231 protein-coding genes, 9 tRNA genes and 1 pseudogene (1 of these 241 cut by a window edge) are annotated in these 230,686 nt (G+C 52.7%); 89 read left to right on the top strand and 152 right to left on the bottom strand.

The window, feature by feature from the left end:
- The 3 genes from E0765_RS12350 to E0765_RS12340 all read left to right on the top strand — a co-directional run.
- Window positions 1-514 carry the final stretch of a hypothetical protein gene (locus E0765_RS12350; RefSeq protein WP_132813531.1) on the top strand. It extends 638 nt beyond the left edge of the window, so only the last 514 of its 1,152 coding nucleotides appear in the window; its start codon lies off the left edge, out of view; the stop codon is at window positions 512-514.
- 147 nt (window positions 515-661) lie between these two features.
- Window positions 662-2,635 carry an excinuclease ABC subunit UvrB gene (gene uvrB / locus E0765_RS12345; protein WP_132813530.1) on the top strand — a complete coding sequence of 658 codons (1,974 nt, stop codon included), beginning with the start codon at window positions 662-664 and terminating at the stop codon, window positions 2,633-2,635.
- A gap of 3 nt (window positions 2,636-2,638) precedes the next feature.
- On the top strand, window positions 2,639-3,199 hold the full coding sequence (locus tag E0765_RS12340) for a DedA family protein (RefSeq protein ID WP_132813529.1): 561 nt from the start codon (window positions 2,639-2,641) through the stop codon (window positions 3,197-3,199).
- A gap of 10 nt (window positions 3,200-3,209) precedes the next feature.
- Here E0765_RS12340 and E0765_RS12335 read toward each other — a convergent pair whose 3' ends face one another.
- The 8 genes from E0765_RS12335 to leuA all read right to left on the bottom strand — a co-directional run bounded on the left by E0765_RS12335 (window position 3,210) and on the right by leuA (window position 13,185).
- Window positions 3,210-5,219, bottom strand: a complete 2,010-nt coding sequence (locus tag E0765_RS12335) for a penicillin-binding protein 1A (RefSeq protein ID WP_255417916.1) — start codon at window positions 5,217-5,219, stop codon at window positions 3,210-3,212.
- Window positions 5,219-5,917 carry an ATP-binding cassette domain-containing protein gene (locus E0765_RS12330; protein ID WP_132813528.1) on the bottom strand — a complete coding sequence of 233 codons (699 nt, stop codon included), beginning with the start codon at window positions 5,915-5,917 and terminating at the stop codon, window positions 5,219-5,221. Before E0765_RS12330 ends, E0765_RS12335 begins: the two co-directional genes overlap by 1 nt.
- Window positions 5,914-7,029, bottom strand: coding sequence for an aminotransferase class I/II-fold pyridoxal phosphate-dependent enzyme (locus E0765_RS12325; protein WP_132813527.1), 1,116 nt, complete (start codon window positions 7,027-7,029; stop codon window positions 5,914-5,916). Before E0765_RS12325 ends, E0765_RS12330 begins: the two co-directional genes overlap by 4 nt.
- Complete coding sequence (locus E0765_RS12320; RefSeq protein WP_132813526.1) at window positions 7,026-7,778, bottom strand: M48 family metallopeptidase; 753 nt, start codon at window positions 7,776-7,778, stop codon at window positions 7,026-7,028. Before E0765_RS12320 ends, E0765_RS12325 begins: the two co-directional genes overlap by 4 nt.
- Before the next feature lies 1 nt (window position 7,779).
- A complete protein-coding gene (gene maf / locus E0765_RS12315; protein ID WP_132813525.1) occupies window positions 7,780-8,334 on the bottom strand; it encodes a septum formation inhibitor Maf in 555 nt (184 codons plus the stop codon).
- Window position 8,335: 1 nt separating this feature from the next.
- A complete protein-coding gene (locus E0765_RS12310; protein WP_132813524.1) occupies window positions 8,336-8,875 on the bottom strand; it encodes a hypothetical protein in 540 nt (179 codons plus the stop codon).
- Window positions 8,872-11,424: an alanine--tRNA ligase gene (alaS, locus tag E0765_RS12305; RefSeq protein WP_132813523.1), complete on the bottom strand. Its 2,553-nt coding sequence runs from the start codon at window positions 11,422-11,424 to the stop codon at window positions 8,872-8,874. The genes E0765_RS12310 and alaS overlap by 4 nt, the downstream gene beginning before the upstream one ends.
- Before the next feature lie 93 nt (window positions 11,425-11,517).
- On the bottom strand, window positions 11,518-13,185 hold the full coding sequence (gene leuA / locus E0765_RS12300; RefSeq protein ID WP_132813522.1) for a 2-isopropylmalate synthase: 1,668 nt from the start codon (window positions 13,183-13,185) through the stop codon (window positions 11,518-11,520).
- 183 nt (window positions 13,186-13,368) lie between these two features.
- On the opposite strand from leuA, the gene E0765_RS12820 reads away from it, so the two are divergent.
- From E0765_RS12820 to E0765_RS12230, 15 genes are read left to right on the top strand one after another with little or no spacing between them, the layout of a single operon-like run.
- Window positions 13,369-13,824, top strand: coding sequence for a type II secretion system protein (locus E0765_RS12820; RefSeq protein WP_132813521.1), 456 nt, complete (start codon window positions 13,369-13,371; stop codon window positions 13,822-13,824).
- Between the two features lie 10 nt (window positions 13,825-13,834).
- A complete protein-coding gene (locus E0765_RS12290) occupies window positions 13,835-14,308 on the top strand; it encodes a type II secretion system protein (RefSeq protein WP_132813520.1) in 474 nt (157 codons plus the stop codon).
- A 37-nt stretch (window positions 14,309-14,345) separates the two neighbouring features.
- Window positions 14,346-17,198, top strand: a complete 2,853-nt coding sequence (locus tag E0765_RS12285) for a DUF6701 domain-containing protein (protein WP_132813519.1) — start codon at window positions 14,346-14,348, stop codon at window positions 17,196-17,198.
- Window positions 17,195-17,842 carry a type II secretion system protein gene (locus E0765_RS12280; RefSeq protein ID WP_132813518.1) on the top strand — a complete coding sequence of 216 codons (648 nt, stop codon included), beginning with the start codon at window positions 17,195-17,197 and terminating at the stop codon, window positions 17,840-17,842. The genes E0765_RS12285 and E0765_RS12280 overlap by 4 nt, the downstream gene beginning before the upstream one ends.
- 2 nt (window positions 17,843-17,844) lie before the next feature.
- Window positions 17,845-18,681, top strand: a complete 837-nt coding sequence (locus E0765_RS12275) for a type II secretion system protein (RefSeq protein WP_165921760.1) — start codon at window positions 17,845-17,847, stop codon at window positions 18,679-18,681.
- The gene (locus E0765_RS12270; RefSeq protein WP_132813516.1) at window positions 18,681-19,115 is read left to right on the top strand and encodes a hypothetical protein; all 435 of its coding nucleotides are present in this window, start codon (window positions 18,681-18,683) and stop codon (window positions 19,113-19,115) included. Before E0765_RS12275 ends, E0765_RS12270 begins: the two co-directional genes overlap by 1 nt.
- A complete protein-coding gene (locus tag E0765_RS12265) occupies window positions 19,112-19,564 on the top strand; it encodes a type II secretion system protein (RefSeq protein WP_132813515.1) in 453 nt (150 codons plus the stop codon). The genes E0765_RS12270 and E0765_RS12265 overlap by 4 nt, the downstream gene beginning before the upstream one ends.
- Before the next feature lie 28 nt (window positions 19,565-19,592).
- Complete coding sequence (locus tag E0765_RS12260) at window positions 19,593-21,059, top strand: hypothetical protein (protein WP_132813514.1); 1,467 nt, start codon at window positions 19,593-19,595, stop codon at window positions 21,057-21,059.
- Window positions 21,056-21,685, top strand: a complete 630-nt coding sequence (locus E0765_RS12255; protein ID WP_132813513.1) for a hypothetical protein — start codon at window positions 21,056-21,058, stop codon at window positions 21,683-21,685. The genes E0765_RS12260 and E0765_RS12255 overlap by 4 nt, the downstream gene beginning before the upstream one ends.
- A gap of 5 nt (window positions 21,686-21,690) precedes the next feature.
- A complete protein-coding gene (locus tag E0765_RS12570; protein ID WP_165921759.1) occupies window positions 21,691-22,041 on the top strand; it encodes a hypothetical protein in 351 nt (116 codons plus the stop codon).
- Window positions 22,038-23,546, top strand: coding sequence for a type II secretion system protein GspD (locus E0765_RS12250; protein ID WP_165921758.1), 1,509 nt, complete (start codon window positions 22,038-22,040; stop codon window positions 23,544-23,546). Before E0765_RS12570 ends, E0765_RS12250 begins: the two co-directional genes overlap by 4 nt.
- Before the next feature lies 1 nt (window position 23,547).
- Window positions 23,548-24,339 carry an ATP-binding protein gene (locus E0765_RS12245; protein WP_165921757.1) on the top strand — a complete coding sequence of 264 codons (792 nt, stop codon included), beginning with the start codon at window positions 23,548-23,550 and terminating at the stop codon, window positions 24,337-24,339.
- Window positions 24,332-25,081: a hypothetical protein gene (locus E0765_RS12240; protein WP_132813510.1), complete on the top strand. Its 750-nt coding sequence runs from the start codon at window positions 24,332-24,334 to the stop codon at window positions 25,079-25,081. Before E0765_RS12245 ends, E0765_RS12240 begins: the two co-directional genes overlap by 8 nt.
- A gap of 1 nt (window position 25,082) precedes the next feature.
- The gene (locus tag E0765_RS12235; RefSeq protein ID WP_132813509.1) at window positions 25,083-26,759 is read left to right on the top strand and encodes a GspE/PulE family protein; all 1,677 of its coding nucleotides are present in this window, start codon (window positions 25,083-25,085) and stop codon (window positions 26,757-26,759) included.
- Window positions 26,760-27,998, top strand: a complete 1,239-nt coding sequence (locus E0765_RS12230; protein ID WP_132813508.1) for a type II secretion system F family protein — start codon at window positions 26,760-26,762, stop codon at window positions 27,996-27,998.
- Window positions 27,999-28,083: 85 nt separating this feature from the next.
- Here the strand turns inward: E0765_RS12230 and E0765_RS12225 are convergent, their stop codons facing one another.
- Genes E0765_RS12225 through E0765_RS12215 form a run of 3 tightly spaced genes read right to left on the bottom strand, consistent with a single transcriptional unit; the run spans window position 28,084 to window position 30,894 of the window.
- Window positions 28,084-28,704 carry a DedA family protein gene (locus tag E0765_RS12225; protein ID WP_132813507.1) on the bottom strand — a complete coding sequence of 207 codons (621 nt, stop codon included), beginning with the start codon at window positions 28,702-28,704 and terminating at the stop codon, window positions 28,084-28,086.
- Entirely contained in the window at window positions 28,694-29,719 is a 1,026-nt protein-coding gene (locus E0765_RS12220; protein ID WP_132813506.1) for a UDP-N-acetylglucosamine--N-acetylmuramyl-(pentapeptide) pyrophosphoryl-undecaprenol N-acetylglucosamine transferase, read from the bottom strand. The genes E0765_RS12225 and E0765_RS12220 overlap by 11 nt, the downstream gene beginning before the upstream one ends.
- Window positions 29,716-30,894, bottom strand: a complete 1,179-nt coding sequence (locus E0765_RS12215; protein WP_132813505.1) for an FtsW/RodA/SpoVE family cell cycle protein — start codon at window positions 30,892-30,894, stop codon at window positions 29,716-29,718. The genes E0765_RS12220 and E0765_RS12215 overlap by 4 nt, the downstream gene beginning before the upstream one ends.
- Window positions 30,895-31,016: 122 nt before the next feature.
- On the opposite strand from E0765_RS12215, the gene flgB reads away from it, so the two are divergent.
- From flgB to E0765_RS12195, 4 genes are read left to right on the top strand one after another with little or no spacing between them, the layout of a single operon-like run.
- A complete protein-coding gene (flgB, locus tag E0765_RS12210; RefSeq protein ID WP_132813504.1) occupies window positions 31,017-31,448 on the top strand; it encodes a flagellar basal body rod protein FlgB in 432 nt (143 codons plus the stop codon).
- A 10-nt stretch (window positions 31,449-31,458) separates the two neighbouring features.
- On the top strand, window positions 31,459-31,953 hold the full coding sequence (flgC, locus tag E0765_RS12205; RefSeq protein WP_132813503.1) for a flagellar basal body rod protein FlgC: 495 nt from the start codon (window positions 31,459-31,461) through the stop codon (window positions 31,951-31,953).
- Between the two features lie 23 nt (window positions 31,954-31,976).
- Window positions 31,977-32,279, top strand: coding sequence for a flagellar hook-basal body complex protein FliE (fliE, locus tag E0765_RS12200; protein WP_132813502.1), 303 nt, complete (start codon window positions 31,977-31,979; stop codon window positions 32,277-32,279).
- A gap of 13 nt (window positions 32,280-32,292) precedes the next feature.
- A complete protein-coding gene (locus tag E0765_RS12195) occupies window positions 32,293-34,122 on the top strand; it encodes a penicillin-binding protein 2 (protein ID WP_132813501.1) in 1,830 nt (609 codons plus the stop codon).
- On the opposite strand, the gene E0765_RS12190 is transcribed toward E0765_RS12195, so the two are convergent.
- Window positions 34,119-34,649 (bottom strand): hypothetical protein, encoded by a 531-nt coding sequence (locus tag E0765_RS12190; RefSeq protein WP_132813500.1) that lies wholly within the window; start codon window positions 34,647-34,649, stop codon window positions 34,119-34,121. The two genes, E0765_RS12195 and E0765_RS12190, sit on opposite strands and share 4 nt — an antisense overlap.
- 2 nt (window positions 34,650-34,651) lie before the next feature.
- A complete protein-coding gene (gene panC / locus E0765_RS12185) occupies window positions 34,652-35,473 on the bottom strand; it encodes a pantoate--beta-alanine ligase (protein WP_132813499.1) in 822 nt (273 codons plus the stop codon).
- Window positions 35,474-35,543: 70 nt separating this feature from the next.
- Here panC and prfB point away from each other — a divergent pair, with 70 nt between their 5' ends.
- Together prfB and E0765_RS12175 are read left to right on the top strand one after the other, a co-directional pair.
- Window positions 35,544-36,650: a peptide chain release factor 2 gene (gene prfB / locus E0765_RS12180; protein WP_132813498.1), complete on the top strand. Its 1,107-nt coding sequence runs from the start codon at window positions 35,544-35,546 to the stop codon at window positions 36,648-36,650.
- A 12-nt stretch (window positions 36,651-36,662) separates the two neighbouring features.
- Window positions 36,663-37,388 carry an arginyltransferase gene (locus E0765_RS12175; protein WP_132813497.1) on the top strand — a complete coding sequence of 242 codons (726 nt, stop codon included), beginning with the start codon at window positions 36,663-36,665 and terminating at the stop codon, window positions 37,386-37,388.
- Here the strand turns inward: E0765_RS12175 and E0765_RS12170 are convergent.
- Window positions 37,385-37,933, bottom strand: coding sequence for a cytochrome b/b6 domain-containing protein (locus tag E0765_RS12170; RefSeq protein ID WP_132813496.1), 549 nt, complete (start codon window positions 37,931-37,933; stop codon window positions 37,385-37,387). The two genes, E0765_RS12175 and E0765_RS12170, sit on opposite strands and share 4 nt — an antisense overlap.
- A gap of 68 nt (window positions 37,934-38,001) precedes the next feature.
- Here E0765_RS12170 and E0765_RS12165 point away from each other — a divergent pair, with 68 nt between their 5' ends.
- Complete coding sequence (locus E0765_RS12165) at window positions 38,002-38,610, top strand: fumarylacetoacetate hydrolase family protein (RefSeq protein WP_132813495.1); 609 nt, start codon at window positions 38,002-38,004, stop codon at window positions 38,608-38,610.
- A gap of 47 nt (window positions 38,611-38,657) precedes the next feature.
- On the opposite strand, the gene fusA is transcribed toward E0765_RS12165, so the two are convergent.
- The 22 genes from fusA to E0765_RS12055 form a co-directional block, all read right to left on the bottom strand.
- Complete coding sequence (gene fusA / locus E0765_RS12160; RefSeq protein ID WP_132813494.1) at window positions 38,658-40,742, bottom strand: elongation factor G; 2,085 nt, start codon at window positions 40,740-40,742, stop codon at window positions 38,658-38,660.
- A gap of 121 nt (window positions 40,743-40,863) precedes the next feature.
- The gene (gene rpsG, locus E0765_RS12155) at window positions 40,864-41,331 is read right to left on the bottom strand and encodes a 30S ribosomal protein S7 (RefSeq protein ID WP_132813493.1); all 468 of its coding nucleotides are present in this window, start codon (window positions 41,329-41,331) and stop codon (window positions 40,864-40,866) included.
- A 77-nt stretch (window positions 41,332-41,408) separates the two neighbouring features.
- The gene (gene rpsL / locus E0765_RS12150; protein ID WP_132813492.1) at window positions 41,409-41,786 is read right to left on the bottom strand and encodes a 30S ribosomal protein S12; all 378 of its coding nucleotides are present in this window, start codon (window positions 41,784-41,786) and stop codon (window positions 41,409-41,411) included.
- A gap of 163 nt (window positions 41,787-41,949) precedes the next feature.
- The gene (gene rpoC, locus E0765_RS12145; RefSeq protein ID WP_132813491.1) at window positions 41,950-46,458 is read right to left on the bottom strand and encodes a DNA-directed RNA polymerase subunit beta'; all 4,509 of its coding nucleotides are present in this window, start codon (window positions 46,456-46,458) and stop codon (window positions 41,950-41,952) included.
- Window positions 46,451-50,596 (bottom strand): DNA-directed RNA polymerase subunit beta, encoded by a 4,146-nt coding sequence (gene rpoB, locus E0765_RS12140; protein WP_132813490.1) that lies wholly within the window; start codon window positions 50,594-50,596, stop codon window positions 46,451-46,453. The genes rpoC and rpoB overlap by 8 nt, the downstream gene beginning before the upstream one ends.
- Before the next feature lie 167 nt (window positions 50,597-50,763).
- Window positions 50,764-51,135, bottom strand: a complete 372-nt coding sequence (gene rplL / locus E0765_RS12135; RefSeq protein ID WP_132813489.1) for a 50S ribosomal protein L7/L12 — start codon at window positions 51,133-51,135, stop codon at window positions 50,764-50,766.
- 75 nt (window positions 51,136-51,210) lie between these two features.
- Window positions 51,211-51,690, bottom strand: coding sequence for a 50S ribosomal protein L10 (rplJ, locus tag E0765_RS12130; RefSeq protein WP_132813488.1), 480 nt, complete (start codon window positions 51,688-51,690; stop codon window positions 51,211-51,213).
- A gap of 113 nt (window positions 51,691-51,803) precedes the next feature.
- Entirely contained in the window at window positions 51,804-52,499 is a 696-nt protein-coding gene (gene rplA / locus E0765_RS12125; protein ID WP_132813487.1) for a 50S ribosomal protein L1, read from the bottom strand.
- 65 nt (window positions 52,500-52,564) lie between these two features.
- Window positions 52,565-52,990: a 50S ribosomal protein L11 gene (gene rplK, locus E0765_RS12120; RefSeq protein WP_132813486.1), complete on the bottom strand. Its 426-nt coding sequence runs from the start codon at window positions 52,988-52,990 to the stop codon at window positions 52,565-52,567.
- 21 nt (window positions 52,991-53,011) lie between these two features.
- On the bottom strand, window positions 53,012-53,542 hold the full coding sequence (nusG, locus tag E0765_RS12115; RefSeq protein WP_132813485.1) for a transcription termination/antitermination protein NusG: 531 nt from the start codon (window positions 53,540-53,542) through the stop codon (window positions 53,012-53,014).
- Window positions 53,543-53,551: 9 nt separating this feature from the next.
- On the bottom strand, window positions 53,552-53,737 hold the full coding sequence (gene secE, locus E0765_RS12110; protein WP_132813484.1) for a preprotein translocase subunit SecE: 186 nt from the start codon (window positions 53,735-53,737) through the stop codon (window positions 53,552-53,554).
- 61 nt (window positions 53,738-53,798) lie between these two features.
- Window positions 53,799-53,874, bottom strand: a tRNA-Trp gene (locus tag E0765_RS12105).
- A gap of 27 nt (window positions 53,875-53,901) precedes the next feature.
- Window positions 53,902-54,054 carry a 50S ribosomal protein L33 gene (rpmG, locus tag E0765_RS12100; protein ID WP_132813483.1) on the bottom strand — a complete coding sequence of 51 codons (153 nt, stop codon included), beginning with the start codon at window positions 54,052-54,054 and terminating at the stop codon, window positions 53,902-53,904.
- Window positions 54,055-54,091: 37 nt separating this feature from the next.
- The gene (gene tuf, locus E0765_RS12095) at window positions 54,092-55,291 is read right to left on the bottom strand and encodes an elongation factor Tu (protein ID WP_132813482.1); all 1,200 of its coding nucleotides are present in this window, start codon (window positions 55,289-55,291) and stop codon (window positions 54,092-54,094) included.
- A gap of 94 nt (window positions 55,292-55,385) precedes the next feature.
- Window positions 55,386-55,460: transfer RNA gene (locus tag E0765_RS12090), tRNA-Thr, on the bottom strand.
- Between the two features lie 98 nt (window positions 55,461-55,558).
- Window positions 55,559-55,635, bottom strand: a tRNA-Gly gene (locus E0765_RS12085).
- Window positions 55,636-55,638: 3 nt separating this feature from the next.
- Window positions 55,639-55,724, bottom strand: a tRNA-Tyr gene (locus E0765_RS12080).
- A 53-nt stretch (window positions 55,725-55,777) separates the two neighbouring features.
- Window positions 55,778-55,853, bottom strand: a tRNA-Thr gene (locus E0765_RS12075).
- A gap of 68 nt (window positions 55,854-55,921) precedes the next feature.
- Window positions 55,922-56,659 (bottom strand): YaaA family protein, encoded by a 738-nt coding sequence (locus E0765_RS12070; RefSeq protein WP_132813481.1) that lies wholly within the window; start codon window positions 56,657-56,659, stop codon window positions 55,922-55,924.
- Window positions 56,659-57,807, bottom strand: coding sequence for a calcium:proton antiporter (locus E0765_RS12065; protein ID WP_132813480.1), 1,149 nt, complete (start codon window positions 57,805-57,807; stop codon window positions 56,659-56,661). The genes E0765_RS12070 and E0765_RS12065 overlap by 1 nt, the downstream gene beginning before the upstream one ends.
- Window positions 57,808-57,816: 9 nt before the next feature.
- Window positions 57,817-59,169, bottom strand: a complete 1,353-nt coding sequence (mgtE, locus tag E0765_RS12060; RefSeq protein ID WP_132813479.1) for a magnesium transporter — start codon at window positions 59,167-59,169, stop codon at window positions 57,817-57,819.
- Between the two features lie 2 nt (window positions 59,170-59,171).
- The gene (locus E0765_RS12055; RefSeq protein ID WP_132813478.1) at window positions 59,172-60,047 is read right to left on the bottom strand and encodes a radical SAM/SPASM domain-containing protein; all 876 of its coding nucleotides are present in this window, start codon (window positions 60,045-60,047) and stop codon (window positions 59,172-59,174) included.
- Window positions 60,048-60,059: 12 nt separating this feature from the next.
- On the opposite strand from E0765_RS12055, the gene E0765_RS12050 reads away from it, so the two are divergent.
- Window positions 60,060-60,383 carry a co-chaperone YbbN gene (locus tag E0765_RS12050; protein ID WP_132813477.1) on the top strand — a complete coding sequence of 108 codons (324 nt, stop codon included), beginning with the start codon at window positions 60,060-60,062 and terminating at the stop codon, window positions 60,381-60,383.
- Here E0765_RS12050 and E0765_RS12045 read toward each other — a convergent pair.
- The 24 genes from E0765_RS12045 to E0765_RS11930 form a co-directional block, all read right to left on the bottom strand.
- Window positions 60,367-61,119, bottom strand: coding sequence for an RNA methyltransferase (locus tag E0765_RS12045; RefSeq protein ID WP_132813476.1), 753 nt, complete (start codon window positions 61,117-61,119; stop codon window positions 60,367-60,369). The genes E0765_RS12050 and E0765_RS12045 overlap by 17 nt on opposite strands.
- Window positions 61,120-61,208: 89 nt before the next feature.
- Window positions 61,209-63,125, bottom strand: a complete 1,917-nt coding sequence (tkt, locus tag E0765_RS12040; protein WP_132813475.1) for a transketolase — start codon at window positions 63,123-63,125, stop codon at window positions 61,209-61,211.
- Window positions 63,122-63,976: a polyprenyl synthetase family protein gene (locus tag E0765_RS12035; RefSeq protein ID WP_132813474.1), complete on the bottom strand. Its 855-nt coding sequence runs from the start codon at window positions 63,974-63,976 to the stop codon at window positions 63,122-63,124. The genes tkt and E0765_RS12035 overlap by 4 nt, the downstream gene beginning before the upstream one ends.
- A gap of 59 nt (window positions 63,977-64,035) precedes the next feature.
- A complete protein-coding gene (locus tag E0765_RS12030) occupies window positions 64,036-64,341 on the bottom strand; it encodes a YbaB/EbfC family nucleoid-associated protein (protein ID WP_132813473.1) in 306 nt (101 codons plus the stop codon).
- A complete protein-coding gene (gene panD, locus E0765_RS12025) occupies window positions 64,341-64,706 on the bottom strand; it encodes an aspartate 1-decarboxylase (protein ID WP_132813472.1) in 366 nt (121 codons plus the stop codon). The genes E0765_RS12030 and panD overlap by 1 nt, the downstream gene beginning before the upstream one ends.
- 4 nt (window positions 64,707-64,710) lie before the next feature.
- Window positions 64,711-65,085: a ferredoxin gene (locus E0765_RS12020; RefSeq protein WP_132813471.1), complete on the bottom strand. Its 375-nt coding sequence runs from the start codon at window positions 65,083-65,085 to the stop codon at window positions 64,711-64,713.
- A gap of 129 nt (window positions 65,086-65,214) precedes the next feature.
- On the bottom strand, window positions 65,215-66,510 hold the full coding sequence (locus E0765_RS12015) for a UDP-N-acetylmuramoyl-L-alanyl-D-glutamate--2,6-diaminopimelate ligase (RefSeq protein WP_132813470.1): 1,296 nt from the start codon (window positions 66,508-66,510) through the stop codon (window positions 65,215-65,217).
- A complete protein-coding gene (locus E0765_RS12010) occupies window positions 66,500-67,093 on the bottom strand; it encodes a tetratricopeptide repeat protein (RefSeq protein ID WP_132813469.1) in 594 nt (197 codons plus the stop codon). Before E0765_RS12010 ends, E0765_RS12015 begins: the two co-directional genes overlap by 11 nt.
- A gap of 48 nt (window positions 67,094-67,141) precedes the next feature.
- Window positions 67,142-67,417: a NifU family protein gene (locus tag E0765_RS12005; protein ID WP_132813468.1), complete on the bottom strand. Its 276-nt coding sequence runs from the start codon at window positions 67,415-67,417 to the stop codon at window positions 67,142-67,144.
- 131 nt (window positions 67,418-67,548) lie between these two features.
- A complete protein-coding gene (gene rplQ / locus E0765_RS12000) occupies window positions 67,549-67,899 on the bottom strand; it encodes a 50S ribosomal protein L17 (protein ID WP_132813467.1) in 351 nt (116 codons plus the stop codon).
- 26 nt (window positions 67,900-67,925) lie between these two features.
- Window positions 67,926-68,918 carry a DNA-directed RNA polymerase subunit alpha gene (locus E0765_RS11995; RefSeq protein WP_132813466.1) on the bottom strand — a complete coding sequence of 331 codons (993 nt, stop codon included), beginning with the start codon at window positions 68,916-68,918 and terminating at the stop codon, window positions 67,926-67,928.
- Window positions 68,919-68,941: 23 nt separating this feature from the next.
- A complete protein-coding gene (gene rpsD, locus E0765_RS11990; protein ID WP_132813465.1) occupies window positions 68,942-69,568 on the bottom strand; it encodes a 30S ribosomal protein S4 in 627 nt (208 codons plus the stop codon).
- 11 nt (window positions 69,569-69,579) lie between these two features.
- The gene (gene rpsK / locus E0765_RS11985; RefSeq protein WP_037945820.1) at window positions 69,580-69,972 is read right to left on the bottom strand and encodes a 30S ribosomal protein S11; all 393 of its coding nucleotides are present in this window, start codon (window positions 69,970-69,972) and stop codon (window positions 69,580-69,582) included.
- Window positions 69,973-69,983: 11 nt separating this feature from the next.
- Window positions 69,984-70,355, bottom strand: a complete 372-nt coding sequence (rpsM, locus tag E0765_RS11980) for a 30S ribosomal protein S13 (protein ID WP_132813464.1) — start codon at window positions 70,353-70,355, stop codon at window positions 69,984-69,986.
- A 2-nt stretch (window positions 70,356-70,357) separates the two neighbouring features.
- A complete protein-coding gene (rpmJ, locus tag E0765_RS11975) occupies window positions 70,358-70,471 on the bottom strand; it encodes a 50S ribosomal protein L36 (RefSeq protein ID WP_015654591.1) in 114 nt (37 codons plus the stop codon).
- Between the two features lie 194 nt (window positions 70,472-70,665).
- On the bottom strand, window positions 70,666-71,925 hold the full coding sequence (locus E0765_RS11970; RefSeq protein WP_132813463.1) for a homoserine dehydrogenase: 1,260 nt from the start codon (window positions 71,923-71,925) through the stop codon (window positions 70,666-70,668).
- On the bottom strand, window positions 71,922-73,145 hold the full coding sequence (locus tag E0765_RS11965; protein WP_132813462.1) for an LL-diaminopimelate aminotransferase: 1,224 nt from the start codon (window positions 73,143-73,145) through the stop codon (window positions 71,922-71,924). Before E0765_RS11965 ends, E0765_RS11970 begins: the two co-directional genes overlap by 4 nt.
- A 70-nt stretch (window positions 73,146-73,215) precedes the next feature.
- On the bottom strand, window positions 73,216-73,854 hold the full coding sequence (locus E0765_RS11960; RefSeq protein ID WP_132813461.1) for a hypothetical protein: 639 nt from the start codon (window positions 73,852-73,854) through the stop codon (window positions 73,216-73,218).
- An 11-nt stretch (window positions 73,855-73,865) separates the two neighbouring features.
- Window positions 73,866-74,669 carry a hypothetical protein gene (locus E0765_RS11955; RefSeq protein ID WP_132813460.1) on the bottom strand — a complete coding sequence of 268 codons (804 nt, stop codon included), beginning with the start codon at window positions 74,667-74,669 and terminating at the stop codon, window positions 73,866-73,868.
- On the bottom strand, window positions 74,666-75,343 hold the full coding sequence (locus tag E0765_RS11950) for an RNA methyltransferase (RefSeq protein ID WP_132813459.1): 678 nt from the start codon (window positions 75,341-75,343) through the stop codon (window positions 74,666-74,668). The genes E0765_RS11955 and E0765_RS11950 overlap by 4 nt, the downstream gene beginning before the upstream one ends.
- A gap of 58 nt (window positions 75,344-75,401) precedes the next feature.
- Complete coding sequence (rsmI, locus tag E0765_RS11945) at window positions 75,402-76,214, bottom strand: 16S rRNA (cytidine(1402)-2'-O)-methyltransferase (protein WP_132813458.1); 813 nt, start codon at window positions 76,212-76,214, stop codon at window positions 75,402-75,404.
- Between the two features lie 85 nt (window positions 76,215-76,299).
- On the bottom strand, window positions 76,300-76,500 hold the full coding sequence (gene rpmE / locus E0765_RS11940; protein ID WP_132813457.1) for a 50S ribosomal protein L31: 201 nt from the start codon (window positions 76,498-76,500) through the stop codon (window positions 76,300-76,302).
- 107 nt (window positions 76,501-76,607) lie between these two features.
- Window positions 76,608-77,270: an RsmE family RNA methyltransferase gene (locus E0765_RS11935; protein WP_132813456.1), complete on the bottom strand. Its 663-nt coding sequence runs from the start codon at window positions 77,268-77,270 to the stop codon at window positions 76,608-76,610.
- Complete coding sequence (locus tag E0765_RS11930) at window positions 77,267-77,680, bottom strand: hypothetical protein (protein ID WP_132813455.1); 414 nt, start codon at window positions 77,678-77,680, stop codon at window positions 77,267-77,269. The genes E0765_RS11935 and E0765_RS11930 overlap by 4 nt, the downstream gene beginning before the upstream one ends.
- A gap of 90 nt (window positions 77,681-77,770) precedes the next feature.
- On the opposite strand from E0765_RS11930, the gene glp (E0765_RS11925) reads away from it, so the two are divergent.
- Window positions 77,771-78,988 (top strand): gephyrin-like molybdotransferase Glp, encoded by a 1,218-nt coding sequence (gene glp, locus E0765_RS11925; protein WP_132813454.1) that lies wholly within the window; start codon window positions 77,771-77,773, stop codon window positions 78,986-78,988.
- On the opposite strand, the gene E0765_RS11920 is transcribed toward glp (E0765_RS11925), so the two are convergent.
- The 13 genes from E0765_RS11920 to E0765_RS11860 all read right to left on the bottom strand — a co-directional run bounded on the left by E0765_RS11920 (window position 78,985) and on the right by E0765_RS11860 (window position 92,297).
- On the bottom strand, window positions 78,985-79,566 hold the full coding sequence (locus E0765_RS11920) for a 6-carboxytetrahydropterin synthase (protein WP_132813453.1): 582 nt from the start codon (window positions 79,564-79,566) through the stop codon (window positions 78,985-78,987). The genes glp (E0765_RS11925) and E0765_RS11920 overlap by 4 nt on opposite strands.
- Before the next feature lie 53 nt (window positions 79,567-79,619).
- Entirely contained in the window at window positions 79,620-80,378 is a 759-nt protein-coding gene (locus tag E0765_RS11915) for a 7-carboxy-7-deazaguanine synthase QueE (protein WP_132813452.1), read from the bottom strand.
- A gap of 1 nt (window position 80,379) precedes the next feature.
- Entirely contained in the window at window positions 80,380-81,345 is a 966-nt protein-coding gene (gene moaA, locus E0765_RS11910) for a GTP 3',8-cyclase MoaA (RefSeq protein WP_132813451.1), read from the bottom strand.
- 145 nt (window positions 81,346-81,490) lie between these two features.
- Window positions 81,491-81,886: a hypothetical protein gene (locus E0765_RS11905; protein ID WP_132813450.1), complete on the bottom strand. Its 396-nt coding sequence runs from the start codon at window positions 81,884-81,886 to the stop codon at window positions 81,491-81,493.
- Window positions 81,887-81,896: 10 nt separating this feature from the next.
- Window positions 81,897-82,775, bottom strand: coding sequence for a c-type cytochrome (locus E0765_RS11900; RefSeq protein ID WP_132813449.1), 879 nt, complete (start codon window positions 82,773-82,775; stop codon window positions 81,897-81,899).
- Complete coding sequence (locus E0765_RS11895) at window positions 82,775-84,025, bottom strand: cytochrome bc complex cytochrome b subunit (protein ID WP_132813448.1); 1,251 nt, start codon at window positions 84,023-84,025, stop codon at window positions 82,775-82,777. Before E0765_RS11895 ends, E0765_RS11900 begins: the two co-directional genes overlap by 1 nt.
- A 10-nt stretch (window positions 84,026-84,035) precedes the next feature.
- A complete protein-coding gene (locus E0765_RS11890) occupies window positions 84,036-84,536 on the bottom strand; it encodes a Rieske 2Fe-2S domain-containing protein (RefSeq protein ID WP_132813447.1) in 501 nt (166 codons plus the stop codon).
- A gap of 61 nt (window positions 84,537-84,597) precedes the next feature.
- Window positions 84,598-85,467: a hypothetical protein gene (locus E0765_RS11885; RefSeq protein ID WP_132813446.1), complete on the bottom strand. Its 870-nt coding sequence runs from the start codon at window positions 85,465-85,467 to the stop codon at window positions 84,598-84,600.
- 239 nt (window positions 85,468-85,706) lie between these two features.
- Complete coding sequence (locus tag E0765_RS11880; protein ID WP_132813445.1) at window positions 85,707-87,089, bottom strand: efflux transporter outer membrane subunit; 1,383 nt, start codon at window positions 87,087-87,089, stop codon at window positions 85,707-85,709.
- Window positions 87,079-90,207, bottom strand: coding sequence for an efflux RND transporter permease subunit (locus E0765_RS11875; protein ID WP_132813444.1), 3,129 nt, complete (start codon window positions 90,205-90,207; stop codon window positions 87,079-87,081). Before E0765_RS11875 ends, E0765_RS11880 begins: the two co-directional genes overlap by 11 nt.
- 17 nt (window positions 90,208-90,224) lie before the next feature.
- Window positions 90,225-91,331 (bottom strand): efflux RND transporter periplasmic adaptor subunit, encoded by a 1,107-nt coding sequence (locus E0765_RS11870; RefSeq protein ID WP_132813443.1) that lies wholly within the window; start codon window positions 91,329-91,331, stop codon window positions 90,225-90,227.
- Between the two features lie 46 nt (window positions 91,332-91,377).
- Entirely contained in the window at window positions 91,378-91,698 is a 321-nt protein-coding gene (locus E0765_RS11865; RefSeq protein ID WP_132813442.1) for a multidrug efflux SMR transporter, read from the bottom strand.
- Window positions 91,698-92,297, bottom strand: coding sequence for a TetR/AcrR family transcriptional regulator (locus E0765_RS11860; RefSeq protein ID WP_132813441.1), 600 nt, complete (start codon window positions 92,295-92,297; stop codon window positions 91,698-91,700). Before E0765_RS11860 ends, E0765_RS11865 begins: the two co-directional genes overlap by 1 nt.
- A 172-nt stretch (window positions 92,298-92,469) precedes the next feature.
- On the opposite strand from E0765_RS11860, the gene E0765_RS11855 reads away from it, so the two are divergent.
- From E0765_RS11855 to E0765_RS11820, 8 genes are all read left to right on the top strand, one after another.
- Window positions 92,470-93,138 (top strand): TnsA endonuclease N-terminal domain-containing protein, encoded by a 669-nt coding sequence (locus E0765_RS11855; protein ID WP_132813440.1) that lies wholly within the window; start codon window positions 92,470-92,472, stop codon window positions 93,136-93,138.
- Complete coding sequence (locus E0765_RS11850; protein ID WP_132813439.1) at window positions 93,122-95,014, top strand: Mu transposase C-terminal domain-containing protein; 1,893 nt, start codon at window positions 93,122-93,124, stop codon at window positions 95,012-95,014. The genes E0765_RS11855 and E0765_RS11850 overlap by 17 nt, the downstream gene beginning before the upstream one ends.
- Before the next feature lie 2 nt (window positions 95,015-95,016).
- Window positions 95,017-95,886: a TniB family NTP-binding protein gene (locus E0765_RS11845; RefSeq protein WP_132813438.1), complete on the top strand. Its 870-nt coding sequence runs from the start codon at window positions 95,017-95,019 to the stop codon at window positions 95,884-95,886.
- Window positions 95,883-97,067, top strand: coding sequence for a TniQ family protein (locus tag E0765_RS11840; protein WP_132813437.1), 1,185 nt, complete (start codon window positions 95,883-95,885; stop codon window positions 97,065-97,067). The genes E0765_RS11845 and E0765_RS11840 overlap by 4 nt, the downstream gene beginning before the upstream one ends.
- Before the next feature lie 107 nt (window positions 97,068-97,174).
- Window positions 97,175-98,644 carry an ATP-binding protein gene (locus tag E0765_RS11835; RefSeq protein WP_132813436.1) on the top strand — a complete coding sequence of 490 codons (1,470 nt, stop codon included), beginning with the start codon at window positions 97,175-97,177 and terminating at the stop codon, window positions 98,642-98,644.
- Window positions 98,631-101,303, top strand: coding sequence for a Z1 domain-containing protein (locus E0765_RS11830; protein WP_132813435.1), 2,673 nt, complete (start codon window positions 98,631-98,633; stop codon window positions 101,301-101,303). The genes E0765_RS11835 and E0765_RS11830 overlap by 14 nt, the downstream gene beginning before the upstream one ends.
- Entirely contained in the window at window positions 101,290-102,261 is a 972-nt protein-coding gene (locus E0765_RS11825) for a PD-(D/E)XK motif protein (RefSeq protein ID WP_165921756.1), read from the top strand. Before E0765_RS11830 ends, E0765_RS11825 begins: the two co-directional genes overlap by 14 nt.
- The gene (locus E0765_RS11820) at window positions 102,245-104,302 is read left to right on the top strand and encodes an AIPR family protein (protein ID WP_132813433.1); all 2,058 of its coding nucleotides are present in this window, start codon (window positions 102,245-102,247) and stop codon (window positions 104,300-104,302) included. The genes E0765_RS11825 and E0765_RS11820 overlap by 17 nt, the downstream gene beginning before the upstream one ends.
- Here the strand turns inward: E0765_RS11820 and E0765_RS11815 are convergent.
- Genes E0765_RS11815 through E0765_RS11795 form a run of 5 tightly spaced genes read right to left on the bottom strand, consistent with a single transcriptional unit; the run spans window position 104,294 to window position 109,523 of the window.
- The gene (locus E0765_RS11815; protein WP_132813432.1) at window positions 104,294-105,202 is read right to left on the bottom strand and encodes a hypothetical protein; all 909 of its coding nucleotides are present in this window, start codon (window positions 105,200-105,202) and stop codon (window positions 104,294-104,296) included. The two genes, E0765_RS11820 and E0765_RS11815, sit on opposite strands and share 9 nt — an antisense overlap.
- Window positions 105,199-106,911 carry a hypothetical protein gene (locus E0765_RS11810; RefSeq protein ID WP_132813431.1) on the bottom strand — a complete coding sequence of 571 codons (1,713 nt, stop codon included), beginning with the start codon at window positions 106,909-106,911 and terminating at the stop codon, window positions 105,199-105,201. The genes E0765_RS11815 and E0765_RS11810 overlap by 4 nt, the downstream gene beginning before the upstream one ends.
- The gene (locus tag E0765_RS11805) at window positions 106,904-107,902 is read right to left on the bottom strand and encodes a hypothetical protein (RefSeq protein WP_132813430.1); all 999 of its coding nucleotides are present in this window, start codon (window positions 107,900-107,902) and stop codon (window positions 106,904-106,906) included. Before E0765_RS11805 ends, E0765_RS11810 begins: the two co-directional genes overlap by 8 nt.
- Entirely contained in the window at window positions 107,881-109,032 is a 1,152-nt protein-coding gene (locus tag E0765_RS11800) for a DNA cytosine methyltransferase (protein ID WP_165921755.1), read from the bottom strand. The genes E0765_RS11805 and E0765_RS11800 overlap by 22 nt, the downstream gene beginning before the upstream one ends.
- 59 nt (window positions 109,033-109,091) lie before the next feature.
- Window positions 109,092-109,523: a very short patch repair endonuclease gene (locus E0765_RS11795; RefSeq protein ID WP_132813429.1), complete on the bottom strand. Its 432-nt coding sequence runs from the start codon at window positions 109,521-109,523 to the stop codon at window positions 109,092-109,094.
- A 286-nt stretch (window positions 109,524-109,809) separates the two neighbouring features.
- On the opposite strand from E0765_RS11795, the gene E0765_RS11790 reads away from it, so the two are divergent.
- On the top strand, window positions 109,810-110,307 hold the full coding sequence (locus E0765_RS11790) for a hypothetical protein (protein WP_132813428.1): 498 nt from the start codon (window positions 109,810-109,812) through the stop codon (window positions 110,305-110,307).
- Here the strand turns inward: E0765_RS11790 and E0765_RS11785 are convergent.
- From E0765_RS11785 to mnmG, 4 genes are all read right to left on the bottom strand, one after another.
- Window positions 110,304-110,927, bottom strand: a complete 624-nt coding sequence (locus E0765_RS11785; RefSeq protein ID WP_132813427.1) for a metallophosphoesterase — start codon at window positions 110,925-110,927, stop codon at window positions 110,304-110,306. The genes E0765_RS11790 and E0765_RS11785 overlap by 4 nt on opposite strands.
- Window positions 110,924-111,835 carry a metallophosphoesterase gene (locus E0765_RS11780; RefSeq protein WP_132813426.1) on the bottom strand — a complete coding sequence of 304 codons (912 nt, stop codon included), beginning with the start codon at window positions 111,833-111,835 and terminating at the stop codon, window positions 110,924-110,926. Before E0765_RS11780 ends, E0765_RS11785 begins: the two co-directional genes overlap by 4 nt.
- A gap of 197 nt (window positions 111,836-112,032) precedes the next feature.
- Entirely contained in the window at window positions 112,033-113,724 is a 1,692-nt protein-coding gene (locus tag E0765_RS11775) for a hypothetical protein (protein WP_132813425.1), read from the bottom strand.
- A gap of 38 nt (window positions 113,725-113,762) precedes the next feature.
- Window positions 113,763-115,664: a tRNA uridine-5-carboxymethylaminomethyl(34) synthesis enzyme MnmG gene (mnmG, locus tag E0765_RS11770; protein ID WP_132813424.1), complete on the bottom strand. Its 1,902-nt coding sequence runs from the start codon at window positions 115,662-115,664 to the stop codon at window positions 113,763-113,765.
- Between the two features lie 119 nt (window positions 115,665-115,783).
- Here mnmG and E0765_RS11765 point away from each other — a divergent pair, with 119 nt between their 5' ends.
- From E0765_RS11765 to E0765_RS11750, 4 genes are all read left to right on the top strand, one after another.
- Window positions 115,784-115,981, top strand: a complete 198-nt coding sequence (locus E0765_RS11765; RefSeq protein ID WP_132813423.1) for a hypothetical protein — start codon at window positions 115,784-115,786, stop codon at window positions 115,979-115,981.
- A 43-nt stretch (window positions 115,982-116,024) separates the two neighbouring features.
- The gene (locus E0765_RS11760; RefSeq protein WP_132813422.1) at window positions 116,025-116,708 is read left to right on the top strand and encodes a tetratricopeptide repeat protein; all 684 of its coding nucleotides are present in this window, start codon (window positions 116,025-116,027) and stop codon (window positions 116,706-116,708) included.
- A gap of 12 nt (window positions 116,709-116,720) precedes the next feature.
- On the top strand, window positions 116,721-117,335 hold the full coding sequence (locus E0765_RS11755; protein ID WP_132813421.1) for a riboflavin synthase: 615 nt from the start codon (window positions 116,721-116,723) through the stop codon (window positions 117,333-117,335).
- An 89-nt stretch (window positions 117,336-117,424) separates the two neighbouring features.
- Window positions 117,425-117,736, top strand: a complete 312-nt coding sequence (locus tag E0765_RS11750; protein ID WP_132813420.1) for a hypothetical protein — start codon at window positions 117,425-117,427, stop codon at window positions 117,734-117,736.
- Here E0765_RS11750 and E0765_RS11745 read toward each other — a convergent pair.
- From E0765_RS11745 to luxS, 4 genes are read right to left on the bottom strand one after another with little or no spacing between them, the layout of a single operon-like run.
- Window positions 117,711-118,457: a tRNA (5-methylaminomethyl-2-thiouridine)(34)-methyltransferase MnmD gene (locus E0765_RS11745; protein ID WP_132813419.1), complete on the bottom strand. Its 747-nt coding sequence runs from the start codon at window positions 118,455-118,457 to the stop codon at window positions 117,711-117,713. The genes E0765_RS11750 and E0765_RS11745 overlap by 26 nt on opposite strands.
- Window positions 118,454-118,933, bottom strand: a complete 480-nt coding sequence (locus tag E0765_RS11740) for a hypothetical protein (protein ID WP_132813418.1) — start codon at window positions 118,931-118,933, stop codon at window positions 118,454-118,456. Before E0765_RS11740 ends, E0765_RS11745 begins: the two co-directional genes overlap by 4 nt.
- A gap of 12 nt (window positions 118,934-118,945) precedes the next feature.
- Window positions 118,946-119,248 carry a hypothetical protein gene (locus E0765_RS11735; protein ID WP_132813417.1) on the bottom strand — a complete coding sequence of 101 codons (303 nt, stop codon included), beginning with the start codon at window positions 119,246-119,248 and terminating at the stop codon, window positions 118,946-118,948.
- Entirely contained in the window at window positions 119,248-119,754 is a 507-nt protein-coding gene (luxS, locus tag E0765_RS11730; RefSeq protein WP_132813416.1) for an S-ribosylhomocysteine lyase, read from the bottom strand. The genes E0765_RS11735 and luxS overlap by 1 nt, the downstream gene beginning before the upstream one ends.
- Before the next feature lie 95 nt (window positions 119,755-119,849).
- On the opposite strand from luxS, the gene E0765_RS11725 reads away from it, so the two are divergent.
- Together E0765_RS11725 and E0765_RS11720 are read left to right on the top strand one after the other, a co-directional pair.
- Window positions 119,850-121,028: a class II aldolase/adducin family protein gene (locus E0765_RS11725; protein ID WP_132813415.1), complete on the top strand. Its 1,179-nt coding sequence runs from the start codon at window positions 119,850-119,852 to the stop codon at window positions 121,026-121,028.
- 69 nt (window positions 121,029-121,097) lie between these two features.
- Entirely contained in the window at window positions 121,098-121,403 is a 306-nt protein-coding gene (locus tag E0765_RS11720; protein WP_132813414.1) for a putative quinol monooxygenase, read from the top strand.
- Between the two features lie 66 nt (window positions 121,404-121,469).
- Here the strand turns inward: E0765_RS11720 and lsrK are convergent, their stop codons facing one another.
- The 18 genes from lsrK to E0765_RS11630 all read right to left on the bottom strand — a co-directional run bounded on the left by lsrK (window position 121,470) and on the right by E0765_RS11630 (window position 139,729).
- Window positions 121,470-123,002, bottom strand: a complete 1,533-nt coding sequence (gene lsrK / locus E0765_RS11715; protein ID WP_132813413.1) for an autoinducer-2 kinase — start codon at window positions 123,000-123,002, stop codon at window positions 121,470-121,472.
- The gene (locus E0765_RS11710) at window positions 122,999-123,202 is read right to left on the bottom strand and encodes a hypothetical protein (RefSeq protein WP_132813412.1); all 204 of its coding nucleotides are present in this window, start codon (window positions 123,200-123,202) and stop codon (window positions 122,999-123,001) included. Before E0765_RS11710 ends, lsrK begins: the two co-directional genes overlap by 4 nt.
- A gap of 105 nt (window positions 123,203-123,307) precedes the next feature.
- Window positions 123,308-124,264, bottom strand: a complete 957-nt coding sequence (locus E0765_RS11705) for a thiamine pyrophosphate-dependent enzyme (protein WP_132813411.1) — start codon at window positions 124,262-124,264, stop codon at window positions 123,308-123,310.
- A gap of 10 nt (window positions 124,265-124,274) precedes the next feature.
- Window positions 124,275-125,495, bottom strand: coding sequence for a 2-oxoacid:ferredoxin oxidoreductase subunit alpha (locus E0765_RS11700; RefSeq protein WP_132813410.1), 1,221 nt, complete (start codon window positions 125,493-125,495; stop codon window positions 124,275-124,277).
- Complete coding sequence (locus E0765_RS11695; RefSeq protein WP_132813409.1) at window positions 125,495-125,911, bottom strand: 4Fe-4S dicluster-binding protein; 417 nt, start codon at window positions 125,909-125,911, stop codon at window positions 125,495-125,497. Before E0765_RS11695 ends, E0765_RS11700 begins: the two co-directional genes overlap by 1 nt.
- A 10-nt stretch (window positions 125,912-125,921) precedes the next feature.
- Window positions 125,922-126,479 carry a pyruvate flavodoxin oxidoreductase subunit gamma gene (locus E0765_RS11690; RefSeq protein WP_132813408.1) on the bottom strand — a complete coding sequence of 186 codons (558 nt, stop codon included), beginning with the start codon at window positions 126,477-126,479 and terminating at the stop codon, window positions 125,922-125,924.
- A gap of 124 nt (window positions 126,480-126,603) precedes the next feature.
- A complete protein-coding gene (locus E0765_RS11685; protein ID WP_132813407.1) occupies window positions 126,604-127,248 on the bottom strand; it encodes an HAD family hydrolase in 645 nt (214 codons plus the stop codon).
- Window positions 127,245-128,744 (bottom strand): peptide-binding protein, encoded by a 1,500-nt coding sequence (locus E0765_RS11680; RefSeq protein WP_132813406.1) that lies wholly within the window; start codon window positions 128,742-128,744, stop codon window positions 127,245-127,247. The genes E0765_RS11685 and E0765_RS11680 overlap by 4 nt, the downstream gene beginning before the upstream one ends.
- A gap of 36 nt (window positions 128,745-128,780) precedes the next feature.
- Window positions 128,781-129,506: a carbonic anhydrase gene (locus tag E0765_RS11675; RefSeq protein ID WP_132813405.1), complete on the bottom strand. Its 726-nt coding sequence runs from the start codon at window positions 129,504-129,506 to the stop codon at window positions 128,781-128,783.
- Window positions 129,507-129,595: 89 nt separating this feature from the next.
- The gene (locus tag E0765_RS11670) at window positions 129,596-130,291 is read right to left on the bottom strand and encodes a phosphatase PAP2 family protein (protein ID WP_132813404.1); all 696 of its coding nucleotides are present in this window, start codon (window positions 130,289-130,291) and stop codon (window positions 129,596-129,598) included.
- Window positions 130,278-131,837 (bottom strand): phosphoethanolamine transferase, encoded by a 1,560-nt coding sequence (locus tag E0765_RS11665; RefSeq protein WP_255417914.1) that lies wholly within the window; start codon window positions 131,835-131,837, stop codon window positions 130,278-130,280. Before E0765_RS11665 ends, E0765_RS11670 begins: the two co-directional genes overlap by 14 nt.
- 108 nt (window positions 131,838-131,945) lie before the next feature.
- The gene (locus E0765_RS11660; RefSeq protein ID WP_132813402.1) at window positions 131,946-133,151 is read right to left on the bottom strand and encodes a HAMP domain-containing histidine kinase; all 1,206 of its coding nucleotides are present in this window, start codon (window positions 133,149-133,151) and stop codon (window positions 131,946-131,948) included.
- Complete coding sequence (locus E0765_RS11655) at window positions 133,135-133,788, bottom strand: response regulator transcription factor (protein WP_132813401.1); 654 nt, start codon at window positions 133,786-133,788, stop codon at window positions 133,135-133,137. The genes E0765_RS11660 and E0765_RS11655 overlap by 17 nt, the downstream gene beginning before the upstream one ends.
- A gap of 2 nt (window positions 133,789-133,790) precedes the next feature.
- Window positions 133,791-134,078 carry a DUF3240 family protein gene (locus tag E0765_RS11650; RefSeq protein WP_132813400.1) on the bottom strand — a complete coding sequence of 96 codons (288 nt, stop codon included), beginning with the start codon at window positions 134,076-134,078 and terminating at the stop codon, window positions 133,791-133,793.
- Complete coding sequence (locus E0765_RS11645; RefSeq protein ID WP_132813399.1) at window positions 134,075-137,134, bottom strand: efflux RND transporter permease subunit; 3,060 nt, start codon at window positions 137,132-137,134, stop codon at window positions 134,075-134,077. Before E0765_RS11645 ends, E0765_RS11650 begins: the two co-directional genes overlap by 4 nt.
- Window positions 137,134-138,186: an efflux RND transporter periplasmic adaptor subunit gene (locus E0765_RS11640; protein ID WP_165921754.1), complete on the bottom strand. Its 1,053-nt coding sequence runs from the start codon at window positions 138,184-138,186 to the stop codon at window positions 137,134-137,136. The genes E0765_RS11645 and E0765_RS11640 overlap by 1 nt, the downstream gene beginning before the upstream one ends.
- On the bottom strand, window positions 138,183-139,376 hold the full coding sequence (locus E0765_RS11635; RefSeq protein WP_132813397.1) for a TolC family protein: 1,194 nt from the start codon (window positions 139,374-139,376) through the stop codon (window positions 138,183-138,185). The genes E0765_RS11640 and E0765_RS11635 overlap by 4 nt, the downstream gene beginning before the upstream one ends.
- A complete protein-coding gene (locus E0765_RS11630) occupies window positions 139,373-139,729 on the bottom strand; it encodes a PepSY domain-containing protein (protein WP_165921753.1) in 357 nt (118 codons plus the stop codon). Before E0765_RS11630 ends, E0765_RS11635 begins: the two co-directional genes overlap by 4 nt.
- Window positions 139,730-139,871: 142 nt before the next feature.
- Here E0765_RS11630 and E0765_RS11625 point away from each other — a divergent pair, with 142 nt between their 5' ends.
- Window positions 139,872-141,776: an LTA synthase family protein gene (locus E0765_RS11625; RefSeq protein WP_132813395.1), complete on the top strand. Its 1,905-nt coding sequence runs from the start codon at window positions 139,872-139,874 to the stop codon at window positions 141,774-141,776.
- Between the two features lie 159 nt (window positions 141,777-141,935).
- Here the strand turns inward: E0765_RS11625 and rpsI are convergent, their stop codons facing one another.
- The 18 genes from rpsI to E0765_RS11535 all read right to left on the bottom strand — a co-directional run bounded on the left by rpsI (window position 141,936) and on the right by E0765_RS11535 (window position 158,990).
- Window positions 141,936-142,325 (bottom strand): 30S ribosomal protein S9, encoded by a 390-nt coding sequence (rpsI, locus tag E0765_RS11620; RefSeq protein WP_132813394.1) that lies wholly within the window; start codon window positions 142,323-142,325, stop codon window positions 141,936-141,938.
- A gap of 9 nt (window positions 142,326-142,334) precedes the next feature.
- Window positions 142,335-142,757, bottom strand: coding sequence for a 50S ribosomal protein L13 (rplM, locus tag E0765_RS11615; protein WP_132813393.1), 423 nt, complete (start codon window positions 142,755-142,757; stop codon window positions 142,335-142,337).
- 81 nt (window positions 142,758-142,838) lie between these two features.
- On the bottom strand, window positions 142,839-145,541 hold the full coding sequence (locus tag E0765_RS11610; protein ID WP_165921752.1) for a RecB-like helicase: 2,703 nt from the start codon (window positions 145,539-145,541) through the stop codon (window positions 142,839-142,841).
- Entirely contained in the window at window positions 145,531-147,882 is a 2,352-nt protein-coding gene (locus E0765_RS11605; protein ID WP_132813391.1) for a PD-(D/E)XK nuclease family protein, read from the bottom strand. Before E0765_RS11605 ends, E0765_RS11610 begins: the two co-directional genes overlap by 11 nt.
- A gap of 2 nt (window positions 147,883-147,884) precedes the next feature.
- On the bottom strand, window positions 147,885-148,391 hold the full coding sequence (locus E0765_RS11600) for a FixH family protein (protein ID WP_132813390.1): 507 nt from the start codon (window positions 148,389-148,391) through the stop codon (window positions 147,885-147,887).
- Window positions 148,384-149,085, bottom strand: a complete 702-nt coding sequence (locus E0765_RS11595) for a 3-dehydroquinate dehydratase (RefSeq protein WP_132813389.1) — start codon at window positions 149,083-149,085, stop codon at window positions 148,384-148,386. Before E0765_RS11595 ends, E0765_RS11600 begins: the two co-directional genes overlap by 8 nt.
- Window positions 149,086-149,207: 122 nt before the next feature.
- On the bottom strand, window positions 149,208-149,414 hold the full coding sequence (locus tag E0765_RS11590; protein ID WP_132813388.1) for a DUF4006 family protein: 207 nt from the start codon (window positions 149,412-149,414) through the stop codon (window positions 149,208-149,210).
- Between the two features lie 10 nt (window positions 149,415-149,424).
- Window positions 149,425-150,354, bottom strand: coding sequence for a c-type cytochrome (locus E0765_RS11585; protein ID WP_132813387.1), 930 nt, complete (start codon window positions 150,352-150,354; stop codon window positions 149,425-149,427).
- Between the two features lie 9 nt (window positions 150,355-150,363).
- Window positions 150,364-150,567 carry a cytochrome c oxidase, cbb3-type, CcoQ subunit gene (locus tag E0765_RS11580; RefSeq protein ID WP_132813386.1) on the bottom strand — a complete coding sequence of 68 codons (204 nt, stop codon included), beginning with the start codon at window positions 150,565-150,567 and terminating at the stop codon, window positions 150,364-150,366.
- A 10-nt stretch (window positions 150,568-150,577) separates the two neighbouring features.
- Window positions 150,578-151,270: a cytochrome-c oxidase, cbb3-type subunit II gene (ccoO, locus tag E0765_RS11575; RefSeq protein ID WP_132813385.1), complete on the bottom strand. Its 693-nt coding sequence runs from the start codon at window positions 151,268-151,270 to the stop codon at window positions 150,578-150,580.
- Window positions 151,271-151,285: 15 nt separating this feature from the next.
- Window positions 151,286-152,764: a cytochrome-c oxidase, cbb3-type subunit I gene (ccoN, locus tag E0765_RS11570; RefSeq protein ID WP_132813384.1), complete on the bottom strand. Its 1,479-nt coding sequence runs from the start codon at window positions 152,762-152,764 to the stop codon at window positions 151,286-151,288.
- A gap of 292 nt (window positions 152,765-153,056) precedes the next feature.
- Window positions 153,057-154,184 carry a glutamine-hydrolyzing carbamoyl-phosphate synthase small subunit gene (carA, locus tag E0765_RS11565; protein ID WP_132813536.1) on the bottom strand — a complete coding sequence of 376 codons (1,128 nt, stop codon included), beginning with the start codon at window positions 154,182-154,184 and terminating at the stop codon, window positions 153,057-153,059.
- Complete coding sequence (locus E0765_RS11560; protein WP_132813383.1) at window positions 154,184-154,735, bottom strand: DUF507 family protein; 552 nt, start codon at window positions 154,733-154,735, stop codon at window positions 154,184-154,186. Before E0765_RS11560 ends, carA begins: the two co-directional genes overlap by 1 nt.
- A 71-nt stretch (window positions 154,736-154,806) precedes the next feature.
- Window positions 154,807-155,331, bottom strand: coding sequence for a MotE family protein (locus E0765_RS11555; RefSeq protein ID WP_132813382.1), 525 nt, complete (start codon window positions 155,329-155,331; stop codon window positions 154,807-154,809).
- Window positions 155,328-155,750, bottom strand: coding sequence for a flagellar FliJ family protein (locus E0765_RS11550; protein WP_132813381.1), 423 nt, complete (start codon window positions 155,748-155,750; stop codon window positions 155,328-155,330). The genes E0765_RS11555 and E0765_RS11550 overlap by 4 nt, the downstream gene beginning before the upstream one ends.
- A gap of 21 nt (window positions 155,751-155,771) precedes the next feature.
- Window positions 155,772-157,019: an adenylosuccinate synthase gene (locus E0765_RS11545; protein ID WP_132813380.1), complete on the bottom strand. Its 1,248-nt coding sequence runs from the start codon at window positions 157,017-157,019 to the stop codon at window positions 155,772-155,774.
- A gap of 13 nt (window positions 157,020-157,032) precedes the next feature.
- On the bottom strand, window positions 157,033-157,878 hold the full coding sequence (locus E0765_RS11540) for an ATP phosphoribosyltransferase regulatory subunit (RefSeq protein WP_132813379.1): 846 nt from the start codon (window positions 157,876-157,878) through the stop codon (window positions 157,033-157,035).
- A gap of 5 nt (window positions 157,879-157,883) precedes the next feature.
- Window positions 157,884-158,990 (bottom strand): alanine--glyoxylate aminotransferase family protein, encoded by a 1,107-nt coding sequence (locus E0765_RS11535; protein WP_132813378.1) that lies wholly within the window; start codon window positions 158,988-158,990, stop codon window positions 157,884-157,886.
- A 103-nt stretch (window positions 158,991-159,093) separates the two neighbouring features.
- Here E0765_RS11535 and E0765_RS11530 point away from each other — a divergent pair, with 103 nt between their 5' ends.
- Window positions 159,094-159,873, top strand: coding sequence for an undecaprenyl-diphosphate phosphatase (locus tag E0765_RS11530; protein WP_132813377.1), 780 nt, complete (start codon window positions 159,094-159,096; stop codon window positions 159,871-159,873).
- On the opposite strand, the gene rdgB is transcribed toward E0765_RS11530, so the two are convergent.
- Window positions 159,870-160,472: an RdgB/HAM1 family non-canonical purine NTP pyrophosphatase gene (gene rdgB / locus E0765_RS11525; RefSeq protein WP_132813376.1), complete on the bottom strand. Its 603-nt coding sequence runs from the start codon at window positions 160,470-160,472 to the stop codon at window positions 159,870-159,872. The two genes, E0765_RS11530 and rdgB, sit on opposite strands and share 4 nt — an antisense overlap.
- Before the next feature lie 101 nt (window positions 160,473-160,573).
- On the opposite strand from rdgB, the gene E0765_RS11520 reads away from it, so the two are divergent.
- Window positions 160,574-161,896 (top strand): MFS transporter, encoded by a 1,323-nt coding sequence (locus E0765_RS11520; RefSeq protein ID WP_132813375.1) that lies wholly within the window; start codon window positions 160,574-160,576, stop codon window positions 161,894-161,896.
- Window positions 161,897-161,957: 61 nt separating this feature from the next.
- On the opposite strand, the gene glp (E0765_RS11515) is transcribed toward E0765_RS11520, so the two are convergent.
- The 3 genes from glp (E0765_RS11515) to E0765_RS11505 are packed head-to-tail and all read right to left on the bottom strand — an operon-like array spanning window position 161,958 to window position 163,829.
- A complete protein-coding gene (glp, locus tag E0765_RS11515) occupies window positions 161,958-163,157 on the bottom strand; it encodes a gephyrin-like molybdotransferase Glp (RefSeq protein ID WP_188109944.1) in 1,200 nt (399 codons plus the stop codon).
- 2 nt (window positions 163,158-163,159) lie between these two features.
- On the bottom strand, window positions 163,160-163,606 hold the full coding sequence (locus tag E0765_RS11510) for a molybdenum cofactor biosynthesis protein MoaE (protein ID WP_132813373.1): 447 nt from the start codon (window positions 163,604-163,606) through the stop codon (window positions 163,160-163,162).
- Window position 163,607: 1 nt separating this feature from the next.
- Window positions 163,608-163,829 carry a MoaD/ThiS family protein gene (locus E0765_RS11505; RefSeq protein WP_132813372.1) on the bottom strand — a complete coding sequence of 74 codons (222 nt, stop codon included), beginning with the start codon at window positions 163,827-163,829 and terminating at the stop codon, window positions 163,608-163,610.
- A gap of 117 nt (window positions 163,830-163,946) precedes the next feature.
- Here E0765_RS11505 and E0765_RS11500 point away from each other — a divergent pair, with 117 nt between their 5' ends.
- Complete coding sequence (locus E0765_RS11500) at window positions 163,947-164,633, top strand: MqnA/MqnD/SBP family protein (protein WP_132813371.1); 687 nt, start codon at window positions 163,947-163,949, stop codon at window positions 164,631-164,633.
- On the opposite strand, the gene gltX is transcribed toward E0765_RS11500, so the two are convergent.
- A complete protein-coding gene (gltX, locus tag E0765_RS11495; RefSeq protein ID WP_132813370.1) occupies window positions 164,624-166,006 on the bottom strand; it encodes a glutamate--tRNA ligase in 1,383 nt (460 codons plus the stop codon). The genes E0765_RS11500 and gltX overlap by 10 nt on opposite strands.
- Before the next feature lie 89 nt (window positions 166,007-166,095).
- Here gltX and E0765_RS11490 point away from each other — a divergent pair, with 89 nt between their 5' ends.
- Window positions 166,096-166,932 (top strand): peptidylprolyl isomerase, encoded by an 837-nt coding sequence (locus E0765_RS11490; protein ID WP_132813369.1) that lies wholly within the window; start codon window positions 166,096-166,098, stop codon window positions 166,930-166,932.
- Window positions 166,933-166,944: 12 nt separating this feature from the next.
- Here E0765_RS11490 and E0765_RS12875 read toward each other — a convergent pair whose 3' ends face one another.
- The 5 genes and pseudogenes from E0765_RS12875 to accB form a co-directional block, all read right to left on the bottom strand.
- On the bottom strand, window positions 166,945-167,856 hold the full coding sequence (locus tag E0765_RS12875; protein WP_368666187.1) for a methyl-accepting chemotaxis protein: 912 nt from the start codon (window positions 167,854-167,856) through the stop codon (window positions 166,945-166,947).
- Between the two features lie 120 nt (window positions 167,857-167,976).
- A pseudogene (locus E0765_RS12870) lies at window positions 167,977-168,687 on the bottom strand (cache domain-containing protein); the annotation flags it as partial.
- 15 nt (window positions 168,688-168,702) lie between these two features.
- Entirely contained in the window at window positions 168,703-169,074 is a 372-nt protein-coding gene (locus E0765_RS12765) for a hypothetical protein (protein WP_255417913.1), read from the bottom strand.
- A gap of 107 nt (window positions 169,075-169,181) precedes the next feature.
- Window positions 169,182-170,522: an acetyl-CoA carboxylase biotin carboxylase subunit gene (locus E0765_RS11480; RefSeq protein WP_132813368.1), complete on the bottom strand. Its 1,341-nt coding sequence runs from the start codon at window positions 170,520-170,522 to the stop codon at window positions 169,182-169,184.
- Window positions 170,523-170,524: 2 nt separating this feature from the next.
- A complete protein-coding gene (accB, locus tag E0765_RS11475; RefSeq protein ID WP_132813367.1) occupies window positions 170,525-170,989 on the bottom strand; it encodes an acetyl-CoA carboxylase biotin carboxyl carrier protein in 465 nt (154 codons plus the stop codon).
- A gap of 72 nt (window positions 170,990-171,061) precedes the next feature.
- On the opposite strand from accB, the gene dcd reads away from it, so the two are divergent.
- The 4 genes from dcd to E0765_RS11455 all read left to right on the top strand — a co-directional run bounded on the left by dcd (window position 171,062) and on the right by E0765_RS11455 (window position 173,079).
- Complete coding sequence (dcd, locus tag E0765_RS11470) at window positions 171,062-171,622, top strand: dCTP deaminase (RefSeq protein ID WP_132813366.1); 561 nt, start codon at window positions 171,062-171,064, stop codon at window positions 171,620-171,622.
- Window positions 171,623-171,664: 42 nt separating this feature from the next.
- Window positions 171,665-171,901, top strand: coding sequence for a YdcH family protein (locus tag E0765_RS11465; protein WP_132813365.1), 237 nt, complete (start codon window positions 171,665-171,667; stop codon window positions 171,899-171,901).
- Between the two features lie 156 nt (window positions 171,902-172,057).
- Entirely contained in the window at window positions 172,058-172,579 is a 522-nt protein-coding gene (locus E0765_RS11460) for a GAF domain-containing protein (RefSeq protein ID WP_132813364.1), read from the top strand.
- Entirely contained in the window at window positions 172,576-173,079 is a 504-nt protein-coding gene (locus tag E0765_RS11455) for a GAF domain-containing protein (RefSeq protein ID WP_188109943.1), read from the top strand. Before E0765_RS11460 ends, E0765_RS11455 begins: the two co-directional genes overlap by 4 nt.
- On the opposite strand, the gene asnB (E0765_RS11450) is transcribed toward E0765_RS11455, so the two are convergent.
- Window positions 173,074-174,876: an asparagine synthase (glutamine-hydrolyzing) gene (gene asnB, locus E0765_RS11450; protein ID WP_132813363.1), complete on the bottom strand. Its 1,803-nt coding sequence runs from the start codon at window positions 174,874-174,876 to the stop codon at window positions 173,074-173,076. The genes E0765_RS11455 and asnB (E0765_RS11450) overlap by 6 nt on opposite strands.
- A 129-nt stretch (window positions 174,877-175,005) precedes the next feature.
- Here asnB (E0765_RS11450) and E0765_RS11445 point away from each other — a divergent pair, with 129 nt between their 5' ends.
- The 22 genes from E0765_RS11445 to E0765_RS11340 are packed head-to-tail and all read left to right on the top strand — an operon-like array spanning window position 175,006 to window position 199,359.
- Window positions 175,006-176,283 carry a nucleotide sugar dehydrogenase gene (locus E0765_RS11445; RefSeq protein WP_132813362.1) on the top strand — a complete coding sequence of 426 codons (1,278 nt, stop codon included), beginning with the start codon at window positions 175,006-175,008 and terminating at the stop codon, window positions 176,281-176,283.
- Between the two features lie 2 nt (window positions 176,284-176,285).
- Complete coding sequence (locus E0765_RS11440) at window positions 176,286-177,245, top strand: Gfo/Idh/MocA family protein (protein ID WP_132813361.1); 960 nt, start codon at window positions 176,286-176,288, stop codon at window positions 177,243-177,245.
- A complete protein-coding gene (locus tag E0765_RS11435; protein ID WP_132813360.1) occupies window positions 177,245-177,820 on the top strand; it encodes a DapH/DapD/GlmU-related protein in 576 nt (191 codons plus the stop codon). Before E0765_RS11440 ends, E0765_RS11435 begins: the two co-directional genes overlap by 1 nt.
- The gene (locus E0765_RS11430) at window positions 177,817-178,899 is read left to right on the top strand and encodes a DegT/DnrJ/EryC1/StrS aminotransferase family protein (RefSeq protein ID WP_132813359.1); all 1,083 of its coding nucleotides are present in this window, start codon (window positions 177,817-177,819) and stop codon (window positions 178,897-178,899) included. Before E0765_RS11435 ends, E0765_RS11430 begins: the two co-directional genes overlap by 4 nt.
- Complete coding sequence (locus E0765_RS11425; RefSeq protein WP_132813358.1) at window positions 178,896-180,083, top strand: UDP-N-acetylglucosamine 4,6-dehydratase; 1,188 nt, start codon at window positions 178,896-178,898, stop codon at window positions 180,081-180,083. Before E0765_RS11430 ends, E0765_RS11425 begins: the two co-directional genes overlap by 4 nt.
- Window positions 180,084-181,223: a LegC family aminotransferase gene (locus E0765_RS11420; RefSeq protein WP_132813357.1), complete on the top strand. Its 1,140-nt coding sequence runs from the start codon at window positions 180,084-180,086 to the stop codon at window positions 181,221-181,223.
- The gene (locus E0765_RS11415) at window positions 181,220-181,801 is read left to right on the top strand and encodes an acetyltransferase (protein WP_132813356.1); all 582 of its coding nucleotides are present in this window, start codon (window positions 181,220-181,222) and stop codon (window positions 181,799-181,801) included. Before E0765_RS11420 ends, E0765_RS11415 begins: the two co-directional genes overlap by 4 nt.
- Window positions 181,798-182,793, top strand: a complete 996-nt coding sequence (gene neuB, locus E0765_RS11410) for an N-acetylneuraminate synthase (RefSeq protein WP_132813355.1) — start codon at window positions 181,798-181,800, stop codon at window positions 182,791-182,793. Before E0765_RS11415 ends, neuB begins: the two co-directional genes overlap by 4 nt.
- The gene (neuC, locus tag E0765_RS11405; protein WP_132813354.1) at window positions 182,790-183,953 is read left to right on the top strand and encodes a UDP-N-acetylglucosamine 2-epimerase; all 1,164 of its coding nucleotides are present in this window, start codon (window positions 182,790-182,792) and stop codon (window positions 183,951-183,953) included. The genes neuB and neuC overlap by 4 nt, the downstream gene beginning before the upstream one ends.
- Window positions 183,950-184,996, top strand: a complete 1,047-nt coding sequence (locus E0765_RS11400; protein ID WP_132813353.1) for a nucleotidyltransferase family protein — start codon at window positions 183,950-183,952, stop codon at window positions 184,994-184,996. The genes neuC and E0765_RS11400 overlap by 4 nt, the downstream gene beginning before the upstream one ends.
- Entirely contained in the window at window positions 184,996-186,069 is a 1,074-nt protein-coding gene (locus tag E0765_RS11395) for an acyltransferase (protein WP_132813352.1), read from the top strand. Before E0765_RS11400 ends, E0765_RS11395 begins: the two co-directional genes overlap by 1 nt.
- Window positions 186,062-186,739: an NTP transferase domain-containing protein gene (locus E0765_RS11390; RefSeq protein ID WP_132813351.1), complete on the top strand. Its 678-nt coding sequence runs from the start codon at window positions 186,062-186,064 to the stop codon at window positions 186,737-186,739. The genes E0765_RS11395 and E0765_RS11390 overlap by 8 nt, the downstream gene beginning before the upstream one ends.
- Window positions 186,736-188,001 carry a lipopolysaccharide biosynthesis protein gene (locus E0765_RS11385; RefSeq protein WP_132813350.1) on the top strand — a complete coding sequence of 422 codons (1,266 nt, stop codon included), beginning with the start codon at window positions 186,736-186,738 and terminating at the stop codon, window positions 187,999-188,001. The genes E0765_RS11390 and E0765_RS11385 overlap by 4 nt, the downstream gene beginning before the upstream one ends.
- Complete coding sequence (locus tag E0765_RS11380; RefSeq protein ID WP_132813349.1) at window positions 187,985-189,346, top strand: hypothetical protein; 1,362 nt, start codon at window positions 187,985-187,987, stop codon at window positions 189,344-189,346. The genes E0765_RS11385 and E0765_RS11380 overlap by 17 nt, the downstream gene beginning before the upstream one ends.
- Window positions 189,347-189,348: 2 nt before the next feature.
- Window positions 189,349-191,157: an asparagine synthase (glutamine-hydrolyzing) gene (gene asnB, locus E0765_RS11375; protein WP_132813348.1), complete on the top strand. Its 1,809-nt coding sequence runs from the start codon at window positions 189,349-189,351 to the stop codon at window positions 191,155-191,157.
- On the top strand, window positions 191,138-192,274 hold the full coding sequence (locus tag E0765_RS11370) for a glycosyltransferase family 4 protein (protein WP_132813347.1): 1,137 nt from the start codon (window positions 191,138-191,140) through the stop codon (window positions 192,272-192,274). Before asnB (E0765_RS11375) ends, E0765_RS11370 begins: the two co-directional genes overlap by 20 nt.
- A complete protein-coding gene (locus tag E0765_RS11365; RefSeq protein WP_132813346.1) occupies window positions 192,274-192,774 on the top strand; it encodes a DapH/DapD/GlmU-related protein in 501 nt (166 codons plus the stop codon). The genes E0765_RS11370 and E0765_RS11365 overlap by 1 nt, the downstream gene beginning before the upstream one ends.
- Complete coding sequence (locus E0765_RS11360; protein ID WP_132813345.1) at window positions 192,771-193,775, top strand: glycosyltransferase family 2 protein; 1,005 nt, start codon at window positions 192,771-192,773, stop codon at window positions 193,773-193,775. Before E0765_RS11365 ends, E0765_RS11360 begins: the two co-directional genes overlap by 4 nt.
- On the top strand, window positions 193,772-195,868 hold the full coding sequence (locus tag E0765_RS11355; protein ID WP_132813344.1) for an STT3 domain-containing protein: 2,097 nt from the start codon (window positions 193,772-193,774) through the stop codon (window positions 195,866-195,868). The genes E0765_RS11360 and E0765_RS11355 overlap by 4 nt, the downstream gene beginning before the upstream one ends.
- A gap of 1 nt (window position 195,869) precedes the next feature.
- A complete protein-coding gene (locus E0765_RS11350) occupies window positions 195,870-196,466 on the top strand; it encodes a sugar transferase (protein ID WP_132813343.1) in 597 nt (198 codons plus the stop codon).
- Entirely contained in the window at window positions 196,463-197,569 is a 1,107-nt protein-coding gene (gene pglE / locus E0765_RS11345) for a UDP-N-acetylbacillosamine transaminase (RefSeq protein ID WP_132813342.1), read from the top strand. The genes E0765_RS11350 and pglE overlap by 4 nt, the downstream gene beginning before the upstream one ends.
- A gap of 14 nt (window positions 197,570-197,583) precedes the next feature.
- Complete coding sequence (locus tag E0765_RS11340; RefSeq protein ID WP_132813534.1) at window positions 197,584-199,359, top strand: UDP-N-acetylglucosamine 4,6-dehydratase family protein; 1,776 nt, start codon at window positions 197,584-197,586, stop codon at window positions 199,357-199,359.
- A gap of 50 nt (window positions 199,360-199,409) precedes the next feature.
- Here the strand turns inward: E0765_RS11340 and ilvD are convergent, their stop codons facing one another.
- Window positions 199,410-201,098 carry a dihydroxy-acid dehydratase gene (gene ilvD, locus E0765_RS11335; RefSeq protein WP_132813341.1) on the bottom strand — a complete coding sequence of 563 codons (1,689 nt, stop codon included), beginning with the start codon at window positions 201,096-201,098 and terminating at the stop codon, window positions 199,410-199,412.
- Between the two features lie 160 nt (window positions 201,099-201,258).
- Here ilvD and E0765_RS11330 point away from each other — a divergent pair.
- The 4 genes from E0765_RS11330 to E0765_RS11315 all read left to right on the top strand — a co-directional run bounded on the left by E0765_RS11330 (window position 201,259) and on the right by E0765_RS11315 (window position 201,671).
- Window positions 201,259-201,333, top strand: a tRNA-Gly gene (locus E0765_RS11330).
- A gap of 60 nt (window positions 201,334-201,393) precedes the next feature.
- Window positions 201,394-201,480 (top strand) — tRNA-Leu (locus tag E0765_RS11325).
- A 5-nt stretch (window positions 201,481-201,485) separates the two neighbouring features.
- Window positions 201,486-201,559 (top strand) — tRNA-Cys (locus tag E0765_RS11320).
- A gap of 24 nt (window positions 201,560-201,583) precedes the next feature.
- Window positions 201,584-201,671 (top strand) — tRNA-Ser (locus E0765_RS11315).
- A gap of 94 nt (window positions 201,672-201,765) precedes the next feature.
- On the opposite strand, the gene E0765_RS11310 is transcribed toward E0765_RS11315, so the two are convergent.
- The gene (locus tag E0765_RS11310) at window positions 201,766-202,170 is read right to left on the bottom strand and encodes a hypothetical protein (RefSeq protein WP_255417912.1); all 405 of its coding nucleotides are present in this window, start codon (window positions 202,168-202,170) and stop codon (window positions 201,766-201,768) included.
- A 310-nt stretch (window positions 202,171-202,480) separates the two neighbouring features.
- On the opposite strand from E0765_RS11310, the gene E0765_RS11305 reads away from it, so the two are divergent.
- Both E0765_RS11305 and E0765_RS11300 read left to right on the top strand, forming a co-directional pair.
- Window positions 202,481-202,711, top strand: coding sequence for a CDGSH iron-sulfur domain-containing protein (locus E0765_RS11305; RefSeq protein ID WP_132813339.1), 231 nt, complete (start codon window positions 202,481-202,483; stop codon window positions 202,709-202,711).
- 12 nt (window positions 202,712-202,723) lie between these two features.
- Window positions 202,724-203,299 (top strand): putative metalloprotease CJM1_0395 family protein, encoded by a 576-nt coding sequence (locus tag E0765_RS11300; RefSeq protein ID WP_132813338.1) that lies wholly within the window; start codon window positions 202,724-202,726, stop codon window positions 203,297-203,299.
- Here the strand turns inward: E0765_RS11300 and E0765_RS11295 are convergent.
- Complete coding sequence (locus E0765_RS11295; RefSeq protein WP_132813337.1) at window positions 203,256-204,143, bottom strand: AEC family transporter; 888 nt, start codon at window positions 204,141-204,143, stop codon at window positions 203,256-203,258. The two genes, E0765_RS11300 and E0765_RS11295, sit on opposite strands and share 44 nt — an antisense overlap.
- Before the next feature lie 77 nt (window positions 204,144-204,220).
- Between E0765_RS11295 and E0765_RS11290 the strand changes: the two genes are divergently transcribed.
- Window positions 204,221-205,132: an MBL fold metallo-hydrolase gene (locus tag E0765_RS11290; RefSeq protein WP_132813336.1), complete on the top strand. Its 912-nt coding sequence runs from the start codon at window positions 204,221-204,223 to the stop codon at window positions 205,130-205,132.
- Here E0765_RS11290 and E0765_RS11285 read toward each other — a convergent pair.
- From E0765_RS11285 to E0765_RS11245, 9 genes are all read right to left on the bottom strand, one after another.
- Window positions 205,093-205,620, bottom strand: coding sequence for a YceI family protein (locus tag E0765_RS11285; protein ID WP_132813335.1), 528 nt, complete (start codon window positions 205,618-205,620; stop codon window positions 205,093-205,095). The genes E0765_RS11290 and E0765_RS11285 overlap by 40 nt on opposite strands.
- Window positions 205,617-206,573: a hypothetical protein gene (locus tag E0765_RS11280; protein ID WP_132813334.1), complete on the bottom strand. Its 957-nt coding sequence runs from the start codon at window positions 206,571-206,573 to the stop codon at window positions 205,617-205,619. The genes E0765_RS11285 and E0765_RS11280 overlap by 4 nt, the downstream gene beginning before the upstream one ends.
- Window positions 206,570-208,114: a cbb3-type cytochrome c oxidase subunit I gene (locus E0765_RS11275; RefSeq protein WP_165921751.1), complete on the bottom strand. Its 1,545-nt coding sequence runs from the start codon at window positions 208,112-208,114 to the stop codon at window positions 206,570-206,572. Before E0765_RS11275 ends, E0765_RS11280 begins: the two co-directional genes overlap by 4 nt.
- Complete coding sequence (locus E0765_RS11270) at window positions 208,095-208,724, bottom strand: ABC transporter ATP-binding protein (RefSeq protein WP_132813332.1); 630 nt, start codon at window positions 208,722-208,724, stop codon at window positions 208,095-208,097. The genes E0765_RS11275 and E0765_RS11270 overlap by 20 nt, the downstream gene beginning before the upstream one ends.
- The gene (locus E0765_RS11265; RefSeq protein ID WP_132813331.1) at window positions 208,721-209,800 is read right to left on the bottom strand and encodes an FtsX-like permease family protein; all 1,080 of its coding nucleotides are present in this window, start codon (window positions 209,798-209,800) and stop codon (window positions 208,721-208,723) included. The genes E0765_RS11270 and E0765_RS11265 overlap by 4 nt, the downstream gene beginning before the upstream one ends.
- Window positions 209,797-210,255 carry a hypothetical protein gene (locus tag E0765_RS11260; RefSeq protein WP_132813330.1) on the bottom strand — a complete coding sequence of 153 codons (459 nt, stop codon included), beginning with the start codon at window positions 210,253-210,255 and terminating at the stop codon, window positions 209,797-209,799. The genes E0765_RS11265 and E0765_RS11260 overlap by 4 nt, the downstream gene beginning before the upstream one ends.
- A gap of 66 nt (window positions 210,256-210,321) precedes the next feature.
- Window positions 210,322-211,437, bottom strand: coding sequence for a hypothetical protein (locus tag E0765_RS11255; RefSeq protein ID WP_132813329.1), 1,116 nt, complete (start codon window positions 211,435-211,437; stop codon window positions 210,322-210,324).
- Window positions 211,438-211,508: 71 nt separating this feature from the next.
- A complete protein-coding gene (locus E0765_RS11250; RefSeq protein WP_165921750.1) occupies window positions 211,509-211,718 on the bottom strand; it encodes a chemotaxis protein CheB in 210 nt (69 codons plus the stop codon).
- On the bottom strand, window positions 211,676-212,386 hold the full coding sequence (locus tag E0765_RS11245) for a PAS domain-containing protein (RefSeq protein ID WP_132813327.1): 711 nt from the start codon (window positions 212,384-212,386) through the stop codon (window positions 211,676-211,678). Before E0765_RS11245 ends, E0765_RS11250 begins: the two co-directional genes overlap by 43 nt.
- A 220-nt stretch (window positions 212,387-212,606) precedes the next feature.
- Between E0765_RS11245 and E0765_RS11240 the strand changes: the two genes are divergently transcribed.
- A complete protein-coding gene (locus E0765_RS11240; RefSeq protein ID WP_132813326.1) occupies window positions 212,607-213,197 on the top strand; it encodes a hypothetical protein in 591 nt (196 codons plus the stop codon).
- Window positions 213,194-214,072: a hypothetical protein gene (locus tag E0765_RS12585; protein WP_188109942.1), complete on the top strand. Its 879-nt coding sequence runs from the start codon at window positions 213,194-213,196 to the stop codon at window positions 214,070-214,072. Before E0765_RS11240 ends, E0765_RS12585 begins: the two co-directional genes overlap by 4 nt.
- A 24-nt stretch (window positions 214,073-214,096) precedes the next feature.
- Here the strand turns inward: E0765_RS12585 and E0765_RS11230 are convergent, their stop codons facing one another.
- A complete protein-coding gene (locus E0765_RS11230) occupies window positions 214,097-215,317 on the bottom strand; it encodes an OmpA family protein (protein WP_132813325.1) in 1,221 nt (406 codons plus the stop codon).
- Between the two features lie 66 nt (window positions 215,318-215,383).
- On the opposite strand from E0765_RS11230, the gene E0765_RS11225 reads away from it, so the two are divergent.
- Both E0765_RS11225 and E0765_RS11220 read left to right on the top strand, forming a co-directional pair.
- Window positions 215,384-216,160, top strand: a complete 777-nt coding sequence (locus E0765_RS11225; RefSeq protein WP_132813324.1) for an RMD1 family protein — start codon at window positions 215,384-215,386, stop codon at window positions 216,158-216,160.
- A 33-nt stretch (window positions 216,161-216,193) separates the two neighbouring features.
- Window positions 216,194-216,481: a c-type cytochrome gene (locus E0765_RS11220; RefSeq protein ID WP_255417911.1), complete on the top strand. Its 288-nt coding sequence runs from the start codon at window positions 216,194-216,196 to the stop codon at window positions 216,479-216,481.
- On the opposite strand, the gene E0765_RS11215 is transcribed toward E0765_RS11220, so the two are convergent.
- The 3 genes from E0765_RS11215 to E0765_RS11205 are packed head-to-tail and all read right to left on the bottom strand — an operon-like array spanning window position 216,473 to window position 221,437.
- The gene (locus tag E0765_RS11215) at window positions 216,473-219,727 is read right to left on the bottom strand and encodes an EAL domain-containing protein (protein ID WP_132813323.1); all 3,255 of its coding nucleotides are present in this window, start codon (window positions 219,725-219,727) and stop codon (window positions 216,473-216,475) included. The two genes, E0765_RS11220 and E0765_RS11215, sit on opposite strands and share 9 nt — an antisense overlap.
- A gap of 3 nt (window positions 219,728-219,730) precedes the next feature.
- Window positions 219,731-221,062: a diguanylate cyclase gene (locus tag E0765_RS11210; protein WP_132813322.1), complete on the bottom strand. Its 1,332-nt coding sequence runs from the start codon at window positions 221,060-221,062 to the stop codon at window positions 219,731-219,733.
- Window positions 221,063-221,122: 60 nt separating this feature from the next.
- Complete coding sequence (locus E0765_RS11205) at window positions 221,123-221,437, bottom strand: hypothetical protein (protein ID WP_132813321.1); 315 nt, start codon at window positions 221,435-221,437, stop codon at window positions 221,123-221,125.
- 101 nt (window positions 221,438-221,538) lie between these two features.
- Between E0765_RS11205 and E0765_RS11200 the strand changes: the two genes are divergently transcribed.
- Genes E0765_RS11200 through E0765_RS11185 form a run of 4 tightly spaced genes read left to right on the top strand, consistent with a single transcriptional unit; the run spans window position 221,539 to window position 225,863 of the window.
- Window positions 221,539-222,903, top strand: coding sequence for a DUF389 domain-containing protein (locus E0765_RS11200; protein WP_132813320.1), 1,365 nt, complete (start codon window positions 221,539-221,541; stop codon window positions 222,901-222,903).
- 27 nt (window positions 222,904-222,930) lie between these two features.
- Entirely contained in the window at window positions 222,931-223,692 is a 762-nt protein-coding gene (locus E0765_RS11195; protein ID WP_132813319.1) for a M15 family metallopeptidase, read from the top strand.
- Window positions 223,693-223,701: 9 nt separating this feature from the next.
- A complete protein-coding gene (locus E0765_RS11190) occupies window positions 223,702-224,160 on the top strand; it encodes a nucleoside deaminase (protein WP_132813318.1) in 459 nt (152 codons plus the stop codon).
- Window positions 224,161-224,219: 59 nt separating this feature from the next.
- On the top strand, window positions 224,220-225,863 hold the full coding sequence (locus tag E0765_RS11185) for a methyl-accepting chemotaxis protein (RefSeq protein ID WP_132813317.1): 1,644 nt from the start codon (window positions 224,220-224,222) through the stop codon (window positions 225,861-225,863).
- On the opposite strand, the gene E0765_RS11180 is transcribed toward E0765_RS11185, so the two are convergent.
- From E0765_RS11180 to E0765_RS11170, 3 genes are all read right to left on the bottom strand, one after another.
- Window positions 225,860-226,006, bottom strand: a complete 147-nt coding sequence (locus E0765_RS11180) for an ArsC/Spx/MgsR family protein (protein WP_132813316.1) — start codon at window positions 226,004-226,006, stop codon at window positions 225,860-225,862. The two genes, E0765_RS11185 and E0765_RS11180, sit on opposite strands and share 4 nt — an antisense overlap.
- Window positions 226,007-226,186: 180 nt before the next feature.
- Window positions 226,187-229,912: a hypothetical protein gene (locus tag E0765_RS11175; RefSeq protein ID WP_132813315.1), complete on the bottom strand. Its 3,726-nt coding sequence runs from the start codon at window positions 229,910-229,912 to the stop codon at window positions 226,187-226,189.
- Window positions 229,913-229,948: 36 nt separating this feature from the next.
- Window positions 229,949-230,197, bottom strand: coding sequence for a helix-turn-helix domain-containing protein (locus E0765_RS11170; protein WP_132813314.1), 249 nt, complete (start codon window positions 230,195-230,197; stop codon window positions 229,949-229,951).
- A gap of 84 nt (window positions 230,198-230,281) precedes the next feature.
- Here E0765_RS11170 and E0765_RS11165 point away from each other — a divergent pair, with 84 nt between their 5' ends.
- On the top strand, window positions 230,282-230,557 hold the full coding sequence (locus tag E0765_RS11165) for a hypothetical protein (protein ID WP_132813313.1): 276 nt from the start codon (window positions 230,282-230,284) through the stop codon (window positions 230,555-230,557).
- The last annotated feature ends 129 nt before the right edge of the window (window positions 230,558-230,686 follow it).

Raw genomic sequence — 230,686 nt, 5'->3', positions numbered from 1 at the left:
ATACAAGAATAACATTCCCGAACATGAAGACAAAGATGACTATCCTAATGCCAATATGAAAAGTACTGATTCAAAAGTAGAGGAAGAATCATTCACCAATAAGCCAATAAGCACAATTGAACTACCCCCTTTAGCAAAAACAGCAAACGATGCTTTACGTACAGCAGCTAATGATCTTAGTTTGGCTTTTAAATCGGAAAATAACAAAATACTTTTTTTAGGTGATTTAGAAACAAATCAAATCAATAGAGTGTGCCAATCTTTATCTAACAAACAATTCGATGTTTTTATCACTCCTCATCATGGAACACATAAAGGAAGTAGCATGAATCTTCTTAAAATAAAAGTTGCTTTATCTTCTGTTGGTAGTTTATACAAAGGCTATTTTCGAAATCCTGATTTAAAACGCATTACCAATAAGTTAGATACATACAACGATGGTTGTATACATGCTTATATTCATCATTCTTCAATTGATATTGAAAAGTGTAAATATAGTTCCAAAACAATTTAATTTCCTCTAAAATTTCACCCCAATACCTCACTATCCTCAAAAGTAAATTAAAACATTCTCGGCAGCGTATAGGCAGTCATCTGCCATAAAGTCAAACAGAAAACCGCATTTCCGCTATAATTTCACATCTATTTGTGAGGGTCTCTTTTGCCGCTTTTTAAAGTCCACACCCCCTATCAACCCGCAGGCGATCAGCCCGTCGCCATCGAAGCACTGAGCGGAGGCATCAAACGAGGGGATCGCTACGTCGCCCTCGAGGGGGTGACAGGCTCGGGCAAAACCTACACGATGGCCAAGGTAATCGAGAGCGTCCAGCTCCCCACGATCATTATGACCCACAACAAAACCCTTGCCGCCCAGCTCTACAGCGAGTTCAAAAGCTTTTTTCCCGAAAACCACGTCGAGTATTTCATCAGCTATTACGACTATTACCAGCCCGAAGCCTACATTCCCCGCCAGGATCTTTTCATCGAAAAAGACAGCTCGATCAACGACGAGCTCGAGCGGCTGCGCCTCTCGGCCACCGCAAACCTGCTAAGCTACGACGACGTCATCGTCGTCGCCTCGGTATCGGCCAACTACGGTCTGGGGGACCCCGAAGAGTACGAAAAGATGGTGCAGGTGATCGCGCTGGGCGATGAGATGAACCAGAAAAAGCTGCTGCTGCGCCTCGTCGAAATGGGGTATGCCCGCAACGACAGCGTTTTCGACGGGGGGCATTTCCGCGTCAACGGCGAAGTGGTCGACATCTATCCCCCCTACTGGCAGGATCAGGCCCTGCGGATCGAGTTTTTCGGCGACGAGGTGGAGCGGCTCGCCCTCTTCGAACCGCTGAACAACAGCGTCATCCAGAACATCGAGACGATCACGATCTACGCCACCAGCCAGTTTGCCGTAGGGCAGGAGAAACTCTCCCGGGCGATCAAGGCGATCGAGGAGGAGCTGGGAGAACGGCTCAAAGAGCTGCGCGATCAGGGAAAAATCGTCGAGGCGCAGCGACTACAGCAGCGGTGCGAATTCGACCTCGAGATGCTTCAGGCGACCGGAATGTGCAAAGGGATCGAAAACTATTCGCGCCACCTGACGGGGAAAGCTCCCGGAGAAGCCCCATATACGCTGCTTGATTACTTCGCCCTCCACCACGACAAATACCTCATCATCGTCGACGAATCGCACGTTTCGCTGCCGCAGTTTCGGGGAATGTACGCCGGAGACCGCAGCCGAAAGGAGGTACTTGTTGACTACGGCTTCCGCCTCCCCAGCGCGCTGGACAACCGGCCGCTGATGATCGACGAGTTTATCGAGAAAGCGCCCCACTATATGTTCGTCTCCGCCACCCCCGCACAACAGGAACTGAACCTAAGCACGACGCTGGCGCACCAGATTATCCGCCCAACGGGGCTGCTCGATCCGCTGATTACGATCAAACCGATCGCAAACCAGGTCGAGGATCTGCACGATGAGATCAAAAAGACGGTCGCACTTGGGGATCGCGTCCTCGTGACCGTACTCACCAAAAAGATGGCCGAAGCGCTCACCAAGTACCTCGCCGACCTGGGGATCAAAGTACAGTACATGCATTCCGAAATCGACGCCATCGAGCGCAACCAGATCATCCGCGGCCTTCGGGTCGGGGATTTCGACGTGCTGGTGGGGATCAACCTCCTGCGTGAGGGACTCGATCTCCCCGAAGTGAGCCTGGTCGCGATCCTCGACGCCGACAAAGAAGGATTTTTGCGCTCGGAAACCTCGCTGATCCAGACGATCGGGCGGGCCGCACGCAACGAGCGGGGACGGGTCATCATGTACGCCGACAAAATCACCGGATCGATGGAGCGTGCGATAACGACGACCAACGAACGGCGCGCCAAACAAGAAGCGTTCAACACCGAACACGGCATCATCCCCCGCTCGACGTCTCGGAGTCTCGATGAGAACCTCAAGCTTGAAGACCCCGCCGAGCTCTACAACCGTTCCAAAAAAGCCAAAACGCTTCCGGCCGCCGAGCGTAAAAAGCTCGTCGACGAGCTGACCGCCAAAATGAAAGAGGCAGCGAAAAAACTCGAATTCGAAGAAGCCGCAAGGCTGCGCGACGAAATCGCCAAAATAAGGAAATTATGATTCATGGATGATATGCTCACCAACCTCTCGACCTACGGCTACGTGGTCGTATTCCTCTACTCACTGGGCGGCGGTTTCGTCGCTTTGCTTGGTGCGGGAGTCCTCAGCTACATGGGCAAAATGGACCTTGGCCTCTCGATGGCCGTCGCTTTTACGGCAAACTTCATCGGCGACGCGTTATTGTTTTACATGTCCCGCTACCACAAATCGGAGATGATGGAATATTTCAAAAAGCATCGCCGGAAACTGGCCTTTTCGCATCTGCTGATCAAAAGACACGGTGCATGGATCATCGTCATCAAGAAATTCATCTACGGCCTCAAAACGCTGGTTCCTCTGGCGGTAGGACTGACGAAATACGATTTTTGGAAATTCAGCGGCTACAATGCACTGGGGGCGTTGATCTGGACACTCGTCGTCGGTGGGGGAAGTTATCTCGGAGGGGCGGCGCTGATCGAAGGGTATGAGCTCGTCGCCGACAAACCCTACCTCGCGCCCATTATGCTTTTGGTTGTCGGGGGAAGCCTCTGGCTTTATTTTTCGGCCGCAACCAAAAAACGATAAGGCCGAAGCCTTAGAAAACGAGCTGTTCGTTCGTCGCCGGAGTCGCGCCCTCGGTGCCGTCAGGCGCTTTTGAGGTATCGGTGAACGCTTCGCTGGCGTTGCTCTCGGCATCGGTGGAGATATCGTACACTCCGGCCGGGCGGTCGAAATAGCGTTTCGTATTCGGATAGATGCGAAGCATGTCCTCATAAAAGTACCGGAACGCCTGTCCCGCGGCACGCCCTCCCGTTTCGCTGCGGCGCATCGGGGTATTGTTGTCGTGCCCGAACCATACGACCGTTTCGACGCTCGGAGAGTAGCCGGCAAACCAGGCGTCGACGTTTTTGTTCGTCGTCCCCGTCTTACCGGCGATTTCGATCCCCGGAACGCGTGCAAACGTCCCCGTGCCCCGGTTGACGACGTCTTTGAGGATCGAGGTCATCAGGTAAATCTGCTGCGGGGTGTTGACCTGACGGCGTTTGTTTTCGTAACGGACCCGCTCGCCCGATGGAGTAACGACTTCACGCACCAGTATCGGGTTCGTCAGACCGCCGCCGCTGGCGAACATCGTGTAATATTTGGCCAGATCGAGCGGAGAGACCATCATCGTCCCCAGCGCCAGCGAGAGATCGGGGGGAAGGTTTTCGGTGATGCCGTATCGGCGCAACCCTTCGACCACTTTGCCAAATCCCATGTCGCTCACCATGTTGATCGTCGCCAGGTTGCGCGAATGGGTGAGTGCGTCGCGGATCGTCACCATCCCCTTGTACTCGTTTTTGTAGTTTTTGGGCTGCCACGTCTTCTCTTCACCGTCGGCCCCCGCATAGGTGTAGGTGCGGGCGATGTCGGGAACGAGCGACGCGGGAGACATCCCGCTATCCAGCGCAACCTGGTAGATAAAAGGCTTGAACGCCGAACCGGGCTGGCGTTTGGCCTGGGTGACCCGGTTGAAGGGACTGAGCGAATAATCATACCCACCGACCATCGCCAATATCTCCCCCGTATAGGGATCGAGGCTGATAAGGGCGCCGTTGAGCTGCGTTTGCATGTTTTCATCCAAATCGCCCGCTTCCTGTGCCCGTTTAAGGATTTCGTCGCGCCCCGACTGGAGCGCTTTGTAGCCCGCTTCCTGAAGACGCATGTCGATCGTCGTATAGACCTTGTACCCGCCGCTTCGAATGTCGGGGAACGCGTCGCCCAGCTGGCGCATTACCTCGTCGATGATATAGGGTCCGGAGTTTTTGCTCAGGGTGTCGTTGTAGACTTTCGGTCTCTCCTGCGTCGCTTTTTCGTACGTCGCCTGATCGATCCACCCCAGTTCGAGCATCCGGGCGATGACGCGGTTGGCACGTCCCAGACACAGTTCGTAGTTGCGGGTCGGCGAATAGAAATTCGGTGCTTTGGGAAGCCCGACGAGCATGGCCGATTCTTTGAGGGTCAGCTCTTTGAGCGGTTTGCGGAAATAGCCGTCAGCCGCCGTTTTGATCCCGTAATAGCCGTGACCGAGATAGATTTCGTTGAAATAGCGTTCCAGAATCTGCTCTTTGGTCAGCTGCTGCTCGATCCGGATCGAATAAAGCACCTCTTTGAATTTACGGGAAAACTTTTTCTCCCGTGTCAAAAGGGTGTTTTTCACGAGCTGCTGGGTGATCGTACTCGCCCCTTCTTTGAGTTTACCGGCGGTGACGTCTTTGATGATCGCCCGCATGATCGCATCGGGGTTGACGCCGTAATGTTCGAAAAACATCGTATCCTCGATCGCCAGCAGCGCTTCGATAAGACGGGGGGGAATGTTCTCGTACGACACGTAATAACGGTGCTGGTCGCTGAACAGGTTGGCGATTTTGTTCCCGTGGCGGTCGTATACCTCGGTGGTAAGGCGCGGCTGGTAATTGATAAGGCGCTGCGTTTCGTATTCGAACGTATAGATCAGGTAGCCCAGAAAGCCGACGGGGACCAGGATCATAATCCCGGCCAAAACCAACAAATATTTCTTCATCCGGGCTTTGAGGGACAGCTGTTCGGGCTCGTATAGGTTCATCAAATTCTAAATCCTCTGTTTTTAAACTCGGCGTCGATTAACGCTTTGGTGTATTCTTCTTTGGGAGCGGCGATCACCTCTGCGGTGTTGCCCGTTTCCACGACCCGGCCGCCCCGGATCACGCATATCTCCTCGCACAGCGATGCGGCCACCCCCATGTCGTGGGTCACAAACAGGAGCGAAAACCCCATCACCCCTTGCAGACGCTTGAGCAGGGAGATCATCGTTTCCTTGGAAACGGGATCAAGTGCCGTCGTGGGTTCATCGAGCAGCAACACCCTGGGCATGCTCGAGAGGGCGATCGCGACGACGACGCGCTGGAGCTGCCCACCCGACAGTTCGGGAGGATAGCGTTCGAGCAACCCTTTCTCCAGCCCCAGAAGCCCGAAAAGTTCTTCGCTCCGCTCGCGCGGAACGAACATCTGATCTTTGATCCGTGTCAGCGGAGAGAGGGCCGTAAAAGGGTTCTGGGGGACAAGCGCAACGCTTTTTCCCCGCGCCCATTCAAACGCGCACCGCATTTGCAACTGCGCTTCCAGCCCGGGGTCCAGCAGGTCGAGCAGCGCTTTGAGAGTCAGCGACTTGCCGCTGCCGCTCTCTCCCACCAACGCCAGAGAATTCCCGATATTCAGCGAAATATCGACGAGTACGCTCTTGCCGTGGGTGATTTTCAGCCGATCGATCAAGACGGTATTCATCGCGATATTTTATCCAATATCGGGACAAATCGCTCACATACCCGCCGCAAAACGGCTTCGTCGATTTCAAGCCGCGCAATGAGCCTTATAATCGCTTTTTTAACCGTCGGCTGACGGATTGCGCCGACATGAACCCCCAGCTCGTTTTTGATCTCTTCTTGCAGCCGCATCACTTCGCGGTTATCCCCGATCGGAATCGGAACGATCAGCCCCGGGACGTCGATCCCAAGGATCTCCGCCACGATCTGGCGGCGTGATTCGATGTCGGCCCGCAATGAGGCGGCGTTGGCGCGGATATGATCCAGCGCATGATGGGCCAGCGCCGTATCGTAAAGCGAGGGGGCGGTCGCATAGATGACGTTTTTCGCCCGGTTGATCAGGTATTCGCACAGGTGTTCCGAGCACAGCGCGTATGCCCCGAAACTTCCGTACGCTTTTCCCAGCGTCCCCATTTTGACCATGAGCGGAGTCGGCGTGATGGCGTAATGATCGAGAATCCCCATGAGATTGGGCCCGATGACGCCGCTGCTGTGGGCTTCGTCGATCAGCAATACCGTTTCGTGGCGTATCGCAAGCTCAAGGACCTCGCGCGTGACGCAGTCTCCCCCCATCGAATAGATCCCCTCGACCGCAACGACGATCCGCCGCCCCGCAAACCGTTCCAGCGCTTGGGCAAGATACACCGCGTCATTATGGGGGAAAAAGAGCACCTCCCCTTCACACAACCGCGAGGCAAGGATCCCGCTCGCATGGTAATCCTCGTCGATAAGCAGCACGTCGCCCTTGCGTACCAGCGATTCGATGAGACCGATGTTCGCATTGAACCCGCTCCCCATCACGATCCCCGATTCAAAGCCGTTGGCTTCGCACAAGGCGCTCTCGAACGCGGCGTGGATAGGGTGGTAGCCTCCCACCAGCATCGAGGCTTTGGGCGCATGGTACGGGCTGCGCGAAAGGGTCTCGCAGGCGGCGCGATGAAGCTCCTCGCGGTGGGAGAGTCCCAGGTAATCGTTGGACGCGGCATCGAGAAGCGTCTCATCCGTAAGGCGTCGTTCCCGGTAGCGTCCGGAACGTTTGAGGGCTTTTAGCTCGCCGGCGTAGGGAAGATTCATTGGCGGATCGGCAGCTGCGCGATGTATTCGCGGATTTCGGCGATCCGCTCTACATCGGCGGGGTGGGTCGAAAGAAATGCCGGCGGTTTCTGCGCCGACCGGGAGAGGCGCGCCATGTTTTCCCAGAACCGCAGTGCCTGAACGGGATTGTAACCCGCTTTCCACATCAGGTAGATCCCGATCTGGTCGGCTTCGTGTTCGAATTTACGGCTGTAGGGGAGGATCAGCCCCACCTGCGAGGTGATCCCGTACGCCTGCGAGTAGAGGTTCTGATACTGTGCGGGGATGTTCAGAGCAGTCGCCAGTACCTGCGCGCCGATGTTGCTCGCCGTCTGCATCGAGAGGCGTTCGGCACCGTGCCGAGCGAGGGCATGGGCGATCTCGTGTCCCATCACCGTGGCGATCTGGTCGTCGTTTTCGGCAATTTTCAAAATGCCCGTATAGAAAAAAACTTTTCCGCCCGGAAGACAAAACGCATTGGGTGTAGCGTCCTCGATGACGTTAAACTCCCACGCGAAATCGCTGCGCCCGCTCACCGCGGCGATCCGTTCCCCGATCCGCTTTACCCTCGCCTGGAGCGCCTTGTCGGTACTGAGCTTGGAGGTTTTCAGCACTTTTTGCGCTTCGCTCGCCCCAAGGCTCATCTCCTGGTCGGTGGAGATCATCATGAACTGCGTCCGGTTCGTCACCGGGGTGGTCGCACACCCCCCCATCAGCACCGCCGCAAGGATCAACGCACGTAACGTCATATCACCCCTCCTCCATGAATCGTTTGAGGATTTCGACCGAAAGCCCCATCGCGGTGCTCTCGAATCCCCGTACTTCCCGGATATAGGGTTTGCAAAACCCTTCCACCATGCACGCCCCCGCTTTCCCGCGCCATTCACCGCTTCGGAGATAGCGTTCCACGTCCGCAGGATCGAACGGACCGAAAAAATAGCGGGTCACCGACATGTCGATCAGTTCAAGGCGGGGCGTTTTGTAGATCATACAGGTAATAATATCGGTTTCCGAACCGCTTTGGGCAGCGAGTATCTCCCGGGCGTCCGTTTCGTCTTTGGCCTTGCGGAGGATTTTTCCCTGTGCCGTTACGACGGTATCGGCCACCAGAAGCGGATAATCGGCGCAGCCGAAAGCTTCCAGATTGACGCGGTATTTACCAAGGGTCGCCTGATACACAAAGTTTTTAGGAGAGGTCGCGATTATCGAGTCTTCGTCAAAATCGACCGATTCTTGGAGGAAAGGGATACCCGCCGCACTCAAAAGCTCGGCACGGGTAATAGAAGAAGAGCCCAGCCGCAGCATGTCAGGCGTAGGCGCCCCGCAAAAAGACGCCGAGATAAATCGCCGCAAGGCCAAGCGCGATATTGACCGGAACCATATACTTGGCGATCAGAGCGAGCATAGCTTTGGCTTCTTCAATATTGCCCGCTTTCAACGCTTTCTCGGCTTTGGCGCGGCGGTGCATCATGGCACCCAGGTTAAGTGCCATCACCAGCCAGATCGCCTCTTTGATGTGGACGGTGTTGTAGAGGCTCATCGCATACTCGTCGATGACGTTGCCCGATCCATCCAGAGCGGCGGAGCGAAAGCCCAGACCGACCGCCATGAATATCGCGGTTACCAGCAAAATGACCACAAACGGCCACACGATGGAAAAAAGACGTTTCAGCGTATGGGCGGCACGTTCAAGACGAAGTTTCGGATCGGAAATCATTGCAAGCGACTGATGGGTCGCAAAGCGGATCGCGATCATTCCCCCGACCCAGACGACGGCGCTGAGAACGTGCAAAAAGACGATCAGCGTCCGGTGATGCGCAAACGTTTCGACGATAAATTCTTTCATGAAAGTTCCTTCGTCACGTAGGCCAGCGCGGCGTCTTTGGCCTCAAGGAGTTTGGAAGCGTCTTTTCCCCCAGCCTGGGCGAAATCGGGACGTCCGCCGCCGCCCCCGCCGAGGATCGGCGCGATTGCCTTGATCCAGTCACCCGCTTTGAGAGGGGTGTTTTTCGCCCCCGCCGCCAGCATCACCTTGTCGTCCTTGACCTGGAAGAGCATCACCGCAACCGAATCGTGGGCGTTTTTGAGCTCGTCGATCCGTTCCTTGATGTCCCCCGCACCCAGTTCGGCGACGACGACGGCGGTGTTGCCCATCATCGTCACGGCGAGTTCTTCTTTGGAAGCCGATGCCAGAGCACTCATCTCGGCTTTGAGGGTTTTCACCTGCTCTTTGAGACGCTCGATCCCCGCAATGACGTCGCGGTTTTTCACCGAAGCTTCAACCTCTTCGAGAAGATGGCGCTGCGTTTTGAAGAGGTTGTAGGCAGCGTTGCCGCACACCGCTTCGATACGGCGTACCCCGGCACTTACGCCGCTCTCTTTGACGATGACAAACGTCCCGATGGAGGCGGTGTTCTCAACGTGGGTCCCGCCGCAGAATTCGACCGATGCCGAGCCGAAATTGACGACGCGGACCGTATCGCCGTATTTTTCGCCGAACTGTGCTTTCGCACCGCTTTTTTTCGCCTCGTCGATGCTCATTTCGCGGGTAATCCCCTCCAGCGCATGGAAAATGTGCTGGTTCACCCGCTCTTCGACGAGGGAAATCTCTTCGGCGCTCATCGCTTTGGGGTGGGAAAAGTCGAAGCGCAGCCGGTTGTGCTCGACGAGTGAACCTGCCTGGCTGATGTGTTCGCCCAGGATTTCATACAGCGCCGCGTGCAGCAGGTGGGTTGCCGAGTGGTGCTTGGCGATCTCGTTGCGCTCAGGATCGACGGTCGCTTCCACCGTTTCACCGACGCTGAGGGTTGCTTTCGTCTCGATATGCGAGAGGTTCAGACCGTGGAATTTTTTGGTATCAAGAACGAGGGCTTTATCGCCTAGGGTTCCGCTGTCGCCGCACTGTCCGCCGCTTTCGGCGTAGAACGGGGTCTGTTCAAGCAGTACCCACCCTTTTTGGTGGGCGCTTAGCTGGTCGACGCGCTCGAAGTTTTCACCCAGCAGCGCCTGCACTTTGACCGGCGCTTTGGTGTAGCCATACCCGATAAAAGCGTTCACCCCGAAAGTCTCCAGAAGGGTTTTGAAATCCCCCTCGACGTGGGCATCTCCCGAGCCTTTCCAGGCTGCTTTGGCACGCTCGCGCTGCTCACTCATGAGCCGCTCGAACGTCTCGGTATCGAGGCTCATGTTTTTCTCGCGCAGCATGTCCTCGGTCAGATCAAGTGGGAAGCCGAACGTGTCGTAAAGCTTGAACGCCACTTCGCCGCTGAAGACCTCTTTCGTGTTTTTAAGCTCTTCGTTGAACAGTTCGATCCCCGAGGCGATCGTCTTGAAAAAACGCTCCTCTTCGAGCATGATCTGCTCTTTGACGATAGCGAGTTTCTCGACGATGTAGGGGTATTGTTTCCCCATCACTTCGGCCACCGTATCGGCGACTTCGAACATGAACGGTTTGGTAAACCCGAGCAGATAACCATGGCGCACCGCGCGGCGCAAAATCCGGCGCAGGACGTAACCGCGCCCCTCGTTGCTGAAATTCGTCCCCTGCGCCAGGAGGAACGTGACGGTACGGATATGGTCGGCGATGACGCGGTACGATGCGCCGGTCGCGTAGACGTAAGGCTTGCCGATGAGGGCTTCGACCTTCCGGATGATCGGCATGAAAAGGGAGCTGTCGTAGTTGCTGGTGACCCCTTCGAGTACCGCAGTCGCACGTTCCAGTCCCATCCCCGTATCGATGGAAGGTTTGGGAAGCGGCTTGAGCTCGCCCTTCGCGTTACGCTCGTACTGCATGAAAACGAGGTTCCAGATCTCCAAGAACCGGTCGCCGTCTCCCCCCATATAATCTTCAGGGCCGTTGAAGTGCTCGGCACCCTGGTCGATGAAGATCTCCGAACACGGACCGCAGGGGCCGGTATCACCCATCTGCCAGAAGTTGTCCTTGTCTCCCAGACGCATGATCCGATCGGCGGCAATGTGTTTTTTCCAGATCTCTTCGGCCTCGTCGTCGCTTTCGTGGACGGTGACCCAGAGTTTTTCCTTCGGCAGTTTCATCACTTCGGTAACGAATTCCCACGCGTAGGCGATCGCCTCTTCCTTAAAATAGTCGCCGAAACTGAAGTTTCCGAGCATCTCGAAGAAGGTATGGTGGCGCGCGGTATGACCGACGTTTTCGAGGTCGTTGTGCTTCCCGCCGGCGCGGACGCAGGTCTGGGCGCTCGTGGCACGCGGGTTGGCCGGGATGGGGATATCCCCGGTGAAGACCGATTTGAACGGAACCATCCCCGCGTTGGTAAAGAGCAGGGTCGCATCATCGGGGACCAGCGGCGAACTCGCGGTGCGCTCGTGTTGTTTGGATTCGAAAAAGGCCAAAAAGGCTTCGCGGACGTCTAACATTGGGTTACTCGCAATAGTAAAAATTGCGCGATTATAGCGAAGAAGTCGTAAAAGAAGAATTAGGAGAGGATTTCCCGCGCAAGCGGAAAATCCTTATGAAAACGCCCGGTTGAGAGCGCTGAACATCGCTTTAATGGAGGCAACGGTGATGTCGCTGTCGCGCCCCACGCCGAAGAAACTCTCGAGTTTCTCCGTCTGGATCTCGATGTAGGCGATCGCCTCGGCGCTGGAGAGTTCCCCGTGCGAATGCTCAGAGTAGGAGAGGATTTTGAACGGGTGGGAATATTCAACCATCAGCGCGTTTTTGCACGCATCGATCGGGCCGTTCCCCTGCCCTTCGCTCCGGATCGTTTTGCCGTTGTGGCTGTACTCGAGGACGCATTTAACCAGCTTGTCTTTCGCGCTCTCGCTGATAACCGAATAATCGAGGAATTCGATGTCGTGCGGTTCGCCGAAATAGGTTTTTTCGAAAATCCCGAAAATCTCCTCAGACGAAAGTTCCCGCCCCGCTTCATCGGTGACGTGCTGGACGATCCGGCCGATCTCGGGGTGCATCTTTTTGGGGAGCGAATAGCCGAACTTGTCCTCCAGGACATAGGCTACGCCCCCTTTACCCGACTGGGAATTGATCCGGATGATCCCCTCGTAGTTGCGCCCCACATCCTGGGGATCGATCGGAAGGTAGGGCACTTCCCAGAACGCGTCATGCTTGGTCCGCTGATACGCAAGACCCTTGTTGATCGCATCCTGGTGCGATCCCGAAAACGCCGTGTAGACGAGTTCCCCGACATAGGGGTGACGGACATGGGTTTCGATGTCGGTACACCGCTCGACGGTGCGGACGACGGTATCGAGATCGCTAAAATCAAGCTCCGGATCGATCCCCTGCGTGTACATGTTGAGCGCGAGGGTGATGATGTCGACGTTCCCCGTCCGCTCGCCGTTGGCCAGCAACGTCCCCTCGACCCGGTCGGCACCCGCGAGAAGTGCGAGCTCAGTGGCGGCGACCGAGGTCCCCCGGTCGTTGTGCGTGTGGGTCGAAATCAACACGTGCTCGCGGTGGATCAAATGGCGCCCCATCCACTCCACCTGGTCGGCATAGACGTTCGGCGTCGCCATCTCTACCGTCGCGGGGAGGTTGATAATCACCTTGCGGTTTTCGTTCACTCCCCACCGCTCGATCACGGCGTTGCAGATCCGCGCGGCGAATTCAAGCTCGGTCCCCGTAAAACTCTCGGGGGAGTATTCGAGCATGATCTCGCCGTCGTGTTTTTGCGCCCGTGCCTTGACCATGTCGACCCCCTCAAGGGCGAGTGCGATGATGTCGTCTTGCTCTTTGCCGAACACGATCTTGCGCTGTGCGACCGACGTCGAGTTGTAAAGGTGGACGATCGCTTTTTTGACCCCTGCGAGCGCCTCGAAGGTTTTATCGATCAGATGCTCGCGCGCCTGGACGAGGACCTGGATGGTGACGTCATCGGGAATCAGTTTCTGATCGACGAGGGTGCGCAAAAAGTCGAATTCGACCTTCGACGCGGAAGGAAATCCCACTTCGATGTTTTTAAATCCCAGTTTCAGCAATAGGGTGAAGAGTTCAAGTTTCTGATCCAAATTCATCGGCGTCACGAGCGCCTGGTTTCCGTCGCGAAGATCGACACTGCACCAGATGGGAGCGCGGGTGATGGTTTTGGTTGGCCAAACGCGGTTCGGCAAATCGACTTGGGGATAAGGGCGGTATTTGCCCGTCTGTATGTGTTTCATAACGAAACCTCTCTTTGTTATTGAACTCCTCATTCCCTTGCTGAGGGGGTAATGAGTAACGTGATTATAGCGAAAAGCCCTTTGAGGTCATTAAACATTAAGGAAGTTTGGACGATAATGTTTTTCTAAAGCATTTCTGAAAAACGGAATGTAATCATCAAATGGATCGGAGATTCTTCTAACATGAAACGCAGTGCATTCACCCTCATCGAACTGATCATGGTCATCGTCATTATCGGGGTTTTGGCGGCCGTCGCTATCCCGCAGTATCTGAACCTTCAGCAAAACGCGGAAGTCAAAGGGGTGATTAAAACGACTATCGATACGGCGACCAGCGCCATCAATGCCGCGGTTAACCGCGTAGGGCTTGAAAACGACAGCGAATTCACCCTCTCCGAACTGGTCAACGTATCGGGCAAAGGGTGGTCGTACGACGCCAACGACACGAACGGAACCTACAATTACATTACTACCGAGGGAACCGTCGCGACGATCCGTCTCAACCTCGCCGACCGCAGCGTCCAGTACCTGATCGACTGCGACAATTTCGTCGATTCGGTCAGTCAATCGAAATGTCTGAGCGACCTCAACGTCAGCTCCGTCACGGGTGCCGATCTGAACAAAACCGTCACTTACTAATAGCTTGCGCATGCGCCAGGGGGAAGGCTTTACCCTAATAGAGCTGATTCTCGTCATCGTCATCGTCGGGGTCCTCTCGACGCTGGTGATTCCCCGTTTCGGGGATCTGATCGACAACTCGAAAATCGCTTCGGAGCTTTCGACCGCCTCTTCGGTCCAAAGCGCCATCGATGCGACGCACGGGGAATGGATCACCAACGGATGTATGTTTACGTGGGGGAACGAGCAGAACTCTTCGCTCCTCAACAGCTACGGCTACCCCGAAGCCGAGGCGATGGGGGATGCCCTCAACCCGTTCAAAAATCTGCTGAAAAATGCCGAAAACGGCGAGTGGGTCCGGAACGACGCATTCTCCCCTCCCCGCTATTACGGTCCCGCGACCGGGAACAAGACCGAGCACACCGGTATTCCCAACAAACCCGACGGTGACGATTACTGGGAATACAATTCGACGACGGGCGTCTTTAAACTGATCGAACCCTGATCCCCGCTCCCGCCGGCGCTCATAAGGAAACGTGAACATGAAAAGAGCAGTGGGTGTCGTATTGTGGCTGTTGCTGGCTCTGCTTTCATACGCCGACGACGGCACCCCCTACACTCCGCCCGCGACCGTCATGAATCTCAACTGCGCCTCTCCCGCCGCGCAAATCCGCACCGTCACGGCCAACGAGCTCTACACCCAATCGGGCCTTTACCTGGAGATGGTCGAAATCTATTTCAACGAAACGACGACGATCAGCGGCTGGCGGCTTTACGTCAACGACCATAACACCCACAAATACATCGACATCGGGAGCGGGCTGGGAGACGTGCGCTATCCCGACGGTTCGACCGGTACCGACACCGCCGCCGCCTATCCCAAAGGGACGATCATCGTTTACCAGATCGACGGCCTCGACCCCTCTGATGGGGAGGTGTTCATCGCCAACACGACCGCCCCCCTGAGCGAGGGTGCCGCCGTGGTCGTCGATTATTTCAACTACTACAAAAAAAAGCAGTACAACTATTACGCGGTCGCATCGTCCGCATGCAGCATTATTATGAGCGGAGTCGACCCGAACCTCCAGGACCTTTCGCGGCTCACAGACGGAAGCGGCGACTTTTACCAGACCTATCCGGGAACCGACGAAGAGGTCACCCCCTCGCCCGGGGTCCCCAATACCGATCTGCTCCCCCCCGATTCCAGTTTGAGCGCCGCCGTCTCGATCGAAGCGCTCTTCGACCGCACCGAAGCCTACAGCGGCGATACGGTGACACTGACCCTTCGGATCGTCAATCCCTCGAGCGGATCGATCGGCGTGAGCGACGTCAACGTCTCCAATCTCATCCCATCGGGACTCTCCTACGTCTCGCACGACGGGGGGACGCTTCTTGATCCCCTGATGCCCTCGAGCCCCTACGGAACGGTCGTCTCCACCTCTCCCCAGTTTTTCTGGCGGCTCGTCAACGGGACCTTTCTCCTCGCCCTTCCGACGGGATCGAGTGCGGAAATCAACCTTCAGCTCCAAGTCACCGCCCCGGCGGGGACGACGATCACCGACACCGCGACCCTCTCGGTCAAACAAAACAACACCGGCACCGCGAGTGCCTCCGATACCCTCAACGTCATCGCGTACGTCCCTCCGTTCGGGGGGCGGTTCGACGCCTGGGATACGTTTCGGGGCATTGCCGACCGTAACATTTCGACGAAAATAGCGAGCAAAAGCTTCACCCTCACCGTCGCGTCACTCGACGCTACGCGCACCGTTGCGCAGGATTTCAACGGTACCGTGTGCGCCGCCATCGTCGACGGCACCGGGACGCCGATCACCGACTGGGCGCAGCTGCTGTTTGCCTCGACGCCGACCCAGAACGCCGTTTTTACCGTCGCGCGGGCGGTCGGCGGGAGCGATTACGCGGGGGTGAGGCTGCACTGGAAACGCGGCGTCTCCCTCCCCTGCCCCCTGAGCAGCGAAGACAACACGACGCTCGCAAGCGATTATTTTTCGGTCCGTCCCGCATCGTTTGCGCTGAGCGCACCCCAGGGGATCGCCGGAAGCGATTTCAACCTTACCTTTGCCGCCAACGACTTTGCGGCTGCCCCGGCCGCCGGATACAACGAGAGCGCCGGGGCCGGTTTCGGCGTCAGTTACGCCGAGCACAATCTTGCCTGCACCAGCGGGACGCTGAACCCTTCACCCGTTTCGGGATGGTCTTTTTCAGACGGGGTCCGGATGTTGACGACCCGCTACGCCGAAGCGGGGGTACTCGACGTCAACATCTCCGACCGCTCCTTCCCCTGTACCGCCCGCTTCACCCGGATCGACTGTGACGACGCCAACGTCAGCGACGGAAGCGCGTTTAGCGCCGATCTCCTCCCGATCGGAAGCGCGCATGCCCAAGTTACGTTCAAACCCCACCGCTTCGACATCAACGCGACGCTGGGGAATTTCAACGGAGGGGAATTCACCTATCTCTCGAACGATCTGAACATGTCCGCGCAGCTCGATGCCAACATCACCGCCAAAAACGCCGAGGGGAACGTCACCCGCAACTATAGGGCCGGATGCTACGCCAAAACCGCCGCGGGGCAGTTTTCCTATTCGACTCTGCCCTCGGCACTGGGCAGAGTGTTTTATTACGAACTCTACGGCGGGGAGGAGGGGAACGTCACCAAACCCTCTCCCGTCACGTTCGCACTCTCCCCCGAGCGGTTCGTACAAGGCTCTGCCGTGCTGAAACTGGGGATTAACTTCGACCGCAGCCGCTCGGTTGCCCTGAACCCTTTTGATTTCAACCTGAGCACGCTGGGCGTTGAGGATACCGACGGCGTCGAGGGGTCGACGCTCCCTTCGGGAACGGCAACATTCGTGTATGGCCGGGTACGGGGATACGACCTCTCGACCGACCAAACGGATGCACCCAACCCGATCGAGTTCGAGGTTTACAGCGCACTCCCCACGCCTTACGTCGCGGGAATGCCCCAGAACGTCCTGGGATGGTACCGTAACCTGAGACACACTTCCCTCTCGCAGGGAGCCGTTCTTGGCGGAAACGATTACCCTTCGACGACCAAAACGGGGGTTTCCTCCACCATTTCGATCGACGCTTCCCCCCTCCCCCTTGAGGGACAGCATCCGATCCGCATCGTCAATCCAGACGGCGTCGCGCACGCCCTGATCCATTTGGAAATTCCTTCGTGGCTGTGGTACTCTACGGCTAACGATTACAGTTTTGCCGACGGTACGACCTGCACCCGCCATCCGTGTTTCGATTACCGTTTTTTCGGAACGTCCCCTATCGGCGGCGTCACGAGCGGAAGCTTCACGGGATCGGATTTTCCCCTGACCCCGGCGAAAAAAATCATCCAAAAGGGGGAGAAGGTATTCCGATGAGACGCGCACTTACCCTGATCGAGCTGATCCTCGCCACCGTCATAATCGGGGTCGTTTTCACGGTGATCCCCCGCCTTATCAACGCCCTCAACCAAACCTCCCAGACCGCTGTCAAAGAAGAGGCGATGTACAACGCGATGACGCTCATGGGAGCCATTATCAACCTCCCCTGGGACGAAAACAATACCCTCCACGGCCAGATTCTCCAAGTCACCGACGGGAACCCCGCCTACGAATGCAATATCACCGGAGGGTACCGGATCGGGGGATTCATCGGCGGACGCAACTGCATCGAACCCTCAGGCAGCGATTACAACGCATCGCCCCTCGGGGCGGAGGGGAGCGACATGAACGACGTCGACGACTACGCCCTCCCCATCGACACCGACAGCAACTGCTCCCGCAGCGCCGGGACAAAACTCTATACCCTCACCCCCGCCGTGGCCTACGTCGCCGATCCTCCGCCGATGGGGGCCGCGCTCCTCTCGTCGGTTCCCCTCGCAGAGGGGACCAGCAACACCAAGTTCATTACCGTAAAAGTGGGCTACCACATCGATAACCGCCACAGCGGATGCATCGGCGTTCTGCACTACCACGCCTTCAACATCGGTACGGCGCAGATCAATTCGATCCCCTGGAACTGACGATGCGCCGTGCCTACACCCTGATCGAAATCATCCTCACCGTCGCCATCGCGGGGATCCTCTCGATGGGGATGTTCAAGGCGCTCGAAGCGATCGCCCTGCGTTCGGAAAAGGCCAAAGCGCTCAGCACCCTCTCGATCGATTCGCAAAGCGCCCTCGACCAGATCAGTTCGCTCCTCTACAACCGCATCCCCCTCTCCGCCGTCGGATTCGATTTTAACGACTCCCGCCCCTACCGTCCGCTGGATGAAGTGAACGACAAAACGATCCTCGAATGGTACGGCTCGGCGGACGAGAGTTACCTGTCGGGGGATTACAGCGGGTTCGTCGATCTCAACCGCTCCGATTTTTCGACCCGGACGCTCTACTCCCCCGACACGAACCTCTCGGCGCTCCTTGTAAGGGAAAAGATCAAATGGAACGATCCCTCCCTCGATTTCTCCGACCTCCTGCTTCTCTTTTCGCAGACGACGTTCAAAGGCTACGGCATCAGCGGCAGCCTGCCGAACACGATCACGCTCGGCGGCACCCCGCCCGAAACGATCTACGAGCAGTACCGCATCGCCGATTCGGCGTACGCCATCACCCGCAAAGAACACGCCGCCGCATGCTTTCCCAACCCCGCATTCGACGACGATACGCTGTTGCTGTTTTACGACTACCGTCCCTGGAAAGGGGAAAATTTCTGCGACGGGAAGGTCACCGTCCTCGCCACCGGGGTCAACGCTTTCAGGGCCCAGATGCTCAACGGCACGATCCGTCTCTCCATCGACATGAACCGTCCCGTCCGCGGCAGCCTGAGTCCCGTGAAACTCTCCAAACAAAAGGTGGTGTTCTGATGCGCCCCGCGTTCGGACTGCCCCAGGCGCTGACCATCCTCATCTTCGTCGGGGGGATCGTGACGGTAACGCTCAAATACGCTTCCATCAACGTCAACCACTATGTTGACAGCTACACCCGCGAACAGGCCGAACTCTTCATGCAAAGCGCCACCGAAGCCGCCCTGCTGCGGATCGGCACGTTCGACCGCAGCGGCGGCGGCTGCCTGAGGGAACTGAACGTCACGTCCCCAGATCAGCGCTTTAACGCGCTGGTGAGGGTGGAACGCTACTACCTCGCCGACGGCTCAGGCTGCACGAACGTCCCTTATACCCCGATCACTTATACCCCCTCGCACGGGATGCTCAGCATGAGGGTCGTCGTGACGACCGCCTCCGGCGCCAAAGTGCTCCATCCGATCCGGCTGGAACGAAGGAGTCTGCAACGCCCATGAAAAAAGCGTTTTCCCTGTTGGAATTTATTTTCGTCATCGTCCTCATCGGTATCGTCAGCGGCATCGGTTTTTACACCTACCGCTCCAACAACGCCTACGAAGACGCCCAGTACGCCCTCCTCAAACTCAAAGAGGCGCGCTACCGCGCGATCGGGTACGACGGGGTGCAGTCGCAAGGGTGCGTCACCCTCACCGAAGCGGGCCTCGAGGAGAACGCCACCTCCGCACACGATATCCGCTCGACGATCACCCACACGGGGCGCGGCGATACCGTCTGTTTCGACGCGCTTGGCCGCCCTCACGATATGGGGTATTCGATCGCTCTCGAGAGCCTGATCCACGCGCCGATCGACATCACGTTTCACAACACCGACGATGAGCAAGAGAGCGATGTCCTCATCCGTCTCTTTCCCCAAAGCGGATATGCTATAATCATGTACAATAATTGAGCACATTATCTACGAACAAAGCGGACCGATGCCCCTGAACACGATTCTCTACATTGATCATGACGCGACATCGACCTACACGGACGGAGTATTCGGCGAACCGGACGGCCGCGACATTCAAAAAATCCCCTCGGGGGCTATCGTCCCCCTCTCCCTGCTCAACATCCACACACTCAAACTCCCGAACCATCTCAGCGAGGAAGAACAGAAAATCCTCGTCGAAATCCGGATGTTCGAAGAGGGAAATCTCGAGAACAACGAAGAATATACGATCGCCTACGTCCGCCATGACCTTCCGAGCGAGAACAGCTACCTGTTCGAAGCGTTTGCCCTCTCACATGCCAAAGCAGCCGAGTATTTTTCCGCCGCCTTGGCGAAAACCCGATCGATCGACCTCATCGTACCCGCCATCATGGTGTACGGATCGTTTTACGACGGCACCACCCCGCCGGGGAAAAACGACCTTTTCCTCCATTTGGGCGACAACGAATCCTACGCCGCCATCTACCAAGAGGGGCATTACATCGCCCACCGGAGCCTGGAGAGCCTCGCCGCGCTCGCCGCGGAATGCGGCTGCGAGCGTGAAACGCTGTTCAGGGTTCTCTGCGAACGGGGCGTCGTCGAGGATAACTATCCCCCCGAAGAATCGGCCAAATGCCTGCTGATCCAGGATGCCCTCTCGCGCAACGTCGAACGTCTGGTCCATACGATCAACCACAAGCGCGGACTGTTCGGCCTCACCGAAATCGACCGGATCTATCTCGATTTCAAGGGGCATACGATACCGGGGCTGGAGAGCGTTTTCGAGGCCTACGGCATCACCCGCGCCCCCATCGCTCCGATCACCAAAGGACACCCCGCCGACGACGCTCTCCACAACCTGCTGTGCGCCGAACACCTCGCAGGGCAGATGGGAAACACCTCTTTCAACCTCTCCCCGTTCGAACGCCAGGCACCGTGGTACCGGCGCGAAAGCGGAAAGTTCTTAAGCGTCATCGCCGCGTCTGTACTCGTCGCCCTGGCAGTGCCGTTGGCGATATCGTGGCAGATTTCGGACGAAACCCGCCGCAACGCGGAACTGATCCAAACGCTCTCACGCATCGAAGGGCAGAGCAGTGAACTCTCATCGACGCTCGGCGACCGGATGCGGCAGCTCGAAAAGGCGCGTCACGACGCCGAAGCGCTGAACCGGGAAATCGATATGGTACGCGGCAGCCGCGAAACCGCCGAGCTGATCGGGCAAATGCATCTCAAACGCCAGCAAATGCTTCTCGACGTCACGTCCGAACTGGGGCGCTACCGTCTCGGAACGCTGAGCATGGAACAAAACGGTTCCAAAGGGATGGCGCTGCATGTCGTCGCCGACTACCGTAAACGCGACGACATCGCCAAACTGATGAGCGGTCTCTACGCCCTGGGATACCAAAACGTGCAAACCGACGAAATCACCCTGGACAACGACACCTATAACGCCGTCGTGAAGGTGACCCGATGAGTCGCATGGACTACCGTCTCGAGATCCTCGACGGCCAGCTCGAAGCCTACGAGCCGTTCAAACGGCGGCTCATTTACGCCATCATCAGCGCGGGGATCCTGATGATGAGCTGGATGTTTTTCATCTCCGACGCCCTGGACGAACTCTCCGCACTTAAAGACCGAACCGCAGAGCTCGAAACAACGGTCGAACGCAATTCTCCCGCGGCTTACCGGGAAAAAATCGCCCGCGTCAATCATGAACTGGCTCAGAAAAACGACGAACTCGAACGGCTTCGCCAAAACAAAATCGCCCTGCTCGAACAGATGTCCGATTCGCAGGGGCTATTGTTCGACAACCGCCGCTATGCTAAAATGCTGGATATTCTACTGGAACGTTCCCTGAAGCTCGGCCTCGAAATCGAGACGATGGAATCGGTCGATACCGACAAAGTGTTCTACGGAAAAGTCAAACAGCTCAAGCAGCTGACGGTTACCGGGAACGGAAGGTTCCCCGCCGTCGCGGAGTTTTTGTCGTTTGCCGAAGCGCAAAACACGCTGGTTCAGGTCAAAAGCGTCCACATACGCGCCGGCGAGAAGAACCCGCGTTTTACCGCCGTCATCCTCTACATGGGGATCGAAATATGAGGAGAATGACCGCATGGATAATTGCCTGCCTGATCGTTTCAACCGCACTGGACGCGCAGATGTATGACCCGTTCCGCAAAGCGGCCCGCCCTAAAAATGCGAATCCCTCATCCGCATTGCTCCCCCCTCCGCCGATGCTCGCCGCACCGCAGCCTGCGACGGTGACGCTGGTGAGCGCGGTAATGAACGACAAAGCGTTTATCAACGGGGCATGGTACCGCGTCGGCGACAAGGTGAACGACCGGGAAGTGGCCTACATCCAAAACCGTTTCGTCGGCCTCAGGGAAGGGAACCGCCTCGTCGTCTTCGGCGTCGGCGCTACCCGCCCGGTCCTTCGGGCCAAGGATCTTCCGTGAGAATATTTTTCCTGACGCTGATCTTTGTTTCGGCCCTGTTCGGGGCTCAGGAGTGCGACAACAAACGGTTCAGCCTCAACGCCTACCAAAACCGCGGAAGCGGGCTTACCCTGCTCGATCTCGTGCGCGACGTGGCGCAGACCTGCAACATCAGCGTCGTGTTCGAGGACAACCTCGCCCGCGAAAAGCTGATGCAGCCGCTGGACATGGTCAATATCCAAGACTACAGCGTCCCCGAACTCTTCGCCTTCATCTTCGACGAGCACAACCTGTTTCACACCTATGACGCCCAGCGCGGGGTCGTGAGGGTCGCCTACACCAAAACGGTCAATTTCAACGTCGATTACATCAACATGTCCGAGCTGATCACCGAATCGACCAAATCGATCACCGTGGGGCCGGGAACCAACGCCGGGAACTCCTCGGGGTACGGTACGACCGGAAACACTACGGGAACCGGGAACAACGGTTCGGGATCGGGGAATCTCAACAGCGGTTCAAATACCGACTACACGAAAGTCCGGGCGATTTCGACGTTTACCTTCTGGGATCAGCTCAAAGAGCACATCCAGCAGATTCTCCAGGTCGACGACGCCTACAACGAAGCCCTCCACAAAACGATGGTCAACCGCGACGCGGCCGTCGTCAGCGTCACCGCCACCAAACGGCAGCTTGCGGAAGTAAAACGCTACCTCGACAAACTCGAATCCCGGATGCATGCCCAGGTGATGCTCGAAGCGCACCTCATCGAGCTCACCTACAACGACTACAGCTCGGTGGGGGTCAACTGGAGCAACTTCAGCCTCGCCCTCAACGGCACCTATTCGAACAGCTTCAACAACACCGGGGTGGCCAACCCGGTCTACAAATTCGGCATCGATTTCAACCCCGCCGGGCTGATCGATTTTCTCAAGACCTACGGGGACGTCGAAGTCCTCTCTAACCCCAAAGTGCTTACCCTCAATAATCAGCCCGCCGTCATCAACGTCGGACAGCAGCTGAGCTACCTCTACCAAAACGGCAGCATCATCGGCACCACGTCCACCCCCACGACCACGACGAACACCCTGGGATCGGTCTTTGTGGGGCTGACGCTCAACATCATCCCCGAAGTGACCGAAGAGGGTTACATCATCATGCGGATCAACCCGATCACCAGCGAACTCATCGACGATTCGGAGCTCTCCGGAAGCGGGGGGTCTTCCTCTTCAACGACCCAGACCGAACGGGCGATGCCCCCCGATACCCGGGTCAAACAGATGACCTCCATCGTCAAGGTGAAAGACTCCCAAAAAGTCCTCATAGGCGGTCTGATCGAGAAAAAAATCGACAAAAGCGATACCAAAGTGCCCCTGGTCGGGGATATTCCCCTCTTCGGGCGGCTGTTTCACAACACGACCGACACGGTACGCAAAAGCGAACTCTTCATTCTGATTACCCCGACGCTGATCAAGGAAGACACCCTCCCCACGATCGACGATGCGGTGCTCAAACGGTTTGACTGAGATGACGACCTGGCTCAAAGCGGCGGAACGGTTCGAAGAGCGTCGAAACACACAGGACTATTTCGAAATGCAAAGCGCCCTCTCGGCGATCGATAAAATCGCCACCTGCCTCGACGAAAAATTCCCGCAGCCCATTTACCTCATCGGGGAACCCGGCAGCGGAAAAACATTCCTCCTGAACCTCCTCTACGACCGCTGGTACGAAGAGCGCCATGTCATCCTGATCGAGACCCCCTTCATCACCCCGTTGAGTTTTCTCTACCAGCTCATACGTCACAAGGGAGTCGTTGCGGAGGGGGAAGATATCGAGCGGCTGCGGGTTCAGGCGACCGAGCTCTATCGCGGTACCGACCACGTCGTCATGATCGACGAAGCACAGCTGCTCAGCGTCGAAATGCGCGAATTTGTCCGGATGCTCAGCGATTCGCAGGCGTTCTGGTTCCTGCTGGCGATGCACAAGAAAGAGGGAGAGGCAATCTTGCAGGCTCCCCATTTCAAAAGCCGTCCTCACCGCGTCGTAGAGCTCTCCTGCCTCACCCCCAACGAGTGCAAAAACTACCTTTACCGGGAACTGCTTCGGATCGGCTATTCCGATATCGATGAGCTCTCTCCCTCCCTTATCAAAAAAGCGCATCGCATCAGCGGCGGAAATTTCCGGAATTTCAAGAAGCTTTTTTACCATTTTTTCCATCTGCTGCACTACACCAACGCCCACCAAAAAACCAAATACCTCCACCCCTCGTCGTGCACGATCACGATGGCGGCAATGAGCGCGGAGTTGATCCATGATTGAGCATTTCGACCAACTCGTGGCCCGCTGCCAGGCCTCAAGACGCCGCCGCATGATCCGTATCTCCCTGATCGTCACGGGGGCATTGCTGTTTCTTGTCGCCGGGGTCTCGGCGTATCGGACGTGGTTCACGCCCCAAACGCCTCCGCCCCCTCCCCCCGCTTCCGGTACCAAAACTCTTCCCGCGCCGGCGACTCAGCCCCCCTTGCCGAGTGTCGACGAGCTGAACGAAACGTCTCCCATCAAAGTCGCCCAGCCGACCCTCGGGGAAGAGGTTCGCCCGACGAAACCTCTGCGGAAACTCCCAGCCTCGGCGGTACCCGCTCCGTCCGAACGATCCGCTCCCGCAGAAACGCCCCCGTCCCAGGTTCCCGCCGAACCTCTCGAAGCTCCCTCTCAACCGCGCGAGAATGCGATACCCGCGATCCCTTCCGCCTCAAGTGCGCTGTTTCAGGTCAACACCCAAAACGCCCTCAACCCCGTGGACGCCTATTACAACAATCCCAAATACGAAACCGCCATGGCCGCAGCCCGCGATTTCTACGCGAAAGAGAACTTCATCGACGCGGCGATCTGGGCCAAAAAAGCCAACCGGATCAACCGCGAGGGGGAAGAATCGTGGCTGCTCTACGCCAAGTCAATACACGCCCAGGGGCGCACCGCCGAAGCGATCGGCATTTTGGAACTCTACCTGAACTACAAAAACTCCAAAGCGGCCGCCGAGCTGATCCGGACATGGAGATGAAATGATACGCCCGCAAATACACCTTGGCGACCTGCTGATCGAAAAAGGTCTGATTACCCAGGCCCAGCTGACCCAGGCGCTGGAAAAGCAAAAAGAGTCACGGTTCCTCAAAAAACTGGGGGAAATCCTGATCGAAGAGGGGTTCACCACCCAAAAAGAGATCGCCGTCATCCTCTCCAAACAGCTCAATATCGAGTTTGTCGACCTTTACGGCCAGAAAATCGACCTTCATGCCCTCGAGCGTTTCCCCCTGCCGTTGCTCACCGGCGCCGAGGCGATCCCGTTTAAGGAAGACGAGGATTACATCTACGTCGCTACCTCCGACCCGTTCAACTACGAAGGGCTCGACGCGCTCGAACGCAACATCGCGACGAAACCGCTTAAAATCTTTCTCGCGTTCAGTACCGACATCAAACACATTTTCCAGCGCCTCGAGATCGTCAAAAAAACCCAAACCATCGCTCAGGAGATCAAGCGCGAAATCAACAACGAAGGGTTCAAGTCGGCCAATGCCGAATCGAGCGCCGTCATGCAGCTGATACTGCTCATCATCAAAGACGGGATTCTCCGCCGCGCCAGCGACCTGCACGTCGAACCCGATGCCCAGGGGATGTCGGTACGCACCCGGGTGGACGGGATTTTGCAGGAGACGTTCGTGTTCGACCTCGAAATCTATACGGCGCTCACCTCCCGGATCAAACTGCTGGGGAATCTTGACATCTCCGAACGCCGAAAGGCCCAGGACGGCCGTTTCAGCCTCGAAATCGGCGTCAACAAGTACGATTTCCGCCTCTCGACCACCCCGACCCTTTTCGGGGAATCGATCGTGATGCGGATCCTGGATCAGCAAAAGATCCTCCTCAACCTCCACGAACTCGGGTTCGAAAACAAAAACCTCGAACGCTTCAACGAAATGATCCGCTCCCCCTACGGGATCGTCCTCATCACCGGGCCGACCGGAAGCGGAAAAACGACGACCCTCTACGCCGCGCTCAACGAGATCAAGAGCATCGAGAACAAAGTGCTCACGATCGAAGACCCGATCGAGTACCAGCTCCCCCTCGTCCAGCAGGTGCAGGTCAACGACCGGATCGGATTCGGATTCAACGAAGCGCTCAAATCGTTCCTGCGCCAAGACCCCGACATCATCCTCATCGGGGAAATCCGCGATTTCGAAACGCTCAACTCGGCGGCTCAGGCATCCCTGACGGGGCACCTGGTTTTCTCGACTCTCCACACCAACGACGCCCCAAGCGCCATCGGGCGGATGGTCCAGATGGGGCTTCAGCCCTACCTTATCGCCGACTCGCTGATCGGGATCGTCGCACAGCGGCTGGTGAGACGAATCTGCCCCGAATGCAGAACGGAGATCAAGCCGCACAAAAGCCTCTTCAAAAAAATCGAGCATCTTATCCCCGAAAACGCGACGTTCCATGAGGGCAAAGGGTGTCCGAAATGTTCGAATACCGGTTATTGCGGGCGGATACTCATCTCCGAAATCCTGACCGTCGACGAAGTGATCTCGAAAATGATCGCGGAGGGGGCGTCCAAATACGAAATCGCGCGCTACGCGCAGGAGCATGCGGGGTTTGAACCGATGATCGCCGACGGCCTCAGCAAAGTGCTTCAGGGGATCACCTCACTCGAAGAGGTACTCCGGATCACCAAGGAAAAATAGGTGAAGTTTTTTCAGATTCACTACAAAATCGGAAAACGCAAATCCTCCATGGTCCTCGAAGCGGCGAACAAACTCGAAGCGCTCAAACAGTTCCGGGACAAAAACCTCGGTGTCCCCCAAAAAGTGTACGAGGTTTCCGAACCCCTCAGCCTGCGGTATAGACGCTACGCGGAGCGTTTCGCAAACCCCATCAAAGACCGGAGGGTCAAGGACGAACCCTACATCGCCTTCCTCGAGCAGCTCGCCATCATGCTCGATGCGGGGATCCCGATCAACACCTGCCTTTCCGACAGCGTCAAAAATACCGATGAGCCGATGATACGGGCCATTTTCGCCGAAGTGCTCTCCAACATCGAAAGCGGCCAAAGCCTCAGCTACGCCCTCTCCAAATTCCAAAAACAGCTCGGAACCCTGACCCTCTCGATGTTCGAGCTCGGCGAGCAGACGGGGACCCTCAACATCGCCGTCGCAAAACTTGCGGCCATTTTCCAGCAGATGCACGACAACCGCCGGATGCTCAAAAAAGCGACCCGTTATCCCCTCTTTATCATCACCGCGATGGGGATTGCCTTCGTCGTCGTGATCACGTTCGTCGTTCCGCAGTTTCAGGCTTTTTTCACCCAATCGGGGCTGGAACTCCCGTTCCCGACCAAAGTGCTGCTGTGGACCGAACACGCGATCCGGCTTTATGGCCCCTACATCCTCGGTGCCGCACTATTACTAGCCGCAGGGTTCAACCACGCCTACAAAACCCTACCCGCCCTGCGCCTCAAAACCGACCGCTACTGGCTTAAAGTCTACATCGTGGGTAAAGTGACCTATTACGCGATGATCGGCCGTTTCATCTATCTTTTCGACGCGCTGAGCGATGCGGGGATCCCGATGAAACGTTCACTCGAAATCGCCGCGAGTTCGGTGGACAACACCTACCTGCGCCAGGAACTCCAGAAAATCGCCGGGGCGATCGAAGACGGAAGGTCGCTGGCGCAGGGGTTCGGTGAAACGGGACAGTTTGAGGGGATGATCGTGCAGATGGTCCGCACGGGGGAAAGCAGCGGCTCTTTGGGAAAAATGCTGCGCAAGATCACCCAGGTCTACGCGAGCCGTTATACCTATATCGTCGACAACATCACGGCGATGATCGAGCCCGTCCTCATCACCGCGATCGCCGGATTCGTCCTCATCCTGGCGCTGGGGATCTTCTTGCCGATGTGGTCGATGGTAGAGCTGGCGGGCTGACCGATGGAAATCGAAAGCGGCACCCTCGTCATCGCTTTTTCAAGCGCCTTCGTTCTGGCCGCGGCGTTTTGGATCATCCACAAGATCACCCGGCTTTAGCGTCTTCCTCGACCTCTTTTTTCATAAACCACAGGTATCCGGCCACGACCGAAGCGGCACCGACGACGAGAGCCAGCGTAATTTCGCGCAGATACAACTCGATCAAGGCCTCGTTACCGCCGATCATGTATCCTAAAACCGCGAGAATCGTTCCCCATATCCCCGCACCCAGCGCCGTGTACGCGCTAAAAAGCGGCAGATTCATCCGCGCCAGTCCGGCCGGAACCGAGATAAGTTGTCTCACGCCGGGAATCAGCCGCCCGATGAACGTCGAAATGACCCCGTGCCGCTCGAAAAAACGGTCCATTTTCGCCAGGGTGGCGAGGGAGATAAAGAAATAACGCCCGTGCCGCTCGAGGAAAGGGCGCCCGACCCACAGAGCCCCGAAATAGTTGACGTAAGCGCCGATCATCGATCCCGCCAGCCCCGACAGAATGACCAGCCACAGGTCCATTTTCCCCTGTGAGGCAAGGTATCCCGCGGGGATCATCACCACTTCACTGGGAAAAGGGATAAACGAACTCTCTACCGCCATCAGGGCGACGATTCCTACGTATCCCATCCCCGCCACCGTATCGACCAGCCATTGCGTCATTTCAGCCAGCATTGTTCCCCTTTTCGATCGCTTCGATGATATGCACCGCTCCGGATGGGGCGATCAGGTTCCCCAGCCGTTCGCTTTTGGGGCGGATATCGCTCAGTATCGCTTCTTGAAGCTTCAGGGAGAGTTCCTCCCCCTGTCGCTCGCACCAGCCGCAATCGTATTTGAGAATATACTGCGCATTATGAAACTGATGGTCCGCCGCCGCGAACGGGAATGGGATGAAAAACGTCGGAACCCGCGCCGCGCAAAGCTCCCACAAAGTACTGGCCCCCGAACGGCTCACCGCGAAATCGCTCCGTGCGATCAGTTCGGCGATCTTGGTCGTAAACCCGTAGACTTCGGCGTCGATCCCCATTTCGCGGTAGGCGGCGCGAACCCTCTCTTCTTCCTTGGCGCCGCACTGGTGGATAATGGCGATCCCCCCGCTTGAGAGCCACGGAGCGATTTCAAGGGCGAGATCGTTGATGAACTTGGCCCCTTGCGATCCCCCCAGGAAAATGATCGTTTTGACCCGGTCGCGCACCCGCGCGTTTTCGAAATAGACGGGGTTGACCGGATAATCGCAATGATTTTCCCCCTCTTCGTACGAGCTGAAAAACCGTTTCGCATAGGGGCGAAGAATCGTGTTGAGCTTACCGGTTACGGCGTTTTGCTCATGGATATAGAGGGGTGTTTTCGTCATCACGCTCGCCAATGCGGCCGGAGCCGCCGAAAACCCCCCGACGCTCACCACCGCATCCGCACCGAAAGAACGGATCAGCCGGCGCGATGCCAGAAGCGCCTTGAAAACCTTCCACAGTGCCCCCAGTTTTCCGAGCCCTTTTTTGTTTACGACTCCCGTCGTTTCAAGAAAATGGGCCTCTTCAAACAGCGTGCTTTCGCTGAACCACTGACGGTCCTGTCCCGACGTCGAACCGATGAACATGACGCGGTGCCCCCTGGATTTGGCCGCTTCGGCCAGCGACAATGCGATGACGAGGTGCCCTCCCGTCCCGCCGCCGGTAAAAATAATATTCATTTCTTATCTCCCGGTTGATAAACGATTTTTTTGGAGAGCATCAGCACCATTCCAATCCCGATCGAGGAAGCGAGCATCGCCGATCCCCCGTAGCTCAAAAACGGCACCGAGATCCCTTTGATCGGGGTAAGGCCGCTGATGCCGTAGGCATTGATCATGAACGCGAAGGTAATCAGAAGTCCCACCCCGAGGCTGAAGAGGTAGGCGGTATCGTTGTGGGAACGGTTGGCGATTTTAAAGAGGCGGTGCAAAATCATGATAAAGAGCATCGTCACCCCGAGCACCCCCACGAATCCGAACTCTTCGGCGATACCCGCCAAAACGAAGTCGGTATGCACTTCACTCAAAAATCCGAGTTTGAAGGTCCCTTCCCCAAGCCCCGTTCCGAAAATCCCGCCGTTGTGGATCGCGTTGAGCGAGTGGCCGATCTGGTAGGGTTCTTCGGCGTTTTCGATCCGAAGGTGTTTGGCTATCGATTCGGGAAAAAACGCCAGGATCGTACTCTGCGCCCCTTCCCACCACGAGAGAATACGGTTGATCCGGTGTTCGGCGGTAAGGATGAAAAAGAGGAAAAAGGCGACGGCGCCGCCGATGAGGGTCATAAAAAAACGGAAACTGCTCCCCGCAAAAAAGAGCATAAACGCAAGTGTCAGCGCCAGTACCACAACCTGCCCCAGATCGTTTTGCATGATGGCGATCAGAAACATCACGAGGACGAATACGGCCGCATAGGGGGCAAAGCGTTTGAACTCCTCCCACACCCCGATCCCCGCGTGATGCCCCAGCTTGCGCGAAAAACTCCAGGCCAGAAAATAGACGAACCCGATTTTGAAAAACTCCACCGGGGCGAGCGAAAAGCCCGGGAGCTTGATCCACCGCTTCGCCCCGCCCACTTCGCTCACCAGCGACGCGGGCAGAAACGGCATCACCGCCATCAGCAGCATCCCCCCGAAAAAGAGGGTCAGCCCCAGACGGTGGAGCCAAATATCAGGATCGAGGCGGGAGAGGGTCCACATCAGCAGGATCGAGACGATTCCCACCCCCAGTTCACGGATCACGAAATGGAAATCGTTGTATTCGAACAAAATAACCGTGTACGCCGAGAGGGTATACGAGCAGATGATCCCTACCGTAATGAGCGCCGTCGTCAAAATAAATAATTTTTTATCCGCCATTGTTCACTTGATACTGTATAATTTAGCGACAGTATATCGCTCTTTGTAAAAGAGTTCGATAAAAAGAGACACCCAATTTTTGGAATATTTTTTGCTTTACACTTTGACATAAGGAGCCGGCAATGGGTTTGACGATTTCAAAAGCACATGAACTGATGAATGCAGCGCTTGATTACCGCGCCGCACGACAGGATATGATCGCGGGCAACATCGCCAACGCCGACACCCCTTTTTACCGTCCCAGAGACATTCGGTTCGAAGAGACGCTCGCCCAAAAAAGTGCCGCCATCTTCGGGCCAAAGAACCAGGTACTGCCGATGGCGCGGACGAACGGCGCCCATCTGAGCGGTACGAACGGGATTTCCGATCCCAAACCGACGGTTTTTTTCCGCGACGGCCACATGGCGCGCAACGACGGGAACAGCGTCGATCTCGATGTCGAAACGACCGAAATGGCCAAAAACTCGATGATGTACAACGCCATCATCGCGGCCAAGAAAAAAGGGACCGGCATCTACAAAAGCGTTATCGACGCTTCATCCAAAACATCGTAAGGATTAGGTTATGGCTTTTCTGAACAGCTTCGACATCAGCGGATACGGACTCTCGGCACAGCGCGTCCGCGTCAACGCAATCAGCTCCAACATCGCCAACGCCCAGACTACCCGGACCGACGAAGGGGGGCCTTACCGCCGGCAGGAAGTCGTTTTCAAAGCGATCGATTTCAACCAGGTTTACAACCAGGCGCTCGAACGCAACACATCGGCCCTCTCTTACAGCGACCCCCTCCAAGAAGGGCTCGCTGGGATCAAGCCAAACCCGGCGATCATGAGCGTTATCGTCGATAAGATCGCCCGGGACGACACCGCGCCGAAAATGAAATACGATCCGTCACATCCCGATGCGGATGCGAACGGCTACGTTGCCTACCCAAACATTAATCCTGTTGTGGAAATGGCCGATTTAGTCGAAGCAACCCGCTCGTACCAGGCGAACGTCGCCGCGTTTGAAAGTGCCAAAAACATGGCTTCAAGCGCTGTTTCCATGATGCAATCATAAAAGATTAAGAAAGGAAGACCACGATGGCTGATATCCAATCGATCAAATCTCTCTCCACAGCCGATCTGCTGGCCAAAAAAAGCGGCAATGCGACCGAAACAAGCCAGACCGACTTCGCCCAGGAGCTTAAAAACGCGCTGGGCAACGTCAACCAGATGCAGGTTGAAGGGGAAAAGGCGATGAGCGACATCGCGACCGGCGCCGTCAAAGACCTTCACCAGGCGGCGATCGCGATCGACAAAGCCGAAATCAGCATGAAACTGATGCTCGAAGTGCGGAACAAAGCCCTGAGCGCCTATAAAGAAATCACCCGAACCCAGATTTGATTTAACCTCTTTTATGCGCCATTCCAACAAATCCAAAAAAATACTTGCCCTTTTTCTCGTCCTCTTATCCGGATTTGTGATTTTTCTGGCGGTGATGCTCTACACCGCCTTGCATGAGCGCGACATCCCCTCCATCTATTCCGAAGATACCGCTAAAGCCCAGCGCGGTTCGATCGTCAGCGCCGACGGATACTATATCGCCACGACCCAAAAGCTCTATAAGGCCGTCGTCAATACCCGCAACATCGACCCCGATAAAGAGGAGCTGTTTATCCAGCTTTTCAGCATCTACAGCGGTACCGATCCCGATGAAATCCGTCAGCGCCTCCATACCCGCAAAGGCTCGGTGACGCTGAGCTACCATATCAGCCCCAAAGAGGCGATGTACCTCAAAACCCTTGCGTTCGAGCTGCGGAGGCTCGGAGTCTTTATCGAATACGAGACCCCCGGCGGAGACCGTATCCTGCAGGGATTGAGCATTTTGGAGAGCGGCGAAGCGCGCCGTTACCCCTATGGGCGTCTTCTGACACCGCTGCTGGGCTATCCGCGCAAAATCGAGGAAGAGGGTTACACCCGCGTTTACGGGATCAAGGGACTTGAAAAGTTCTTCGACGAAGAGCTCAACCCCCAGCAGAACAAAACCCAAAAAGCACTGCGCGACGTCAACGGCTACCTCATCCTCAACCGCCAAAGCGACGTCAAACGCCAGATCAACGGCCTTACCGTCAAACTCAACATTCCCATCGCATTCCAGGCGCGGGTGGAAACGATCACCGACCAGATCAAAGAGCAGCTGCAAGCCGACGAAATCATCGCCACCGTCATGGAGGCCAAAACGGGCAAAATCATCGCGCTGGCCAGTTCCAACCGTTTCGACCCCAGCCGCATCCGCCACGAAGACTACCCTTCGCTCAACACCAATGCGATCGAATACAGCTATGAACCCGGCTCGGTCATCAAGCCGATCATCTTCGCCCTGCTGCTCGACCGTAACCTCATCAACCCCTACGACATGGTCAACGGCCACGGCGGGAAATGGAAATTCGGACGCAAGGTGATCGTCGACGAGCACAAATTCGACATGATCAGCGCCGAAGACGTCCTGGTCCACTCTTCCAACATCGGTATCGCCCAGCTCGCGCAGAAACTGGGCGGCGTCGAATACACCGAAGGGCTCCAGAAATTCGGGTTTACCCGCTTCAGCGGGGTCGACCTCCCTTACGAAAAGCGCGGAAGCATCCCCTCGTCCACGCAGCTCAACAACTATCTCTACAAGGCGATCACCTCGTACGGGTACGGGATGCGGGCCAATGCGATGCAGATTCTCAAAGCCTACAACGTTTTCAACAACGGAGGCAAACTGATCAACCCGATGGTCGTCGAAGCGCTCTACGACGACAACGGCCGCGCCATCCCGATGCAGATTCAGTCCCCTACGCAGGTGATCGCCCCCGCCACGGCCGAGCGGATGAAACAGATCCTTATCAAAACGGTCAACGTCGGAACCGGGATCGGGGCCAAAACGCCCGGGCTTGAGATCGGCGGAAAAACGGGGACGGCGCACATCGCCAAAAAAGGGAAATACGTCAACAGCTACCATACGTCGTTCGTCGGCTTCGCGAACGACAAAAAGCGTCAATACACGATCGGGATCACCGTCATCGAACCGCGTACCGTCTATTTCGCCTCCATCACCGCCGTCCCGGTTTTCAAAGCGATCGTGGACGTGATGGTCGAAGAAAAAATGCTCGTTCCCGATCCCGCAGCGGTCGCCGCCGCCGAAGCCGCCGCCGCCGCGGCTGCCCCCACCACGGCCGAAGAGAGCGCCGCGGCAGTCCGTTAACGCATCGCGCTTTTCAGCGCCTTTTGGATCAGCGCGGTCGCTTCTTTCTCAAAGGGGTAGCGTTTGCGGATTCCCCACACTTCGATGATAAGCTCCCCTTTGAGCATCACTTTGCGTTTGGCTTTGACGATACCGATAATCCGATCGCTCTTCAATCCCCGCGGATCGACTTCGAGTTCGAGCGGGATGATTTTACTCTCCCCGCTGGGGATCAGCATTGATCCGAGCGTATCGATTTTGGCCTGCCCCTGGGCGAAGCGTTCTTTGTCGTCGACGAGGGCGTAGGTGAGCGACACCACTTTGAAATCGCTGTGCCACTGGTTGTTGACCTTCAGGTCGCTTCCGATCCGGATCGGAGCGCTCTGCAGCGGTGCCCCCAGAAGCGAAAGGACACCCAGCACCACTTCCGAACCGGAATTTTCCCATCGCACGTTCCCTTCGGGCTCGACGAAAATATCTTTCCCCAGCTTCGGGGCGCATCCCCCCAGCAACAAAACCGTCAGTGCGGCGGCGGCAAACTTTCTCATCCTCACATCCATACGTTGTCGATCAGGCGCGTCGATCCGACGCGTGCGGCGACGAGGACGATCGTATTGCCGATTTCGACCCGTCCGATCGACTCGAAGGCACGGTTGACGATTGCGACGTACTCGACCTCCAACGGTTCGAGGATCTCCAGCATCTGCGCCTTGATCGCATCGGATTCGAGCGTCCCCTGCATTACCAGTTTCGTCGCCCGTTTGAGCGACGCGGAGAGTTTCAGCGCCTCGGTCCGCTCGGAAGGATTCAGGTAAACATTGCGGCTTGAGAGGGCCAGCCCGTCGTTTTCACGGACCGTATCCATCGGGACGATCGTAAGATCCATAAAAAAGTTCCCCACCATCTGGGTGATCAGGGAGAGCTGCTGCGCATCTTTTTTCCCGAAATAGGCGCGGGTGGGGCGAACGAGATTGAAAAGCTTCATAACGACGGTAAGGACCCCGTCGAAATGCCCCGGGCGGGATGCCCCTTCGAGAATGTAGCCGCGCACGTCGGGAGCGGTGATCCGCACTTCATCACGGCCGTACATCGTACTCACGTCGGGGTAGAACAACACGTCCACCCCGCTGAGCTCGCAGATTTTGAAATCGGCCTCTTCGCGGCGGGGATATTTGGAGAGGTCTTCCCCCGGCAGAAACTGGGTCGGATTGACGAAGATCGAGACGACGACGGTATCGTTCTCACGCCGCGCCGCGTCGATGAGGGTGCGATGGCCGATGTGGAGCGCCCCCATCGTCGGGACGAAACCGACCGATCCCGTTTTGGAATCAAGAGCGTTGCGCAGTTCTTGCGCCGATCTGGCGATAATCATGCTTTTAGCCTTTATGCAGGGGAGGTGTACTATAATCGCAATTATAATATATCACAAGGTATTCCCACTTATGGACCACTACGAATATACCGAACTTCTCAAAACGCTGACGACGAAAATGCAAAACGTCACCGACGTCGTCCGTCCAGACCTCATCGAAGCGCGCCTCAAAGAGATCGCGGAGCTCGAAAACTCCCCTGAGTTCTGGAACGACGCGGCAGCCGCCGGAGCGGTTCAGAAAGAGAAAACCCAGGCCGAACGGCGCCTGGCAAAATACGCCAAGACCTTCAATGCCCTCGGCGATGCCAAAGACCTCTACGACATGGCCAAGGAAGAGGGAGACGACGAAACAATCGAAAGCCTTTTCGCCGATGCCCCCGGACTGGAGAACCAGGTCAAATCGATGGAGATCGAGGTGTTGCTAAGCGGCGAGCACGACAGCCACAACGCGATCCTCACCATCCATCCGGGTGCGGGGGGAACCGAGTCCCAGGACTGGGCATCGATCCTGCTGCGAATGTACACCCGCTGGGCCGAACGCCACGACTTCAGCGTTGAAATGCTCGACTACCAGCCCGGTGAAGAGGCGGGGATCAAGGATGCATCATTGCTGATCAAAGGGGTCAACGTCTACGGCTATCTCAAAGTCGAAAACGGCATTCACCGCCTCGTGCGGATCAGCCCGTTCGACTCGGCAGCCAAACGGCACACGTCATTTACCTCGGTCACCGTTTCTCCCGAAATCGACGACGACATCGAAATCGAGATCGAGGACAAGGATATCCGCCTCGATACCTACCGCGCATCGGGGGCGGGCGGCCAGCACGTCAACAAAACCGAATCGGCGATCCGTATCACCCACATCCCGACGGGAATCGTGGTACAGTGCCAGAACGACCGAAGCCAGCACAAAAACAAGGCGACCGCCTTCAAAATGCTCAAATCCCGCCTCTATGAACTCGAACTCGAAAAACAGCGCGCCGCGATCGACGGCGTCGAAAAAAGCGAGATCGGCTGGGGCCACCAGATCCGTTCCTACGTCATGGCCCCCTACCAGCAGATCAAAGACAGCCGTTCGGGCGAAGCGTACAGCAATATCAACGCGATCCTCGACGGCGACCTCGACGAAATGCTCGAAGGGGTTCTCATCTCGCTCAGCCGGAAAGAGGAAGAGTAATCCTCCTCGCCCATGAACCAGATTCTCAAAGAGTGTGCCCTTCATGAGCCCTGTGCCTACATCAGCGGCAACTCCCAGAGCATCCATTACAAAATCATCCAGGAGTGCAGCCGCGAACAGTGTGAAGCGCTGATTCTCAGAGGCTGGCGGCGTTTCGGGTCGATGTATTTTCGCCCCATCTGCCAGGAGTGCCGCGCGTGCGAAAGCCTCAAGATCGATGTACAAAACTACACGTTCAGCAAGTCCGAACGCCGCATCCTCCGGAAAAACGGCTCATGGAACACCCTGATCCGTCCCCCGACCCTCACGCGCGACCACCTGGAGCTTTTCGAACGCTATCACCGCTACAAACACCATACCCGCTCCTGGGACGAACCCAAAGTCGATCCCAAAAACTATTACGCCTCATTCGTGCAGGGGCACGGCGATTTCGGATTCGAAATCCTCTATTTCGACGACGAACGCCTCATTGCCGTCGACCTGGTCGATATTCTCGACGAGGGGATCAGCGCCCTGTATTGCTACTACGATCCCGATTACCCCTCATTTTCGCTGGGACGCTACACACTGCTCGAGCAAATCCGCCTCGCGCAGCGTCTTGGGCTGAAATGGATCTACCTTGGGTATTACGTCGAACAATGCCGGAGCCTCTCGTACAAAGGCTCGTACAAGCCCGCATTACAGCTCCAGGGGCGCCCCGAAGAGGATGAAACGCCCCTTTGGCGGAGTGCCCCTTAATCCCGCCCGCTGATCATCCGTGAAACCAGGCCGCCCTGATCACTTTTTTCCGCAAGGACGACTCCCGCGATATGGATTGCCATAAACGCGAACACACTCCAGCCCAGATACATATGGACGCTCTCGACGATCTCTTTGCCCTCCCCGGCCAGCTTCCAGTACAATACCAGCCCGCTGAGCGACATCGCCGCCAAAACCCCGTAAAAAAGTTTGTACAGCATGTAGACTTTTTGCATGGCGGGGTTGTCGTCGAATCCGAATCCGTTTTTCAGTACCATCGCGATCCGCACTACCAGCAACACCGCTACCGCAATCCCCAGATAAATATGCCAGTCCCACATCGGCGCGCGCACCGCCTTGCCGATCATCACCGCCTGCTCGTCCGTGATTATCGTCCCGATTTCGGCCAGTTTGGCCTGAACGATCCCTCCGATCTGTTCCTTGTGCATGACGCTCATCCGCAATACAACCGTGATAAACAGCCCGAACACGGCAACCGCCTGCAGCCAGTGCCAGATCCGGTATAAAGGGGAAAATTGACGCATGAAAACTCCTTCAATAGATACGCTATCATACCACGAAGAATTCAATAGACTATTAATGCGAGATCAACATGAATACCGTCCGTTTTGCCGAGCGGCTATGCACCCCGTCCAAAGTGGTCTGCATCGGCCGCAACTACGTCGAGCACATCCATGAGCTGGGGAACGAGATCCCCTCGTCGATGGTCGTTTTCAACAAGCCCAACTCCGCCGTCACGGGTACGCTCCGCTTCATCTCCGACGATACCCGCTTCGAAGGGGAGATCTGCTTTCTGATGATGGGCGGGGCGATCGCGGGAGTCGGTTTCGGCCTTGACCTCACCAAAGCACAGATACAAAACCACCTCAAAACCAAGGGGTTGCCGTGGGAACGGGCCAAAGGGTTCGACGGTTCGGCGGTACTGGGAGAGTTCGTCCCTTTCAGCGGGCCGCTCGAATCCCTTCGCATGACGCTCCACATCAACGGCGCCTTAGCGCAGGAAGCGACCTATGAGTTGATGATCTACAAACCGCTTGATATGATCGAGGAGATCAAAAGTTTCATGAGTTTCGAAGACGGTGATATCATCATGAGCGGCACGCCCAAAGGGGTAGCATCGTACAATCTCGGAGATGAATTTGTCGGACGTATTTACAGCGGCGATCTGTTGCTGATGGAAAGTTCCTGGAGAGTTGAATAAAAGAGGAAAGAAATGCGCCCGGGGGCGCAAAAAGGGGCGTAACGGCCTTAGCTGTTACGTTTTTTGATGATTTCGTCCGCAACGTTGCGTGGAACTTCTTCGTAGTGATCGAATTCCATAGAGTAGCTTGCGCGACCCTGAGTTGCCGAACGAAGGTCGGTAGAGTAACCGAACATTTCTGAGAGCGGAACGAACGCGTTAACGATTTTGTTACCGGAACGGTCACCCATGTTGTTAACCTGGCCGCGGCGGCGGTTAAGGTCACCGATAACGTCACCCATGAAGTTCTCTGGAACTTCAACTTCGACTTTCATCATCGGCTCAAGGATACAAGGGTTGGCTTTACGCGCAGCCTCTTTGAAACCCATAGAAGCGGCAAGTTTGAACGCCATTTCGGATGAGTCGACCTCGTGGTACGAACCGTCGTAAACGGCCACTTCGATATCTTCGATCGGATAACCGGCGAGGACACCTTTTTGCATCGCTTCCGCACACCCTTTTTCAACCGCAGGGATATACTCTTTCGGAATAACCCCACCTTTGATTTCGTTGTGGAATACGAAACCGGTTCCCGGAGTACCCGGTTTGACGCGAAGGTAAACGTGACCGAACTGACCGCGTCCGCCTGATTGTTTCGCGTATTTGTATTCCTGGTTGACTTCGTTGCGGATCGCTTCGCGGTACGCTACCTGAGGAGCACCCACTTCCGCTTCGACTTTGAACTCACGGAACATACGGTCAACGAGGATCTCGAGGTGAAGTTCACCCATACCGCTGATGATCGTCTGACCTGTCTCTTCGTCCGTGTGAACACGGAAAGAAGGGTCTTCCGCAGCCAGTTTACCCAGAGCGATACCCATTTTTTCCTGGTCGGCTTTCGTTTTCGGCTCTACCGCAACGGAGATAACCGGCTCAGGGAAGTGCATACGCTCGAGGATAACGCGATCTTTCTCGTCACACAGGGTATCACCCGTCGTGGTGTCTTTAAGACCGACAACCGCACCGATTTCACCCGCGTAGAGCGCTTTGATCTCTTCACGTTTGTTCGCGTGCATTTTAACGATACGTCCGATACGCTCTTTTTTACCTTTGGTGGTATTGATCGCGTACGACCCCGATTCGAGGATACCGCGGTACATACGTACGAAGGTGAGCTGTCCGACGAACGGGTCGGTCATAATTTTGAACGCCAGTCCGGCAAACGGCTCATCGTCAGTCGAGTTAACGATAACTTCGGCTTCCTCGTCGTCTTCTTTCGTACCGCGGATCTGTGCAACTTCCAGAGGTGATGGGAGGTAATCGACAACGGCATCCAGAAGCGTCTGAACCCCTTTGTTTTTGAACGACGTACCGCACACCATCGGGATGATCTCCATTTTGTGACATCCCGCTTTGATACCGCGCATGATCTCTTCGGTCGTCAGTTCGCCCTCTTCGAAGTATTTCTCCATCAAAGATTCGTCACCCTCGGCCGCCGCTTCGATCATTTTTGCACGATACTCTTCGGCTTTCTCCAACAAATCGGCAGGAATCTCTTCCTCTCGGTAGTTTGAACCTATCGCCGCATCGTCGTCCCAGAGGATAGCTTTCATTTTAACGAGGTCAACAACCCCTTTGAAAGCATCTTCCTGACCGATAGGGATTTGAATGGGAACCGGACGCGCTTTAAGACGCTCGGTGATCTGGCTCTCTACGTTGTAGAAATCGGCACCGATACGGTCCATTTTATTGACATATACGATACGGGGAACACCGTAACGGTTTGCCTGACGCCATACCGTTTCTGACTGGGGCTGAACGCCGCCGACCGCACAGAATACCGCAACGGCACCGTCAAGAACACGCATAGAACGCTCAACTTCGATGGTGAAGTCAACGTGGCCCGGAGTGTCGATGATGTTGATCTGTTTTTTGCGCCATTCACAAGTGGTCGCAGCCGATGTAATCGTAATACCGCGCTCCTGCTCCTGCTCCATCCAGTCCATGGTGGCGGCACCTTCGTGAACCTCACCGATTTTGTGTGAAATACCGGTGTAGAACAAAATACGCTCGGTAGTAGTCGTTTTACCCGCGTCGATGTGAGCGGCGATACCGATGTTTCTTACGTCTTCAAGTTTATGGGATCTTGCCATGATAACAGCCTTAGTGTGTTTGGTTAAATATTAAAGACAAGCGCGGAAAGAAGAAAGGTCCCCTTTCAGTGCTTGACGAACGACGTCTCCCGGAGAGGACGACGTCAGTTTGAGAAAAATCTTACCAGCGGTAGTGAGCGAACGCTTTGTTCGCTTCTGCCATTTTGTACGTATCTTCTTTTTTCTTGAACGCTGTACCTTTATCGCTGGCAGCATCCATCAATTCATTAGCCAAACGCTCGGCCATTGTACGCTCGTTGCGTTTGCGCGCTGCATCCGTCAACCAACGGATCGCCAAAGAAAGCTGGCGGACAGGGCGTACTTCTACTGGAACTTGGTAGGTCGCTCCACCCACACGGCGGCTTTTTACTTCGATAACGGGTTTGATGTTATCGATTGCGGCGTTGAATACGTCGATACCGCTTTTTTCACCACGTGAACTGATGATATCCAAAGCACCGTACATGATTTTCTCGGCGACGCTTTTTTTACCGTCCCACATGAGTTTGTTGATGAACTTTGTCAATACTTTTGAACCGTGGATCGGGTCGGGCATAATTTCGCGAACGGGCGCTTTTCTTCTTCTCATTTTACTTTTCCTTCAATGGTTTTCATTTACTCAAAATACGGTCATCATCAACCGGATTTTGTCGGTTTAGTGACTAATTACTTAGCCTTAGGTTTTTTCGTTCCGTATTTAGAACGAGAAACTTTACGATCTTTAACACCCGCAGTATCGAGTGCACCACGAACGATGTGGTATTTAACCCCCGGAAGGTCTTTTACCCGGCCGCCGCGAACGAGAACGATCGAGTGCTCCTGCAGGTTGTGGCCTTCCCCACCGATATAACTGATGACCTCGAACCCTGAAGTCAAACGAACTTTAGCGACTTTACGAAGAGCCGAGTTCGGTTTTTTCGGGGTTGTGGTGTAAACACGAGTACATACTCCGCGGCGCTGCGGGCATGACACCAAAGCAGGTGATTTGGATTTGTAAACCACCTTCTGACGCTCTTTACGAATAAGTTGGTTGATTGTTGGCACACAATCTCCTTTATTGAATTTGTTCCAGTAGAATATTCAATCCACTCAAACGAGGGGACTAATAAACGCGCAATTCTACCGGATTTTCAATTAAATGGAGCTTATTTTAAGGAACTTGTAAGTAGAAGGAAAAAGGAGGGTTCAGCGGCCGATGCCGCCGAAATTATTCGCCAAACTGGATTTTTTGGTCTTTGTAGATACCGGTACCGACCGGGATGGTGCGGCCGATGATAACGTTCTCTTTGAGATCGGTCAGGTCGTCGATTTTTGCCGCGACCGCCGCTTCGGTAAGAACTTTGGTCGTGTCCTGGAACGACGCGGCCGAGATGATCGAGTCGGCGCTGACCGCCGCGCGGGTGATACCCACGAGGTACGGCTCGGCAATTGCCGGTTCCCCGCCGAGGCGGAGGATTTTTTCGTTCTCGACTTTGAACTGCGCTTTGCTGACGACGTCGCCTTCGATGAACTTCGTGTCGCCCGAGCGGAGAATTTTCACCTGGCGGAGCATCTGGGTGAAGATCACCTCGATGTGCTTGTCGGCGATGTTAACCCCCTGGCGGCGGTAAACCTGCTGAACTTCGCTCACCAGGTAGTTGTACAGCGCTTTAACCCCGAGGATTCTCAGGATCTCGTGCGAGCTGACGATACCGTCGGTCAGACGCTCGCCGGCGTGAACGAACTCGCCCGGATGAACAAGGATACTCAGGTTTTTATCGACAAGGTACTCTTTGATCATACCGTTTTCAGACGTGATCATGATACGCTCTTTACCACGGAGCGGCTTGCCGAAGCTGACCACACCGTCGAGCTCGGCGATGAGGGCGACCTCTTTGGGTTTACGCGCTTCGAAAAGCTCGGAAACCCGTGGAAGACCCCCGGTAATGTCGCGCGATTTCTGAAGCGCTTTCGGCGTACGGGCCAGAATGTCGGCCACTTTCACTTCAGCACGGTCCTGCGCGAAGATTGCCGTTTTCGGCTCAACCGCATAACGGATGATTGAACCGTCCGCCGAAGCGAGAACGATCGCCGGTTTAAACTCCGGAGCAACGTATTCGTTGATCATCAGACGCGTTTTACCCGTCAGTTCGTCGAACTGCTCGGATGCGGTGACGCCCGGGATAATGTCTTCGAACGTCACGACACCGTCGGTTTCGGAAATGATCGGGTTCGAATACGGATCCCATTCGGCGATCACGATCGACTCTTCTTTGAGCGGTTTCGCCAACAGGGTGTCGGCTTTGACGCTTTCGTTGTCGTTGATCTCGATGATCGATCCGCGGGCAATGTAGTGACGGATCGCTTCGCGGTCGTCCGCATCGGCGACGACGGCGAAGAGCCCTTTTTCTTCAACGCTGTACCCTTTGGCGATCTCGTGGTGACGCTCGAGGTAATCGCCTTTGAGGAGGTAGTATTTAACCGTCCCTTTCTCTTTGGCATAGATTTTCTGCGTTACCGGGGCACCGTCTTTGACCTGGATTTCCGAAGCGTACGGGATACGGTTGGGAACGTTCCAGCCGTCTTTGATCGTTTCGACGATCGATTCGTGCTCTTTGACGCTGGCGCCGTTTTCATACGGCAGATAGAATTTCCCTTCGATCTTGCCGCTGACACCGGCCAGTTCGTTCGGTTTGGCCACTTCGTTTTTACGGAGTGTGTAGCGTACCGTCTGGCTCTCGCCTTTGACACTGACGATCACCTCGTCGTGAATCGTCTGAATTTCCACCGTTCCCGCAAACGGAGCCTTGATTTTCGGCTCTACGAGCAAGATCGCGGCGTTACGACGGTTCGCAACGATGTTTTTACCCTCTTTGGAGGTATAGGTTTTCATGTTGTAATAACGGATGAAACCTTCTTTGGATGCGATGACCTGGCGCTCTTCGCGGGTGCTTGATGCGGTTCCCCCGACGTGGAAGGTACGAAGGGTCAGCTGCGTACCCGGTTCCCCGATCGACTGGGCCGCGACGATACCGACCGCTTCCCCTTTCTTGACGATTTGACCGGTTCCGAGGTTGAGGCCGTAGCACAGTGCACAAACGCCCCCTTCGGATTTACACGTTGTCGGAGTACGGATCTGGACCGCCTTGATACCCGCTTCAACGATTTTGGATGCCATGATCTCATCGATCAGCGTCCCTTCGGAGTAAAGGATCTCGTTGGTGATCGGGTCGATCGCGTCTTCGGCCAGAACCCGTCCGTAGATACGGTCTTCGAGCGGCTCGATCAGTTCGTTACCGACGGAAATATCGGTAATTTCGATCCCTTCGTGCGTGCCGCAGTCGTGTTCGACGATTTTAACGTTCTGCGCGACATCGACGAGTTTACGGGTCAGGTAACCGGCGTTCGCCGTTTTCAGAGCCGTATCCGCCAGACCTTTACGGGCACCGTGGGTCGAAATGAAGTACTCAAGAACGTTCAGCCCCTCTTTAAAGTTCGAAATAATCGGTGTTTCGATGATCGAACCGTCCGGTTTCGCCATAAGTCCCCGCATACCGGCGAGCTGACGGATCTGCGCCGCAGAACCCCGTGCACCCGAGTCGGCCATCATGAAGATCGAGTTGAAACCTTCTTTGTCGCTCTGGATCAGTTCCATCATGCCGCCGGCAACCGTATTGTTCGTATCGGTCCAGACGTCGATGATTTTGTTGTAACGTTCCTGCTCCGTCAAAAGACCCGCTTCAAACTGCTTCTGGATCTCTTTGACACGGTTTTTCGATGCGTTGATCAGCCCCTCTTTTGCTTCGGGGATGATGATGTCGGCGATCGAAATCGATACCCCCGACTTGGTCGCATAACGGAAACCGAGATTTTTGAGGTCGTCCAGGAATCCGGCCGTTACGGCCACGCCGCCGTGCTTGTTGACGTAGTCGACGAGCGCGGAGATGTTTTTCTTTTTCATGACGACGTTCCACAGTTCGACCGGAACGAAATCGGGGAGGATCGATTTGAGGATCATCCGGCCAGCCGTCGTATGGATCATCCGGCCCTCGACGCGGGTACGTACTTTGGCGTGCAGATCCAGCGCGTTGTGTTCCAGTGCGACCATGATCTCATCAACATTGCTGAAAAGTTTGTTCGATCCCTTCGCTTCGTTTTTGGCCAGGGTAAGGTAATACAGACCCAAGACCATATCCTGAGACGGGGTTGCGATCGCTTTCCCCGAAGCCGGAAGAAGAATGTTCATGCTCGAGAGCATCAAGACTTTCGCTTCAGCAATCGCCTCCGCTGAAAGGGGAACGTGTACCGCCATCTGGTCACCGTCGAAGTCGGCATTGAACGCCGCACAGACGAGCGGGTGAAGCTGGATCGCTTTACCGTCGATCAGTTTGGGGTGGAACGCCTGGATCGAAAGTTTGTGAAGCGTCGGCGCACGGTTGAGCATGACGGGGTATCCCTCGACGATCTCGGCCAGACATTCCCACACTTCGTTGGTTTTCTCTTCGATCATTTTTTTCGCCGCTTTAACGGTCGTCGCGTACCCTTTGTCTTCGAGTTTCGCGATCAGGTGCGGCTTGAAAAGCTCCAGCGCCATCTGTTTGGGCAGACCGCACTGATCCATCCGCAGATTCGGACCGACGACGATAACCGAACGGCCCGAGAAGTCGACCCGTTTACCCAGAAGGTTCTGACGGAAACGCCCCTGTTTACCCTTGATGATTTCAGAGAGCGATTTGAGCGGACGTTTGTTAGCCCCTTTGACCGCATTGGCACGACGGCCGTTGTCGAACAGCGCGTCAACCGCTTCCTGAAGCATCCGTTTTTCGTTGCGCACGATAATTTCGGGCGCTTCAAGTTCGATGAGGCGTTTGAGACGCTGGTTACGGTTGATGACGCGGCGGTACAGGTCGTTAACGTCCGATACGGCGAATTTTCCGCCGTCCAGGCTTACCAGCGGGCGAAGTTCCGGAGGAAGTACCGGAAGTGCGGTCAGCATCATCCACGCCGGGTTGTTCCCGGAATTGAGGAACGACTCGATGACTTTGAGGCGTTTAACGATCGTTTTACGCTTCGCTTCGGAATTCGTCGCGGCGACTTCTTCTTTCAATGATGAAAAAAGGTCGACCAGGTCAAGCTCATCCAGGAGATCACGAACCGCCTGTCCTCCCATTTCGGCAACGAAACCGGCATCCCCGTAACGCTGTACGAGGGTACGGTACTGCTCTTCGTTCAATACGTCGTATTTCAGGACCGGTGAACTCTGTTCGGCGTCGTAACACGCCTCTCCGCCCTGTTTGACGATGTAGGCTTCGTAATACAATACCCGTTCAAGGTCTTTCATCTTGACGCCCAGCAGCGTTCCGATACGGCTTGGAAGCGAGCTGACGTACCAGATATGGGCGACCGGGGTTACCAGGTCGATATGCCCCATCCGGATACGGCGGACTTTCGCCGACGTGACTTCAACGCCGCATTTTTCACACACGACGCCTTTGTAGCGCATTTTTTTGTATTTGCCGCACAGACATTCGTAGTCGCGTACAGGCCCGAAAATTTTGGCACAGAACAACCCGTCGCGCTCAGGTTTGAGGGTGCGGTAGTTGATCGTTTCGGGTTTTTTGACTTCCCCGTGGCTCCATGAGAGAATTTTCTCAGGGGAGGCCAGACGGAACTGAAGCTGTTTGATGTCTGTCGGACGATTCTCTTCCGTTACGGTAACCGGTACTAATTTACTCATTGTCATCTACCTCGTCAAAAATCTCAATATCCAGTGCAAGAGACTGGAGCTCTTTGGTCAATACGAAGAGCGTTTCGGGGATACCCGATGCAGGAACGCTTTCGCCTTTCGTGATCGCTTTGTAAGCACGGACACGTCCGTCGACGTCGTCCGATTTGATCGTCAGCATCTCTTTGAGGACGGCGGAAGCGCCGTAAGCCTCGAGAGCCCACACTTCCATCTCCCCGAAACGCTGTCCGCCGAAGAGTGCTTTACCACCGACCGGCTGCTGCGTGACCAGAGAGTACGGCCCGGTTGAACGGGCGTGGACTTTCTCGTCTACGAGGTGGTGGAGTTTGAGCATGTACATGTATCCGACGTTGACGCGCTCTTTGAGCTTCTCACCGGTTTTACCGTCGTAAAGCTCCATTTTACCGTCATTGTCGAGTTTGGCCAGTTCGAACAGGCGGCCGAATTCTTCAGCTGTGACCCCTTCGAAAATAGGCGTTGTGAATTTCACCCCTTTAGACCAGTCCTGCGCATAGGAGAGCAATGTTTCATCATCCATCGCGCCGATAGCCGCAGCGGCGTCCATCAGTCCGGCAACGTCGGCGAAAGAGACCATCTTGGTTCTCAGTTGCGCGATGAAATCTTTTTGTTTCGCTTCGAACACTTCCTGGATTTGATAGCCCAGCTCACGCCCGACCATACCCAGGTGCATCTCGAGGATCTGCCCGATGTTCATACGAGACGGTACCCCCAGCGGGTTCAGACACACGTCAACGGCACGGCCGTTGGCCATGTACGGCATATCGACTTCGGGAACGATCGTGGAGACGATACCTTTGTTCCCGTGGCGACCCGCCATTTTATCCCCGACTTTGAGTTTACGCTTGGTAGCAATGTACACCTTGACGTATTTGACGACGCCGTTGGGAAGGATGTCGTCTTTTTCCAGGATCGAAAGCTTCTCTTCGTGCTCGTCGCGGAATTTTTTCTTCTCTTTCTGGAAGTGGTTCTTCGTCTGGTTGTATTTTTCCTGGACGTCGTCGCTGAACGCTTTGACGATGTTGTTCATCGCAAAACGGTTTACCTCTTTGAGGTCTTCGGCTTTGACGTTCTGGCCCGCTTTGTACTCGACGCCGTTGACGCTGACGTCGCTGATCAGCGGATGTTTGGTCAACAACGAGACGATACGGAGCATCTCTTCCTTATCGATCATGAGCAGGCGGTCGTAATGCTCGCGCTCAAGCTCGTCGCGCTCTTGTTTTTCGAGTTCGAGGGTACGAGGATCTTTGTCATACCCTTTTTTGGTGAACACTTTGACGTCGACGACCACCCCTTCCATACTCGGCGTACAGTAGAGCGATTTGTTGACGACGTGACCCGCTTTTTCACCGAAGATGGCACGCAGGAGGCGCTCTTCGGGAGTCGGTTTCACTTCACCCTTGGGCGATACTTTACCGACGAGGATCATTCCCCCTTTGACGTAGGTACCGATTTTGACGATACCGCTCTCATCAAGGTGGGCAAGTTCTTCGTCACGGACGTTCGGGATATCGCGGGTGATCTCTTCGACCCCGTGTTTGAGTTCACGCGCTTCGGCCTCTTTTTCGTAGATGTGAACCGAAGTGAACGCGTCTTCGCGGATCATCCGCTCGGACATGACGATCGCATCCTCGAAGTTGTATCCGTTCCAGGGCATGAACGCGACGAGCGCGTTGATCCCCAGTGCCAGTTCCCCTTTGTCCATGTTCGGACCATCGGCGATGATCTGCCCTTTCTGGACAACCTGTCCCGCTTTGACGGTCGGGCGCTGCATGAAGGTGGTATTCTGGTTGGTACGGAGATTTTTCTGCAACGGATAGTAATCGATGAACGTTCCGTCTTCGTCTTCGCCCATCACGTAGATGTGTTTGGCGTCAACTTTTTCGACCACACCGCTGCGTTCGGCTTTGACACACTCCCACGAATCGCGGGCAACGAGTTTTTCAACCCCGGTTCCGACCATAGGTGCTTCGGGACGGAGCAGAGGAACCGCCTGACGCTGCATGTTCGATCCCATCAACGCACGGTTCGCGTCGTCGTGTTCAAGGAACGGAATAAGGCTCGCGGCGACACCGACGACCATGTGCGGCGTAAGGTCACGCAGTTCACACTCTTTAGGTGACTTGAGCATGATCTCGCCGTCTTGGCGGATCTCTACCAGGTCATCCAGGAAGTTTCCGTTTTCATCGACGCGGCTGGATGCTGCGGCAATGATTTTCCCCTCTTCCTGCGTCGCGGTCAGATACACGACTTCGCCGGTGACGACACCGTCTTTGACGACGTTGTACGGCGCTTCGATGAACCCGTGCTCATTGACTTTCGAATAGGTCGCGAGGGTGTTGATCAGACCGATGTTCTGACCCTCCGGAGTCTCGATCGGACAGATACGGCCGTAGTGGGTCGGGTGAACGTCACGCACTTCGAATCCGGCACGTTCTTTAACCAAACCGCCCTCACCAAGAGCCGAAAGACGGCGTTTATGGGTTACTTCAGAAAGCGGGTTCGTCTGGTCCATAAACTGTGAGAGCTGTCCGCCGCTGAAGAATTCCATGATCGTGCTGGTGATCATTTTCGAGTTGATCAGATCGTGCGGCATCAGTTCGGTCGTCGGGCCGCTCATCGTAGAGAGCTTATCCTTGATCGCTTTTTGCATTTTGACCAGACCGTTGTGCAGCTCGTTTCCGAGAAGCTCGCCGATAGAACGGATACGACGGTTACCGAGGTGGTCACGGTCATCGATATGTCCCTGGCCGTTTTTGACTTTAACGACGTATTTGACGGTGTTGATAATGTCTTCATGTGTCAGAACGGTCACATATTCGGGAACGTTCAGGCCCAGTTTGTGGTTCATTTTCATCCGTCCGACGCGGGTCAGATCGTAGCGCTCAGGGTCGAAGAAGAGCTGGTTGACGAATACTTTCGCCGCTTCTTTGGTGACCGGCTCGCCGGGGCGCATGACTTTATAGATACGGATCGCCGCAAGGTCGTTCTCGTCTTCGATCTCTTCGGTCTGTTTGAGCAGTTTGAGCGAATCGGCATCAGCGATGAACGCATTGATGATCGCACTGTCGTGACCTTCGGCGAGGTCGTTGGCGATGATGAACTCGTTAACGCCGGCATCGGCCATTTTACGCAGCTTGGTTTCATCCAGCTGTGTCATCGTGTCGAACATCACTTCCCCGCTGACCGCGTCGATGATCGGCTCTGCAAGGTGGCGTTCGATCAGGGTCTCGATCGGATACTGGATCGATTTGACCCCTTCAGCAATCAGTTTTTCCGCTTTTTTGGCAGAAAGACGTTTACCGGCGGCAACAAGAAGCTTACCGTCCGCATCGACGAGATCGTAGCCGAGGCGCCCTGCGAACTGCTCGGGATCGAAATCCATCAGGTACTTGTTCTCTTCTACACGGATTTTCTGCAGCGGGTAGAACATTTTGAGAATGTCCTGCTTGCTGTACCCAAGGGCCCGGAACATGATCGTGACGGGAACTTTACGACGCTTGTTGATGCGCATGTAAAGAATGTCTTTGGGATCGTATTCAAAATAGAGCCACGAACCGCGGTCGGGGATGATCTGACCTGTAAAAATGAGTTTGCTACCCGCAGTAGTCGATTCTTCTTCTTTGAAGATAACACCGGGCGAACGGTGAAGCTGGTTGACGACAACGCGCTCGACGCCGTTGATGACGAACGACGTACGGTCCGTCATCAGGGGGATGTCGCGGATGAAAATCGTCTGCTCTTTGATGTCTTTGACACCGGTTTTCTCTTTAGTGTTTTCGTCGCGGTCCCAGATCACCAGGCGTGTTTTCATGCGAAGCGATACCGAATAGGTCAATCCGCGTTCCATACATTCGCGTACGGTGTATTTGGGGCGTCCTACTTCGGAACCGAGATATTCGAGTGAAAGACGGTTCTGCGTGTCGTGGATCGGGAATACCGACTGGAAGACGCGTTCAATACCGCTTTTTGAGCGATCTTTCTGATCCAACATCAAAAAGGATTCGTAAGAACTTTGTTGGAGTTGTAACAAATTAGGTACTTCAATTTGCTGGGGAGTTTTCGCGAAATCGACGCGTAAGCGGTTTCCGGAGTGAAGAGTGTTTAACATTAGGCTACCTCAATCGAAGTTTTTGATCCCATAGGGATAAGTGCAAAGTCTACAGCTCAGGCGTCCCTGAGCCTATAACGACGTATGGGCACTTTACCGAGCAGATAAAAATCTGTTCCGTAAAGTGCCCTGTGGGAGGCGGGGCAAAAGCCCCAATCATTGAATGATTATTTGATTTCGACGACAGCGCCAGCTTCTTCAAGCTCTTTTTTCGCTGCTTCAGCAACGTCTTTCGCAACGCCTTCTTTGATAGTTGTAGGTGCGCCTTCAACCGCGTCTTTCGCTTCTTTAAGGCCAAGACCTGTAAGACCGCGAACAACTTTAATAACGTTGATTTTTTTGTCTCCGCCGTCTTTAAGGATGACGTCGAACTCAGTTTTTTCTTCTTCAGCGGCAACAGCTGCTACGGCACCGCCGGCAACCGCTACAGGCTGAGCAGATACACCAAATTTTTCTTCGAATTCTTTTACAAGCTCAGAAAGCTCGAGTACTGAAAGGTTTGAGATAAACTCAAGAACATCTTCTTTTGTTACAGCCATGGTATTCTCCTTATGGATATTCTGTTTTTATTTTTTGCTGCCTAGGCAGCGACGCAATGCTTTTGTATAAAAGGATTACGCTTCTTCTTTTTTGCGTTTAAGCGCATCGAGACCGATCGTAAAGTTGCGAACCGGACCCATCCAGACAGATGCGAGCATTCCAAGCAACTCTTCGCGGCCTGGGAGCGTAGCAAATGCACGGACTTTTTTCTCATCGGCAGCTTCACCGTCGATGTATGCGGTACGGATAGCGAACTTATCGTTGTCTTTACCGAAATCAACAGCAACTTTTGAAGCGGCGATAGCGTCTTCACCCCATACGAAAATGTTGGTATCTTTGATATTGATACCGCTCATTCCGGCATTATTCAGAGCGATTGTCGCAAGGGTGTTTTTAACAACCTGTACTTTCGCTTCTTTAGCACGTGCGATTTTGCGCAATGATTCGAGGTCTGCAACGGTGAGACCGCGATAATCACACATAACGACTGCTTTTGCCGATTTGAACTCTTCGGTAAGAGTGTTAACAATCTCAGCTTTTTGCGTTTTGTTCATCGTTTCTCCTTTCCAGACATGACTTCAAGCGGGGCGGTATTCACCGATTAAGGCACAGGCCCCCTACTGTCTTCAGTCCATAAGATAAAGGCGCTTGCGCCTTTGCTGTTCGTTTAGCGGATATCCAAAAGTTCTTGGGTATCGAATTTGATCGCGGGGCTCATTGTCAATGAGAGCGCCGCGTTTTTGATGTAACGGCCTTTTGCCGTTGAAGGTTTCGCACGGTTGATCGCACCGACGAATGCTTTGATGTTTTCGGCGATTTTGTCCGAATCAAAGCTTACTTTACCGATACCGGCGTGGATGTTCCCTTTTTTGTCAACACGGAAGTTTACCTGGCCGCCTTTAACGTTGCTGACCGCTTTACCGACTTCTGCGGTAACGGTTCCGGTTTTAGGGTTCGGCATCATACCTTTTGGCCCGAGGATACGTCCTACCTGACCGACAAGTCCCATACAATCGGGAGCGGCGACAACGATGTCGAAATTGATGTTGCCCGCTTTGATTTCGTCTACGAGATCTTCGGCACCGACGATGTCTGCACCCGCTGCTTTGGCCTCATCCACTTTTGCGCCTTTTGCGAAAACGGCGACACGCACCACTTTCCCTGTTCCGTGTGGAAGCACAACCGCACCACGGATCATTTGATCAGCGTGACGTGGATCTACACCGAGGTTCAAAGCAATTTCAACGGTCTCGTCGAATTTTGCCGATTTGAGTTCTTTAATTGCCGTTGACGCATCGTCTACAGTGTAGCTTTTCGCCAGATCGATTTTTTCACTTAGTTGTTTATAGCGTTTACTTGCCATAATGAATTCTCCATTTCTAGAATCTGCCGCAGGGATTAGCCTCTTTGCGGTCGAAGAGTAATGTGTTATTCGACGACGTCGATACCCATAGAGCGAGCAGATCCGGCGATTGTACGCGCAGCGGATTCGGCATCGTCCGTGTTCATGTCTTGCATTTTTTGCTTGACGATTTCCATGATCTGGGCTTTTGTGATTTTCGCCACTTTGTTTTTAAGCGGATTATCAGACCCTTTTTTGATCCCTGCTTTTTCCATGATCAATGCAGTGTTTGAAGGCTGCTTTGTGATGAAAGAGAAGGTTTTATCAGCGTAAACCGTGATAACGGTCGGGAGTTTGTAACCCGCTTTATCTTTTGTACGCTCGTTGAACGCTTTACAGAATTCCATGATGTTAACACCGCGTTGACCAAGGGCAGGACCAACCGGAGGAGCCGGGTTAGCCGCACCGGCTTGAATTTGCAACTTGATGTAGCCAGCTATTTTCTTTGCCATTTGTGCTTCCTTTTTTTGAGATTAAATGATTTTTTCGACTTGAGTATACGAAATGTCGACCGGAGTGCTTCGGCCGAAGATTGAAACATTGAGTTTCAACGTACCGTGCTCAAGATCGTATTCATCCACGGTACCGGTAAAGTTCGCAAACGGACCGTCCACGATACGTACCATTTCGCCGTTGTCGAAGAAAACCTTCGGTTTGGGCGCCGAGCGGTTCGTTACCCGGTCGAGGATGACTTTGATGTCGCTGTCACTGAGCGGAGTCGGCTTATTCGCTTCCCCGATAAATCCCGCAACGCGCGGCAGAGACTGGATTTTGTGCTGAAGGTCGATGCTCAGATCCATGTTCGCGAACACGTAACCCGAGTACAAAGAACGCTCAGAAATTTTCTTTTTACCGTTTTTAACTTCGATGACGTCTTCGGTCGGAACGATGACTTCGGTGATTACGTCTTCGAGATGATTTTCGGCAATGATGTTTTCGATCGCCGCTTTGACGCTTCGCTCACTGCCGGCATACGTTTGAATCGAGTACCAACGATGTGCCATGTTCTTTCCTTAACTCAAAATTGCCGAAACGGTTGATGACATGATGAAGTCCACCAACGCAAGGAACAAAACGACAAACGTGACAACGACCAGTACCGCGATAAACGCCTGACGAACTTGTGGTTTCGTCGGGAAAATGACTTTCGCCAGTTCCATTTTAGCGCTGTGGATGTAATTGCTCAACGTGTTTTTCATCATTGTATCCTTGGGACATTTCCAACGAATAAAGCTCTCAAGCACTATTAGTCGAAAATGGTGGCAGGCCAGGAGGGATTCGAACCCCCAACCATCGGATTTGGAATCCGGCGCTCTACCATTGGAGCTACTGACCTATGGTTGAATCCCCGAAGGGAAAGGACTTAAAGCTTCGCTTCTTTGTGAACGGTGTGTTCGCGGCAGAATTTGCAAAACTTTTTCACTGAAAATTTTTCAGTGTGAGTCTTTTTGTTTTTGCTTGTGTGGTAGTTGCGGCGTGTGCACTTTTCACAAGCCAAGTGAATATTTTCACGCATGGTTAACCTTTAAATCCGGTCCGCGGACCGGAAGAAATTATGCAAGGATTTTAGAAACAACACCTGCACCGACAGTACGTCCACCTTCACGGATCGCGAAGCGAGTACCTTCTTCCATCGCGATCGGATGGATCAGTTCGGCATTGATTTTAACGTTATCACCAGGCATAACCATCTCTGTACCTTCTGGCAGAGTGATCGCACCTGTTACGTCCGTTGTACGAACGTAGAACTGAGGACGGTAACCGTTGAAGAATGGAGTGTGACGTCCACCCTCTTCTTTGCTCAGTACGTAGATTTCAGCTTCGAATTTTGTGTGAGGAGTGATTGATTTAGGCTTACAAAGAACCTGACCACGCTCAACATCTTCTTTTTTCGTACCGCGGAGGAGGATACCGCAGTTATCACCTGCTTCACCTTGCTCCATTTCTTTACGGAACATTTCAACACCAGTAACGGTTGTTGTCTGAGTGTCGCGAAGACCGACGATCTCGATAGTGTCACCGATTTTAACAACACCACGCTCGATACGACCAGTTACAACCGTACCACGTCCAGAGATTGAGAAAACGTCTTCAACAGGCATCAAGAAATCTTTGTCTGTTTCACGAGTAGGCTCAGGGATGTACTCGTCAACCGCAGCCATCAGCTTCTGGATTTTAGCAGACCACTCACCGAGTGTTCCAGTTTTCGCTTCTTCAAGAGCGCGAAGTGCAGAACCGGCTACGATTGGAGTATCGTCACCTGGGAAGTCGTAGTTGCTGAGCAATTCACGGATTTCCATTTCAACAAGCTCAAGAAGTTCTTCGTCGTCAACCATATCTTCTTTGTTCATGAAAACAACGATGTAAGGAACACCGACTTGTTTTGAAAGAAGGATGTGCTCACGTGTTTGTGGCATCGGGCCGTCTGCTGCAGAAACAACGAGAATAGCGCCGTCCATCTGAGCAGCACCCGTAATCATGTTTTTAACGTAGTCGGCGTGACCAGGACAGTCAACGTGCGCATAGTGACGTTTGTCTGTTTCGTACTCAACGTGTGATGTAGCGATCGTAATACCGCGCTCGCGCTCTTCAGGAGCGTTGTCGATCTGATCGTAGTCCATCATAGCAGCACCGTTTGTTACTGCGAGTACAGCTGTAATAGCAGCTGTCAAAGTAGTTTTACCGTGGTCAACGTGACCGATTGTACCGATGTTAACGTGTGGTTTAGTACGCGTAAACTTTTCTTTTGCCATTGTGTCCTCCGACTGAATGTGTAAATGAAATTGGAATTATACCAAAAAACAGCTGAAATAGCTTTCAAGCTTTCAAATATTACAAAAATATTACTGGAGCTCACGAGCGGATTTGAACCGCCGACCTCTTCCTTACCAAGGAAGTGCTCTACCCCTGAGCCACGTGAGCATAAACAATGATACGTTCGTATTTGGAAGCTTAAAAACTATTTTTACAGTTTTAAGGTAATGATTGAAGTAGTATTATGGTTGTACTTCAGCTCCCAGTGGAGCGGGAAACGAGACTCGAACTCGCGACATTCAGCTTGGAAGGCTGACGCTCTAGCCAACTGAGCTACTCCCGCAGATGGTGGTGAGAGAAGGATTCGAACCTTCGAAGATAAAAATCAGCAGATTTACAGTCTGCCCTCGTTGGCCACTTGAGTATCTCACCACGGCCATAATCTGGTCTAACACTGATAAATGTAATGCGTTCCGATTTCTACATGGTGCCGATTGGGGGACTCGAACTCCCGACCTACTGATTACAAATCAGTTGCTCTACCAACTGAGCTAAACCGGCATTAGGCGAAATGGAGCTGCAATTATAGTCATTTCAATGCCGATTGTCAAGACTTCGATGAAAGATTTTCAACAAATGGAGTAAACGATCTCTTTGGACTTTTTGGTCTCGCGGATTTCTTCGAGTCTCAGCCCCTCGATGTCGAGTGAGAGGAGTTCGTCTACCGATTCGGGGCGGCTTATAGCCGCTTCTCTGAGTACTTTCCCCCGGTACGCTTTGGCCCAGTGGCTGAGTGCTTTTCCCTCTTTTAGAAACTTCATCGTCACCGGTCTGCTTTTCGGGACATAGAACTTGTCATAAAACCCGGCGCGGATGTCGAGCACTTCGCGTTCTCCGATCAACTCGTCCAGCGCCTCGGCAAAATGCTTTCGGTAAAACGTTTCCGGCGCGGCCTCCCCGATCGCGGAGCCCTGTTTGAGTTTATAATCGGGGATGGAATCACCCGCACCGATCGGCCCGAACAGGTTGGAAAAAACGATTACATGCCGGTCGATGTATTCCTGTGCGTACGGATCGAGTGTCGGATAATCGAGATAATCGTACGCCACCCCGTCGTAACGAAGGATCGCTTTCATCGTCGCCGCTTGCGCGAACGGCACTTTGTAACGATCAAATTCACCGGCGTCTTTGAGTCCGAACAGTTCCGAAAGGGCCGTTTCGTCGCCCAGGCTCACGACCGCTTCGTAGAGCCGGATCATTTCGAGGCGGCGGGAATAAAGTTCGGGGAAAAGGAGCGAGCCCGGACTGAGAGGTTCGCCCGTCCCTCCCGGACGTTTTCCCTCACTGGGTGCGAACAGGATAACCATCAGTAGTATGCGGCGATGATCGCGTAGCTGATGAAAAACATCAGGTGCGACGCCCCTTCGAAATAGTTCGTCTCCCCTTCGTCGGTCGTTTTCCATACCAGCAGGATCGTCAACAGCAGCGCCCCGATCTGCAGCGGGTTGAAATCGAGGGTCAGGTTGATCCCGCTGAAATAGGCCAGCATCATCAGAATCGGCACCGTCAGGATAATCGATACGGTCGAAGCCCCCATGGCGATGTTGACAACCCTCTGTATCTGGTCGTTGCGCGCGGCCCGCACCGCGGTAAAAATCTCCGGGCTGACGCTGATGATCGCAATGACAAGCCCCGCGAGCCCGGCCGAAATGCCGTACTGTTTGGCAACCGCTACCCCATCCCCGGCAAAAATCTCAGCACCGAACGCAATAATCGCGATAAAGAAAAAGATCGCGATAAAATTGAGCGCCGTGCTCATATGCTCGAAAATATAATCGGTCGATTCACTCTCGTCGATTTCACCGTCGTGCTCTTGGAGTTTGCGTTTAAGCCGGAAAAAACGGCTCCGTGCCGTCGCTTTGAAAAAATGGGTGTGGGTCCGTGTCTGAAAAATGAAAATAATGATGTAAAAGAGCAGCAGCACACCCGCGATAAGGTGACTGACATGGGTCAGCGCATCCGCGCCGTGTTCGGTATGGCTGAGCAGCCCGGGGACCAGCAGCGCCGAAGAAGAGACGAATAAAACGGTACTGTACGTACTGGAAGTCTCTTTGTTATGCTGCTGCTGCGTAAAGGCCAATCCGCCCAAAAAGACGGCCAGTCCCAAAAGGACGTTCAAGTCGACGATGACCGCCGAAATAATCCCCCCCTTAACCGTTTCAAGCACTTCGGGAGAGTGTTTCACCTCCAGCAAAATGACGTAAAGCAGAATAATCTCGACTGCAACCGCGCTGAAAGTAAGGACAAAACTGCCGTAAGGTTCCTGCAGACGTTCGGAGAGAATGTCGGCGACCTCAGCCACCGTAAGCGAAAGGGCCGCAATACCGATCGCGGCGAAAAGGGTCGCCAGTGACGACTCGTGCTGAAGATGAAAAACGAATGCCAACGCTATCGAGACCACCCCGATAAAAATATCCCAGTAATCCTCGATAAAATAGCGTACTCGCCTGTCCAATTCCGATCCTTATAATAATATGAGGGTTGCAAGCCCCAAAAAGCTTAAAAAGCCGACAACGTCGGTCACCGTCGTGAGAATAACGGTCGATCCGATTGCGGGGTCGATTCCGGCGCGCCGCAGCCCCAGTGGAATTAGTGTACCAAAAAATCCCGCAAAGAAAAGATTAATTATCATCGATAACGCAATTACTAAGCCAAGAAGGGGTATCTTAAACCATAAATAGGCGACCGCGCCGATGACAAGGGCGAAAATAAACCCGTTAAACAACGCCAGCAACACCTCACGCTTGACGGTCGTATAGGCTTCCTTCCCCTCAATCTCGCCCAGTGCGATTTTACGCACCGTTACGGTAAGCGTCTGCGTCCCGGCATTTCCCCCCATAGACGCCACGATCGGCATTAAAATCGCCAGCGCGACGATCGCTTCGATGGTCGCGTCGAACATCCCGATCACCACCGATGCGGCGATTGCGGTGACAAGGTTGATCGCCAGCCAGATCGCGCGGGTTTTCCCGATGCTCCAGAATTCTTCGTCCTCTTCAGCGTCTTCGTTGACCCCCGCCATGTGATAAATCTGTTCGGTAGCCCGCTCTTCCATAACGTCGTGGATGTCGTCGGCGGTGATACGCCCCAGCAATATCTGGTTATCGTCGACAACCGCAAGGGTGTTGAGGTTATAGTTGGCAAACACTTCAACAACATCGTAGATGGGATCGTGCGCATGCACATGCACCGTGTTGTGACCGTCGTGCATGATGTCGCGGTACATTTCGTCGGGCTCATGAAGGATCAGGTCTTCGAGCAAAATCGCGCCGATGAGTCGACGGTGCTTGTCAACGATAAAAACCTGATGGACGTTATCGATCAGCTCTTCGGCTTTCATCGCCCGTAATCGCTTGATCGATTCGCCGACGCTTTCATCCGCCCGAGCTTCAAACAATTCGGTCTGCATGTACGCACCCGCTTCGTTTTCGTCGTACGAAATGAGGGTTTCGATCGTGGCCCGCTCTTCTTCGGGAAGTTTCGAGAGGACCTCTTCGGCCAGCTCTTCATTGACCTCTTCGATGTGCTGGATCAGGTCGGCGGCATCGTCGGTATCAAGCTCGGAAGCCAGGTTGGCAAGCCCTTCGGCCCCCAGTTGTTCGTAGGCTTCTTCCATATGCTGCTGAGGCATTTCCAAAAGGACTTCCGCCAAAATCTCTTTGGGAAGGGTCTCAAGCGTTTGGGTATAGAGTTCTTCGTCTTCGTCGTGAAGGTTTTTAAGAAGGATCGCGATTTCGTAGATGTGGACGTTTTCGTCAATCCCTTCGTTATACAGAGCGACACGATTGTTGATCGATTCCAGCAGGTTTTCAATCATGTTTACTCCTTGTCAAATCGTTTTTTGTAGGTGCACTTCCGGCACAGTTCTTCAACGGCTTTCCCGTCTTCGAATCCCGAAGCAATCGCCAGGGCGCGTTTCGATGAGAGAATTCTATCCAAATTTGTCTCGTGCAGGTTACCCAAATCGATCACCCCCTCCCCGTCCAGGCAGCAGGGGACGACTCTGCCGTCTGAGAGTACCGCGATCTGCGAACGCAGACCGTGGCAGTAGCCGTCTCCCGCATCGGGGTTGCTGAGGGCGGGCCACTCGAAATAGCGGTCGAAATGGAGCAGCACCTTGGACGCCATTCGGATACTCTGGCGTTCTCCGCTCGCATGGCGGACAATATGGCCGCTTTCGAGATCGAAATGTCCTTCGAGTCTGGTGAACAGCCGGGCGTTGAAAGCCTCATCCCGTTCTGTTCCCTCCAGGTTCCAAAGCCTCAGATTGATAAACATATCGCTTCTTTTGTCCGCTTTGTCGTCGCACAGGGCCAATATCGGCTCGAGGTATTCCTCGAAACTTCGACCCGCACTGTTTTTGTTGAAACTGTTTAGCGATACGTTTATCTGCCGGATCGAAGGATGAAGCAGCATCGAGCGTCGATCGGGGTCAAGATAAAATCCGCTCGTCGTAATCATGACCCGAAATCCCTGCGTATGGGCTTCGTCCAAATACGCATCGAGGTTGGACAACACCATAGGATCGCCCATGACGTGCAAAGCGATTTCTTCGGTGCGGCCTCTGAGCTGTTTCAAAACCTCCCTGAAAAACGGGAGCGGCATCGTTGTGTTCGGCTGCGATTTCGGGGGGCAGAAACTGCATGCAAGCCCGCATATATTGGTCACTTCAACGTAAGCGCGGAAAAATTTCATTATAATCCCCTCATGCAAACACTCGATACGATCCACCATACCCTGCATCACAACGACGCGGTCATGCTCTATTTCAGCGCCCCCGGCTGCAACGTCTGCCATGCCCTCAAACCCAAACTCTCCGAAGCCGTGATGGACGAATTCCCGGCTTTTGTTATTGAAAGCATCGATATTTCCGAAACGCCGGAGATCGCATCGCACTTCAGCGTATTTGCCATCCCTACGGTCCTTGTCTTTTTCCAGGGAAAAGAGTTCCTCAGAAAAAGCCGGCACATGAGCGTCGCTGAAGTGATCGAAGCGATAGCACGCCCCTACAATCTTATGGCAGGAAGCTGACGATCCCCGCCGTTACGGCCACATTGAGCGACTCAACACCCCGGTGCATCGGGATTGACACACTGTGCGTCGACGCTTTCATCACCGCATCGCTGACCCCTTCGGACTCGTTCCCCAGCACAAAAACAGCCCTCTCAGGAATCTTGAGCGAATGGATGTCGTCTTTAGCATGGGAGGAGAGGGTAATGAACGCCGTCTCCCGCAATCCGAGTATCTCAGCGAGGGTATCGCAGTAATAGATCGGGATTTTGAACAGTGTCCCCGCACTTGCTTTCATCACCAGCGGTGAGAGCTTGGTGGAATTTTTCTTGGGCAGGACGATGCCGTCGATACGGCTGGCGGCGGCGGAGCGGATAATCATCCCCAAGTTCTGCGGGTTGTTGATCCCATCAAGCGCAAGAAGGCGGAACGAACCCGAAAAATCGCTCTGTATCTGCGATGCACTCCGGTAATTGAGCGCCTTGACGTCGATGGCGACCCCCTGATCCTGAGCGCTGTTTTTGGAGATGCGCGACAACGCCTCTTTGGTGTGGTATTTGATCTCCACCCCGCGCATTTCGGCTAAATCGACGATTTCCCTGATCGTTTCGTCGACCCGGTTGCTTTTGGAAAGGTGGAGTTTGTGGATTTCGACCGATTCGTCGCGAAGTACCTCGACGGCTACGTTACGGCCGTACAGCGTCACCAGTGAATCGAAAAAACGTTTTTTCTCTAAATATTCGGGGGAATCGTGCATCTATAACCTTTTGAAGCGCCAAAAGGTTACGATCCCTTTGGCTACACTAGCCGCTATGGCACTGAAGCTTGCCTCAGCCGAGGCGGAATTTAAATTTTGGAAGCGATTGCCTCGGCGCTAAATCCGAAACGCTCGAACAGTTTATCCGCCGGAGCGCTGGCGCCGAAGCTCTCCATTCCGACGACGGTGTCGGCGAAACGGTACCACTCCAGGCCTCGGGCAGCTTCGATCGCCACTTTTTTGGTCGAAGGTTTGATGATCGACTCGACGTAGCTTTGAGGCTGTTCGAGAAGCAGGTCGAAGCACGGAACGCTGACGACATTGGCGGCCACACCTTTCGATTCGAGCAATTGCGCAGTCTCGAGGGCAAGACCAACTTCAGAGCCCGAAGCCATCAGCGTCACCGTCGCGTCCGCTTTTTCGATCAGCAAATACCCGCCGTTCGCGACCTCCCCTTTTGCCGCCGAGGGAAGGAGGGGAAGGTTCTGGCGGGAGCAGACGAAAGCCGAGGGGGCATTTTTCATCTGGAGCGCTTTTTGCCAGCACTTGACGTTTTCGTTCCCGTCCGCAGGGCGGTAAACATAAAAATTCGGCAATGAACGGAACTGGCTCAGGTGCTCGATCGGCTGGTGGGTCGGGCCGTCTTCCCCCACACCGATACTGTCGTGCGTCCAGACGAAAAAGTGCTGGATGCCGCTCAGCGCCGCGATACGGGCGGAAGGCTTTAGGTAATCGCTGAAGACGAAGAACGTCGCCGAAAACGGCATCAGGGGGCCGTAGAGCGCCATTGCGTTCGTTATGGAGGCCATGGCGTGTTCGCGGATGCCGAAATGGATGTTTTTCCCTTTGGGGAAATCACCCATGTTGGAAAGTTCGGTTTTGTTCGAAGGCCCCAGATCGGCCGATCCGCCAAGGAATCCCGGGATCGCTTTGGCGATAGCGTTGAGGATGATCCCGTTGGTGTTGCGTGTCGCATCGGCTTTTTCGAACGTCGGCCACTGGATGCGGCTGAAATCGGGGTTGATCAGCTGCTCGTACGCTTCGTTCTGTTCCGAGAGTGGAAGCTCTTTGAGCCGGTGGTTCCACTCGCGCTCGGCGAGGTCCCCTTTTTCGATCGCACAGCGGAAACGCTCCAGTACGTCCGCATCGACATGGAAGGTTTTTTCAGGATCGAACCCGGCGGCGCTTTTGGCCGCTTTGATGACGTCGTGTCCCAGGGGAGCCCCGTGAGAGTGGTGTGAACCCTCCAGTTTATCGCCGCCTTTGGCGATCACCGTGTTGGCGATGATGAGTACCGGACGGCTCATCATCTTGGCCTGCGTGATCGCACCGTCAATCTCGTCGAAATTGTGCCCGTCGATTTCAAGAACCGCCCAGTTTTGTGATTCGAACCGGCCGCGGATGTTTTCGCTGATGCTCAGTTCCGTCGATCCTTCAATGGTGATCCGGTTGGAATCGTAAATCAAGATCAGGTTATCCAGCCCAAGATGCCCCGCAACCGAACACGCTTCGTAGCTGATCCCCTCTTCGAGATCACCGTCGCCGCAGAGACAATAGACGTTGTGATCGATCAATGCGGCCGTTTCGGAATTGACTTTATGGCCGACGTATTTGGCCGCCATCGCAAATCCGACGGCATTCGCGACACCCTGCCCCAACGGTCCGGTCGTAATCTCGACCCCGGCCGTATGACCGTACTCGGGATGCCCCGGAGTCGCGGAATCGAGCTGGCGGAACGATTTGAGGTCGTCCATCTCCAGGCCGTATCCCCAAAGATAATAGAGCGAATAGATAAGCCCTGTCCCGTGACCGCCGGAAAAGACCAGACGGTCCCGGTTAAGCCATTTAGGATTTTTCGGATTGTGATTCAGGTGTTCGGAGAGGACGACTGCAATGTCCGCAAGGCCCATCGGGGCTCCGGGATGGCCCGAATTGGCCTGCTGTACCATATCGGCGGCTAAAAAACGGATCGTATCCGCCATTTTTTGACGCATTGCATTGCTCATAGTTGTTCCTTATGTCGATTAATGTAGTGGACCAGTGTTGGTGAGAGCTCACGCCGTAAACTCTCATCAAAACTCTCCATCCGTTCCAGCAGTTTGCGCGCAAGCTCATCCGCCTGCGCCAGCGCCTCATCAAAACCAAGCAGTGTCACGAAACTGTTTTTTGCCGAATCGTTGTTCGTCGTTTTGCCCGCCTCTTCGCTGCTCATCGTGACGTCGAGAATGTCGTCTTGAATCTGAAACAGCAACCCAAGATCGATCCCGAAATCGTAGAGCCGGTCGGCCATATCGTCGCGGCCGGCCACGATGGCCCCCATTTTAAGCGACGCGGCGATCAATTTCCCCGTTTTGTGAATATGGAGAAAACGGACCTGCTCCACGTCCAGCGGAGTATTTTCAAAATAGCAGTCGATCGCCTGTCCCAGCACCATCCCCGAGGCTCCTCCGCTGGCGGAAAGTTCGCGCACCAGCTTGACGATGACACGGTCGCTCAGCGGTGCGTTGGAGAGTACCTCGAACGCATAGGTATTGAGCGCATCGCCCGCAAGAATAGCGCTTACTTCATCGTACGTCGTGTGCAACGTCGGCATCCCACGGCGCAGATCGGCATTGTCCATAGCGGGCAAATCGTCATGTATCAGCGAATAGGTATGAAGCAGCTCAAGCGAAAGGGCTACGGGATAGGCACTCTCTACCATCAGAGGATTAAACGCGCGCACGACACCCAGCAGCAATGCGGGACGAAACCGCTTTCCTCCCCCCTGAAGCATCTGGCGTAATGAAAGCTCATAATGGGGATGAAAACTCGCAGCGGAGGGGAGATGTGCCGACAGATAGGCTTCAAACGCTTCCATGACCCGCTACCTTTCCCCTTTTTTGGCGAAATTGTACCATCCCGGAGCTTTTATCCCGTTTATTTCGTAAACGGGTTCATCCCTCCGAGCATGCCGAGGGCATGCTGTTTTTTATTGTCTTCGACCATTTTGTACGCATCTGAAATCGTCGAGAGGAGAATAATTTGGAGGGAAGATTTATCTTCAAGTAACGAATCGTCGATTTCCAGATCGAGGGCTTCCCCTTTGCCGTTGAGGGTAAGCTTGACCATTCCGCCGCCGCTTTTGATCGTATAACGGCGTTCGGAGAGTTCTTCGTCCATCGCTTTAGCCTGCGACTGGAGCGCTTCGAACATCTTCCCCATCTCTGAGAGATTGCCGAACATCAGATCTTCTCGATAATGTCGGTAATGCCGTTTTCGTCGTCGACCAGCACGACGGTGGGTTTGTAGTTTTCCAGCTCAGCGTCGTTATAGGTGGCGTAGGCGACGATGATGATTTTGTCCCCTTTGTGGACTTTTCGCGCTGCGGCGCCGTTGAGACAGATATCCCGTTTGCCGCGTTCACCGAGGATTACGTAAGTCGAAAACCGCTCACCGTTGTTGATGTTGAGGATTTCGACTTTCTGTCCGACGCGCATTTTGGAAGCCTCGAGAAGCTCTTCGTCGATCGTAATCGAACCGACGTAGTTGAGGTTGGCATCGGTCACCGTCGCACGGTGAATTTTGCTGTAGAGCATTTCGATCAGCATCGTTTTAACGACCCATCTGCTTCATCATGTCCGCAGGGGTAATCGGTGCATCCCACAACTCGGCGGGGATCACGTACTCCTGCACGACTTCGCCGCCGATGATATGGCGGTCGATGATCTCGTTGATTTTCTCTTTGGTCAGCCCAGCGTACATCACGTGGCCGGGTTCAACGAGCATTACAGGCCCCACGTTACAGCGGTTCATGCACGACGTACGGATCGGCTGGACCGTCGCGATCAGCCCTTTTTGCATCAACGTCTGCGCCAAATGCTGGAAAATATCCTGTGTCTGGGGATTCACGCAGCTTGGTTTGGGCATACCCGGAGGGGAGCTTTGCTCGCATTTGAAAATATAAAAAGCCGGTTGTGGGATACCCATCGAACCCTCCTTGAATAGTGCGGTGCATTCCGCACCGGAAAATAGTATCGGCATTATAGCCAAAATCGGCGTGCAGAGATTAAGCTCTGTTACGCAACTCTACCTTTTAAGGGGTATTTTAGTCGAGTGTTACCTTTGTTCCAAAAGTTCCCGCGCAACAACGCGGTCGTCGAAAGGAAGGTGCTGGTCGTAGATGATCTGCGCGGTTTCGTCCCCTTTGCCCAGGATGAGTACCACTTCATCCCCGCTTCGCTCGCGAAGGGCCTGGGCAATCGCGTTGCGCCGGTTGACGTCAACATAGACGTTGCTTTTGTCCTCGATACCCGCCAAGATATCCTCTATGATCGCATCGGGATCTTCGAAACGGGGATTGTCGCTGGTAACGTAAAGTTTTTTGGCGTATGCCGACGCGACGCGTCCCATAAGGGGGCGTTTGCTGCGGTCTCGGTCCCCACCGGCGCCGAAAACAACCAGAACCTCTTTTTCCTTCAGCGCTCCCAGCACCTGTTCCATTCCATCGGGGGTATGGGCGAAATCGACGATAACGAGGGGATCGGTGCTGACCACCTCCATCCGTCCGCTCACCCCGCCGAAATTTTCCAGGGCTTCGGCGATTTTTTCCAGGCTTTCGCCGCTCACCAGATGGACTGCCGCCATCGCCGCTGTGATATTGTAAAGATTAAAAAAACCGTGCAGCGAAGATTCGAACGTCACAAGCTCTTCAAAATGTTTCAACACGCCGCTGACGCCGTTGTTCAGGGAATAAGCAACGATCTTGTACGTCGCTGGGTTTTCGACACCGTAGGTATAGGCGTTTTTGATGTTGAACTGCGCTTTGGGTTCGTCTTTGTTAATCAGTTTTCTCGCTTCGTCGGCAAAAAAAAGATTTTTGATCCGGACATATTCTTCAAGACTCTCATGGTAATCGAGATGGTCTTGCGTGATGTTGGTGAGGATTTTCAGTTCGAACCCTATCCCCGCGATCCTCTCTTGTTCGATCGCGTGTGAGCTCACCTCCATGACGAAATATTCGCACCCTTCGCCGATCGCTTCGAGCATATGGCGGTAGGTATTGAGAACGGTAGGTGTCGTGAGTGTTTTCCCCTCGACCGGCGCATCGTTCATGAAAAAACCGCGCGTCCCCTGCATCGCCGCTTTGTGCCCCAGATCAAGGAGCAACGAATAGATGGCGCTTGCGGTCGTCGTTTTCCCGTTGGTACCGGTGATACCGACAACCTTGATCCGTTCCAGCCGCAGAAGATTCCACGCTTCGCTCGGTGTGATGAATGCCGCCGCACCTTTGCTTCGGGCGTCTTCGGCGTATTTTTCGTTTTGTTTGGTGAGGACGAATGCGCAGTCGCTGCCGCATTCCGCCGAGTTTTCGCTGATATAGCGAAATTCCGGCGTATTGACTTCAATTTTCAAGATTTTTCCCTTTGGCAAGCCGTCGAAGGAGATTGCGCAACTGCCGGTCGTTCGGATAGACGCCCAGGGCGCTTTCAAGGTAGCTTAATGCCATCTCTTTGTATCCGTGATCGATCAGATTGTCCAAAAAATCGACGAAATCTTCTTTTTCCGTAATGATAACACGGGTTGAGAACATGATGTTTTCGAAAATACGGTTAAAATCGCTGTCGTCTTTCACCAGTTCCTTGAACTCGTTGTACATAATGCCGTCTTCGTACGCCAGACGCTGCTTGATTGTTTCGTCGAATAGGCCGGAAAGCTGTTCGAGTGTCCCGTCCATCGTTTCGAGAATCTCGGAAATGACAATGTCCGCCTGTTCGGCATCTTCGCTGCGTAAAATGGTGTAATAATCAAAAAGCGCCTCGGCTCCGGCTTCACCGCCCATCGCCATGTCGGCGAGGATGGCGCCGTTATAGGCTTCTTTACAGTCAGGGTAATCTTTGAGGGCCAGAGAATATTCTCTGAGCGCATCCGAATACTGTCCTGCGAGAAAATAGTCGTTGGCTTGTCCGAGGGTTTTGGATAGTTGGATCGTTTTCATAAATAATCCCTCCTGAAGTTTAATACTATATCGACATACGCCGTGAAATTATAATGCGTCGATCTGATTTTCCATCCCGTGCGGAACGTTAATCACCACCAGTTCAGGATGGATATCCATACGGAGCTGACGCTCTACGCCGTACTTTAACGTGTTTCCGCTGCTGGCGCAACCGACACACGCTCCCTGAAGCTGTACATAAATCGTTCCGTTTTTAACGGTCAAAAAGGCGATATCCCCTCCGTCAAGGGCAAGAGAAGGTCTGATTTTGTCGATAACGCGGCTGACCGGCTGGATTAATTCTTCATCGGTAAATGGAATCATTGTTTGCATGCCTTTGATACACGGGATAATAAAGTGTCTATTATAATAGGAAAAAAGGGCTAAACAAGGACTAATAGCATTGTGATAGTTTTAGAGCGAAGCTCGATTTAAGCGGGTGGGTATTGAACTCGTTATACGAGTTCAATGTATGCCATCGGCGTAGCGTCACCGCGGCGGATACGAGTTTTAACGATACGGGTATAACCGCCGTTGCGCTCGGTGTATTTGGGAGCGACTTCGTTCATCAGAGTTTTTGTCGCTTCTTTGTTCTGAAGAACCGCGAAAATGGCGCGGTGCGCGTTTGCGTCACCCGCACGTGCGGTTGTAATCAGTTTTTCCGCGAAAGAGCGGAGTTCTTTGGCTTTCACCAAAGTCGTTTCGATTTTGCCGTTTTCAATCAACGCAATGCTCAGGTTTTTCAACAAAGCAGCGCGGTGCGCGCTTGTCCGACCGAGTTTGCGGTATCCGTGACGATGTCTCATAAGATACTTCCTCTTGTTTTCTAAGCTTATTCAGCTTCAATTTTCTTTTTGATCGCGCTGACCAGGTCATCGCTCAATTCTTGACCGACGGTATAACCGTACTCATTGATTTTTTCCAAAATCTCTTCGAACGATTTTTTACCGAGGTTTTTAACCTCTTTCAAATCATTCTGGCTCATCATGACGATTTCGCCGATGTATTTGATGTTCGAGCGGTCCAGACAGTTGAAACTGCGGGCACTCAGCCCGAGTTCTTCGATACGTGCGCCCAAACGTTTGAGTTCGGGATGCTCGTCGGCGCGCTCAGACACGGCAGGAGCTTTGATGCTCACTTCACTGTTGAATACAGCCATTTGAGCGTACATCACTTCCAATGCGTTTTTAAACGCATCAACCGGGGTAATCTGACCGTCAGTTACGATGTTGATGATCACTTTTTCGAAGTTAGGGTTGTCTTCGACAAGGACGTTTTCGATCGAATAGGTCGCGCGGCGTACCGGTGTGAAGAACGCGTCGAGCGCGATGAAACCTTCACCCAGCATATCACGGACGTCTTCGCTCGGAACGTATCCGATACCCTGATGGATTTTGACCGTGAAGTTCAGATTCGCATCTTCGTTCAGCGTGGCCAAAAACGCGTTCGGCGTTACCACTTCGACATCATCATTGTCCAGATCGCGTCCACTGATTTCGCAAGGGCCTGCGAAACTGTAGGTGATCTCTTTTTCTTTGAGGCCGTTTTTCAGTTTGAAACGTACCCCTTTGAGGTTGATGATGAAATCCGAAATGTCTTCGAGCATCCCGCGTACTGAGTCAAACTCATGCTTTGCCCCTTCGATTTTGATTCCGATCGGAGCATATCCCACGGAACTGCTGAGCAAAAAGCGGCGCAGTGGGTGGGCGAGTGAAACCGCAAAACCGGTTTCAAACGGATAGGCAATAATGTTCGCTTCGTTCGCGTTGATTTGCTCGACGACAAACTCTTTCGGAAGAAGCGGTGATGTTTTAATTTTTTTCATGCTGAGCGCCCTTTCTTTAATGATTATTTCGAGTAAAGCTCGACGATTAGACGTTCCTCAACAGGGATCACAACTTCTTCACGCTCAGGAAGACGTGTAAAGATACCGAAAACTTTGTCCTGGTCGATATCAACCCATGGAGCAAGGCCGGTTTGGTTAGTCAATTCAACCGCACGAACGATCTGGTTGTTCTTTTTGCTTTTCTCGTGAATTTCCACTTTTTGGCCCGGTTTTACACGGTAAGAAGGGATATCAACACGTTTTCCGTCTACCAGAATGTGGCCGTGGTTGACCAGCTGGCGAGCGAAACGACGAGTTGTCGCGAAGCCCATGCGGTAGACAACGTTGTCAAGGCGCTGCTCAAGGAGAATTACCAGGTTGGTACCGGTGTTACCCGTGCGGCGTTTCGCTTCGGCGAACAGTGAACGCATCTGTTTTTCGCTCAGACCGTACATGAATTTCGCTTTTTGTTTTTCGCGAAGCTGTGTACCGTACTCTGAGATTTTAGTGCGGCGCTGACCATGCTGGCCAGGTCCGTACGGACGTTTGTCAAGGGCACTTTTACCTGCTAGACGGCGTTCACCTTTAAGTCCAAGGCTTACTCCGAATCTTCTTTCGATTTTTTCTACGGGTCCTCTATATCTTGCCATTACAAACCTCCTTACACGCGACGGCGCTTAGGCGCACGACATCCATTGTGTGGCAGAGGAGTAACGTCTTTCATGAAAGAAACGCGTACGCCCTCGATAGCGCCGACACTTTTAACTGCAGTTTCACGTCCTGAACCAGGACCTTGAACTTTAATTCCCACTTCTTTGATTCCGTGGACCATAGCTTTTTCCATTGCCGCTTCGACTGCTTGTTGCGCAGCGAACGGAGTCGATTTTTTAGAACCTTTGAAACCAAGGCTTCCTGCTGAACTCCATGCGATCATGTTCCCCATTTCGTCGGTGACGGTTACGAGGGTGTTATTGAATGAAGCCAGGATATGCACGATACCTTTGGCAATATTCTTTTTAACGATTTTTTTACGGGTTGCTTTTCTTTTTGCCATACACTAATCCCTTACTTTGTGGCCGAGCCGACAGTTTTCTTTTTACCTTTGCGTGTGCGTGCATTGGTTTTCGTTTTCTGTCCGCGGCATGGAAGACCTTTACGGTGACGAAGACCACGGTATGAACCCAGGTCCATCAACGCTTTGATATCCATAGCGACTTCTTTACGAAGGTCCCCCTCAACCGCGATACCGCTGTTGCGGATCTCTTTGGCGATAGTTGCCGCTTCGTCTTCTGAGAGTTCGTATACACGTTTATTGTAATCGATCCCTGTCGCATCCAAAATTTTGCGAGACGTATGAAGTCCGATCCCGTAGATATAGGTCAGACCGTACTCGATCCGTTTTTTCTTAGGTAAGTCTACACCAGCAATACGTGCCATGCTTATCCTTGTCTTTGTTTATGTTTTGGGGTTTTGCAGATTACGCGAACTACCCCTTTGCGCTTGATGATTTTGCAATCGTCGCACATTTTCTTCACTGAAGAACGTACTTTCATCGGTAGGCTCCGTTCATTTAGGTCACTTGCCCTCGTAGGTGGGTCGAAACCTCACCAATACTTCTGACTGCGTCAAACACAGTGAGAAACATTCAACCTGTGTGTCCGAGTGTGCAAAGTGGACGCGTATGTTACATTAATTTATGTTAAATTTTTATTAAGGTGGAAAAGAAGAGGGGAGCGGAGCGCTCCGCTTATACGATCCGTATCATAAACGGAGCTTCAAGAACCGGGGAGAGCGTTTCAAGCCGGAGCATCATTTCGCGGATCGAGCGTTCGGTCGCTTCATGGGTCGCGAACAATAGGTGGGCGCACTCTTTCTGGCAGGGGCGCTGAATCACCGCTTCGATAGAGATCGCGTGATCGGCGAAGAGTTGGGTGATCTGGGCCAGAATCCCGGGTTTGTCCGACACCCGCAGGCGCAAATAATACTTGGAGCGGATTTCATCACTGGATTTTAGGCGGAGCCCCTCTTCGAGCGGATGGTTGAATCCCAGCATCGGCGATCGTTTGCCCGAGCGTACAATATCGATGATGTTGGCCACCACCGCGCTCGCCGTCGCGTTTCCGCCCGCACCCGGACCGTAATAGAGGGTTTCGCCGACACGGTCGCCGACGACGCTGATGCCGTTCATCACGCCGTCGATTTTCGCGATCATCGCCTCTTCGCTCACCAGCGCCGCATGAACGCGCAGTTCGACCTCGTTACCGTCGCGTTTGGCGATCCCGAGAAGTTTGATGGTGTAGCCGAACTCTTTGGCAAATGCGATGTCTGCCTGTGTGATCCCCTCGATCCCCTCGATCAGCATCTGCTCGGGTTTCGCGTCGATACCGTACGCGATCGACGCGAGGATCAGCAGCTTGTGCGCCGCATCGAAGCCGCCGATATCGAACGTCGGATCGGCCTCGGCATACCCCAGGGCCTGCGCTTCGGCCAGTACCGTCTCAAACGCCGCCCCTTCGTTCATCATTTTGGTCAGCATAAAATTGCACGTGCCGTTCATGATCCCGGTGATTGAGAGGATGTGGTTCGCAGATAAACCGTCGCGCAGCGCGTTGATGATCGGTATCCCCCCCGCAACGCTCGCTTCGAATTCGAACGGGATGTCCCCCGCGATCTCCTGGAGCGCGTAACGGTGGTACGCCAGCAGCGCCTTGTTCGCCGTGACAACCGCTTTGCCGTTACGAAGCGCTTTTTGGACTACCTGCAGCGGCAGGTCAACCCCCCCCATCAACTCTACGACGATGTCGATTTCGGGATCGTCGAGAATATCGTCGGGATTTTGCGATATCGCGATTGAGAGGTCTGAAACTTTTTCGGGGTTGCGTACGACACCGCTTTTGACCACAATCTCTTCCCCTGAACGGGCGGTGATAATCGAACGGTTCTCTTCGAGAATTTCAACGACGGAGCGGCCGACCGTCCCGACCCCGATTACGCCGACACGGGTCACTCGCCACCCTTGCAGCCCAGCGACTGGAGAAAATGCTTGATGTTTTTCGCCGCCTGGCGGATCCGTTTGTCGTTTTCGATCAACGCAATACGGACGTACTCGTCGCCGTAATCGCCGAATCCGATCCCCGGAGCCACCGCGACGTTCGCTTCGACGAGGAGACGTTTGGAGAATTCAAGGCTTCCCATATGGCGGGCACATTCGGGAATGCGGGCCCAGACGAACATCGACGACTGATTACGGCGGATCGGCCACCCGGCGCGGTTAAACGCTTCGAGCAGGACATCCTGGCGATGATCGTATTTTTCCACGATCTCCTTGACGCAGCTCTGATCTCCCTGCAACGCGACGGTCGCCGCAACCTGGATCGGGGTAAACATCCCGTAATCCAGCCAGCTTTTGATTTTCTGCAACGCGCCGATCAGTTTTGGGTTTCCGACGAAGAAACCGACGCGCCACCCCGCCATGTTATAGCTTTTGGAGAGGGTGAAACTCTCGACCGCGACGTCTTTTGCTCCCGGAACCGCAAGAATCGAAGGGGTTGCGTAGCCGTCAAACGTAATATCGCCGTAAGCGATGTCGCTGATGATGTAAAAACGCTCGCGCTTGGCCATCTCGACGATACGGGTGTAAAACGCGGGCGTCACGGTCGCGGTCGTTGGATTGTGCGGGAAATTGACGACGACGTATTTGGGCTTGGGGAAAGAGACGTGAAACGCCTGCTCCAGACGCTCGAAAAAGAGGTCTTCGTCCACTTTGTAGTCTTCGTCGAAGGGCAGTTCCATTTTCTGTACGTTACCGCCGGCGAGGATAAACGCATATGAATGGATCGGATAGGTCGGATCGGGGACGACGACGACGTCGCCGGGGTTGGTGATCGCGTATGCCAGGTGGGCGTAACCCTCTTTGGAACCCATCGTCGCGACCGCTTCGGTTTCGGGGTCGAGATCGACGTCGTAGCGGCGTTTGTACCAGTCGCAGATCGCCTGACGCAGTTTGGGAATACCTTTGGAGACCGAATAGCCGTGCGTTTTCGTTTTTTGGGCCGATTCGATCAGTTTCTCTCTGATGTGCTCGGGGGTGTCTCCGTCGGGGTTCCCCATACTAAAATCGATGACGTCGGCGCCGGCGCGGCGACGCGCCATTTTCAGTTCGTTTACTTCGGCAAATACATATTTGGGAAGGCGTTTAATCCGGTCGAATTGGATTTCATCAAACATGGCTACAACCTGTGCATAAAAAATTGCGCCATTTTAGCATAAGAGGCTTAGTTTATCTATAATTCAAGACTTAGCGGCCGGGCGATTTGGACTCGACCCACGTCCCTTCCCGAAGCGCTTTCATTCCCCAGGTATTGGAAACTTTAAGATAACGGGCTCCGGGGGGAAGATCAAAGGCGTATTCCTCTTTCGGGACTTCCGACCGTACGGAATACAGCACCTGCATCGACGCATCAAGAACAGCGACGTCGGGATACCATTTCCCGACATAGGGGGATTCGATGCGGATCGTCTGTCCCGCTTCCACCCCGAACCATTGCGGGATGGCCGAACGTTCCAGCTGCGCTCCCTCTTCGGGGGCGATCAGGGGAACGTTCCAGATACCGTTTCGGGCATTCATGCGAATCTTGAACACCCCTTTGGATGATCCCTCGTTGAGAACCGAAACCCCCTCCTCGGCCATGTTTTCAGCAAATGCCGCCGCGTCGAAGGGACGGATCCCGTGCGCTTCGCCCGAAATCTCGCCCTCTTTGTTCCGGACACTGAAACTCCGTACGTCCAAACGGTATCCGACGGCGCTAAAACCGTTCTGAAGCGTTTTAAGCGCAACGGCGGGCTCCCCCTCGAAAACTATTCGTGCCTGGATGCGCGCGGGATTCGCCGCGAAAGAGAGCAGCGGGGCAAGGAGCAACAAGGCCGCGAAACGCACCGTAATCTTCCTTACCAGTTCTTCCCGCCGTTGCGTTCCATGAATTCACTTTGGCGGATCTGTTTGAGCGCACCGTTCTCAACGCAGAAATGGACCGTATTTTTCTCTTTGAGTTGCTGTTTTTCGCCCGCCGTCTCGATCTCGATCATTCCGTGGCCAAGGACAAGCAGCGTCTCTTTGGAAGTGTCGATCACAATCGGATCACCCGTGATTTTCTGGGTTTTGGCACCCGTGGCTTTGTCGATCATGCCGACCCATACTTTGTATTTCGGAAGGATGGTAGTCGTTCCCGCCGAAGCCGGGGAAAGCGGTTTGGTCGTATTGTGTTCGGCCGCCGTGATGCTGCGGTTCGTCTCCGTGGTGGCGTTGGTTTCGACGCTGGTATTGGTTTCGGCCGCTTCTTTGACCGCTTCAACCGCCAGCGAAGTGAGCTTCATCACCTCTTCGCGCGGTTCGTTGGAGAGGAAACTCTGCAAAAATGAGCCTCCTCCGACCAGCAGCGCGATCGCAACGGTACCGGCGATCAGCCATTTTCGCTTGGCGTTCGAAGGGGCCTGCAGGATTACCGATGCTTTGGGGGCAAGCGCTTCGGCGTGTTCTTGGCGGTAGGCGTCATACTCGTCGCGGATCGGATCGAGATTGACATCGTATTCGCGTTCGAGAATCGAGAGAAATCCCATAAACTGAACCCGCCCGATCTTGTCGTAGGCTTTGTCCAGTACCAGCGCAAGTTTATCCCGTGAAATATGGGTTCTTTCATGGATTTTTTCCGATCCAAGGGCCTGCAAATCTTCAAACGTTTTGTAGTTACTCATCGCATTCTCTCCATCAAAATTGCGCCGGCAACGCCGACGTTCAGGGAATCAAAATCGTGTGCCATCCGGATCGACACCCCCTCATCCAGCCCTTTTTGAACCCGTCCGCTGAGCCCTTCGCCCTCGTTTCCGAGGATCAGCGCCCGCTTGGGGGCAAAACGCGTTTCCCGTACGTCCTTGCCTTCCATCATTGCCCCATAAAGGGTAAATCTGGACTGTTTGAGTTCGTGCATGACATCATGGATGTTGTGCACGATCACCAGCGGCAAATCGAGCGCGGCCCCGGTACTGGTACGGATAATCGGCTCGAGATTGGGTTCTTTGATCCCGCAGATGACAAGGGCATCGACCCCGAGGGCATACGCGCTGCGGACCAGCGAACCGATGTTCCCGACATCGGTAATGGAGCTGAGCACCACCACGAAATCGCACCGTTTGAGAAACGGGGAGGCATAGGGAACGACCGGGGAGATATCGGCTATGTAGCCCTGGTGGTTTCCCCCCTTCACCATCGACTGCGCGGCGTTGGGAGGGATACGCTTGATCTCGAAGCCCATTTTCATGAGGGCGCCGTACTCTTTTTTGTCGATCTCTTTGGCCAGATAAAGGGTCTTGATCCGGTCTTTATGGCGCTCCAGCGCGTAGAATACGGGCTGTTTTCCGTAAATAAGCATTCTGCTCTCTTTGCTTGTGCCCGCGGGCTTGAAATGTTTTTTAACGGTTATTATATCTCTATGTGTTTAAGAGTCGCTGATAACACTCTTTGGGATTTTCGCCCGTTATCCGGGCAATCAGCTTCGATGCCGCTTTTTTGGGTATGTCGAGAGCGAGGATGTCGGCTTCGCACAGCGCCGAACTTTTCCCCTCCGAGGCTCCGATCACTACGACCCATTCCCCGCGGATCTCTTTTTCCATCCTCTCAAGCAGCTCGGCCGCGGTGCCGCGGTAAAAGCGCTGAAATTTTTTCGTCAGTTCCTTTGCCAGGAAAACTTCCCGCAGCGGCGCGGCGGCGGAAATCTCCCGCAGCAGTTTTTCCAGCCGCGTCGGTGCTTCGTACAGTACCGTGGTATAGCCGTTGAAAAGGGCCTCCTGCAACGCGGCGGAACGGTCGTTCCCTTTGTGCGGAAGGAATCCCGCGAACAGCATCTTCGTCTCCACGAAACCGCTGGCGACAAATGCCGTCAGCGCGGCATTGGCTCCGGGAAGGACGTCGTACTCAACCCCGTTGTCGATGCAATAGCGCACGAGCATCTGCCCCGGATCGCTGAAGCCGGGCATCCCCGCATCGCTGACGTAGACAACGTTGCGGTCAAAAAAATCGGGGCTCAAACCCGCCAGAAAATCGGCTTCGTTATGGGAGTGGAGACTGACAAACTGCTGCTCTTGCGCAATGGCCAGGTTGTAGCGTTCCTTCAGGAAATGGAGAAGTTTTTTCGTCACACGGGTATCTTCGCACAATAAAACCTCGGCCTGCGCGAGAGCTTCTAGTGTACGAAGGGTGATGTCGGCAATGTTTCCGATGGGAGTGGGGACAAGTGAAAGCATGGTTCTTCCCGGTTCTGCCTTAAAGAGGCAAGCGTAATTGCGAGAGCAAAAGGCCCCTCGGGGATTCCCCGGGGAGCTTGGGTGATTAGTTGAGCGAGTAGCGTTTTTTGAATTTATCGATACGTCCGGCAGTGTCGACCTGACGCTCAGAACCGGTGTAGAACGGGTGGCATTCGTTGCAGATATCGACACGGATCGATTCTTTGACGCTCTTTGTTTTAAACGTGTTGCCGCATGCGCAGTTTACCGTTGCTTCGACAACGTTAGGGTGAAGATCTTTTTTCATTAGGTTATGCCTTGGTGGTCGACGTCGTTGTACGTCGGCCGGTATAGTTTTACATCCGTACGGGGGCGGATGATTTGGAGGCGAATTATATCTTAAAAAAGATTTTTTTACAACAGCGCCGCGGCAGCGGCCACCGCCGCCGTTTCGGAGCGCAGGACGGTCGGGACCGCGAATGAACGGATGTTTCGAAACAGTTTTCGTTCGCTGTCGTCGAATCCCCCTTCGCAACCGATGACGATGGTGTCGATCCCCTCGTCTCCCCGCAAAGGCTCTCCGCCGAAATCCATGACAACGGCATCCGGATGGTCGTTTAAAAAATCACCGAGGCTGCGGCTCTCGCGCAATTCGATCAAGGAGGTGCGGCCGCACTGGATAATGGAGCTCTCCAAGATCCGCTCAAACCGCTCGAAATCAAGGCGGAAATTGCGCTGCGAACGGCGGCAATGGATGAACGTTATTGTCCCGACGCCCAATTCGCTCAGCATCGGAAGGGTTTTTTCCACCGTTTTGGGGTCCACGAGGCACCACCCTATGTGCAGTTTTCGGGTTGCCTCGCACGGAGCTTCTCTTCGGCTTTCAAGACGGAACAACGCGCTTTTTCCCTCCGTTCTCTCCAACCGGTAACGGAACTCTTCTTGCAATGCCCTGCGGCTGCGAAACGCGATCAGGTCACCGCTTTTGTGACGGCGGACTTTGATCAGGTATTTGTAGTCGTCCCCGCTGACGCTCAGCTCCGGCGCACCCGCGTCGGGATGGAGCAAAAATTTCACAGTGCCACCATCCATCCCGTCATCAGTCCCAGCAGCGCCATCTCGATCCCCAGAAAACGGAACGCTTTGGCTTTGTAACCTTCAAACGCCCCTTCCTTCGAAATGTCGGTCCGGCGTTTAAGGGTTTTGTAGCGCTTGGCTTCCAGCACGATCATGACGACGGCGACGGCGATCATCGCCACGTTCGAAGCGTTAAACGCCAACTGCTTGGCCGCCATCATCACCGCCCCCGTAAAAAGGATCAGGGCGATCAGGGATGCCGATATGGGCATCACGATCCGCATCCGCTTCGCGTAGCGAACCACCTGCTGCGACAAGGCGAGCATGACGATATTGAAGAGGACGACCCCCATCAGCACAATGACCCCGAAATAGTGGATATTCAATCCCGCTGCATACATAGCTTCCATAAAGGGGATTTTACCTTAATTTGCCTATAATCGTCTATCATTTTTAAAACCGCGACCGTGCGATCCGCACGCCGTTTTGAAGGAGGCACCATGGCGATCAGCGTAGAAGAGGCGCTCGAAAAAATTTACGCGCTTTCCCATCCGCTCGAAAGCGAAATCGAGCCGATCGAAAACGCCGTTCACCGGGTTCTGGCACAAGAGGTCAGCGCCGCGTATCCCCTCCCCGCTTTTGACAACTCGGCGATGGACGGCTATGCCGTACGGGTGGAAGATGCGGGGAAAACCCTCACCCAGTCGTGCACCATCTTTGCCGGCGATCAAGAAGAGATCCGCATGGTCGAAGACCAGTGCATCCGGATCATGACGGGTGCGCGCATTCCGCAAGGATGCGAGGCTATCGTTCCCGTCGAGGAGGTTCAACTGGAAGAAGGGCGCGTCACCCTCCCCACTTCGATCCGCCCTTCCCAACACATCCGCCTTCGCGGCGAAGACATCGAAAAAGGGATGGTGCTGCTCGAGTCCGGCACGCTGCTGCACGCTCACCACATCGCGTTACTGGCGTCGCAGGGGATTACGCACGTACGCCTTTTCCGCCGTCCCCGTATTGCCCTTTTCTCTTCGGGCAACGAGCTGAAAATGCATTACGAAAGCGTCGGTGCGGGACAGCTTTACAATACCAACACCCCCACTTTCGCCGCACGGGCACGGGAGCTGGGATGTGACGTTATTTTTACCGGCACCGCCCAGGATACGCTCGAATCGATCCGTGAACACATCCGCAGCGCGCTGCGTGCCGATTTCATCATCACCTCCGGAGGCGTCAGCGTCGGCGATGCCGACTATACCAAAGAGGCGTTCGCCTCACTGGGATTTGAGAGCGCTTTCGAATCAGTCGACATCAAACCCGGAAAACCGACGACGTTCGGACGGATCGGCTCGACGCTGGTCCTCAATCTCCCGGGCAATCCCCTGGCCGCGGCGCTGTGTTTCGAACTCTTCGCCCAGAGTGCCATTCTTGCACTAAGCGGTCGGGGGGACAAATACCTCTCTGCCCTTGCGGCGAAAATGGGAGAAGATTTCCGCGTCAAAAAAGGGCGAAGGGCGCTGATCCCGGGGTGGTACGACGGGGAATCGTTCACCCCGAGCCCGAAGTTCGGTCCCGGAATGGTCCTCCCTCTTTCACGCGCCAACGCCTATGTGATGGTCGATGCCGCACTCGAAAGGCTGGAAAAAGGCTCGGAAGTCAAAGTGATCCCCACACGCTGGCCCTTCAGCGCTTTCGAAAAAAACTCTTTGATTACCGTTTAAACGGTATCGGGGTTGACGAAGATATCGCCGTTGAGGACCTTTTCCCACAGTTGCGGATCGCTCCACCCCTCGCGCACCTCTTTGCTGAAACGGATTGCATCGAGCGCAATCGTCCCCATCCATTCCGAATAAGCGTCCTCCTCGAACGCCTGCGCGTATCCCGTGTCGGTTTCGTGTACGATGACGCTGTGCAGCCTTACCCCGCGCTCACCGTTAATCATGTGGGTGGAACAGAGCAAACGGTCGATCATCAGGAAAATGACCCGCGCAAACTGCTCGCAGGAAGGGGAAACGGGGAGGAGGACCCACCGTGCCGAATACTCTTTCATCGCGTCGATGTATTCGGTGTGATCCGCATCCCAGATCGCCACGGCATGATCGAAACTATCAATCAGCTCTTTCATCCCCTGCTTCATCAGGCCGAAATCGTACACCATCTGCCCCCGGTCGAGGTATTTGGATTCGAACAGCACTTCGACCTTGTACGAATGGCCGTGGATCGAGGCGCGGCAACGCTGCGTGGAACAACCTCGGACGATGTGGGCGTTTTCGAATTTGAAAAGTTTACGGATAATCATGATGGGTCACTGCCTTTTGAGGTCACCTGTTCCGACCTCAAGTAATCTCGATATTATACCCCGTGATTCTGATCCCAGATACGGATATGGAGACGATCGGAATAGATGAATCCCCGGCGTTTGCACAACTCGATCACCGATTCGCAGTTGGCTTCGATATGCGCCTTGTCACCGCCCAGCGGCATGCAGTAAACGGGCGTGAAGGGGTATTCGGCGATGATCTCGTCGATCTCCGTCTCGATGTGGTTCATCAAGGAAGGCTCGTCGACGGTGAATTTGAAAAACGACTCTTTCGCATTGGCGACAATCGCGGTGATCGCCTCAGGTCTGACCCGTCGGGCTTTGGGCTCGCCGCTGTTGGAGAGCTTGACCGAAAGGGCGTAGGTCGCTTCCCGGTAAAAAGGGTAGCGCCCGAAGTCGGGTGCGATCGTCCCGTTCGTCTCGAAGGTCACACGGTGCCCCTGCGACACCAGGTATTCGATAAACTGAACGAAAATCGGCTCGCTTGCGTACACCAGCGGTTCCCCGCCGGTCAAAACGACGTCGACATGGGGAGGAAGGCGGTAGCCGTTCATGATCCAGATCAGCGTCTGGAGTTCCTCGATCTCCATCCACATCCCGCCGAATCCCTTTCGGTCGACGGCATATACGGTATCGCATCCGATCACTTCGCTCCCGTCCGGGGCGATTTCGGTGCACCCGAATCCCTCACAGGTCAGGTTGCACCCTCCGAAGCGAAAAAACATCGACGGATGTCCCGTATATTTTCCCTCCCCCTGCACGGAGTAAAAATGTTCTACCAGGTAGAGCATCTCACCCTCCCGTTTCGTAGAAGGCGCGGTTCGAGGCTTCTGCATCCCCTTCGCTCCAGCGGTTTTTCTCCGGCTTGGTACGGACGACCTCTTTGAGCACCAGCGCCGCTTCTTTGATGTCTCCCCGACGGACGGCGTCACGGATGCTCATCGCCTCGTCGAAATAGAGACAGGGGATCAGGTTGCCCTCGGCGGTGAGGCGGATGCGGTTGCATTTGGTGCAGAAATCGTCTTTGTGGGGTTCGATGATCCCGAATTCATAGCCGTCCTCGAGACGGTAATAGTGCGATGGGGAGTGGCCGTCGAATCCCAGGTCTTCGTACGCGTACCGGCTACCGATTATCTCCAGCAATTCGGGGCTCTGCATCCCCTTGATATTCACCTCCGCGTGGACGTTCTCCATGTATTCGATGAAGCGTACCGTCATACCGCGGGCTTTGCAGTACTCGAGAACGTCAAGGATTTCCCCGTCATTGAGCCCTTTCATGGGAACCATATTCACCTTAACCTTCATCCCCACTTTGAGCGCCTCTTCCACGCCGGCCAGTACGGGACCGAGAACGTCTTTTTTGGCGATTTTCTCAGCTACGTCGGGTTTGAGCGAATCGATCGAGACGTTCAGCCGCCGAAGTCCCGCATCGTAGAGCTTTTGGGCGGATCCTTTGAGCAGGTAGGCATTCGTGGTCATCGCCAGATCGATGTCGTTTTTGTAGTCGTGGATCATTTTGATAAAGGCGTCGAGGTCTTCGCGCAGAAGCGGCTCACCCCCCGTAATGCGGATCTTCTTTACCCCTTCGTCAATCGCCACGCGGATAAATTCGAACAGTTCCTCGAAACTGAGCAGATTCTCTTTGGGAACCCACGAAAAGGGTTTTTCGGGCATGCAGTACTGGCAGCGGAAATTGCACCGCTCCGTCACCGACACCCTCAAATAATCGACCGTACGGCCGTAACTGTCAACTAGCAAAGTGATCCTTGTATCTAAACCTTATCCATTATGGCGGGAGTGTAGCGAAATGTTGTTTGGAGTTTTATTTATCGGAGGAATTAGAGAAAGCTGCACAACCAAAGGCGCAGACACGAAGGAACGCCCCGCGGGGCGCAGGTACGCTTTACCAGCCGCGAACGACGGCGTGGCACGCGGTACAGGCGTTGACGATCTCCGAATACGACTGGCTCGCTTTGGAGTATTCTTTTTTATTCAGCGCTTTGATGAGCTCGTTGCTCGAAGCGTCGATACGCTTCGCGGCATTGAAGGCGATGTTGCTCATATGCTGTTTTTCTTTAGGAAGATACTTTTTGGTCGCATCGGCGTTATGAAACAACGCGTTGGCTTTTTGGATTTCGCTGATGCCCCCTTTGATAAGGACGGGTGCGTTGTACAAAAACCCTTTTTGGACGTTGCTCAGGCCGTTTTCCATCTGGCTCATGTTCAGGGCCAGCGTTTCGTTTGCCATGACCGCACTGCCGAGCAGTGCGGCAAGAGCCATCATTTTAATCATTTTCATCCCTGACTCCTTAGTGTACTTCCGACCAGATTTTGCGTTTCCACGCCCAGGCCAGAAGAGCGAATACCGCGGTATAAAGCATCACGTAAAGCCCGAGGCTTTCGCGTTCGGCTTTTTTGCGGTCGCCGATCTCTTCCATGTAGGCGATGACCTCTTCTTGGGCTTTCTGGTTCAGACCCGTTCTGGGCATCGACGTTCCGGGCAGGAGAACCTGCGGGTCGTTGATGAAGCTGTAAAGGTAGTGCTCGCCGCGGCTTTTGATGTATTGCGACAGATCCGGCGGTGTGGCTCCCATGTAGTTTTTGATCACATCGGGAGGCGTGGTCGATTCGAGTCCCGCATAGGCCATGGAGTGGCAGCGTCCGCATGCCGCTTCGAATGTATTTTTATGCGATTCGGTCCCCGATTTCGCTTTGGGAGCGATCGACTGCAGGTACGCGACGATATCCATGATTTCCTGCGCCGACATCCAGTTGTACGAAGGCATCGGGAACTGTTTGCCGCTTTCAGGCGTGTATTTGTGCTGAAGTTTCATCGCGCTGACGGGATCAAAGATGAAATTGGCCAAATAGTTTTTGTCGTAAATCCACCCCGCTCCGCTCAGATCGGGAGGAACGACGCCGTAGCTGGCGGCAGCATCGGCGTTTGGCATCATCTGCGGATGGCCCGCCGTTTCGATCGAGTGACACGCGATACAGTTGGCTTCGACGAGGACTTTCCCGTTTTCGGGGTTCCCTGCAATCGACGTATCAACGTTTTTCAGATCTTTGAACGTGAAATCGGCGGGTGCGACCTCCGGATGCATCACGTGGTGCGCATACGGTTCGATCCCGTAATAGGTAATGCCGACAAGAGCAACAATGACGGCCAAGATTTTAAACTCTTTCATTATTTGCCCCCCACTTTTTTAGCTTCTGCTTTGGTAATAAACGGCAGCAACGCGAACAGCGTCAGGAACGTCAGAGATGACGCGAATCCTACCCATGCGTTGGCACCGGTCGGAGGCAGTTTTCCGTAAATCGTCAACACGATCAGGTCAACCATCATGAACCAGAACCAGTATTTGAAATACGGGCGCTTGTTCGCCGGTTTAACCATCGGCGAGCGGTCCAGCCACGGCATGAAGAAGAAAATCGCGTTCGCGATTCCGAATGCGATCAGACCGAGGTCTTTTCCGGAAATACCGGCGATTTCAAAGAAGAATCCGCGCAACACTTCGTAACTCCACAGGAAGTACCACTCAGGGTAGATGTGGGCAGGGGTTTTCAGGCCGTCGGCTTTGTCGAAATTGATCGCGTCCATCGCGAACCCGTAATGGAAGAAGACCAGGTAGAAAAAGAAGAGCATAAAGAACCCGAGGACGAAAAAGTCTTTCGAGAGGAACACCGGCCAGAAAGGGACGACTTTGGACTCTTTTTTCTTGCCTGCTTTGTATTTCTCGGCCTCTTCGTCGAAGTCGAAAAACTCGCCGTCTTCGTTGTTGACATGCGGGAAACGGAGCGCGTAGAAGTGGAAGGCGATCGCACCGAGGATCAGCAACGGAATGAGCAGCACGTGCAGCATGAAGAAGCGGGTCAGGGTCGCATCGGAAACGTAGAAGTTACCGCGGATCCAAACCACCAGTTCGTCTCCGATCACAGGAATCCCGCCGAAGATTTCGGTAATAACGTACGCCGCCCAGTACGACATCTGGCCCCACGGAAGCATGTATCCGCTGAACCCTTCCGCCGAGAAAAGGACAAACAGCAACATCCCTGAAATCCAGATCATCTCACGCCCTTTTTTGTACGAGCCGTAATAGATCCCGGTAAACATATGGATGTAGATGACCAGGAACACCACCGACGCACCCACTGCGTGGATATGACGGAACAGCCATCCGTAGGCGACTTCCTGCATGATCGTATAGTTGACGCTGTCGAATGCCAGGTTGACATCCGGTTTGTAATACATCAACAAAAAGATCCCCGAGACCAGCAAGAATGTGAACAATACGGTCAGCAATACCCCCATCGCCCACAAAAAGTTGATATTTTTGGGAATCCAATACTCGGTCATCATCACTTTTGCAAAGTTGACGACACCCAGACGCTGGTCAAACCACTCGAGCATCGAGTCTGCTTTTTTAAATTCTGCCATACTTCCCCCCTTACGCTTTTGCCATCATCGCTTTGTATTCAGGGCCTTCTTCACCCAGTACAAGCGTTACGCCGTCAAGTTTGAACGGAGGAATGTCGAGCGGACGCGGCGGCGGTCCGAACTTGTTGATGCCCGCATCGGTGAATTCACCGCCGTGACAGGCGCATTTGAAATCGTGCTGGTCGGCACGGTAGGCCGGGATACATCCCAGGTGGGTACACAGCCCGATCATTACAGAGAAATAGTGATCCCCGATTTTGACGCTGCGTCCGTCGGTCGGTTTCATATCTTCGGTATATTTAAGGACAAACACCGGTTTGCCCCGCCATACGACGACTTCGAGTTTATTGGCTTCGAGCCCTGATACGTCGACTGTCGTGAAACCGGCAGACATGACGCTCGGAAGCGGATCCCATGTCTTCTTCATCGCGATCAGCGATGCGATCCCTCCGACGGCGGCGACGGCACCAAAGGCTTTTCCGATAAACCCTCTTCTGCTTTCATCCATCATTGTCATCTCACTTAATTTGGAAATTTAACACTCTATCATAAGTGAAAAAGGTTTAAAGTTTCTATAAATTGAAAGTTTTCCTTATGAATTCGATTACTTTCGTATTGTTTTTATCCATTAAGTGATAGTTGTTTGATAAAGCGGTACTTATGGTTTGCATAAGCTGTTCTTGCGTAAGATCGGTCACGACCGGGATATTCAGTTCTTTGAAAAGGGGGAGAAAATCGTGCGGATAATCGGGGCGCTGAAGGTAAACGGGGCGGCCTCCGGCGGCGAGGTTCTGCAAAACCGCCTGCGGCGAGGCGCTGAGTAAAACGTTCGTCGAGCGGATCACCTCATCGTATGTCTCTGAATCATGGATCGTCCCGAAACTCTCTTTCAGGCTATTCTCGTATCCCAGGAAATGATAAAAGCCCATCAGCAGGTCCATCTTGTGCGGTGCGAATATCCCCTGGAGTTTTTCGAGGTCCTTTTCGTAGTCGTCGTCCCCGAAAAAAAGAGCCATCGCGATCGTCTTGGGAAGCGGGCGGAAGTATTGTTCGCCGATCACCACGCCGCGGCAGATCCCTTCTCCTTCGAGATAGGGGGAGATCAGGAATTCGCCCGGGTGCTTCGCATCGGAAGGGTCGTCGCCGATTCGGACAAACGTCGAGAAAAAACGGCACATGTCTTCGTGCAAGACCGGATTGAGCTCGGCCGAATCGAAAATGATCTTGTCGCCGTGAACGGCGATTTGGGGGATGTTGCGCACGACATCGACCCCGACGGCGCGTTTGATCCCGTATTCTCTCGCCTGTGATGCGATCCGGAAATCCGAACACAGCAGGGTGATGTCGATCTCTTTTTGAAGTTCGTTGACGATCGCAACGGCGCGGTGGAAGCGATCCAGACCGATACGGTGCCCCGTATGGACGTAGTAGAAATATCTCATTTTTTTCCTTTGGCGGCCATGTTATTTACAATAAAGTTTGATAATAGAATTTTGCATACATAACCCTTTTTTTAATAGACTATTTTACACTATATATAGTTAAGCAATTTTCAATCAAAACTGTACACATTAAATAGATAAAAAAGATTTAGAATATATCAACATAATTTAATAATACGCAAAGCACTCATTATAAAAAATACGCCATATGTTTTAGTATAGAAAATTCAAAATAGCATCTACTTCCATCCTCCTCCAAGGGCCTTATACAACGTAATTTGATTAATAATCATTTTAGCTTGAAGATCTATTTTATTCTGTTCCGCACTTAGTAACTTATTTTTAGCATCAATCACATTCAAGTAATCCACATATCCTTCGCTATAGCGGATATTAGAAAGTTCAGCTACTTTTCGATTCGCTATTAAAACTTCTTCCTGAAAATCAAATTTTTTTTGCGTTGCTTCTATTTTTTTTAATGAGTCATAAATCTCATTGAATGCGTTTTTAACTGTCTTGGCATATACTATTTCACTAGTCTCTTTTTGTGCCTCAACATTTTTAATTTGCTTATCAATTCGACCGAAATCAAATATTGGTACACTCACCGAAGGTCCTATTCCCCAAAAATTTGCTGAATTTTGAAATAAATTTCCAAGTTGTGAACTTTCAACTCCAATATTCCCCGTTAAAGAAATTGATGGAAAATAAGCAGCCCTAGCTACACCTATATTAAAATTGATAGCTCGAAGATGTTCTTCAGCAGAACGGATGTCAGGACGTTGTTGTAAGATTTCAGAAGATAGAAATGTAGGTATATTTAGTGGTTTAGGAAAATCTTTTTTAACAATAAACCCTTTATCTATCATTGATTTTGGTGTACGCCCGACCAATAGTGCTAAGGCATTCTCACTAAGTTCTTTTGATTCTTTATACTGTTCCAATAAAAGTTTTGTCTCTATTACCTGCACACGGGCTTGTTCAAGGGTCATGGAATCAATAGCACCAAACCGATACTGTTGTTTACGATAGGAAAATTCATCTTGATACAATTTAATTTTTTCTTCCAGTAAAAAAATATGCTGATTAATAGCAATAAGATTAATATATGCTTCTGCAACATTTGCAATTAATGATAAACGTACTGTATCACGATCAGCTGCAGTTGCGTAATATTGAGAATAAGCAGCGTCTCTAAGACCTTTTAATTTTCCCCACAAATCCATTTCATATTTAACACTTGCAGAGACTTGATAGGTATCATATATATTTTGACCTGCAATTTGATTAGCTTCCTGACTAGTTTTTTGTCTATTAATGGAAGTTCCACCACTTACATTGGGATATCGCTCAGATTCATTGAGCCCCAATAATGCCTCTGCTTCGCTCAATTTTGATATAGCAATTTTATAATCATCATTATTTCTTATCGCTTCTTCAATCAAAGCATTCAAAAGAGAATCATTATAAGCGTTCCACCATCTCGCATCAATCGATGAATTAGTTTCTGATTTTATTAGTTCTGTTGGAAGTTCCGGTGATTTCACTTCGAGATGAGGAGTCAGAGAACAACCGCTTATCAATAAAATGCTTGCAAGTAAAATAGATATATTAGTCTTCATAATCAACCTTTTTTTGGGAAAGCTTCATTTTAAACTTCATAATCAGATAGTAGAAAAGAGGAATAAAAAAGATCGCTATTAATGTCAATACCGTCATACCACTAACTACAGTTGTTCCTATAATATGTCTGCTATTGGATCCAGCTCCCGTACTAATCGCTAAAGGAATTGTTCCCCCAATAAACGCTAGTGATGTCATAATAATCGGGCGTAATCGAATTGTTGCTCCCTCGATAGTCGAATCATAAAGGCTATAACCTTCTCTCAGTTTCTGTTGAGCAAATTCAACAACAAGAATTGCATTTTTTGCCGTAAGTCCGACTAGTGTAATTAAACCGATTTGGAAATAAATATCGTTTTCTAACCCACGTAGATATACCCCTAGAGCAGCCCCAAACAATGCAAATGGAACAGTCATTAAAACTGCAAATGGAATACTCCAGCTTTCATATAAAGCTGCCAAGATTAAGAAAATAAAGATAACTGCATATATGAATGTATAGTTGCCTTTTTTCTGAAGTAATTTCTCCTGATAGGCCGTTCCTGTCCATTCAATCGTATAACCGCTAGGAAGAACTTGTGCAGCAATATCTTCAATAGCACTCATTGCTTCGCTCGAACTATATTTAGGGGCGGGCTGTACTGAAATCAATCCTGCGTTAAACATATTAAATCTCTGTATGACATTTGGACCGACGATTCTTTCTACATGAATGAGCGAACTGATCGGAACCATATTGCCTTGTAAAGAACGAACATATACGTCACTATAGTCATCTATTTCGTCACGAAAGCCGTGTTCTAACTGCATATTCACATGATAAACTCGACCAAATAAATTATAATCATTAATATAATTTGAACCGAACGTCATTCCTAGTGTCTCATAAATATCTGATTCATCTATTCCAAGTGCTTTGGCCTTTTCTTTATCGATAGTTATATGATACTGCGGGACCTCTGTATTCATCATAGGCGTAGCCATCGAAAGTTCAGGACGTTTTAACGCTTCTGCGACGATCTCATTAACATAATCGTTTAGCTTTTGAATATCTCCTCCCGTTCGATCCTCCACATAAAGTTCAAAGCCTCCAGTATTGCTCATACCGTCAATAGGAGGGGGATTTACTGCAATGATCATGGCTTCTTTATTCTGCTGTAATTGTTCAGTCAATTGACCTGCTACTGCCTTTGCAGATTCGGTTTCATCAGGACGATATGACCAATCTTTGAGATTAGCGAAAGCAATTCCTGCATCCGTCTGAAATGCAAATGTGCCCATGTCCAATCCACTTATAGATCCTATCCCTTCAATCTGCTGATGAGACATCACCGTCTCAGAAACTTGATTTTGTACCTCTATAGTACGCTCTAGCGATGATCCAGGCATAAGATAGGACATTAGGAGTACAATGCCCTTATCTTCTTCTGGCAATAAGCTAGTAGGAATTTTTTGAGTCATCCACATTCCAGTAGCGACCAGAGTAGCAAAAATAAAAAGGTTTAAGGTGATATAGCGGATCATATTTCTAACACCATTGCTAAACCTTAGTGTGGAGCGTTCAAAAAACTGATTAAATAATCGGATCGGTAAAATCGGTTCAGATTCTTCTTTTCGTAAAAATACCGGGCAAAGGGCTGGGGTAAGTGTTAAGGCGATAAAACCAGAGATAGCAACGGAAATCATAATAGTCATTGCAAATTGCTGATACATGACTCCACTAAATCCACCGGATAAAGATGCAGGAATGAATACGGCCGACAATACCAACACAATTGCAATAATAGGTCCAGAAATCTCTTTCATAGCAATAACTGTGGCTTCTCGAACACTTAATTTGTCATTAGATCGTAAAATCCGCTCAACATTCTCAATAACAACAATAGCATCGTCTACAACTAATCCTATCGATAAGATTAATGCAAAAAGAGTTAGCAAGTTAATAGAAAACCCTACCAAGTACAAACCGACAAAGGTACCTATAATTGACACAGGTATTGCAAGAACAGGGATAAGCGTTGCACGCCAATTACCTAAAAAAATGTAGATAATGAGGATTACCATAATAATCGCTTCAACAAGCGTTAAAAGAACCTCATGAATTGATGTTTTCACAAACTTCGTTGTATCAAAGAGATTATGATATCGGAGATCTTTAGGAAACTTTTCGGATGCTTTTAAAAGTACTTTATCCAACTGGGCGGAAACTTCTAGAGAATTAGCTCCAGGAGATAAAAAAACTCCTGCAACAGCCATATCATGTTTATTATATGTTCCTTTTAGCATATAGTTTTCTGCACCTAATTCAACACGTGCTACATCTTTAAGGAGAAGAGATGATCCATCAGGATCGGTCCGAATTAAAATATTATTGAAATCATCAACCGTTTTCAGTCGTCCTGGAGTGGTAACTGTATAAGTAAATGTCTGTTTGATCGCGGTAGGCTCGGCTCCTATTTGTCCTGCACCCATTTGAATATTTTGTGTCTGCAATGCTTTTGAAATATCAGTTGGGGAAAGATTAAAAGCTGCCATCTTATCTGGCTGAAGCCATACTCGGATAGCATATTCTTTGCTTCCAAACATCATCGCATTTCCAACGCCTTTAATACGCTTAATCTCATCGATAACGTGATTGATAGCGTAGTTGTTTAACCAAATTTCATTATGTACAGCACCATTAGAAGTAAATCCAATAACACGAAGCATAGATGGGGATTGTTCATGTACACTTATTCCCATACGACGAGCTTCTTCAGGTAATTTAGCCAAAGCAACCTGCACCCTGTTATTCACATCAACACTTGCTTGGGATGGGTCTGTTCCCGTCGCAAATGTAACGGCAATGTTTACTGTTCCACTAGATGATGTAGTCGAAGACATATAAAGCATGTTTTCAACACCGTTGATTGAATCTTCAAGAGGTCTTGCTACCGTTTTGGCTAACGTTTCGGCATCAGCACCCGGATAGGAAGCTTCTACACTAATTTGCGGAGGAGCGACCGATGGGTATTCCTGCACGGGTAAATTATATAACCCTATCACTCCGGCGAATGTGATAATAACAGCGATCACGGTAGAAAAAATAGGCCGATCTATAAAAAATCTAGAAAACATACTTCATTGCCTCTTTTCTATTTGATAGTTTTATCTATAGCCACAGGTGCACCAGGAGTAATATGGAAAAAGTTATTGACAATCACTTTATCCCCTTCTTTAAGCCCTTGTTTTACAATGAAATAATTCCCTGTTCGTTTGCCAAGAAGGATTTCTCGTATCCCAACTTTTCCATTTTCAACAACCATAACATTAACGCCATATTTACTCTGTAAAATAGCTTTTTGAGGCACTTTGATTATAGGTACACTTTGCAACCCTACAATACTAATCCGCCCAAAAGCCCCTGGTAAAAGAGAATTGTCTAAATTATTAAGTCGAGCCCGTATCTTTACGCTTCCATTAGTAATGTTAATCTGGGGAGCAATGTAATCAATAAATCCTGAATACTTTTTTCCCTCATATGTAAAAACAACTTTTAATTTTGACGACTTAGCTATCCTCCGTAAGTTAGTACCTGATTTAGATAAATCAACATCTGGAATTGAAAACTCTGCATGTATAGGATCTATTTGCGTAATACTAACGAGTTGTGTCCCTTGATTGACTACATTACCAATATCAATAAGTTTCATCCCTATAATCCCACTAATAGGCGCAGTTACACGAGTATAGTCAAAATCAATCCTAGATGATTTTAACCGTGCAGTAGATGATCTCAGATCAGCTTTAGCAACTTCATAAGCTGTAAATGCCGTATCGTATTCTTTTTTACTTATGGCACTATTTTTATACAAATTTTCAACCCGTTCCCACTCCTTTTTTGAGTTAGATAACGTTGCTTTTTTTAATTCGACTTCTGCAGAGATTTCATCAACTTTTGCCACATAGTTATTTGATTCAATCGTATACAATAAACTTCCCTTTCGGACAAATTCTCCTTCTTTAAAATATTTTTTTTCTAATATCCCTGTCACTCTAGAAGTAACTGTTGAAAACTGATATGCATTCAAACGTGCAGGATAATTAAAGTTGAATACTTCAGCTTGAGGTTTTTTTACTTCATAAACGTCTACCTTCACTACTGACCCGGATGCTGTTGAGTTCTGTTGCAGAACTTCTTTTCCTTGAACAATAGTAACTGAAAGCAAAAGCAACAAGACGAATTTAGAGATTTGGTTCATAGAATAAGACCCTTTTAACATGTGATTTTTAAATTCATAAAAATTATTATACGGTCTGCTGTAACTTTAGCATCACCGTTCCTGTAATAATCAACATAATCGCGACTACTTTTTGAAGAGACATCGTTTCTTTAAAAATCAACCAACCCAATAATGTCACTAATACAACACCAAACCCAGCCCAAATCGCATAGACAGTTCCAATCTCTAGTTTTTTTACTGTTATCCCCAACAAAACAAAAGATATTGAGTAAAATGTAATGACAGCTATTACCCAATAATAATTATTTGACAATGTAGTTTGTTTAATAGATAATGTACCCATTACTTCAAATAATATTGCACCTAAAAGATATAGCCAATGCATTACAAAGCTCCATCTATGAGTTTTTCTATTTCACACAAATAATTCATTAGTTCTGATTTCAAATCGTATTCACTAACTAATAATGATCTTATATACATTCCATCAGCTGTAGCAGAAATACTTTTGACTATTTGAAAGATTCCATCTGAAAGAGGTTTTTGTTGATTAGCTTCAACAAAAAGTGAAACTAGTTTTTCATCAATCCATGTATAAAGTTCTTGATCAAATTCTTTAACTTTTGGATTAGAAGTATGCATATAAAGATCAAATGTATCAAACATTAGTTTTCGCAAATGTGAAATTTCTTCGGAATCATCAATATATATTGCAAAAACAGAAAAAAGTTTATTGATTAATGAATTAGAATCATTCAAAAGAAGCTCTACCCTTTCTATCATTTCGACTGTTTTTTGTGACATAACTTCAAAAATCAAATCTTCTTTTGTTTTGAAATAATGATAAAACTGCCCTTTTGAAATTTGATTATTTAGTATGAATTGATTTAAGGAGAAGTTTTCTATACCATTTTTTATAAATTCATCAAAAGCTTTTGTACAAATTTCTTTTATTTTTTCTTCTCTGTTAATCACTATTGGCATACATATCCTTTTTTATAAACTACTGGTCTATTATGACGACAATCCACTTATTTTTTTATTAAACCACTGGTTTGTATTATTACTATGAAAGTTATATCAATGATGTTTAATATTACGCAGAACTTTTTTGATTTTATAAAAATAATGTATAATTTTTCAAAGTGAGGTAGTCATGTCATCTGAAACACTATCATTCCCTCAACGGAAAATTCTAAAGAACTATCGTTCTGTTACCGGACATTTTCCGAGCATCAAAAACAACCGTTCGATCGCATTTGAATCATTATTGGAAAAAAATTTCTTTTTAACCCTTGAATTCGACCATACAGTACATTCCTATTCTGAACAACCACAAATTACCATTGAACAGAATAGAAAAGCAAAAACCTATAGTGCCGATTGCTATGTGATTTATCATCCCTCTTCGGGCAAAAAAAATAGTATTGTGGAAGTCAAATACGAAAGCGATCTTGCCAAAAACAAAGAACAACTTGAAGCAAAATTTGAAAGTGCCGAAGCATCCTTGCATGAAATGGATATGGACTTTTTTCTTTTTACCGATGCAACCTATCCAGAAATCTACATCCGTAATCTTGACTTTCTGTACCGATATAAGACCTTCATTCATAGCGATGAACACAATTCACGTATTCTCAGTGCTATCAACAATCCCATCAGCGCATTGGAGCTTGCCAATTCACTCGCCAAAGACAAACCCGATTACTTTCAGTTAGCCAATTCAATTTGGGCACTGGTTGCAAGTGGTCATTTAGATACGAATCTACATGATCAAGAAATTACGATGAATTCCATAGTCTGGAGGAATGATGAGCGTCATTAGTTTTGAACGGGGTTCAAAAATCTTTTTTGATAATACGGAATATATTATCAAAGCGTATCCAACGCTCGATGAAGTGTTACTAAAATCGGTTTCCAAACCCTATAAAGAACGCATCGTTAAAGTCGACGCACTCTCAAAAGAAGCTAAGAATGCGAAACAGATGAGTCCTCATCTAGTCGAATTGGATGAAAAGAACTATGAGATCGCACTTCAAAGATTCAAAATCATCGAACCCCTTCTGAATCTTCCAAAAAGAACGTTGAAAGATGTAGAAGCTGTCGCGAAGCAGCATGAAAAAGGAACCGCAACCATTTACAAATGGCTTGAAAAATACGAAACCTACGGAACTATTAGTTCGTTAGGAACATCCTATAAAAACAGCGGCGGTAAAAATAAAAGTCGACTCGATGAATCAATTGAAACTATCATAGAGTCAGTAATCAAAAAGCTTTATCTCAATAAGCAGCAATATTCTTTCTCAACCATTTACAGAGAAATAGAAGAAGAATGTAAACACATCGGTATGATCATACCTTCCCAAAATACCATTCGCAATCGTATCAACAACATTAATCCAAAACTGATTGCCAAAGAGCGCAAAGGTCTGAGCGTCAGAGACACCCGAGGAACACCCGGTAAATTTCCTGATGTAAAAATGCCTCTGGATGTCATTCAAATAGATCACACAAAAGTTGATATTATGCTTGTGGACGAAAATACCCGTGAGAATATCGGCCGTCCGAATATTACGGTGGCCATCGATGTCTACAGTCGTATGATTTACGGGTTTTATATCTCATTGGATGCCATCAATTTTTTCAGTGTCGGCCAATGCCTGCTCAATGCGATTCTTCCAAAAGACGAGTTTATGAGGCATTGCGATGTACAGGGCGAGTGGCCGGTTTTCGGACTTCCTCGTAAAGTACATATGGACAATGCCAAAGAATTTCGTTCCGTAGCCTTACAGAAGTTTTGTCAAGAATACAGAATCGAAGATATGTACCGTCCAGTTGCTCGCCCTGAATTCGGCGGTGCGATCGAACGGGTTATCTCCACCCATATGAAACAAGTACATGAGCTTCCCGGGGCGACCTTCTCAAGTGTACGCCAAAGGGGAACTTACGAATCAGAGAAGCAAGCTACCATGACCATCTCCGAACTGGAGCAATGGTATCTCGATTTTGTCATTAACGTCTATCATAAAACGGAGCACAGATCGATCGGAATGACACCGGAAGAAAAATTCTATCAGGGGCTACTCGGAGTAGGAGACGGCACAATCCCTTTTTTACCCTCCGTACCGGCCAATACCATCAAACTGCGGATGGCGCTTCTGCCGGCGTTTGAGCGGACTGTTCAAAAAAACGGTATTACGATCGACTACATCACCTATTTCTCCGAAACGCTCCGAAAATGGATCATCCCTGCTCAGTACAAAAAAATCAATAAAACTCTGCAACCAAAGAGCCTTATCTGCCGAAGAGACCCTCGCGATGTCAGCAAACTGTATGTTTATGACCCCGATGTCGATGACTATATCATCGTTCCCTATTCTGATATCAAAAGACCTGCGATCAACGTTACTGAACTGAGACAAGCTATTGCCGATGCACGCAAAGAGGTCTCCGGACGCGAGCTGGAAATGCACGATATTTTCAGAGCCCATGATCGTCTGAACGGATATGTCGAGAAAGCCAAACGGGAAAAACGGACTACACTTAGACACAACAGTTCCAAAGCCCATACACAAAAAGCAATGGCGTATGAGCAGACTATTCTCGTCTCCGATCCCGTAACGAGTTCGATCCCATCGACCATATCTCCACAATCTCATGATGAAGACGACGGCTTCGATTATTATCCGGTGGATGAATAAACATGAACGAGAGACGACTTACCAAAACAGCCCAAGCCTATTTGGAGAAAAGCGATGCCGAGCGTATCCAATACTGCAAAAAAGACCATTGGATCGGCTATCAATCAGCAGTAACTCTGCTTGAACTGCTTAAAGACAAATTCAACGAACCCGAACAGATCAGAAACGAGGGATTGCTGATTTACAGCGATTACAATAACGGAAAAACAGCCATATTGAAAAAGTTCTATGATCTCCATAAAACCTCTCTCGACACACTTAATGAAAACGACGAGCACGTCTATGAGATTCCCATTATCTACTTTATGGCGCCGACCATTCCCGATGAGGGAAGACTCTACTCTCTCATCCTCAATGAGCTATGTGTTCCCCACAAACCTACCGAAAAAGTGATGGAGAAAGCCAAGCTTGTCGAGCACTATCTTCGAAAACTCAATACCAAAATGATTCTCATCGATGAAATCCATAACGCATTGACTGGCAATCTCAATAAGCAGCGTACCTTCATCAACGATCTCAAGCAATTGAGCAATAAACTCTCCCTATCCATTATCTTAGCAGGTACACGCGAAGCCCATTCTGCACTCTCTATTAGCGGGGAAACCGCATCGCGTTTCCCGTCGATCGAATTACCGCGCTGGAGCAATGACAAACGGTTCCGTTCGTTCATCGCAACCTATGAAACATGTCTGCCTCTCAAGGAAGCTTCGAATATGGTATATGATCAGCAGATCATTGATGCCCTATATAATAAATCCGATGGGCTCATCGGCCGTACCGTCAATCTCATGAAAAAAGCGGCGATGAAAGCGATCAAATCCGGACGTGAAAAAATCACTCTCGAAGATATTGAGTATCTTCCGACGCTATGAGACGAAGAGGTTGGGTCGAGGAGTATGATTTTTTAGTCATTCCTCAGCCTCAACCGGATGAATTGCTGAGTTCATGGCTGACACGAACGGCATTTGCTCACGACTATCCACTCACAACTTTCATTTCCATGTTTCTCAAACATGACGGCAGTGCCCTCAGCCGTATCGATATAGATTTCAAAGAAGATCCGATATTATTTGAGAAGCTTGCACACAAAAGCCGATTTCCGATCGAACAGATAGTTCAAATGTCTCTTAGAAGCGAAGAGGGGTATCTCTTCGAATCCGATCACGGACTTTATCCCCCTAAACAGATTCGTAAGCTCAAAGACAAGCGGACGCACTATGGCCTCATGTTTTGCCCGAAATGTTTAGCGGAAGATACACATCCATATTGGCGGAAACAGTGGCGATACACCTTTAACAACGTCTGCTCAAAACACAAAATTTTTCTCACCGACCGCTGCGGGAAATGCTATGAACGAATCCGTTTGACTAAAATGAAGCCATCGGATGAGCTGGTCTATTGCAGCAAATGCAGAAGGGACCTCAGACTGACCGTTATACCCCATGTCCCTAAATTGCATATGTTTGGACTCAAAGCTGTCACATGGTTCATCGATGGATTGCAAAACGGTTATTTCGATATTGCCGGTAGCAGAATTCGCTCATTATTTGTTTTTGAAGCATATACAAATTTATCCCGGCTACTCGATCGCGGAGACAATCTCTTGCTTGATGAGTTTCCTATGCTAGAAGAGTACAAAAAACTATGCCGCAACCATGAAGAGTATCACTCTAGAAAAGCATCTCCGATCTATAGAAATTTCTACATCACAACCATGATCTATTTTTTATTTCAAAACTATCCGGAGAACATCCAAAAATTCGCTCAGGACAATAACCTAACCCATCGAGATTTTGTGCATGGATTCAAGCATATATCGTTTTGGTATCAGTGCATGATAGATGAACTCGTTTCAATGCAAAATAAGATTGGTAGGGAAATAAGTGAAAGTGAAGTGGTAGGAGCCATAAACTATCTAAAAAATAGAGGTGAAAAAGTGACCCAAGAGACCGTTGCTGGCATCGTAGGTTGTCATTTCACGATACATAAGCAATATGTCGGAATTTACAAAAAAACTATACGCCAACAACAAAAATATTATATTGATCATTGATCTGTAACCTTATACACCGTCTTATATAAAAAATATTGATTCAAAAGGCTAATTACAGCTTAATAAACATAGAATGTTTCTTACTATTTTATTTAACGCAAGAATACATGAAGAAATATGAATCTGTACTTCCAAATCCAAAAAACCTTATTCATGCACTTCGTGACATAGGATATTCTCTTGAAACCGCCATTGCAGATATTATAGATAATAGTATTACAGCCAAAGCTTCAGAAGTTTGCATAACTGCTCATTTTGAGATGGAAAATAGCTATATTGCTATAGTTGATAATGGAATAGGCATGAATGAAGCACAATTGCGAGAAGCAATGCACTTGGGTTCATTTGATCCAGCTTTTAACCGTGACAGCAAAGATCTTGGCAGATTTGGACTAGGATTGAAAACAGCTTCATTTTCACAGGCTGGGAAATTAACAGTCATATCTGCACAAAATAAAAAATTTTCTGGAAGATGCTGGAATTTAGAGCATATTGCAGATACTGAAACTTGGGAAATAGAAGTTCTACATGGCTCAGATATAAAAAAGATTCAGGAAATAGCATCATTGGCAAATACTGGAACGATCGTACTATGGGAAAACCTTTACAGACTTGTTGATAATAAGAGCAAACGGAAACCTCAAGATATTTTTTGGGAACACATTGAGCTTGCCAGAGAACATTTGGGTCTGGTATTCCATAGATATTTGACTGGAGAATCAGGGCTGAAGAAACTTGCGATCAAAATAAATGAGGATCAGATCCTACCATTTAATCCGTTTGAAGGTGCTGGAAAACCTTATCCAGAAGAAAATTTTTACAACATAAAAATGCAAGCTTATTTACTGCCCCATCATAGTAAAACAACACCGGAACAATATCGGAAAATGGCTGGACCGGATGGCTATTTAAAATCACAAGGTTTTTACGTCTATCGCAATGCCCGCTTGTTGATTTCAGGTACATGGTTCAGACTTATCAGTCAAAGCGAAGCCACAAAACTGGCCAGAGTTCAAATTGATCTGCCTAACTCTGAAGACTATGAATGGTCTATCGATGTTAAAAAATCTCAAGCAGTACCTCCGGAAGCGATTCGAATACAGCTCAAAAGAACAATTGACAAAATTACATCTCAAGCCAGCAAAGTATATATTAAAAAAGGAAAAAAAATTTCAGCCGACAATATCGTTCCGATATGGCAAGAGTATCATCAACATGGGAAAAAAAGCTATAAAGTCAACATTGATAATCCCTTAATTAAAACCCTCTCAAATGAGCTGGATCAACAGCAAAGATCACTGCTGAAAGGGATTTTTGATTTAATAGAAAATGCTCTTCCAATCGATACTATTTATGCAGACATGCTGCACGAACCTGAAAATATCAAACAGGAAGATATCAGTATAGAGCTACTTGAACAATCGGCTGAAAGCTACTGGCATATAATGTTGCTTGCAGGACTTTCTGAAGATGTTATTGCAGAGCGGATGCTTTGCAATGAACCTTTCAGCAAGTACATAGATTTCTCTGAATCGTTTATTAACAAAAAAAAGGGAATTGCAAATGGATGCTCATGATAAACTTGTAAGCCAAGTAATGTTTTTTCTCTCTCAAAATCCAGAGCTTAAAACATCCGAACAAATTCGAGGAGCAATTGTCAGTCTTGCCCCTTTATTTGGCAAACAATTAAATGCAGAAGAGCTAGAATCTATAGCCAAAAAAATAGAAAACCTTTATGGTTTGTCAATGGAAGAAGGGACTCTTATTGTTGGTAAAGAGATCTTTGAAATTTGGTATCCGGATTACAAAACAACTCAAAAGTTCGATCCCTATTTCTGGGGAAGATATCGTAATTTGCTCATGCAAAAGCAGTTCCCTCCTGCTGTAGTCTCAGCAATCGATAATGTAACCGATAAAATTGTCGGTCAATTGGAAAACCCAAACAGGCCAGGCCACTGGGATAGACGAGGTATGATTGTCGGTCATGTCCAATCCGGGAAAACAGCAAACTTCATTGGCGTCGTTAATAAAGCAACCGATGCTGGGTACAAACTAATTATCATTTTAGCAGGCATGCTGGAAAGTCTGCGTTCCCAAACACAAGAACGAATCGATGAAGGCTTTGTCGGGGAAGACAGCGGTAAAAAAAATTCAACCAATAAACGTGAAAAACTCATCGGTGTGGGACACATTGACCCAAATCATTTTCCTCTGACTATGACAGATTTATATAATGATTTCAAATCAAGTCAAAATTTTCAAGTACGCAATTATGAAACAGCAACAGTTTTAGTAGTCAAGAAAAATACTTCAGTGCTTCGAAGACTGAGAGATTGGCTTCAAAATAATAATTCCGATATGCAGGGCAATATTTCCGAATTGCCTTTGCTGATGATTGATGACGAAGCGGATCATGCATCCATCAATACCAATGATGAAGATAAAAATCCTACTGCTATCAATTCACGTATACGCGAAATTTTAAAGCTATTTAACAGAAAATGCTATCTTGCATATACTGCGACACCTTTTGCTAATATCTTCATAGATCCTGACAGCCAAGATGAGATGCTTGAAGATGACTTATTCCCAAGGGACTTTATTATTAGCCTTGATCCGCCAAGCAATTACGTCGGATCAGAAAAAATTTTTAACAGCGGAGACGGTACCGAAATTGATATCGTACGAAATATCAATGATATGGATGATCTGCTACCGCTGCAGCATAAAAGAGAGCATGTGATACCTGCACTTTCTAATAGCCTTCAACAAGCAGTCTGCTCTCACATTATTTCCAAAGCGATTCGAATACTCCGAGGGCAGAATAACAAACATCACTCGATGCTAGTACATCTTTCACGCTACAAAGATGTACAAAAAAGTGTGCATTCGCTTCTTCTGCAATATAAACAAGATTTGGAAAATAATATCCGATACAACTACAAATATTCCAAAGATAGAGCTCTTTCAAATTCATATATTAAAGAATTATATGATGTTTGGGAATTAGATTTTAAACAGCATTATTCTGACTGGCATCAAATTCAAGAAAAACTTCTCGAATCCATTGCATCCATGCAAGTTTTGCTTATCAACGGTGATTCGGATGACAGCTTGAATTACACCGATTATAAAGACGGTCTAAATGTTATTGCTGTAGGCGGAGATCGGCTTGCTCGCGGTCTGACACTCGAAGGGCTCGCAACAAGCTATTTTTATCGCAGTACATCAATGTACGATACCTTAATGCAGATGGGAAGATGGTTTGGTTATCGTGATGGTTTTGCAGATATATGCAGAATTTACCTTACACCTATGACCGAGCACTATTTTACACATATCTCAAATGCTTCTGAAGAATTAAGGCTGGAAATAAAAGATATGTTTGCAGCGGGCTTATCACCAAAAGACTTTGGATTACGGGTACGAAGTCATCCCGGTACATTGATGATTACTGCAAAAAATAAAATGAGAAAGGCACAAACTTTTGTTCAAAGAACTGATTTGAACGGACGTTTAATTGAATCGTACGCCTTGGATTTGGATCCAACCAATAGAAAAAACAACAAAGACCTTCTGTATGAATTCATATCATCTCTTCAAAAGCTTCAGAAAGCCAATCTAAATCAGGAAGATAACTTTGTATGGGAAAAAATTTCCGCATCGGAAATAATCAGCTTTGTACAAAATTTTAGAAATCATCCCGCTTCGCTAATGACATCTACACGGCCGGTTGTAAGCTATCTCAAACAGTCGGCTGAGTACTATCCGCTATGGGATATAGCATTGGTTAATGTTAAAAATGCCAAGGAACGTATCGATATCAATGGCTTGGATGTCGGTATACAAAAACGTTCATGCCCGCAGCAGCTTAATAAAGAATACATAGAAATCAGCAGCAGAAGAAGGGTTGGAAATAATCTTGTGGAAAGAGCAGGCATGTCTGAAACGGAACTTGAAAATGCAGAGGAAAAATGCAGAATTGAATACCCCGAGGGCAAAAAAGAAATTCCCGGAAGGTTCTTGCGTATGTCTAGAATAAAACCGCTTCTTATGCTGCACATTGTCAATGGATACAAAGATATACATGACGAATCAACACTGATGCAAAAAGAACTTGTGGCTTATGGTATTAGTTTTCCAAAATCTGATTCCAGTATCGAACCGGTTGAATTTGTTGTCAATACTGTTTACGCCAAAAACCATTACGAAGGTGATGAAGATGACGAAGATTAATCCCTGGCTCTCTCTGAACGCTTCAGTCAACAGCAAACGGTGTAACGCTGAACACAAGTTCAATTTTTTCTGGGCTATCGATAAAAATAGTGCATATCTGTTTGCAATAGAACACCGAAATCTTGAGGACTGGTCCGCGAAAAAATTGAGCTTATCCGGTATTGAGATCGAACAGTACCAAATTACTGACGGCTACCGGCTGGTACTAAAACTGCACGATAATTCGGACTGGGATCTCTTTTTAAATCTTTGCAACGATCTGCTTTCTGCAACAACTGAATGCGAAAACGAAAAAGCCATGCTTGCAATCGTCCACAACAGACTGCAACGATGGCAGAAGCTGTTTAGGAAAACAGGAAAAAAGCTGTTAAGTACCGAGGAACAGCAGGGACTTGTTGGGGAACTTTATTTTATAAAGAACCATCTGTTCGGCAAGTATCCTGAGACAGAAATATTCTCATTCTGGAGAGGGCCTTACGGCGAACAGCAGGATTTTGGTATTGGAAATACAGCTATAGAAGTAAAAACAAAACGCGGCACAGCTGTATCCTACGTACAGATCAGTTCTGCAGATCAGCTGGACTGTAGAAATACTCAGTGTTTTTTGTATATTCTAACATTAAATGCATCTCCGGGATCAATTACAAAAGCATTTTCTCTGAATGACCTTGCGACAGAGATCAAAAAAATGATTGAGAGCACTGAAGTGCTAGATCTCTTTGAAAGTCTTTTAGCGGAAGCTGGCTATATCGAAATACAGGAATATTCCGAAACCAGTTATGTCGTTTCGCAGGAATCTGTGTATGAAGTCAGAGATTCATTTCCGAGACTGACATCAAATAGCCTCCCGAGCGGCATACACTCTGTACAATATAGAATTGAACTGCTTTCATGCAAACCTTATGAAATAACATTGAATGAATTCAGTACAAGGATCTTGAATGAATCAACGGATTGATATCTTTCGGGAAGATTTTTTACAAAGTATATTCGGAGCAGCCGAAGCACAAGAAGATTTTTTAGAATCAGCTTTTGTTGAGCAATATGCAAAAGAACTGGAAGAATCCGGAGAGATTGATGATGAAGTCCAGCTTTCACACTGGAGCCAAAGAGGTATTAAAGTCGATGCCTATAGTTATAATGAAGATGAAGGGATATTAAATCTTTTTATTTCGGTTTTTGCAACAAATCTTGAAGAAAAAAGTCTTACACAAACCGCAGTTGATCAGGCATTCAATAGACTTAAAGGCTTTTTTACCCAAGCATATTCCAAATATTACTATAGCCAGCTCGAAGAAGCTACATCTGTATATGACCTGGCATATACTATTCATAAAAACAAAAAAAATATTTCCAAAGTTAAATTTTACCTCCTGAGCAACAAAATCCTCAATGATAAAGTTAATGCTATTCAATCATACGAAAATGATGAAATAGAATTTTCATTCCATATTTGGGATATCTCCAGACTTTTTAGAATGGACTCGTCCAATCAAAAAAAAGAAGAAATTCTAATCAACTTCGAGGAAATATCATCCGAACCGATATATTGTCTTCCGGCACATTTAAATACTGATGAATATCAGTCATATCTTCTAGTCGTTCCGGGGACTCTGTTGGCGGGCTTATACGGAAAATATGGCGCTAGACTCTTGGAACAAAATGTCAGGACCTTCCTGCAAGCAAGAGGTAAAGTCAACAAAGGTCTTCGTAATACCATTATCAACCAGCCAGAAAAGTTTTTTGCCTACAACAACGGTTTAACAACAACCGCAGAAGCCATAGAAATCGAGCCCACAGAAAATGGCTTGCGATTGAAAAGCCTCAAAAATTTGCAAATCGTAAATGGGGGCCAGACAACAGCTTCAATCTACAATGCTATGAAAAAAGACAAAGCCCAACTTGATCATCTCTTTGTACAGATGAAGCTCACTATTGTCAAGCCTGAAGAAGCTGAAGAACTTGTTCCAAAGATTTCGGAATATGCCAACACTCAGAACAATGTCAATGCTGCAGACTTTTTCTCAAATCATCCGTTTCATGTACGTATTGAAGACTTCTCCAGACGTATATATGCTCCGGCAACTGACGGCGGGCACAAACAGACAAAATGGTTTTACGAAAGAGCACGCGGACAATATCTCGATGCTCAAGTCAACAAAACAGAAGCCGAACGCAAACGATTCCAGCTTGAATATCCAAAAAGACAACTATTCACAAAAACAGATCTTTCAAAATTCGAAAATGTTTGGCAGGATATCCCTCATATCGTTGCACAAGGTGCGCAAAACAGTTTTGTCAAATATGCATCGGATATAGGAAAACGATGGGAAAAAAGTGATATTGCATACAATGAACATTATTTCAAAACAGCTATTGCAAAAGCAATAATCTTTAAAACTACCGAGACATTGATTTCAGAGGCATACTGGTATGATGGAGGATATCGTGCACAAACAGTTGCATATACAATTGGCTATTTGGATTATGCTATCAAACAACAAAATAAATTTTTTGATTTCCTCACTGTTTGGAATAAACAGTCTGTATCAAATGCAACTGTAGAAGCGCTAAAGCTCATCAGCAAAGCCGTATATGATGAACTGACGAATCCCCCTTCAGGTATCGCGAACATTTCTCAATGGGCCAAAAAAGAGGGGTGCTGGCATAGTATGAAAAAACTTTCTGTCGATCTTCCAAATTCTTTCTTTATAGAACTTATTGATACAGAGGAAGCAAAAGAAGATGTAAAAGAAGCAAAAAAAGTTCAGCGTATTGATAATGGAATTGAAGCACAAAAGCTTGTTTTTAAAATTGCTGAGCAAGGAAAATGGTGTGAAATTAAGAAATTTGGGATCGATAATGAGATGTTGACTGAACAAGAAGTTGAGTTAATGGAAATTGCCTGCTCAATACCTAACAAAATTCCATCAGAGAAACAGTCGCTAAAAATCATACATACTTTTCATAATTTAGAAGACATTGGGCTGTCAGTCTAAATATTTATTTTGTTCATCAATTTTCAGCCATGCAGAAGAAATTGTTTTAACATTAGTAAAATTGGTACCGCTTGAATAATCATCAGCATAATCTTTTGAAGGTGCATATACTAGTGCTGTATCTGGGTATTTTTTATGTACCTTATACATCCCCATAGCTTCTATTTTTGGTCCCAATGAACATAATAAAATATTGTAATTTTCAAGCAACGGCTTAATTTGTTCTTCCAATGCAGTGAAAACTTCTTCATGTGAAAAAGAATTTACTTTAAATATTTCCTTCTTAGAAATCCCTTCAAACTCTGTATTATAATCCAAAGGTAATTTAGTTTGGTGATCGGTACCCAAGCCTATCAACATAACATAGGGTTCAAAATAATTAAATAATTGATATACTCGTTTGATGTCGTGGCCTAGAATCACAATCAGTGCCGTTTTTTTCTCAGGGTACATAATTCCACCATGTTGTAAAATCATTTGTGGTTTAGATGGATTTTTGGTTAAATTTTCCCCATGGGTGAATGGAGAATAATATGTGACTTCATAATTTGCTACTTTTTGATCCATAAAATGCAACATCGTGAAAATTATATTTCTCGGCATTGTAGAAATATTCAAGATTACTTCATCAGTGGATGTTAAGTCTTCTATCTTGTTGGCTATAGCTTTCCATGTCTCGAGATAATTCTTAAAGGAGAAACTTGCCTTTTTCAACGTTACATCATTATTATTGACGATGCTTTCTAAAGTGTCTACATATTTTTGCGTTTTTGTAAAAAATTGCTCATCTAAAAAATAGAAAAAATATATCTGTTGAATATCTGGATGGTTTTTTAAATCATTTTTTAAGCTTTCTGCGAAACGATCCTCCCAGCTAACAAACGTAATATATGTATTCATAGGTCAAATTCCCCTTGAACATATTTTTTTTGACCATTTTCTTTATGAGAATAGCTTGCATCTGTCATCATTTTGTAAAATGTAGCAGCAACAAAATTTTTTCTTCCATTTTGACCCACAGGGTCTAATGCCAAAGATGGCCATAAAATCCGATTTGGTGTATACCACATTGTTCTTCCGCCTTCATGGTCAGGCCCAATTCTAGTATAAATCAATCCACCACGAATACCTATTTGGAGTACTTCTTTTATTTCATCACAATAAGGACTTTTATCCAAATCATGGATAGTGAATGATAATATTTTTTTTTCTGTTCCTGAAGGATCAAGTAATTTGATTTTGAGATATTCTCCAAAACTTTCTAGTACTCGCTGAAGCCTTACGGTATGTTCATTGGTGCAGTCTACAATTTTTACAGATAGTTCATTGATCTTATCCCACGTTTTACTGCTTTCTTCCAGCAATGTTTCATATTGAGTTTTTGGTGAAATATATTGTACCGCTTGCTGATTTTCTTTCTCTTTTTCATACATTACACTACAAGGGACCAGTAGATTCCTGATGACGCCAGTTGAAATATTTGTTAATACATCAAAACCTGTATAGGCTAGTCTTGGTTTATTCGCTTTATGCTGTTCAGAATAAAGCCTAAAATAGATGGCCCTAATAAATTTAGATGCATTTGCTTGTCTTTGTTCTTGAGTCCATTGCTCTCTTTCAGGATAGTGGCCTCCAATAAACTTTTCCTTGATTGATTCAAGCTCTACTTGGAATCCGCTGTCAATAGGAAAAAAGTCATATGCGTCTACTTGAGTAAGACCAAAAACACGTAAGCGTCGTTCAATGATTTTTTTTGCAAATTGTACAAAATCAGATTTCCCTGAGAAAAAATCACGCTCTAGATCTAACATAATATAATCGTGATTTTCAAGAATAACATTGTTTCTTGATGTTAAGAAACTATACTCATTTGTTGATGTAATGGCAACTTTAAAACTAACATCTGAAGTATCTCGATAGGAGATCCAGTTGTTAACACTAAGTTGTTGTGAAGTACTTAACATCTGCCCATCATCAATCATGAACATAAAATGAGTATGCTTTAAAATAGGTACTTCTTTAAAAACTTCTATGAGAGGTTTAATAAGTGATGAATATGTGTATGCTGAAGAAATAAATTGTTCAGGGGATCTATCTAAATGTCGTTGAGTATTAACTAGATTTTTTCGGATCCATTTATGGAAATCTTTTAAGACATTTTCTTCAGTAAGCTGGGCATCAAAATAAAACTCTATTTCCTCTTTTATACCCTGAAGATCACTGGAAGAGAAGGGGCTATTCTCAAGTTGTAAAAATGTGTTTAACAACCTTTCTGCCATAGTTAGAACCAAAATGTGCTCAGACATTATTGAGATTTGGAAGCTGTCATCATTCAATCCAAAGTCTAACCGTTGAAAAATAGGGGTCATGCATGAAACATATATGCCTATTTCAGAATAGTTCTTTACTTCTTCATAATTATGTTTAATTTGAATCGGAAAAGAGTGATATCGCATTAACATGCTTTTTCCCGACCCTCTATATCCCAAAATAAAAACATTTTTGTGGCTTTTGAAAATTCGGGAGTGTTCATTGTCAATAAACATTTTGTAAAGCAATGTGTCATCAATATTAGTTGCAGCTTCATGTATAAAAGGGTTATCAAACATTATTTTTATTCCCTTTACAAAAATGTTTTATGATTGTTAAAATTTCATGAATAGATGCATCTTTATCACTACTCTTAAACCCTTGGCATTCTAAATTACTTAGCTCAAGCTCTGTCAGTTTTGTATCAATATCAATTGGATCAAAAGACTCTTTTTCTTCATAAAAAGCCATTTTAACAATAACTTTTCTCAATTTTTGAATATGTTCACTGTATTGACCACAATAAATTCTTTCAAAATTTAGCTTTTCAATTCGCTTGTATGTGATTTTTAGCAGAGCTTCTAACTCTACTTCTGAATACTCATTGACTACTATATCATATTCGAGAACAATATTGTTTTGAATAATTGCCGGCTTTTTTAAAATTGATGCATATTGGTGGTATACGATGCTGTCTTGCGCAATTAATCCTTTTTCAATCATATAACGTGAAGTTCTTTGTGGCCCTTCAGCCAGCTCATCAGCAAATCGAACCAAGGATGCAATATTAGGGCTTTTAATTTGATGTCCATAAAGCTGATCATGATTTAAAGTAGACAAAGTGTCACCTAGACCACCATGTGCTTTTGCAATATCAATAATTACTTTCATTTCTGAGCGATCGATATGTGGAAACTTGGTCGGATTAAATACTTCGGTTAACCTTCTTTCATGTCCGGCTCGGCCATGGATATTACCAATATCATGAACTAATATTGCCATGCACAAAACATATAACTCTAACGGCGAATACGTTTCGTATTTTTGGTCATCAGATTCAAAAAAATCTTCTAGCAAACTGTACGCATTAAGCAAAACATCTTGGATATGTATTTCACCATGATCACTTAAATTAGGTTCAATTTTTCCTATATTAGGATAAATTTCTTTGCAAAAATCATCTTTGACTACCTGATAATTTGTAAGAAATTTGTGTGAATGAGAAACTGCATCGCCAAGTGTTTCAAGAGCAGTTTCACATGCTTTTTCTATTTTAGTAATTGGCCACATTCTTTATTAGCTTCCGTATATTTTTTTATTTGTTCAAAAATGGTTTTTGCCAAAAGTGGTGGCACTGCGTTACCGACCTGTTGCTGTTGATAACTATGCGGACCTTCAAATATAAAATGATCCGGAAAGCTTTGAAGTCGTGCCGCTTCACGCAAAGATAGCCCTCTATGCTCCCATGGGTGAATAAGCATGCTTTTCCGGTAATTAGCTATAGTGACAGCAGGCTCATTTTCCAACAGCCGTTTATAGATACCGCTGTGAGTATGTTTCGTTGAAGTGTAAGAATCCAACAGACCTTTTTCTTTTGCTGCTTCCCAGTTTGAGCCTTGCGGGATCACTTTGTAGCGTTCAATAATATGCGGCTTGCTAGCAGTTACATAGTTCTGCTTAGCTTTGTGAAGCTTACCTCTCATGAATTTTGCATAGGCGCTATCTGGCTTAGAGCGATATGCACATTCATCCAGCATTTGGCCATTGTCTAGTTTAGGCAAATCAGCCAATGCTTCTCCTACAGTAGTGAGAGGACGTTTTTTTAAACTGCTGAAATCAAATTTTATACCACCGCTTTGCTTTTTGTGCCCAACAATAAAAAAACGCTTTCTTCTTTGAGGTACACCAAAATCTGCGGCATCCAGAAGAGTAGAACTTGTTACATAGGCAAGTTTATTTGGATCACCAAAAGGATTCTGTAAAGCTTCTTCAACTTCTTTTGCAAATGTACCGCCGTTAAAAGATTTGAATCCGGCAACATTTTCAAATAGAAACCATTCCGGCTCAAGTTCTTGAACAAAGCGAAGATATTCTTTAAACATCCAGTTGTTTGGATTATCGAGATTGCGAGTTTTGGTATTAGCTGTTGAAAATCCTTGGCAAGGTGGACCGCCAAATAATATAAAAGGGTATTTATCCGTATGATCAAGCGGATCGACTAAACGAATATCTTTTTGCAAAACGTTTTCTGCAATTTCGGAATGGTTTCTTCTGTAAGTAGCAGCGGCATATTGGTCAAATTCTACAGCCATAACTGGACTAATACCAGCCATACGAGCTCCAACGCTTAGGCCCCCGGCCCCGCTGAAAATATCGACTGCTGTAAATCTTCTACTCACCAAATTACCCCATCCGACCATAAGTAAACTTTCTTACAAGAAAGTTTACTTTTTCTATGCTGCATAACAGCTGAAATATTTCATTTTGTTGTTTTTTGCAGTTTCAAAGCATCTTCTATTCTCAAAAGACAATTTTCCAAATCTTTTTCAATTTCCTTTTGCCAGAAACGTAGCACTATCCATCCTTCTTTTTCAAGAGCAACAGCAACTTCTTTATCACGTTCAATATTCCGTTCAATCTTTGGAATCCAATACTCTTGATTGGTTTTTGGAATATATTTACTCTCCAACAAATACTTTCCATGCCAAAATTCACTATCGCAAAAAATAGCAATTTTTTTGCCTAAGAAACAAATATCTGGTTTGCCAAAGATACCTTTACAGTTCTTTCTATAGCGATATCCGCGTTCCCATAAAGCTTTTCGAAGCTTGATTTCTATAGATGTTTCAATACTGCGGATACGCGACATATTTTCAGAACGAGTCATGTGTTGTTTTTGTTTTTTGCTCATTGTTTCATCCAGCTTCTAAACGCGTCATGCAATGCTAATGTAAAATGGTGCACTGTCCCCTTATTTATAGTCTACTTTACAGTAGGGGTACACAAGGGATTTAGAAAAATTAGTATAGATTTGAACAATTTTATTATTTCTTCGTTTTTTTATGAAGTGGAAATATACGACAATATATAATAAATTTTATTAAGCAGATAAGGCGAAAGTGGACAATTGAAAAGCTTTAAAAATACCTTGTATTATCCGTATATTAATTTTCAAAATCTACATTGGAGAAACTAATATGGATCAATGGACAAAAAATCAGCTGGAGTCAATTATTGATAGCAGTTTGACATCATTACGTGATGCATATCTCTATTCTGATATATGGACATCTTTTTTCGAAGTTCAAGACTTAAATGAAAAATTCGAGATTGAACCATTATTCCAGAATTTTATCAGGCATGCAATTCATTCGATAGTGCTTGCCGAGTTTGGTGAGGATGATCCATGCAATGAACTTGATTGGGACAATCGAACTAACGAATCTATTTTGCTTCCGATTGAATGTTTTATGAAGAATCTTTCGTGTTTGGAATCTCCTTTTTCAGAAGATATTCCAAACATGGAGTGTCAATCCGATTGTGAAGACTACTTTTATGAATACATGGCTTTTATAGGTGATTCCGAGTGTTTTAAAAAGTTGGTTGAGTATATATATGAGACAGTGATTGCACGCAACCCTTCTAAAATGCTTTTCGAAAAAAAAGTAGGAGAATGGAAACTTTCTACTATTTAAATACAATTAACACTATTGACATCAGTTACATGAATATCATGGATAGCAGCATCATGCTTTTCAAGCAGCTCACCTAACTTCATCGGAGCATATCCGATTGCTTCAACACTGGCATTAATACAGAACTTCTCATTGAGCCGCATTGAATGGATATGGCCGTGGATATTAATGTCGCATTGTTCCCGGTCAAATACGTCGGATAGATAGCACCAGAGGGTATCATCGAATCCATCGGTCACGATTGGATAGTGGCTGAATAGAATTCGGACTCCATCCACATCGGCGATATGATAAGCCGGCTCTCCTTTGACCGGAAAGTCGATCACTTCCGCGAAGCCGTTATCAAGATACGTCTGTGCGCTCTTATCATGATTGCCCCTGAGGAGGTATTTGATACCGTTGAGCTTTTGTGCCCAGGTATGAACTGCTTCGCTCTTGAAGGCGAAGTCTCCAAGGTGTAAGACGATATCGTCTTTGCCGACGGTTTGATTCCACAGCTCTACCATACGCTCATCGGGTTGATCGCCTAGAACAATTTTACGATTCGGTTCGTACTCTAAAACGTTCGCATGGGCGAAGTGGGTATCGGCGATGATAAAGGTGTCTTTGGTGATAGTCATAGCTCGATCACTTTCAACCCGAAAGTATTTTTGCCCACCAGTTGTCCGATCGAGTTACAATGGATATCGACCGTTTTACCGTCTTGTCGTGTATAGGTACGATGAAATCTCTGATGGGTATGCCCGAATACCCAGTGCTTCATTGAACCGTTCTCTAAGTATTCTTTTCCATCGAAGCAATAGAATGCGCGATACTCTTTGAGAGCTTCATGGTTGGCACTGTATTTGTGATCGATCTGATCGAGTGCAGGTTGATAGTTATACATTACCTTGAACTGCTCCCATTCCGATAGAGGCGATACATGAGTCATCATGATATCACACTGTTGATAGACGGCATCCAAGCGGTATTTCTGCTCATGGAATAGATCATCAAACTTTGCACCGTTGGTTCCGGTCGGATGGATCATGTTCGCATCGTTCATCTTCCATCTCCAAATTGACTGAACATCCGCATGAGTCTTTTCTCCGTCACTAATATAGAGGCTTCCGTCATACCATCCGCTTGCTCCTCCGATACGGATACCGTTGATGTCAATGACGGTACCGTCAACGTAATCAATTCCCTCTTCAGCGTCGATCATGGCTTTCATCTCTTCTACCCGTGCACGGCTGGCGCCGGCACTGCCTCCGAGCTCCTTATATCTGGAGACAATTGATTCGCCAGGTAGATAATAATCATGATTGCCGAATGTCACCACGATATGATGATAGTAACGTCTCAAGTGCTTGAGGCACTCAAGATTCTGCGTATTGTAGTGACCGATATCTCCGGGAAGCAGAAGAACGTCTGCGGGGCTTGCTTCGAGGAAGTGTTTGAATCTCATGTCGAATAGACTTTCAGTAACCGGAGCGTTTGCATTCAAATGAAAGTCAAAATGGGTGTCACCGAGAATTGCAAACGTCATAAGATGTCCTAGTTATCCATTGCTTTGTTTTTAATCTCTAAAATGGATATTTTTCTCATGATTCACTCTTCTTTTATTGTGTGAAAAATTATATCACGTACCAAAATATTGGGTGTTACCTGTAGGTAACGCGAATTAAAATGTAGAATGGAAAGTTTTTAGCAATTTATTTGAAGCATTTTATCTAAAACACTCGCTCAAATTTTCCCCAAAACTCCAGCAGCCCATCGAGCCAAATCTGCCTCCGTAAGCTCTTTGGATCGCTCATGATTTTTAGTTTTAAATCTTATCTGTTTATCTGGTCCATAGTTTTGTTTGATCTCATCAATGGATTGGTTTTCATCGACATAATGCTTCAAAAATTGCTTGAAAACGCTAAGTCCAAAAAGACTTTTTGATGAAATAACCCACGTACTTGTGGAAGCGGTATTCTCCAATTCAAGTAATCCGATATAGTTCTCTTTATACTTGAAAGTAGCGGTAATATATTCCCGTTCTCTGCCATGGATCATACATTTTGGATTCGGCTTTTCATTCTCCTCATTGACGACCGTCTTCATTTTCTGGACATCATAAACAAAAAGATGCTGAATAGTCTCCCTTTGTGTTTCCAGATAAGCCATATACTGCCTGAATTCGTCAAAATTACTCGTATGCGCTTTGATTGTGCTGATTAGTTTCAACCCGGATGCAGAGATTCTGCATTTTCGGATATTATTTTTTGCACCGTCTTTTGAATCGGTTACGCTCTGATCTACGGTATCATCGGATGGTACTTCATTGATAATCTTCAGCTTGTTTTTGAACTCTTCCAAAACTAATTTTTCAGTCGATCGCTGCACGTTTTTCAAACTGCCGCACAGTTCCTTTTTTTTAGCTCTGGAAGTATTCTGTCTGTACTTTTTACTTCCCGAGTCAGGTTTCAATCTTGGGGTAGTATTGTCCGGGTTCTTAACCGGAACACTTGGAAGGTTACCGAGTCCCTCTACATCAAGTGCCATATTAAATCCCGGGTAAAAAGTCGTCAGCTTGGTAAAACCGATATCCGAGTTGTCATTGGTTATTTCGTGTACATAAAAGTAATGGTTTTTGCTGCTTTCATCGTAAAACGAGCTATATCGTGCGGAAATAGAGAATTGCCCTCTTTGAGGAAACTTGGCTTTGATAGGAAGATGTTCCGCCACGTTTCTGACGGTTTTGTATTTTTTAATATATGCCAGCAAATACGTCCCAATCCGTTCAAAAGCTTCGATGGCATCTGGTTGACATAAGAAACGGTGAATAAAAGGGGCATCGTCTTCCGTGACATAATACGGGAGAACGATCGAAGCATCATCAGGATTACATTCAACGTGTAGATAAATATCATCTATTTTACAACGCAATGCGGCTTCTCTAAGTACCGTGGATCGGAAGTAATAGTAGCTCGCTATCGCATAGTGGGGAATGATCAACTTGACCGATTCTAAATCGATCAGACAACATGTGATTTCCTTGGCCTTTTCCAGATAGGTGTATTTCCATCCTATGAGCCGGCCAATCAACTTATCGCTCAAGATATTGCCTAATCGAACATCATAACGGTCCTGACCCAACTCCGTATTTATAGCAATCATGCCTTCCAAAAGATTATCGTTCTTTTTTTGAGACTTATCAATTTTCCCATTCTTGTAGGATTGATGAAATCGGTAGTGGGTAAAAAAAATTTCGGGAGGCATAAGAGTCTCAAAGAGCTCTTTTTTAGTGAGGTTTTGGACGATAACTTTGAAGTAACTATTACCGATGTCCTCGATCAGATCCGGTTTATATCCGGTGGGCATTAGAAACATAAAAGAATCGTCCGGATTGTCCATCATAAAATCTGGAATCAACTCTTTTGACTTTGCCATTTAAAAAAGCCTATTCTCAAACTTTATTGATTTCATTATCAATCTTTAGTGGTCATTCTCGAACTTTTTTGCTTTTGACAGGCCATTTTGATGTAGATGTGCAGGATGTCGAGGGCGGCGGGGGTGATCCCGCTTATCTGCGATGCCGCCTGCAACGTAGGCGGGTTGAATTTTTCCAGTTTTTCGACGATCTCTTTAGAGAGTCCGGAAACGGAGCCGAAATTGAAATCGGAGGGGATCGCGATGTGGAGCATCGACTCCATCCGCTTGATGTCGTCGCTTTGTTTTTCGACGTAACGGGCGTATTTGGCCTCGATCAGGATCTGCTCGACGATGTAGGGGTCGAGTTCTTTGAACTGCGGGAACAGTTTCAGGAGTTTCTCCTCGTCGAACGTCTTACGCGAAACGAGCTGGGTCGCGGCGAGTTTGTCGCTGATTTTCTCTTCGTCGATCTCTTCCAAAAAGGCCAGGAACTCTTTGTTGGGGGTATAGACCGTCTCTTCCAGAAGTGCCAACCCCTCCTCAATCTGTCGCCGTTTCGCGTCGATCCGTTCCATTTGAGCGTCCGAAATGAGCCCCAGCGCGTGACCGTATTTGCCCAAACGCAGATCGGCGGTCTCCTCGCGCAGCAGCAGCCGGTATTCGGCGCGGGAAGTAAACATCCGGTAAGGTTCTTTGGTCCCCTTGGTGACCAGATCGTCGATCAGGACGCCGATGTAGGCTTCATCACGGCGCAGCACAAGCGGCTCTTTCCCCTGCAGGCTGAGGCTGGCGTTGATCCCGGCCATGAGCCCCTGTGCGGCCGCTTCCTCGTATCCGGTGGTCCCGTTGATCTGCCCGGCGCAATAGAGGTTGCGGATCTTTTTCGTCTCGAGAGTATGGCGAAGCTCCGTCGGGTCGACGTAATCGTACTCGATGGCATAGCCGTATCGGACGATTTTGGCATTCTCCATCCCGCGGACCGAATGGATCATGGCGCGCTGCACGTCGGGGGGAAGCGAGGTGGACATCCCGTTGATGTAGCACTCGGTGTTCTCCGCCGTCTGAGGTTCGATGAAGAGGTGATGACGCTCTTTGTCCCGGAAACGGTTGATCTTGTCTTCGATGCTGGGGCAGTAGCGCGGCCCGATCCCTTCGATCTGTCCGGTAAAGAGGGGGGCGCGGTGAAAATTCCCCTCGATCAGGCTGTGGGTCTCCTCGTTCGTGTAGGCGATGTAGCAGGGGAGCTGTTTTTTGGTACGGGCAAACGCCTCGCGGTCGGTCCGGAAACTGAACGGTGCGGGGAGCTCGTCGCCGTCTTGGAGTTCCATCACGCTAAAGTCGATCGAGGAACTGTCGACGCGGGGGCATGTCCCCGTTTTGAGCCGCCCGACGTTCACCCCCAGCAAACGGAGCTGATCGCTGAGCCCTTTGGCGGCAAATTCTCCGAACCGCCCCGCCTCCTGCGTCACTTCGCCGATATGAACGACTCCGTTGAGGAACGTCCCGGTCGTAAGAATCACCCGCGAAGCGCGGTATTCGTTGAGCAGATGGGTCTGTACCCCCACGACGGTATCGTCTTCGATCAGCAGCGACGTCACGGTCTCCTGGATCAGGCTCAGGTTGGGGGTCGTGAGGATGGTGTTGCGCGCGATGACGCGGTAGCGGTCCATGTCGATCTGGGCACGGCTTCCGCGAACGGCGGGCCCTTTGGTGATGTTGAGAATCCGGAACTGTATCCCCGCTTCGTCGGTGAGCAGCCCCATCTCCCCGCCCAGGGCGTCGAGTTCGCGTACCAGGTGCCCTTTGGCCAGTCCCCCGACGGCGGGATTGCAGCTCGTCGCTCCCACCTGTTCGGCAAGGATGGAGACCATCAGGGTATTGTGTCCCATCCGGGCTGCGGCCAGGGCCGCTTCGATTCCGGCGTGTCCTCCGCCGACTACGATTACGTCATATTGCATGATTGTGCTTCTTTACTACATTCTTTGAACGCAATTATAACCTTGATTGTTGAAACCTATAAAATCCAAAGGAAAAATAGCCTAGAATTAAGAAAACCTTTTGATGACGAGCGATTGCCATGAAAAACGACAAACCCCTGACATTGGAAGAGATGCTGAAAAACTACGACCCCTCACCCGTCGAGTACGATCCCGAAATCGACGGCGACGAGGAGCACATGATCCGCGACGAGCTGCTCAAGAAAAAAGAGGAGCTCAAAGATGTTGTAACCCTCCTTAAGGAAAAACAGCGGAGCCACCGGAAGGTGCGCCGTTAAGGGTGCGCCGCTATAATCCCGAAAAACGCAAAGGAGCGAATCGATGCTTCACGATGCATTGGAAGCTTTCAACAACGGCGATTACGCAGCCGCGCTGACGCGGTTCGAGGCACTCGCGCGGGAGGGAAACCCCACCGCGGTGGCATCGCTGGGATACATGTACCAAAAAGGGCTGGGGACCGAACCCTCGCTCGACAAAGCGTTCGCCCTCTACTCTCAGGCGGCCGAACACGACGAACCCGCGGCGATCTACAACCTCGCCCTGATGTACGCCGACGGGGCGGGGGTGGCGCACGACCAGTTCAAAGCGCACGAACTGCTCCTGCGTTCGGCGATCCTGGGATTTCCCCAGGCGCAATACGAAGCGGGACTGAGCCTGGAGCGGGGACTGGGATGCGTCCAGAATTTCTCCGAAGCGGCCTTTTGGTACGAAGAGGGGGCAAAACGGGGGAACGCGAACGCCTTTAACAACCTCGGCGTCCTTTATAAAGAGGGGCACGGCGTCCCGCAGGATTATGCCCGTGCCTTCGTCTGTTTTTCGCGCGCCGCGCAAATGAACCTCCCCGAAGCGCAGTACAACCTCGGATTGATGCACGATCAGGGGCTCGGGTGCGACGCAGACCACGACGCCGCACTCGAATGGTGCCGCAAAGCGGCCTATAACGGCCACGAAAAAGCCAAACAAATTATCCGTTCCTTGCAGGAAGAGGGTAAAATAGTATTTTAACGAAGGGGTTTCATGTTTACGGGATTGATCCGGGAGATGGCGAGTGTCAAAAACTTCAGCGCCAACCGCCTTGCACTCAAAGCGCGCCACAAACCGAAACTGGGCGATTCGATTGCAATCAACGGCACCTGCCTCTCGGTCGTCAGCATCGAAAACGACGGCTTTACCGTCGAACTCTCCCCCGAAACCCTTGAGCACATCGCGACCGAAAAACTCTCAGGTCAAGTACACATCGAACCGGCAATGGCAATGGGAGACCGGTTCGAGGGGCATATCGTCCAGGGGCACGTCGACACGATCGGTACCGTCAGCTCCATTACCGACAACGGCAACAGCTACGACGTGATCATTGAGGTCGATAGCGGGTTTATCCCGCTGATCCCGCCCAAGGGCTCGATTACGATCGACGGGGTGAGCCTCACCGTCAACGACGTATACGAAGATGCCTTCCGCCTCACCATCATCCCGATCACGATGCGCGAAACGCTCTTCGGTACCTATAAAAAAGGGACCCGCGTCAACATCGAAACGGACGTTTTCGCGCGATACATCCGCCACATCCTGAGCGCTTCGAAGCCCAAAGGGATGAGCTGGGACGACATCGACCGCATCCATTCTTTATACTAATTTGAACGACGAAGGAATAAAATCCCTTCGTCTACGCTGGCCGCTATGGCGCTAAAGCTTGCCCCTTGCGGGGGAGAAAGGAAATATTCATGAAACCGCTCGAATGGATTATGCTGGGATCGTTCGTCGGAGGAGTGATCCTCACCGTCTGGAAGCTGTACGCTTTTCTCCCGGTCCGACGCCTCAGCGACGACGATACGACCCCCGAATCGGTGGAGCTGCTCGAGCGGATCATGGTCGAGTGCGATCGAAATGAGCCGGGGTTGGATGAAGAAGCCCTCTTTCAGCGCATGACATCACACCCTGAATTCGATCCCAAGCACTTCTGGCGCTTCAACGGGAACCGCCTCCGCCACCTGATCGAGCACTACCGCTTCAAAGACCCGGACTTTCGTCGCTAAGGCTCCGTGCATCGGGGTTGCAGGCAATCTTGTGTGCCATATCGACTTTCGTGTACCCGGCCAGTTCTCGCCGTGAAGCGATCGTCGCGTTACGATACCCCTTGCCCGTATTGAGATAGACGTGAAATCCGTTTTCATGTAAAGCCAATCGGGTGGCCAGCGCCGTCGAATAAGTCGTCACGACCCCCTCCTCCCCCATCAGCCCTGCCACATCGGCAAAATATTCCCGCGTCCACAGCATCGGATTGGTCTGCGGGCTGAACGCGTCCTGGTAGCAGACGTCCCACTCCCCCGAGAGTTCCCGTATCGCTACCCTCGCGTCTGCGATCTCCACGGTGATCTGCGTCCGCTCGTCCTCATAACCGCCGAGCATTGCGATGTCGGTGATGATGTTTCGGTACGGTTCAAATATTTCGGGGTAGGGAAAATCGACCAGCGAAGCGACCAGATCGCCGTCAAGTTCGGGTGAATAGATTTCGAGCGTCGTATCGGGATAATAGGCATCGCGGTAATGGAGGCTCAGAAGCGTATTGAATCCCAACCCGAAACAGATGTCTATGATGCGCAGATGCTCTTTTTGCGCATGCAGCTTAAAAGCGGGCTCGATATGTTTTTTGAGCGATTCGTTAAGCGCCCCGTCCTTGGTCGAGTGGTAGTGTTCGTCGTACTCGCTGCTATACGCGGTATAGCTGCCGTCGTCGCTTTGCACCCATCGCTTCATAGCCCTTTACCCCACATGTGCATCTTTTTCCCCACAATCACCTCATGCCCATCAATCAGGCCGCCGATCGCATTGATCGCGCGGAACTCCGCTTCATCGAGGAGCGCTTCAACCTCGGCAATCTCCATCGAGCCGTTTTTTTGGACGATGATGATCTCCGAAGCGTTCAGGAGTGTCCGGTACGCAAGCTGCAAAAATTTCTGCGGGGTTTCGTGATTGTGCAGCACATCCTGTACGATCACGGCGGCGTAATCGCGCGGAACGCCCCCAGCGGGCGAGCGGTAGTCTTTGATCGAAAACGTTTTGTGAAAGGTGGCGAGGCTGAAGCTTTGGTGTTCCCCGGGAAAAAGCGAAAGGTCGATCCGCCCCTCATAGGGAGAGAGGAAACGGTCCAGCTCCTCCCCAAGAGTATCCAGATGGCTGGTTGCCAGCATGATTTTCGTATGGGGGGTGGGATGGAGCAGCGACGTGATCATGGACGGATCGGGTTAGAGTGACAAATCGTGCAATTCGCGGAAGAGATACGCTTCGACGATATCGTCGATGGTGCGTTGCGTGTGGGCGACAAGAACCATCATCTGCTGATCGAGAAACTCCATCACGGGCTCGTAATTGTTCATGACGATGACCGCATCGCATGGGGTCTCGATCCCGGAGCGGTCCGGGTAAAAGTTGATCTCGACGACACGGCCCTCTTCCACCTCGACCGTGGCCCAGAATCGGACGTTCAGGATGCCGGTCAGCTCCGATTCCTGGGTATCGTCCCCGTTGAGAGGCAAAAGGAGGATCATCAGCCGTTTACCTTGGAGAGATCAAGTTTGAGCGCTTCGTTGTCCATGATGTCGATGTCTTTGCGCAATACATCGGTGGCGATCGCCTTGGCGTCTTCGAGCGAGTGCATTTTGTACGTCCCGCACTGGTAGATGTTGAGCTCGGGAATATCGTTTTGGGATTTCACCTCAAGGATGTCTTTCATCGACGCTTCCCACGCGTCGGCAACTTCCTCTTCGCTGGGAGTACCGATCACGCTCATGTAAAACCCGGTGCGGCATCCCATCGGAGAGATGTCGATGATTTCGGTTTTATCCGAATTGAGATGATCGCGCATGAACCCCGCGAAGAGGTGTTCGAGCGTATGGATCCCCTCGGGCGAGAGGGTTTTTTCGTTCGGACGGCAAAAGCGCAGATCAAAAACGGTGATATCGTCCCCTTTGGGGGTTTTCATCCCTTTGGCACGGCGTACGGCCGGGGCGGGCATAATGGTGTGGTCAACGCAAAAACTGTCAAGTAGCGGCATAGGTATCCTTAAATTCGGTCTTTATTGGGGGTAATAGTAGCATATTTCACTATTGCATCGCTATAATTCGTGGATTAAACCAAAGGTGTAACCCTATGAAAAGCCTTTTCGACGACGCTACCGCCGTTCAATACCGAAACGACCCCCTTGCGATGCGGGTCTATACCTCCCGGCTGCTGGGGCAGGAGAGCGATCTCGTCCTGCACGGCGGCGGGAATACCTCCGTGAAAATCGGCGATACCCTTTACGTCAAAGGGTCCGGATGGAATCTCGATACGATCGAAAAACCGGGATTTTCCCCGGTCGATCTGGGAACCCTGTGCGCAATGGCGGAACGCGAAACCCTCTCGGACACCCAGATGGTCAAAGAGCAGCGTGAAGCGATGGCGGACCAAAGCGCCCCCAACCCCTCGATCGAAGCGATACTCCACGCCATCATCCCCTTTGCCTACGTCGACCACACCCATGCCGACGCGGTCGTGACCCTCACCAATACCCCGGAGGGCAAAGCACTGGTACAAGAGCTCTACGGCGAAAACATGCTCATCGTCGATTACGTGATGCCCGGGTTCGAGCTGGCGAAACACATCTACGAAATCACCAGAACCGTCGACTGGAATACCCTCTCAGGGATCATACTGATGCACCACGGCGTCTTTACGTTTGATGACGATGCCAAGCGCGCCTATGAGAAGATGATCCATATCGTCACCGTCGCCGAAACGCATCTGGCCGAGCGCGTCACCCTCGCCTGCGGCGACTGCGAGGGGAAAAGCGATCCCGATATCCCCCGCGCCGTAGCCGCCGAAGCGGCAAAACTCCGGGGATGCGAACTTTTCCCCCTGATGATCGATTCGCCGCGTGCCCAATTGTTCAGCATCCTCCCAGATCTCGATGCCCTGGTCAAAAAGGGAGGATTGACCCCCGAACACGTTATCCGGATCAAACCTTTCCCCGCCATTATCGATGGCGATATCGCCGAGGGGATTTCGAAATTTGCGCAAGACTATAAAGCCTATTTTGAAGCCAACGCCTCGCAGGAGCACATCTGCCTCGACCTTGCCCCCCGTTACGCCGTGATCAAAGGGGTGGGCATCGTCGTGCTGGGCAAAGACGAAAAAGAGTCGCGCATTATCGGCGATATCGTCAAGCACACGATCACCGCAATCCTCTCGGCCGAACAGCTGGGCGGATGGAAATCGCTCAGCCTCGCGCAGATGTTTCAGATGGAATATTGGGAACTGGAGCAGGCCAAACTGAAAAACGCCCAGTGAGCCTGACCCGTTCGGCGGCGTGTAGCTGCGCAGAAGCGGATTCAATCAAAATTTAAAAGGAATGAGATTATGAAAATTACGAAAAAAGTGACGTTCATCGCCAAAGAAGAACACATCGCAACGGTCAAAAAGCTGCTTGAAGACATGGTCGCCCCATCCCTTAAAGAGCCCGGCTGCCTGTTCTACTACATCTTCCAGTCGCAGGTCAACCCGAGAAAATTTTTTGCTATCGAGTCGTGGGAAAACGAGGAAGCGCTCGAAGGGCACAAGCACACCGAGCATTACGCCTATTACAAATCGCACTACGAGCCGTACGTGGACGACAAATACACCGAAGAGCTCGACCTGCTCGATGAAAAGGCGTACGGGTTTTAATCATTATAGTGCGTTTCACCTAAAGGGCACTCCGTCTTCAACACAAAGCCCGTGCACGGTTGCATGCTATATCCCAGGAGCCTTCCACATCGGCTCCAGCGTCCCCTCGCGAACCAACTCCATCTGTTTGGCGTAGGCTTTGAGCCATCTCTCCTTCATCTGTGCGTAACGTGCATGGTTTGCCGTGTCCGGCTCGTATACCCGTTCGATTTTGACGATGTTCTTTCCAGCCTCTTCAAAGCTGCCGTACACTCCGGCTCCGATCCCCGCCGCCATCGCGACCCCAAGTGCCGTCGCCTCTTTCACTACCGGAACGCGTACCTCAAGCCCGCTCACGTCGGCCAGAATCTGCGACCACAAAGTTCCGTTCGACGCACCGCTGGCAAACGTCAGAGACGTCGGCGAAACGCCGCTGAAAGCCTTGATATTGTCAAGGTTGATCGCACTCACGATGCACGCGTTTTCTTCAAGGGAGCGAAACATAGAAGCGACGTTGTATTTGCTCTCATCGAGCCCAAGACCCAAAAACGAGGGCGAGGCGTGTATCCACTCTCCATAGTTCATCCGGTCGCTGAAGATGGGGACAATACCATAAGAGCCGGGCGGAACCGATGACGCCAGCGCTTCGAGTTCGGCGTAGCTTTTACCGCATCCGAACGTGTTGCGGAACCACCGCATCACGAGCCCCGTAAAAAAGGTGATCCCCTCGGCTTGGGACATCCCGCGTACCACATGGGGGTTGACGCGCAACTCCATCGTATCCGAAAGCGCAGCATCCGAGGGTATATTAACCACCTGCTGCCAGAAACTTCCGCCGAGCACCACCGCGTCACCGAGCTTCGAGGCGCCCAGCCCCGCCGTTCCGATCTGGACGTCACCGCCCCCCATGACGACGAGCGTTTCGCTGCTTAGCCCCGTCTCCTGTGATGCCTGCGAACTCACTTTCCCCAAAACTTCCCCGCTTTCGCGGATCGGGACGAAAAGATCTTTGAGACCGCACTGCTCGAACTCGCTTTTGTTCCAGTCGCGCCGCATCAGGCTAAAGGCCCCGGCGGTTCCCGCGTTCGAAGGTTCCGAAGCGAGTTCGCCGCTGAGTTTGAACAATATCCAGTCGCTGATCATCGTAAAATAGCGGGCACGCTCGTACAATGAGGGCCGGTTGTTTTTCAGCCATAACAGCCGCGGAGCGGCCGAGAGGGCAAAAGTCTGCCCGCTGCTTGCGTAACACCTTTTTTCCAAAAACGGATCGTGACGTTTGAGGAATGCGACCTCCGATCCCGCCCGGCTGTCGACATTCGCGATTCCCCAAATCTCGCGCTTCTGATCGTCGTAAACGACAATCCCCTCGCGCATGCTCGAAGCCGAAACCGCAACGATTGCCGAAGCTTCGATCCGTGCCGCGGCGATCGACTCACGGATACACCGCTTGGCGAGTTCCCAGCCGCGGACGAAATCAAATCCCATCGATCCGTTCACCCCCTCTTCGGCGACATGGTCCCATTCGTACTGAGCGATGGCGATCTGATTGCCCAGGGTATCGAAAATAATGGAACGGATGCTTCCCGTCCCCGCATCGATCACCAGAAAGTAGCGGCTCATCGCATCTCTTTCGTGTTGGCGAACACTTCGAGCGGAAGTCTCTTTTCGCTGTAGTTTTCAATCGGGCGAATGTCGATGTTGCAGATGGAATCTTTGAGCTCTTCGGCCAGTTTGAGCAGCTCTTCTTTGGTGTTGCGTTTTGCAATTCCCCGCGCCGAACAGCCGGTGATGCCTTTGTGGTTGTAAGTCATACGATACATGATGCGCTTTCCATAAACGGTATTTGCCGTTTTAAAGCAAAGAAGGTTCCAAAAATAAAAAAGGGGGAATCAAATGCAGAAAGAAAGGAAGGGAAGAAGCGCGTCTTAGACGCGGGCTTCTTCACGGCGCTGGAGGTATTCCCACTGCGCATCGACGCGGCGCTGCCACTCTTCGATGATGTGTTCGTACTGCTTGGTGAAGAGGTGTTTGAAACGCCCCTGGGCACCGAGATAGTCACGAACCGGAATAATGTTTTTCGGACGGTAAGTAATGTTGAGTTCTTTACCGTCGATGATTTCGTACAGTGGGAAAACCAGTGAATCGGTCGCCAGGTCCGATACGGCGATCGTATCTTCGGGAGCGAATTTCCACTCGGTCGTACAAGCCGACATCGCGTTGATGTAAACCGGGCCTTCCGCCGCGAAACCTTTTTGGATTTTAGCGACCATGTCTTTCCATTTGTTCGGAGCGACCTGGGCGACGTAAGGAGCCCCGTGCGCCGCCATGATGGCCAGCATATCTTTTTTGTTCATTTTTTCGCCGTAACTTACGCTGCCCGCAGGAGCGGTCGTCGTAGACGAACCGATCGGCGTAGAAGAGGAGCGCTGTCCTCCGGTGTTGGCGTAGACTTCATTGTCCAAACAAACGTACATCATGTTGTGTCCGCGCTCGAAACAGCCTGAAATCCACTGGAAACCGATATCGTAGGTCGCGCCGTCGCCGCCGAAAGCAACGAATTTCGGCGTACGCTCAGGCTGTTTCAGGCGCCCTTTTTTCTTCAGCGCTTTGTACATCGCTTCGGCACCGGCAACCGCGGTTGAACCGTTTTCGAACCCGATGTGGATCCACGAAGCGTCCCATGAAGTGTACGGGTAAACCGCCGTACAGACTTCCAGACAACCCGTCGATGCCGAAAGGATCAGATCGTCGTTGGTCGCGTTGAGGACTTCGCGCACGATGATCGAGTGGGCGCACCCCGGACAAAGGAGGTTCGCCCCTTCGAAACGGTCAGCAGAGGTCGAAAACTCTTTGAGGTTTTTGATTTTTTTCATTTCTGACATCGCTTACTCCTTAGAAAAACGCGAGTTTCGGTCCGCGCAGACCGATGTATTGTTGCAATGGAGTCGTCGGCTTGCCTGCGTCCATGTTTGCTTTGAGATCTTCGAAGATCCCGACAAGGTGGGCTTTGGTCAGGTCACGTCCACCCAGACCGTAGATGTAGTTTGTCAGTACCGCTTTGGTGTCGCTGTTGATAAGCGTACCGGCAAGCTCGTTGTACAGAGTCCCCATCGCGCCGTGCGGGCTTGAACGGTCAAGCGCGGCAACCGCTTTAACCCCTTTAAGGGCCGCGGCGATCTGCTCGAGAGGCCAAGGACGGAACACGCGGATGCCCACGACACCGGCTTTGATCCCTTTCGCACGCAGTTCGTTGGATACCTCTTCGGCCGTTTCGACCGACGTACCCATACACACGACGGCGAGTTCGGCGTCTTCCATGTTGTAGGTTTCGACGATGTTGTATTTGCGTCCGCTGAGTTTTTCGAACTCGTCAAACGCCGCCTGGATTTTCGGCAGAACCGCCGTCATCAGGGCATGCTGCTGACGCGCTTTGTGCTCGAAGTGCCAGTCTTCTTCGGTCTGTACCCCGTGGGTGACGGGGTGGTCGAGATCGAGCATGTCGTTCATCGGTTTAAATTCGCCGACAAAGTTATAAGCCGCTTCGTCGGTCAGGGTCGCAACGCCCTGAGCCGTGTGCGACGTCATGAATCCGTCTTGGTGAACCATCGCCGGAAGACGCACGTCGTGGTCTTCGGCCACTTTGAACGCGATGAAGTTCAGGTCATACGCGTTTTGCGGGTTGTAGGCATCAAGCTGGATCCATCCACTGTCGCGTCCGAGATACATGTCCGAGTGGTCGCCGTTAACGTTGAGCGGTGCGCCCAGGGCACGGTTGACAACGTTGAGGATGATCGGCAGACGCATCCCCGATGCCGAGTAAAGCGTTTCGACCATCAGGGCAAACCCTTGAGAAGAGGTCGCCGTAGCGACACGTCCGCCGGCCGCAGCCGCACCGATACAGCCGGACATCGCCGCGTGCTCGGATTCAACCATGACGAACTCGCCGTCTACATAGCCGTTTGCCGTAAAATTTCCGTAGTTTTCAACGATCGGAGTCGACGGGGTAATCGGGTAAGCCGCAACGACGTCTACCTGTACCTGGCGGAGCGCTTGGCTCGCGGCCATATTACCGTCCCAGACTTCAATGTCGCGTAGTTCCATTGTATCAGCCATTAGTCTTCCTTTGGTTCTTCTGCTTTAGCGTTTTTATCTTTTTGAGGCCATTCGGCAAGTGCTGCGTCTTCGTCTTTTTGTTCGGGGAACATCAAGAGCGATTTCGGATTCGTCGGACAGACTTCCACACAGATACCGCACCCTTTACAGTGGTCGTAATCAACACCGACCATTTTTTTGTCGCGCGAGATGATCGACATGTCCGGGCAGTAAACCCAGCAAAACTGGCAGTCGATGCAGTAGTCTTTGTTGAACAAAGGTTTCTCGATGCGCCAGTCCGCAACGCTCGCGGTAAACGAGTTCGACTGTGAATAAGGGCGATTTTCGGGAAGCGTCGTCGCGATATCGCGTGTCGCCCCGTCAAACGATCGGAGCATGGCACCGATTTCGAATCCATCCCATCCTTTTTTTTCCATCATGTGCTCCTTATTTCACTTCATCATACGCGCGTTGGATCGCGATCATATTGGCGTCGATAATTTTTTGAGGGAGTTTTTTGAGAACTTTGACCATGCTCTCTTTGAAAAACTCGATGTCGTACATTCCCGATACTTTCATCAAAGCGCCCAGCATCGGCGTGTTGGGGATCGCGCGTCCGATAGTCTCCTGGGCGATTTTGATGCAGTCGACGGTATAAACTTTTTTCCCTTCCAATTTCGGCTGGGAAGCGATCAGTTCTTCGGTACTCATGTGCGTCGTAACGATATAGATCGTATCCTCTTTTTCGTTCGCCGTAATGTCCGCGACATAAACCAGAGCGGGGTCGATGACCAAAACATAGTCAGGTCTCATGTATTTCTCATGGTTCAAAATCACTTTGTCGTCGACACGGTTGTAGGCCGTCATCGCCGCTCCGCGCTTGGCTGAACCGTAGAACGCGAATGCCTGAACATGCTTACCGGTGGTGGATACAACGTCGGCCAAACCTTTTGCGCCCGTTACGGCACCCTGTCCGGCTCGACTGTGCCATCGAATCTCTAGCATGAATTCTCCCTCATGACTTAAGTTTTAAGTTGATTTTTATCAATGCGTGTATTTTATGAAAGTTGCTCTTAAATGTAGCTTTTCACTTTATGGGAGGGAAACGCGGAAAGGAAAAGTGTTACTTTCAGCCCCGTGCAGCGATAAAACGGACCGCTTCGAGGGCATCAGGTTGTATAATATCCGTTAATGTTAGTAATTGTTCTGCGTTATCGTATCCGCTTGTCACGGCGACGCATCCGATGCCGGCCCGGGCAGAGGCTTCGATATCGAGCCGGGTATCGCCGATCATCCATGCGGTGTTCCTTGGACGCTTCATCGCTTCGAGCGCCTTGTAAATCGGTTCGGGATGGGGCTTTGGGTTCTCGACGTGTTCGCGCCCGATCAGCACCTCGAAATATTCCATGACCCCGAAATGCTCCATCAATTCCCGCGAATAAAGCCCCGTTTTCGTCGTGACGATCCCCAGCCGCGCAAACGCCGCAGCCTCTTCGATCGCCTCTTTTGCCCCCGGAAGCAGGAATGTTTTGAAACGGGAAATCTCGCGGTAATGGAGTTTGTAGGTTTCGACATGCGCCGCGATCCGCCCATCGGGTACCCCGACCGCGGCGAACATCGTCTCGAGTGTGTGGCCGATCTGGGAGGTGATGTGCGATTCGGAAACTTCCCCGACGTCTCCGTGGCACGCCAGGGAATGGCGGAAGCTCTCGACGATCGCCTCGGTCGAATCGATCAGGGTTCCGTCAAGATCAAAAAGTATCGTAGTGTTCACTGTTTCTCCCAGTCGATGTAATCTTCCCAGATCCCGTTAATGGTGGGTTTGATGCCGCGAATCGAGCGGCTGTAGACATTGATGTCATTGGGCACCACCAAAAAAAGATAAGGGTTGTCGTGCGCGATACGCTCATAAATACGCCGTTGCAGCGCGGCGATCTTTTCGGGGTCGACCGATCCCTCCATCTCCTCGATCAGCCGGTCGGTCTTGGACGAACGGTACCCCACGAGGTTAAATCCCCCCGGAACGTCACTGTCGCTGTGCCACAGCGCGTAGGGATCGGGGGTGAGCGACAGGGCCCATCCCAGTAGCACCGTATCGAACTTCCGGGGGGCGACGACGGTATTCAAAAAAGCCTGCCATTCCATCACCCGCAAACTCACCCGAACCCCGACCTCGGCAAGCTGCCGCTGCATGATCTCGGCGGCGTAGGGGCGGATCATGTTGGAATTGGAGGTGGCGATTTCGAACGAAAGGGGATTTTTCTCATCATATCCCGCCGCTTTGAGCAGTGCCCTGGCGCGGGCCAGATCCCGCTTCGGGGCTTTTACCTTCGCATTATAGCCTTTGCTTCCGGGGAGAAACGGCCCGGTACAGATTTTGCCGTGCCCCAGGAAGAGCAGGTCGATCAGCGCTTTGCGGTCGATGGCAAGCGAGAGGGCCTCGCGGACACGGGGGTCCTGAAATTTTTTGAGCCGCAGGTTGAACCCAAGGTAAGTGTAGCTGTGGGAAGGGAGTTCCAGCGTTTTGAAACGTTTATGAAACGCCCCGTCCAACTGGCGTTCGTACTGCATGGGTTCAAGAGAGCTGACGTCGATCCGGTTTGATTTGAGCATCAAAAAGCGGGTCATCGGATCGGCAATGACGTGAAAAACGATTTTCCCGATTTTGGGCGGATGTTCGAAATAGCGGGGATTGGCCTCCAGAACGATCTGCTTGGAGAACTCCAGTTTTTTGAGTACGTAAGGACCCGTTCCGACGGGAGCCGTGTTGAAGCGGCTCCCCATAACGTCACCCTCTTTTTCGAGGATATGACGCGGGACGATCCCCATCATCCATATCTCTAATGCTTTAAAATAGGGTTTTTCATAAGCGACGCGCAGGGTGTATTCATCCATTATCCGCACCGATTTGACGATCCGGAAATCACTGGCGTAGGGGGTGATCACTTTGGGGGAGCGGATCAGTTCGTAGGTAAAAGCGACGTCGCGGGCGCTAAAGGGCGCTCCGTCGTGCCATAGCACGCCGCGTCGGAGCTTGAACTCGATCAGCGTCGGGGTGATGAAACGGTACGATTCGGCGAGGTCGCCGACGATTTTTGTCCCGCTTTCATCGTATTTCACGAGCGAATTAAACAAAAATCCGGCGATGGACGAACTGGCCGAATCGGTGGCGATGAGGGGATTGAGACGTGCGGGATTGGACGAGGCACTCAGGTGAAGCGTCGCGGCGGCAAGCCAGACGCTTTGGATGAGGAGGAATAAAAGTTTCAATCTCAACCCGCTTTTTGGGTGAGATTATAGCAAAACCTATTTCGATTCGACGACACGGCCGTTGAGCGGCTGAACCGGGCGGTAGTTGTGGTCGTAGAATTTACGCATTGCCGCGATCTGATCGGGTGTGGCGCTCTGGATCTCTTTCATCACGTACCAGCGGACGTTCTCGCTGCACGGAGGGGTCGTGAGCGAACCCATGTAATGAAAATAGCGGCCGCTCTCTTTTGGCAGAAGCGCGGCAGGGTTGAGGACGGTTTTGGTTCCGACCCCTTTGATCACGGCGTCGAGGATCGCGTTGCGCTCTTTAGCCTCTTCGAACAAGACGCCGACGACAAGAAGGTTCCCGAACGCGCTTTTGTGTACCATGTGGGCAACGAGATCATACTGTTTGCCGTCGATTTTTTCTTCGCTTTTGCCGTGGAAATGGAACTGCACCAGCTGATAATCGACCCCCTCGACGGTTATTTTCCCGCCGTTTTCGACATTGACCTGGATGGCGTGGCCGTTATCGACGATCTGGCTTGAAGCCTGGACGTTTTCGTTGAGTTTGATGACGTGCGACGGGGCGATCGAAACGGTCTCGGAGGTTTTGATGTCGATCGGGGACTGGGCTTTTCCGTCTTTGCAGATTGCGCTGAAGTCGCACCAGTGCGCGGGCCCGTGGGCGTCGTAGTCCCAATGGGGCTGATGGTGTTCTGCGGCGTGGGCTCCGGCACATAGCAAAAGCGCCGAAACCGATAAGGCAAGGATCGTTTTCATCCGGGTATTCTCCTAAAATAAGTAGGACTTATTGTATCGGGGAACGATGGGACGGGTCAAATCAAATTAATTGGGTAAAACGTTCAATTTCATTGAACACGCCTGCCACGCTGCAGGAGATCGATCAAACGGACGATAAGAAGGATAATCAGCCATCCCATAATCATCGCGATTATCGTATGGCTGAGAAAATGGTCGCCCTTGAGAATTTTATAAATTCCCATGCTCCATGCTATCCCCATTGTGCCGATCAGTGCAAGAATCTTGGCCCGTTTGCGTCTAAAGGCAAAAACCAGTGCCAACAGCGAAAAGCCGAAACTGGCATGACCGGCAGGCCAACATCGGATACGGTGTTCCCGACAAAAGTTTTCAGGATAGGAATCCAGTACCCCGACATGCGGATATTCGCCGCCATACATCTGCCAGTCACGAGGACAGGGGACATTCGTCAGCGTTTTCAATCCCACCACGACCGAGGGAACGAGGATACCTGAGAGTACCAGAATGATGATCGCCCTGCGGTAACGCTGGACCCAGTTTTTTCTGTATCCAAAAAGGACAACCAGCAAAAGCGCCGAATAGATAACGATCAAAAGCTTTTTTATACCGTCGTACAGAATAAAATCGAGCCAAGGCCGTTCCCCCTCCACAATCAGCCATCGATGATTCAGCGGATCGTAAAAGTGGTTCTGGACCCACACATCGACGGAGGGATTCCATCCGAAAAAGAGGATGACCCATACAAGAAGCGTTGCGGTGAGCAAGATGTTTTTAGTGGACGCCATACAAAATATCCAATTCAGGGTTGTAGACCTTACTGTCGATTTCGGTAAAATTAAGAACCGTATGGAAATACGAATCGTGGGAATAGGATTGCTGCGCTTTTTTTCGCAGCGTCGCCCTATCGATCGCAAAATTCTTTCCAAACCACATCAGGGCCGGAACGTGTGTCTGTGCTTCAGGGGCGATCGCGTACGGAAAGCCGTGAAGGTATAATCCTTTTTCTCCGAGCGATTCACCATGATCGCTCACGTAAAACATCGCCGTTTCAAATTTTTCATCGTTTTGTTTGAGAAACGCAATGACGCGCGAAAGGAAATAGTCAGTGTACAAAATAGCGTTGTCGTAGGCATTGGTAATCTCCTGTGGTGTACACTGTTCAAGCTGGTTGCTTTTACAGACCGGGGTAAACTTCTCGAAGGATTTCGGATAGCGCTTGTAGTAGGCCGGACCGTGGTTTCCCATCTGGTGCAAAACGATGACGATATCCCCTTTGGGATGGGCATCGATATACGCTTGCAGCCCGGAAAGCATTCCCTCGTCACGGCATTCGACATCGCAGAGGGGGTTCTTGTCGGGGGATTTGAAATCCTCATACTGCGCCCTAAGGGCAACCCCTTTGGAATCAGAGTTATTGTCCCGCCACAGAACGTTAACCCCCGCATGGGACAAAACGTCCAGAACGTTCTCGGTATGTTCGGCACGCCCCCCCTCGTAATTCTCCCGGGTCAGCGAGGAAAACATGCACGGCACCGAAACCGCCGTTTCGGTACCGCACGCACTGAAATTGGAGAAGTTGATGATCTCCTCTTTTTTTAACAGCGGATTCGTTTCGCGTTTGTAGCCATTCAGGGAAAAATGGTCCCAACGGGCCGCCTCCCCGACGACGAGGATCACCAGCTCGCGATCTTTGTCGCTCGCGGGTATTTTCGCATCTTCTCCGACGATTTTCAACCCCGTATAATCGTGTGAAAATGATTTGGAAACGTATTTACCGACCGAATAGAGGTAATACGAGGGGTTCGCATAAAAACGGAGCGGTTTATGCTCGCGAAAAAACGAGGTGTAAAACGGACTGAATGCAAGTAGGCATACAATCACCACGCCCAATACGATTCCAAGCGTTTTGACGTCTTCGAGTGCCTGTTTCCGAAACGACGGGTAGATGACGTCGAGGCGATAGACGATCCACGACGGGAGCACTCCCAACAACACCAGATAGAGGGCCAGCTTCACGCTCAGCAAATCGGCCGATTCGCTGGCGTTCGTCTGAAGCACATTGGTGATCATGTGACTGTCCACAACGATGTCGTATGTGTCCATAAAATAAGCGACCGCCGCGGTAACCATCAACATGAGAATAACCAACGGTTTGAATACCCAGCGGTTTGTCAACAGCGTCAATATGAGTACGCTGCTTGCAAAGAGCACCAAAGCGACCGAAAACAGCTCCAACGCCGAGGCCCGGGTAAGCGGATAAACTTCCACAACATGCCGGAAAAAGGAAAAATTGGCCGCGATGACCCACCACAGTGATACCCCGACAATCACGGCCCTGCTACTGTACGTTCTGGAAAACAAAAGATTGCTCCTCTTTTAAAAAGAGGTATTCTAAACAGCCTCCGGACAATGGAGAGCTAATCGACGGCTAACAGTCGGTTAACGGATAAAAAGGCGGATACGATAGCGTTCTACGTCTTCTTCGATCCGGTATTCAATCCCGATCTCGCGAGCGATACGGTCGAGCATTTTCTGACCTATGCGGGAGCTGAAGAGGTATTTTTCGCCCCCTTTTTCGTTCGTCAGGGCGATGCTCCTGCTTTCGGGGTCGAGCGCGACTATGATCGTACTCCCCTCTTTGGCGTAGGTCAGGGCGTTTTCGATCAGGGCGGTCATCAGCTTGACGAACAGTTTGCGGGGGGCGTGCAGGTCAAAGCCCTGCCCTTCTATGCGGATCGCAAGATGCCGTCGCCGGGTCAGGATGTCGACTTTGGCGATTACTTCGGAGAGGACCTCATCGATTGTAAACGGCGAGGAGTCTTCGAAATCGGTACTTTCAAAAAACAGAACGTTTTTAAGCTCGGACATCAGCCGCTCGATATCCCCTCCCAGCTCGGAGACGATCTTCTCTTTTGAAATCCGTTCGCTCCCTTCGAAAACATCCAGCCGCGCGCGCATGAGGGCGATGGGCGTTTTGAGTTCGTGGGCCATCTCTTTGAAAAGGACTTTTTCCTTGATACGAAAGGTTTCGAGACGATGGACGAGTGTGGAAAACGCACGGGAAAGCTCATCGATTTCCCGGGGAGGATTATCGAGGGGAAGTTCGAACGAATCGCCGCTTTTCCAGCCGCGCGCCCGCTCCGCGAGCAGTGCGAGGGGTTTCATGTAACGCTCCAGCAACAGATAACCGACCGAGAGGATCAACAGCAGCGAGACGAGATAGCGGGCCGCCAGTTTCGCGCCGTATCTCGCCACCGCCGCATCGATCTTGTCGTGGTCGCTGATAACGCTGAGAAACATCCCGTTGGAAAGTGCCACGGAAGCGCTCACTTCGGTATCCTCAGGGGCATAAGGGGCGGCAGCCACACGGAAACGGACGTGGCTGGCTTCGGAATCTTTCAAGATCAGGACGTTGTGCGGGATCGCGTGGAGAAAACGCAGGTCGCTCTGCGGCGTGGGGGGGACGATCAGGTATTCGTCCCGGCTCTCGATGAGCAGATGGTTGAGCACCTGTTCGAGGTCTTCGATTTTTTCGCTGTGGATCGTCCGCGCCGCGACCTGCCAGTTCACGGCAAAGGCGATCGCGATCAGCAGCGAAAACAAAAAGGCGATTTTAAACTTTAGGGTATTAAAGGCCGTGTTCAATGACGAATCCTCTCGTTTTGACCGTTTTGATCACTTTGGGATCGAGTTTTTTGCGGATCCGCGCCACGAGTTCGTCGACGGCGTTGGAGGTGATGTTTTGAGGGTTGTCGTAGAGCGCGTCGAGGATCTCTTCGCGCGATACCACCTGCGGCGCTTTGGAGAGGAGGTAAAAGAAAAGGGCCTGCTCGTTTTTGCTCAGAACGACCGCTTCGCCCTCGCGTTTGAGCGTTTCGGCGTCAGGGTCTATCTCGATCCCCTCGATGGTCAGCTTCCGAACCGCGAAACGGCGGGAAAGGGCAGCAATGCGCGCACGGAGTTCTTTGATGTCGAACGGTTTTTCAAGGTAATCGTCGGCGCCGTATCCGAACCCTTCGACTTTGTCGTCAACTCCGCCCAAAGCGCTGAGTACGAGAACCGCCGTCCCCGCATGACCCGATTTCGCATACGAAATCAGTTCTTTGACCCGATCAGCCCCCTCGAACGTCCGGTCGAAAACCGCAACGGCGTAATGAAACGCATCAAGATACCCTTTCGCTTCGTCGACGCTCGAGGCGATATCGACGATCCACTCGCTTTCCAACGACATTTTCAGCAGCTCCAACAGCTCTTTTTCGTCGTCGGCGATCAATATACGCATGGTTACAGTTCCTCACACTCGCGAACGAAGATTTTGATGCTCTTGTTTTTCAGCGAGCTTTTGATGTCATCCGCGAGCGTCTGCGCCGCGTCCGCATGGAGAAAAAGACGAAACAGCCCGTATTCGCGACGTGCGCTCACCTGTTCTTGGGCATTGATCAGCAATGCCCCGGCCGAATAGCGGCTGCAGGGGAAAAAATAAAAATCATCATACCCTTTGGAGAGTAAAAAATCAACCAGCACGTCTTTGGATTCCAGTTCGAAATAGATGTCCAGCCCTTTGAGGTTCATCGGTGCGTCCTTTCATAGAGGAGTCTGAATGCCGGCGGCAGGATCAGTAGCGTCAGGACGGTCGATGTGACCAATCCTCCCAAAACGACGATAGCCAGCGGTTTTTGTACCTCACTGCCCACCCCTGTGGCGAACAGCAGCGGCAACAGCCCCAGCGCCGCGATAAATGCGGTCATCAATACGGGGCGCAGACGCCGCATCGCACCGATACGTACCGCATCCTCGATACCGCATCCCCCTTTGAGCAGGGCGTTGAAATAACTCACCATGACAACCCCGTTGAGGACGGCGATCCCGAACAAGGCGATGAATCCGACCGAGGCGGGAACGGAGAGGTATTCGCCCGAAACGAACAGCGAAATCACCCCTCCGGTAACCGCGAACGGGATGTTCAGCAAAATCAGCAGGGTAACCGGCACCGAGCGGAACGTGAAAAAGAGGATCAGGAAAATGACCGCGATCGACAGCGGGATGACCATCATCAGTTTGGCCGCCGCCCGCTGCTGATTCTCGAACTGGCCGCCGTAAACGATCCGGTATCCTTCGGGGAGACGGACGTTTTGGGAAATTTTCTCTTTCGCTTCCTCCACAAAACCGACCAAATCGCGCCCCTCGACGTTGGAACGGACGGTACTGAAACGTTCGCCGTTTTCGCGGTCGACTTTGAGCGCCCCTTCACTCGTCTGGATATCGGCAATACTCGCAATCGGAACCGCAAACCCTTCCGCCATGGGAAGTTCCAGGGCCTTGAAGCGTTCCATGTCCGAAGCGATTTCGGGATTCATCCGCATGATGACCGGAATCCTGGCATTTCCGATCGGCAATTCATCGACACTGACCCCCTCCAGCGCGACTTTCAAAAACAGTCCAAGCTCGGCAGAATCGACTCCCGTTTTGGCCGATTCGATCCGGTTTGGTTTGAGCGTGAGGTAGTTGACCCCCTCGTTCAGCGTCGTAAACACCTCCGTTGCCCCGTTCATCCCCGAAAGGGTATCGGCGATCTCCTCGCTGAGGCGGTTAAGCTCTTGGATGTCGTTGCCGTAAATCTTGACCGCGAGGTCTCCTCGGGTCCCCGTGAGCATCTCCGAAACACGCATTTCGATCGGCTGGGTAAACCCGAAGCTGATCCCCGGAAAATCGACCAGAGCGGCCTGAATCTTCTCTTTGATCTCCTCTTTCGATTCGGCTTCCCACTCGTCCTGGGGCTTGAGGGTGATAAACGTGTCGGTCTGGTTCAACCCCATCGGGTCAAGCCCAAGCTCGTCCGAACCGGTCCGCGCGACGATACTTTTGACTTCGGGAACGTGCCGGAGAATCGCTTTTTGGATCTGGAGGTTGAGCTCCTTGGATTTTTCGAGCGAAATAGAAGGGGGTGTTTCGACCCCCAGGATAATGTCCCCCTCGTCCAGGGTGGGCATGAAGCTTTTCCCGACGAACAAAAACAAGCTGAAGCTTACCACCAAAAAGGCTACCGCTCCGGTAAAAAGCGTCCGGCTGCGATTCAGGGAAAAATCGAGCAGCGGAGCGTAGAGACGGTTGAAAAAACGGCCCAAACGGGTCTCTTCATGGGGGGTGCTTTTCAGGACGAGCGAACACACCACCGGAATCAGCGTGAGGGAGAGGAGCAGCGATCCGAAGAGTGCGAAAACGATCGTCATCGCAACCGGGGCGAACAGTTTCCCCTCCAGTCCTTCGAGCGTCAGAAGCGGCAGAAAAACGACCGCGATGATCAAAATACCGCTGAAAACGGCGGCGGAAACCTCTTTGGTCGCACGGTAAACCTGGTGCAGTTTCGGCAGCGACGATTCCCCTTCCCCCAGTTTGGCGAAAGCGTTTTCGACCACGACGACCGCCGAATCAACGAGCATCCCGATGGCGATGGCCAACCCGCCCAGGCTCATCAGATTGGCGCTGAGACCGAAATATTTCATCATTACAAAAGCGATCGCGAGGGAAAAGGGCAATATGACGCTCACTGCGATCGCCGCCCGCATATCACCCAAAAAGAGCATCAGCAACACTATGACCAGAACGATCGCTTCGACCAGTGCCTTCGAGACGGTCGAAACCGCTTTTTCGATCAGCTCGCTGCGGTCATAAAACGGTACGATTTCGATCCCCTCCGGGAGCTGGGGCTTGAGCGCTTCGAGGCGCTGTTTGATCTGCGTGACCGTCTCCTGGGCGTTCGCCCCCTTGAGCGTCAACACCAACCCCTCGGTCGCTTCGCCGATTCCGTCTTTGGTAACGTAACCAAGCCGGGTCCGGGCCCCCTCCTCGACCGCACAAAAATCGCCGATCCGGATCGGCCCGTTGTGCGAATGGATCGTGATATTGGCGATTTCGGCAGGTTCCCGGACCCCGCTTTGCACTTTGACGAGATAACTCTCCTCATAAGCGTCCACGCGCCCCGCCCCGTCGTTTTTGAGGTTGTTCGAGAGGGTCTCTTCGAGGGCGCTGAGGGTGATCCCAAGGTTGCGCATCGCCTGAAAATCGGGTTGAACGACGATTGCCCGGGCTTCGCCGCCCAGGGAGTTCACGTCGGCCACCCCTTTGGCCCCGCGCAGTGCGGGACGGATGACGAAATCGAGCAACTCCCGTTTCTGCGACTGGGTGATGTTCCCCTCCACGGTGAACATGAACGCTTCCCCCAGCGGCGTCGTGATGGGGGCCATCCCGCCGCTTACCCCTTTGGGAAGATCGGGGAGCAGGGCAGAGAGTTTCTCGGCCACCTGCGCACGGGCGCGGTAAATGTCGGTACCGTCGTTAAAATCGATCGTGATGTCGGCGATCGCATACTTGGAAGTGCTCTTGAGGAGTTTTTGGTTTTCCAGCCCGAGCAATTCCGCTTCGAGAGGTTTAACTACCCGGTTTTCAACCTCTTCGGGGGTCATTCCGGGCGCTTTCATGATAATTTTGACCTGGGTCGATGAGATGTCCGGGAACGCGTCAATGGGGATTTTGAGAAACGAATAGACCCCGTACCCGAACAGGGCCAGGGAGAGGAGGATGACGATCAGCCGCTGTTTAAGCGAAAATTCGATGAGGGCGTTCAGCATTACTCAAATCCCATTCCGCCGAGCGCGCCTTTGAGCGAAATGGTTCCGCTGCTGACCACCTGCGTTGCGGGGGTGAACCCCTCGCCGCTTACCGCGACGTGATCTTTGAAGTATTTGCGCACTTCGACCGTTTTGGGGGCAAATCCCCCTTGAACCCGGACAAAACAGATGTCGCGGTTTTTGTATTTGGTCAGCGACGAGCGAGGCAGAAGCACCCAGCGGCTTTTTTCAACCGCCGCAATATACATCTCCGCCGACGTACCCGCACGGAAAGAGGGATCGGGGTTCGTGATCCGCGCGACGGCCGCACCCGAATTGTTCATACGGTTGACCGAAACCGAAACCGAGGTAATCGTCCCGATCCGTTTTCCGTTTTTGTCGTTCACCGCTGCCCCTTTTCGGATAAAAGCGAGCTGCTTTGGGGGAACCATGATGAGCGCGTTGAGTACCGACGGATCCGAGAGTTTCAGATACGGAACGAACGCGGCAATTTTTTCTCCCCCCATGACGGGCCCTTCGGAGATAACGCCCGTTCTCTTCGCCCGAATGGCAAACGTCATCCCCTCACTTGGGCGACTGTCGGCTCCCGCATACCGGAAACGGCCGGATACTTCGGCCTCTTTGGCTTTAAGGCTCGATACCTCCAGGGCGCTTCTTTGGGCTTCACGCAACGATAAGACCCCCTCCCGGAACAGCGCTTCGTCTTTTTTGGCGTATTCGCGGGCGATTTTCAGACGCTGCCGCACGTCGGTGAGTTCGTAACTGGCCGCGAGAAGTTCGGATGAAGCGATTGTGCACACAATCTCTCCCGCTTTGACCGCGTCCCCGGGTTTTTTGACGACCCCGGCCACCGTCGCTTCGCTGCTGAGGGTATAGACCGACGAGCGTTCGTCGGCATAATCGAACGTCCCGATGAAAGGGCCCATCGTGTCGCTCTGAACCGACTGCACCTTTTGAGCCCTGATCCCCAGTTTTTTGATCTGAGCGTCACTCATTTTGATCGTCCCGAAAGCCGCAACGCTGCACAAAAGCGCCATCACTAAAATTTTCATTCCCATATTCTCCCGACTTTTTCTTCCGTTTTGGCGATCTCGTCCAGATAATCGCGTTTGAGCCGAAGCGTTTCGGCCTGAGCAGCGTAAAAACGGTTTTTCGTCTCCAGGTATTCGAATTGTCCGACCACGCCCCCTTCGAACCCTCTAGCCGCCATTACATAAAGGGCTTCATGCCGTTTTTGCATCGCCAAAGCCTCCCCGATCAGGCGTTGTAACTCTCCGAGCTTTCGGAACGACTGTTCCGCCGCAATGGAAAGTTTTCGGGCGGTCAGTTCCTTTTGAGCCGCCGCCGCGCTGCGCATCGCCATCAGTGCCGCAATACGGCGCTCGTTTTTCGCTCCGAACGACAAAGGGATGCTCACGCGCATATCGACGCTGTGCTGCGTCGGTTCGCGGGTCATTCCCACACCGAAGCCGACCGTTTCGACCGTCGAACGGCGAAGCGTTTCGATCTGCGAGGAGAGTTCTTTTTCGGCAAGTGAAAACTGCTCCAGCACCGCCGAGCGTTTGATCGTTTCTTCCCAAGTCCCGGCATCGACGAACCGAAACGACAGATCGTCAACACGGATTTCGGTATCAATATGGGTCATTTCGCGGAGCGTATCCTGGTGCGTGCGGTAGGCGATCAGCGCTTCGGATGCCTCTTTGCGGGCGACGCCGAGCTCGGTCTCAAACCGGACAAGCTCCATCTGCGATATTCTCCCCGCTTCGTGTTTTTTCCGCGCGATCGCATACCCTTGTTCGGCCGATTCCTGTTTTCGGCGGTAGATTTCCGCCTCTTCCCGGGCCAGTTCCGCCAAAAGGTACTCGTGCTTGAGACGGCTTTGTATCAGGGTCTTGCGAAGCTCAGAATCCCCTTGCACTCTGCGGATGGCGGCATCGAACTCGGCATTTTTGGCCTCTTTGACCCACGGATTTTTTGCGGTCATGCCCACCATCATCGAATACTCGTTCCCATTCCCGCTGGGATCGTCGGCACGGATGCGGCGTGTGGCCCCTTCCAGATAAAGCGGTTCGAATGCACCGTACGCGCTTTTTTCATGCTGAAGCGCTTCTTGTTGCCCCTGCGCCGCGCTTTGTTCAAGAGAGCGTTCGTAAGCGATACGACTGAGTTCGTTAAACGTCATCGCACCCAGCGTCGCGGGAATCGCCAATAAAGCGGCGGTCCAAAAACTCCGAAGTATCATGAGCGCTCTTCACGGTGGACGACCGTGCCGGTCGCCGGATCAACGAACACTTTGACCGCTTTCTCGTTAGTGTCGTATCCCCATCCGACGTACAGCAGATTCGAGGCAACGTCGCGCAGAGCGATCTGCTCGATCCGAAAACCTTGTGCCGAGAGTTTGGTTTTCACCTCTTCGCAGCTCAGGGGCGCAAGCCGTTGAAGCTGCTGGCGCACTTTCATCTTCTGGACCGGATGGGCGGCATGATTGCCGAAAACGGCGAGTTCATGCAGAGGAGCCGGAACTTTGACCGACGAATCGATTCGGGCGAAAACCGCCGAAGAGAGCAACGCTGCAAGCAAAAGGGCGTAACGCATGGGAACCTCCTGATCTTTATCCGTAATCATAGGCTTTTACTATGAGAAAATCATTAGAAACGGTGTATGGAACCCTTTGAAACTATTACCTGTTTTTATGATATAACTCTGTATCTTAATACCGAAATCAGGATATCGTAACGTGCGGATCGTCAAAGAACTCTTCAAACTCTACCTCCTCTTCATCGCCCTCTTTTTTCTGGGGCGGCTTGGGCTTTATCTCCTTTATTTCGACCGTCTGGGCGACATCACGCTCGCCGAATCACTCCTCAGCTTCCTCTACGGTCTCAAACTCGATACGATGGCCGTCTCGATCATCCTCGTCATCCCCGCCCTGATCCTCACCGCGATGCCCCGCCGCGGAGCGGCATGGGGCAAACGCCTCATCGACGGGTGGGTTCTTGTTTTCCTCCTGCTGGCGCTGTTCGTCGAAAACGCCACGTTCCCCTTCGTCGCGCAGTACGACGTCCGCCCCAACTACCTGTTCGTCGAATATCTCAAATACCCGCAGGAAGTAAGCTCGATGATCCTCAAAGAGTACCCGCTGCAACTCGCCCTCGCCGGGGTGATGATGGGATTCGCCGCATGGGCTTACGTGCGCTTCTTCCCCCGACGTTTCGTCGAAGCGATGCAGCCGCCGCAGTGGCAGAGGCTGCTGCTGCTCTTTCCGATCCTGCTGGTGCTGTTCATCGGCATCCGTTCCTCCTTCGGCCACCGCCCCGCGAATATCTCCGATGCCCTCTTCAGTACCAACCGCCTTGCCAACGAAATCGCGAAAAACTCCCTCTACAGCGTCGGTTATGCCTACAAAAGCTATGCCAAGGAAGAGGATATTCTCAAGCGCTACGGCAAAATGGACCTGAACGATGCCTATGCCCGCGTCTCATCGCGTCTCAACATCCCGCTGGGCTCGCCTCTACCGTTCACGCGCAGCGAACCGACCCGCTTTCCTTCCGCCGAACCGAAAAATCTCGTGATCTTCATCCAGGAATCGATGGGGGCGCAGTTCGTCGGGTTTTGCGGCGGGGACGCCGCCGTGACGCCCAACATGGAAAAACTCTCCCGTGAAGGGCTTGCCTTTACCAACCTCTACAGCAACGGAACCCGAAGTATCCGGGGACTGGCCGGGGTAACGTCGGGATGGCTCCCCGTGGCGGGAGACGAAGTGGTCAAACGCAACAAATCCCAAAGCGACTTTTTCACCGTCGCCTCCCTTCTCAAACCGCTGGGATACAAATCGAGCTTCATCTACGGGGGCGAGGGGCGCTTTGACAACATGCGCGGCTGGTATCTCGGAAACGGGTTTGACGAAGTGATCGAGCAAAAAGACTATAAAAATCCCACCTTCGTCAGCACCTGGGGAGTCAGCGACGAAGACCTCGTCATGAAAGCGCACGAAAAATTCAAAGCACACGCCGCCAAAGGCGAGAAATTCGTCAGCGTCCTCTTTTCGAGTTCGAACCACTCCCCCTTCGAACTCCCCGAAGGAAAAATCGAATTTCTACCGGGCAAACCAAAATACGGAGTCGAAAACGCGGTCAAATACGCCGACTTCGCCGTAGGAAGGCTTTTTGAACTCGCCAAAAAAGAGAGCTATTACAAGAATACGGTATTCGTCGTCGTCGCCGACCACAACGTCCGGGTCTACGGGGACGACGTCGTTCCGGTCAACATGTTCCATATCCCGGCCCTGATCGTCGCCCCTGGGCTGAAACCGCAGACCTTCGACAAACTCTCCTCCCAGCCCGACGTCCTCGCCACGGCGCTTGATCTGATCGGAACCGACCTGACCCATCCGGTGTTGGGGCACTCGGTCTTCAGCGATGCGAAACAGGAAATTTCGCTGATGATGTTCAACGATACCTTTGCCCTGCGTTCGCAGGATCGCGTCGCCGTACTGCAGCCGGGCAAAGCGGCCGAAACCTACCGCTACGCCCAGGGCCGTCTGCACCCCTCCGCTCACGACGCCGAACTCGAAAAAGACCTTCTGGCGTTTATCACCGTCTTGGACGACATGTACAACCGAAAACTTTTCCGCGCCCGCTGAGCGCGCGGTATTCTCAATCCGGGTATCAAAAGAACCGATCGGCAGGCGTAACAGCTGTGTTGTGTTTGAAAAAGATTATACTGATAAAGAAATAGGGATAAAAAAGAGAATCATAGGAGAAAGAAAGAGGGATTCTCTCCGAAGAGAGAAAGGAAACGATTAACGTTTCGAGAACTGAGGAGAACGGCGCGCTTTGCGTTTACCCGGTTTCTTACGCTCAACGACACGAGAGTCGCGGGTAAGCATACCGAAAGGTTTGAGAATCGCACGGAACGAAGGATCGAACGTACAAAGAGCACGTGAAATCCCGTGACGAAGCGCATCGGCCTGTCCTGAGAAACCGCCGCCGAGGGTAGTTGCCGTGATGTCGACCGATGTGTCCTGTTTTGTCAGTGAAAGAGGCTGCGTTACACGCAGTTTTTTCGCTTCCAGACCACCGAGCCAAGCGTCGAGTGAAAGACCGTTTACAGTGATTTTACCTGTACCCGGAGCAAGCCATACTTTTGCGATCGAAGTTTTTCTTCTGCCGGTTGCATACGTTTTTGCCATCGTTTATCCTTACTTAGCGATCTGCGCAGAGTGTGGGTGTTCTCCACCTGCATAGACTTTGAGTTTTTTGAGCATTGCGCGGCCCAGTTTCGTTTTTGGAAGCATGCCGCGAGCCGCGAGTTTGAATACTTTCTCGGGGTTTGTCGCGATCAGTTCGACGAACTTTTCGCTTTTTACGTTACCGAAGTAACCGGTGTGGCGGTGGTATGTTTTGGTCGCGTTTTTGCCGTTACCGTTGATTACCGCTTTAGACGCGTTGATGACGACGACGAAGTCGCCGCAGTCAACGTTTGGGGTGAAATAAGGTTTGTCTTTTCCGCGAAGACGGGTAGCGATTTCTGTCATCAGACGACCGAACGTTTTCCCTTCCGCATCGATCAAAACCCATTTACGCTCGATTTGCTCTGGTGTGGCAATTTTTGTAAATTTCATCACGAGCCTCCTTTTAAAGTCTCTATAAATAGTGGCGCAATTGTACCTGCTTAGTCTTATAAACAGCTTAAATTAAGTTTTTTATAAGCACTTTTCCCATTCGATCCCTTCGGCAAGGAGATAACACAGATAGCCGCGGACCTTTTCGTTCGTCGCCGCAGCGACCGCTTCGGCGTACCGGAGAACCTGGGCGCGGTATTTCCCCTCCTCCTCGCGCCCCGATTTGTAGTCAACGATGATCCATCCCTCATCGTTACGGATCAGCAGATCGATCACGTGAATCGCGCCGCGATGGCGTAACGTCTGTTCCTTACGCACTTGTCCTTGCGTGATTCGAAGAAAAAACGGATCGTCCAGCAGCCTTCGGGCCCTTTGAGCGATCTCCTCGATCGCTCCGGGACGCAGCATCGCGCCGTAACGGTTCCGGGCCGATTCCAGCGCGTCGGCAAGGGCATCGGCCGAAAAACTCCCCAGCATCTCTAGGGTATAATGCAGCGCCGTTCCAAACTGCGCGGCATCGTAATCATAGGCCTCTTCGCGGGGGAGAGAGGCAGCCTCTTCCTGCGTGCCGAACCGCGTTCCCCGATACGAAAGGTTCCCCGGCGACTGCGGCGTCTTGGCGGCGGTTTCGCGCCGCCGCAGTTCCCCCCATTGCGCCGGAACCACTCCGAGGGGTTCGAACCACGACCCTTTTTCCTTGGCGATGACATGGAGCGATTCGACGGCACGGGTGAGTGCCACGTAAAGAGCGTTGAGACGGTCCTCTTCGGCCGCTTTTTTCTCTTTTTCGAGTGCGAGCGCGTAACGTGGGTCGAGCTTTTCGCGCTCTTTGATCCGGTAATGCAGCCCGACCAGCGTCGCACCGTCGTATTCGTAAACGATGGAATCGTTTTTCGCGCGTGGACGCCCCAGCTGATCTAGGACGATCACGTGCTCGAATTCCAGCCCCTTGGATTTGTGGACGGTCATGATCCGTATCCCCCGCAGATCGCTTTGCGGCGAAGCGGTTTCGAGCCGATCGACTTCGAACACCGCTTCTTCAAAATCGCGATACCCCCGCAACGCCTCGATGAACATCAATGCGCTTTTGTCGGCAATTTCGTAACGGCGCACAAACGCGATCGCCGCTTCCACCGGATCGACGGGAAGAATACGCTGCAGTTCCTCAGGATCCGCCCCCAGAAGCGCGGCCGCGTTAAAGCGGTAAATCGGTGCATCGAAATAGCAGTAGCGCAGATACTCGATAATCGCGCGCACGCTTCGCTGCGAAATCAGCTTTGCCGTCGTTTCGGTGACCACCTCGTAGCCCCGCTGCGACAGATACTCTTCCACCGCCCCCCCGTCGTTATTGGTAACGGTTAGGACGGCGATCTCTTCGGGTGCGGATCCGTTATCGATCAGCCGCTCCACACAGCCGCGAAGCGATTCGAGCGGATCGGCGCTCACGAGCGTCTCCACGTATCCGCCCGAGAGCTTTTCAGGGCTTTGCTGAGGGGTGTATCCCGCTATTTTCTCCGCAAACGTCCGGTTCACGAATTCGACGATCGTGCTCCGCGAGCGGTAATTGACCCGCAACGGCTCGATCCGGACGTCAAAGAGCTCCGCGACCCGGTGAAACAATGCGCTCACACCGCCGCGAAAACGGTAAATCGACTGTTTGACGTCGCCGACGAAGAAGAAACTCCCCCCTTCCTTCACCCCGGCCCCGGCACGCAGCTCCTCGATCAGCGGGCGGAGAATATCGAACTGGATCACGCTGGTATCTTGAAATTCGTCGAGCAGCAGGTGCTTGAGGTGCGCATCCAGGCGGAAATAGAGAAATTCGCTCTCCAGCTTTTCACGTAGAAGGGTATGGACATTAAGCGTGATGTCGTCGAACGAAAGCTCGTTGCTTTGCAGCGCAATCGCACGGCGGCTTTTGATATAGAGCTTCAAAAGGGTGAAAAGCTCTTTGAAATAGAGCGCTTCGCGCCGTCGGAAATGCTCTTGAAGAGCCGACTGGAGCTTGCGGAGGAGATCGTCCATCGCCGGTTCGTAATGTTTTTTGAAATCCCAGTATTCGAGAGTTTCTTTGAAGACCCACGTCTTCTCCAGTAACGACGCCAGGTCGCTAAACTCCATCGTGGCACGGGAACGATCGCTCAGGGGTTTGGCGATCAGCATCGAACGCAGGGCGAAGGCGTACTCCATGATCTGCGCGCTCCTCTCTTCCCCCGCTTCGACGCCGGCGTAGGCATTCAGGTCGAACTCCTTGTGCTTTGCGTAAAGCTGCGAGAGAAGCGCAAAAAGTGCACCCAGCCGTTTTTCGCTCAAAATCGACAGATGCACCAGCGCCGGGGTGGAACGGGCCACTTCCACTTCGTTCAAAAAACGTTCCAAAAGCCGTACTTCATGATGGTTCTGGGTTGTCTTGAACGTCGGCATGATTCCGGCATTGAGGGCGAATTTGCGCAAAATCCGCCCGAAAAACTTGTCAATGGTCGAAATCTGTACGTCGGCGTGCAAAAAACGGCGCAGCACGTCAGGCCGCCGAGCGAGGATCTCGTCGGCCGAGATGCCGCACACGTCGGCGATCGCCTGTAATTCCCCCCTCTCGTGCAGATGCTCAAGGGTCTGCACCATCCGCTCGAGCATCTCGTTGGCCGCCTTGTTCGTAAAGGTCAGGGCGACGATCGTTCTTGGGTCTTCTCCCAAAAACAGCAGACTCAGGTAACGTACGACCAGGTTGAAGGTCTTGCCGCTCCCCGCGCTCGCTTCGTACGCCAAAAAGGGTTCAAACGCCACGCATCGCCTCCCGGTTGCACAGATAGACGTAGGCGCAGTTGCGGCAGCGGCTCAGATCCTCGCACATCTCCCAGTCCCACGTTTTCCCCTCCGCCAGGGTTTTCATGATCTCCCGCAGCCGGGCGTTTTTGGCCTCCAGAAAACGCTCCCGGAACAGCTCGCCGCGCCCAAGGTCATAATAGCCGCATCCCTGCACTTCCCCGAGCGTGGCGGCCAAAAAGGCGTAGACGCTGAGCTGGTAATCGGTATCCTCCTCTCTGGGCTCGCGGTCGACATCGGGATAGCTGCCGCTTTTGTAATCGATCACTTCGAAAGCCCCTTCACGCATGTCGATCCGATCGACCCTTCCGACAAGGGTGATCCCCTCGATCGTCGTCGAAAGCTCTTTTTCGCGGTACGCAACCCGCCACCCCTCTTCGAAACGGCGGATTTCGGAACGGTAAAACGTCTCGAGCTTTTCAAGCCACAGCCGCTTCATATGGCGCTGCAACGCATCGTCGCCGACATGCTCCCCCCATAACGCTTCGAGGGCTTTCTTGATCTCCGCGGGGGTTCGGTAGGCGTCACGCCCGCGATAGAGCGCTTCGAGCGACGCGTGCAGGACGTTGCCGATATCGCGTTCTTCCGAAAGATCGCGCGGCAGTTCGTGGGGAACGAGGTGAAGGACATAACGGTAATAAAACTGCCTTCGGCAGGTGAGGAAACTCTTGAGCGAACTGGCCGAAAGGGGGTGGGCGGTAAAATCGTATTCCCCCGCATACGAGGATCGGAGGCGCTCTTTAGGTGAAAACGGCGGAAAAAGCGCCTCTTCGTACCGATACTGCGCGCTTCGCAACGGTATCTTCATCTGCAGCAAAAATCGCGAAGGGACCGAATCGGCATTCTGGACGCATGCGATCGCAACCCGCTTTGCCCGGTTAAAAAGCATCGCGTAATAATGCTTCTGAAGCGATTCCCGATCACCCGAGGTCGGCAGCCCGGCAAATTTGCGGGTCTGGGTGTTCAAAAAGAGATCTTTGTCGCTCTTGTGGGGGACATACCCCTCGTTGAAATCGACGACGACAACCCCCTCAAAGGTACTTCCGCGTGTCTCCAGCAGCCCCATGACCGTCACCTTTCCCCCACGTACGTCATCAAACGTGCGGTTACGCAGCCGGTTCATGAAAATGCGCAGCACACTTTTAAAATCGAGGTTCTCCAGCACCGGCGCCAAATGGGAAAAGCGGCGCAGTTCCTCCTGAATGATCTCCCGGGCCGCATCATCGTTTTTGTCTTCCGACACCATCTCCCACAGCACCTCGAGCTCTTCCATCGCAAAAGGTTTCGGGCAGCGCGTTTTGAGCCATTCGATCCGATCGGCACCGACATGGCGCATCCGTGCCCGGTTCAAGACGTTTGGCTCATCAAGATAAAGCATAATGCTCTCAACGTCGCGGTACGCTTCGGCAGTCTCGAAACTTCTTCCCATCGCGAAGTTGAAATTCCCTTCATCGTTGAACGCGCCGAGCATCGGCGCAAACGACTCATCAGGCAGCACGACGGCGATATTCTCGGGTGCGATCCCCTCAAGGACGAACGATTCCACCGTTGCCTTGATGTATCCCGCCTGCGCGAGGCGGCTTTGGAAAGTATCGCATACGAGCGCACGGTTTTGGCGCAGTTCTGATTCCTCGAGAACGCGGTTTTGGCTGAGCGAGAGACGGTAATGTTTCCCCTCGGAGATATCGAATCCCATTTCGGCAAGACGCGAGCTCATTTTACGATTATAAGGGGTCGCGTTGTAGACGATCTGAAGCTCGACCGTACGGGCACATTCTCTGAGGATATCGATCTCCCGCCGGCTCAGGTAACCTTCCACCTCGATGCGCACCGAATCGAAATGGCTCAGAAATGCCGTGTCGACATCCATCGTCTCAACGGCGAATATGGGGTCCGCCCAGCCCTTTCGCTCGCAGATTTCACGGTAACGCTCACGCAGACGGATCAATATGGCGATGTGTTCTTCGTATTCACCGTAAACGTCGACGTCGCGGAGAGTATCGACGCTGACCTGCTCGGAGGCGAGCTCTTCGAAAAAGCGGAAAATATACTGTGCGTTCTGGATAAAACTAAAGAAGCTGCGTTCGATCTCTAAGGATGCGAACGCTTTGAAGTCGCTCGCTTCGTGCAGTGCGAGCAGCCGGAGATCTTCATCGGGAACGATCCGCCCCGGAGCAATGCTGCATCGGCCCAGAAACTCCCCCATGCTCATGTGGCGGGGAAGCATCCCCTCGCTCGCCGATTCCAGCGCGTTACGGATGCATCGGGAGGTGGGGTAAACGACGCACTCTCGGGAGAACATCGTTAAAATTCGAACGTGCTGGGGTTTCGGGTATCGGCTTTGAGGTTGTAATAGCGGGTATCGCCGCCGACGCTGACTTTGGCCAGAATGTCCCAGCGGCCCGGTTTGGGCAGATCAACCGCTTTAAACGTGTAGTTCCCGTCTTTTGGTGCTTCAGGAGAGAGGGTGATATCGAACTCTCTCGTATCCGGACGCGTCAAAACCGCTTCGATTGTTGCGTTCTCGACCGGCTTACCCGATTTGTCGCTCACGCGGTAAGCGATCACCGTCCCTTTCTCATCGATTTTCGGCGTCAGGAACGCTATATCGTATTTGCGGTCAAATGCGATTTTCGCTTCGATGATCTTGTTGACGTTCGCGTCGTAATCATGGTATCCCTGAAGACCGTAGTCTGACATCTGAACCGGATTGTTCAAAGCGACTTTGATCGTCACGACACAGGCGGCGACGATGCCGACCATGGAGAGGGCGATAATAATCGGCCATTTACGGCCGGCGTCTTTATTCATCCTTTTTACCTTCTTTACGAAAATATTTTCCCCGAATATAGAGGATAATTGCGTAAAGAATGATACCGTAAAAAATGACGCGTAAAATATCGATGAAATTTTTGCTGCCGCTTCCGGCGGATGAGCTGAGGCTCACCCCCTGATGCGCGGCAATCTGCTCGGCGACGTCGGCATAGCCGTTGTACATGGCAACCGAGTATTTTGAGACGATATCGTCCCCTTTGGCTTTTTCGGCCAGGATCGGGAGGATCGTACCGCCGCGGTTGGCTATCAGCTCTTTGGCTTCGTCGTAGCTGCGGGCGAACATCACCGCGCTCACCACCGCACCGATAAACGTTGCGTTGGGACTGAGGACCTGCTGTTTGTTAAAATGCTCATATAAAGAGACGGGACGCGCCAGGATATCGACTTTTTGTTCCAGCTCGATAAAAGTCATGATGACGGCGGGCTCTTTGATTTCCCGGGCCAGCTGCTTTTCGAAGTCGGCGATGCTCTGGTTGCCGTCGAGGTCACGAACCATGACAAGGTAGAGCGAAACGCCCGTTTTGGCTTTTAGCTCCGTGCCGATCGCGTTGATCTGTTCGCTAAATGCCGGATTTTTGACAACATCATCTTTATATAAGAATTCTGCATGGAGAGAAAGTGCGGAAAAAAGGATGAGGGTGAGGGCCGCCAGCCCTCGCGAGAGTAACAAACGCTACCCTTTACCCGATAAACAGGTGATTGGGCGTAACAACCGCCCACAGCGTTACCGCTGCGGAAATCACCAATGTCCAAGTGATGAGTTTATCCATGATACTTGCCATACTAAACCCCTTACTCTACGTTGACCCGATGCTTAGCGTTATCGGTGCTAATCATCTTGATCTCTTTTTCATTTTCGATTTTGTAGAAGTTGGCGGCATTGTTTTGCTGCGCGCCGAGTCCCAAAACCGTGAGGAAAGCGAGAATGGAAAGCAACAATACTGTTGCGATCAACATCCCGGTGATGCCGTCCAATGCAAAAATGCTACGATTTTCCATAAGACTCTCCTTATTTGCTGAGGCCGGTGACATACGCACCAAGCGCTTTGACTTGAACTTCAGTCAAGTTGTTGAATGCCGGCATTGCACCGATCGCACCTTTTTTACCGTGTTTGAGAACATTGGCCACGAGAGTCGGATTGTAATCGGCCAGGCTTGGTCCGACCATATCGATCCCTTTGCCGTCTGCTCCGTGACATGCGGCACATGTTCCGGCAAATACGTCGGCACCTTCAGTCCCTTTGAGACCGCCGGCAACGTATTTGGCAACCGCATCAATTTCCGCATCGGTAATCAAAGCACCCGTGTTGGCGTTCATCAAACCGTTACGATCCGGCATCGGCATTTCCATTCCCAGGAGCTGGTTGTTCGAACCGTTGTTGATCACGTGTTTGATTGTTTTTTCTTCGAGACGGACATTCAGGTTCGCCGCTTTGCCGTCGATACCGTCTGCCTGAAGACCGTGACACGGAGCACATTGTACGATAAATACCGATCCGCCCATCTCTTTAAGCGTCTCTTCATCCATGTTCGCATGTTCCGCTTCGAATTTTGTGTCGTGTGCCGCTACTTCTTCATTGTATTCACCGATTTGCGAATAGGCGTTAACCGGATAACCCGCGAGGAAGTACCAGATTGCCCAGATGTTGAGACCGAGGAAAATAACCGCCCATCCGAAAGGAAGTTCGTTTTTATATTCTCCGATCCCGTCCCAGTTTTCATCCGCAAGTTTTCCGCTCGCTTTATCTGTTTGCATCTGGCGAACATATTTAGTCACTACGAACGCTGTCACGACGACCAGGACAAGCGCACCCAACACGGCGAGTTTGTTAACCCAGTCACCCTCACCACCCATACCGCCGGCACTACCGACAGCAAGGTAGGTTGCACCCGCCATTGCAATTACGATCACAATAGCGGCAAGTACTGTCTTATTCATTTATGCCTCCTACTTTTTTTCATCGTTTTTCGAGATCTCTTCGACGGGTTTGTCGTCGATCTCGTCATGGAGCGCGATATTTCCGTACTTTTCATAGTCGCGCTTCCCTTTCCACTGCGAACTGTAGAGGTGATAAATGTACGCATACAATACCACTACCAAGAAAGCGGTGAAGAAAAAGTAAGCATAGGCCTGAATCGTACCGATATCCACCCGCTCCCCTTTATTTCAGGCTGTTCAGATACGCGATAAGCGCTACGATTTCAGGGATTTGACCCGCTGCAACCGCATCTTTGACATCCTGGTCTTTCATGTCTGCCGCAATCGCTTTCGCCTCTTCAAGAGCGTCTGCTTTTGCTTCTTCCAACGTAGCCGCAAGCTTGACGTTCGCTTTGCTTCCGTCAGCCATAGGGATCTCTTGGTTGTAAGGAACGGCGAATACTTTGTTAACCGTTACCTGCTCCGCATACGCCGTATCGACGTCTGCCATATTTTTGAACATCCAGCGGTATGCCGGCATGATAGAACCTGGAACGACTCCCGCAGGATCTTTCATGTGGTTTTCGTGCCAGTCCGTCGTACGGTAGTTACCTACGCGCATGAGGTCAGGCCCGGTACGTTTTGAACCCCAAAGGAACGGGCGATCGTACGCATATTCACCGCTCAGGCTGTAGTGACCGTAGCGGTCAGTCTCTGATTTGAACGGACGGATCAGTTGTGAGTGACATGCGTTACAGCTGTTTTTGATGTAAACATGACGTCCCGCAAGTTCGAGCGTGCTGTAAGGTTTGGTCCCGACAACCGGCTGAGAAGCCTGCGCAAAGTTTGGCAAAATTTCGATAAGCCCCGCAAACGCGATGGTGACGAATACCGCTACCGCGAAAAAGAACGGGTGTTTTTCTAACCAGTGAAACATATTTCCCCCTCCTGATTAAGCGCCCATTGGCGACGCGGTTTGAAGTTCAGACTCGTCGACACGGCGAGCGCTGGTCATCGTTTTGTACATGTTGTACGCAAACAGGAACATACCGATCAGGTAGAGTGAACCACCGACCGCACGGATAGTGTAATACGGGTGCAATACGGTTACCGTATCGATGAACGAGTAGGCAAGGTTACCGAACTCGTCGTGAGCACGCCACATCATACCCTGAGTAATACCTGCGATCCACATAGACGTAAAGTACAGAACAACACCGAGCGTCTGGATCCAGAACTGCGTGTTCATCAGTGATTTCGAATAGATCTCGCGTTTGAAAACACGCGGAGCCATATGGAAAAGAGCGGCCATGATCATGAACGCAACCCATCCGAGAACACCGTCGTGTACGTGACCGACGATCCAGTCTGTGAAGTGAGCCAGCGCATTGACCGATTTGATCGCCTGGATCGGACCTTCGAGAGTCGAGAACATGTAGAATGTTGACGCTAGGATCATGAATTTGATCAACGGACTTGCCGCTACCTGCTGCCATTCACCTTTCATCGTCAAGAGCATGTTGATCGCAGAACCCCATGAAGGAAGGATCAGAACTACCGAGAAAACAGAACCCATAGTCTGCATCCAGTCGGGTACAGTAGAGTAGATCAGGTGGTGTCCGCCGGCCCAGAGGTAAACAAACATCAGACCCCAGAACGCAAGCAAAGAGAGTTTATACGAATAAACCGCCTGGCCCGATTCTTTCGGAAGGAAGTAGTAGATCATCGCAACGATGGGAACGGTGAATCCGAATGCAACCGCATTGTGTCCGTACCACCACTGTACCAGCGCATCATTGGTTCCAGAATACATAGAGACCGAGTGGTACCATGCACCGACACCCGAAACGAAATACGTCGGAACCGCCATGTTGTTGAAAAGGTACAGCATAGCGATACCGAGGAACGTAGCAATATAATACCAGATAGAGATGTAGAGCGATTTTTCACGGCGGATACCGATCAAACCGAAAATGCTCATACCCCAGATTACCCATACGACGACGACGGCAAGGTCGATCGGCCATTCAAATTCCGCATACTCTTTCGAGGTAGTGATACCCATCAAGAGTGAACCGACAACCGCTACGACGACCAGCAGATAGAGCCAGAAGTGCAGTTTGCCGAGGAACATGAGGAATTTTGATTCCGCCATCGATACTTTCAATACACGCTGACCTACATAGTACCATGTAGCCCAAATACCGCTCAGGGTAAACCCGAAGATTACCGCATCGGTGTGCAGCGGACGAAGACGGCTGAAGTTGGTGTACTCCGCCAATCCTTCACCCAGCATAAGATTCACTTGAGGAAACGCCAATTGCCACGCCAAAATAACGCCGACAAGCATTCCGACAATTCCGAGTAACACAGTTGTAAGCATAAACATCTTAGCGACCGTGTAATCATACTCCAATGGACGATTATCCATTTACGACCTCCTTAAAGATTCAAAGCATAAGAGCCTGATTAGGGCACCTCTAAAAACCGAAAAACCCGATTTTTAGAGGTGCCCTTAACACTTTTGTAACAAAAGTAGGCTATTAGACACTCTAATAATAGCAATCGCAGTATTTAAGGAATCTTAAATTTTTAAAGGTTTTTCGCCATATGAAAACTTAACGATTAATTTAAGGTTTTATACAGAATAAGGAGAAAAAAAGTAACACAGGGAGATATCCGGGGGAAGAAATCGCTGATGGGGCGTTCGCTGCCGCTCCGAATCAGCGCTGAACGAGCTGGAGGAAGTCGGTAAAAATGGTGCGGGCCTCTTTCGGTCCCGGGCTCGATTCGGGGTGGTGCTGCACCGAGAAGACGGGACCCGTTTTGTAGCGGAGTCCCTCGATCGTGTTGTCAAAAAGATTGATATGGGTCACGTCGGCGATTTCGCGTACCTCTTCGGGAACGTTGTAGTTGTGGTTCTGCGCCGTAATCTCGACCATTCCCGTTTTGACGTTTTTAACGGGGTGGTTCCCGCCGTGGTGGCCGAATTTGAGTTTGTGGGTATCGTACCCGTGGGCGATACTGAGCAGCTGGTGCCCGAGGCAGATGCCGCACAGCGGAACTTTACGCTCGATCAGTTTTTTGATCTCGGCTTGTTCCTTTTTCAGGACCAGCGGGTCTCCGGGGCCGTTGGAGAGAAACACGCCGTCGATCTCTCCGGCTTCATAGCGCTTGATCAAATCGTCTGCATTGAACGTGTTGGGAAGCACTTCCACTTCGAATCCCACTTCGGTGAGTTCGTTGAGGATGTTGCGTTTTACCCCGAAATCGATCGCGGCAAGGCGCGCTTTGGCTTCAGGGGCGTCGTTGTAGCGGAACGTTACGGGATCGTAGACGCCGTCACGGTGTTTGTAGGGGCTCTTCGTGCTCACTTCCTCGATGTAGTTGATCTCTTCGATGCGCGGAGAGCTTTCAAGCATTTTTTTGAGTTCGCCCTTGTCGCTTACCTTTGTAGAAGCGATCATCATCATCGCCCCTTCAGTACGGAGCATTTTCGTGATAAAACGGGTGTCGACTTCGCAGATCCCGATAATGCCGTGTTTTTCGAGAAAAGTGTGCAGAGCCTCTTCGGCGCGGAAATTCGAGTATCGCGCCTGGTATTGACGGACGATGATCCCCTTGCAGTGGGCACGGGTGCTTTCCATATCTTCGGCATTGACCCCGACATTCCCGATTTCAGGCATCGTGAAGGTCACAAACTGCCCCGCGTAGGAAGGGTCGGTGATGATCTCCTGGTATCCGCTCATAGACGTGTTGAAAACGATTTCACCGACGGCGGTGGTGTCGGCACCGAAACTCTTCCCCTGCAGGTAAGTGCCGTTTTCAAGATAAATCCATACGTCGCGCATCATGCGATCCCCCTTCGTACCAGCTCTTCTTTGTAGAGTTTGTCGTAAACGATCTCAAACTCGTCGGTCCCGGGAATGAGATGGCGCTTGTAGCTTTTGATTTTCTGGAATACGGCCGATTCGATCTCGGCCGTATCGGCGATCGATGCGGTGATCGCGTCGTAAATGACGTTTTTGATCCGGTTTTCGCTGACGTCGTAACGGATCAGGTCTTCTTCATAAAGGGCGTCGAGAATCTGGTGGGCAATGTCCGAATAACGGTCTTCGTACGAAAGGATGACGCCGAATTCCGGAGCCAGTTTCTTTTTGATCATGAAAAAAAGCTGGCGTTCGTCGGCAAGGTAGAAATCGATCTGCTCTTCGTTGGCGTTGACGATCTCTTTGACTTTCTCTTCGAGGGCCATCTCTTTTTTGATGTTGGCAGCCAAGACCGATTCCGCTTCTTTTGCGGCACTTTCCAGCCCTTTGGTCATCGTGACCAGCCCGCTGCGGCTTAGATCAACGGCAATACGCGTTGCGATGTGGGGTACGTGTGTCAGTGAAACCTTCATTGCCTGCCCTGAGTGGAATTTTTGCCATTTTATCCCAAAACACCTCTAAAATGGCTTAGGCGGCAGTGGGATTAGGGCTTTGGTTCGGGAATAGCCTTGAGTTTCGCGGTAATTTCGGACCCTTTTTTCGGATCCATTTTCGCCAGAATCTGCCCTACCACTTTCGTATTGAGCGTGCTCATGATCCCGGCGGCTTCGTCGGCACTCATTTGCGATAGAATCTGCGCTGATGCGGCGGGCTTCATTTTGGCAAATGTCTGGGAAACTTTGTCGGCTTTGAGCTGCTTGATCTCGTCGAGCACTTTTTTGTTCTGCTCGAGCATCTTTTTCACCGAGGCTTCCTTGGCCTTGATCTCGGCCAGTTTCTGGTCCACCTTGGTGTCTTTCCCTTTGATCATCGCCTCTTTTTTACGGAGGAGGTCTTCGGTCGCCCGCTTGAGCGCGTCGAGCGACTGGCGCTGCTCGTCGATCCGCTCGAGTTCGACGAGCAGTTCGTTTTTACGGTCTTCAAAGATTTTCGTACACTCGTACGACTTGGTATTCGGGGCGGCGAATACCGCTGATGCGAGTATCGATACGATCCAGAAAGGTTTCATTTGTTATCTCTTTTATAGGTTAGTGTGCCGATTTCGTCAAGCATTTTAGCTTCTTGCGCCTTGATTTTTTTGATCTTGGCGTTTACTTCCTGCACTTCGAGATAGCTGAACTTCTCGAATTCGATCCGTGAGACGTTAAACCGTTCGCGCATCATACGCTGTTTTTCCTCAGCCTCCTGCAGAGCCGTTTTACACCGTTCGATAGTCTCGTGCTGGGTCCGGATCATCAGTTTGGCCTGGGAAAGGTCGCGGACGGAGCCGCTTTGGGGGAGGTGGAGGGTGGCAAGGATTTCATAAGCGCGGTTGAGGCTGTGGCTGGCCCCAGCGACTTCGTTGTTCGCCGCGATCAGGGCGCGTTCGGCCTCTTCGAGATTCTTTTTTTTCAGTTTGACCAGAGGCTCGTAACGCGATTTTCCCATAACGGCTCCTTGTCGCGGTCGTTATAACGTAATGGTATCGTTCCGGTCGGGCGATGTCGAGATCATGCCGATCTTGGTTCCGGTAAACGCTTCGAGCGCTTTGAGATACTCCTGCGCCTCTTTGGGGAGAGCATCAAAAGAGCGGACACCGACGGTGCTCTTCCATCCCGGGAACGTTTGGTAGACCGGTTTGACGTTTTCAAGATCGATCGGCAGGTAGTCGATCACTTTGCCGTCAACTTCGTAGCCTACGCACACCTGGATTTCATCGAATCCGTCCAGAACGTCGAGCTTCATGATGGCAAGTTCGTCACACCCGTTGAGGCGGCTGGCGTAGCGGCAGGCTACCGCATCGAACCATCCGCAGCGGCGGGGACGCCCGGTGGTAGTGCCGAACTCGTGTCCCTGCTGACGCAGTCTCTCACCGATTTCACCGTGGTCTTCGGTCGGGAAAGGGCCGTTACCGACGCGGGTGCAGTACGCTTTGACGATCCCCGTCACTTTACCGATGTCTTTGGGGTTGATTCCCAGACCCGTACATGCTCCGGCCGAAATCGTCGAGGAGCTTGTAACGTAGGGATAGGTTCCGTGGTCAATGTCGAGCATCGTCCCCTGCGCCCCTTCCAAAAGGATCTTTTTCCCTTCATCCATCATTTTCCACGCCATCTGGGTCGTGTTGGCGAGGAACGGAACCAGTTTTTCTGCATAGCCGTTCAATTCGGCCACCAGCTCTTCACGCGATGGCAATTCGATACAGAGCGCTTCGAAAATCGCTTTGTTCTGGACAAAGTACTCCATAACGCGCGAAGTCAGCGCCTCCACATCCCGCAATTCGCCGAGGCGGAATCCCGCGCGGGCGATTTTTTCGCTGTACGCAGGTCCGATACCGCGGCCGGTGGTACCGATCGCTTTTTCACCGCGCAGCTTTTCTTTGGCCTGGTCGATCAGCGTGTGAAACGTCAGGATCATGTGGGCCGATTCGGATACGTACAAACGTCCCAGAAGGTTCTCAAACTGCTTCATCTCTTTGATTAGCGCTTCTGGGGAAACGACGACGCCGTTTCCGATAATGTTGACCGCGTCGGGGTTCAAAATCCCCGAGGGGATCAGGTGCAGGGCATGGGTTTTGCCGTCGACGACGATCGTGTGCCCGGCATTGTGTCCCCCCTGATAGCGGGCGACGACGTCGTATTGCTGTGCCAGCAAATCGACGATTTTCCCTTTTCCTTCATCTCCCCACTGAATTCCTACGATTAAATCCGCTTTCATGTAAATCCTATCTTTATTGGTGTAATGCGTCGATCAACGCATCGGTGTAAATGGCAAAACCGACCGAAACGGTTTCGTCGCTTTTGTAGCGCCCGCCCATGGCATACGTTTCGTTTTTTTCGATAACCCGGAAAAAAAGCTCGTCGTAATAAAGCATTTTGGCGTAATACAACGGCGCCACGACGACGTTGGGATAATCAAGCTCCGCGCACAGTTCCTTGATTTTGAGCAACTCCGCTTTGATCGCGTCGGGAACGATTGCGACAACCGCATCGATTTCGTCGGGGTGCTGGAGATAAACCAGGCGCGTCAGCCATTCGATTTTCAGAGCGAGAAACTTTTCGATGTTGACGTGCCGGAAATCATCGAGTTCCAGTTCGAGCGTCTCCGAAAGAATACGCGGAATATTGATGTTTGAAATCTGCAACAGCGGTGCGATCCCCAGTTTTTTCACAATCCGCGTCGCCTGCGTCAGTGCAGCGGAAAGGTTCGGTTCGCCGATGATCTCGACCCCGACTTGATACTGCTCATTGGCCGGATAGCGGTAGACCGGCTGGATGTAAAACCATTTTTTATGCTCGGTGTTGCCGCCCAGGCGTTTGTTGACGATCCGAACGACGTCGATCGTGGAATCGGCCCGCAGGCTGATCGGATGATTCTCGCTGTCATTGACCCGGATCAACTCGCGCTGATCGCAGACACTCATGTGCTGATGATATGAAAACAACGGGGTAAGGATCTCTTCAAACCCCGCTTCGCTGAGTACTTCGCTGGCGGTATTTTCGATACGGCGCTTCGTTTTGGCCGTGCCGGCGAAATAGAGCTTCGAGCCTTCGGGGATTTCGTGTTCAAAAACCATAACGATCAGAGCCCGAAGTAAACGGTATTGAAAACACGGTTGGCCGTTCCGTCATAAGGGCGGCGGCCCATTTTGGCCAGTGCAAGTTCCACGCCGTTGACGACCCATGCCGCTTCGTACGGGGCGATCAGCCCCATGTGGTTGATACGGAAAATCAGTTCCTTGATATGGTCCTGTCCGCCCGCTACGTTGACCCCGAGCTCTTTTTTGAGGATCGAGCGGATCGTTTTGGCCTCCGCATCGTCCACCGTCGTCATCGAATCGGCCGGACGTGCGGGGTACAGATGCAGCCCGATCGCTTCCATCGCGGCGCGGGTCGCTTTCGCGCGTGCGGCGGTATCGGCGTAAAGCTTCTCTAGTCCCCCCTCGGCCTTGATACGGTTGAGGACGCTTTCGAGCCCGATAATCAGCGTTGTCGCCGCCGTCCATGCGGTGGTATTCTTACGCTGGTTCTTGATCTCGGTCGCGAGGTTGAAGTAGTACCCTTTGCCCGCACCGATTTTTTCGATGGCGGCGTTAGAGAGCCCCATGATGGCAAGTCCCGGAGGGAGCATCAACGCTTTCTGGCTGCCCGAGATGAGACAGTCGATATTGCTTACGTCGATTTTTTCAACCCCGACCGCCGTAATGCCATCAGCAATCACCATGATGGAAGGGTTGTGTGCTTTGACCGCCGCGGCGATCTCCTCGACGCTGTGGCGCAGACCGCCCGCACTCTCACAGATCTGGATCGCGATGGCGTCGATATCGGGGTTGGCGGCGAGTGCCGCTTTTACTTCCTCGACGGTCGCGGGGGTATTCCATTCGTGTTTTATCTCGACGTTCGCAATCCCGTGGGCGAGGGCAATTTTTCCGAAACGCTCACCGAATTTTCCGGAGTTGATCGAGAGGAGTTTGGAGTGGGCCAGGTTGATTACGGCCCCCTCCATCGCGCCCGTTCCCGAAGAAGCGAGCATCAAGACCTCATCCATCCCCATAAGCTCGAACAGCAGTGCGCGGGTGCGTTCGAAAATCGCTTCGAATTCAGGGGTTCGGTGGTGGAGCGTTTCGCCCGCCATCGCGATACGTACCGATTCGGGTACCGGGGTTGGGCCGGGGGTAAAAAGTAACATAGAGTCTATCCTTACTCGGAGTGCAAAATAGCGATATTATAGCCAAAGGGAAGTTAGGGGAGGTTTAAGCTAAAATTCCCTCAAAAGAAATGAAAGAGTTTGAATGACACTGTTTGACGCACTTTTGCTCGGAGCCCTCGAGGGGGTGACCGAGTTCCTTCCGATCTCTTCGACCGGACACCTGATTCTCGCTTCGCACCTGCTGGGTCTCGAGCAGACGAACGCCCATAAAGCGTTCGAAGTCTCGATTCAGCTGGGCAGCATCCTCGCCGTTTTGTTCCTCTACACCCAGCGCCTCCTGCAAGACCGGATGCTCTGGTTCAAAATCGCCGTCGCGTTTTTACCCGCGGGGGTTTTGGGGTTTTTGTTCTACAAACAGATCAAGGCCCTTTTCGGGGTCGAAACGGTCAGCATCATGCTCGTTGCGGGGGGAATCGTCTTCCTGATCATCGAATACCTCCGCCGGAACGAACCGATCGATGCGGGAAAAGATGTCTCGGAACTCACCTTTAAAGAGGCGTTTACGATCGGGATTTTCCAGAGCCTTTCGATGATTCCCGGGACGAGCCGTTCGGGAGCCACCCTCATCGGCGGCCTTTTTATGGGGCTGAGCCGTAAAAGCGCGGCGGAGTTTTCGTTTTTGCTCGCGATCCCGACGATGGTGATCGCCACCGCCTACGACCTCCTCAAACACCGCAACGAAATGGTCGTCGAGGACTGGTCGATGCTTTCGATCGCGTTTGTCACCGCATTTATCTTCGCACTGGCGACCGTCAAGGCGTTCGTCACCTTCGTCAGTCGCCACACCTTCGTCCCCTTTGCGATTTACCGGATCGTCGTCGGGTTGGTTTTCTTCTATCTGATTACGGAGCTTCCGGCCTAACGTCTCAGGAATTTGATCTGATCGATCAGGATCTTTGCCAAAGAAAGCGCCTGCGAGCGGTGTGACAGCCCTTTCTTGACGTCATCGGGGAGTTCGCCGAGCGTTTGGCCGAACCCTTCGGGGATAAACATCGGATCGTATCCGAACCCGTTCTCTCCCCGCGGCGCGGTAATGACGCGGCCGTGCATCCATCCGTGCACACACCGCTCCCCCTCCCGGGAGACGACGGCGATGGCGGCGGTGTAGTGGGCTTTGGATTCGCCGATCCCTTTGGCCCGGAGCGCTTCGACCAGCTTGTTCAGGTTATCTTTGTCCGTGGCGTTTTCGCCGCCGTAGCGGGCACTGTAAATTCCCGGCTCCCCTCCCAGCGCATCGACGCTGATCCCGCTGTCGTCCGCGATCACGACGGCGTCTGCATCGCCCAGCGCCGCATAGACCGCGCGTGCCTTGATCAGGGCGTTGGCGGCAAACGTTTCACCGTCCTCGACGATCTCGAACCCTTCCATGAGATCGGTATAGGGGAACACTTCGCGATCGTGCAGCAGTTCGACGATTTCGCGCACTTTTCCTTTGTTCGAGGTAGCCAAAACGATTTTCATTCCGATTCCTTAGAGAAGACTTAGCGATGAGAGCGGTGCGATTCGCCTCATCCGCAAATGTACTATAATGGCAAAAATTTTAGCGGAACTAAGGTCATAACGTGTTTAAAACGGTTTTACCCCTCTCGGCGATTCTCTCCCTGCGCTTTTTCGGTCTTTTTCTCGTCCTGCCGGTCCTCTCGGCCTATGCCCTTCATCTTGAAGGGGCTACCCCGTTTCTGATCGGGGTCATCGTCGGCGGATACGCCCTGACGCAGGCGATTTTCCAAATCCCTTTCGGGACAATGAGCGACCGGCTGGGACGCAAACCGACCCTTCTGCTGGGGCTGGTGATCTTTCTGGTCGGATCGATCATCTGTGCGGTCAGCACCGACATCTATACCCTGATGATCGGACGTTTTCTCCAGGGAGCGGGCGCGATCGGCGCGGTTATCCCCGCCATGATCAGCGACCTGGTACACGAAGAGCAGCGCGGGAAAGCGATGGCACTGATGGGGGGGACCATTGCGATCAGTTTTGCCGCGGCCATGGCGCTTGGACCCGTCATCGCCGCGCAGGCAGGATTCGCCTCCCTTTTCTGGATCACGGCGGCCCTCGCGATCGTTTCGATGGTGATCCTCTTCACCAAGGTTCCCACACCGCCGCGCATACGCCATATCTATCACTCCAAAACGACGACGCGCGACATCCTCGGCGACAAGAATCTCCTCAATATGATCATTATCAACGGGATGCAAAAAGGGCTGATGACCGTCGCGTTCGTTCTGATCCCGATTCTCCTGACCCAGAAGGGCTACGGATTCGAATGGGACAAGGCCGAATTGTGGAAAGTCTATCTCCCGGCACTCTTGGCGGGTCTCGTGGCTATGGGACCTGCGGCGGTTTTCGGCGAAAAGCACAACAAACCCCGTGAAATCTTTCTGGTCTCGATCGTCTTGTTCATCGTTTCGTTCACCCTTATGGGATTCGCGACCAAAGGGTGGGAATTCGTTCTGGGCGTCGTGGCGTTTTTCATCGCCTTCAACATGATGGAACCGCTGGTGCAGTCGATGATCAGCAAATTTGCCCGCGTCCACCAAAAAGGGGCCGCACTGGGGATCGCCAACGGGTTTGCCTACCTGATGACGTTCATCGGGGGGGCGGTCGCGGGGCTCGCGCTGCAGTACGGCGGGCGCGAAACGTTTGCGGCGGCACTCATCGTCGTCACGACGCTGTGGCTGCTGTGGACCTTTAAAATGGCCAATCCGCACCGCTATTCGCACCTTTTTCTCCCGGCCGATCAGGTCGACATGGAGAAACTGAACGCGCTGGAGCATGAGCATATCGCCGAATGGTACATCAACGAAACCGAAAAGGTCGTAGCGGTAAAATATCGCAAAGACAAGGTGAATGAAGAAGAGATTAAAATGAAGATCGTCAAATAAAGGAGGAGGGCATCGCCCTTTTCTCAACGCGTTGATGCCCGGATTGACCCGGGTGAGCGCTTTAGAGTTTAATAACGCGGACCTGCGTTCCGGCTTCGAGTTCGCTGTCCTCTTCACCGCAGATCATCAGTCCCGCATTCCCAAGCAGATTGGTCAGAATCGCCGAACTTCCGCTCTTTTTCCCTTCGAAATCGACCCAGTAGCGCCCATCGGAAAAAGTCAGGTTGCATGCGGCAAATTCGCTTTTGTTCGAACGCTTCGCAAACGGGGTCTTCAGGGTCGCCTCGATCGGCTCGAACGGGTTTTCGACCCCGCTCATCCGCGCAATCAGCGGAGCGGCGTACAGGATGAACGTCACCGTCGAGGAGTAGGCGAAGCCGGGGAGTGCGACGATGAATTTCTCGCCGCGCTGCGCGACCAGCACGTGTTGTCCGGGCTTGATGTTGACCCCCTTGAAGATCACATCGGCTCCCAGCCGAGGGATGATATGCTTGACGAAATCGTAATCCCCGACGCTCACTCCCCCCGTCGTCACGACGATATCGGCAGAGCGAAGCGCCTCTTCGAACCGCTGCTCAATCGCTTTTTTGTCATCCCCTACGATTCCCAGCTGAACGCATTCTCCCCCGGACTGCTCGATGAGGGCCTGAAGGGTATAACTGTTGGAGCTGCGGATCTGCCCGGCATGACGCGACTCTTCCCCGATATCGAGGATTTCGCTTCCGGTGGCCAATACGGCCACTTTCGGGCGCTGCGCGACGCTCACCATCACACGGTTGATTCCCGCCAGGACACCGATCTGGGCAAATCCCAGACGGGTCCCCCGTTCGATAAGGGTTTCACCGCAGCGGTAACTTTCCCCTACCGGACGAACGGCAAACCCGATCGGAACCGGTTTTTCGATCACGATTTCCCCTTCGCTCACCCGTACGTTTTCGATCGGGATCAGGGTATCGGAACCTTCGGGCATCAACGAACCGGTAAACGTCTTGATGCACATCCCGGCGATCACGCTGCCGATTTTTTCGCTACCGGCCGGATTGTCCCCTTCGATTACAAGGGTGTCGAATTCGGCCAGATCGGCATGCCGGATCGCATAACCGTCCATCGCCGAGGTCGGATGGGCGGGATAATCCTCAGACGCTACAATGTCCTCGGCCAGAATGCGGCCCAGCGCATGACTGAGAAAAACCCGCTCGCTCCGAACGCTCCCCACTCCCAGCAGCGAGAGCATGTTCTGCGACGTCTCGTACGAGATCATACTCACGATTTTCCCCCCAGAAGGCCCGAACCCTGAATCGGGGTCGATCGGTCACGGGCGTAGAGGCGTTCGCCGTTTTTAAGATCGTATTTCCAGATCGGCGCGGAAGCCTTGAAGTCTTCGACGAACGCTTCGATCGTCTCCAGCGCGACGCGGCGTTTAGGGGAAAACACGGCGGCGATGTAGGACGATTCGTGTACCATCACGTCCCCCCGGCTGTGGGCCATTTTGAGGGTTGCCCCCATCGGAGCGGCTTTGGCTCTCCACGCATCGAACCACGATGCGAGTATCGGTTCGTAGACGTCGAAACTGAGTCCTTCGATACCGTCTTCTTCGCGCACCGTTCCGACAAAAGGGATGTAGGCGCCGTAATTGTTTGCCGATTCCTCCGCATACCAGCGGGTCAGGATTTCGGGAACGTTGAGAGGACCGTCGTAGAGTTCGAGCACATCAGCCTCCGCAAACCGGCGGGAGAAGCGACACTTTGTCTCCCGGCTGAAGCGGCGTATCCAGCGTTGCGACGAGGGCGTCGTTGACCGCAACGGCACATGATTCGAGCCAGTCCGAAACATCCGCGTCGTTTTTCAGCGCATCGGCGACGTCGCGCAGCGATGCGGCCTCAAGACTCAGCGGAGCCTTTGCGATGGGTCCTAGAAATTCGATGGTGACCATGATGATTTCCCTTTTGGGCGGTATCGTTTGGGGCCAATTATATCGAAAGAGAGCTAACAGAGCTTTGTTAGCCTTGGATTAGTATAATATTTTTTTGATTCCACAAGAGGGACCCCCGTGATCTTCGGAAAAATCGATTTTTTGAACCTTTTGCCCTTCCACGTTTTTATCAAACGCTACGCACGGACGCTCCGGTTCCATCAGATTCTCCACTACCACCGGGGGGTCCCCTCGGCCCTTAACCGCGATTTTGCCATGCGGCGGATCGACGCGGCGTTCATCTCGAGCATCACCGCCAAAAACTGTCGCCATTTCGGCGTCGGGATCGTGGCGCAAAAAGAGGTGTTGAGCGTCCTCTCCCTCCCCTCGAACACCCTCAAAAAAGATGCCGATTCGGCGACCTCCAACCGTCTTTCCCAGATACTCGGAACCGACGGGGAAGTGCTGATCGGGGACAAGGCGCTGCGCTATTACTACGGCGGCGGCGAACACTCCGATCTGGGCGGGCTCTGGCACGAGAAAACGGGGCTCCCTTTTGTCTTTGCCCTTTTATGCACCCATGAGCACCCCGACGAGCTCAAGCGCCTCAGTCGCGCATTCGTCAAAACCAAAATCCGCATTCCGTACTACATTTTGAACGAAGCCGCCCGCAAAAGCGGGCTGACGCCCAAACAGATCACCCATTATCTGACCTACATCAGCTACCGCGTCGGCGAAAAAGAGAAAAAAGGCTTGAAAAGGTTTGTGAAGGAAGCGAAGGAGAGAAACCTCTCCCCCAGCCTGCGGGAGATTCGTTACCGCTGAAGAAGCGCGTCGATGCGCGCGAGGGTCTCGTCCAGCCCGATGATCGCCATCACGCTGTCCAGACCCGGGCCCGCCAGGCGTCCCATCAGCGCCAGGCGAAGCGGCTGACCGATTTTGCCGAATCCGATCCCCATCTGCGCGACCACCTGATCCATCACGTGGTGGTAGTCGCTGGGGAGATGGAGCGCCTCGGAGGCTTTAAGGGCGGCGGCGAACGTACGGAGGATTTCGGGGCTCTCCTCCTTATAGGCTTTTTTCATCGCCGCTTCGTCGAAGTCGGCCGGACGGTTGATGATCTCGTTGATGAGAGCCGCCATCTCGACGAGGGTTTTGGAACGCTCTTTGACCGCATCGAGGAGAATTTCGCGCTTGTCGTGGCTGACCAGCATCACCCCGTGGAATTCAAGCAGCTCGCACAGCTTGTCGTTGGGGGTGTTTTTGATGTAGTGGGCATTGAGCCAGTCGAGTTTTTCGACGTTATAGACCGATGCCGAACGGTTGATGTCGCTGGGATCGAAGAGTTCCAGCATCTCCGGGAGAGAGAAGATCTCCTGGTCCCCGTGGCTCCATCCCAGCCGGACGAGGAAATTAAGCAGCGCTTCGGGAAGGTAGCCCAGATCTTTATACGCCATGACGTCGGTCGCACCGTCGCGTTTGGAGAGTTTTTTCCCTTCGCTGTTGTGGATCATCGGAACGTGGTAGAACTTCGGAACGGCAAACCCAAGTGCCTCGTAAACCACCATCTGTTTGGGGGTATTGGAGAGATGGTCGTCCCCGCGGATGACGTCGGTGACCCCCATCAACGCGTCGTCGACGGCGACGACGAAATTGTACGTCGGCGTTCCGTCGGCACGGGCTATGATGAAATCGTCCAGGATGTCTTCGACGTTGAAGACGACATCCCCTTTGACCCCGTCACGCACGGTGAGGGTTCCGCTCAGCGGGGCTTTGATCCGGATGACCGCTTCGCGCCCTTCGGGAGGGGTGCCGGTAAAATCGCGGTAACGGTTGTCGTATTTTGGCCGTTCTTTGCGTGCGGTCTGCTCTTCGCGAAGCGCTTCGAGCTCTTCTTTGGACATGTAGCAGCGATAGGCTTTCCCCTCGTCCAGAAGCTTCTGGGCATACTCCTGATAGATCGCGAGGCGCGAAGACTGGTATTCGATCTCCCCGTCATGCTCCAATCCGACCCATTTGAATGCTTCGACGATGGCACGCGCCGCCGCTTCGTCGTTACGGCTGAAATCGGTGTCTTCGATCCGCAGCAGAAACTTTCCGTTGTTGCGTCGCGCCCACAGGTAGCTGAGCAACGCGGTGCGCAAACCGCCGATATGCAAATATCCGGTGGGGCTGGGGGCAAATCTGGTCACAACCATCGACAATCCTTTTTGAAACAATGGCGAGATTTTAGTTAAGGCTATGTTAAAAGCGGGTAAAATAGAACAACTTTGACCCAGGAGATTCGATGCGTTCCCTTACCCTTTCGGCAGTGTTGGCCACCTTTTTATGGAGCGCTCCCGTCGGGGGCGTGAGCGTTTTGGTCAAAAACAGCCCGATCACCCTCTATGAGATCGAACAGGAGATGAAACAAAGCGGCACAAATGCCAAACAAAGTGCCGACACCCTGATCCGCAAAAAACTTGAACAGCTCGAAGCGCAGGAGAAAAAAATCACGGTCACCCCGACCGAAGTCAGCGAAGAGATCGCCCGCATGGCGGCTCAGAACAATCTTTCGGTGGAGCAGTTTCTAAACGCGATGCAGACGGTGCGCGGAATCGGTGAGAAAGAGCTCAAAACGAAAGTGGAAGAGACGCTCAAAGGACAAAAACTCTATCAGAGCATCGCTTTTTCGAAAATGGGTCAACCCACGAGTGAGGAAGAGGCCGAATACTACCAGCTGCACCTGGATGAGTTTTCCCGCCCCGAAAGTTTCGAAGTGACGACCTACGTCGCCGATTCGCAGCAGTCGCTGCAGGCCAAAATTGCCGATCCGATGCGCGAAGTGCCCAACGTCCGCAGCAAAGACGAAACGATCGCTTTTGGGGCAATACACCCCCAGCTGGCCCAGATCCTCAACAAAATCCCCGAAGGGCATTTCGGGCCGATCCTCCCCAACGGGAAAAACGGCTTTATGGCGTTTTACATGAAAGACAAAATCAACGTCGTGACCGAAAACCTCGATTCGGTCCGCCCCGAAATCGCCAACGCGATCCTGGCCGAAAAACGGAACCAGGTCCTCAACGACTATTTCACCCGGCTGCGCCTCAGCGCCGACATCAAGGTGCTCCGCCTTCCCGAATGACGCGAAGGGGGTTTACCCCTTCACCATGTCGTTGAGTATCGCGAAGAGTTCGCGGCTTGCTTTTTCGGCTTCCTCGAAGCAGGCGATGATCTTTTCATCCCGCCCCTCGCTCTCTTTTTCCAGCAGTTCCATCGCTTTTCGGATTTCGTCGTGAACTTTTTTGTGCGGACCGCTCATGCGTCCGTACGCATCGGTACCGCCGAAGACCGTTTTCCCGTCCCCCTGTTCGTACCACTGCCCGAGCGCGCATCCGTGGTGGTCCCCGAAAGCGTGTGAAGATTTCCCTTCGAATCCCGCTTCGTAAGCATGCGCCTTGAAGATCATATGATCGATTTTGGCCATATTGGTGAAAATCTCGTGACTGATCGTCTGGTTGTCCTGCTTGATTTTTTCGACGTTTTCGATCAGGCGGGTCATCACCTGTTTGAACTCGTCGAGTCTGCGGGCGGAATCGACGGCATATTCCTCGACCCGTTCGCTGTTTTCGAGCATCCCGACCGAATTTTGCTTGAGGACGCTGATGTTCGCTTCCACCTCGCTGGTCGCTTTCTGGGTCCGCTCGGCCAGTTTGCGCACCTCGTCGGCGACGACGGCGAATCCGCGGCCGTGCTCGCCGGCACGCGCCGCTTCGATCGCGGCATTAAGCGCCAGAAGGTTCGTCTGGTCGGAGATATCCTTGATCAGGGTGATGACGTTGGAGATTTCGCTGACATTGTGGTTGAGCTGTTCGGAATTCTCCCGCGAGTCGTTGATCATTTCGGTAATGTCGGTCATACTCGCCATAATCGCATCGGTCTGCGCACTCACCTGATCGACGACCACCCCGGTTTCGGCATTGAGGGCATTGACGTCGTTGAGATCTTCAATGCTGCTCTCGAGGCTGTTGCGCAGACTTCCGGCATTGTCGATCGTTCCGCCGATCATGCCGTGCGCGAGTGCGAGCGACATCTGAATCTTGCGCACCTGCTCTTCGGTACGGGCTTTGGCCTCGGAGGCTTCGGCCGCCTGCTGTTGAGCTTCGCGCGCGATCGCCTCGACTTTTTCGATAAAGACGTTGAAACTCTCCGCCGCCTTGCCGATCTCGTCGCGCGAGGTGACGCGCAGCCGTTTGCTCAGGTCCGCATCGCCGCTGGCAAGTTCCTGCGCGATCTCATCGAGATGCTCGATCGGTCCCGTAACGGCGCGACGGATGATCGCGATGAGCAAAAAGAGGATGACGACGTCGACAAGGGCCATAATCACGACCTGGCGAAGAAGCGAATTTTCCGATTCGTTCACGAGCGCTTCGACCGTTTCAAGCTTTTTGCCCGAAAACGCATACCCGATACGCTCGCCCGAGAAATCGCTGATCGCGATGGGGGTGACGTAGTATCCCTCGGTCACGAAAGGACCTGAGGCAGGGTCGAACGTAGCCGATCCAAGCTCGGCGAGAAACGATTTGTCGACAACGTCTTCTTTCACCGCGAGGGTATGGGCACTGCCCACCTTAGGCGCTTTTTCAAGCTCGTTGGCGGTATCGAGATGTCGGTTGTCGATCGCGACGATCACTTCGGTTCCGAAGTTCTGGCGCAGGTCCTTGACCACCGAATTAAGCCCCTGCATGAACTCCACCGAGCCGATGTACTCGCCATTGGACGTGATCGGAGCGATCCCGCGAAGCTCGAGTCCCGCAACCCCGATCTCGATTGCGACCAGAGGCTTGCGCGTCTCCTTGACGGCTAGGATCGTTTTACGGAATCCCGAAAGGTCGTCGCCGTATTTTTCAGGCTTCTATGCCCGCAGGAAACTCCGCACGTCACGGTCGTGGACGTGTATTTTAATATTGCCGAACTTGGTATTTTCCTTGAACTCTTTGGACAACGACTTCAGGCTCGCGAGGGTCTGTTCACGGTTCCCCGTGGCCAGGCCGCCGATAATCGCGCTGTTTTTGGAAATGCTGATCGCATTAGTGATTCCGACGTTTTTTTTCGCTTCGATCGCCTCTTCGTACACCGTCGTCATCTCTTTGCTCTGCGCCGCGTAGACGTTTTCGCGGATCTGATCGACCGATACCCAGTAATTGAGCAGTACGATCACAAACCCGATCGCAATCGACGCCACAAGCGGAATATGGACCTTTTGGGAGATACTCCAGTTCTTCATTGACACCCTTTATTCAAGAATCATAATCTATCCTATCAGGTTACTGCAAAATTGTAAAATTTACGTAAAAAAGAGTAAAAAGGGGTGAGGAAAAGCGGGCGCCGGCGTTAGCCGTTGTAGCGCTCGAGGTATTTGGTATCGAAGTTGTTCGATACGAAATCGGGGTTTTTCATCATTTTGAGATGGAAAGGGATTGTCGTTTTGATCCCGGTAATGATAAACTCGCTCAGCGCGCGGTGCATCCGCTCGATCGCATCGTTGCGGTCTTTGCCGTGAACGATCAGTTTTCCGATCATCGAATCATACGTCGGCGGAACAATGTATCCCGCATGCGCGTGGGTGTCGATCCGCACGTTGCGTCCTCCCGGGGCAATCCACTGGGTGATCTTGCCCGGGCATGGGAGGAATTTAACCGGATCTTCGGCGGTAATCCGGCACTCGATAGAGTGGCCGCTCAGTACGACGCTCTCCTGGCTAGGGAGCGCTTCGCCTTCGGCAACACGGATCATCATCTCGATCAGATCCAGGCCGCTGACCATTTCGGAGACGCAGTGCTCGACCTGTAGACGGGTGTTCATTTCCATAAAGTAGAAATTTTTATCGGCATCAAGCAGATACTCGAAGGTACCCGCCCCTTCGTACTTGATGTATTTGGTCGCACGTACCGCTGAAGCGTGAAGCTCGGCGCGAACTTCGGGAGTCAGCGCGACCGCGGGGGATTCCTCGATCAGCTTCTGGTGGCGGCGCTGCATCGAGCAGTCGCGTTCGCCGATGTGGAGCACGTTGCCGTGGCTGTCGGCGATCACCTGCACTTCGATGTGGCGCGGGTTTTTGATGAATTTCTCCATATAGATCGTACCGTCGCCGAACGCGCTGATCGCTTCGGCTTCGGCCGCGAGGAACGCGTTTTCGATATAACTTTCGTCTTCGACGACGCGCATTCCGCGTCCGCCGCCGCCGGCGGCCGCTTTAAGGATGACCGGGTAACCGACCTCTTTGGCGCGCACTTTCGCTTCGGCGATATCTTTGATCGCACCGTCAGACCCCGGAACGACCGGAACGCCCGCGGCGATCATCACCTCTTTGGCTTTCGACTTGTCCGACATCATCACCATGACTTCGGGGGTCGGTCCGATAAATTTGATCCCGTGATGGGTACAGATTTCGACGAAGTGCTGGTTTTCGCTCAAAAACCCGTATCCGGGGAAAACGGCGTCGCATCCGCTGATTTCGGCGGCGGCGATGATGGAGGGGATGTTCAGGTAGCTCTGGGAGCTGGGCGCCCCCCCGATGCAGATCGCCGCGTCGGCAAGCTTCAGGTAAGAGGCGTCTTTATCGGCCGTCGAATAGACGGCGACCGCTTCTTTACCCATCTCTTTGATGGTACGGATGGCACGCAGGGCGATTTCACCCCGGTTGGCCACAAGAATACGTTTGATTTCCGCCATGATTAGAGTTTCTCGACCGCGAAAAGTGGCATATCGTATTCAACCGCCTGACCGTCGGAAACGAGGACGCTGACGATTTTGCAATCGAATTCGGCTTCGAGCTCGTTCATGATTTTCATCGCTTCGAGGATTGCGATGACCTGCCCTTTTTTGATGCGGTCGCCGACTTTGACAAACGGAGCCGAATCGGGCGAAGGGGCCGCGTAGTATGTCCCTACCATCGGAGAAACGATCATGTCGCCCGTATGGGCCGCCGCCGGAGCCGCCGCTTCAGCCGGTGCCGAAGGGGCAACCGCCGCAACCGGAGCCGCCGCAACCGCCGCGGGAGCGGCCGCCATAACCGGTGCCGCAACGACACCCGTGTTTTTTTCCAGTTCGATTGAAAAAGAGTCCTGAGTGATTTTCAATTTTGAAAGAGTACTGGCGTCAAACTCTTGCAAAAGGCTTTTGATTTGTTTCATATCCATCGAAAAAAGCTCCTAAAAGTAGGGTAAGAGATGTGCTATACTACCACAAATTATTTTAACAACGGATATAGCATGGGTCTTAAAAGCGACGGATGGATTCGGGAAAAAGCGCTCAAAGAGGAGATGATCACCCCTTTTTGCGAAGATCAGGTCGGCGTCGGCGTCGTCAGTTACGGGCTTAGTTCGTACGGTTACGACATCCGGGTGAGCAACGAGTTCAAGATCTTTACCAACCTCAACTCGACGGTCGTCGACCCCAAACATTTCGACGATGCGAACGTCGTCGATTTCACCGGCGACGTCTGTATCGTCCCCCCCAACTCGTTTGCCCTCGCCCGCACGGTGGAGTATTTCAAAATCCCCCGCGACGTCCTGGCGATCTGTCTGGGGAAATCGACCTACGCCCGCTGCGGCATCATCGTCAACGTAACCCCTTTCGAACCCGAATTCGAAGGGCACATCACGATCGAGATCTCCAACACGACCCCGCTTCCCGCCAAAATCTATGCCAACGAGGGGATCGCCCAGGTACTGTTTTTGCAGGGTGACGAAATGTGCGAAACGAGCTATAAAGACAAAAGCGGAAAGTATCAGGGGCAAGAGGGGATCACCCTTCCGCGTATTTTAAAATAAGAAGTGGTAAAATTTCGAAAATCCATCCGATAAGGAATCCCGATGCTACACGAATACCGCGACATCATCACCCATATGAAACAAAACGATGCGGCGAATGCCCACTTTTTGAAAATTTTCGACCGCCACAACGAACTTGACGACCAGATCGCCAAAGCCGAAAACGGCGAAGTTCCGATGAGTGATCTCGAAATCGAAAAACTCAAAAAAGAGAAACTGCTTCTCAAAGACGAAGCGTACGCGATGATCGTCGAGTACAAAAAAGCGCACAACCTCTAAGATATTCTTTCGACGCCGAAGGGGCCGAAGCTCCTTCGGCGACATTCGTCTTTTCCCAACCTGATTTTTCGTCTCTCCCGTTTTTCTGTCTTACCCATTGAGTTTTTTTTTAGCTTCGTCCTGATACGATTACCAACGTTTACCCAAGGAGCATGCATGACCCCAGCACCGTCGTACAGCGCGCTTGCCGAATTCGGCCGTGCGCTGCTCAACCGCCCTTCCCTGCAAGAGGGGCTTCCGATGATCTCCGAATACGCCAAGCAGGCCATCGGTGCCGAACGGTGCTCGATTTTCGTCTACAATCCCAAAATCCAGATGCTCTGGACCACCCTCTCCGACGGAACGGGGAAGATCATGGTTCACAAAGACGACGGGATCGTCGGCCATACGGTCAAAGAGGGCAAGCCTCTGCTCGTCAACGATCCTTACGAGGATCCCCGGTTTCTCCCCCTGATCGACAAAAAAACGGGTTTCGTGACGAAAAACATCGCTTCAATCCCGATTTTCGATTCGAACCGCCAAATCATCGGGGTGTTCCAGCTCCTGAACAAAGAGGGGGGATTCGACCGCGAAGATGCCCGTTTCATGATCTTTTTCGCCCATTACATCAGCGGTTACCTCGAACTGGCCATTTTGTTCGACGACGAAGCGACACTGCTGGCAAAGGGGATCGAATGAGCCTGGAAATGTACAAACGGATCGCCGATTTCGGCAAAAAACTCTCTTCGCTCGAGCAGATCGAGAATACCCTCCCCACCATCGCCGAAGAGGCCAAGGCGATCGTGGGGGCGGAACGCTGTTCAATCTTCATCGTCGATTACGACGCGAAAATGCTCTGGACGAAGCTCTCCGACGGCATCGGGCGGATCGCCATCGGCATCGATGCGGGCATCGTGGGGGAGACGGTGAGGGCCAAGGCGGCCCAGCGGGTGAACGATCCGTACGAACATCCCAATTTCCTGGTCAAAATCGATGAAAAAAGCGGTTTCGTGACCCGCAATATCCTCGCCGTCCCGATTTTCAGTTCGATGCAGGAAGTGATCGGCGTCATCCAGCTCTTGAACAAATACAGCGGCGATTTCGCCGAAACCGACGAGGGGATCATGACTTTTTTCGCCAATTACATCAGCGGAACCCTCGAACTCGCTTTACTGATGGAGCAAAAGAAAACGTTATAACATCTCCCGTTTCAGCCAGTGCGAAAGGACATAAAGTCCCCAGACGTGCTGCTTGAAGCGTCCCCGGCGCGCCATATCGATGTATTTTTCCACCACTTCGGGGCGGAAAAGCCCCGTCTGGTCGTTCACTTCGACGATGAGGCCGATCCTCCCCGAGGCGATCAGCCACTCCATGTAAGGGTTGGAAAACCCTTTTTTCTTCCGGTATATGATTTCATCGGGAAGGTAGCGGCGTGCCGCCTCTTTGAGCAGCCGCTTCGTTTTCCCCTCCCCGATCCTGACCGACGGATCGACCGAAAAGGCCGTTTCCGCCAAAGCATGATCGAGAAACGGGGTCCGCGCCTCGATTGTATGGGCCATCGACACCCGATCGAGCTTGGAGAGGAAATGTTCCGCGACGAACAGTTTCAGATCGATGTAGCCGTACCATTGGGCCGGATGGGTATGGAAACTGCGTTCAAAAAGCTCCCGGTAAGGGGATAAAAAGCGCAGCGATTCGTTGTCGCGGACGTTACGCCGCAGCAGCATGTTCTGCTGCAAGTCGGTGAACTTTTCCCCCGAAGTACGGAACAGCAGGGTATCGTCGAATACCCGTTTGTACCATTCCCATTCGCGGTTCATCGAAAAATGGGCGTGGAAATATTTTTTGAGCCAGTTTTTGTGATGGAGCGAAGCGGCATTTTCGATATCGAGGTATTCGAAATACTGCCGGTATCCCAAAAAAAGCTCGTCGCTCCCTTCGCCGCTGAACACCACTTTGTACCCTTCCGAGGCGATGCGCCGCATCAGAAGGTACAGCGGCAGCGCCGCAGGATCGTTTAGAGGCTCGTCCATATGGTCGAGCATCCCATCGAGATGCGCATCGAAATCGCTCCGTGACATCACTACTTCGGTGTGTTCAAGCCCAAGGTGGCGGGCGGTTTGGGCGGCATTGGAACGCTCGTCGTAGCCGCCGTATTCGTCGTAGCCGAGCGTGAAGACGGGGAGTTTCGTCCCCTGCGACGCCGCCACGGCGCAGATCATCGCGCTGTCTAGCCCGCCCGAAAGGAGCGCGGCGGCGGGAACTTCGCCGGGGAGGCGCATCGCCACCGAACGGTGAAGGTGTTCGTCAAGCGCTTCGATCGCTTCCTCGAACGACGTCAGGGCCGAAGAGGGGGCATCAAGGAGGCTGTAATAGCGCCGGCGGGTCAGTTTCCCGTGTTCATAGCACAGCCACTCCCCCGCTTCGAGCTTCTCTATGCCATCGTAAAACGTATGGGGAGGAACGGGGGCCAGGAAAGAAAGGTACGAATGCAGGGCTTCGGAATTGAGCCTGAGCGAAGGGAGAAAGGGTTTGAGCGCCTTGATCTCCGAAGCGAAAAAAAAGCCCCTCTCCCCCCGATGGTAGAAGAGGGGTTTTTTGCCGAAACGGTCGCGGGCGAGGTAGAGTTTATCCCCATCGAGCAGGGCGAAGGCGAACATCCCTTCCAGATGTTCCAGGCATTCGATCCCCCACGTTTCGTAGGCACGCAGCAACACCTCCGTATCGCTGCGGGTTTCCCATTCTCCCCCCAGTTTTTCCCGCAGCCGCGCATGGTTGTAAATCTCGCCGTTGAAGCTCAGCAGTACCTTCCCCCGCCGCATCGGCTGGCGGGCGCGCGGGTGCAGGTCGGTGATCGAAAGGCGCCGGTGGGCGAGAAACACCCCCTCTTCTTCGACGATGCCGCAATGGTCCCTCCCCCGATGGGCAATCCGCTCCAGCGCCGCGCGCGCTTTTTGGGGGCAATAATCGCCGATGATCCCGAACACGCCGCACATTCCGTCCCCTTTTGCTTTTCGCCATTATACGCCAGATCGCCCCCCGTTGGCCAGCCGTTTTTTTAGAATAAATGAAGTCCGAAAAGACTATAATGAGCATTATTTTAAACACAACGAAACAGAGTACACATGGCGACCGAAAACATTCACATCTCCATCATCGGACTAGGCTACGTCGGGCTGCCGCTCGCGGCCGCGTTTGCCGAAAAATACCGGGTTGTCGGGTTCGACATCAACCCCAGACGGATCGAAGAGCTCCAAAGCGGCTACGACCGTACCCTCGAACTCGATGAAGCGCAGCTCAAAGCCGCTTCCGAACGTCTGAGCTACACCTGCGACATCGGCGATATCGCCGATGCGAACGTTTACGTCGTCACCGTCCCTACTCCGATCGACGAGAGCAACCGCCCCGACCTCACCCCGCTCATCAAATCGTCCCAGACGGTCGGGAAGGTCCTCAAAAAAGGGGACATCGTCATTTATGAAAGTACGGTTTACCCCGGCGTCACCGAAGAGGTGTGCGTCCCCGAGCTCGAAAAGGTTTCGGGACTGCGTTTTAACGTCGATTTCTTCTGCGGCTACAGCCCCGAACGTATCAATCCGGGCGATAAAGAGCATACCGTCAAAAAAATCCTCAAAGTCACCTCGGGAAGCACTCCCGAAATCGCCCGAAAAGTCGACGAGCTCTATAAAAGCGTCATCACCGCCGGCACCTACCTCGCCAGCAGCATCAAGGTCGCCGAAGCTTCCAAGGTGATCGAGAACACCCAGCGCGACGTCAATATCGCCCTCATCAACGAACTCGCCCTTATCTTCGATACGATGGGGATCGACACCAACGAGGTGATCGAAGCGGCGGCGACAAAATGGAACTTCATCAAGCTCAAACCCGGGCTCGTCGGCGGCCACTGCATCGGGGTAGACCCCTATTACCTCACATTCAAGGCCGAAGAGCTGGGGTACAAACCCAACCTGATCCTCGGTGCGCGCCAGATCAACAACGGGATGGGGAAATATATCGCCGAAAAAACGGTCAAATGCATGATCGAGGCGGACAAAAAGATTAAAAACGCCCGGGTTCTGGTACTGGGGGTCACCTTCAAAGAAGACTGTCCCGACCTGCGCAACACCAAAGTCGTCGACATCATCGAGGAGATGAAATCCTACCGGTGCGCGGTCGACGTCTACGATCCGTGGGTCGATCCCGAAGAGGAGAAGCACCATTACCGCCACGGCATCGTTGCCGACCCGTTCCAAAGCGGCGAACGCTACGACGCCATCATCGTCGCCGTCGGTCACCGGCAGTTCAAGGCGCTGGGAATGGACGATTACCGCTCGATCAGCTCCGGCGAACCGGTCATCATCGATGTCAAAGGGATCGTTCCCGATCCCACCTGGAGGCTGTGAGTATGAAAAACTTCGCCCTGATCGGAGCGGCGGGCTATATCGCTCCGCGCCACATGAAGGCGATCAAGGAGACGGGCAACACTCTCATCGCCGCTCTCGACAAATACGACGGGATCGGGATCATGGACAGCCATTTTCCGCAGGCCCACTTCTTTACCGAGTTCGAGCGGTTCGACCGCTTCATCGACAAATGGCACCGCGAACACGACAAACGGATCGAGTACATCGCGATCACTACCCCCAATTATCTCCATGACAGCCATATCCGCTTCGCCCTCAAAAGCGGCGCCCACGCTATCTGCGAGAAACCGCTCGTCCTCAATCCCCACAACCTCGACCAGCTCAAGGTCATCGAGGAAGAGACGGGTAAAAAAGTCTACAACATCCTCCAGCTGCGCCTGCACGACTCCATCATCGCGCTCAAAAACAAGATCGCCGCTGAGCTTGAAGCCGATCCGACCCGTATCTACGACATCGATCTCACCTACCTCACCAGCCGGGGACGATGGTATTTTGTCAGCTGGAAAGGCGACGAAGCCAAAAGCGGCGGGATCGCCTCCAACATCGGGGTCCATTTCTTCGACATGCTCAGCTGGATTTTCGGTCCGGTCGAGGAGAACGTCGTCCACCTCAAACAGCCCGACGCGAACGCGGGATACATGAAACTCAAAAACGCCCGGGTCCGGTGGTTTCTGAGCGTCAACTACGACTACATCCCCGAAACGGTGAAAGCCTCGGGGAAAACGACCTACCGCAGCATCACGGTCAACGGCGAAGAGTTCGAGTTCAGCGAAGGGTTCACCGACCTCCACACGACCAGTTACCGCCATATCCTGCAAGGAGGCGGTTTCGGCCTGGAGGAGGCGCGCAATTCGATCAACATCGTCTCGACGATCCGTAATCTCCCCGCTTTGGGGCTGGAGGGGGAATACCACCCCTTTTGCCGGAAGGTACTGGGATAATGGCGCCCTTTTTTGCCCACCCCTCGAGCTACATCGACGAAGGGGTTCAGATCGGCGATAACACCAAAATCTGGCACTTCAGCCATATCCTCTCAGGTACTGAAATCGGCGAAAACTGCTCCTTCGGCCAAAACTGCGTCGTAGGGCCGAAGGTGAAAATCGGCAACGGCGTCAAAGTTCAAAACAATGTCAGCGTGTATGAAGGGGTGGAGTGCGAAGACGACGTCTTCCTCGGCCCCAGCATGGTGTTCACCAACGTCATCAATCCCAGAGCTTTCATCGTACGTCGCGAAGAGTTCAAAAAAACCTTCCTCAAGCGCGGGTGCAGCGTCGGCGCGAACGCAACGATCGTCTGCGGCGTCACGATCGGCGAATACGCCCTCATCGGCAGCGGTGCGGTGGTCAACCGCGACGTCAGACCCTACGCGCTGATGGTGGGGGTCCCGGCGCGCCAGATCGGCTGGGTGAGCCGCGCGGGCAACACCCTCTCCTTCGATGAAAACGGGATCGCTATCGACCCTTACGACAACAGCCGCTATATCCTCGAAAACGACCAATTAAAAGAGCTTCCATGACGATCGATTTCGCCAACCTCCAAAAACACTACCGCCTTTACCAAGAAGAGATCGACGTGGCGGTCCATGCCGTCATGGACAAATGCAACTTCATCATGGGCGAAGAGGTTTTGCAGCTCGAAAACGCCCTGGCAGCCTATGTCGGGGTCCGTCACGCGATTACCTGCTCCAGCGGTACCGACGCGCTGCAGCTCGCCCTGATGGCCGTCGATATCGCGCCGGGGGATGAAGTGATTACGACGCCTTTCACGTTTATCGCTACCGCCGAAATGATCGCCCACCTTGGGGCCGTTCCCGTCTTCGTCGATATCGACGAAGCGACCTACGCCATCGATCCGGCTAAAATCGAAGAGAAGATCACCCCCAAAACCAAAGCGATCATCCCCGTCAGCCTCTACGGGCAGACGGCGGACATGGACGCGATCAACGCCATCGCGTCCAAACACGGCCTTATCGTCATCGAAGACGCCGCACAGAGCTTCGGGGCGACCTACAAAGGGAAAAAATCGTGCGGCCTCAGCGATATCGGCTGCACCAGCTTCTTCCCCGCCAAACCGCTGGGGTGCTTCGGCGACGGCGGAGCGATCTTCACCGACAACGATGCGCTGGCCGAAAAAATGCGCTCGCTTCGCGTTCACGGACAGAGCAAACGCTACCATCACCGCTACATCGGTATCGGCGGACGGCTCGACACGATCCAGGCGGCGGTCCTTCTCGTCAAGCTCCGCCATTACGAAACCGACCTCGCCCTGCGTCAGGAAGTCGCCCGCAAATACGACGCGGCGCTGAAGGGGAAACGGCCTCTACCCTTCATCGCACCCGATCGCACCTCGGCGTACGCGCAGTACTCGATCCGTGTCCAGGACCGCGACGCGCTCCAAGAGGAGCTCAAAAGCCGGGGAATCCCCACGGCGGTCCACTACCCGATGCCGCTGCATCTGCAGGAGTGCTTCGCCTATCTGGGGTATAAAAAAGGGGATTTCCCCATCAGCGAAACGGTAGCGAACGAAATCATGAGCCTCCCCATGAATCCGTTTCTCACAGACGCCGAAATCGAATACGTAGCAGGTGCGTTATGAACATCCTCTCCCTGATCGGACGGAATAAAGAACTCTTCGGCGAAGATATTTCCGAACACGAGAACGAACTCTCACAGATCGTCTCCTCTTCGAGCTTTCTCGTCATCGGCGGGGCCGGATCGATCGGCCAGGCGGTGACCAAAGAGATTTTCAAACGCCGTCCCCGCAAACTCCACGTCGTCGACATCAGCGAAAACAACATGGTCGAACTGGTGCGGGACATCCGCAGCTCGTTCGGATACATCGACGGCGACTTTCAGACGTTTGCCCTCGACATCGGCTCGGTGGAATACGATGCCTTCATCGAAGCCGACGGCCGTTACGACTACGTCCTCAACCTCTCGGCCCTCAAACACGTCCGGAGCGAAAAAGACCCCTTCACCCTGATGCGGATGATCGACGTCAACGTCTTCAATACCGATAAAACGCTGTTGCAATCGATAGCGAAAGGGACCAAAAAATATTTCTGCGTTTCGACCGACAAAGCGGCCAATCCCGTCAACATGATGGGGGCAAGCAAACGGATCATGGAGATGTTTCTGATGCGGCGCAGCCTCGAAATACCGATCTCCACCGCCCGCTTCGCCAACGTCGCTTTCAGCGACGGATCGCTGCTGCACGGGTTTAACCAGCGGATCCAGAAACGCCAGCCCATCGTCGCCCCCAACGATATCAAACGCTATTTCGTCACCCCCAAAGAATCGGGCGAGCTGTGCCTGATGTCGTGCATCTTCGGCGAAAACCGCGATATCTTTTTCCCGAAACTGAGCGAAGAGCTCCATCTCATCACGTTTGCCGACATCGCGGTAAAATACCTCGAAGCGCTCGGATACGAACCTTATCTGTGCGCCACCGAAGACGAAGCCAGGGAACTGGCCAAAACACTCCCGGATGAGGGAAAATGGCCCTGCCTTTTCACCGCCAGCGATACGACGGGAGAAAAAGATTTCGAAGAGTTTTTTACCGACAGGGAGACGCTCGACATGAAACGTTTCCACAACCTCGGGGTGATCAAAAACGATCCCCTCTACGAAGAGGCGAAACTGCGCCACTTCACCGAAACGATCGGGAAGATGAAAGCAGGGCGCTCCTGGTCGAAAGAGGATATCGTCAACCTCTTTTTTGAAATGATCCCCGATTTCGGCCACAAAGAGACCGGGAAATACCTGGACGGGAAAATGTAAATGCAGACGCAAACCGTAGAGTTCATCCGCACCCTGTACCGGACCGAAGGGTTTATCGCCCTCCACGAACCCCGCTTCGGCGGAAACGAAAAAGCGTACCTGAACGAATGCATCGATTCGACGTTCGTCTCAAGCGTCGGAATGTTCGTCGACCGGTTCGAAGCCGAATTCGCCCGCACCGTCGGAGCCAAATACGCGGTCGCGACGGTCAACGGCACCGCGGCGCTGCACATTTCCCTTCTTTTGGCGGGAGTGCAGAGGGGGGATGAAGTGATCACCCAGCCGCTGACGTTTATCGCAACGGCGAACGCGATTCACTATTGCGGGGCGGAGCCCGTTTTCCTCGACGTCGACCGCGATACGATGGGGCTGAGTCCCGAAGCGCTGAAACGGTTTTTGGAAGAGCACTGCGTCGTGGACGAAAAACGCTGCGTCAACCGCGCCAGCGGCAAAACGATCCGGGCATGCGTGCCGATGCATACCTTCGGTCATCCCTGCCGGATCGATGAGATCAAAACCCTGTGCGACGCGTGGCACATCGTCCTCGTCGAAGACGCAGCCGAGTCACTGGGCAGTTACTACAAAGAAAAGCACACCGGAACCTTCGGTACTCTGGGAGCGTTCAGCTTCAACGGGAACAAAATCATCACCAGCGGAGGCGGCGGGGTCATCGTTACCGACGACGAAGCGCTCGCCAAGCGGGCCAAACACATCACGACGACGGCCAAAATTCCCCATCCCTGGGAGTATGCCCACGATGAAATCGGCTACAATTACCGTCTTCCCAACCTCAATGCGGCACTGTTGTGCGCCCAGCTCGAGCAGCTGGAGGGATTCTTGGAAAACAAACGCGACCTTGCCGAAACCTACCGCTGTTTTTTTGCCGGAATGGGAGTCGATTTTGCCGCCGAGCCCCCGCATGGGCGTTCGAACTACTGGCTCAACGCGATCGTGCTGGCCAATCTCGAAGAGCGGGATGCGTTTTTGGAATACACCAATGCCCAGGGGGTCATGACCCGACCGATCTGGAAGCTGATGAACCGTCTGCCGATGTTCGCTCACTGCCGATGCGGCGACCTCTCGAATGCCCTCTTTCTCTCCGAAAGAGTGGTCAACATCCCCAGCAGCGTGCGCCCATGAAACCGCAAATCCTTTTGGTCGGCGGAGGGGGTCACTGCAAAGCCCTCATCGACGTCATCGAATCGGGAGGGTATTACGCGATCGCGGGGATCATCGACCGTCCCGAACTCGTCGGGGAAAAACTCCTGGGATACGACGTGATCGGGTGCGACGACGATCTCGCTTCGCTCGTCTCGCGTTACCCCAACGCGATCGTCGGCGTAGGACAGGTGCGCACCCCCGACCTGCGGAAAAAACTTTTTGCCCTGCTCGAGAGTGCCGGGTACGTCATCCCCTCTATCGTATCGCCGCGGGCTTACGTTTCCCCCCACGCTTCAATCGGCCCTGGGAGCGTCGTGATGCACGACGCTCTGGTGAATGCCGACGTCCGGGTAGGGGCGAACTGCATCATCAACACCAAAGCGCTGATCGAACACGACTGCCGCGTAGGGGATCACTGCCACATCTCCACCGGGGCGATCCTCAACGGAGCCACCGTCGTCGGCAACGGGACCTTCGTAGGGAGCAACGCCCTCTCCAAAGAGGGGACGAAAATCGCGGACGGTTCATTCATTAAAGCGGGGAGTATCGTCACATGAGCACTTTCATCATCGCCGAAGCGGGGGTTAACCACAACGGGAGCCTCGACCTCGCCAAAAAACTGATCGACGTCGCCGCAGAAGCGGGGGCGGACGCCGTCAAGTTCCAGACCTTCAAAGCCGAAAAACTCGTCTCCAAAAAAGCGCAGAAAGCGGAGTACCAAAAACAGACCACCGATGCCGCCGAATCGCAATACGACATGATCAAAAAGCTCGAGCTGGACGAACCCGCGCACCGCGAACTGATCCGCTACTGCGGCGAGAAAAAAATCCGCTTCCTCTCGACGCCGTTCGACCACGAAAGCATCGAGCTGCTCGATGCACTGGGTATGGAAATCTTTAAAATTCCCAGCGGCGAAATCACCAATCTCCCCTACCTTCGCCACATCGGGGGGCTGGGCAAAGAGGTGATTCTCTCCACCGGGATGGCCGATCTGGGGGAAATCGAGGACGCGCTGGACCTCCTGGTATCTTCGGGAACCCCTAAAGAGAAAATCACGATCCTCCACGCCACCACCGAATACCCCTGCCCTATGGACGAAGTGAACCTCAGGGCAATGGGGACGATCGCGTCGGCATTCGGGATACGTACGGGCTATTCGGACCACACCCGGGGGATCGAAGTGCCGATCGCCGCGGTGGCGATGGGGGCTAGCGTCATCGAAAAACATTTCACCCTCGACCGGACGATGGAGGGACCCGATCACAAAGCGAGCCTGGAGCCCGACGAGCTGTGCGCAATGGTGGCCGCGATCCGCAACATCGAAAAAGCGCTGGGGGACGGGATCAAAAAACCTTCCCCGAGCGAAGCCAAAAACATGGCGGTGGCCCGCAAAAGCATCGTCGCCGCACGCCCCATCCGCGCAGGGGAGGTCTTTACCTCCGAAAACATCGCGATCAAACGCCCCGGAACCGGGATCAGCCCGATGCGCTACGATGAAATCGTAGGGGAACGCGCCGCACGAGATTACGAGGAGGACGAACCGCTATGAAAAAAATCTGCGTCGTCACCGGGACACGGGCCGAGTACGGGCTGCTCTACTGGCTTATGAAAGAGATCGAGGCCGATCCGCAGTTCCGGCTGCAGCTTGTCGTGACGGGAATGCATCTGAGTCCCGAATTCGGCCTCACCTACAAAGAGATCGAAAAAGAGTTCCGCATCGATAAAAAAGTCGAAATGCTCCTCTCGAGCGATACCGCGATCGGGATCTCCAAATCGATGGGGCTCGCGCAGATCTCGTTTGCCGAATGCTTCGACGAACTCAAACCCGATCTTCTGGTGGTGCTGGGAGACCGCTACGAAATCTTCTGCGCCGCCAGCGCCGCGATGATTGCGCGGATTCCGATCGCCCACCTCCACGGGGGGGAGACGACCGAAGGGGCATACGACGAAGCGATGCGCCACGGCATCACCAAAATGGCTCACCTGCACTTTACCGCCGCCGAGCCCTACCGCCGCCGCGTCATCCAACTGGGAGAACACCCAACCCGCGTCTTCAACGTCGGGGGGATGGGAATCGAAAACATCCGCCGCCTTCCGCTCCTCTCCAAAGAGGCGTTCGAAGAGAGCGTCGGGTTTTCCCTCGCCCCCAAAAACCTCCTGGTGACGTTTCACCCCGTCACCCTCGAAAACGCGACCGCGGAAGAGCAGTTTGGCGCCCTCTTGGATGCTCTCTCCACTCTCGAAGAGACGCGCATCATCTTTACCAAGGCCAACAGCGACACGGACGGTCGGATCATCAACAAGATGATCGACGAATACGTCGCGCACAATCCCGTTACGTCGGCGGGCTTCGCCTCGCTGGGGCAACTGCGCTACCTCAGTGCGCTGCAATACGTCGACGGGGTGGTAGGGAACAGCTCGAGCGGCCTGATCGAAGCCCCCGGTTTTGGCATCGGGACGATCAATATCGGTGAGCGCCAGAAAGGGCGCCTTAAAGCGTCAAGCGTCATCGACTGCGCCCCGAGCAAAGAGTCGATCCTGGAGGCGCTGAACCGCCTTTACTCGGCTCCGTTCCGCGAAAGCCTCCGCAGCGTCAAAAACCCCTACGGAGAGGGGAACGCAAGCATGCGGATACTCGACATCCTCAGGCAAACCGATTTATCGGGGCTGCTGAAAAAATCCTTTTACGACCTGGAGCAAAAATCATGACACCGATCAACCGAATCAAGCTCCTCCCGACCTCGACGATCCGCGAAGCGCTGCGGATCATCGACAAGGGGGCAATGCAAATCGCCATCGTCGTGGATGAAAACGACCGCCTCCTGGGAACCCTAACCGACGGTGATATCCGCCGGGGGCTGCTCAACAATCTGAACCTCGATGACCAGGTCGAGAGCATTGTTTTTAAAACCCCCACCGTCGCGAGGCTGACCGACTCCAAAGAGGAGATCCTCCAAAAAGCGCTGACCAAAAAACTGCGCCAGATGCCGGTGGTCGACGAAGAGAACCGGGTCATCGGGATCCGGGCGATCGAAGAACTGGTCCGCCCCCATCGCAAACCCAATAAGGTCATCCTGATGGTCGGGGGACTGGGAACGCGTCTTCGCCCCCTGACCGAAGAGACCCCCAAACCGATGCTCAAAGTCGGAAACAAACCGATCTTGCAGACGATCGTCGAAACGTTCGCCCAATACGGCTTTACCGACATCGTCATGTGCGTCAACTACAAATCCGACGTGATCCGCAACCATTTCGGGGACGGAAGCGCGTTCGGCGTGAACATCGAATACCTCCTCGAAGAGGAGCGGATGGGAACCGCGGGGGCTCTGAGCCTCCTTTCCCCAGTCCCCGACGAACCGTTTTTCGTCATGAACGGCGATCTGCTCACCAACGCCAATTTCGGCCATCTCCTCGATTACCACACCGACCAGGACGCGACGGCGACCATGTGCGTCCGCGAATACGATTTTCAAGTCCCCTACGGCGTCGTCAATGTCGAAGAGAACCGGATCCTCTCGATCGTCGAAAAACCGGTCCACAAATTTTTCGTCAGCGCGGGAATCTACATGCTCAGTCCCAAGGCCCTGGAACGGATCCCCAAAAACCGGTTTTACGATATGCCGACCCTGTTTGAAACCCTGATCGCCGAGGGGGAGAAAACCATCTCTTTCCCGATTCGCGAATACTGGCTCGACATCGGCCGGATGGAAGAGTACGAACGGGCCAACGTCGAATACCACGAGTTTTTTTGATGGGGAGAGTCTATACGATCGATTACCTGCGGGGGATACTCGCCCTGCTCGTGATGGTCTACCACTTTTCGATCTGGGAAAAACTCTTTGTTCCCGACGCCGCATCCGCCCTGACGCGAAACGCCCTCTACGGCGTTTCCCTCTTTTTCATCATCAGCGGTTTTTCGCTCACGCTGAGCTATTATCGCAAATTCGACCGCTTCGATACTCTTAGCCTCAAAGATTACTTCTACAAGCGTTTTGCCCGGATCTACCCCCTTTACTGGCTGGTGGTGACCCTCTTTCTAACGGCGCTTCTCGTCGGAGGAAAAACGTTTCCCCCCATCGAACAGATTCTTCTGAATCTTTCGCTCACGTTTGTCCTTTTCGGACACTATACGGGCTTCACGGCGGGAAGCTGGTCGATCGGGATCGAGATCGCATTTTACCTCCTCCTCCCCTTCGCCCTCTACGCTCTCCGCAAAGCCAAAAAAACGGGATTGACCGCGCTGGGCGCGCTGGCCTTCGGCGCGTTGGGCGTTTCGGCGTTCGGGATGTTCGACTCCCCCGAAACGGCAGAATACTGGCCTATCTACATGAACCCGCTCAACCACGTCTACTTTTTTCTCTTCGGAATTGTCGCGGGGGTTCTTTATATTGAGCACAACAATCTCTTCTCGCTCCCGAAACGGACGGTCTGGTTCCTGATCGCCGCAACGGCTCTTGCCGCGGTATTCTACCCGATCGAAGGGGGAATCGTCGCCCTCATCTACGAGGAAAACCGCCTGATCCTCTCGGCGGTCGCACTCACACTGTTTTACCTGTTTACGGCCCTAAACCCGCACGTCGAGCACCAAAGCCCGGCGGCAAAAACGCTCGAACGGTTCGGAAATATCTCCTACACCCTTTACCTGTTACACCCCGTCGTTTTTCTCGTCTGTAACGTCCTGTGGTTCAGGAACAGCGACATCGCACCCCAAGCGCAGATCGTTTTCATGATTCTCGCGACTCTCGTCGCGTCGCATTTCGTCTACGAACGCTACGAACTTCCTCTTACCCGATCCCTCTTATCCCGGAGAGCCCGACATGATTGAGCATCACACCGTATTGGCGGTTATCCCCGCACGCGGCGGGAGCAAACGCCTCCCCCGCAAAAATCTCCTCCCCCTCGGCGGCAAACCGCTGATCGGATGGACGATCGAAGCGGCGCTCGAAAGCCGCTACATCGACCGCATCGTCGTTACCAGCGACGATCCCGAGATCCTCGCCATCGCACGCGATTACGGGGTAGAGGCGCTCAAACGCCCCGATGAACTGGCCACCGACACGGCCGGAACGTTCGAGGCGGTCGAACACGCGGTGCAACACTCCCCCAAAAGCGATTTTGTGGTGCTGCTCCAGCCCACCAGCCCGCTGCGCAAAGCGCACCACATCGACGAAGCGCTCGAAAAAGCCGTTGCGCAAAACGCCGATGCCGTCGTTTCGGTCTGCGAAACCGACCACAGCCCGCTGTGGAGCAATACCCTCCCAAAAAACGGAAGCATGGAGCGTTTCCTGCGCGACGAGGTCCGCAACAAGCGGAGCCAGGATCTGGAAAAATACTACCGGATCAACGGCGCCGTCTACGTCTGTAAAACAGCCCCCCTGCTGGAACAGAAAAGTTTTTTCCTGAACGCGAACATCTACGCCTATCCGATGGACCGCGAAAGTTCGGTCGACATCGATGAAGAGATTGATTTCAAAATCGCCGGATTGTACCTGTGAGCCTGCGCAGACACATCTTCTCCTATTCGGCCGCCAACATGGTCAACGCAGCGCTCCCCTTTTTGCTGCTGCCGCTGCTTACGTCATACCTGAGCCCCGGCGATTACGGGAAACTCTCGCTGGTGCAATTGTTGATGAGCCTCTCGTTCCCTTTTATCCTTCTGAACATCCACAGTCTGTTCGTCCTGGAATATTCGAAACTCTCTCCCGCCGAATTCGGCCGGTTCGTTTCGTCGATGGTATGGATACCGCTGGGCGCTTTCGCCTTCCTTGAGCTTCTGTTCATCCTTTTTCACTCCCCGTTGTCGGCGGCGTTCAAGATTCCCTCCGAATGGGTCCTCTGCGTCCCGCTGTTCGCCCTGATGCAATCGATCCCGACGATGCTGCCCGTCATCTTCCAGGCGAAAAAAGAGCCTCTCAACTACGCCAAGTTCAAAATCTCCCTGACGCTGGCCAATTTTGCCTTTACCCTCGTATTCATCGTTTCGCTGGGGATGGGGTGGGAAGGACGCATCCTGGGGATCGCCGCCGCGTACGCCCTATTCAGCCTTATCGGGCTTGCGGTGCTCCGTTCTCTGGGCTACCTGGAACTTTACGTCTCGCGCGACACCCTCAAAGAGGCGCTGCGCTTCGGCATCCCCCTGCTCCCCCATACCCTGGCGGGAATTTTGCTGGCGATGTCGGACAAACTCTTTCTAGCCAACATGATGGGGGTGCACGAAGTGGGTCTTTACAGCGTCGCGTTCCAGGTCGCAGGGGGGATCTTGATCGTCATGACCTCGGTCAACCAGGCGTGGATGCCCCATCTCTACGAACAACTCAACGCCTCCCCCTCGGCGGGGACCAAAATCCTCATCGTCGGGCAAACCTACAAAGTCGCCCTGGGGATGGCGGCGTTCACCCTCGTTTTCATCGCCCTCGTGCCGCTGGTGTACCGTTTTTTCATCGGCGAAAACTACCAAGGAGGGGTCGTCCTTTCGCAGGTCCTCTCGGTCGCGTTCTTACTGCAGGGGTTTTATTTCATCGTGACCAACTATATTTTTTACGTCAAAAAAACCTACCTCCTCTCGATCGTGACCACCCTCTCGCTCCTGTTGCTGTGGGGGCTGAACTACTTTTTTATCCTCCGCTACGGGGTAATCGGCTCGGCGTACGCCCTCGTCTGCGGATACGGAACGATTTTCATCCTCGGGTGGATTCTGGCCCATCGGCTCTATCCCATGCCCTGGATCTTTTGGAGAAACCATGAACGGCACATTTAAACGGACTGAACGCGACTACGGCGTCGAAACCCTCCGCTACGGCGGCGAGCAGGTGTGGTCGTACCTGAGAACCTATTATTTCTGGCACAGTATCCGGAACATAACAGGTGAATACGCCCTCCAGAACCGCCAAAGCCTCGCCAAAAAAGGGCTTAAGGCGCTGCGCGAAGCGTTCTACGGCTTTAGCAACTGGTTTCGCCGCTACGACTACCTCGTTTTCTCCAACACCCAGTCGCGCTTCGCCTACCGTGGAATCTACCGCGAAAAAGCGTTCGAAGAGCTCATCGCCTTGCTGGGGGAAGAGCGTTGCCTCTACATTGACCTCCCTAACCCGGACCATCTCCCCCGCAACCGGGTCTCGACGAAACGGATCGTCTCCAAACGGCTTCTCGACCTCACCGCGGGGTTGTTCATCCTCGCCGCGAAGCGATTGGGAGGGCGCATCGAGATCCCGCTGCTCGATACGATCAACCGCGACAACGCCACCTCCTTCGATTACGCTTCTTTCATCCGCGCGTTCAACGTCCGCAAAAGGGTGTACCGGTTTTTGTTCTCCCTTTACCGCCCCAAAGCGGTCTTCGTCAGCTGCTACGACAGCGACCAGGCGATCCTCAAAGCCGCCTCGGAGCTGGGGATCAAAACGATCGAGGCGCAGCACTCGGCGATCGGGAGCGAACATTTCGCCTACAACCTGCTCAAACCCCTCGATCCCTCCTATTTCCCCGATGTACTCCTCGCCTTCGGGGAATACGACCGCCATGCGCTCGAAAACACCCCCAACAACCCGATCGCACGGATCTACCCGGTCGGCCGCTACCAGCTCGAACTCATCGCGCGCGAACCGGTCCCCGAAGAGCTCCTCGACCTCGGCGACAAATACCGCCTGCGCATCTCCGTCTCAACCCAGTACACGGTCGAAAAAAAACTCGCCCTTTTCATCCGCGACCTCGCCCGCATCCACCGCGACATCGTCTTCATGTTCTCCCTGAGACATTTCGATCGGGATTATTACGAAGAATTCGGCATGGGGCCAAATGTCTATCTGTTCAAAGACGAATATTCGTGTTACGATGTCATGCGCGCTTCGGACATCCACATGACCTGCTATTCGACCTGCGCCCAGGAGGCGCTGTTTTTCGGCAAAATCGCGATCCTGGCCGACATTGACGCTCTGGCAACGAACTTCATGGGAAGCATGAAGAGTCCGAACATCCGGATCGTCAGCGACGCGCAGGAATTTGCAGAAGCGGCGGAGTCCCCTTTTGCGCAAGAGGTCTCCCCCCTGTGGGCGACGCCTCATACCCGGCGGCTCGAAGCCTTTATCCAAAACGAAATACGGAATTGACCATGTGCGGAATCAGCGGAATCATCGACCGAAGCAACACCCCCATCCCCCGCGGCGAAATCGAGGCTATGAACGGCCGCATTCGCCACCGGGGGCCCGATGATGAGGGGTTCTTCCTCGAAAACAATGTCGCCCTCGGCCACCGGAGGCTCTCGATCCTCGACCTGTCCCCAGAGGGACACCAGCCGATGCACCGCGCGCAGCGCTATGTCATCGTCTACAACGGAGAGGTCTACAATTACCTCGAACTGCGTGACGAACTGATCACGCGCGGCCATGCGTTCACCTCCCACAGTGACACCGAAGTGATCCTCGCCGCGTACGAGGAGTGGGGGGAAGGGTGCGTTTCACGCTTCAACGGTATGTGGGCGTTCGCCCTCTACGACCGTGAACGCCAAACCCTCTTTTGCAGCCGCGACCGTTTCGGGGTCAAACCGTTTTACTACGTGCAGACCCCTGGACGGTTCGCCTTCGGCTCCGAAATCAAACAGCTTCTCCCTTTTCTGTATGAGCGGAACGTCAATACGAAAATCCTGATGGATTACCTGGTTCTCAGCTACGAAGAACACACCGACGAAACGTTTTTTGAAGGGGTTTTCAAACTCCCCCCCTCGCACAACCTCCTCTATGATCTCAAAACGGGCGATTTTACCCTGCAGCGCTATTACACGATCCGGATCGACGAGAGTATGGGGGCGCTCGAAGAAGCCGAAGCGGTCCACACCTACGCCGCTTCCCTCGAAGACGCGATCAAAATCCGCCTCCGCTCCGACGTAAAGGTGGGGACCTGCCTCAGCGGGGGTCTTGACAGCTCGAGCGTCGCGGCGATCGCGGCGAAAATGTACAATACCAAAGATCGCTCTCTCAGCGCGGTTCACGCCAAATCGAGTGAAGCATCCAACGACGAAAGCCGATGGGCCCGCACGGTCGCCGATCACTGCGCCCTGGATCTGAACGTCATCGAACCGGGCGCCGACGCGTTCCGCGCCTGCCTCGAACACGTGATCCGCATCCAGGAAGAACCCTTCGGAAGCCCCTCGATCATCATGCAGTACCTCGTTTTCGAAGAAGCCAACCGGCTGGGGTGCAAAGTGATGCTCGACGGGCAGGGGGGGGACGAAACCCTCATGGGGTACGAACGCTATCTTCCCGCCTACCTCCTCAGCCTCAAAGGCTCGGCGAGGTTCCGGGGGTTCTGGCTGAGCTTCAGGCATTCCAAACTCACCCCGTGGAAACTCCTGCAGTATTTCGTCTATTTCACGAACGCGTCGATACGGCTGGCACGGCTCAAGAAAAAGCTTTCGTTCATCAAACCCGAATATTTCGACCGCCTCAGCACAGGCACCCTCCGCGATTCGGCCCGAAACTATGGTAACATTCTGGGATTGCAGCTTCTGGAGATCACCTCCACCCAACTGCCCCATCTTCTCAAATACGAAGACAAAAATTCGATGTGCCATTCGGTCGAGGCGCGGCTCCCCTTCGTCGATTACCGGAACGTGGAAAACGCCCTCGCGATCCGCAACGACCTGAAAATTCATAAGGGATGGACAAAATACCTTCTGCGCCGGGGGGTCGAAAAACTCCTCCCTTTCGAAGTGGTATGGCGCAAAGACAAAATCGGATTCGAAGCCCCGAGTGCGACATGGCTCAAAGCCCACGCCGAGGCGATGGAGGCTTCCGTGCGCAACAGCCCCCTGCTGCGCACCCTCTGTACGACGTACGACTATTCAAAACTGGACGCAAAAACCAGGTGGAAACTTTTCAACATCGCCGAATGGGAGCGGATCTATGACGTCAAAATTAACTAAAATCGCCCACCTCACCTCGGCCCACCCCCGTTACGACACGCGCATCTTTGTCAAAGAGTGCGCCTCTTTGGCCGAGCATGAGGGGTACGAGGTCTATCTCATCGTTGCCGACGGCAAGGGGGACGAAACGCGCAGCGGCGTCCGTATCCTCGATGCGGGCGCCCCCTCAGGGGGACGCCTGAGCCGTTTTACCCGCACGGTGCGCGCCGTGTTCGACAAAGCGCGCGATCTGGGTGCGGACCTCTACCATCTCCACGACCCCGAGCTGATGCCCATCGGGCTGAAACTCAAAAAGCTGGGGAAAAAGGTGATCTTCGACGCCCACGAAGACCTCCCCAAACAGATCCTCAGCAAAGCGTACCTGGGGACGGCGTCCAAAGCGCTCCTCTCCAAAGCCTCAGCCGCCTACGAACGCCATGCGTGCTCACGGTTCGACGCCGTCGTAACCGCCACCCCCTACATCCGGGAGAAATTCCTGCCGATCAACCCCCGCAGCGTGGACATCAACAACTTCCCCGTCCTGGGAGAACTCTCCAACGACGCGGCATGGGAAAACCGACATGACGAAGTGTGCTACATCGGGGGGATTTCGACGATCCGCGGGGTCTTTGAAATCATTACCGCAATGAGCCGTACCCAAAACGTCCGCCTCAACCTCGGGGGGAAATTCGAGACCGCCGAACTCCAAACCAAAGCGGAGCAGACCCCCGGATGGGAGAAGGTGAACATGCTGGGCTTTCTGGGGCGTGCCGAAGTGGCCGAGGTTCTCAGCCGCTCCAAAGCGGGATTGGTGACCCTCCACCCGACCCGCAACTACGTCGATGCCCTCCCGGTCAAAATGTTCGAATACATGGCCGCCGGAATCCCCGTCATCGCCTCGGATTTCCCGCTGTGGCGTTCGATCGTCGAGAACGCGCAGTGCGGTCTTCTCGTCGATCCGCTCGATCCCGAAGCGATTGCCGAGGCGATCACCTACCTCATCGACCATCCCGACCGGGCCCGCGCAATGGGGGAAAACGGTAAAAAAGCGGTCGTGAGTACCTACAACTGGGAGTGCGAAAAACAAAAACTCTTCGCCCTCTACGAAACCCTGCTGAACAAAGGGGAGGGGCGCTGATGTTCCTCGTACGGCTCTTTTACGCCTATATACTGCGGCGCACTCCCCCCTATTACGCCCATTACCCCCTCTGGCTGATCTTCTGGAAACCGCTGCGCAAATTTATCAATGTCGTCGTCATCCCCGCGCTCCCTTTCAACACCCTGCGTATCCTCCTCTACCGCGCAATCGGATTCAAAATCGGCAAAAACGTCTTCATCGGGATGAAATGCTATCTCGACGACATGGACCCTTCACTCACCCTCATCGAAGACAACGTCACGATTTCGTACGGCTGTTATTTCGCCTGCCACGGCCGAAACCAGACCCATACCCCGATCCGGATCGAAGAGGGGGCCTACCTCGGGATGCGCTGCACCGTCCTCTCGGGACGTTCGGGGATCGTGATCGGGCGGGGAGCGCTCATCGGCGCAGCCAGTCTCGTCAACCGTTCGATCCCCGAGGGAGCGACCGCCTACGGCGTCCCCGCAAAAATCCGACACGCCGGGCAACCTGCATGAAATCGCTTTCGATCATCATCCCCTGCCGCAACGAGGAACGCTACATCGGGCGGTGCCTTGATTCGGTTCTGCGGACCACCTACCCGCACGACCGGCTCGAAGTCATCGTCATCGACGGCCAAAGCGAAGACGCCACCCGCGCCATCGTCGAAAGCTACGCCGCGCGCCACCCTTTCATCCGGCTCATCGACAACCCCAAAAAAATCGCCCCCGCCGCTTTGAACCTCGGGGTCAGCGCATCAAAAGGGGAATACATCATCCGGCTCGATGCCCACACCGAGTATCCGCACGACTACTTCGAACGTCTCGTCGATGCGAGCATCCGGCTCGGCGCCGCCAACGTCGGTGCCGTCTGCCGCACCGAAACGATGAGCAAAACCCCTACCGCCAACGCGATCCAAAACGTCCTCAGCGACCGGTTCGGCGTCGGAAATTCCTCGTTTCGTACCGGCGTTTCGGAAATCGTCGAAGCCGATACGGTCCCTTTCGGCTGTTTCCGGCGCGATACGTTCGAGCGATACGGCCTCTTCGACGAGCGGCTCATCCGCAACCAGGATATCGAATTCAACAAGCGGATCGCCCGGGGAGGGGGAAAAATCTATCTCATCCCCGACGTCACCTGCACCTATTTTGCCCGTGAAACCTACGCCGGGCTCTGGCGCAACAACTACCAAAACGGTTACTGGAACATCCTCACCCCCTATTACACCCGGACGCTCCGTTCGCTGAGCCTGCGCCATTTCGTCCCGTTGCTCTTTGTGCTGGGGCTGATCGTCCCGACGCTCCTTTCGCTTCTTTGGGCCCCTTTTCTTTGGATCGGCGCCGCGGTACTCGGGCTTTATCTCGCAGCGGTGGGAATCCGCTCCGCGCAGATCGGGAAAAACACGACGTGGCTACGCCAAATCGCAGCGTTTGCGGTACTCCATTTCAGTTACGGCTTTGGGAGCATAGGCGGTATAATAACGATTCTGAAAAAAATCCCGCGTCAAGGCCAACGATGAATTTTTCACTCCCCAACGAGCGAACCTCGACCCTGCACGTTATCCTCCTGATCCTTTTTGCCTACGCGTTCAGCGTCGGGATGCGCCTGATCTGGATCGACTGGGCCTCGGGGATCCCCGAATTTCACTGGAACGCCGGATTGATGATCAACACCAACGACGGCTATTATTTCGCCGCCGCGGCCCAGCACTCGCTGAGCGGAATATTCGAACACAACCCCCGCGTCGCGGAGCCGTGGAGCTCGGCCACGATCGCCCTCACGGCCCTTGGCGCCAAGTTTTTCCCGCTCGAGAGCGTGATGCTCTATCTTCCGGTGCTCGTCTCCTCACTCGTCGTTGTCCCGCTGATCCTGATCGGCCGGCTCTTCAATGCCGCCTATTTCGGGTTTTTCGCCGCCCTCATCGCCTCGATCGCCTGGAGCTACTACAACCGCACGATGGCGGGATACTACGACACCGATATGTTTTCGGCGATGGCGCCGATGCTCATCGTCTACTTCCTCATGGCGACGACGATCAAAGAGAACGTCACGTGGGCGCTCCTCAGCGCCCTCTCGATCCTCGCTTACCCATTTTTGTACGATCAGGGGCTCTCGGTCATTTACGCCGTCTCCCTCTTTTACATGGGGTACATGCTCCTCTTCCACCGCAAAGAGCCTTTTACCTACTACTCGATCGCGCTTCTCTCGGTCGCCCTATTCCTCCTTCCGGTCTGGGTCAAATTCCTCCTGATCGCCGCTCTGAGCGTCGCTTATTGGCGCGGAGCACTTTCGTTGCGGTTGCTGCTCGTCCTCGCGGTGCTCGCCTTTGCCGTATTCCTCGTCAACGGCAACGTCGTCTCCCTCATCTGGGCGAAAATCGCCAGCTACACCGCCAAAGGGACCGCCGCCGACGGTGCGCTCCATTTCTTCCAGGTCACCCAGACAGTACGCGAAGCGGGAAAAATCCCCTTTTCCGAGATCGCCAACCGTATCAGCGGCAACACCGCGGCGCTGATCGCCGCCTCGCTGGGCTACGTCGCCCTCGTCGTCCGGCACAAGGCGTTTATCCTCACCCTTCCGCTGCTGGGGATCGGGCTCTTCGCTTTTTGGGGCGGATTGCGCTTTACAATCTATGCCGTCCCCGTTGCCGCGCTAGGGGTGGTTTATCTCCTTTATTTCATCACCGCGGGCGTTGCGTCGCGTAAAATCCGGTACACGGTCATCGGCGTCTCGACCGCCGTACTCCTCGCAGCCCATATCGTCCACATCCTCGAATACAAAGTTCCCACCGTCATGACGGCCAAAGAAACCGCGGCGCTCGACCGGTTCAAATCGATCGCTTCCCCAAAAGACTACACGATCGCCTGGTGGGACTACGGCTATCCGCTATGGTTTTATACCCACACCAACACTCTCATCGACGGGGGCAAACACCACCACGACAACTTTATCGTCAGCGAGATCCTGACCACCTCCTCAGCGCTCGAAGCGGCACGCCTCTCGCGCATCGCCGTCGAGACCTATGTCTCCTCGGGGTACAAAGAGATTGCCGACACCCTCTTCCTCCGCAAAGACGGTACGGCCGAAAACGTCGCGGACTACCTCGATACCCTGCGCTACGGCGAAAACGTCTCACTGCCCGCCAAATCGCGCGAAGTCTACCTCTACCTCCCCTGGCGGATGATCGATATCCTCCCGACGGTAACGCTCTTTTCCAACCTCGACCTCAACACTCCCGACAACCGTCCCCAACCCTATTTTTACATGACCGGTGCGGTACAGGACACGGGCAAAACCCTCGATCTGGGCAACGGCGTATCAGTTCTTAAAGAGCGTAATGTCGTCAAAATCGGCGATCGGGAAGTTCCCATCAAAGAGTTCTACCAGGCCGGTTACGATCAGAACAACAAACTTCAGGTCGCCCGCCAGCAATTCGCTTCAGAGGGGATCAACCTGATCTATCTCCCCAGCTACGGCCGTTTTTTGGTGCTGGACGACTACTACCTCAATTCGACGTTCATCCAGATGGGGGTATTCGAGCGGTACGATCCCAAACTGTTCGAGCCGGTCATCCTCGATCCCCTCACCAAAATCTACCGGCTGAAGGTCTGATATGACCCTCCGCCAGCGTTTCCTCAAACGGAGTTTCGACCTCGTCGTCTCGGCCCTCGGCCTTGCCGCCACATGGTGGATCATCCTGGTAGCTTTCGTCGCGGCCTCCATCGACACCCGCAGCAACGGTTTTTTCATCCAGACGCGCATCGGCCGCTGGGGCAAACCGTTCCCCGTCATCAAAATCAAAACGATGCGCCCCGTCGCCGACTACACCACCACGGTCACCACCGCCCACGATCCCCGCATTACCCGCACAGGCGCCTTTTTCCGCCGTACCAAAATCGACGAACTGCCCCAGCTCATCAACGTCCTGCTGGGACAGATGAGCCTGGTAGGCCCCCGTCCGGACGTCAGCGGCTACATGGACCGCCTCAGCGGCGACGATGCCGAAATCCTCGCGCTGCGTCCGGGGATCACGGGACCCGCGACCCTCAAATACAAGGATGAAGAACAGATCCTTGCCGCCCAGACCGACCCGAAACGGTATAATGACGAAATTATTTGGCCCGATAAAGTCCGCCTCAACCGCCGCTACATGCACGAATGGTCGTTTTGGGGGGACATCGGCTACATCTGGAGGACCGTTTTCCCATGAATCCCCGTCTTTTCCTCTCCCCGCCGCACATGAGCGGGCGGGAGCAAACCTACATCGCCGAAGCGTTCGAGAGCAACTACATCGCCCCGCTGGGACCGATGGTCGAGCGGTTCGAGCAAAGCATCCGCTCCTACACCCAAGCCCCCAACGCCCTTGCCCTCTCGACGGCGACGGCGGCTCTGCATCTGGCATTGCGGGTTCTGGGCATCGGGAGAGGGGACGTCGTCCTGGCCTCCTCGTTCACCTTTATCGGCTCAATCGCACCGATCCTCTACCAAGACGCGATCCCCTTTTTCGTCGATTCGGATACGGCGAGTTGGAATCTTGACCCCGAGCTGCTTGAACAGGCGATCGCGCGTGCTCCCAAAAAACCCAAAGCGCTGATCCTCACCCACCTCTACGGCCAGTGCGCCGATCTGGACCGCATCGGCGAGATTTGCAACCGCCACGGCATCATCTTGATCGAAGACGCGGCCGAAAGCCTCGGAGCCCTCTACCGGGGCCGCCAAAGCGGGACGTTCGGGGTATTCGGCGCGTACAGTTTCAACGGTAACAAAATCCTCACCACTTCGGGAGGGGGAATGCTCGTATCGCCTCAAAAGGAATTCATCGACAAAGCCCGGTTTTATTCGACGCAGGCGCGCGACGACGCCCCCCATTACGAACATACCGAATTCGGCTACAACTACCGCATGAGCAATATCCTCGCCGCCATCGGCGTCGGACAGATGGAGGTGCTGGATGAGCGGATCTCGGCACGGCGGCAGATTTTCGAGTGGTACCGCGAAGAACTCGAAAGCATCGATGAAATCACGTTCATGCCTGAGCTTGAAGGTACCCGCGGAAACCGCTGGCTGACCACCCTTACCTTTGAGCGTACCGATCCCGAACGGGTCCGCCTCGCCCTTGAAGGACAAAACATCGAAAGCCGCCCGTTGTGGAAGCCGATGCACCTGCAACCCCTGTTCAAAGAGGCGCTTCGTATCGAAAACGGCACATCACAGCGCCTTTTCGAAACCGGGCTGTGCCTTCCCAGCGGAACCCGGATGAGCCGCGACGACGTCAGCCGCGTCTGCGAGACAATCAAAACGGTACTCTCGTGAGCAGCGTGCGAAAGATCTTCCGCCCGACGACGACCCGCAGGATCGCCTTTTTTGTCCTCTTCGACGTTCTCCTCTCGTTCGCAACCCTCTATGCGGCTTACCTGCTGCGGTTCAATTTTACGATCCCCGAACGGTTCATGGCCCCTTTCGTGTCGGTCGCACTGACGCTGATCGCCCTCAAGCTCGTCTTCATCTATGCGTCGAAAAACTATCGCGTCATCTGGCGTTACTACGGCCTCGGGGAAGGGAAAAAACTCGTCTACGCGCTGGTGGGGGCCTATGCGCTGTTTTCGCTGATCCACACCCTGTTTGCCGATTTTTTCGCCCCGTTTCCGCGAAGCGTCATCATCATCGACCTGATCCTCTCGATCCTTTTCTTGGGCGGATTACGTCTTCTCAAACGGATTGTGTTCGGCTTCACCGTCCCGCAAGAGGATCTCCGCACGACCGTCATCGTCGGCGTCTCCCCCGCCACCGCCCACCTGATCCAGAGCGCGCTGGAGGGTTCCATCCCCTACTACCCCGTTGCCGTGGTCGCCATCGACGCCGCAAGCCGCCACATGGTCGGCTCGAGCGTGCAGAACATCAAAGTGATTGCCCCCGAACGCCTCGAAGAGACCGTCAGGGAACGCGACGTCTCCGCGGCGATCATCGACGGTTCGCTCGGCAACGACGACTTCCGCCTCGCCTACGAACTCCTCAGTAAAGCGGGCGTGGCGGAAATCAAACGCTCCGCCCTCCTCTCCGAGGGGGCCGAAACGGTCGCGCCGCTCTCGGTCGAAGAGCTCCTCGCCCGCCACCCCAAAGACCTCGATACCCGGACTATCGAAAACTTCATCCGTGGCAAGAGAGTCCTCATCACCGGAGCCGGGGGGAGCATCGGGAGCGAAATTTCGTTGCAGTGCCGCCGCTTCGGCGCCGAACGTCTTTCGCTGATCGATCACAGCGAGTACAACCTCTACCAGATCGGCGAACAAATCCCCGAAGCCGATCTGTACCTGTGCAGCATCACCGACCCCGAAACGCTCGATCGGATATTCGCCGAAACCCGCCCGCAGATCGTCATCCACGCCGCCGCGTTCAAACACGTGCCGCTGTGCGAGTCCAACCCGCGCGCCGCGGTACGCAACAACATTCTCGGCAGCCGGGTCCTCATCGACTGCGCGATTGCCCACGACGTCCCCAAAATCGTCATCATCTCGACGGATAAAGCGGTCCGGCCGACCAACGTCATGGGGGCGACCAAACGGGTCGTCGAGCTCTACGCCCAAAACGTTGATCCGAAAAACAGCGAAATCGTCTCGGTCCGCTTCGGAAACGTCCTGGGCTCCAGCGGCAGTGTCATCCCCAAATTCAAATCCCAGATCGAGGCGGGGGGACCCATCACGATCACCCACCCCGAAATCACCCGCTACTTCATGCTCATCAGCGAAGCGTGCCAGCTGGTGCTGCAAGCCGCCGCCATCGCGCGCGGGGGAGAGCTTTTCATCCTCGACATGGGTCAGCCGGTGCAGATCCGCACCCTCGCCGAGACGATGATTCGCCTCTACGCCACCCGCCCGGTCGAGATCGTCTACACGGGTCTGCGCCCGGGTGAAAAACTCTACGAAGAGCTCCTGATCGACGAAAGCGAACAGAAAACGGCGTTCGAATCGATCATGATCGCCCGCTCAACCCGCTATCCGATCGACGATCTCGTCCGCGACATCGCGGCGCTCGAACATACCGATGACGTCGTTGCGGGACTTCGGAAAATCGTCCCCGAGTTCGAACACGCCAAACATAATTAACGATTGATGATGTGAGAAGAATCCGGCCGAAGGCCGGGGAAAGCGAAGGATTACAGTTCCGTTTTGAGTGCGGCGCCGTTGGAGGCGTTGGAAACGAGGAGGCTGTAGCGTTTGAGCCATTTGGAAGGGATCTCTTTTTGGATCGGTTTCCAGTGCAGTCGGCGCTGTTCGAGTACTTCGTAGCTCACGTTAAGCTGTAAGAGGTGTTTGTCTACATCGATCTCGATCTCGTCGCCGTCTTCGATGAGGGCGATCAGCCCCCCTTCCGCCGCTTCGGGGCTCACGTGCCCGATCGACGCTCCGCGGGTCGCGCCGCTGAAACGGCCGTCGGTGATGAGCGCGACGCTCTCACCCAGTCCCATTCCCATGATAAGGGAGGTGGGAGCAAGCATCTCCTGCATTCCCGGACCACCTTTAGGGCCTTCGTAGCGGATAACGACGACGTTCCCCGCTTTGACTTTATGCCCCACGATACCGGCGATCGCCTCCTGCTGGCTGTTGAAGCAGATCGCCGTCCCTTTGAACCGGCGCATTCCCGGAGCGATCCCTGCCGTTTTGACGACGGCACCCTCTTCGGCGAGGTTACCGAACAAGATTGACAAGCCGCCGACCGGAGAGTAGGCGTTTTCGTTCGTGTGGATGATATTGGGGTCTTTGATCGCGGCGTCTTTGATCCGCTCGCCGATCGTCTCCCCCGTCACGGTCATCGCGTCGGTATGCAAGATTCCGCCGCGGCGGCTAACCTCTTTCATAACCGCATTAACACCCCCCGCGCGGTTGATGTCGTCCATGTGCACGGTCGAGAGCGACGGAGAAATTTTCGCGATGTGGGCGACGTTCTCGCTGATCTTGTTGATCTGGGTGATGTCGAAATCGACCCCCGCTTCTTTGGCAATGCTGAGCATGTGCAGCACGGTGTTCGACGAACCGCCCATCGCCATATCGACGACGAACGCGTTGTGGACCGCTTTTTCGTTGAGAATGTTACGCATGTTCCATTTGGATGGGTTTTCGTCTTTGACCATCTCGACGATGCGGCGTGCCGCCGTCTTGACCATCTCGATCCGCTCCGGGGTCATCGCCAGAACCGTTCCGTTGCCCGGCAACGCCACCCCCATAGCTTCACAGAGGGTATTCATCGAGTTCGCGGTAAACATCCCTGAACAGCTCCCCCCGCTCGGGCACGCCTCGCACTCGATCTCATAGAGCTCTTCGTCGGACATTTTGCCGTCGGCGTGCTTCCCGACCGCTTCGAACGCCGTGGCAAGGTCGATGGGGGTACCGTCTTTTTTGTGTCCCGCCTTCATCGGACCGCCCGAAACGAAGATCGTGGGGACGTTGACCCGCAGTGCACCCATGAGCATCCCCGGGACGATCTTGTCGCAGTTGGGGATACAGATGAGGCCGTCGAGTTTGTGGGCGTTCATCACGGTCTCGATGCTGTCGGCGATCAGCTCGCGGCTGGGGAGGCTGTAAAGCATCCCGTCGTGCCCCATCGCAATCCCGTCGTCGACGCCGATGGTGTTGAACTCAAACGGTACCCCGCCCGCTTCGCGGATCGCTTCTTTGACGATACGGCCGTATTCCTGGAGGAAAAAGTGCCCCGGGATAATGTCGATGTGCGAATTCGCCACCCCGATGAACGGTTTGTTGAAGTCCTCGTCTTTGAGCCCCGTCGCACGGAGGAGACTCCGGTGGGGGGTTTTGTCAAATCCTCTTTTGATCGTATCGCTGCGCATAGGGATTTCCTTTGTTCGTCAATATTTATGGTTTAAATGGCGCGATTATACCGCACCGATACTCTAAAAACCTTTTCCGCCCGTGAAAAACGCAAAATTTTTCTCCGGACTCTTTACACGCCGAAAATTTTTTGCTATACTTCCAGTCCACAAAAACAATGCGGGAATAGCTCAGTGGTAGAGCACAACCTTGCCAAGGTTGGGGTCGCGAGTTCGAACCTCGTTTCCCGCTCCATAACCCCAGTTGAAATATCGGGAGCCGATGTTTGAGCTGGGGTATTTTTTTGTGTCCGTTGCCCGGATGGCGAAATCGGTAGACGCAAGGGACTTAAAATCCCTCGGTGGTAACACTGTGCCGGTTCAAGTCCGGCTTCGGGCACCATAGACGGCGGCATAGCCAAGTGGTAAGGCATGGGCCTGCAAAGCCTCGATCCCCGGTTCAAATCCGGGTGCCGCCTCCACTAAAATACACTCAATTCTTATACGGGCAGATGGCAGAGCGGTTGAATGCACCGGTCTTGAAAACCGGCGACTGTAACAGGTCCCTGAGTTCGAATCTCAGTCTGCCCGCCACTTCTACAAAACTTCCTTTTTTACAATAGCAACAACGGTTTATCGCTTTAATCCATAACGTCATAACGGTTTTTTCGTGCCGATCCGCACGTTTTCAGTGGTCGAAAATCTCTTCGGTTTCGACGCGGGTATAGGAGCGCGAGCGGGTTTCGTCGAGGATTGCCTGGAGCCGTTTAAGGACGATTTTGGCCGATTTGGAAGGATTGAAGCTATCGAGCGCAATACAGCTGGTATGGTCGTTAAAGTGGTGGTCCAGTTTGTGGACGAGATTCTGAGACGCCTTGACGGCGCTATCATGCTCGGTGTAGGCGAAAATGATGAAATAGTGCTTTTCATCAAGCTGTACCAGATGATCGGAGATGCGGACGTATTGCCCCAGCTCGGCTGGCGTTATAGGCTGTTCGTGATAGAGCATCGCAAACGTCGCGTCGAGTTCGTAGCGCTCGTAGGTGTAATAGGTTTTTTTAACGAGCACTTCGACTCTATCTACGATGTCCACGCCGCTCCTTTGCATAATGTTAGATGAAATTATACCATCTGCAATGGCGGTTTTTTGTTACAAAAAAGCGCTTAAATCCTCATCACCGGCCTCTCGTCAACGCATTCCGCCCAATTTTTCGGTTTCTCCTTTAAGCACGTTTGAATTTTCGGGGTAAATTGTCCATGCAAATGGTAAACAAAAAAAACGTGTTATCATTCTTACTTATACAGAGAAAGGTTTGTCGGTGCCGCGATGCGTGTCCGCGGCAGGAGGCCTCGCCAGAGGCGCAAAAGGACGATTCCGCGATCGTCCCCTCAAGGAGCATCCGATGGAAACCAAATTTCAAAACGCCCCTTTCAAAGCCTCGCTTGACGCGGGGGTCGAATACGCTTATTGCACCTGCGGCCTTTCGGAGAGTTTTCCGTTTTGCGACGGACACCACGAAGGGACGGGGAAAGAACCGATCCGTTTTTCGGTCGACGCCGATACCGACAAATGGCTTTGCCGCTGCGGCCGCTCGGGGCGCAAGCCGTTTTGCGACGGATCGCACCAGCAATAAGAGGCCAAAACGATGAACGTCACCCCCGGTGTTTCATCCTTTCCCTCACCCTATCTTTCCCCGCGCGGCGGAACGGACGAAACCTTCCCCTCTTCCTCTGCGCAGACCGAATCATCCCAGGAGAAGACAGAAACTTCAGCAACCTCCCGCCCATCGGACGCTTCGACTTCGCAAGACCCGGCAGTTCAAGCCTATGTCGCCAAACTTCAGGCCACCGACGCGCAGGTGCGGGCCCACGAGGCGGCCCATCTCGCTGCCGGAGGCGGTGTCGTGGGGGGAGGGGCGAGTTTTAGTTATACCAAAGGCCCCGACGGGAAGATGTACGCGACGGGAGGGGAAGTCCCCATCGATACCTCGGGAGGAAAAACGCCCGAAGAAACGATCCTCAAAGCGCGTCAGATCGTGGCGGCGGCGATGGCACCCGCCGATCCCAGCCCTCAGGATTACCGTGTGGCGGCAACGGCGGCCATGATGGAGATGCGTGCCCGCGCCGAAATGGCCAAAGAGCTGCAGGACAAAGTCACCGGCCGCGAAGCCTACGCTTCTAACGCACTGTCTCCATCAGATACGCAATCATCGGCAGCGTAACGAGCGAAACGAGGATACCGTATCCCACCAGCGCCGCACTCAGAGCAGGGGCAAAGCCCGCCGCGATCGCCAACGCCCCCGCCGTAATCATCGAAGGCATTCCCGATTCAAGTACCCCTGTTTGAAGTGCGAGAAAGTCCGCCCCCATGAGCCGCAAAATCCCGAACGCGATGAGCGGCATCAGCAGGAGTTTAAGGGCGAGCGCCTTGGCGAACAGGGGATAATCGACCTCTCCACGGAGTTTGAGTGAATATCCTACCGATACCAGTGCAAGGGGAACGAGGGTAGAGGAGAGGATCTGCAGGTACGGCTGCGATTGTGCAGGCATCTCCCCCCATCCGAGGGCAAAAAGAAGTATCAAAAAAGGGGGGAAAAGGAGCAGTTTCTTGAGGATCAGCCGCTTGTGGAACACCCCGCTCTCATAACGGGCGATCACCGCGCTTCCGTAAAGCGAAAGCATCAGAAACGTTCCGAACTGGTCGTACATCAGCACGTAGGGGATGGCATTGTCCCCCAGCAGCGTCTGGACGATCGGTATCCCGACAAACGAAGTGTTCCCCAGCGGGATCACGAGCAGCAGTGCCGCACGGACGTGGAGCGGCTGGTTACGGGTCATCAGCACGACGATCGCCGCGGTAATCGGCAGAAGCAGCCACGGGACAAGGACGATCCCCAGCGCCGAGAGGTCGAAATCGATCTTGGGAACCTGCAGCAGCACCGTCGCAGGGAGGGAGACGTAAATAACGAAAAAGTTCAGGCTTTTGGAGAAATCGGCGGGGGCATCGGCTCTTTGGAGCGCCATACCGATCAGCAGCAGTGCGACGATAAACGCGAATTGCTCCATCTTTACCCCTAATTTTTGGTGAGAATACTATTCCCTTGCCCCTTTTGGTACAATTAAACCAAACAAAAAGGGGCACAATGGAGCGTTATACCTCGCCGCGCATCTCACTGCGCACGATCCTCAAATGGCAGATTTCCAAACGCTTCGCATCCGCACCCGCAGACGAAGCGCCTACTGCCGTCGATTACCGCGATGCCCTGCCAGAGGGCGAGTATGCCATGTGGCTTGGACACGCCACGCTGTGGCTGAACGTGGGCGGTACGACCGTCGCGATCGATCCGGTTTTCGGAGGAATACCGATGTACGGCCGCCATACCCCGCTCCCGGTCCCGCGTGAACGTCTCCTCGCCGATCTGGTCCTCATCACCCACGCCCATTACGACCATTTCGACAAGCGCTCGGGCCTCGAGCTGCTGCGGCGCAATCCCGAAACAATCATCGTCGCACCCCAGGGATTCTGGCGTTATCTGAAAAACGATATCGCCCGAGAGCGGTGTTTTGAACTGGAATGGTGGGAATCGCTGATGGTCGGCGGCCTTTTCATCACACTCGTCCCTGCCCTGCACTGGAGCAAGCGGACCCCTTTTGACACCAACAAGGCACTCTGGGGAGGATACGTGATCCAAAACAGCGACCACACCCTCTATCATGCGGGGGACACGGGGTATGGCGAACATTTCGGGGAGATTGCGGAGCGTTTTGCCATCAGCGAAGCGTTTCTGCCCATCGGGGCCTACCGCCCCGAGGCGATCATGCGTCCCAATCATCTCAACCCGCCCGAAGCATTGCAGGCGTTTCGCGATCTGGGAGCCCGCACGCTCATCCCGATCCATTACGGGACGTTCCGCCTCTCCGACGAACCGCTGGATGAGCCTTTGGCGTGGTTCAAAGAGCTGGTAAAACGCGAGGGGACGGCTGACGCGGCCCGGATCCTCGCGATCGGGGAAGTTTACCGTTTCAACACCACGTCGACGTTCAAATCGACCTGATCGCGGACGACGAGAAACACCATTTTCGGAGGCTGGATTCCGAAATCGGACATTTTCATCGCGCTTTTGGCTTTAATGCGGACCTTGCCGCCCTCTTCGGCGACGGTTCCTTCGAAATTCATCGCTTTTACGACGCCGTGCAGGTTCATCGTCCCTTTGAGAAGATAGTTATCCCCCCCTTTGGCAACAACCTCCTTGATCTCGAAAGAGGCTTTGGGGAATTTGTCCGATTCCATCGCTTCGTACATGTTGGCGTCGCGTTTTTTGTTGTCGCTGATAAAATCGCCGATGCTCACTTCGATCACGCCGCGCAACGTGGAAGGCTCCGCATCCATCGAAAGCTTCGAATGGGCTTTTTTGAACATCGGGTCGATAGAGCTGTCCCCGAAAACTTCCGTATGGGCTTTGATCACCCCCGACTCAAACCCCAGAGTCCCGGCACTGAGCGATGCGGCCAGCAAGAGTGTCCCCAACAACGATTTTTTCATAATGCATACCTCCTGAAAATAAATGGATAAACGAGGGCGAAGAGCCCCAACACGGCTGCGGCAATCCAAAGCTGTTGGCCAAGGGCCACGCCGTTTGCCGCCGAAGCGGCGATCCAGCCCACACCCACCATTGACAGGGCAATCAGCCGAATGTCCCGCATCGCCACCAGTTTTTGAAACAAAAGAACATTATAGTACGAAATGACGACCGGATAGACAAATGCCAGTACGATCGGCTGCCGAATCCAGTAAAGCAGATAACTCAGGATGAATAACACCCAGACGGTTCGGGTCTGCGACATCAGCTCGTGCCCGTAACGGTAGGCCAGATAGACCCCCAGCAGGTGGGACGTGACAATGAGCAGCGTGTACTCGCTCCAGATGTCCATGTCCCCGGAGCGGCTGAGGGTTTCAAACAGCGCCGAATCGGCAAAGATCCACAACATCATCACCCCCACTCCGGGCCAATCGAACGTCCGCGACTTCGGGCGCGGAATCGTTCCGGTACGGGCAAAAAAGAGGGCCGCTACCGAAATTGCCGGGAGTACGACGGCGATCACGTCCCGCTCAGCGTAGGGGTAGGTATAAAATGCCGTCCCCGCCGCATACGAAATCGCCAGCCCGACGGCCAGATGCAGGCGGCTTTGGTTACCGAAGAGATAAAGCATCAGCGGCGTCGTATACCCTACCACGAATCCCAGCACCAGCAGCATCCCCAGCGAATAGTTAGGGTAGAACCACGAGACGATGATCTGTGAGCCGAAGAGAAAATAGAGTTCCTGGCGCACCTCATGATGACGCCAGTAGGCGCTGAGCAAAGCCCCGACGATCCCGCCGATCGGGAGGGTGAAAAGGTCGTGGATGTGCGAATCGAACGCCCCCACCACTCCCGTCTGCGCGATGAGGAGATAATAGAGCAGCTGCGAGGAGAGGACGATCACAAGCCAGTTCATGCACGACTCCGCAGAAACAGCCAGTACAGCAGGGCAAACGCCCCGTCGTAGACCGCGACCAGCAAGGCCAGGGCATCGAGGGTTCCGGTCATATACAAGGCGGCAAACACCGATGCACAGACGGCCCGCACCTGTGCGGTGAAATCCGCGAACCGCTCGGCCTCACCGTGCAGTCCCGCCCAGTGGGCCAACCCGGTGCCGATCATGAACGCGAACACGACGTATTCGAACGTCCCGGTAAAACGGAATCCGAGCAGTTCGAAGAGAACCCCTCCGCCGATGAGCAGCACGATCCCCCCTCCCGCATCGCCGACGAATCCGATCGCGTGATAGAGCCGCAATGGGGTATTCAAACGCAGCGCCAGCCGCTCGTATGCCAACGCGATCACCATTGCCAGCAGTGCCGCTCCGGCCGCTGAACGCGCGATCAGCATCGGCTCGACCGTTCCATCCACCAGCCCCGCTTCAATGAGCCCGGCGACGCTGAGCACTCCCGCCATCGCCGCCATCAGGGCCGTCCACACTATCGCATGGACGCGTCGGAAAAGCTCAGGGAGGAGATGATGGGCGATGGAGAGGGCCATAAACGCCACCCCCAGCCCCATCGCGATATGGGCGTGTCCCACGACAAGATCGTTACGATGGATCAGTTCGCGCAGTTCGGGGATGAAAAGGATATTCCCCTGCACGTCCACGAAGACGAACGCGGCGATCGAGAGGATCAGGTAGGGGTTGGCGGCGAACGTCACCCCGGCATCCCGCAGCCAGACCCACAGCAGCGGCAGATACAACAGGGTGAGATATTGAAAAAACCACTCCTCGTTATAGCTCAGGGGGTGGACAAAGTTCCGGATCACCAGCGAGACGATATACCCCCCCAGCGGAACGATCCACAGCCAGTGCCAACGGGGACGGAATTCCTTACGCGCGACCAGCTTGATCAGCAGGTAGTAAATCGGGATCAGGGTAAAACTCATCCCCAGCGTATTGTCCCCGTGGGGGCCGATCAGGCTCTTTTCGACCTGCCCGTACTGGGGGTTCATCAACACCACCAGCGCGATCGGTGCGGCGATGACGGCAAAAAGCGAAACGTTGACCCACACGGGGCGTTTCTCGTAACGGCGCAGGGCGTCAAGGAGCGCGAGGAGGTAAAAAAGGCCGCTGAATGCCAGCAGGAAATTAAGCTCGTAGGGGAAATCGTAAAACGGCAGTCCGCGGATGTTGCCGAACAAAATCGCCATGCTCATAAAGAGCAAAAAGAGGTTCCAGACGACGAAATAGCGCCCCAGATGGGCCAACGCCCTTTCGCTGAGGACCCCCTCTTTTTCAAACAGTGCAAACGGCAACAGCGACAACAGCAACGGAAAAAATCCGTACAGCATCTGCGAGATGTGGAGCGAACGGGCCCGCTCGGGGGAGAGGAGGGTCTGCGAGGCTTCGAGCCCCACCATCTCCAGGGCATACACGAGCCCCGCGAAAAGCCCAAGGATCAGCCACAGCAGCTGGAGCGGGAGCCGGTCGTCAAGAAATTTTCGTAACAATGCCGTCCTCCATTTCGATGATCGTATCGGCGAAATCGGCGATCTTCTTGTCGTGAGACGCGACGATAAAACCCGTTCCGCTCTGCGAAAACTCGCGGAAAAGTTCGTATACTCCCAGCGCGTTTTTCGTATCGAGGTTCCCGGTCGGTTCGTCGGCGAAAACGACCGAAGGGCGGTTGATAAGCGCCCGGGCTATCGCCGCGCGCTGGCGCTCTCCCCCGGAGACTTCGTCGCTGTAGCGCCCCGCGAGGCGCAAGATTCCCAGCCGATCCATGAGCGGGTCGATGAGCGTCTCGTCCAGTGCGGAGAGGGCGACGTTCTCGCGCAGGCTCAGGTAGGAGATCAGGTAGTGAAACTGAAACACGAAACCGACGTTGCGGCGGCGAAAAGCATCGATATTCCCGACCTCATCGAGGGTCTGCCCCTCGTAGGTCACGCTCCCCGAAGTGGGACGCAGCAGCGTGGAGAGGATCGAGAGAAGGGTGGTCTTCCCGCTGCCGCTTTCCCCGATGATCGCGATGAATTTCCCCGCGGGGATGGAGAGATCGACCCCCCGCAAAACGTATTCTTTCCCGTAGTAGTGTTCGAGATTTTGCGCTTCGATTCTCATGCTCCCCCCCGCTGTATCAGACTCATCGGATCGATCCGGGAAGCGTATATCGCGGGCATAAGCGTTCCGACCAGCGCCATCGCGACGGAAACGACGAACACTTTAAGCAGCAAAGGGCCGGTGATCTCGCCGTTGATATACCCCTGGAATTTTTCGGCGTGTTCGATCAGCTCCAACACCCCTTCCGAGATCCCCCATGCGACGACGAACGCGGCCAAAGCGATAATCAGCGTCTCCCACATCAGTTTCGCGATGATCGTTGCGGACGAGAGGCCGATGGAACGCATGATCCCAAACTCGGCTTTGCGGTCGTTGACCACCATGCTCATCATGCTCACGATCCCCAAGATCCCCATCAAAAACGCCATTGCCCCGATGACTTCCGAACTGGTCTGGATGATTTTGAACTGGTTGTACGAATCGATGAAACTCTCCGTCGTTTTCGCTTCGATCTGCGGATTGAGGGCGTTTACGGCAGCCGTGATAGTGTCGCTTTTCCCAAGGTCCTCGAGGCTTATAAGGAAAATCGACGCACTTTTATGGAAGATTTTACCCCCCTCATCGAGGTTCATCACGACCCCCCCGTCCTCGAAACCGATCCGGCTTTTAAAGACGCCGCTCACCTTGAACTCCTGTTTGGAGAGGGTAATCGTACGGGGGTGCTTGAGGGTCTCATAGATTTTCGATCCCAGCATCACTTCCCCCGCTTTTGGATAGCTCCCCTGTTTGAGGGCGTAGCTTTTGAAGCGGTTTTCGCTGACCCCGTAGATTCCCACGATGGGGAGCGGATCGACCGGGGCGGCCCCCAGGATCATCGCGCTCACTTCGCGCACCCCCTCCATTGCGGCGATCGGCGAAACAAGCGAACGGTTGATGTCGCTGAAAAAAGTATCGGCGATCCCTTTTTGGGTCACGATGACATCCCCGTCGGTTTTGAGCATTGCGCTGTACATGCTTACCACCCCGCCCGAGATCGCGCTGATGAGGAATATCGCCGCAATCGAGACGGTCATGCTCACAAAAATGAGAGCCGTCTTGAAACGGTTCTTACGGAGCGCCTTGATCGGGGTGATCACTGCTCGATCGCTTTTTTGAGCTCGGCGGCGCTTTCGATAAATTCGATTCTGGTCAGAAAATTGCCGCGAAACTTCATGACCGTGATTTTCCCGTCTTCTCCGGGGAAGCGGAGCCCCTGCTCTTCGTCACGTATGAGCAGGACGGTATGGGGATATTTACGCATTTTGGGAAGGGCGAAGGTTTCGGTGATAAAGGGGGGCATCTGGCTGATATCGGCGACGAAAGCGGCCTTGTTTTTGGCAAGGTACCCTTTTTCCTGTTCGGCCAGGTACTCGTTGACGGTTGCGCCCGTCCCCTTTTCAAATGCCATGATCAGCGTTTTTGGCATCGCCTTGAGGGCGTGCTTTTTCCCGAACTGGTCGCTCAGGTCCAGCGGCATGACCGACTGGCCGACTTTGTAGGGAGCGCCCCAGAGGCTCAATGCGGCGAGGCACGTAATGATAACCTTTTTCATAATAATCCCTTATACTTTTGTGTTGCCGAAAGTATAAGGCAAAAAAGGATAATTAACGATTAACGGTTATTTGTGCCGGATCGTCGGGATCAGCGCTTCGAGGCGGCTGTGCTGTTCGGGGGTGAGGAGAAACTCGTCTCCCATGACGCGGTCGAGATGATTCATCTCGGTCAGGGTAATCCCGAAGGGATCTTTTTTGACGATTTTGCACGCACCCCCCGCGAGAGTGACGTTATCGAGCTTTTTCGCCGAATGGCGGACGAAATAGGTGAGAAAATAGCCCCCGCTGTGGTCTTTCTCGATCGCGACGACGGCGCGGTCGGCTTTACTCTCGGCGTTCACCGCACCCGGAGCCAGGCGCTTGAACTCGGCGATCGGGAGGTACCCGACGTAGACTTTCGTGTAGATGTCGTGATAGCGCTGGGTCGAACTGCGGCGGAAAAACTCCAGATCGATCGGGTCTTTGCCCCGCAGGGAGCGCAGCATCCAGGTGAGGGTCGCGTAATATTTGAACGAGGCGGTTTTGATCTCCTCGGCATGGGCGATCTTGGCACTCTCGACCCGGCGCATCGGCGCACGCGGGGCCCGGGCGCTGAGACGGTCGAGGATATGGCGCGCGCTGTAGGGCTTGGTGATCCAGACCGACGCGTAATCGGGGAGTTCGGACGTTCCCGTCGCCCCTTCATTGAGGACCAGCAGCGCTTTGACTTTGTAACGGGGAAACAGCACCTCCAGCAGCGCCCGCTTTTTCCGGAGCCGCTTTTTGAGGTTGCTGACCGATTTGACCAGCGTCATCTCGACGAAATAGAGTTCGCGGTCGGTGAACAACAATCCGTCGAATTCGCCGATCTCCTTGTGGCGGGCGCGGTAGATAATCTGCCCTTTCCAGCTCACCGAGAGTGCGTCGCTGCGGGCGCGGGTGCGGTGTTTATGCGGACCTTTGATGATAAAGCTCTTGATTTTCGGCTCGTTGGCCGCAAAGCGCAGCAGTTTCTCGTAAATGTAGTTTTCGTACACTTCCCCCTCGAACGAACGGTACGCGCTGACGTACCCCTCGTCCTCCATCGTCAGCCCCTTGGCTTCGAGCGAGAGGATGTGGTCGATATTGTAATCGTAATACAGCAGGTTATCGCCGAGTTCCTCGTCCCCTTCGGGGATAACCGTTTCGTTGATCGTGAGCATGAGACTCTTTCGGTGCAAATTGGGGCATCGCAACAACGCCCGTATAATTTTACTTTATTTTCGTTGAGAATTCAGAGCGATTGCACAATTCCCTCGGCAATTTTGGACAGCGGCAGCTGCCGTTCGACCGCCCCGAGCTCGTATGCCACCTTGGGCATCCCGTACACGATGCAGCTCGCTTCGTCCTGGCCGATCGTCCTCGCCCCCGCGTGCGCACGGTGCGAGGAGACCGATGCGTTCAGCGACAAAAAGACGACGTCACGCGCCAGGTGTCGCAGCAACTCCCCTTTTTCCTCGAATCCGGAACGTCCGGCGGGCACAAAACAAGGACGTTCTCCCCTATCAGCTCCTCGCGGTCGTATCCCAAAACCGCGCAAAACGCATCGTTGACATAAGTGAGATTTCCGTCCGGATCGCTGCGGGAGACCAGATTCGATACGTTCATCGCGTAATCGTACTGCCGGAGCAGAAACTCGGCCTCGCGTTTGTCTTCGACGCTGTTTCTAAGCCCCTCTTCGAGACTGTTTTTGTACCCGATCATTTCGGTGATGTCGGTCATCGTGATCACGTAAATCCCCTCGACGGGTTCGAGTGCGGCGAGGGCGATATTGAACGAATGAAGCTTGTCTTCGGCAACGATTCCAACCCGGTAGTGCTCTTTTTGATTCGACAGCACGTGCTCGAACCATCGTTTCCCTTCGTACCCCTCATAGACGTAACCGTATTTGTCGATCGGCTCGAAATGGCGGGAGAGTACAAAATCGGGGGCAAAGACATCCTCTCCCGCCCGTGCGAAAAAAGAGGTAAAACGGCTGTTGGCGTCGATAATCCGTTCTCCGTCGCTAAGGGCGATCAGGTCGCTGACCAGGTTGAAAATCGATTTGTAATAACGGTAAGCCGGATCGTTGTCGCGAAGACGCTGTTTAAGCTGTTCTTTTAACGTCGGCAATACTGACCGCCTCTGAGGGAGCTGAACGATCCGCCGGCATTCGTTAAAAATAGACGAGCCGGGTTTGGAAACGTGGTAAAAAAGTATATCTTGTTTTGAGCATTTTTTTGTTCATAAAACCGCATACGCACGGAATAATACCCTCTGTCGGTCACATTTGGGTTACACGCCCTCATCGGCGCTTCATGTTTCTTTTACGTGGGGATGCTATACTTACGTCATGCAACGACACACCGAAGACCAGATCCGCGCCCAGTTCGTCACTTCGCTGATGGAATATTTCAAGATCGAAGAGGACATCAACCTCCGTGCCCACGTGGCCGATCTTGTACGCCATATCCATCCTTCGCAGTACCGCGAATTTTTCCGCCGCCTCTCGGGCGGAGGGATGGCGTTTAAAAACGGGTTTGAAAAAATCGCGCAGGTCGCCGCCGAGTTCGAAGAGGAGTCACGGACCCCGATCGAGCGCGAGGCCGAAGAGAGGACCGCAAACCTCTATCGCCTGATGTACGATCTGCGACGCAACGTCACGCTCGAACGCAATGCCGAAAAAAGTGCCCTGGAGCGCTTCGAAGCGATCCGCTTCACCTCGATCCGCCGGGAGGGCGAGAAGAAACCCCTGCTGGATGAAACCGACATCAACGTCGTCAAAATCCTCGGGAAAAAATGGATTTACGATTATGTGTCGCTCGATCGGAGCCTTTTTGAAGCGCGGGTCATGAACGAATACGCCAACGAAATCCTCCGGCGCGAACGCTCCCGCACCGATGCGATCGCCGCCCCCCTCAAGGGTAGGCTTCTGAAATCATGATCCTCCTCCCCGCTTCACTGATCGAACGCAACGATCTGAGCCTGCTTGAGCGCGCGCTCCTCCCCCTCATCGCCCTGCATACCCAAAAATGGGGGGAAAAACCGGGGGAAATCGAAGCCTCCGGGCTCTCCGCGGCTCTGCGCCACAGCCCCCGCGAAGTGGTCGAAGCGCTCGATTCACTGGTGAAAAAAGGGATTCTCGTCTCCGCCCGGCGCAAAACCCCCGAGGGGATGATGATGCGCTATACCTTCGCGCCGCTCTCGCAGGAGCCCCCGCCGCTTCCCGCAGCCGCCGCAAGCGAATACGTCGACAGCAACTATTACCTCAACCTCTCCAACGAAGCGTTCGAAGAGCTGCACGCGTTTGCGCTGGAGCTGTGCGACCGTGAAGGGTTGCGCCGCGACGTATTCGAGGATTTCAACCTCTACCACCGATCGCAGAACCGCCGATCGTTTGACTGGAAAGCCGAATTCGAGCGCTGGGCACGTAAAGAAGCTTCAGCACTCCCCGCAGTCGCGTCGCGCGAACTCGAAGAGGCCAAGCCCTCGGGCGAGGAGTTCGAAATGGCGCAGTATTTCATCCGCCGCCTCGCCTCGATCGATCCGCAGTTCGAAGAGCCCTTCGACGTCATGAGCTGGGCCAAACAGATCAAACTGCTCATCGACGCCCACGGCTACAGCCTCCTTGATGTCAAAGGGGTGATCGACTGGCTTTTCAGCGCCAAAGGGGACTGGTTCCGCCCCAACGTCCCCGATGCCTACCATCTGCGCAAGCACTTCAAGCGCCTCGTGGCCTACACCCGCTCCCACCGTGACGGGCGGACGCGGCTGCCGGACGATATCGATCTGTTTGATTTATACGAACAGCTCCCCTAAAGGGGAAGCGGAAGAGAAGAAAAATCAGCGGAGAACGAACTCGATGCGGCGGTTTTTGGAGCGCCCCTCTTCGGTGTCGTTGGAGGCGACGGGATCGAGCGCTCCCTTGCCGTTGACGCTCACGCGCGACGCGTCGATCCCCTGCGCAATGAGGTAATCGGCAACGACTTTTCCACGCGCGGCGGAGAGGATTTCGTTCGTTGCGTAGAGATGTTTGAGCCGCTGCGGCGGGATGCTGTCGGTATAGGCGTTGATAATCACCGACTGATACCCTCCGGCGCGGAATTGGCGGACCCATTCGTTGAGGCGGGCTTTCCCCTCTTCGTTTAGCGCGACCACCGAACGGTTTTCAAACAGCTGGAAATTGCGGAAATAGGCTGCCGGGGCATCGTTTCGAACAACCGGTTTTTCTTCGGCTTTGGGCGCTTCAACCGCAACCTGCGGTTTGGGTTCCTGCACTTTGGGCGCAGCGACGGCAACAGGGCGTACTTCGGGCTCAGGCTCCCGCGGAACCTGCGGCGCATGCGCCGGCGTTTCGACTTCGGCAACGTTCAGGTCACCCTCCGAAGGCCCTTTGATCGGGGCCGCAAGCGGCGCTTCGTTTTTCGCGGCCGGCTTGGCTGCGGGCTTGATCGCCGCGGCCGATGCCATCGCCGGATGGGTCGGTGCCTGTCCCGGCTTGAGCCGTTCAAGCTCCATCATGATGCATGCCCCTTTGACGTCGCGGGCGGTAAGGGTGTACGTATTCCCCTTGCGCTGCCACTGCGGATTTTTCAGCGGTTTAAGGTCCTGATCGAGCCCCTGGTAGCTCCGCACACCGTACCCTTTGGGGATATTGACGGTCAGGATGTTCTCGGCGGTCACGCAGTCCGAACTCGATTTGCAGTCGCCGCCGCTGAGGAGAATTTTGACGATCCCTTTTTCATCGGAGACGAGAAAATCGTCCCGATACGCCCGCTGCAGGTATGAATAGCGGTCGGTGTTGCTAAACGACACTTTGAGCGATCCGTCGCGGAGCTTTTCGATGCGGTGCTCCGCGGGGCGGACGTAAACGATCCGTTCGGGATCGAACCCTTTTTCGAACATGAACCCGTAGTTTTTATTTTTTTCGCCCTGGTAGTTGAAATGGAAGATCCCTTCCGCGAAATCGGGTTCGGGGTAAAAAATCATCTCCGAAACGTCCGCGGCGGCGCTGCTCCATCCGAGTCCCAGGCTGATCAATCCGACTGCTATTGTGTTGCGCATACTCACCTCATTATAATACGGAGATGATACAATAAAGGTGGCTAAATTTCGGTTAAAGGGTCGCTTATGAATCTCCTTTCGCTCTATCTCAACCGTCCCCTCAGCACGTCGATGCTCGAATACGCTCTCGACATCACGATGAGCCGCGGAATCGAAAACGGCTACTACGGCCGCAACGACGCGCTGCACGTCGTGCTGGCACCCTTTGGCGTCCTGACCCTTATCGCCGAGGAGAAAAAAACCCTCCTCGATGCGCTGGCGGTTCTGGGAATTTCGATGGAGGACCACGAAGAGTTCCTCACCCAGGACTACCCGATTCACATCGACCCTTCCCTCGCCGAGCCGTTTCGCGTCGACAACGAGGCGATCCGCCTGCGCGAAATTTCAACCCTCAATCTCAACGTCATCGCCCTGGCCGTATCGCAGAGCGTGGGGCTGGAGAAATACGAGAAAAGGCTCAATTCCCTCTTCGCCCAGAGCCGCAGGATCGTCGAATCGATCCATACCTATTCGTTCACCCGGCGCAGCCGCCTGATGCAGTTCGCCAAACGGCTCGCCCTCACCCGCCACGACATGGTCAGCAACCTCCTTCTGCTCGACAAGCCCAACATACTCTGGGACAATGAGGAGGCCGAAGCGCTCTATACGCGGATCGCCTTTATCCTCGAACTCTACGACCGGCATGAAACGGCACTCTCGAAACTCTCGCAGATCAAAGAGGACGTCATGCTCGTCATGGACATCATCAACCACAAAAAAAGCGAATTCCTCGAATGGATCATCATCGTTCTGATCGCGTTTGAAATCGTGATGGGGCTGGCCGAAATGGCCCGAAAGTTGTGATAGAATAATCCATCCGCCGAAAAAGGAGAGAAAGTGAATCGGATCGTTTTCGCATTACTGATGGGGGGAACCGTTTTGTCGGCGTCCCAGGGGATGAAGATTTACGGCGCCAAATGCGCCGAGTGCCATGGGGGAGACGGCAAAGACGTTTCGGTTGCGGGGAAACCGCTCGCCGGAGCCAAAGGGACGCTCGCCAAACTGAGCGGCTATAAGAACGGGACGTTCGGGGGGGAACAGAAAGCGACGATGCAGGCCTCCCTCGCCGATCTCTCCGACGCAGACCTCAAAGCGGTCGCCGATTACGTCGATACCCTAAAATAACAGCTTTTCGAACTCCGCCGCTCTTAGCGGCGGGCTTTTGTAAAATCCCTGGTACATCGTGCACCCTTTTTCTTTCAAGAAGGTGATCTGCTCTTCACGTTCGCACCCCTCGGCCAACACCTGGAATCCAAGTGCCTGGGCCATCGCCACGATGGCGGCGACGATCGCCATATCATCCGGATCGTAGGGGAGGTCGTCCACGAAACTCTTGTCGATTTTCAGCACGTCGATCGGGAACCGCTTGAGGTACGACAGCGACGAATACCCCGTCCCGAAATCGTCGATCGCGAGGCGTATGCCGTGGGCCCGCAACGCATGGAGCATCGCCACCGCCTCCTCCTGGCGTTCCATCAGCGTACTCTCGGTCAGCTCCAGTTCAAGGCGTTTGGGATCGTAACCGGTTTTTCTAAGCGCCTCTTCGACAAGAGCGACGATATTCTGATAGCGTACCTGGTGGGCCGAGAGGTTGAGCGCCAGCGTAATGCGGTGTCCTTTGTCCAACCACACTTTCCCCTGCGCGCACACTTCGCCCAGCACCCATTCGCCGATCTCGCGGATCAGCCCCGTCTCTTCCGCGATCGGAATAAACTGATCGGGGGTGATGACCCCCCGATGGGGATCGTTCCACCGGATCAGCGCCTCGGCCCCGACGATCCGTCCGGTCCCAAGATGAACCTGCGGCTGATAGTAGAGTTCAAATTCGTTGTTGGCGATCGCCCGGCGCAGATAACTCTCGCATTCGATCCGTTTACGCGCCGAAGCGGTGAGCTCGTCGGTGTAATAGTAATAAGTCCCCCGCCCTTCGGCTTTGGATTTATACAGCGCCGCATCCGCATGCTGCAAGAGGGTAAACGCATCGTCCCCGTGGTGGGGGAAAAGGGCGATCCCCGCACTGGCACCGACATGGATCAGCGCGCCGCCGGAGAGTTTGTAATCGATCCCGAGCATCCCGATCATCTCTTCGGCCAACCGCCCCGCATCCTCGGGGTGGGAAAGGTTTTCGAGGACCACGGCGAATTCGTCCCCTCCGAGCCGGGCGATCATATCCCCCTCGCGAAGGCGCGACGTGAACTGCTGCGCAACGTGGCGCAGCAGTTCGTCTCCGGCGCTGTGGCCGTAGCTGTCGTTGATGTCCTTGAACCGGTCGAGATCGAACATGATCAGGGCGATCTCATCCTTGGAACGTCTGGCCTGTTCGATGGCGTTTTGCAAATGCGACATCAGCAGCGCGCGGTTGGCCAATCCCGTCAACGGATCGTAGTTGGCAAGGGATTCGAGCCGCTCTTCGTAGAGTTTGCGCTCGGTGATGAGCTGCACCGTTCCGACCCCAGCGATCAGGTTCCCCTCCCGGTCGGCTTCGAGCTGGGCGTTTTCGCGGACCCATTTGATCTCGCCGTCAACGACGATGCGGTGCTCGATTTCGTACGGCGCCCCCTGCAATGCGGCGCGCCACGCGTAATCGACCTTTTCGCGGTCGTCGGGGTGGATCGCCGACAAAAAGGCGGCATAATTTAACGGCGACCCTTTACTCACTCCGAATATGCGGTACGTCTCCTCGGACCATTCGAGCACATCGCGCCCGACGTCAAGCCGCCAGCTTCCGATATGGGCCAGCGCCTGAGCGGCGTTGAGATCGGCATCCTTGCGACGAAGCGCCTCTTCGGCTAAGACCCGCTCGGTCAGGTCCTGCACGATCCCTATTCCTTTGACCGGATTCCCGTTCTCGTCGTAAATGAATTCGGCGTTCGTCTCGACCCACCGTATCGTCCCGTCCCCGACCGCGATCCGGCACATAGCGTTGTACGTCCCCTCTTTCATCGCGGTGTACAACTCCTGCGTCACCCGCTCGCGGTCGTCTTCGACAACCGAAGCGAGCAACGCCTGCACCGAAGGCTTGTCATCGAGCGAAATCCCGAAAATACGGCTGCTCTCATCGCTTCCGGACATCTCGTCTTTGACGATGTCCCATTCCAGCGTCCCGATACGGGCCAGCGCCTGAACACGGTCGATTTCCCGTTCGGTGCGCTTTTGGTCGGTGATGTCGCGAAACAGCGCCATCATATGGGGGACTCCGCCCAAATCGACGAGCACGACGTTGACCCAGACGTCCAGAATCGTCCCCTCTTTGGTACGATGCTGCGTCTCGAAGGCGTCTCTCCCCTCTCGCTCGATCTTCTCGACACGCCGACGCGTCTCTTCGGGGCTTTCGACCGCTTCGTAATCGTTCACCCGCAAAGCGGCGAACTCGTCGGCACTGTAACCGAGCTGTTCGTACGCCGAACGGTTGAACTCGACCGCCTGCATCGTCCGGCTGTCGATCAGTACGACGCCATCAGGGAGGGTCTCGAAAAGTTTACGGAGCTTGAGGGTGCTTCTTTCGATCTCCTCTTTTTCGCTCCGCAGCTCCCGTTTACGCTCGTTGATCCGTGCAATGGCGGCACTTTTGCGTTCGATTGTGCGGATCAGGAACTCGAAATAGGCGCCGTGCATGGCATGCAGAACGTCGTGGCGGCTCACCAGCCCCTCCAGCGCCCCGTGCGAATCGGTCACGATCAGCTGATGGACCCCGTGACGCTCCATCAGCAGTGCCGCTTCCTGCAACGAAATGTTTTTATCGACCGTGCAAACTTCGGGGCGCAGCAGCAGATCAACCCGCTCGTCGCCGACGCTCTCGCCGTGGGCGTAGTGGTGGGCGATGTCGCGTTCGGTGATGATACCGCCGGGGCATCCCCCTTCCAGGACAATCGCGTAATCGCACCGGCGTTCGTGCATCAGCGCCGCAGCCTCGGCAAGGGGCATCCCGGGGGTGACGATGAGCGGCGAGTCGCTCATCGCTTCGGCGACCCGTTTTTGTTTCGTGAGGTGTTCAAACCCGAGGTGACGGATAAAATCCCCCTCGCTGACCACCCCTTTGAACCGTCCCGACCCATCCACGACGACGAGATGGCGGAATCCTTTCTCCTCCATCAGCTGATACGCATCGTGCAGGTGTACCGATTCCTCCAGGCAATAAGGATCGGGAGTCATTACCTCCGACAGCGGGATTTCGGGGTTAAGGGAGTCGGCAACGACGTGCAACGCGTCGTGTTCGGTGAATATGCCGACCGGACGGTCGGATGCATCGGTCACGACAACCGAGCTGATCGCTTTTTCGGACATGATTTTGAGCGCTTCGGCAATCGAGCGGTCGGTTCGAAGCGATACGTTTTTCGGTCCCAGCAGGGAACCAAGCGGTATGTTCTTCATGGCTCAGCCCTCATACACGACGGTGGTGTTTCGACCCCGCTCTTTGGCGGCATAGAGGGCGTTGTCGGCACGATGGACCGCCTTTTCGATCGTGTCGTCGGCAAACACTTCCGCCGCACCGATACTGCAGGTAAGGCGACCGGCTTGCTCAAAAAAAGTCGTTTCGATCTTTTTGCGGATTTTTTCACCGATGTCGTATGCCTCTTTCCCCGATGCACCGTGCAGGAGGAGGACGAACTCCTCTCCCCCCCAGCGGGCAAAAATGTCGCTTTCGCGGATACACGTCAACACGGTCCCGGCAAACATCCTGAGGGTTTCGTCGCCGACATTGTGGCCGTAGGTGTCATTGATCCGCTTGAAAAAATCCAGGTCGATCATCATCAACACCAGCTTCGCGCCGTCGCGTTTGAGGTTGATCACCTCTTTGGCGAACAGTTCCGTGAACATATGGCGGTTGTGCACGTCGGTGAGGGCATCTTTTGTCGCAAGCTTCGAGAGATGGAGGTTTTTTTGCTGAAGCACCTGCGTCAGCTCCTCGAACTGTTTGAAGTGATCCCGCATCAGCTGCGACCACTTCAGGTACGTGCGGGCGATCAGGTCTTGCTGGTTTACGACCCCGACGACCGCCCCCGAATCGTCCGTGACGACGATCCGCTTGAAATGGTTTTTTTTCAGAAACTCCAGCCCGTCGTTGATCGACGCACGGGTCCCCAGCGTAAAGACCGGCGAGGACATCTCCGTTTCGACGGGGAGCGTCTGCAGATTCTCTTTTTCGATCAGGCGCAAAACATCCTTGGAGGTGAGAATCCCGACGGGAAAACCGTCTTTCTGAATGATGACGCAATCGTTCGGGGCGTCTTTGAGGTACTCCAGTATTTTGATGACCGGCGTATCGGGGGCAAAACTTTTGTAACCGTATTTTTTATCCAGCAAGGTTCCGATCTGGAGGGAATCGAGTACGATCTGCGGATCGACGCTGCTGATGATATCGCTGTTCGTCACGAGCCCATAGAGGCTACCGTCCTCGTTACAGACGCAAATGTGTTCATCCTGTTCGTTGGTGAGGTTCAGGGCGTTGACGATGTTGCTTTCGCGGCTGATGAGGGGAAGGGGGCGAAGATGCACCTTAAAAAGGGGGGTGTCAAAACCGATCCCTTCGAGCCGCAGGCGGATAATGTCTTTCGAGGTCAGAATGTAGTGCTGGGGGCCGTCGACGACGATAACGCTGCGGTGATTGTGCTCATGCATCCGGTTCAGTGCCGTTTGAACGTTTTCGTTGATATCGACGGTAATGACGTTCGTCGTCGCGATCAGTCCCAGACTTGGAAAAAACATTCCATCCCCTTTCTTTAGAAAAGGGAATTATACCGTTTGCTCGTTGTAAACCCGCTAAAACTACCGTATTTTGACCAGCACCCGGCGTTTGCAGTCGCAATCGCCGAAATACTCCCAGCGCTCCTCGTAAAGGGGAACGTAACGCTCTTCAACCCGTACAATCCGGGTATCGTGCAGTGCCGAACGGGCGGAATCGGCCAGCGTGTACGCAATCACTCCTCCGATCACGACCGGAACGACCCAACCGGCACCATGGTGATGCACTCCGTGATGCGCATGGCGCACAGCGTGGTGACGACGCCCGTCCGCCTGGGCGGCCGTAGAGATCAAAGCGGCAGCGGTGATCGCCGCGGTGAGGGTAAAAAGAGGTTTCATCGAAAGCTCCTGTGTCAAGATGGCGTCATCTTCGCAAACGGATGTGAAGCGATTGTGAATAGTTGGCTATAATTGATCCCAAGAGCATACAAGGAGGCCGGATGGACACCGCTACCGAGCATCGTACATGGATAAATCTCAAAACCATCCTCAAAGAACGGCTCAGCATCACGCAGGATATGGCCGATGACGAAGTGATCGACGAGCGGATCCGCAGCGAAGTCGAGATGCGTGGGGCTACCCTGTGGATTTTGATGTTCGCTATTTTCGTCGCTTCGATCGGCCTCAACGTCAACTCGACCGCCGTCATCATCGGGGCGATGCTCATATCCCCGCTGATGGGACCGATCATGGGGATCGGATACGGCGCGGGAATCAACGACTTCTCGCTGCTGCGCCGCTCTTTTGTCAGCCTCAGTTTCGCCACGATGGTAGGGTTGCTCACCTCCACCCTTTATTTCCTGATCTCGCCGCTCGATACCGCCCATTCGGAATTGCTGGCCCGTACCACCCCGACGGCCTGGGACGTTCTGATCGGATTGTTCGGGGGGCTTGCGGGGATCGTCGCCATCACCCGCAAAGAAAAATCCAACGTCATCCCCGGCGTCGCGATCGCGACCGCCCTGATGCCGCCGCTGTGCACCGCGGGATTCGGCCTCTCAAGCGGAAACTGGGAGTTTTTCCTCGGGGCTTTTTACCTCTATACGATCAACTTCGTCTTCATCGCCCTGGCGTCGTTCATCGTCGTCCGGGCGTTCAACGTGGCGGAAAAAAAGTACGTCGATCCCGCCCTGGCCCTCAAAGCACAGCGCTATATCGCCGCGGCCGTCCTCATCACCCTGCTGCCCAGTTCGTATCTGGCATACCGCCTCGTCGGCGAAGAGGTGTTCAAGGCCCGCGCTTCCCAGTTCGTCGCCCAGGCGTTCAACTTCAAAACCACCAACGTCGCGCAGGTGAAAATCGACCCGAAAAACCGGGAGATCAAGGTATTCCTCATCGGGGAATACGTCCCCCAAGAAAAACTCAACGAAATCCGCGCGGAAATGGGGCCCGAAGGGTTGGGCAAAGCGTCGCTCAACGTCTACCAAAACACCAACGGCCAGAACATCGACCTCTCGAAACTCAAAACGGGGATCATCACCGACCTCTACCATAAGAGCCAAATCGCCCTTCAATCGCAGAGCAAGGAGATCGAAGCCCTCAAAGAACAGCTGCGCCGGCACGACGAACAAAACACCCTCTTTGAATCGGTCCCCGCCGAACTCAAAACCCTTTTCCCGAAAATACGCGAAGCGATCCTCTCCAAAAGCTACGATCCCGCCGCCGTCGATGAAAACCGGAGCTCGACCGTGTTGGTGCTCAATGTTCAAGCGGTACGCCAGCTCTCCGCCAAAGAACGGCGAGACATCGAAGCATGGCTGAAAATTCGCGCCAAGCATGAGAACGTTTTGGTCCTCATTCGCTAAAATAAGGGAATCAAACGAGGAGTGCAGATGCGGACGATTTGGATTTTGGGAACGTTGCTGAGCGTTTTGGCGTGGGGGAATCCGCAGTGTTACGTCGAAGGATATCCGGGCCTGGTCGCTTCGGCGAACGAGCGGGAACTGACCCTCGCAAACGGTACGTCGTTCCCTTTGCGTACCGATGCCCCCAAAAGAAGCTGGGACGAAAAAATCAACAACGCCGACCTCGCGACCCAACTCGAACAGCGTTACGACGCCGGAGGCAGTGAAACGCCGCCGCCGTACCTCTTCGATCCGGGACGCTTGCGGTATCAGCCCTTTTTCCAGGCACTTTACGGCAAAACCGAAAAAGAGATCGAAAAGAACCTTGTCACGATCGAATGGCCGACGCTCAAAGGGAAGGCAAAGCTGCAGGTAAGCCGTATCGGGGGAGTCGACAAAAAGCTCTACGCCATCGGCCAGGAGATCGCCAAACTCCCCAAAAAAGAGCGCATCTGGGCCGAAGGGGCCGCCACCTACTGCTACCGCGTCATCAAAGACACCGACCGCCTCTCGATGCACAGCTTCGGAATCGCGATCGACCTCGCCCCCGCCACGACCCAGTACTGGAAAGACGAAGCCTCCGCGGAAACGGCAAAAATCGGGTACAAAAACACGATGCCCCTCTCAATCGTGCGGATTTTCGAAAAACACGGCTTCATCTGGGGAGGGCGATGGTACCACTACGACACGATGCATTTCGAATACCGCCCCGAGCTGCTCGCCCCCTCCTGCGTCGCAAAAGCCGATTAGGAAAACCTGATGGACCGTTGGATGGCACTCGCCGCGCAAGAAGCCCGGCGGGGGATGGAGCGCAACGAAGGAGGACCCTTCGGGGCCGTCGTCGTCAAAGACGGAGCCCTCATCGCCTCGGCGCATAACGAAGTGCTCGCCGCAAACGACCCGACCGCCCATGCCGAAATGCTCGCTATCCGGCGCGCTTCGGAGGCACTTGGGACATTCGACCTCTCCGGCTGCATCCTCTACACCTCCTGCTACCCCTGTCCCATGTGCCTCGGGGCGATCCTTTGGGCCCGGATCAAAACTGTTTACTACGGCGCATCGACGAAAGACGCCGCCGAAGCGGGGTTTGACGACGGCCATTTTTACGATGCGCTGGGCAATCCCGCCGCGGCGCTCGACCTGCGGCCGATCGATACCCCCGAAGCGGCGCGGCTCTTTTGGCAATGGAGCGCCAAAGCCGACCGGAAAACGTATTGATGTGACCGTACCGTAATCTGCGGGGTTTACACTGTCGCACTTTTTCACAAGGTGCGTCCATGCTCTCACTCCGCCCTTTCCGGGTCGCCTCACGTCTCTCCATCCGCCAAAAACTCACCCTCATCGTCGCTTTGACCCAGCTCTTTGCGATCATCGCCATCGGCATCGGGATTCTGGGGATGGTCCTCTCCAACGCGTCGCTCTCCAGAATCCACGAACAGAGCCTCACACCGTTGCAACAGCTTCGCTCGTGTAAAAACGATATCGGGGGCATCGTCCTCAAAACGGCAACCGACCTCTCGCAGGGGGTCGGCGATTTCACGGCCGCATCGGTCGCGGTGCACAAAGCCAAAACACACCTTCATCACACCTGGCAGACCTATGCCCAAGGCTCCCTCACCGCCGCCGAACGCGAACGGCTCGAAGAGGCGAAAGAGACGATGGAACGGGCCGAACGTTCGATCGCTCTGCTGGAAACCGCGATCGCAAAAAAAGACCTGATGGCGATCCTCGACCTGATCCAGAGCGATTTTCCCTACTCGCTCACCCCCGCCGACCAACAGCTCGATGAGCTGATCGAACTCCAGATCGCCAACGCCGAGCGCCTCTACCTTGCTGCCCAAAGCGAATTCAATCAGACCCTCATCCTCATCGGGATCACCCTTCCGCTGGGGATGATCGTCGTCTTCGTCATCCTGCGCCTCATCACCCGCGACCTTCTGGCCAAAATTTCCGATATCGCCCTGATCGCCCACCGCCTTAAAACGGGCGATCTGACCCAGCGGATCGGTACGGAGGGAAGCGACGAGCTCTCCGTCGCGGCATCAGATATGAACGGTTCGATGGAGGAACTTCAAAAAATACTCCGCGACATCCAGACCGCATCGTCCGAAAGCCTCTCTACCGCTCAGGAACTCAACAACGTCTCGGCCGCCATCCGTACCCGCCTCGAGAGTGGCTCCTCCGACATCGCCCAAACCCACGAGCAGATCCTCACGCTTCAGTCCATCGTCGATACATCAGCCCGCTCGGCGCGGGACACCAACGCCAAAATGGAAGAAGCCTCCTCAACTCTCATCCGTGCCGACGGTGAAATCATGCGGATGAACGACGACATCCAGACGGTCGCGCGGATGCAGCAGGAGCTCTCAAACGAACTGCAGACCCTCTCGGCCGAAGCGCAGGAGGTCAAAGGGATTCTCGACATCATCGGCGACATCGCCGACCAGACCAACCTTCTCGCCCTCAATGCCGCCATCGAAGCGGCACGTGCCGGGGAGCACGGGCGGGGATTTGCCGTCGTCGCCGACGAGGTGCGTAAACTGGCGGAGCGGACGCAGGAGAGCCTTCATCGGATCAACGGCACGATCAGCACGATCGTCGATGCGATCACGGGGACGAGCAAAAACATGGAAAAATCGGCCGGATCGATTCTCGTCGTTTCCCGCGATTCCCAGAACGTCCAGCAGATGATCAACGGTTCCTCGCAACTCATTTCGGTAGCCGCCCAAAGCGTTCGCGAGTCGAACGCCCACCTCATCACCCTCACCGAAGGGATGCGTCTCATCTCCGGCCGGATCGATTCACTCAATCTTCTGGCCGCGTCCAATGCGACGAGCATCCGCGAAATCAGCGACGTCGCCTTCCGCCTCGATCAGGGGACAACCCACATCAACGGCAAACTCGCGCGCTTCCGGACCTAGCCGAGAAATTCGATCACTTTCTCCGCCGGACGCCCGATCACGGCCCGGTTCCCCTCGATCAGAACCGGCCGTTCGATCAGGCGGGGGTGTGCGACGAGAGCGTCGATCAGCTTCGCCTCGTCGGTCACTTTCGCCAGTGCCAGCTCTTTGTAAAGCCCGCTGCAGGGATTTTATAAAAAAATATAGACTATCGACTTTTTGCCTTAAATTAAGTAAATAGTTACGATGTCTAAAAGTCTATCCAATAACAACTTATTTATAGACTTTTTCACTCTCTAAGGTCTATATTTTTAACGAATTGGAATGTGACTTGTAAGCACTATCTATCTCATATTCTTGTTTTTATTGACTGCGATCTTATCGCCATCCCCATCCACTTTTCCAACTAAATCCCGCTCGCGAAGAACTTCAAATAGTTTTTTATTCAATCTGTTTTTAACGAAGTTGAATTGACGTGTTCCTGTGCCAGAGGGGATCAGCATGGCATACTGCCCCCCAAGGTCTGCAAGGAACTGATAGACTGCATCGTTCGCCATGCTATCGGCATACTTCAAGAAGAGTTCGATTTTCGAATCGATTGTAAGTAACGACTTGGAGGTGATCTCAAACAGCTCTGCCTTGTATGCGGCAATCGGATTGTCTTTCAACGCATATTCCACTGTCGCGATAGCTGCTGTCATGTTGTGATCATCCGGCAATTTGGAAATGTCCAGTCCGCAAAGATACTGATAGCGATCTATGATGTTGATGTTGTCACTCGTCAATATTTTAGCTGCATCATTTTCATCAAATTCCAACTCAAAGATAAAATCCATCGCCTTTTTAAAATCATGTTCCAGAAGTTTTATGTGCAGGCTAGGTTCAACTTCACGGAGGAATTCAAAATTAACACGCGTTACACTGATAAACCCTTCATTAAAGGCGTCCACTATTATTCTGGCCGATACATCACCTATGTCGGAGATATCTTCAAACGGCATGATGCATAAGCGGTAAATTTGCATTATTGACGATTCAGTATAGCTGCTGAATATTATTGCTTTGTCTAAAAGCTCTTCATCAAGATTATCTGGAATTTTTTTATCCGATGCAGCGATTTGTTTTGCCATATCCTCATTGGTAATAAATTCCATCAGCGCCTTGTCATCCTGAACAGATAGGGAAGTGCTGTTGATATACTCACAGATATTGCCCCATGTCGGGCTGATCTTGAATTTAGAGATTAATGCAGAATACACTTCTTCGTCGAAGTTGATCTTTTCGATATTTTCAATCACAGTTTGCATGCTTTCCACGATTGTACATTTGAGCCCGATGTCTAACGTTTCATGATTGAGTAATTTTAGGATGCTGTCGTATGATTCTGAATACACCTCGTTATCCAGTGTCAACAAATATATTTTTTGCACGTAGGCGTCAATATTTTTTTCGACATACTCTTGAAGCCGGACAAGCGTAGAGCTAAATATATTTGAATACTCGGCTATTTGTTCATCTGGCAAGCCTTCAGCATATGTCTTTCCATCGACCACTTTTAGCATCAATGCAACCATGTATGGGTTGAGATCATACAAATTGAATTCATAGATACAATCAAAAAGGAGTTTTTCGCCAATCCCTCCGATCGGCCTGTCGATACGGATAAACTTTCGTCCAATCTCCGGTAAAAGCATCATAAGCATTGATGATTGCTTTTCATTCAGTCTGGAGAATAGATAATCACCGGCTTCATAGATGAAATCAATGATTAAATCACCCTGGGAGAGGATTGTATCCTTTTCACAAAATTCAAACATATTTTCCAAAACAAAAAGCAGCTCATCCCGATCAAGTCCAAAACTTTCGAGGCGATTCCAAAAATTCTTATCGTATTCTGCGAAATAAAGGATAAAACCTGCTTGTCTTGATCCATAATCACCCAAATATTTAGGGATAAAATGTTGCGCCGTTGTATGGTCTTTCAAAACTCTAAAAATATTAGCAGCGTGATCTCTATACTCGCCAGCCGAAGAAAAGATTTCGTTTACAATGTCTACATTCAGTATGGCAGGGTCGAGGAATTTGGATTTATCCAGCTCCTCTATCACAAGTTTCGGCTTATCTATGGAATAGAATGGATCAACCTTCTGCCCTTCGATGACTTTCAGAATAAAATCGTTATCCGATCGTGACAGTGCCCCACCTTCATGAAAGTAAGAGATATAAGTCGCATAGTCTTCGCAAATTTTCCCTTCCCTGATGAAGTATTTAAGAATATTCGGGGATTCAAGTTTATGTCGAAGGGCTTTGCCATGAAAACCGGCATTCCTATAAAGAACAATGAGATCATTAAAAGCATCTTCCGATGAATTCTCTTTCAGCATAGCCGCCATTTTCAATCCGATAACATGGGACCGTTTTTCTTGTAGTGCAGCATATTGCCGGTTCAACTCCTCGAAATGGATTTTTGCTTTATTCTGGATATTTATTAAACGCTCCCTGTACATAGCAACATTCTGGACGAGAGATCCTGTAACAAGTGTAAAATTGGTATTATGAAATGAAATCGAAGACGCCGCCGCGAAGATTTCAAATTTATTCGGATCCTCTATAATCTCCTTTATAGTCATATGCACACCGCTGATTTGTAAACTTGTCGGATTTATTTTCGAATCACGCAATACTTTAGATATGTAAGCCGCGCGCAAATCAATATCATCGGATAATAACTCTTTTTCTGCCCCTTCTATTTTAACCCTTAAGGTCTCCATATCGCTATCAATTTTCTGTATAAGAGCTTTACGCAAACATTTTTTCTTCTTATTGAAAAAATCGTACAGCCACCCCTTGCTTTGGTGCAAATCCGCGAAATCTGCCGGATAAAAGTTTTTATATACGATCATACAAAAAAGTTTTTCTAGATCGATTTTGTTCTCCCCTTGAAGGCCAGGATTGAACTCGTTAAGGTAAACGAGATATTCATTGACGATATTAACAAGCAATCGATGGTCATGGATAAATTTGGACACGTTATTCAGTAGTTGATCTGATATAACTCGATCGCCGATACCTGCTCCACGTAATTCCCTGACCAGTGGATCTCTCGCATTACCAGCTGCGTTAATGTACGGCACCACGGGTACAATCAAATCAAAAAACTTGGAGCGGTTCTCCTCGATGAAGAAATTGTCTTTGATTGCATAGATAAAGGTGATTTTTCCCTTAAGCGCCTTGATTCTGTCATTGTTGTTAACAAGGGTGTTGAGTTCTCTGAGCTTTTCAAAAATAGCCACGTTATCGAAACGGTCAAGATCTTCTATGATTAAAGTCCTATAATCGGTAGCTTCAAAAAAATAGATAATTTCATCTAAATGCCGATTGATCAGCGAAACACCCTCTCCCTCTCCGGCAAGATTAAACTCGGCATCTTTAATTACAATTTTTGAAAGCTTGATGTTTTTGAGTAATGCAGCGGCCCTATGAAATCCGTAAAACGCCATAAATAAAAAGAGGAATACGGTTCCGTACAGCATCCATGTATTATCGATTATTCCAACTAGATATTCCGGATTTAACATCAAATACAGCAATGTTGAAAATGACATGATAAAAAGAATCAACTTGCTGATGACCATACTCTCGGGTGCAATAATGCGCTTAAGTTTGGAGTAGGGAATTTTAGAACTCTCGACTTTATAAAACATCTGTTGCAGTACGCTTTTCTCGATCGTCTGTCCAACGTCGCCGTCTTTGACTTCAAAATTGGCAAGAGAAATTTGAAGATACTCGCTTTTGTTCTCTTGATTTTTGATGAACGTCTTGATAATACTGCTCTTCCCAGAACCGTATGGTCCGGAGATAGCAATATTGGTAACACCAGGCTCCTTGATTCCATTTTTTATTGCCTGCCTGTACGTATGATATTTATCGGCATCCTCAGAAGGTATCAGGGGGCGGAGCTTTGTTGTTAGAGGGATCGGTGGGATTTCATTACTTGGTGCAATGTCACGGTTAACAGCTTTTCTGCATTGACTTGCGCAAATAAGAGCCCGAATGAAAGCTTGAAGCATTATTTATCTCCGTGTATGATTTCAGGGTTATGAGAACTAATCAGTACGAATCAAATCGCAAATATCTATATCCAATACTTTGGCGATTTGGTATAAATGATCAATGCCAAAGTATTTTCTTTCAATACATAATTCTGCTTTACTGACGACTGAAACTGATTTATATCCAAGCATATTGGACAGTTCAAGTTGTGTAATGCCCTTTTGCTCTCTGGCTAGCTTGACATTTAAACCAATGCGGCGATGAAATTCTTCTAAAGAATCATCTGTATATTTTGAGGGCATATTTCACTCTAGTGAATTTTTTCCTCAGTTTATTTTGTTATGATTTTTTCATCAACTCACTAGAGTGAGGTAGGAATGTTCAGAATGTTCAGAAAGAAAAAAATTATAGATTTAAATACGTATTCTCCTAGAGAATTACAAGTGATTGTTGATAACTACATTCGCGAGTACCACGGCAATAGAAATAAGAATGGTATTTTCAAAGAGTTGGACAAGATTGAACTACAGCTTGTTCAGATGCGCGATTCAGGAGTAAGTATAGAATGGATCAGAAAGTTCATTCTTGATACTTATAACTATAAAGTGGGGATGCATACATTATCGGATTGGTATAAAACCTTCCATTCCACAACGGACTAAGGACTTTACAAAAGAAGCATTAGTAATTTTACGAGACTGTTCAGAACTTCGTGTCAGCATCCGATAGTTGAATAAAATATTATCACATTTTATTCACTATTGAGAAGCCCCAAAGTTGTTAAACAAGTT

The organism is Sulfuricurvum sp. IAE1 (assembly GCF_004347735.1).
Taxonomy (GTDB): domain Bacteria; phylum Campylobacterota; class Campylobacteria; order Campylobacterales; family Sulfurimonadaceae; genus Sulfuricurvum.
The sequence above is the reverse complement of the archived record's forward strand: the minus strand, read 5'-3'. Positions and strand labels throughout refer to the sequence as shown.

Coding starts and splice junctions, on each gene's coding strand:
- E0765_RS12340 (WP_132813529.1), top strand. CDS start 2,639: ATGGATGATATGCTCACCAACCTCTCGACCTACGGCTACGTGGTCGTA.
- E0765_RS12335 (WP_255417916.1), bottom strand. CDS start 5,219: ATGAACCTATACGAGCCCGAACAGCTGTCCCTCAAAGCCCGGATGAAG.
- E0765_RS12330 (WP_132813528.1), bottom strand. CDS start 5,917: ATGAATACCGTCTTGATCGATCGGCTGAAAATCACCCACGGCAAGAGC.
- E0765_RS12325 (WP_132813527.1), bottom strand. CDS start 7,029: ATGAATCTTCCCTACGCCGGCGAGCTAAAAGCCCTCAAACGTTCCGGA.
- E0765_RS12320 (WP_132813526.1), bottom strand. CDS start 7,778: ATGACGTTACGTGCGTTGATCCTTGCGGCGGTGCTGATGGGGGGGTGT.
- maf (WP_132813525.1), bottom strand. CDS start 8,334: ATGCTGCGGCTGGGCTCTTCTTCTATTACCCGTGCCGAGCTTTTGAGT.
- E0765_RS12310 (WP_132813524.1), bottom strand. CDS start 8,875: ATGAAAGAATTTATCGTCGAAACGTTTGCGCATCACCGGACGCTGATC.
- alaS (WP_132813523.1), bottom strand. CDS start 11,424: ATGTTAGACGTCCGCGAAGCCTTTTTGGCCTTTTTCGAATCCAAACAA.
- leuA (WP_132813522.1), bottom strand. CDS start 13,185: ATGAAACACATACAGACGGGCAAATACCGCCCTTATCCCCAAGTCGAT.
- E0765_RS12820 (WP_132813521.1), top strand. CDS start 13,369: ATGAAACGCAGTGCATTCACCCTCATCGAACTGATCATGGTCATCGTC.
- E0765_RS12290 (WP_132813520.1), top strand. CDS start 13,835: ATGCGCCAGGGGGAAGGCTTTACCCTAATAGAGCTGATTCTCGTCATC.
- E0765_RS12285 (WP_132813519.1), top strand. CDS start 14,346: ATGAAAAGAGCAGTGGGTGTCGTATTGTGGCTGTTGCTGGCTCTGCTT.
- E0765_RS12280 (WP_132813518.1), top strand. CDS start 17,195: ATGAGACGCGCACTTACCCTGATCGAGCTGATCCTCGCCACCGTCATA.
- E0765_RS12275 (WP_165921760.1), top strand. CDS start 17,845: ATGCGCCGTGCCTACACCCTGATCGAAATCATCCTCACCGTCGCCATC.
- E0765_RS12270 (WP_132813516.1), top strand. CDS start 18,681: ATGCGCCCCGCGTTCGGACTGCCCCAGGCGCTGACCATCCTCATCTTC.
- E0765_RS12265 (WP_132813515.1), top strand. CDS start 19,112: ATGAAAAAAGCGTTTTCCCTGTTGGAATTTATTTTCGTCATCGTCCTC.
- E0765_RS12260 (WP_132813514.1), top strand. CDS start 19,593: ATGCCCCTGAACACGATTCTCTACATTGATCATGACGCGACATCGACC.
- E0765_RS12255 (WP_132813513.1), top strand. CDS start 21,056: ATGAGTCGCATGGACTACCGTCTCGAGATCCTCGACGGCCAGCTCGAA.
- E0765_RS12570 (WP_165921759.1), top strand. CDS start 21,691: ATGACCGCATGGATAATTGCCTGCCTGATCGTTTCAACCGCACTGGAC.
- E0765_RS12245 (WP_165921757.1), top strand. CDS start 23,548: ATGACGACCTGGCTCAAAGCGGCGGAACGGTTCGAAGAGCGTCGAAAC.
- E0765_RS12240 (WP_132813510.1), top strand. CDS start 24,332: ATGATTGAGCATTTCGACCAACTCGTGGCCCGCTGCCAGGCCTCAAGA.
- E0765_RS12235 (WP_132813509.1), top strand. CDS start 25,083: ATGATACGCCCGCAAATACACCTTGGCGACCTGCTGATCGAAAAAGGT.
- E0765_RS12225 (WP_132813507.1), bottom strand. CDS start 28,704: ATGCTGGCTGAAATGACGCAATGGCTGGTCGATACGGTGGCGGGGATG.
- E0765_RS12220 (WP_132813506.1), bottom strand. CDS start 29,719: ATGAATATTATTTTTACCGGCGGCGGGACGGGAGGGCACCTCGTCATC.
- E0765_RS12215 (WP_132813505.1), bottom strand. CDS start 30,894: ATGGCGGATAAAAAATTATTTATTTTGACGACGGCGCTCATTACGGTA.
- flgB (WP_132813504.1), top strand. CDS start 31,017: ATGGGTTTGACGATTTCAAAAGCACATGAACTGATGAATGCAGCGCTT.
- flgC (WP_132813503.1), top strand. CDS start 31,459: ATGGCTTTTCTGAACAGCTTCGACATCAGCGGATACGGACTCTCGGCA.
- fliE (WP_132813502.1), top strand. CDS start 31,977: ATGGCTGATATCCAATCGATCAAATCTCTCTCCACAGCCGATCTGCTG.
- E0765_RS12195 (WP_132813501.1), top strand. CDS start 32,293: ATGCGCCATTCCAACAAATCCAAAAAAATACTTGCCCTTTTTCTCGTC.
- E0765_RS12190 (WP_132813500.1), bottom strand. CDS start 34,649: ATGAGAAAGTTTGCCGCCGCCGCACTGACGGTTTTGTTGCTGGGGGGA.
- panC (WP_132813499.1), bottom strand. CDS start 35,473: ATGATTATCGCCAGATCGGCGCAAGAACTGCGCAACGCTCTTGATTCC.
- prfB (WP_132813498.1), top strand. CDS start 35,544: ATGGACCACTACGAATATACCGAACTTCTCAAAACGCTGACGACGAAA.
- E0765_RS12175 (WP_132813497.1), top strand. CDS start 36,663: ATGAACCAGATTCTCAAAGAGTGTGCCCTTCATGAGCCCTGTGCCTAC.
- E0765_RS12170 (WP_132813496.1), bottom strand. CDS start 37,933: ATGCGTCAATTTTCCCCTTTATACCGGATCTGGCACTGGCTGCAGGCG.
- E0765_RS12165 (WP_132813495.1), top strand. CDS start 38,002: ATGAATACCGTCCGTTTTGCCGAGCGGCTATGCACCCCGTCCAAAGTG.
- fusA (WP_132813494.1), bottom strand. CDS start 40,742: ATGGCAAGATCCCATAAACTTGAAGACGTAAGAAACATCGGTATCGCC.
- rpsG (WP_132813493.1), bottom strand. CDS start 41,331: ATGAGAAGAAGAAAAGCGCCCGTTCGCGAAATTATGCCCGACCCGATC.
- rpoC (WP_132813491.1), bottom strand. CDS start 46,458: ATGAGTAAATTAGTACCGGTTACCGTAACGGAAGAGAATCGTCCGACA.
- rpoB (WP_132813490.1), bottom strand. CDS start 50,596: ATGTTAAACACTCTTCACTCCGGAAACCGCTTACGCGTCGATTTCGCG.
- rplL (WP_132813489.1), bottom strand. CDS start 51,135: ATGGCTGTAACAAAAGAAGATGTTCTTGAGTTTATCTCAAACCTTTCA.
- rplJ (WP_132813488.1), bottom strand. CDS start 51,690: ATGAACAAAACGCAAAAAGCTGAGATTGTTAACACTCTTACCGAAGAG.
- rplA (WP_132813487.1), bottom strand. CDS start 52,499: ATGGCAAGTAAACGCTATAAACAACTAAGTGAAAAAATCGATCTGGCG.
- rplK (WP_132813486.1), bottom strand. CDS start 52,990: ATGGCAAAGAAAATAGCTGGCTACATCAAGTTGCAAATTCAAGCCGGT.
- nusG (WP_132813485.1), bottom strand. CDS start 53,542: ATGGCACATCGTTGGTACTCGATTCAAACGTATGCCGGCAGTGAGCGA.
- secE (WP_132813484.1), bottom strand. CDS start 53,737: ATGAAAAACACGTTGAGCAATTACATCCACAGCGCTAAAATGGAACTG.
- rpmG (WP_132813483.1), bottom strand. CDS start 54,054: ATGCGTGAAAATATTCACTTGGCTTGTGAAAAGTGCACACGCCGCAAC.
- tuf (WP_132813482.1), bottom strand. CDS start 55,291: ATGGCAAAAGAAAAGTTTACGCGTACTAAACCACACGTTAACATCGGT.
- E0765_RS12070 (WP_132813481.1), bottom strand. CDS start 56,659: ATGGTTATCCTGTTCGCACCCAGTGAGGGAAAACGTCCGGGAGGGACG.
- mgtE (WP_132813479.1), bottom strand. CDS start 59,169: ATGATTGAAAACCTGCTGGAATCGATCAACAATCGTGTCGCTCTGTAT.
- E0765_RS12055 (WP_132813478.1), bottom strand. CDS start 60,047: ATGAAATTTTTCCGCGCTTACGTTGAAGTGACCAATATATGCGGGCTT.
- E0765_RS12050 (WP_132813477.1), top strand. CDS start 60,060: ATGCAAACACTCGATACGATCCACCATACCCTGCATCACAACGACGCG.
- E0765_RS12045 (WP_132813476.1), bottom strand. CDS start 61,119: ATGCACGATTCCCCCGAATATTTAGAGAAAAAACGTTTTTTCGATTCA.
- tkt (WP_132813475.1), bottom strand. CDS start 63,125: ATGAGCAATGCAATGCGTCAAAAAATGGCGGATACGATCCGTTTTTTA.
- E0765_RS12035 (WP_132813474.1), bottom strand. CDS start 63,976: ATGGAAGCGTTTGAAGCCTATCTGTCGGCACATCTCCCCTCCGCTGCG.
- E0765_RS12030 (WP_132813473.1), bottom strand. CDS start 64,341: ATGTTCGGCAATCTCTCAGAGATGGGGAAGATGTTCGAAGCGCTCCAG.
- panD (WP_132813472.1), bottom strand. CDS start 64,706: ATGCTGATCGAAATGCTCTACAGCAAAATTCACCGTGCGACGGTGACC.
- E0765_RS12020 (WP_132813471.1), bottom strand. CDS start 65,085: ATGGGTATCCCACAACCGGCTTTTTATATTTTCAAATGCGAGCAAAGC.
- E0765_RS12010 (WP_132813469.1), bottom strand. CDS start 67,093: ATGAAAACGATCCAACTATCCAAAACCCTCGGACAAGCCAACGACTAT.
- E0765_RS12005 (WP_132813468.1), bottom strand. CDS start 67,417: ATGATTCCATTTACCGATGAAGAATTAATCCAGCCGGTCAGCCGCGTT.
- rplQ (WP_132813467.1), bottom strand. CDS start 67,899: ATGAGACATCGTCACGGATACCGCAAACTCGGTCGGACAAGCGCGCAC.
- E0765_RS11995 (WP_132813466.1), bottom strand. CDS start 68,918: ATGAAAAAAATTAAAACATCACCGCTTCTTCCGAAAGAGTTTGTCGTC.
- rpsD (WP_132813465.1), bottom strand. CDS start 69,568: ATGGCAAGATATAGAGGACCCGTAGAAAAAATCGAAAGAAGATTCGGA.
- rpsK (WP_037945820.1), bottom strand. CDS start 69,972: ATGGCAAAAAGAAAAGCAACCCGTAAAAAAATCGTTAAAAAGAATATT.
- rpsM (WP_132813464.1), bottom strand. CDS start 70,355: ATGGCACGTATTGCTGGTGTAGACTTACCTAAGAAAAAACGGATCGAG.
- rpmJ (WP_015654591.1), bottom strand. CDS start 70,471: ATGAAAGTACGTTCTTCAGTGAAGAAAATGTGCGACGATTGCAAAATC.
- E0765_RS11965 (WP_132813462.1), bottom strand. CDS start 73,145: ATGTTTGATGAAATCCAATTCGACCGGATTAAACGCCTTCCCAAATAT.
- E0765_RS11955 (WP_132813460.1), bottom strand. CDS start 74,669: ATGAGTAACTACAAAACGTTTGAAGATTTGCAGGCCCTTGGATCGGAA.
- E0765_RS11950 (WP_132813459.1), bottom strand. CDS start 75,343: ATGCTTATTTACGGAAAACAGCCCGTATTCTACGCGCTGGAGCGCCAT.
- rsmI (WP_132813458.1), bottom strand. CDS start 76,214: ATGCTTTCACTTGTCCCCACTCCCATCGGAAACATTGCCGACATCACC.
- rpmE (WP_132813457.1), bottom strand. CDS start 76,500: ATGAAAAAAGATCTTCACCCTAACGTTGTCGAAGCAACGGTAAACTGC.
- E0765_RS11930 (WP_132813455.1), bottom strand. CDS start 77,680: ATGGAAGCTATGTATGCAGCGGGATTGAATATCCACTATTTCGGGGTC.
- glp (WP_132813454.1), top strand. CDS start 77,771: ATGGCGATCAGCGTAGAAGAGGCGCTCGAAAAAATTTACGCGCTTTCC.
- E0765_RS11920 (WP_132813453.1), bottom strand. CDS start 79,566: ATGATTATCCGTAAACTTTTCAAATTCGAAAACGCCCACATCGTCCGA.
- E0765_RS11915 (WP_132813452.1), bottom strand. CDS start 80,378: ATGCTCTACCTGGTAGAACATTTTTACTCCGTGCAGGGGGAGGGAAAA.
- E0765_RS11905 (WP_132813450.1), bottom strand. CDS start 81,886: ATGAAAATGATTAAAATGATGGCTCTTGCCGCACTGCTCGGCAGTGCG.
- E0765_RS11900 (WP_132813449.1), bottom strand. CDS start 82,775: ATGAAAGAGTTTAAAATCTTGGCCGTCATTGTTGCTCTTGTCGGCATT.
- E0765_RS11895 (WP_132813448.1), bottom strand. CDS start 84,025: ATGGCAGAATTTAAAAAAGCAGACTCGATGCTCGAGTGGTTTGACCAG.
- E0765_RS11890 (WP_132813447.1), bottom strand. CDS start 84,536: ATGATGGATGAAAGCAGAAGAGGGTTTATCGGAAAAGCCTTTGGTGCC.
- E0765_RS11885 (WP_132813446.1), bottom strand. CDS start 85,467: ATGAGATATTTCTACTACGTCCATACGGGGCACCGTATCGGTCTGGAT.
- E0765_RS11880 (WP_132813445.1), bottom strand. CDS start 87,089: ATGAAGACTAATATATCTATTTTACTTGCAAGCATTTTATTGATAAGC.
- E0765_RS11875 (WP_132813444.1), bottom strand. CDS start 90,207: ATGTTTTCTAGATTTTTTATAGATCGGCCTATTTTTTCTACCGTGATC.
- E0765_RS11870 (WP_132813443.1), bottom strand. CDS start 91,331: ATGAACCAAATCTCTAAATTCGTCTTGTTGCTTTTGCTTTCAGTTACT.
- E0765_RS11865 (WP_132813442.1), bottom strand. CDS start 91,698: ATGCATTGGCTATATCTTTTAGGTGCAATATTATTTGAAGTAATGGGT.
- E0765_RS11860 (WP_132813441.1), bottom strand. CDS start 92,297: ATGCCAATAGTGATTAACAGAGAAGAAAAAATAAAAGAAATTTGTACA.
- E0765_RS11855 (WP_132813440.1), top strand. CDS start 92,470: ATGTCATCTGAAACACTATCATTCCCTCAACGGAAAATTCTAAAGAAC.
- E0765_RS11850 (WP_132813439.1), top strand. CDS start 93,122: ATGATGAGCGTCATTAGTTTTGAACGGGGTTCAAAAATCTTTTTTGAT.
- E0765_RS11845 (WP_132813438.1), top strand. CDS start 95,017: ATGAACGAGAGACGACTTACCAAAACAGCCCAAGCCTATTTGGAGAAA.
- E0765_RS11840 (WP_132813437.1), top strand. CDS start 95,883: ATGAGACGAAGAGGTTGGGTCGAGGAGTATGATTTTTTAGTCATTCCT.
- E0765_RS11835 (WP_132813436.1), top strand. CDS start 97,175: ATGAAGAAATATGAATCTGTACTTCCAAATCCAAAAAACCTTATTCAT.
- E0765_RS11830 (WP_132813435.1), top strand. CDS start 98,631: ATGGATGCTCATGATAAACTTGTAAGCCAAGTAATGTTTTTTCTCTCT.
- E0765_RS11825 (WP_165921756.1), top strand. CDS start 101,290: ATGACGAAGATTAATCCCTGGCTCTCTCTGAACGCTTCAGTCAACAGC.
- E0765_RS11820 (WP_132813433.1), top strand. CDS start 102,245: ATGAATCAACGGATTGATATCTTTCGGGAAGATTTTTTACAAAGTATA.
- E0765_RS11815 (WP_132813432.1), bottom strand. CDS start 105,202: ATGAATACATATATTACGTTTGTTAGCTGGGAGGATCGTTTCGCAGAA.
- E0765_RS11810 (WP_132813431.1), bottom strand. CDS start 106,911: ATGTTTGATAACCCTTTTATACATGAAGCTGCAACTAATATTGATGAC.
- E0765_RS11805 (WP_132813430.1), bottom strand. CDS start 107,902: ATGTGGCCAATTACTAAAATAGAAAAAGCATGTGAAACTGCTCTTGAA.
- E0765_RS11800 (WP_165921755.1), bottom strand. CDS start 109,032: ATGGTCGGATGGGGTAATTTGGTGAGTAGAAGATTTACAGCAGTCGAT.
- E0765_RS11795 (WP_132813429.1), bottom strand. CDS start 109,523: ATGAGCAAAAAACAAAAACAACACATGACTCGTTCTGAAAATATGTCG.
- E0765_RS11790 (WP_132813428.1), top strand. CDS start 109,810: ATGGATCAATGGACAAAAAATCAGCTGGAGTCAATTATTGATAGCAGT.
- E0765_RS11785 (WP_132813427.1), bottom strand. CDS start 110,927: ATGACTATCACCAAAGACACCTTTATCATCGCCGATACCCACTTCGCC.
- E0765_RS11780 (WP_132813426.1), bottom strand. CDS start 111,835: ATGACGTTTGCAATTCTCGGTGACACCCATTTTGACTTTCATTTGAAT.
- E0765_RS11775 (WP_132813425.1), bottom strand. CDS start 113,724: ATGGCAAAGTCAAAAGAGTTGATTCCAGATTTTATGATGGACAATCCG.
- mnmG (WP_132813424.1), bottom strand. CDS start 115,664: ATGCAATATGACGTAATCGTAGTCGGCGGAGGACACGCCGGAATCGAA.
- E0765_RS11765 (WP_132813423.1), top strand. CDS start 115,784: ATGAAAAACGACAAACCCCTGACATTGGAAGAGATGCTGAAAAACTAC.
- E0765_RS11760 (WP_132813422.1), top strand. CDS start 116,025: ATGCTTCACGATGCATTGGAAGCTTTCAACAACGGCGATTACGCAGCC.
- E0765_RS11755 (WP_132813421.1), top strand. CDS start 116,721: ATGTTTACGGGATTGATCCGGGAGATGGCGAGTGTCAAAAACTTCAGC.
- E0765_RS11750 (WP_132813420.1), top strand. CDS start 117,425: ATGAAACCGCTCGAATGGATTATGCTGGGATCGTTCGTCGGAGGAGTG.
- E0765_RS11745 (WP_132813419.1), bottom strand. CDS start 118,457: ATGAAGCGATGGGTGCAAAGCGACGACGGCAGCTATACCGCGTATAGC.
- E0765_RS11740 (WP_132813418.1), bottom strand. CDS start 118,933: ATGATCACGTCGCTGCTCCATCCCACCCCCCATACGAAAATCATGCTG.
- E0765_RS11735 (WP_132813417.1), bottom strand. CDS start 119,248: ATGATCCTCCTTTTGCCTCTCAACGGGGACGATACCCAGGAATCGGAG.
- luxS (WP_132813416.1), bottom strand. CDS start 119,754: ATGCCGCTACTTGACAGTTTTTGCGTTGACCACACCATTATGCCCGCC.
- E0765_RS11725 (WP_132813415.1), top strand. CDS start 119,850: ATGAAAAGCCTTTTCGACGACGCTACCGCCGTTCAATACCGAAACGAC.
- E0765_RS11720 (WP_132813414.1), top strand. CDS start 121,098: ATGAAAATTACGAAAAAAGTGACGTTCATCGCCAAAGAAGAACACATC.
- lsrK (WP_132813413.1), bottom strand. CDS start 123,002: ATGAGCCGCTACTTTCTGGTGATCGATGCGGGGACGGGAAGCATCCGT.
- E0765_RS11710 (WP_132813412.1), bottom strand. CDS start 123,202: ATGTATCGTATGACTTACAACCACAAAGGCATCACCGGCTGTTCGGCG.
- E0765_RS11705 (WP_132813411.1), bottom strand. CDS start 124,264: ATGTCAGAAATGAAAAAAATCAAAAACCTCAAAGAGTTTTCGACCTCT.
- E0765_RS11700 (WP_132813410.1), bottom strand. CDS start 125,495: ATGGCTGATACAATGGAACTACGCGACATTGAAGTCTGGGACGGTAAT.
- E0765_RS11695 (WP_132813409.1), bottom strand. CDS start 125,911: ATGGAAAAAAAAGGATGGGATGGATTCGAAATCGGTGCCATGCTCCGA.
- E0765_RS11690 (WP_132813408.1), bottom strand. CDS start 126,479: ATGCTAGAGATTCGATGGCACAGTCGAGCCGGACAGGGTGCCGTAACG.
- E0765_RS11675 (WP_132813405.1), bottom strand. CDS start 129,506: ATGAAAACGATCCTTGCCTTATCGGTTTCGGCGCTTTTGCTATGTGCC.
- E0765_RS11670 (WP_132813404.1), bottom strand. CDS start 130,291: ATGGCGTCCACTAAAAACATCTTGCTCACCGCAACGCTTCTTGTATGG.
- E0765_RS11655 (WP_132813401.1), bottom strand. CDS start 133,788: ATGCGTATATTGATCGCCGACGACGAAAAAGAGCTGTTGGAGCTGCTG.
- E0765_RS11650 (WP_132813400.1), bottom strand. CDS start 134,078: ATGAACCTCAAAGGGCTGGACATCTATTTCGAACTGGAATCCAAAGAC.
- E0765_RS11645 (WP_132813399.1), bottom strand. CDS start 137,134: ATGCTGAACGCCCTCATCGAATTTTCGCTTAAACAGCGGCTGATCGTC.
- E0765_RS11640 (WP_165921754.1), bottom strand. CDS start 138,186: ATGAAAATTTTAGTGATGGCGCTTTTGTGCAGCGTTGCGGCTTTCGGG.
- E0765_RS11635 (WP_132813397.1), bottom strand. CDS start 139,376: ATGATACTTCGGAGTTTTTGGACCGCCGCTTTATTGGCGATTCCCGCG.
- E0765_RS11630 (WP_165921753.1), bottom strand. CDS start 139,729: ATGCGTTACGCCCTTTTGCTTGCAGCGTTGCTCTCTTCGGCGGTTTTC.
- rpsI (WP_132813394.1), bottom strand. CDS start 142,325: ATGGCAAAAACGTATGCAACCGGCAGAAGAAAAACTTCGATCGCAAAA.
- rplM (WP_132813393.1), bottom strand. CDS start 142,757: ATGAAATTTACAAAAATTGCCACACCAGAGCAAATCGAGCGTAAATGG.
- E0765_RS11605 (WP_132813391.1), bottom strand. CDS start 147,882: ATGTTCTCCCGAGAGTGCGTCGTTTACCCCACCTCCCGATGCATCCGT.
- E0765_RS11600 (WP_132813390.1), bottom strand. CDS start 148,391: ATGAATAAAGACGCCGGCCGTAAATGGCCGATTATTATCGCCCTCTCC.
- E0765_RS11590 (WP_132813388.1), bottom strand. CDS start 149,414: ATGGAAAATCGTAGCATTTTTGCATTGGACGGCATCACCGGGATGTTG.
- E0765_RS11585 (WP_132813387.1), bottom strand. CDS start 150,354: ATGAATAAGACAGTACTTGCCGCTATTGTGATCGTAATTGCAATGGCG.
- ccoO (WP_132813385.1), bottom strand. CDS start 151,270: ATGTTTCACTGGTTAGAAAAACACCCGTTCTTTTTCGCGGTAGCGGTA.
- ccoN (WP_132813384.1), bottom strand. CDS start 152,764: ATGGATAATCGTCCATTGGAGTATGATTACACGGTCGCTAAGATGTTT.
- carA (WP_132813536.1), bottom strand. CDS start 154,184: ATGCGCGACGTATGGATTTATCTTGAAAACGGCACTTACCTGCAGGGG.
- E0765_RS11560 (WP_132813383.1), bottom strand. CDS start 154,735: ATGAAGGTTTCACTGACACACGTACCCCACATCGCAACGCGTATTGCC.
- E0765_RS11555 (WP_132813382.1), bottom strand. CDS start 155,331: ATGAAACCTTTCTGGATCGTATCGATACTCGCATCAGCGGTATTCGCC.
- E0765_RS11550 (WP_132813381.1), bottom strand. CDS start 155,750: ATGGGAAAATCGCGTTACGAGCCTCTGGTCAAACTGAAAAAAAAGAAT.
- E0765_RS11545 (WP_132813380.1), bottom strand. CDS start 157,019: ATGAAAGCGGATTTAATCGTAGGAATTCAGTGGGGAGATGAAGGAAAA.
- E0765_RS11540 (WP_132813379.1), bottom strand. CDS start 157,878: ATGGTTTTTGAACACGAAATCCCCGAAGGCTCGAAGCTCTATTTCGCC.
- E0765_RS11535 (WP_132813378.1), bottom strand. CDS start 158,990: ATGTTACTTTTTACCCCCGGCCCAACCCCGGTACCCGAATCGGTACGT.
- E0765_RS11530 (WP_132813377.1), top strand. CDS start 159,094: ATGACACTGTTTGACGCACTTTTGCTCGGAGCCCTCGAGGGGGTGACC.
- rdgB (WP_132813376.1), bottom strand. CDS start 160,472: ATGAAAATCGTTTTGGCTACCTCGAACAAAGGAAAAGTGCGCGAAATC.
- glp (WP_188109944.1), bottom strand. CDS start 163,157: ATGATCTCGTACGAGACGTCGCAGAACATGCTCTCGCTGCTGGGAGTG.
- E0765_RS11505 (WP_132813372.1), bottom strand. CDS start 163,829: ATGGTCACCATCGAATTTCTAGGACCCATCGCAAAGGCTCCGCTGAGT.
- gltX (WP_132813370.1), bottom strand. CDS start 166,006: ATGGTTGTGACCAGATTTGCCCCCAGCCCCACCGGATATTTGCATATC.
- E0765_RS11490 (WP_132813369.1), top strand. CDS start 166,096: ATGCGTTCCCTTACCCTTTCGGCAGTGTTGGCCACCTTTTTATGGAGC.
- E0765_RS12875 (WP_368666187.1), bottom strand. CDS start 167,856: ATGATCGGCGGAACGATCGACAATGCCGGAAGTCTGCGCAACAGCCTC.
- E0765_RS12765 (WP_255417913.1), bottom strand. CDS start 169,074: ATGAAGAACTGGAGTATCTCCCAAAAGGTCCATATTCCGCTTGTGGCG.
- E0765_RS11480 (WP_132813368.1), bottom strand. CDS start 170,522: ATGGCGGAAATCAAACGTATTCTTGTGGCCAACCGGGGTGAAATCGCC.
- accB (WP_132813367.1), bottom strand. CDS start 170,989: ATGGATATGAAACAAATCAAAAGCCTTTTGCAAGAGTTTGACGCCAGT.
- dcd (WP_132813366.1), top strand. CDS start 171,062: ATGGGTCTTAAAAGCGACGGATGGATTCGGGAAAAAGCGCTCAAAGAG.
- E0765_RS11465 (WP_132813365.1), top strand. CDS start 171,665: ATGCTACACGAATACCGCGACATCATCACCCATATGAAACAAAACGAT.
- E0765_RS11460 (WP_132813364.1), top strand. CDS start 172,058: ATGACCCCAGCACCGTCGTACAGCGCGCTTGCCGAATTCGGCCGTGCG.
- E0765_RS11455 (WP_188109943.1), top strand. CDS start 172,576: ATGAGCCTGGAAATGTACAAACGGATCGCCGATTTCGGCAAAAAACTC.
- asnB (WP_132813363.1), bottom strand. CDS start 174,876: ATGTGCGGCGTGTTCGGGATCATCGGCGATTATTGCCCCCAAAAAGCG.
- E0765_RS11445 (WP_132813362.1), top strand. CDS start 175,006: ATGGCGACCGAAAACATTCACATCTCCATCATCGGACTAGGCTACGTC.
- E0765_RS11440 (WP_132813361.1), top strand. CDS start 176,286: ATGAAAAACTTCGCCCTGATCGGAGCGGCGGGCTATATCGCTCCGCGC.
- E0765_RS11435 (WP_132813360.1), top strand. CDS start 177,245: ATGGCGCCCTTTTTTGCCCACCCCTCGAGCTACATCGACGAAGGGGTT.
- E0765_RS11430 (WP_132813359.1), top strand. CDS start 177,817: ATGACGATCGATTTCGCCAACCTCCAAAAACACTACCGCCTTTACCAA.
- E0765_RS11425 (WP_132813358.1), top strand. CDS start 178,896: ATGAACATCCTCTCCCTGATCGGACGGAATAAAGAACTCTTCGGCGAA.
- E0765_RS11420 (WP_132813357.1), top strand. CDS start 180,084: ATGCAGACGCAAACCGTAGAGTTCATCCGCACCCTGTACCGGACCGAA.
- E0765_RS11415 (WP_132813356.1), top strand. CDS start 181,220: ATGAAACCGCAAATCCTTTTGGTCGGCGGAGGGGGTCACTGCAAAGCC.
- neuB (WP_132813355.1), top strand. CDS start 181,798: ATGAGCACTTTCATCATCGCCGAAGCGGGGGTTAACCACAACGGGAGC.
- neuC (WP_132813354.1), top strand. CDS start 182,790: ATGAAAAAAATCTGCGTCGTCACCGGGACACGGGCCGAGTACGGGCTG.
- E0765_RS11400 (WP_132813353.1), top strand. CDS start 183,950: ATGACACCGATCAACCGAATCAAGCTCCTCCCGACCTCGACGATCCGC.
- E0765_RS11395 (WP_132813352.1), top strand. CDS start 184,996: ATGGGGAGAGTCTATACGATCGATTACCTGCGGGGGATACTCGCCCTG.
- E0765_RS11390 (WP_132813351.1), top strand. CDS start 186,062: ATGATTGAGCATCACACCGTATTGGCGGTTATCCCCGCACGCGGCGGG.
- E0765_RS11380 (WP_132813349.1), top strand. CDS start 187,985: ATGAACGGCACATTTAAACGGACTGAACGCGACTACGGCGTCGAAACC.
- asnB (WP_132813348.1), top strand. CDS start 189,349: ATGTGCGGAATCAGCGGAATCATCGACCGAAGCAACACCCCCATCCCC.
- E0765_RS11370 (WP_132813347.1), top strand. CDS start 191,138: ATGACGTCAAAATTAACTAAAATCGCCCACCTCACCTCGGCCCACCCC.
- E0765_RS11365 (WP_132813346.1), top strand. CDS start 192,274: ATGTTCCTCGTACGGCTCTTTTACGCCTATATACTGCGGCGCACTCCC.
- E0765_RS11360 (WP_132813345.1), top strand. CDS start 192,771: ATGAAATCGCTTTCGATCATCATCCCCTGCCGCAACGAGGAACGCTAC.
- E0765_RS11355 (WP_132813344.1), top strand. CDS start 193,772: ATGAATTTTTCACTCCCCAACGAGCGAACCTCGACCCTGCACGTTATC.
- E0765_RS11350 (WP_132813343.1), top strand. CDS start 195,870: ATGACCCTCCGCCAGCGTTTCCTCAAACGGAGTTTCGACCTCGTCGTC.
- pglE (WP_132813342.1), top strand. CDS start 196,463: ATGAATCCCCGTCTTTTCCTCTCCCCGCCGCACATGAGCGGGCGGGAG.
- ilvD (WP_132813341.1), bottom strand. CDS start 201,098: ATGCGCAGCGATACGATCAAAAGAGGATTTGACAAAACCCCCCACCGG.
- E0765_RS11305 (WP_132813339.1), top strand. CDS start 202,481: ATGGAAACCAAATTTCAAAACGCCCCTTTCAAAGCCTCGCTTGACGCG.
- E0765_RS11300 (WP_132813338.1), top strand. CDS start 202,724: ATGAACGTCACCCCCGGTGTTTCATCCTTTCCCTCACCCTATCTTTCC.
- E0765_RS11295 (WP_132813337.1), bottom strand. CDS start 204,143: ATGGAGCAATTCGCGTTTATCGTCGCACTGCTGCTGATCGGTATGGCG.
- E0765_RS11290 (WP_132813336.1), top strand. CDS start 204,221: ATGGAGCGTTATACCTCGCCGCGCATCTCACTGCGCACGATCCTCAAA.
- E0765_RS11285 (WP_132813335.1), bottom strand. CDS start 205,620: ATGAAAAAATCGTTGTTGGGGACACTCTTGCTGGCCGCATCGCTCAGT.
- E0765_RS11280 (WP_132813334.1), bottom strand. CDS start 206,573: ATGAACTGGCTTGTGATCGTCCTCTCCTCGCAGCTGCTCTATTATCTC.
- E0765_RS11270 (WP_132813332.1), bottom strand. CDS start 208,724: ATGAGAATCGAAGCGCAAAATCTCGAACACTACTACGGGAAAGAATAC.
- E0765_RS11260 (WP_132813330.1), bottom strand. CDS start 210,255: ATGAAAAAGGTTATCATTACGTGCCTCGCCGCATTGAGCCTCTGGGGC.
- E0765_RS11255 (WP_132813329.1), bottom strand. CDS start 211,437: ATGCTCACGATCAACGAAACGGTTATCCCCGAAGGGGACGAGGAACTC.
- E0765_RS11240 (WP_132813326.1), top strand. CDS start 212,607: ATGCAACGACACACCGAAGACCAGATCCGCGCCCAGTTCGTCACTTCG.
- E0765_RS12585 (WP_188109942.1), top strand. CDS start 213,194: ATGATCCTCCTCCCCGCTTCACTGATCGAACGCAACGATCTGAGCCTG.
- E0765_RS11230 (WP_132813325.1), bottom strand. CDS start 215,317: ATGCGCAACACAATAGCAGTCGGATTGATCAGCCTGGGACTCGGATGG.
- E0765_RS11225 (WP_132813324.1), top strand. CDS start 215,384: ATGAATCTCCTTTCGCTCTATCTCAACCGTCCCCTCAGCACGTCGATG.
- E0765_RS11215 (WP_132813323.1), bottom strand. CDS start 219,727: ATGAAGAACATACCGCTTGGTTCCCTGCTGGGACCGAAAAACGTATCG.
- E0765_RS11210 (WP_132813322.1), bottom strand. CDS start 221,062: ATGTTTTTTCCAAGTCTGGGACTGATCGCGACGACGAACGTCATTACC.
- E0765_RS11205 (WP_132813321.1), bottom strand. CDS start 221,437: ATGAAACCTCTTTTTACCCTCACCGCGGCGATCACCGCTGCCGCTTTG.
- E0765_RS11200 (WP_132813320.1), top strand. CDS start 221,539: ATGGACACCGCTACCGAGCATCGTACATGGATAAATCTCAAAACCATC.
- E0765_RS11195 (WP_132813319.1), top strand. CDS start 222,931: ATGCGGACGATTTGGATTTTGGGAACGTTGCTGAGCGTTTTGGCGTGG.
- E0765_RS11190 (WP_132813318.1), top strand. CDS start 223,702: ATGGACCGTTGGATGGCACTCGCCGCGCAAGAAGCCCGGCGGGGGATG.
- E0765_RS11185 (WP_132813317.1), top strand. CDS start 224,220: ATGCTCTCACTCCGCCCTTTCCGGGTCGCCTCACGTCTCTCCATCCGC.
- E0765_RS11175 (WP_132813315.1), bottom strand. CDS start 229,912: ATGCTTCAAGCTTTCATTCGGGCTCTTATTTGCGCAAGTCAATGCAGA.
- E0765_RS11170 (WP_132813314.1), bottom strand. CDS start 230,197: ATGCCCTCAAAATATACAGATGATTCTTTAGAAGAATTTCATCGCCGC.
- E0765_RS11165 (WP_132813313.1), top strand. CDS start 230,282: ATGTTCAGAAAGAAAAAAATTATAGATTTAAATACGTATTCTCCTAGA.